General features: G+C 70.1%; 205 protein-coding genes, 11 tRNA genes, 3 rRNA genes, 1 other RNA gene, 3 pseudogenes and 1 riboswitch (2 of these 224 cut by a window edge). Of the genes and pseudogenes, 109 read left to right on the top strand and 114 right to left on the bottom strand.

Going from position 1 to position 226,905, the window contains the following annotated elements:
- Positions 1-402: the beginning of a helix-turn-helix domain-containing protein gene (locus OG430_RS26790; RefSeq protein WP_327355147.1), read on the bottom strand. The gene continues 423 nt to the left of window position 1, outside the view; only the first 402 of its 825 coding nucleotides appear in the window; it begins with the start codon at positions 400-402; its stop codon lies beyond the left edge, outside the window.
- A gap of 139 nt (positions 403-541) precedes the next feature.
- On the opposite strand from OG430_RS26790, the gene OG430_RS26785 reads away from it, so the two are divergent.
- From OG430_RS26785 to abc-f, 3 genes are all read left to right on the top strand, one after another.
- Positions 542-790 (top strand): hypothetical protein, encoded by a 249-nt coding sequence (locus OG430_RS26785; RefSeq protein ID WP_327355146.1) that lies wholly within the window; start codon positions 542-544, stop codon positions 788-790.
- Positions 787-1,068, top strand: coding sequence for a hypothetical protein (locus tag OG430_RS26780; protein ID WP_327355145.1), 282 nt, complete (start codon positions 787-789; stop codon positions 1,066-1,068). The genes OG430_RS26785 and OG430_RS26780 overlap by 4 nt, the downstream gene beginning before the upstream one ends.
- A gap of 1,813 nt (positions 1,069-2,881) precedes the next feature.
- The gene (gene abc-f, locus OG430_RS26775) at positions 2,882-4,495 is read left to right on the top strand and encodes a ribosomal protection-like ABC-F family protein (RefSeq protein WP_327359232.1); all 1,614 of its coding nucleotides are present in this window, start codon (positions 2,882-2,884) and stop codon (positions 4,493-4,495) included.
- A gap of 4 nt (positions 4,496-4,499) precedes the next feature.
- On the opposite strand, the gene OG430_RS26770 is transcribed toward abc-f, so the two are convergent.
- Positions 4,500-5,387, bottom strand: a complete 888-nt coding sequence (locus tag OG430_RS26770) for a phosphatidylinositol-specific phospholipase C (RefSeq protein ID WP_327355144.1) — start codon at positions 5,385-5,387, stop codon at positions 4,500-4,502.
- Positions 5,388-5,534: 147 nt separating this feature from the next.
- Here OG430_RS26770 and OG430_RS26765 point away from each other — a divergent pair, with 147 nt between their 5' ends.
- Entirely contained in the window at positions 5,535-6,380 is an 846-nt protein-coding gene (locus tag OG430_RS26765; RefSeq protein ID WP_327355143.1) for an alpha/beta fold hydrolase, read from the top strand.
- A gap of 100 nt (positions 6,381-6,480) precedes the next feature.
- Here OG430_RS26765 and OG430_RS26760 read toward each other — a convergent pair whose 3' ends face one another.
- Entirely contained in the window at positions 6,481-8,301 is a 1,821-nt protein-coding gene (locus OG430_RS26760) for a bifunctional metallophosphatase/5'-nucleotidase (protein ID WP_327355142.1), read from the bottom strand.
- Between the two features lie 215 nt (positions 8,302-8,516).
- Here OG430_RS26760 and mshD point away from each other — a divergent pair, with 215 nt between their 5' ends.
- From mshD to pstB, 11 genes are all read left to right on the top strand, one after another.
- The gene (mshD, locus tag OG430_RS26755) at positions 8,517-9,443 is read left to right on the top strand and encodes a mycothiol synthase (protein WP_327355141.1); all 927 of its coding nucleotides are present in this window, start codon (positions 8,517-8,519) and stop codon (positions 9,441-9,443) included.
- Positions 9,444-9,548: 105 nt separating this feature from the next.
- A complete protein-coding gene (locus OG430_RS26750) occupies positions 9,549-9,953 on the top strand; it encodes a GntR family transcriptional regulator (protein ID WP_327355140.1) in 405 nt (134 codons plus the stop codon).
- Positions 9,950-10,846 (top strand): ABC transporter ATP-binding protein, encoded by an 897-nt coding sequence (locus tag OG430_RS26745; RefSeq protein ID WP_327355139.1) that lies wholly within the window; start codon positions 9,950-9,952, stop codon positions 10,844-10,846. The genes OG430_RS26750 and OG430_RS26745 overlap by 4 nt, the downstream gene beginning before the upstream one ends.
- Positions 10,843-11,685 carry a hypothetical protein gene (locus OG430_RS26740; RefSeq protein WP_327355138.1) on the top strand — a complete coding sequence of 281 codons (843 nt, stop codon included), beginning with the start codon at positions 10,843-10,845 and terminating at the stop codon, positions 11,683-11,685. The genes OG430_RS26745 and OG430_RS26740 overlap by 4 nt, the downstream gene beginning before the upstream one ends.
- Before the next feature lie 283 nt (positions 11,686-11,968).
- Complete coding sequence (locus OG430_RS26735; protein ID WP_327355137.1) at positions 11,969-14,209, top strand: RNA degradosome polyphosphate kinase; 2,241 nt, start codon at positions 11,969-11,971, stop codon at positions 14,207-14,209.
- On the top strand, positions 14,190-15,209 hold the full coding sequence (locus tag OG430_RS26730) for a CHAD domain-containing protein (protein ID WP_327355136.1): 1,020 nt from the start codon (positions 14,190-14,192) through the stop codon (positions 15,207-15,209). Before OG430_RS26735 ends, OG430_RS26730 begins: the two co-directional genes overlap by 20 nt.
- A complete protein-coding gene (locus OG430_RS26725; RefSeq protein ID WP_327355135.1) occupies positions 15,206-15,628 on the top strand; it encodes an NUDIX hydrolase in 423 nt (140 codons plus the stop codon). The genes OG430_RS26730 and OG430_RS26725 overlap by 4 nt, the downstream gene beginning before the upstream one ends.
- Before the next feature lie 444 nt (positions 15,629-16,072).
- Positions 16,073-17,194, top strand: coding sequence for a phosphate ABC transporter substrate-binding protein PstS (gene pstS, locus OG430_RS26720; RefSeq protein ID WP_327355134.1), 1,122 nt, complete (start codon positions 16,073-16,075; stop codon positions 17,192-17,194).
- 131 nt (positions 17,195-17,325) lie between these two features.
- Entirely contained in the window at positions 17,326-18,336 is a 1,011-nt protein-coding gene (pstC, locus tag OG430_RS26715; protein WP_327355133.1) for a phosphate ABC transporter permease subunit PstC, read from the top strand.
- The gene (gene pstA, locus OG430_RS26710) at positions 18,333-19,403 is read left to right on the top strand and encodes a phosphate ABC transporter permease PstA (RefSeq protein ID WP_327355132.1); all 1,071 of its coding nucleotides are present in this window, start codon (positions 18,333-18,335) and stop codon (positions 19,401-19,403) included. Before pstC ends, pstA begins: the two co-directional genes overlap by 4 nt.
- Positions 19,404-19,457: 54 nt before the next feature.
- Positions 19,458-20,234 (top strand): phosphate ABC transporter ATP-binding protein PstB, encoded by a 777-nt coding sequence (gene pstB / locus OG430_RS26705; RefSeq protein ID WP_327355131.1) that lies wholly within the window; start codon positions 19,458-19,460, stop codon positions 20,232-20,234.
- A 198-nt stretch (positions 20,235-20,432) separates the two neighbouring features.
- Here pstB and OG430_RS26700 read toward each other — a convergent pair whose 3' ends face one another.
- Entirely contained in the window at positions 20,433-21,431 is a 999-nt protein-coding gene (locus OG430_RS26700; protein ID WP_327355130.1) for an inorganic phosphate transporter, read from the bottom strand.
- Positions 21,432-21,436: 5 nt separating this feature from the next.
- A complete protein-coding gene (locus OG430_RS26695; RefSeq protein WP_327355129.1) occupies positions 21,437-22,057 on the bottom strand; it encodes a DUF47 domain-containing protein in 621 nt (206 codons plus the stop codon).
- Positions 22,058-22,281: 224 nt separating this feature from the next.
- Here OG430_RS26695 and OG430_RS26690 point away from each other — a divergent pair, with 224 nt between their 5' ends.
- Positions 22,282-22,659 (top strand): metal-sensitive transcriptional regulator, encoded by a 378-nt coding sequence (locus OG430_RS26690; protein ID WP_327355128.1) that lies wholly within the window; start codon positions 22,282-22,284, stop codon positions 22,657-22,659.
- 296 nt (positions 22,660-22,955) lie between these two features.
- Here OG430_RS26690 and OG430_RS26685 read toward each other — a convergent pair whose 3' ends face one another.
- From OG430_RS26685 to OG430_RS26670, 3 genes are all read right to left on the bottom strand, one after another.
- Entirely contained in the window at positions 22,956-23,135 is a 180-nt protein-coding gene (locus tag OG430_RS26685; RefSeq protein ID WP_327355127.1) for a hypothetical protein, read from the bottom strand.
- A 95-nt stretch (positions 23,136-23,230) separates the two neighbouring features.
- On the bottom strand, positions 23,231-24,106 hold the full coding sequence (locus tag OG430_RS26680) for a hypothetical protein (protein ID WP_442816558.1): 876 nt from the start codon (positions 24,104-24,106) through the stop codon (positions 23,231-23,233).
- A gap of 362 nt (positions 24,107-24,468) precedes the next feature.
- Positions 24,469-26,046: an FAD-binding oxidoreductase gene (locus OG430_RS26670; RefSeq protein WP_327355124.1), complete on the bottom strand. Its 1,578-nt coding sequence runs from the start codon at positions 26,044-26,046 to the stop codon at positions 24,469-24,471.
- A 327-nt stretch (positions 26,047-26,373) separates the two neighbouring features.
- On the opposite strand from OG430_RS26670, the gene OG430_RS26665 reads away from it, so the two are divergent.
- Positions 26,374-27,330 carry a hypothetical protein gene (locus OG430_RS26665; protein ID WP_327355123.1) on the top strand — a complete coding sequence of 319 codons (957 nt, stop codon included), beginning with the start codon at positions 26,374-26,376 and terminating at the stop codon, positions 27,328-27,330.
- Positions 27,331-27,401: 71 nt separating this feature from the next.
- A complete protein-coding gene (locus tag OG430_RS26660) occupies positions 27,402-28,292 on the top strand; it encodes a class F sortase (RefSeq protein WP_327355122.1) in 891 nt (296 codons plus the stop codon).
- Here OG430_RS26660 and OG430_RS26655 read toward each other — a convergent pair.
- The 8 genes from OG430_RS26655 to OG430_RS26620 all read right to left on the bottom strand — a co-directional run bounded on the left by OG430_RS26655 (position 28,205) and on the right by OG430_RS26620 (position 35,861).
- Positions 28,205-28,972, bottom strand: coding sequence for a phosphatase PAP2 family protein (locus tag OG430_RS26655; RefSeq protein ID WP_327355121.1), 768 nt, complete (start codon positions 28,970-28,972; stop codon positions 28,205-28,207). The genes OG430_RS26660 and OG430_RS26655 overlap by 88 nt on opposite strands.
- A gap of 246 nt (positions 28,973-29,218) precedes the next feature.
- A complete protein-coding gene (locus tag OG430_RS26650) occupies positions 29,219-30,217 on the bottom strand; it encodes a C40 family peptidase (protein ID WP_327355120.1) in 999 nt (332 codons plus the stop codon).
- Between the two features lie 69 nt (positions 30,218-30,286).
- Complete coding sequence (locus tag OG430_RS26645) at positions 30,287-31,999, bottom strand: DUF7782 domain-containing protein (RefSeq protein WP_327355119.1); 1,713 nt, start codon at positions 31,997-31,999, stop codon at positions 30,287-30,289.
- 197 nt (positions 32,000-32,196) lie between these two features.
- A complete protein-coding gene (locus OG430_RS26640) occupies positions 32,197-32,847 on the bottom strand; it encodes a mycothiol-dependent nitroreductase Rv2466c family protein (protein WP_327355118.1) in 651 nt (216 codons plus the stop codon).
- 41 nt (positions 32,848-32,888) lie between these two features.
- Entirely contained in the window at positions 32,889-33,239 is a 351-nt protein-coding gene (locus OG430_RS26635) for a DoxX family protein (protein WP_327355117.1), read from the bottom strand.
- Positions 33,240-33,313: 74 nt separating this feature from the next.
- Positions 33,314-34,345, bottom strand: coding sequence for a methyltransferase (locus OG430_RS26630; RefSeq protein ID WP_327355116.1), 1,032 nt, complete (start codon positions 34,343-34,345; stop codon positions 33,314-33,316).
- A gap of 81 nt (positions 34,346-34,426) precedes the next feature.
- Positions 34,427-35,356: an alcohol dehydrogenase catalytic domain-containing protein gene (locus OG430_RS26625; RefSeq protein ID WP_327355115.1), complete on the bottom strand. Its 930-nt coding sequence runs from the start codon at positions 35,354-35,356 to the stop codon at positions 34,427-34,429.
- 37 nt (positions 35,357-35,393) lie between these two features.
- Complete coding sequence (locus OG430_RS26620; protein ID WP_327355114.1) at positions 35,394-35,861, bottom strand: luciferase domain-containing protein; 468 nt, start codon at positions 35,859-35,861, stop codon at positions 35,394-35,396.
- 140 nt (positions 35,862-36,001) lie between these two features.
- Between OG430_RS26620 and OG430_RS26615 the strand changes: the two genes are divergently transcribed.
- A complete protein-coding gene (locus tag OG430_RS26615) occupies positions 36,002-36,388 on the top strand; it encodes a winged helix-turn-helix transcriptional regulator (RefSeq protein WP_327355113.1) in 387 nt (128 codons plus the stop codon).
- A 17-nt stretch (positions 36,389-36,405) separates the two neighbouring features.
- Here the strand turns inward: OG430_RS26615 and OG430_RS26610 are convergent, their stop codons facing one another.
- From OG430_RS26610 to OG430_RS26570, 9 genes are all read right to left on the bottom strand, one after another.
- Entirely contained in the window at positions 36,406-37,869 is a 1,464-nt protein-coding gene (locus OG430_RS26610) for a multicopper oxidase family protein (RefSeq protein ID WP_327355112.1), read from the bottom strand.
- A gap of 53 nt (positions 37,870-37,922) precedes the next feature.
- Positions 37,923-39,290, bottom strand: coding sequence for a class II 3-deoxy-7-phosphoheptulonate synthase (locus OG430_RS26605; RefSeq protein WP_327355111.1), 1,368 nt, complete (start codon positions 39,288-39,290; stop codon positions 37,923-37,925).
- A 27-nt stretch (positions 39,291-39,317) separates the two neighbouring features.
- A complete protein-coding gene (locus tag OG430_RS26600) occupies positions 39,318-40,010 on the bottom strand; it encodes an FMN-dependent NADH-azoreductase (protein WP_327355110.1) in 693 nt (230 codons plus the stop codon).
- Between the two features lie 93 nt (positions 40,011-40,103).
- Positions 40,104-41,009, bottom strand: coding sequence for a prephenate dehydratase (gene pheA, locus OG430_RS26595; protein ID WP_327355109.1), 906 nt, complete (start codon positions 41,007-41,009; stop codon positions 40,104-40,106).
- A gap of 8 nt (positions 41,010-41,017) precedes the next feature.
- Positions 41,018-41,422, bottom strand: a complete 405-nt coding sequence (locus OG430_RS26590) for a nuclear transport factor 2 family protein (RefSeq protein ID WP_327355108.1) — start codon at positions 41,420-41,422, stop codon at positions 41,018-41,020.
- On the bottom strand, positions 41,419-42,375 hold the full coding sequence (locus OG430_RS26585; protein ID WP_327355107.1) for an NAD-dependent epimerase/dehydratase family protein: 957 nt from the start codon (positions 42,373-42,375) through the stop codon (positions 41,419-41,421). The genes OG430_RS26590 and OG430_RS26585 overlap by 4 nt, the downstream gene beginning before the upstream one ends.
- A gap of 32 nt (positions 42,376-42,407) precedes the next feature.
- Entirely contained in the window at positions 42,408-45,182 is a 2,775-nt protein-coding gene (locus tag OG430_RS26580) for a non-ribosomal peptide synthetase (protein ID WP_327355106.1), read from the bottom strand.
- A 165-nt stretch (positions 45,183-45,347) separates the two neighbouring features.
- Positions 45,348-46,313, bottom strand: a complete 966-nt coding sequence (locus OG430_RS26575; protein ID WP_327355105.1) for a carbohydrate kinase family protein — start codon at positions 46,311-46,313, stop codon at positions 45,348-45,350.
- 211 nt (positions 46,314-46,524) lie between these two features.
- Positions 46,525-47,214, bottom strand: coding sequence for a response regulator transcription factor (locus tag OG430_RS26570; protein ID WP_327355104.1), 690 nt, complete (start codon positions 47,212-47,214; stop codon positions 46,525-46,527).
- 485 nt (positions 47,215-47,699) lie between these two features.
- Here OG430_RS26570 and OG430_RS26565 point away from each other — a divergent pair, with 485 nt between their 5' ends.
- Positions 47,700-48,035, top strand: coding sequence for a hypothetical protein (locus tag OG430_RS26565; RefSeq protein WP_327355103.1), 336 nt, complete (start codon positions 47,700-47,702; stop codon positions 48,033-48,035).
- Positions 48,036-48,090: 55 nt separating this feature from the next.
- Here OG430_RS26565 and OG430_RS26560 read toward each other — a convergent pair whose 3' ends face one another.
- Complete coding sequence (locus tag OG430_RS26560) at positions 48,091-48,501, bottom strand: ATP-binding protein (RefSeq protein WP_327355102.1); 411 nt, start codon at positions 48,499-48,501, stop codon at positions 48,091-48,093.
- A gap of 110 nt (positions 48,502-48,611) precedes the next feature.
- Between OG430_RS26560 and OG430_RS26555 the strand changes: the two genes are divergently transcribed.
- From OG430_RS26555 to OG430_RS26505, 11 genes are all read left to right on the top strand, one after another.
- Positions 48,612-49,463 (top strand): helix-turn-helix domain-containing protein, encoded by an 852-nt coding sequence (locus OG430_RS26555; RefSeq protein ID WP_327355101.1) that lies wholly within the window; start codon positions 48,612-48,614, stop codon positions 49,461-49,463.
- Positions 49,464-49,471: 8 nt separating this feature from the next.
- Positions 49,472-49,651 carry a DUF397 domain-containing protein gene (locus tag OG430_RS26550; RefSeq protein ID WP_327355100.1) on the top strand — a complete coding sequence of 60 codons (180 nt, stop codon included), beginning with the start codon at positions 49,472-49,474 and terminating at the stop codon, positions 49,649-49,651.
- A complete protein-coding gene (locus OG430_RS26545; protein WP_327355099.1) occupies positions 49,644-49,865 on the top strand; it encodes a DUF397 domain-containing protein in 222 nt (73 codons plus the stop codon). Before OG430_RS26550 ends, OG430_RS26545 begins: the two co-directional genes overlap by 8 nt.
- Before the next feature lie 1,669 nt (positions 49,866-51,534).
- Positions 51,535-51,861: a nuclear transport factor 2 family protein gene (locus tag OG430_RS26540; protein WP_327355098.1), complete on the top strand. Its 327-nt coding sequence runs from the start codon at positions 51,535-51,537 to the stop codon at positions 51,859-51,861.
- A 60-nt stretch (positions 51,862-51,921) separates the two neighbouring features.
- Complete coding sequence (locus OG430_RS26535; RefSeq protein WP_327355097.1) at positions 51,922-53,526, top strand: serine/threonine-protein kinase; 1,605 nt, start codon at positions 51,922-51,924, stop codon at positions 53,524-53,526.
- A 278-nt stretch (positions 53,527-53,804) separates the two neighbouring features.
- Positions 53,805-54,113, top strand: coding sequence for a hypothetical protein (locus tag OG430_RS26530; protein ID WP_327355096.1), 309 nt, complete (start codon positions 53,805-53,807; stop codon positions 54,111-54,113).
- A gap of 99 nt (positions 54,114-54,212) precedes the next feature.
- Positions 54,213-55,028, top strand: coding sequence for a hypothetical protein (locus OG430_RS26525; RefSeq protein ID WP_327355095.1), 816 nt, complete (start codon positions 54,213-54,215; stop codon positions 55,026-55,028).
- Positions 55,018-56,361 (top strand): hypothetical protein, encoded by a 1,344-nt coding sequence (locus OG430_RS26520; protein WP_327355094.1) that lies wholly within the window; start codon positions 55,018-55,020, stop codon positions 56,359-56,361. The genes OG430_RS26525 and OG430_RS26520 overlap by 11 nt, the downstream gene beginning before the upstream one ends.
- Entirely contained in the window at positions 56,358-57,908 is a 1,551-nt protein-coding gene (locus OG430_RS26515) for an SCO6880 family protein (protein ID WP_327355093.1), read from the top strand. Before OG430_RS26520 ends, OG430_RS26515 begins: the two co-directional genes overlap by 4 nt.
- An 11-nt stretch (positions 57,909-57,919) precedes the next feature.
- Positions 57,920-59,350: an ATP-binding protein gene (locus tag OG430_RS26510; protein WP_327355092.1), complete on the top strand. Its 1,431-nt coding sequence runs from the start codon at positions 57,920-57,922 to the stop codon at positions 59,348-59,350.
- A 2-nt stretch (positions 59,351-59,352) separates the two neighbouring features.
- Entirely contained in the window at positions 59,353-60,891 is a 1,539-nt protein-coding gene (locus OG430_RS26505) for a type IV secretory system conjugative DNA transfer family protein (protein ID WP_327355091.1), read from the top strand.
- Positions 60,892-60,921: 30 nt separating this feature from the next.
- Here OG430_RS26505 and OG430_RS49500 read toward each other — a convergent pair whose 3' ends face one another.
- Entirely contained in the window at positions 60,922-61,206 is a 285-nt protein-coding gene (locus OG430_RS49500) for a TetR family transcriptional regulator (RefSeq protein WP_442816557.1), read from the bottom strand.
- A 392-nt stretch (positions 61,207-61,598) separates the two neighbouring features.
- Here OG430_RS49500 and OG430_RS49495 point away from each other — a divergent pair.
- Together OG430_RS49495 and OG430_RS26490 are read left to right on the top strand one after the other, a co-directional pair.
- A pseudogene (locus OG430_RS49495) lies at positions 61,599-62,369 on the top strand (MFS transporter); the annotation flags it as partial.
- Positions 62,370-62,670: 301 nt separating this feature from the next.
- The gene (locus OG430_RS26490; RefSeq protein WP_327355089.1) at positions 62,671-63,249 is read left to right on the top strand and encodes an NADPH-dependent FMN reductase; all 579 of its coding nucleotides are present in this window, start codon (positions 62,671-62,673) and stop codon (positions 63,247-63,249) included.
- Positions 63,250-63,251: 2 nt separating this feature from the next.
- On the opposite strand, the gene OG430_RS26485 is transcribed toward OG430_RS26490, so the two are convergent.
- The gene (locus tag OG430_RS26485) at positions 63,252-63,803 is read right to left on the bottom strand and encodes a GNAT family N-acetyltransferase (RefSeq protein ID WP_327355088.1); all 552 of its coding nucleotides are present in this window, start codon (positions 63,801-63,803) and stop codon (positions 63,252-63,254) included.
- 139 nt (positions 63,804-63,942) lie between these two features.
- Between OG430_RS26485 and OG430_RS26480 the strand changes: the two genes are divergently transcribed.
- Genes OG430_RS26480 through OG430_RS26465 form a run of 4 tightly spaced genes read left to right on the top strand, consistent with a single transcriptional unit; the run spans position 63,943 to position 67,670 of the window.
- Positions 63,943-64,872 carry an ABC transporter ATP-binding protein gene (locus tag OG430_RS26480; protein ID WP_327355087.1) on the top strand — a complete coding sequence of 310 codons (930 nt, stop codon included), beginning with the start codon at positions 63,943-63,945 and terminating at the stop codon, positions 64,870-64,872.
- Positions 64,869-65,687, top strand: a complete 819-nt coding sequence (locus tag OG430_RS26475; RefSeq protein WP_327355086.1) for an ABC transporter permease — start codon at positions 64,869-64,871, stop codon at positions 65,685-65,687. The genes OG430_RS26480 and OG430_RS26475 overlap by 4 nt, the downstream gene beginning before the upstream one ends.
- 34 nt (positions 65,688-65,721) lie before the next feature.
- The gene (locus tag OG430_RS26470; protein WP_327355085.1) at positions 65,722-67,008 is read left to right on the top strand and encodes a sensor histidine kinase; all 1,287 of its coding nucleotides are present in this window, start codon (positions 65,722-65,724) and stop codon (positions 67,006-67,008) included.
- Complete coding sequence (locus OG430_RS26465; protein ID WP_327355084.1) at positions 67,005-67,670, top strand: response regulator transcription factor; 666 nt, start codon at positions 67,005-67,007, stop codon at positions 67,668-67,670. Before OG430_RS26470 ends, OG430_RS26465 begins: the two co-directional genes overlap by 4 nt.
- A 95-nt stretch (positions 67,671-67,765) precedes the next feature.
- Here the strand turns inward: OG430_RS26465 and rrf are convergent.
- The 4 genes from rrf to OG430_RS26445 form a co-directional block, all read right to left on the bottom strand.
- Positions 67,766-67,882, bottom strand: a 5S ribosomal RNA gene (rrf, locus tag OG430_RS26460).
- A gap of 99 nt (positions 67,883-67,981) precedes the next feature.
- Positions 67,982-71,105, bottom strand: a 23S ribosomal RNA gene (locus OG430_RS26455).
- Positions 71,106-71,413: 308 nt separating this feature from the next.
- Positions 71,414-72,939, bottom strand: a 16S ribosomal RNA gene (locus tag OG430_RS26450).
- The 16S, 23S and 5S rRNA genes sit together here, the layout of an rRNA operon.
- A gap of 606 nt (positions 72,940-73,545) precedes the next feature.
- Positions 73,546-74,070 carry a MarR family winged helix-turn-helix transcriptional regulator gene (locus OG430_RS26445; protein WP_327355083.1) on the bottom strand — a complete coding sequence of 175 codons (525 nt, stop codon included), beginning with the start codon at positions 74,068-74,070 and terminating at the stop codon, positions 73,546-73,548.
- Between the two features lie 132 nt (positions 74,071-74,202).
- Here OG430_RS26445 and OG430_RS26440 point away from each other — a divergent pair, with 132 nt between their 5' ends.
- Positions 74,203-75,474: an MFS transporter gene (locus tag OG430_RS26440; protein WP_327359231.1), complete on the top strand. Its 1,272-nt coding sequence runs from the start codon at positions 74,203-74,205 to the stop codon at positions 75,472-75,474.
- Between the two features lie 4 nt (positions 75,475-75,478).
- On the opposite strand, the gene OG430_RS26435 is transcribed toward OG430_RS26440, so the two are convergent.
- The 3 genes from OG430_RS26435 to OG430_RS26425 all read right to left on the bottom strand — a co-directional run bounded on the left by OG430_RS26435 (position 75,479) and on the right by OG430_RS26425 (position 79,646).
- The gene (locus OG430_RS26435; RefSeq protein ID WP_327355082.1) at positions 75,479-76,411 is read right to left on the bottom strand and encodes a tetratricopeptide repeat protein; all 933 of its coding nucleotides are present in this window, start codon (positions 76,409-76,411) and stop codon (positions 75,479-75,481) included.
- A gap of 9 nt (positions 76,412-76,420) precedes the next feature.
- Positions 76,421-78,076, bottom strand: coding sequence for an ATP-binding SpoIIE family protein phosphatase (locus OG430_RS26430; RefSeq protein WP_327355081.1), 1,656 nt, complete (start codon positions 78,074-78,076; stop codon positions 76,421-76,423).
- Positions 78,077-78,290: 214 nt separating this feature from the next.
- Positions 78,291-79,646, bottom strand: coding sequence for an NAD(P)/FAD-dependent oxidoreductase (locus OG430_RS26425; protein ID WP_327355080.1), 1,356 nt, complete (start codon positions 79,644-79,646; stop codon positions 78,291-78,293).
- A 357-nt stretch (positions 79,647-80,003) separates the two neighbouring features.
- Between OG430_RS26425 and OG430_RS26420 the strand changes: the two genes are divergently transcribed.
- Positions 80,004-80,777, top strand: coding sequence for a TetR/AcrR family transcriptional regulator (locus OG430_RS26420; RefSeq protein ID WP_327355079.1), 774 nt, complete (start codon positions 80,004-80,006; stop codon positions 80,775-80,777).
- A 203-nt stretch (positions 80,778-80,980) separates the two neighbouring features.
- Positions 80,981-82,906 (top strand): sigma-70 family RNA polymerase sigma factor, encoded by a 1,926-nt coding sequence (locus OG430_RS26415; protein WP_327355078.1) that lies wholly within the window; start codon positions 80,981-80,983, stop codon positions 82,904-82,906.
- Positions 82,907-82,984: 78 nt separating this feature from the next.
- Here the strand turns inward: OG430_RS26415 and OG430_RS26410 are convergent, their stop codons facing one another.
- A complete protein-coding gene (locus OG430_RS26410; RefSeq protein WP_327355077.1) occupies positions 82,985-86,311 on the bottom strand; it encodes an AfsR/SARP family transcriptional regulator in 3,327 nt (1,108 codons plus the stop codon).
- Between the two features lie 118 nt (positions 86,312-86,429).
- A complete protein-coding gene (locus OG430_RS26405) occupies positions 86,430-86,975 on the bottom strand; it encodes a CGNR zinc finger domain-containing protein (RefSeq protein WP_327355076.1) in 546 nt (181 codons plus the stop codon).
- Between the two features lie 122 nt (positions 86,976-87,097).
- On the opposite strand from OG430_RS26405, the gene OG430_RS26400 reads away from it, so the two are divergent.
- Positions 87,098-88,480, top strand: coding sequence for an MFS transporter (locus OG430_RS26400; protein ID WP_327355075.1), 1,383 nt, complete (start codon positions 87,098-87,100; stop codon positions 88,478-88,480).
- 337 nt (positions 88,481-88,817) lie between these two features.
- Here OG430_RS26400 and OG430_RS26395 read toward each other — a convergent pair whose 3' ends face one another.
- Positions 88,818-90,917 (bottom strand): asparagine synthase-related protein, encoded by a 2,100-nt coding sequence (locus tag OG430_RS26395; protein WP_327355074.1) that lies wholly within the window; start codon positions 90,915-90,917, stop codon positions 88,818-88,820.
- 674 nt (positions 90,918-91,591) lie between these two features.
- Here OG430_RS26395 and OG430_RS26390 point away from each other — a divergent pair.
- The 4 genes from OG430_RS26390 (at position 91,592) to OG430_RS26375 (ending at position 96,949) form a co-directional block, all read left to right on the top strand.
- Positions 91,592-93,055, top strand: a complete 1,464-nt coding sequence (locus tag OG430_RS26390) for an MFS transporter (RefSeq protein WP_327355073.1) — start codon at positions 91,592-91,594, stop codon at positions 93,053-93,055.
- Between the two features lie 139 nt (positions 93,056-93,194).
- Positions 93,195-94,403, top strand: coding sequence for an L-2-hydroxyglutarate oxidase (gene lhgO / locus OG430_RS26385; protein WP_327355072.1), 1,209 nt, complete (start codon positions 93,195-93,197; stop codon positions 94,401-94,403).
- 309 nt (positions 94,404-94,712) lie between these two features.
- Entirely contained in the window at positions 94,713-95,486 is a 774-nt protein-coding gene (gene trmB, locus OG430_RS26380) for a tRNA (guanosine(46)-N7)-methyltransferase TrmB (RefSeq protein WP_327355071.1), read from the top strand.
- A gap of 77 nt (positions 95,487-95,563) precedes the next feature.
- Entirely contained in the window at positions 95,564-96,949 is a 1,386-nt protein-coding gene (locus tag OG430_RS26375) for a PrsW family intramembrane metalloprotease (RefSeq protein WP_442816556.1), read from the top strand.
- 15 nt (positions 96,950-96,964) lie between these two features.
- On the opposite strand, the gene OG430_RS26370 is transcribed toward OG430_RS26375, so the two are convergent.
- The 7 genes from OG430_RS26370 to OG430_RS26340 form a co-directional block, all read right to left on the bottom strand.
- Complete coding sequence (locus tag OG430_RS26370; protein ID WP_327355070.1) at positions 96,965-97,909, bottom strand: aldo/keto reductase; 945 nt, start codon at positions 97,907-97,909, stop codon at positions 96,965-96,967.
- Positions 97,910-98,065: 156 nt separating this feature from the next.
- A complete protein-coding gene (locus OG430_RS26365) occupies positions 98,066-99,154 on the bottom strand; it encodes a M23 family metallopeptidase (protein WP_327355069.1) in 1,089 nt (362 codons plus the stop codon).
- A gap of 11 nt (positions 99,155-99,165) precedes the next feature.
- Positions 99,166-99,319: riboswitch (cyclic di-AMP (ydaO/yuaA leader) on the bottom strand.
- A gap of 208 nt (positions 99,320-99,527) precedes the next feature.
- Positions 99,528-100,673 (bottom strand): PP2C family protein-serine/threonine phosphatase, encoded by a 1,146-nt coding sequence (locus OG430_RS26360; RefSeq protein WP_442816555.1) that lies wholly within the window; start codon positions 100,671-100,673, stop codon positions 99,528-99,530.
- A gap of 170 nt (positions 100,674-100,843) precedes the next feature.
- On the bottom strand, positions 100,844-102,049 hold the full coding sequence (locus OG430_RS26355; RefSeq protein ID WP_327355068.1) for an MFS transporter: 1,206 nt from the start codon (positions 102,047-102,049) through the stop codon (positions 100,844-100,846).
- A complete protein-coding gene (locus OG430_RS26350) occupies positions 102,046-103,173 on the bottom strand; it encodes a PLP-dependent cysteine synthase family protein (protein WP_442816554.1) in 1,128 nt (375 codons plus the stop codon). Before OG430_RS26350 ends, OG430_RS26355 begins: the two co-directional genes overlap by 4 nt.
- Before the next feature lie 75 nt (positions 103,174-103,248).
- Positions 103,249-103,671, bottom strand: a complete 423-nt coding sequence (locus tag OG430_RS26345; RefSeq protein ID WP_327355067.1) for a hypothetical protein — start codon at positions 103,669-103,671, stop codon at positions 103,249-103,251.
- 156 nt (positions 103,672-103,827) lie between these two features.
- Positions 103,828-103,901, bottom strand: a tRNA-Met gene (locus tag OG430_RS26340).
- Positions 103,902-104,027: 126 nt separating this feature from the next.
- Between OG430_RS26340 and OG430_RS26335 the strand changes: the two genes are divergently transcribed.
- A complete protein-coding gene (locus OG430_RS26335) occupies positions 104,028-104,612 on the top strand; it encodes a GNAT family N-acetyltransferase (RefSeq protein WP_327355066.1) in 585 nt (194 codons plus the stop codon).
- On the opposite strand, the gene OG430_RS26330 is transcribed toward OG430_RS26335, so the two are convergent.
- Positions 104,578-105,042, bottom strand: coding sequence for a pyridoxamine 5'-phosphate oxidase family protein (locus OG430_RS26330; protein WP_327355065.1), 465 nt, complete (start codon positions 105,040-105,042; stop codon positions 104,578-104,580). The two genes, OG430_RS26335 and OG430_RS26330, sit on opposite strands and share 35 nt — an antisense overlap.
- A gap of 129 nt (positions 105,043-105,171) precedes the next feature.
- Positions 105,172-106,011 (bottom strand): LysR family transcriptional regulator, encoded by an 840-nt coding sequence (locus OG430_RS26325; protein WP_327355064.1) that lies wholly within the window; start codon positions 106,009-106,011, stop codon positions 105,172-105,174.
- A gap of 87 nt (positions 106,012-106,098) precedes the next feature.
- On the opposite strand from OG430_RS26325, the gene OG430_RS26320 reads away from it, so the two are divergent.
- Both OG430_RS26320 and OG430_RS26315 read left to right on the top strand, forming a co-directional pair.
- A complete protein-coding gene (locus tag OG430_RS26320; protein ID WP_327355063.1) occupies positions 106,099-106,638 on the top strand; it encodes a nuclear transport factor 2 family protein in 540 nt (179 codons plus the stop codon).
- Between the two features lie 50 nt (positions 106,639-106,688).
- A complete protein-coding gene (locus OG430_RS26315; RefSeq protein ID WP_327355062.1) occupies positions 106,689-107,165 on the top strand; it encodes a hypothetical protein in 477 nt (158 codons plus the stop codon).
- 68 nt (positions 107,166-107,233) lie between these two features.
- On the opposite strand, the pseudogene OG430_RS26310 reads toward OG430_RS26315, so the two are convergent.
- The 3 genes and pseudogenes from OG430_RS26310 to OG430_RS26300 form a co-directional block, all read right to left on the bottom strand.
- A pseudogene (locus OG430_RS26310) lies at positions 107,234-107,511 on the bottom strand (inorganic phosphate transporter); the annotation flags it as partial.
- Position 107,512: 1 nt separating this feature from the next.
- Positions 107,513-108,730, bottom strand: coding sequence for a chloride channel protein (locus tag OG430_RS26305; protein WP_327355061.1), 1,218 nt, complete (start codon positions 108,728-108,730; stop codon positions 107,513-107,515).
- A gap of 219 nt (positions 108,731-108,949) precedes the next feature.
- Entirely contained in the window at positions 108,950-110,227 is a 1,278-nt protein-coding gene (locus tag OG430_RS26300; RefSeq protein ID WP_327355060.1) for an MFS transporter, read from the bottom strand.
- Positions 110,228-110,260: 33 nt separating this feature from the next.
- On the opposite strand from OG430_RS26300, the gene OG430_RS26295 reads away from it, so the two are divergent.
- The gene (locus OG430_RS26295; protein ID WP_327355059.1) at positions 110,261-111,208 is read left to right on the top strand and encodes an ArsR/SmtB family transcription factor; all 948 of its coding nucleotides are present in this window, start codon (positions 110,261-110,263) and stop codon (positions 111,206-111,208) included.
- A 99-nt stretch (positions 111,209-111,307) separates the two neighbouring features.
- A pseudogene (locus tag OG430_RS49490) lies at positions 111,308-111,412 on the top strand (tyrosine-type recombinase/integrase); the annotation flags it as partial.
- Between the two features lie 112 nt (positions 111,413-111,524).
- Here the strand turns inward: OG430_RS49490 and OG430_RS26285 are convergent.
- The 6 genes from OG430_RS26285 to OG430_RS26260 all read right to left on the bottom strand — a co-directional run bounded on the left by OG430_RS26285 (position 111,525) and on the right by OG430_RS26260 (position 119,167).
- Positions 111,525-111,597 (bottom strand) — tRNA-Lys (locus OG430_RS26285).
- 146 nt (positions 111,598-111,743) lie between these two features.
- Complete coding sequence (locus tag OG430_RS26280; RefSeq protein WP_327355058.1) at positions 111,744-113,315, bottom strand: FG-GAP-like repeat-containing protein; 1,572 nt, start codon at positions 113,313-113,315, stop codon at positions 111,744-111,746.
- Positions 113,312-115,408, bottom strand: a complete 2,097-nt coding sequence (locus OG430_RS26275) for an FG-GAP-like repeat-containing protein (RefSeq protein WP_327355057.1) — start codon at positions 115,406-115,408, stop codon at positions 113,312-113,314. Before OG430_RS26275 ends, OG430_RS26280 begins: the two co-directional genes overlap by 4 nt.
- A 233-nt stretch (positions 115,409-115,641) precedes the next feature.
- A complete protein-coding gene (locus OG430_RS26270; protein WP_327355056.1) occupies positions 115,642-117,954 on the bottom strand; it encodes a DEAD/DEAH box helicase in 2,313 nt (770 codons plus the stop codon).
- A 260-nt stretch (positions 117,955-118,214) separates the two neighbouring features.
- Entirely contained in the window at positions 118,215-118,736 is a 522-nt protein-coding gene (locus OG430_RS26265; RefSeq protein WP_327355055.1) for a hypothetical protein, read from the bottom strand.
- Positions 118,737-118,816: 80 nt separating this feature from the next.
- Positions 118,817-119,167 (bottom strand): metallopeptidase family protein, encoded by a 351-nt coding sequence (locus OG430_RS26260; protein ID WP_327355054.1) that lies wholly within the window; start codon positions 119,165-119,167, stop codon positions 118,817-118,819.
- An 86-nt stretch (positions 119,168-119,253) separates the two neighbouring features.
- Between OG430_RS26260 and OG430_RS26255 the strand changes: the two genes are divergently transcribed.
- The 4 genes from OG430_RS26255 (at position 119,254) to OG430_RS26240 (ending at position 121,200) form a co-directional block, all read left to right on the top strand.
- Positions 119,254-120,825 carry a metallophosphoesterase family protein gene (locus OG430_RS26255; protein ID WP_327355053.1) on the top strand — a complete coding sequence of 524 codons (1,572 nt, stop codon included), beginning with the start codon at positions 119,254-119,256 and terminating at the stop codon, positions 120,823-120,825.
- Between the two features lie 93 nt (positions 120,826-120,918).
- A tRNA-Glu gene (locus OG430_RS26250) sits at positions 120,919-120,991 on the top strand.
- A 38-nt stretch (positions 120,992-121,029) separates the two neighbouring features.
- A tRNA-Asp gene (locus OG430_RS26245) sits at positions 121,030-121,104 on the top strand.
- A 22-nt stretch (positions 121,105-121,126) separates the two neighbouring features.
- Positions 121,127-121,200 (top strand) — tRNA-Phe (locus OG430_RS26240).
- A 69-nt stretch (positions 121,201-121,269) separates the two neighbouring features.
- Here the strand turns inward: OG430_RS26240 and OG430_RS26235 are convergent.
- From OG430_RS26235 to OG430_RS26215, 5 genes are all read right to left on the bottom strand, one after another.
- The gene (locus OG430_RS26235; RefSeq protein ID WP_327355052.1) at positions 121,270-121,584 is read right to left on the bottom strand and encodes a hypothetical protein; all 315 of its coding nucleotides are present in this window, start codon (positions 121,582-121,584) and stop codon (positions 121,270-121,272) included.
- A 170-nt stretch (positions 121,585-121,754) separates the two neighbouring features.
- On the bottom strand, positions 121,755-122,603 hold the full coding sequence (locus OG430_RS26230) for a cytochrome c biogenesis CcdA family protein (RefSeq protein ID WP_327355051.1): 849 nt from the start codon (positions 122,601-122,603) through the stop codon (positions 121,755-121,757).
- Complete coding sequence (locus tag OG430_RS26225; RefSeq protein ID WP_327355050.1) at positions 122,600-123,352, bottom strand: DsbA family protein; 753 nt, start codon at positions 123,350-123,352, stop codon at positions 122,600-122,602. The genes OG430_RS26230 and OG430_RS26225 overlap by 4 nt, the downstream gene beginning before the upstream one ends.
- 55 nt (positions 123,353-123,407) lie before the next feature.
- The gene (locus OG430_RS26220) at positions 123,408-123,887 is read right to left on the bottom strand and encodes a hypothetical protein (protein WP_327355049.1); all 480 of its coding nucleotides are present in this window, start codon (positions 123,885-123,887) and stop codon (positions 123,408-123,410) included.
- Between the two features lie 58 nt (positions 123,888-123,945).
- A complete protein-coding gene (locus OG430_RS26215) occupies positions 123,946-124,341 on the bottom strand; it encodes a hypothetical protein (protein ID WP_327355048.1) in 396 nt (131 codons plus the stop codon).
- A gap of 83 nt (positions 124,342-124,424) precedes the next feature.
- On the opposite strand from OG430_RS26215, the gene hrpA reads away from it, so the two are divergent.
- The 3 genes from hrpA (at position 124,425) to OG430_RS26200 (ending at position 128,838) form a co-directional block, all read left to right on the top strand.
- Positions 124,425-128,354 (top strand): ATP-dependent RNA helicase HrpA, encoded by a 3,930-nt coding sequence (gene hrpA / locus OG430_RS26210; RefSeq protein WP_327355047.1) that lies wholly within the window; start codon positions 124,425-124,427, stop codon positions 128,352-128,354.
- A 97-nt stretch (positions 128,355-128,451) separates the two neighbouring features.
- Positions 128,452-128,526, top strand: a tRNA-Asp gene (locus OG430_RS26205).
- Between the two features lie 120 nt (positions 128,527-128,646).
- Positions 128,647-128,838 carry a DUF6274 family protein gene (locus OG430_RS26200; protein ID WP_327355046.1) on the top strand — a complete coding sequence of 64 codons (192 nt, stop codon included), beginning with the start codon at positions 128,647-128,649 and terminating at the stop codon, positions 128,836-128,838.
- 503 nt (positions 128,839-129,341) lie between these two features.
- On the opposite strand, the gene bldC is transcribed toward OG430_RS26200, so the two are convergent.
- Entirely contained in the window at positions 129,342-129,548 is a 207-nt protein-coding gene (gene bldC, locus OG430_RS26195; protein ID WP_003949541.1) for a developmental transcriptional regulator BldC, read from the bottom strand.
- Between the two features lie 518 nt (positions 129,549-130,066).
- Positions 130,067-130,921, bottom strand: coding sequence for a hypothetical protein (locus tag OG430_RS26190; protein ID WP_327355045.1), 855 nt, complete (start codon positions 130,919-130,921; stop codon positions 130,067-130,069).
- 173 nt (positions 130,922-131,094) lie between these two features.
- On the opposite strand from OG430_RS26190, the gene OG430_RS26185 reads away from it, so the two are divergent.
- Both OG430_RS26185 and OG430_RS26180 read left to right on the top strand, forming a co-directional pair.
- Positions 131,095-132,204 (top strand): Leu/Phe/Val dehydrogenase, encoded by a 1,110-nt coding sequence (locus tag OG430_RS26185; protein ID WP_442816553.1) that lies wholly within the window; start codon positions 131,095-131,097, stop codon positions 132,202-132,204.
- A 291-nt stretch (positions 132,205-132,495) separates the two neighbouring features.
- On the top strand, positions 132,496-132,750 hold the full coding sequence (locus tag OG430_RS26180; protein ID WP_327355043.1) for a DUF3073 domain-containing protein: 255 nt from the start codon (positions 132,496-132,498) through the stop codon (positions 132,748-132,750).
- Between the two features lie 153 nt (positions 132,751-132,903).
- Here OG430_RS26180 and purM read toward each other — a convergent pair whose 3' ends face one another.
- From purM to OG430_RS26165, 3 genes are all read right to left on the bottom strand, one after another.
- Positions 132,904-133,980: a phosphoribosylformylglycinamidine cyclo-ligase gene (gene purM, locus OG430_RS26175; RefSeq protein WP_327355042.1), complete on the bottom strand. Its 1,077-nt coding sequence runs from the start codon at positions 133,978-133,980 to the stop codon at positions 132,904-132,906.
- 45 nt (positions 133,981-134,025) lie between these two features.
- Positions 134,026-135,540 (bottom strand): amidophosphoribosyltransferase, encoded by a 1,515-nt coding sequence (gene purF, locus OG430_RS26170; protein ID WP_327355041.1) that lies wholly within the window; start codon positions 135,538-135,540, stop codon positions 134,026-134,028.
- 235 nt (positions 135,541-135,775) lie between these two features.
- On the bottom strand, positions 135,776-136,591 hold the full coding sequence (locus tag OG430_RS26165) for a hypothetical protein (protein ID WP_327355040.1): 816 nt from the start codon (positions 136,589-136,591) through the stop codon (positions 135,776-135,778).
- A 152-nt stretch (positions 136,592-136,743) separates the two neighbouring features.
- Between OG430_RS26165 and OG430_RS26160 the strand changes: the two genes are divergently transcribed.
- From OG430_RS26160 to OG430_RS26150, 3 genes are all read left to right on the top strand, one after another.
- On the top strand, positions 136,744-136,842 hold the full coding sequence (locus tag OG430_RS26160) for a putative leader peptide (protein ID WP_327355039.1): 99 nt from the start codon (positions 136,744-136,746) through the stop codon (positions 136,840-136,842).
- Between the two features lie 75 nt (positions 136,843-136,917).
- Complete coding sequence (locus tag OG430_RS26155) at positions 136,918-138,348, top strand: sulfatase family protein (RefSeq protein WP_327355038.1); 1,431 nt, start codon at positions 136,918-136,920, stop codon at positions 138,346-138,348.
- A gap of 166 nt (positions 138,349-138,514) precedes the next feature.
- On the top strand, positions 138,515-139,891 hold the full coding sequence (locus tag OG430_RS26150) for an LPXTG cell wall anchor domain-containing protein (RefSeq protein ID WP_327355037.1): 1,377 nt from the start codon (positions 138,515-138,517) through the stop codon (positions 139,889-139,891).
- Here OG430_RS26150 and OG430_RS26145 read toward each other — a convergent pair.
- The 7 genes from OG430_RS26145 to purS form a co-directional block, all read right to left on the bottom strand.
- Positions 139,860-140,684 carry an META domain-containing protein gene (locus OG430_RS26145; RefSeq protein ID WP_327355036.1) on the bottom strand — a complete coding sequence of 275 codons (825 nt, stop codon included), beginning with the start codon at positions 140,682-140,684 and terminating at the stop codon, positions 139,860-139,862. The genes OG430_RS26150 and OG430_RS26145 overlap by 32 nt on opposite strands.
- Positions 140,685-140,756: 72 nt before the next feature.
- Positions 140,757-141,551, bottom strand: a complete 795-nt coding sequence (locus OG430_RS26140; RefSeq protein WP_327355035.1) for a maleylpyruvate isomerase family mycothiol-dependent enzyme — start codon at positions 141,549-141,551, stop codon at positions 140,757-140,759.
- Between the two features lie 10 nt (positions 141,552-141,561).
- The gene (locus OG430_RS26135; RefSeq protein ID WP_327355034.1) at positions 141,562-142,395 is read right to left on the bottom strand and encodes a M23 family metallopeptidase; all 834 of its coding nucleotides are present in this window, start codon (positions 142,393-142,395) and stop codon (positions 141,562-141,564) included.
- 24 nt (positions 142,396-142,419) lie between these two features.
- Positions 142,420-142,920, bottom strand: coding sequence for an ArsR/SmtB family transcription factor (locus OG430_RS26130; RefSeq protein WP_327355033.1), 501 nt, complete (start codon positions 142,918-142,920; stop codon positions 142,420-142,422).
- A 100-nt stretch (positions 142,921-143,020) separates the two neighbouring features.
- Positions 143,021-145,270, bottom strand: coding sequence for a phosphoribosylformylglycinamidine synthase subunit PurL (gene purL / locus OG430_RS26125; protein WP_327355032.1), 2,250 nt, complete (start codon positions 145,268-145,270; stop codon positions 143,021-143,023).
- Positions 145,270-145,950 (bottom strand): phosphoribosylformylglycinamidine synthase subunit PurQ, encoded by a 681-nt coding sequence (purQ, locus tag OG430_RS26120; RefSeq protein WP_327355031.1) that lies wholly within the window; start codon positions 145,948-145,950, stop codon positions 145,270-145,272. Before purQ ends, purL begins: the two co-directional genes overlap by 1 nt.
- Entirely contained in the window at positions 145,947-146,210 is a 264-nt protein-coding gene (purS, locus tag OG430_RS26115) for a phosphoribosylformylglycinamidine synthase subunit PurS (RefSeq protein WP_327355030.1), read from the bottom strand. The genes purQ and purS overlap by 4 nt, the downstream gene beginning before the upstream one ends.
- A 380-nt stretch (positions 146,211-146,590) precedes the next feature.
- Between purS and OG430_RS26110 the strand changes: the two genes are divergently transcribed.
- From OG430_RS26110 to OG430_RS26075, 8 genes are all read left to right on the top strand, one after another.
- The gene (locus OG430_RS26110; protein WP_327359227.1) at positions 146,591-146,920 is read left to right on the top strand and encodes a histone-like nucleoid-structuring protein Lsr2; all 330 of its coding nucleotides are present in this window, start codon (positions 146,591-146,593) and stop codon (positions 146,918-146,920) included.
- Positions 146,921-147,075: 155 nt separating this feature from the next.
- Positions 147,076-147,147: transfer RNA gene (locus OG430_RS26105), tRNA-Gly, on the top strand.
- Between the two features lie 79 nt (positions 147,148-147,226).
- Positions 147,227-147,302, top strand: a tRNA-Gly gene (locus OG430_RS26100).
- 127 nt (positions 147,303-147,429) lie between these two features.
- A complete protein-coding gene (locus OG430_RS26095) occupies positions 147,430-148,410 on the top strand; it encodes an ABC transporter ATP-binding protein (RefSeq protein WP_327355029.1) in 981 nt (326 codons plus the stop codon).
- A 5-nt stretch (positions 148,411-148,415) separates the two neighbouring features.
- Positions 148,416-149,204: an ABC transporter permease gene (locus OG430_RS26090; protein WP_327359226.1), complete on the top strand. Its 789-nt coding sequence runs from the start codon at positions 148,416-148,418 to the stop codon at positions 149,202-149,204.
- A 16-nt stretch (positions 149,205-149,220) separates the two neighbouring features.
- A complete protein-coding gene (locus OG430_RS26085; protein WP_327355028.1) occupies positions 149,221-150,510 on the top strand; it encodes a sensor histidine kinase in 1,290 nt (429 codons plus the stop codon).
- On the top strand, positions 150,507-151,118 hold the full coding sequence (locus tag OG430_RS26080) for a response regulator transcription factor (protein ID WP_327355027.1): 612 nt from the start codon (positions 150,507-150,509) through the stop codon (positions 151,116-151,118). Before OG430_RS26085 ends, OG430_RS26080 begins: the two co-directional genes overlap by 4 nt.
- 31 nt (positions 151,119-151,149) lie before the next feature.
- Positions 151,150-151,225 (top strand) — tRNA-Gly (locus OG430_RS26075).
- 48 nt (positions 151,226-151,273) lie between these two features.
- Here the strand turns inward: OG430_RS26075 and OG430_RS26070 are convergent.
- The 6 genes from OG430_RS26070 to ffs all read right to left on the bottom strand — a co-directional run bounded on the left by OG430_RS26070 (position 151,274) and on the right by ffs (position 160,556).
- The gene (locus tag OG430_RS26070) at positions 151,274-152,173 is read right to left on the bottom strand and encodes a phosphoribosylaminoimidazolesuccinocarboxamide synthase (protein WP_327355026.1); all 900 of its coding nucleotides are present in this window, start codon (positions 152,171-152,173) and stop codon (positions 151,274-151,276) included.
- A 305-nt stretch (positions 152,174-152,478) separates the two neighbouring features.
- Positions 152,479-154,023: a N,N-dimethylformamidase beta subunit family domain-containing protein gene (locus OG430_RS26065; RefSeq protein WP_327355025.1), complete on the bottom strand. Its 1,545-nt coding sequence runs from the start codon at positions 154,021-154,023 to the stop codon at positions 152,479-152,481.
- 265 nt (positions 154,024-154,288) lie between these two features.
- The gene (locus tag OG430_RS26060) at positions 154,289-156,145 is read right to left on the bottom strand and encodes a hypothetical protein (RefSeq protein WP_327359225.1); all 1,857 of its coding nucleotides are present in this window, start codon (positions 156,143-156,145) and stop codon (positions 154,289-154,291) included.
- Positions 156,146-156,487: 342 nt separating this feature from the next.
- Entirely contained in the window at positions 156,488-157,741 is a 1,254-nt protein-coding gene (purD, locus tag OG430_RS26055) for a phosphoribosylamine--glycine ligase (protein ID WP_327355024.1), read from the bottom strand.
- A gap of 356 nt (positions 157,742-158,097) precedes the next feature.
- Positions 158,098-160,368, bottom strand: coding sequence for a DNA polymerase III subunit gamma and tau (locus OG430_RS26050; RefSeq protein ID WP_327355023.1), 2,271 nt, complete (start codon positions 160,366-160,368; stop codon positions 158,098-158,100).
- Between the two features lie 89 nt (positions 160,369-160,457).
- Positions 160,458-160,556: signal recognition particle sRNA small type (gene ffs / locus OG430_RS26045), an RNA gene on the bottom strand.
- Between the two features lie 108 nt (positions 160,557-160,664).
- Here ffs and OG430_RS26040 point away from each other — a divergent pair.
- A tRNA-Ser gene (locus tag OG430_RS26040) sits at positions 160,665-160,752 on the top strand.
- 147 nt (positions 160,753-160,899) lie between these two features.
- Here OG430_RS26040 and OG430_RS26035 read toward each other — a convergent pair.
- From OG430_RS26035 to OG430_RS25970, 14 genes are all read right to left on the bottom strand, one after another.
- The gene (locus OG430_RS26035; RefSeq protein WP_327355022.1) at positions 160,900-162,222 is read right to left on the bottom strand and encodes a tyrosine-type recombinase/integrase; all 1,323 of its coding nucleotides are present in this window, start codon (positions 162,220-162,222) and stop codon (positions 160,900-160,902) included.
- Positions 162,223-162,232: 10 nt separating this feature from the next.
- Complete coding sequence (locus OG430_RS26030; RefSeq protein ID WP_327355021.1) at positions 162,233-162,457, bottom strand: excisionase family DNA-binding protein; 225 nt, start codon at positions 162,455-162,457, stop codon at positions 162,233-162,235.
- Positions 162,458-162,935: 478 nt separating this feature from the next.
- Positions 162,936-164,411 (bottom strand): ATP-binding protein, encoded by a 1,476-nt coding sequence (locus OG430_RS26025; RefSeq protein ID WP_327355020.1) that lies wholly within the window; start codon positions 164,409-164,411, stop codon positions 162,936-162,938.
- A 2-nt stretch (positions 164,412-164,413) separates the two neighbouring features.
- Positions 164,414-165,265, bottom strand: a complete 852-nt coding sequence (locus tag OG430_RS26020) for a DNA primase (protein WP_327355019.1) — start codon at positions 165,263-165,265, stop codon at positions 164,414-164,416.
- Positions 165,266-165,349: 84 nt separating this feature from the next.
- Positions 165,350-165,856 carry a hypothetical protein gene (locus OG430_RS26015; protein ID WP_327355018.1) on the bottom strand — a complete coding sequence of 169 codons (507 nt, stop codon included), beginning with the start codon at positions 165,854-165,856 and terminating at the stop codon, positions 165,350-165,352.
- A gap of 23 nt (positions 165,857-165,879) precedes the next feature.
- Positions 165,880-166,071 carry a hypothetical protein gene (locus tag OG430_RS26010; RefSeq protein ID WP_327355017.1) on the bottom strand — a complete coding sequence of 64 codons (192 nt, stop codon included), beginning with the start codon at positions 166,069-166,071 and terminating at the stop codon, positions 165,880-165,882.
- A 213-nt stretch (positions 166,072-166,284) separates the two neighbouring features.
- Positions 166,285-168,378, bottom strand: coding sequence for a hypothetical protein (locus tag OG430_RS26005; protein WP_327355016.1), 2,094 nt, complete (start codon positions 168,376-168,378; stop codon positions 166,285-166,287).
- A gap of 1 nt (position 168,379) precedes the next feature.
- Entirely contained in the window at positions 168,380-169,189 is an 810-nt protein-coding gene (locus tag OG430_RS26000; protein ID WP_327355015.1) for a hypothetical protein, read from the bottom strand.
- Positions 169,177-169,995, bottom strand: a complete 819-nt coding sequence (locus OG430_RS25995; protein WP_327355014.1) for a hypothetical protein — start codon at positions 169,993-169,995, stop codon at positions 169,177-169,179. Before OG430_RS25995 ends, OG430_RS26000 begins: the two co-directional genes overlap by 13 nt.
- A 94-nt stretch (positions 169,996-170,089) precedes the next feature.
- Entirely contained in the window at positions 170,090-170,404 is a 315-nt protein-coding gene (locus OG430_RS25990) for a hypothetical protein (protein WP_327355013.1), read from the bottom strand.
- 29 nt (positions 170,405-170,433) lie between these two features.
- Positions 170,434-170,811 (bottom strand): RRQRL motif-containing zinc-binding protein, encoded by a 378-nt coding sequence (locus tag OG430_RS25985; protein ID WP_327355012.1) that lies wholly within the window; start codon positions 170,809-170,811, stop codon positions 170,434-170,436.
- 6 nt (positions 170,812-170,817) lie between these two features.
- The gene (locus OG430_RS25980) at positions 170,818-171,663 is read right to left on the bottom strand and encodes a hypothetical protein (protein WP_327355011.1); all 846 of its coding nucleotides are present in this window, start codon (positions 171,661-171,663) and stop codon (positions 170,818-170,820) included.
- Entirely contained in the window at positions 171,660-172,010 is a 351-nt protein-coding gene (locus OG430_RS25975) for a hypothetical protein (RefSeq protein WP_327355010.1), read from the bottom strand. Before OG430_RS25975 ends, OG430_RS25980 begins: the two co-directional genes overlap by 4 nt.
- Entirely contained in the window at positions 172,007-172,315 is a 309-nt protein-coding gene (locus tag OG430_RS25970; RefSeq protein WP_327355009.1) for a hypothetical protein, read from the bottom strand. Before OG430_RS25970 ends, OG430_RS25975 begins: the two co-directional genes overlap by 4 nt.
- A 573-nt stretch (positions 172,316-172,888) precedes the next feature.
- Between OG430_RS25970 and OG430_RS25965 the strand changes: the two genes are divergently transcribed.
- On the top strand, positions 172,889-173,659 hold the full coding sequence (locus OG430_RS25965) for a helix-turn-helix domain-containing protein (protein ID WP_327355008.1): 771 nt from the start codon (positions 172,889-172,891) through the stop codon (positions 173,657-173,659).
- Positions 173,656-174,129 carry an NUDIX hydrolase gene (locus OG430_RS25960; protein ID WP_327355007.1) on the top strand — a complete coding sequence of 158 codons (474 nt, stop codon included), beginning with the start codon at positions 173,656-173,658 and terminating at the stop codon, positions 174,127-174,129. Before OG430_RS25965 ends, OG430_RS25960 begins: the two co-directional genes overlap by 4 nt.
- A 9-nt stretch (positions 174,130-174,138) precedes the next feature.
- Here the strand turns inward: OG430_RS25960 and OG430_RS25955 are convergent, their stop codons facing one another.
- From OG430_RS25955 to OG430_RS25945, 3 genes are all read right to left on the bottom strand, one after another.
- On the bottom strand, positions 174,139-174,687 hold the full coding sequence (locus OG430_RS25955) for an HD domain-containing protein (protein WP_327355006.1): 549 nt from the start codon (positions 174,685-174,687) through the stop codon (positions 174,139-174,141).
- A gap of 11 nt (positions 174,688-174,698) precedes the next feature.
- The gene (locus OG430_RS25950) at positions 174,699-175,145 is read right to left on the bottom strand and encodes a GntR family transcriptional regulator (RefSeq protein ID WP_327355005.1); all 447 of its coding nucleotides are present in this window, start codon (positions 175,143-175,145) and stop codon (positions 174,699-174,701) included.
- Between the two features lie 970 nt (positions 175,146-176,115).
- On the bottom strand, positions 176,116-177,534 hold the full coding sequence (locus tag OG430_RS25945; RefSeq protein WP_327355004.1) for an FG-GAP and VCBS repeat-containing protein: 1,419 nt from the start codon (positions 177,532-177,534) through the stop codon (positions 176,116-176,118).
- A gap of 282 nt (positions 177,535-177,816) precedes the next feature.
- Here OG430_RS25945 and OG430_RS25940 point away from each other — a divergent pair, with 282 nt between their 5' ends.
- The 7 genes from OG430_RS25940 (at position 177,817) to OG430_RS25910 (ending at position 184,665) form a co-directional block, all read left to right on the top strand.
- Positions 177,817-178,611: a class II aldolase/adducin family protein gene (locus OG430_RS25940; RefSeq protein ID WP_327355003.1), complete on the top strand. Its 795-nt coding sequence runs from the start codon at positions 177,817-177,819 to the stop codon at positions 178,609-178,611.
- A gap of 25 nt (positions 178,612-178,636) precedes the next feature.
- Entirely contained in the window at positions 178,637-179,626 is a 990-nt protein-coding gene (locus OG430_RS25935) for a hypothetical protein (RefSeq protein WP_327355002.1), read from the top strand.
- Positions 179,627-179,660: 34 nt separating this feature from the next.
- Positions 179,661-181,196 (top strand): FAD/NAD(P)-binding protein, encoded by a 1,536-nt coding sequence (locus OG430_RS25930; RefSeq protein ID WP_327355001.1) that lies wholly within the window; start codon positions 179,661-179,663, stop codon positions 181,194-181,196.
- 5 nt (positions 181,197-181,201) lie between these two features.
- Positions 181,202-181,684, top strand: a complete 483-nt coding sequence (locus tag OG430_RS25925) for a tyrosinase family oxidase copper chaperone (RefSeq protein WP_327355000.1) — start codon at positions 181,202-181,204, stop codon at positions 181,682-181,684.
- 51 nt (positions 181,685-181,735) lie between these two features.
- Positions 181,736-182,602: a tyrosinase family protein gene (locus tag OG430_RS25920; protein ID WP_327354999.1), complete on the top strand. Its 867-nt coding sequence runs from the start codon at positions 181,736-181,738 to the stop codon at positions 182,600-182,602.
- A gap of 117 nt (positions 182,603-182,719) precedes the next feature.
- Entirely contained in the window at positions 182,720-183,166 is a 447-nt protein-coding gene (locus OG430_RS25915) for a MoaF-related domain-containing protein (RefSeq protein WP_327354998.1), read from the top strand.
- An 86-nt stretch (positions 183,167-183,252) separates the two neighbouring features.
- Positions 183,253-184,665: an amino acid permease gene (locus OG430_RS25910; RefSeq protein WP_327354997.1), complete on the top strand. Its 1,413-nt coding sequence runs from the start codon at positions 183,253-183,255 to the stop codon at positions 184,663-184,665.
- A 62-nt stretch (positions 184,666-184,727) separates the two neighbouring features.
- Here the strand turns inward: OG430_RS25910 and OG430_RS25905 are convergent, their stop codons facing one another.
- Entirely contained in the window at positions 184,728-185,681 is a 954-nt protein-coding gene (locus OG430_RS25905; RefSeq protein ID WP_327354996.1) for a helix-turn-helix transcriptional regulator, read from the bottom strand.
- A 218-nt stretch (positions 185,682-185,899) separates the two neighbouring features.
- Here OG430_RS25905 and OG430_RS25900 point away from each other — a divergent pair, with 218 nt between their 5' ends.
- Both OG430_RS25900 and OG430_RS25895 read left to right on the top strand, forming a co-directional pair.
- Positions 185,900-186,610 carry an SDR family NAD(P)-dependent oxidoreductase gene (locus OG430_RS25900; protein WP_327354995.1) on the top strand — a complete coding sequence of 237 codons (711 nt, stop codon included), beginning with the start codon at positions 185,900-185,902 and terminating at the stop codon, positions 186,608-186,610.
- On the top strand, positions 186,607-187,002 hold the full coding sequence (locus OG430_RS25895) for a nuclear transport factor 2 family protein (RefSeq protein ID WP_327354994.1): 396 nt from the start codon (positions 186,607-186,609) through the stop codon (positions 187,000-187,002). The genes OG430_RS25900 and OG430_RS25895 overlap by 4 nt, the downstream gene beginning before the upstream one ends.
- 104 nt (positions 187,003-187,106) lie before the next feature.
- Here the strand turns inward: OG430_RS25895 and OG430_RS25890 are convergent, their stop codons facing one another.
- Positions 187,107-187,685, bottom strand: coding sequence for a TetR/AcrR family transcriptional regulator (locus tag OG430_RS25890; RefSeq protein WP_327354993.1), 579 nt, complete (start codon positions 187,683-187,685; stop codon positions 187,107-187,109).
- A gap of 196 nt (positions 187,686-187,881) precedes the next feature.
- On the opposite strand from OG430_RS25890, the gene OG430_RS25885 reads away from it, so the two are divergent.
- The 5 genes from OG430_RS25885 to OG430_RS25865 all read left to right on the top strand — a co-directional run bounded on the left by OG430_RS25885 (position 187,882) and on the right by OG430_RS25865 (position 194,457).
- Positions 187,882-188,493: a dihydrofolate reductase family protein gene (locus OG430_RS25885; RefSeq protein ID WP_327354992.1), complete on the top strand. Its 612-nt coding sequence runs from the start codon at positions 187,882-187,884 to the stop codon at positions 188,491-188,493.
- 24 nt (positions 188,494-188,517) lie between these two features.
- Positions 188,518-189,312 carry an aminoglycoside N(3)-acetyltransferase gene (locus tag OG430_RS25880; RefSeq protein WP_327354991.1) on the top strand — a complete coding sequence of 265 codons (795 nt, stop codon included), beginning with the start codon at positions 188,518-188,520 and terminating at the stop codon, positions 189,310-189,312.
- Between the two features lie 103 nt (positions 189,313-189,415).
- A complete protein-coding gene (locus OG430_RS25875) occupies positions 189,416-190,012 on the top strand; it encodes an NAD(P)H-dependent oxidoreductase (RefSeq protein WP_327354990.1) in 597 nt (198 codons plus the stop codon).
- Between the two features lie 152 nt (positions 190,013-190,164).
- Entirely contained in the window at positions 190,165-190,869 is a 705-nt protein-coding gene (locus tag OG430_RS25870) for a sensor domain-containing protein (RefSeq protein WP_327354988.1), read from the top strand.
- Between the two features lie 204 nt (positions 190,870-191,073).
- Positions 191,074-194,457 carry a molybdopterin-dependent oxidoreductase gene (locus OG430_RS25865; protein WP_327354987.1) on the top strand — a complete coding sequence of 1,128 codons (3,384 nt, stop codon included), beginning with the start codon at positions 191,074-191,076 and terminating at the stop codon, positions 194,455-194,457.
- A gap of 22 nt (positions 194,458-194,479) precedes the next feature.
- On the opposite strand, the gene OG430_RS25860 is transcribed toward OG430_RS25865, so the two are convergent.
- On the bottom strand, positions 194,480-194,986 hold the full coding sequence (locus tag OG430_RS25860; protein WP_327354986.1) for a cupin domain-containing protein: 507 nt from the start codon (positions 194,984-194,986) through the stop codon (positions 194,480-194,482).
- Positions 194,987-195,003: 17 nt separating this feature from the next.
- Positions 195,004-195,996 (bottom strand): tellurite resistance/C4-dicarboxylate transporter family protein, encoded by a 993-nt coding sequence (locus OG430_RS25855; protein ID WP_327354985.1) that lies wholly within the window; start codon positions 195,994-195,996, stop codon positions 195,004-195,006.
- Between the two features lie 204 nt (positions 195,997-196,200).
- Between OG430_RS25855 and OG430_RS25850 the strand changes: the two genes are divergently transcribed.
- A complete protein-coding gene (locus OG430_RS25850; protein WP_327354984.1) occupies positions 196,201-197,343 on the top strand; it encodes an agmatine deiminase family protein in 1,143 nt (380 codons plus the stop codon).
- 47 nt (positions 197,344-197,390) lie between these two features.
- On the opposite strand, the gene wrbA is transcribed toward OG430_RS25850, so the two are convergent.
- Positions 197,391-197,993, bottom strand: a complete 603-nt coding sequence (gene wrbA, locus OG430_RS25845) for an NAD(P)H:quinone oxidoreductase (RefSeq protein ID WP_327354983.1) — start codon at positions 197,991-197,993, stop codon at positions 197,391-197,393.
- A 182-nt stretch (positions 197,994-198,175) separates the two neighbouring features.
- On the opposite strand from wrbA, the gene OG430_RS25840 reads away from it, so the two are divergent.
- Both OG430_RS25840 and OG430_RS25835 read left to right on the top strand, forming a co-directional pair.
- Entirely contained in the window at positions 198,176-198,805 is a 630-nt protein-coding gene (locus OG430_RS25840; protein WP_327354982.1) for a TetR/AcrR family transcriptional regulator, read from the top strand.
- A gap of 120 nt (positions 198,806-198,925) precedes the next feature.
- Positions 198,926-199,411, top strand: a complete 486-nt coding sequence (locus tag OG430_RS25835; protein ID WP_327354981.1) for a carboxymuconolactone decarboxylase family protein — start codon at positions 198,926-198,928, stop codon at positions 199,409-199,411.
- A gap of 65 nt (positions 199,412-199,476) precedes the next feature.
- Here the strand turns inward: OG430_RS25835 and OG430_RS25830 are convergent, their stop codons facing one another.
- The 3 genes from OG430_RS25830 to OG430_RS25820 form a co-directional block, all read right to left on the bottom strand.
- Complete coding sequence (locus tag OG430_RS25830; protein ID WP_327354980.1) at positions 199,477-201,567, bottom strand: MMPL family transporter; 2,091 nt, start codon at positions 201,565-201,567, stop codon at positions 199,477-199,479.
- Positions 201,568-201,727: 160 nt separating this feature from the next.
- Positions 201,728-202,402: a response regulator transcription factor gene (locus OG430_RS25825; RefSeq protein WP_327354979.1), complete on the bottom strand. Its 675-nt coding sequence runs from the start codon at positions 202,400-202,402 to the stop codon at positions 201,728-201,730.
- 119 nt (positions 202,403-202,521) lie between these two features.
- Positions 202,522-203,739: a sensor histidine kinase gene (locus OG430_RS25820; RefSeq protein WP_327354978.1), complete on the bottom strand. Its 1,218-nt coding sequence runs from the start codon at positions 203,737-203,739 to the stop codon at positions 202,522-202,524.
- Positions 203,740-203,888: 149 nt separating this feature from the next.
- Between OG430_RS25820 and OG430_RS25815 the strand changes: the two genes are divergently transcribed.
- Positions 203,889-204,347 carry a MarR family winged helix-turn-helix transcriptional regulator gene (locus OG430_RS25815; protein WP_327354977.1) on the top strand — a complete coding sequence of 153 codons (459 nt, stop codon included), beginning with the start codon at positions 203,889-203,891 and terminating at the stop codon, positions 204,345-204,347.
- Between the two features lie 155 nt (positions 204,348-204,502).
- Positions 204,503-205,279 (top strand): SDR family oxidoreductase, encoded by a 777-nt coding sequence (locus OG430_RS25810; RefSeq protein WP_327354976.1) that lies wholly within the window; start codon positions 204,503-204,505, stop codon positions 205,277-205,279.
- Here OG430_RS25810 and OG430_RS25805 read toward each other — a convergent pair.
- The gene (locus OG430_RS25805; protein ID WP_327354975.1) at positions 205,251-206,114 is read right to left on the bottom strand and encodes a helix-turn-helix transcriptional regulator; all 864 of its coding nucleotides are present in this window, start codon (positions 206,112-206,114) and stop codon (positions 205,251-205,253) included. The two genes, OG430_RS25810 and OG430_RS25805, sit on opposite strands and share 29 nt — an antisense overlap.
- An 89-nt stretch (positions 206,115-206,203) precedes the next feature.
- On the opposite strand from OG430_RS25805, the gene OG430_RS25800 reads away from it, so the two are divergent.
- Complete coding sequence (locus tag OG430_RS25800; RefSeq protein ID WP_327354974.1) at positions 206,204-207,277, top strand: aldo/keto reductase; 1,074 nt, start codon at positions 206,204-206,206, stop codon at positions 207,275-207,277.
- Between the two features lie 33 nt (positions 207,278-207,310).
- Here the strand turns inward: OG430_RS25800 and OG430_RS25795 are convergent, their stop codons facing one another.
- From OG430_RS25795 to OG430_RS25770, 6 genes are all read right to left on the bottom strand, one after another.
- A complete protein-coding gene (locus OG430_RS25795) occupies positions 207,311-207,940 on the bottom strand; it encodes a TetR/AcrR family transcriptional regulator (RefSeq protein WP_327354973.1) in 630 nt (209 codons plus the stop codon).
- A 199-nt stretch (positions 207,941-208,139) separates the two neighbouring features.
- On the bottom strand, positions 208,140-209,495 hold the full coding sequence (gene mgtE, locus OG430_RS25790) for a magnesium transporter (RefSeq protein ID WP_327354972.1): 1,356 nt from the start codon (positions 209,493-209,495) through the stop codon (positions 208,140-208,142).
- Positions 209,488-210,411 (bottom strand): cation diffusion facilitator family transporter, encoded by a 924-nt coding sequence (locus tag OG430_RS25785; protein ID WP_327354971.1) that lies wholly within the window; start codon positions 210,409-210,411, stop codon positions 209,488-209,490. The genes mgtE and OG430_RS25785 overlap by 8 nt, the downstream gene beginning before the upstream one ends.
- A 90-nt stretch (positions 210,412-210,501) precedes the next feature.
- A complete protein-coding gene (locus OG430_RS25780; protein ID WP_327354970.1) occupies positions 210,502-211,245 on the bottom strand; it encodes a GAF and ANTAR domain-containing protein in 744 nt (247 codons plus the stop codon).
- Positions 211,242-211,931: a GAF and ANTAR domain-containing protein gene (locus tag OG430_RS25775; protein WP_327354969.1), complete on the bottom strand. Its 690-nt coding sequence runs from the start codon at positions 211,929-211,931 to the stop codon at positions 211,242-211,244. The genes OG430_RS25780 and OG430_RS25775 overlap by 4 nt, the downstream gene beginning before the upstream one ends.
- Positions 211,932-211,970: 39 nt before the next feature.
- Positions 211,971-212,339, bottom strand: a complete 369-nt coding sequence (locus OG430_RS25770) for an STAS domain-containing protein (RefSeq protein ID WP_327354968.1) — start codon at positions 212,337-212,339, stop codon at positions 211,971-211,973.
- 211 nt (positions 212,340-212,550) lie between these two features.
- Between OG430_RS25770 and OG430_RS25765 the strand changes: the two genes are divergently transcribed.
- The 5 genes from OG430_RS25765 (at position 212,551) to OG430_RS25745 (ending at position 216,555) form a co-directional block, all read left to right on the top strand.
- Positions 212,551-213,177, top strand: coding sequence for an HhH-GPD-type base excision DNA repair protein (locus tag OG430_RS25765; RefSeq protein ID WP_327354967.1), 627 nt, complete (start codon positions 212,551-212,553; stop codon positions 213,175-213,177).
- Positions 213,178-213,290: 113 nt separating this feature from the next.
- Positions 213,291-214,175: a 2-hydroxy-3-oxopropionate reductase gene (locus OG430_RS25760; protein WP_327354966.1), complete on the top strand. Its 885-nt coding sequence runs from the start codon at positions 213,291-213,293 to the stop codon at positions 214,173-214,175.
- A gap of 142 nt (positions 214,176-214,317) precedes the next feature.
- On the top strand, positions 214,318-214,629 hold the full coding sequence (locus tag OG430_RS25755; protein ID WP_327354965.1) for a hypothetical protein: 312 nt from the start codon (positions 214,318-214,320) through the stop codon (positions 214,627-214,629).
- Positions 214,630-214,680: 51 nt separating this feature from the next.
- On the top strand, positions 214,681-214,833 hold the full coding sequence (locus tag OG430_RS25750; protein WP_327354964.1) for a hypothetical protein: 153 nt from the start codon (positions 214,681-214,683) through the stop codon (positions 214,831-214,833).
- 141 nt (positions 214,834-214,974) lie between these two features.
- On the top strand, positions 214,975-216,555 hold the full coding sequence (locus OG430_RS25745) for a M28 family metallopeptidase (RefSeq protein ID WP_327354963.1): 1,581 nt from the start codon (positions 214,975-214,977) through the stop codon (positions 216,553-216,555).
- Between the two features lie 102 nt (positions 216,556-216,657).
- On the opposite strand, the gene OG430_RS25740 is transcribed toward OG430_RS25745, so the two are convergent.
- A complete protein-coding gene (locus OG430_RS25740) occupies positions 216,658-218,286 on the bottom strand; it encodes a helicase HerA-like domain-containing protein (RefSeq protein ID WP_442816732.1) in 1,629 nt (542 codons plus the stop codon).
- A gap of 540 nt (positions 218,287-218,826) precedes the next feature.
- Here OG430_RS25740 and OG430_RS25735 point away from each other — a divergent pair.
- Positions 218,827-219,123 (top strand): type II toxin-antitoxin system VapB family antitoxin, encoded by a 297-nt coding sequence (locus tag OG430_RS25735; protein WP_003955420.1) that lies wholly within the window; start codon positions 218,827-218,829, stop codon positions 219,121-219,123.
- 122 nt (positions 219,124-219,245) lie between these two features.
- Positions 219,246-219,869, top strand: coding sequence for a LytR C-terminal domain-containing protein (locus OG430_RS25730; protein ID WP_327354962.1), 624 nt, complete (start codon positions 219,246-219,248; stop codon positions 219,867-219,869).
- A 105-nt stretch (positions 219,870-219,974) separates the two neighbouring features.
- Here OG430_RS25730 and upp read toward each other — a convergent pair whose 3' ends face one another.
- A complete protein-coding gene (gene upp, locus OG430_RS25725; RefSeq protein WP_327354961.1) occupies positions 219,975-220,610 on the bottom strand; it encodes a uracil phosphoribosyltransferase in 636 nt (211 codons plus the stop codon).
- 81 nt (positions 220,611-220,691) lie between these two features.
- On the opposite strand from upp, the gene OG430_RS25720 reads away from it, so the two are divergent.
- From OG430_RS25720 to OG430_RS25685, 8 genes are all read left to right on the top strand, one after another.
- Positions 220,692-220,889 (top strand): hypothetical protein, encoded by a 198-nt coding sequence (locus tag OG430_RS25720; protein WP_327354960.1) that lies wholly within the window; start codon positions 220,692-220,694, stop codon positions 220,887-220,889.
- 173 nt (positions 220,890-221,062) lie between these two features.
- Positions 221,063-221,605, top strand: a complete 543-nt coding sequence (locus OG430_RS25715) for a tRNA adenosine deaminase-associated protein (protein WP_327359223.1) — start codon at positions 221,063-221,065, stop codon at positions 221,603-221,605.
- Positions 221,606-221,750: 145 nt separating this feature from the next.
- Positions 221,751-222,179: a tRNA adenosine(34) deaminase TadA gene (gene tadA, locus OG430_RS25710; protein WP_442816731.1), complete on the top strand. Its 429-nt coding sequence runs from the start codon at positions 221,751-221,753 to the stop codon at positions 222,177-222,179.
- 68 nt (positions 222,180-222,247) lie between these two features.
- A tRNA-Ser gene (locus OG430_RS25705) sits at positions 222,248-222,332 on the top strand.
- Positions 222,333-222,754: 422 nt separating this feature from the next.
- Positions 222,755-222,919 (top strand): hypothetical protein, encoded by a 165-nt coding sequence (locus OG430_RS25700; protein ID WP_327354958.1) that lies wholly within the window; start codon positions 222,755-222,757, stop codon positions 222,917-222,919.
- A gap of 147 nt (positions 222,920-223,066) precedes the next feature.
- On the top strand, positions 223,067-223,993 hold the full coding sequence (locus OG430_RS25695; protein ID WP_327354957.1) for an RNA polymerase sigma factor SigF: 927 nt from the start codon (positions 223,067-223,069) through the stop codon (positions 223,991-223,993).
- A 221-nt stretch (positions 223,994-224,214) separates the two neighbouring features.
- Positions 224,215-225,090, top strand: a complete 876-nt coding sequence (locus OG430_RS25690; protein WP_327354956.1) for an RNA polymerase sigma factor SigF — start codon at positions 224,215-224,217, stop codon at positions 225,088-225,090.
- A 69-nt stretch (positions 225,091-225,159) separates the two neighbouring features.
- A complete protein-coding gene (locus OG430_RS25685) occupies positions 225,160-225,960 on the top strand; it encodes a hypothetical protein (protein ID WP_327354955.1) in 801 nt (266 codons plus the stop codon).
- 49 nt (positions 225,961-226,009) lie between these two features.
- Here the strand turns inward: OG430_RS25685 and OG430_RS25680 are convergent, their stop codons facing one another.
- Complete coding sequence (locus tag OG430_RS25680; RefSeq protein ID WP_327354954.1) at positions 226,010-226,231, bottom strand: hypothetical protein; 222 nt, start codon at positions 226,229-226,231, stop codon at positions 226,010-226,012.
- Positions 226,232-226,474: 243 nt separating this feature from the next.
- Between OG430_RS25680 and OG430_RS25675 the strand changes: the two genes are divergently transcribed.
- Positions 226,475-226,905 carry the 5' portion of a MarR family winged helix-turn-helix transcriptional regulator gene (locus OG430_RS25675; RefSeq protein WP_327354953.1) on the top strand. The gene runs 76 nt beyond the window's last position, so the window shows 431 of its 507 coding nt (coding positions 1-431); its start codon is at positions 226,475-226,477; the stop codon falls past the right edge of the window.

Below are 226,905 nucleotides of genomic sequence, written 5' to 3'. Positions count from 1 at the left end.
CTCGTCGCCATCAGCCGTTGTCTGGGCCCCAGACAACACCTCGCGGGCGAAAGCCTCGGTCTGGAACAGGCCAGGGACACCCAGCGCGAACTTCTGCATCACACGCGCCGTTGCTTCCAGCTTCATGAACCTCTTGTACTGGTCCTCGAACGCGTCGAGCCGGGCCACCTTCCAGTGGCTGACCAGCAGGTCACCGGTCTCGTAGTAGGCGTCGAGGTCCTCCATGACCGTCATCTTGGAGAGCCGGTGCCCCGATTCCAGCCGGTGCAGATAGCTCTTGTCGTACCCGCTGTCCTCGGCCAGCTGCCCCAGGGACTTCCCGTGCTTCTCGCGCAGGTACTTGAGCGTGCGCCCCAGCACGGCACGCCCCGATTCGCCCGGCGCGTCAACCAGTTCGTCCATGTCACCCCTCCCCGTTGCCTGGCGGCCCAGGCAACGCCGAGCCCCTTCCGAAGCGTACGCCGGACCCGTAACCATCGGAATGCGAACGGTAATCACCGCTCGTCAACCACTGCGAAAACCCCCGCAAGGGAGCTCCGCCATGTTCGAACTCCTCGCCGCTGCCGCCGGATTGCTGACGGGCTTGCTGTGGCCCGTACGCGTACGCCGGACCCCGCCCCATCGACAGCCGGCGCCACCTCCACCCACGTACGACGGGGACCCCCAACACCCCGTCGACGTATGGCCCTTCGAGCCCCACGACGGAATCGTCAGGCCCTACGCCCTCACCCACCGCGAACGCGCGGAACGCGCAGAACGCCGCGGCATGCCGGTGGGAGTGACCCGGTGACGCCGGGCCTGCGGCTCCTCCCCTGGGCCTCACCCGAGGGCAAGCCCTGCTACCTCAGCGCCGACGACCCCGACAGCCCGCTGTCCCGGCTCGCGGACGAAGTGGAGGAAGACCAACTTGCCGACGGGGAGCGGGTACTGGAGGGCGCGAGAGCCGTGCTCGGCGACCCGAAGGCGGGGGAGCACGCGGCGCGCTCGGCCCTCGCCCGCGCCACCGAGTCCCTGCGCGAGACGATCCGGGTCGCCCGGAGCAGGGGCGCTCGACTCCCGACACCCTGACCGGCGCGCGCTGGGGCGGGCGATCGGGGTGGGGGTAGGGGCAACTGATCAACTGCCTGATTGCGTGGCTGGTGGGGGTGGGTGGTTGCGCGGACCTCCGTCTGTTTCGTTGCTGGCTGCGGGGGCTCTTTTGGCTGGCTTTCCCCAATTGCTGTCAGTACGGGGCCCAGGGAGGTGGCTGCCGGTGATGGAAGAGGTGGGGGCAGGGCAAAGACAAAGACCGCAGCGAGAGAAGGGGACGGAGGGGAGAGGGGGAGGGGGCTGGAGGGGAGGTGCGGGCTCCGGACGGGGAGGTGCGGGTCCGGGACGGGGAAGTGCGGGTCCGGTGGGGGAAGCGCTGGCCCGGCGGGGAAGGAAGTGCGGGCCCGGCGGGGAAGGAAGTGCGGGCTCGGGAGGGGGGACGCGGGCTCGGGACCGGGAAGTGCGGGCCCGACGGGGGGAGATGCGAGCCCGGGACGGGGAAGTGCAGGCCGGACAGGGGGAGATGCGGGCCCGGGACGGGGAAGTGCAGGCCCGGTGGGGGGGAAGTGCGGGCTCGAGGCTGGGAGTGCGGGCTCGGGAGGGGGAGACGCGGGCCCGGGACGGGGAAGTGCAGGCCCGGCGGGGGAGCGCTGGCCCGGGGCGGGGAAGTGCGGGCCCGGTGGGGGGAGTGCTGGCCCGGGGCTGGGGGTGTGAGCTCGGGAGGGGGAGACGCGAGCCCGGTGGGGGGAGGTGCGGGCTCGGGACGGGGAAGTGCAGGCCCGGTGGGGGGAGCGCTGGCCCGGGGCTGAGGGTGTGAGCTCGGGAGGGGGAGACGCGAGCCCGGTGGGGGGAGGCGCGGGCTCGGGGCGGGGAAGTGCGGGCCCGGTGGGGGGAGCGCTGGCCCGGGGCTGGGGGTGTGAGCTCGGGAGGGGCAGGCGTGAGCCCGGGACCGGGAGGCTGGGGCTGGCCGGGCGGAAGGTGGCGTCGGGGTGCCCGGTTTGCCCGTTAGGCGAGCCCCTTTCCTGCCGCGAGTCGGCGGAGGGCGGCGTCCGGAGGCCTAGTGGGGGGAATGGGGCGCAAGAGCGTCCCTTTTGTGGTGGTTCTGTTGCCCGTTTTCCCCCACTAGGCCCCCAGCCTGCCCTCCGAGCCCCCAGCCGCCCCCAAGTCCTCGCCCGTCCCCTTTCCTCGCTCGCCCTCCGAGTCCCCGCCCGCCCCCTTCGCTCGCCCACCCCCTCCCCTCGCCCGCTCCCTTCCTTCGCCCGCTCCCTTCCCTCGCCCGCCCTCCGAGCCCTCGCCCGCTCCCTTCCTTCGCCCGCGACCTTCCCTCGCTCGCCCCCCCCGACCCCCGACCCCCGCCCACCCCCTCCATCCCCTTCTCTCGCTGCGGTCTTTGTCTTTTGTCTTTGCCCTGCCCCCACCTCTTCCGTTGCCGCAACTTTCCCCCCTGGGCTCCGTACTGACATCAGTTGGGGAAAGCCAGCCACCGAACACCCGCACTCCGCAACGAAACAGACGGAGGTCCGCGCAACCACCCACCCCCACCAGCCACGCAATCAGGCAGTTGATCAGTTGAGCAGTGACCGCACACCGGACCACCACCCGCAGAAACAGACGAGACGGACCGTCTTGCGAGACGCCGCGCAGCCCGCTACAGTCGAGCAAGCGAGACGCACCGTCTCGCCACCCGCCTTACCCGCCCCACCCCCGACGAAAGGCCTCGCCCTTGTTCCCAGCCCCAGCCACCACCCCGAAAGCACAGCCCGGCCACACCAGCCACACCAGCCACACCAGCCAGAGCCAGCCCAGCCACACCAGCCAGAACCAGAACCAGAACCAGAGCCACACCAGCCAAATCACCCTCACCGACGTAACCAAGCACTACGGCCCCGACCACCCCGTCCTGGACCGAGTGACCCTCACCATCCGCCCCGGCGAAAGGCTGGGCGTCGTCGGCGACAACGGCTCGGGGAAGTCCACCCTCCTCCGCCTCCTCGCCGGCCAGGCGACCCCGGACAACGGCACCCTCAGCGTCCGCGCCCCCGGCGGCATCGGGTACCTCCCCCAGACACTCGAACTCCCGGACACGGCCACGATCGGCGACGCCATCGATCTGGCCCTGTCCGACCTGCGCACCCTGCACCGCCGGATCCGGGCGACCGAAGCCACCCTGGCGGACGCCGACGAGGCCGCGTACACCCGATACGCCGAACTGATCGACGAGTTCGAGAGCCGCGGCGGCCACGACGCCGACCGTCGGGTCGAAGTCGTCCTCAGTCACCTGGGCGGCGGGAGCCGCCCTCTCGACAGGAGCCGAACGCTCGGCACCCTCTCCGGAGGGCAGCGCTCCCGCCTCGCCCTCGCCGCCACCCTCGCCTCGTCCCCCGAGCTGCTCCTGCTCGACGAGCCGACCAACGACCTGGACGACGAGGCCGCGGCCTGGCTGGAGGAGCATCTCCGCCACCACCGGGGCACGGTCGTCGCGGTCACGCACGACCGCACGTTCCTGGACCGGGTGACGCAGACGGTCCTGGAGGTCGACCAGGACCGGCGGACCGTCCGCCGGTACGGCAACGGATACGGCGGCTACCTCACCGCCAAGGCCGCCGAACGGGCCGCCTGGGCAAGGGAGTACGAGGAATGGCGGGCCGAAGTCGCCCGGCACAGCAAGCTCGCCGACTCGCACATCGGCGCGCTGTCGGCCATCCCCCGCAAGGCCCCGGCCGCGTTCAGCGGGGCCGGCGCCTTCCGGGCCCGCTCCCGGGCGCACGGCGCGATGAGCCGTATCCGCAATGCCCGCGAGCGGCTGCACCGCCTCACCGAGGACCCCGTACCCGCACCGCCCGAGCCGCTGCGGTTCACGGGCACGGTCGAGGGACGTCCCGGGGCCGGGGCGGAGCTCGTCGGCGTACGCGTACCGGGTCGGCTGTACGTCGACGAGCTGAGCCTGCCGCCCGGCGGGCGGCTGCTCGTCACGGGGCCCAACGGGGCTGGAAAGTCGACCCTGTTGGGGGTCCTGGCGGGCGAGCTGACACCCGAGAGCGGCACCGTGAAGGCCCCCGCCCGGGTCGGCCTCCTCCGGCAGAACACCTCCGCGCCCCGGGACCTGCGTACGGTTCTCGCCGCCTACGCGGCCGGCCGCGACGGCGTTCCCGAGGACTACGCGCAGGAGTTGTTCGCCCTCGGCCTGTTCCGCGCGGGCGACCTCGCCACCCCGGTCGGCGCCCTGTCCACCGGACAGCGCCGCAGGCTCGAACTGGCCCGCCTGGTGAGCGAGCCGGTCGACCTGCTGCTGCTCGACGAGCCGACGAACCACCTCTCCCCCGCCCTGGTGGAGGAGCTGGAGGCTGCCCTGGCCAGCTATCCCGGGGCCCTGGTGATCGTCACCCACGACCGGCGCATCCGCGCGGGCTTCACCGGCTCACATCTCGAGCTGGCTCCCCTTGAGCCTGCACCCGAGACCCGGTAGCGGGTTACCCGTTGTGGCGGATGAGCGAAGTGACCAGGCCCGAGCGGGTGTTGGGGTAATCCAGGGGAACGATCCCCAGACCCCGCCACCCGCTCGCCCCCGCGCTGTCGATCAGCGAGTGCACCTGAGGGTTGAGCCGGTCGGCGTTCCAGCGCGGTGGCAGCCCGGCCGCGCAGCTGACGAAGTTGATGTACTGCTTCCCCGGCGAGGCGACGGCCTTGCGGAAGTGGCCTTCCACCTTGGGCCACTTGGCGAACGGCTCCGCCTGATAGTCGTCCTGAAGGTCGAAGACCGAGGAGTCCCCCCAGCGCAGCCCGCCCGGCAGCCCTCCGTTGTCCGCGATCAGGACCACCTTGCCCCGGGCCGCCCCCAGCGCGGGCAGCCCACCCCCGATGAGGAAGAGCGAGCGCCAGCCCCGCCGGTCCAGGTAGTCCCCGAAGATCCCTGCGAACTCCGCGTCCCCGACCTCCGAGTACTCCTGCTTGACCCGCATCAGGACCGTCTCCGACGGACGGGCCGCCAGGAAGTCCCGGCAGGCGACCAGCACATCGCCGAACATCAGGTTCTGGAAGGCCGCCCCGTGGTGGATCGCGAAGGAGCCGTCGATGGCCCGGCAGCGTATGTCCAGGAAGCGCACGCCCGACGCCAACTGCTCGGCGATCGTGGTGTTCTGGCACTCGGTCCAGGGCCCGCCGAACCGGGCCCCCGAGTCGTGCGTGCCCGGGATGGTGAGCGTGGGCAGCGATGTGGCGTCAGGCAGCCCCGCCATCCAGTCCTGCGTACCGAGCACGCGCGCACGAGCGTGGGCCGGGCCCGCACCCGCGTAGGTCAGCGCACCTGCGGCGGAGACGGCCGCCGCGCCCCTGAGGAATCCCCGTCGGTTCATGGTCATGGAGGGCAGGGAAGCACAGGCTTCGGTGCGGCGATAGACACGGAAGTGACAGTTGTTACCAGGGAGTTGGGGCCGGACAGAGATTTATACGCCCGTCTTAGACGCAGGTCTTGTACGAGCGATCTATACATGCGTATAGTTCCTGTCATGACGACGACCACGAACACCCAGACCCTCACCCGCACCACCCACGCCCGCACCACCCCCACTCGCGCCAGCCTCACCCTCGAAGGCCGGACCCTCTCCTACCTCGACTTCGGCGGCACCCCCGACGCCCGCCCCCTCCTCGCCCTGCACGGCCACCTCTCCGAGGGCGCCTCCTTCACCGGCCTCGCCGCCGAACTCGGCCCCGAATGGCGGGTCATAGCCCCCGACCAGCGCGGCCACGGCGACTCGGACCGGGCCCCGGACTACACCCGCGAGGGATACGTCGACGACCTGATCGCCCTGCTCGACCACCTGGACCTGGGCACCCCGGTCGTCGCGCTCGGCCACTCCGGCGGCGGCATCAACGCCTATTACCTGGCCGCCCGGCGCCCCGACCTGGTCTCCGCGCTGGTCAACGTGGACGCGGTCGTGGACTACCCGGACACCGGCGCCCCGAGCGCGCTCTCCTTCGTGCTCGGCTTCCCCTACAGCGCCGCCACCCGCGAGGAACTGCTCGCCGCCTGCGGCCCGATCGCCCCGATGATCGGCCCGAGCCTGCGCCAACTCCCGGACGGCACCTGGCGGTTGCCCTTCCACCCTCAGGACACCATCGACTCCGAGAAGCTGGTGCACGGCGACCACTGGGCCGCCTGGCTCGGCAGCGACTGTCCGGCCCTGCTCATCCACGCCCGCAAGAGCCAGGCCCTGCCCGCCGAGCAGGCCGAGGCCATGGCCGCGCGGCGGCCCGGCACGACGATGGTCCGGCTGGACACGGACCACTTCGTGCAGCAGCAGGACCCGAAGGGCTTCGCGGAGGCGGTGCGCACCTTCCTCGCCTCCCTTTGAGCCATGAGGCCGGTCCCACCATGAGGCCAGGCACGCGAAGGGCCCGTACGCCCCGGCAACCACACCGATGCGCACGGGCCCAACTCACCCACGTACTAGATCACTTGACGACAGTGATCCGATCCGCAGCCGGCACAGCCAGCGGCTTCTCGGCCGAAGAGTTCGCCGCCAGGTAGTCGTTGAGCGCCTTCAGGTCGTCCCCGCCGACCAGCGGGTTCTTGCCCTTGCCGAGCTCCGTGTAGCCGTCGCCGCCGCCCGCGAGGAACTGGTTCATCGCGACGCGGTACGTCTTCGCCGGGTCGATCGCCGTGCCGTTGAGCTTGACCGAGTCCACGACCACCCGGGCCGCGCCCGTCTTGGTCATGTCGAGGGTGTAGGTCAGGCCGCCCGAGATCTGCAGGATGCGCGGCGAGGCCTCGTTGGCCCCGCTGACCTGCTGCTGCAGCGCGGTGATCAGCTGGGCGCCGGTCAGGTCGGCCAGGTTCACCGTGTTGGCGAACGGCTGGACCGTGAAGGCCTCGCCGTACGTCACGACACCGTCGCCCTCGGCGCCGCTCGCCTTGTGGACCAGGTCGGAGCGGATGCCGCCGGAGTTCATCAGCGCCAGGTCGGTCTTCGGGTCGAGCGTCTTGGCGTACGCGAGTTGCGCGTCGGCGATCAGGTCGCCGAGCGGCTGCTCGGGGGTCGTCGCGCCGCGGCCGGGGATGTCGCCCGCGATGAAGCCCACCGGACGGTTGGCGACCGGCGCCGCGATCTTGCTCCAGCGCTCGATGAGGCCGGTCATGTCCGTGGCCTTGGCGACGTCACGGCGCACGACGTGGTTCGCCGACTTCACGGACTTCACCGACGTACGGACGATGTCCTTGGTCTTGCGGTCGTACGTCAGCGTCGTGTCCGTGAAGACCTTGCCGAACGACGACGCCGAGGTCACCATGCGCGGCTTGCCGGAGGGGTCCGGGATGGTGCAGACGTACGCCTCGTGCGTGTGGCCGGTCACCATCGCGTCGACCTTGGGCGTCACGCCCTTGGCGATCTCGGTGATCGGGCCCGAGGTGCCGTCGCCGGCGCCGGAGCTGTCGCAGTTGTAGTTGTACGACGCCGAGGCGGGCTCGCCGCCCTCGTGGATCAGCGTGACGATCGACTTGACGCCCTGCTTGTCCAGGATCTTGGCGTACTTGTTGATCGTCTCGATCTCGTCGTGGAACTTCAGGCCCTTGACGCCCTCGGCGGTGACGACGTCCGGGGTGCCCTCCAGGGTGAGACCGATGAAGCCGATCTTCACCCCGTTCTTCTTCCACACCGTGTACGGCTTGAGGATCGGCTTGTCCGTCTTCTCGTCCGTGACGTTCGCGGCGAGGAAGGGGAAGTCGGCGCCGTTGAACTTCTTGCCGTCCTCGTAACAGCCGTCCTTGGGGTGACAGCCGCCCTTCTGCATGCGCGTCAGCTCGGTGCGGCCCTCGTCGAACTCGTGGTTGCCGACGCTGGTGACGTCCAGGTCCAGCTTGTTCAGCGCCTCGACGGTCGGCTCGTCGTGGAACAGGCCCGACAGCATCGGAGAGCCGCCGATCATGTCACCGGCCGCCGCGGTCACGCTGTACTTGTGACCCTTGCGGGCGTCACGCAGCGAGGTCGCCAGGTACTCCACACCACCCGCGTCGATCTTCTTCGCCGTCCCGTCCGGCTGCAGCTCGGACACCTGGCCGGAGGAACCGGCCGGGGGCTGCAGATTTCCGTGGAAGTCGTTGAAGGACAGCAGCTGTACGTCGACGAGCCGGCCGGAGCCCTTGCGGGCGCCGTCGTCTCCCGAGCCCTCGGCCCCCGCGGGTATGGCCGCCGCCATGACTCCGGCCGCCGCGGCGAGCGCCACGGCGCCCCCGATCAACCGGCGGGCCGTCCGGTGCCGTTGTGGTGTCGCTGACATGAGTTCCCCTGAGTCCCCTCTGACGACTGGTGGGGCGCAGCCTATGGTCAACGCGCGTAGAGAGAAAAGGGGTGGCGGGTTACGAGCTGGTTGCCATCGGCCTCCCGGGGACCGCAGGGGGACCTCGCGCGGACCGCTGGGGGATCTCCCGGGGACCTCATGGAGGACAGCAGGCCACCTTCAGCAAGAAGCTCACGGCCCGTACGCTCAAGAACATGACAGACGCAGCCCCCGCCGTACCCGCGCGCACGATCCAGACCCTGGACGCGCTCTCCCCCGAGCAGACGGAATCCGTGCTCTCCCTTCTCGCGGAGGCCGCCCGCACGGACGGCCAGCAGGCCGTGTCCGAGCAGGGACGGTTGCAGTTGCGTGGCGGGCCGCGGGAGGGAATCAAGCACCTCCTCCTGTACGTCGACGAAGCGCTCCTCGGCTACGCGCAGCTGGAGGACACCGACCCGGTGGAGGCCCCGGCCGGCGAGCTGGTCGTGCACCCCGGCCATCGCGGGCACGGGCACGGACGGGCACTCGGCAGCGCGCTGCTCGCCGCGTCCGGCAAGCGGCTGCGGGTCTGGGCGCACGGCGGGCACTCGGCGGCGCGGCACCTGGCCCAGGTGCTCGGGCTCACGCTCTTCCGCGAACTGCGCCAGATGCGGCGCCCGTTGGACCCGGAGCAGCTGGCGGTGGCGGCATTCCCGGCCGGGGTCTCGGTGCGTACGTTCGTGCCGGGGCAGGACGACGCGGCCTGGCTCGCCGCCAACGCCGACGCTTTCGCGCACCACCCGGAGCAGGGCTCGCTGACCCAGCGGGACCTGGACGACCGCAAGGCCGAGCCGTGGTTCGACCCGGCCGGGTTCTTCCTCGCCTTCCGCGAGACCGACGGCGAGCTGGTCGGCTTCCACTGGACGAAGGTGCACGAGGCGGAGCAGCTCGGCGAGGTCTACGTCGTCGGCGTGCGCCCCGGCGCCCAGGGCGGCGGCCTCGGCAAGGCACTCACCGCGGTGGGCCTGCGGCACCTGGCCGCGCAGGGGCTGCCCACGGCCATGCTGTACGTCGACGCGGACAACAAGGCGGCGGTGTCGGTGTACGAGCGGCTCGGCTTCGTCACGCATGAGACGGACCTGATGTACCGCACGGAAACGTGACGATCTCTGACATCTGAACTTCCTTGGGGGCGGCGTCTCTTGACGCCGCCCCCTTTTTGATCGCACCCTTTCACTACTTGATTAGTGAAAGGGGGTTGAGCGCGGATGTTCACGTACCGGATCGACCGCCGCAGTGGTGTCGCCACGTACGTCCAGCTGGTCCAGCAGACCAAACAGGCCCTGCGCCTGGGCCTGTTGGAACCCGGCGACCAGCTGCCCACCGCCCGCGAGGTGGTCGAGGCGACCGCGATCAACCCGAACACCGTGCTCAAGGCGTACCGCGAACTGGAGCGCGAGGGCCTGGTCGAGGCCCGCCGCGGCCTCGGCACGTTCGTGCGGCGCTCGCTGGGCCACGGTGCGGTGAACGGTTCGGGGCTGCGCACGGAGCTGGCCGCATGGGCGGCGCGGGCGCGGGCCGAAGGCATGGAACGCGAAGACGTCGAGGCGCTCTTCACCGCCGTACTCGATGAGCACTTTTCGGACGGCCGGGAAGGCCAGGGAGATCAATGAGCGAGCAGGACACGGCACTTGAGGCGGTCGGCCTCGACATGCGGTACTCGCGCCGACGCGGACCGGTCCTCCGGGACTGCACCTTCCGGATACCCGCCGGCCGGGTCTGCGCCCTGGTCGGGCCGAACGGGTCGGGCAAGTCGACGCTGCTCACGCTGGCGGCGGGGCTGCTGCGGCCGACCTCGGGGGAGCTGCGGGTACTCGGCTCGGCGCCCGGCGAGGTGCGCAGCCGCATGGCGTACGTGGCCCAGGACAAGCCGCTGCCACCGCAGTTGAGCGTGGCCGAGACACTACGGTTCGGCGCCGAACTGAACCGGGACGGGCGATGGTCGGCGGCGGCCGCGGAGGCGATCGCGTACGAGCACGGCCGTCTCGACCCGTCCACCCGGATCCGCAACCTCTCCGGCGGCCAGCGCACCCGCGTCGCGCTCGCCGTCGCCTTCGGCAAGCGTTCGCAGCTGATGCTCCTGGACGAGCCGATGGCCGACCTCGATCCGCTGATCCGGCACCAGCTGACGGGCGCCCTGATGGCGGAGGCGGCGGAGCACGGCACGACCGTCGTGATCTCCTCGCACGTCCTGCCCGAACTGGAAGGAATCTGCGACCACTTGATGCTGCTCGGCGAGGGCCGGATACGCCTGGCGGGCGCGGTGGACGACCTGGTGGACGCGCACACCCTGCTCACCGGCATCTCCGGCGACCTCACCCCGCACCTGATAGTCGAGGAGCGCACGGTCGGCCGCGGCCGCACCGCCCTGGTCCGCCCGCGCGGCACCCTGCCGCCCGACTGGTCGGTGGCCGAGCCCTCCCTGGAGGAAGTGGTCCTGGCCCATCTGCGCAACCCGAAGGCCCCGGCGCTGACCGCGGCCGCGTCCGAGGAGGCCGCCGTATGAGCACCATGTCCCTGGCCCCGAAGGGCCTGACCTGGTCGGTGCTGCGGCTGCACCGGGCCGGGCTGACGGCGTGGGGCGTCTTCCTGGCCGGCCTTGTCGCGCTCATGGTCTGGCTCCAGACACAGGCGGGCGACCTCAGCTCCTTCGCCGACCCGTGCGACGACCTCAACGGGGACAGGTGGCTGAGCTGCACCCAGGGGCTGGACCACGAGCTGTTCAACTACACCGCCATGGCCAGCACGGTGTCCACGGTGATCGCCTGGATGTCCTTCGCCGTCGCCGTCTACGCGGGCGGCGCCCTGGTCACCCGCGACCTGGAGAGCGACCTGGTGACCTTCGTCTGGACCCAGTCCGCGTCCCCGGCCCGCTGGCTCCTCGCGAAGCTCGCCGTACCCGCCGCGCTGCTTGCCGGGGGCACCACGGTCCTGGTCCTCGTCTACCGGTGGATGTGGCAGTCCGCCCACCCCTACCGGCAGCCCGACTGGTCCTACCCCGACGTCTATGTCGGCCGGGGCCCCGTCGCGGTCGCCTTCGTCCTGTGCGCCCTGGCTCTGGGCGTCCTCGTCGGCGTGCTGGTGCGCCGCACACTGCCCGCGATGGCCCTGGCCTTCCTGGCCATGCTGCTCGTGTACAACGCCGCGGAGCGGGCCCGGGACCAGCTGTGGCCCGAGGAGGGCGCTCTCGTCGACTGGGGCCAGTGGTGGTCGGACGGCGGCCTCCAGGGCCATCCCGCCAACCACTTCTGGCCGCTCCAGCTCATCGAGTCCGGTCTGCTCCTCGCGATCGCCGCGGCCGCCACCGGCACGGCGCTGTGGCTGCTCCGGCGACGTACGGCCTGACCCCTGGTCCGCCCCCGGCTTGCGCCCCGACGAGGGGAGGGCGCAAGCCCGGGGGCATTGCGTCGTGACCCTGCCGAGACCGCAGGGACGCCCCACCATGTCCCCGACGTCATGTCCCCGTAACCAACGATTCAGACAGCCTTGCGACGCTCGAGGAATGCCGCCCCACGCGCCCGACCCCGAGCCGCCGGCCACGCCCGAGCCCCCGCCCGACCGGCGGTCCCGGATCGGGCCGATGCTCGTCGGCGCGCCTGGATCGTCCAGGACGCGGAAGAATGGGTTCATGAACCAGCCCTCCGCGCAGGCCCCGGTCCAGCACGCCCAGCCGTCCGTGGGCTCGATCGCCGCACATCGCCCGCACACCGTGGCGGCCGCCGTGTCGGACCTCGAGCCCGACATCGACGCGGACCTGGATGCGTACGAGGAGGAGTACGACGGCGGCGGCGAGGAGCTGCCGCAGGGCCGCTTCCTGGACCGGGAGCGCAGCTGGCTGGCCTTCAACGAGCGGGTCCTGGAACTGGCCGAGGACCCGAACACCCCGCTCCTGGAGCGCGCCAACTTCCTGGCGATCTTCGCGAGCAATCTCGACGAGTTCTTCATGGTCCGCGTGGCCGGCCTGAAGCGCCGCATCGCGACGGGCGTCGCCACCCGTTCGGCCTCAGGCCTGCAGCCCCGTGAGGTCCTGGACCTGATCTGGACCCGGACCCGCGAGCTCATGGCCCGGCACGCCGCCTGCTTCCAGGAGGACGTGGGCCCGGCGCTGTCCGACGAGGGCATCGGCGTGATCCGCTGGGCGGAGCTCACCGAGAAGGAGCAGGCGCGGCTCTTCACGCTGTTCCGGCAGCGGATCTTCCCCGTGCTGACGCCGCTCGCCGTCGATCCCGCGCACCCGTTCCCGTACATCTCGGGTCTGTCGCTGAATCTCGCCGTCGTCGTACGCAACCCCGTCAGCGGCCACCAGCACTTCGCCCGGGTCAAGGTGCCGCCGCTCCTGAACCGCTTCCTAGAGGCCTCGCCCGGCCGCTACGTCCCCATAGAGGACGTGATCGCGGCGCCGGCGCACCTGGAGGAGCTGTTCCCGGGGATGGAGGTCCTGGCGCACCACATGTTCCGGGTGACCCGGAACGAGGACCTCGAAGTCGAAGAGGACGACGCGGAGAACCTGCTCCAGGCCCTGGAGAAGGAGCTCATGCGGCGCCGCTTCGGGCCGCCGGTGCGCCTCGAGGTCGAGGAGTCCATCGACCGGTACGTACTCGATCTGCTGATCCGCGAGCTCAACGTCACCGAGGCCGAGGTCTACCCGCTGCCGGGTCCGCTGGACCTGACCGGGCTCTTCGGGATCTCGGGGCTCGACCGGCCCGAGCTCAAGTACCCGAAGTTCGTGGCCGGTACGCACCGCGACCTCGCGGAGGTCGAGTCGGCGTCCGCGCCCGACATCTTCGCCGCCCTGCGGGAGCGGGACGTGCTGCTGCACCACCCGTACGACTCCTTCTCGACCTCCGTCCAGGCCTTCCTGGAGCAGGCCGCCGCCGACCCGGACGTCCTCGCCATCAAGCAGACGCTGTACCGGACTTCGGGCGATTCGCCGATCGTCGACGCGCTCATAGACGCGGCCGAGTCCGGCAAGCAGGTGCTCGTCCTGGTCGAGATCAAGGCCCGCTTCGACGAGCAGGCCAACATCAAGTGGGCGCGCAAGCTGGAGGAGTCCGGCTGCCACGTCGTGTACGGCCTGGTCGGCCTGAAGACCCACTGCAAGCTGTCGCTCGTGGTCCGGCAGGAGGGCGACACCCTGCGCCGCTACTCCCATGTGGGGACGGGGAACTACCACCCCAAGACCGCCCGCCTGTATGAGGACTTGGGGCTGCTGACCGCCGACCCGCAGGTCGGCGCGGACCTGTCCGACCTCTTCAACCGGCTCTCCGGCTACTCGCGCCGCGAGACCTACCGCCGGCTGCTCGTGGCCCCCAAGTCCCTTCGGGACGGCCTGATTTCACGGATCAACAAGGAAGTCCAGCATCACCGCGCGGGACGGCCCGCGTACGTACGCATCAAGGTCAACTCGATGGTCGACGAGGCCATCATCGACGCGCTGTACCGTGCCTCGATGGCCGGTGTCCCGGTCGACGTCTGGGTGCGCGGCATCTGTGCCGTACGGCCGGGGGTCGTGGGCCTGTCGGAGAACATCCGGGTCCGCTCCGTCCTCGGCCGCTTCCTGGAGCACTCCCGGGTCTTCGCCTTCGGCAACGGCGGCGAGCCCGAGGTGTGGATCGGCAGCGCGGACATGATGCACCGCAACCTCGACCGCAGGATCGAAGCCCTGGTCCGGGTCGCCGACCCGGCCCACCGCGCGGCGCTCAACCGCCTCCTGGAGACCGGGATGTCGGGCGCGACCGCCTCCTGGCACCTGGGCCCGGACGGCAACTGGACGCGCCACGCGCTCGATCCGGACGGGCAGCCGCTGCGGAACGTACAGGAGATGCTCATAGACGCCCGGAGGCGCCGGCGTGGTTCAGCGACACCCTGACAACGGCACGGCCCCCGCGGGCGAGACCCTGGCCGGCTATCTGCGCGAGCAGGCCACGGAATTCCTGCGCGCGCTGCGCCAGCACGGCGAGAACGGCTCCTCCGCGGACGCGGTGGACGCCGCCGAACCGGCCCTCGCCCTGCGCCGCTCGGCCCGCCGCATCAGCGGCACCCTGCATACGTTCCGGCCGCTCCTCGACGCGGCCTGGTCGGACGAGCTGCGCACCGAACTGGCCTGGCTGTCCGGCACGTTGGCGCGCGAGCACGCCTGTGCGGCCCGCCTGGACCGGCTCACCGGGGCGCTCAACCGGCTGTCCGGGGCGGCGGCCTTCCCCGCCCAGGCCGCGTCGTCGGCTCCGGGGCGCGGCGCGCTGACCGTCGGCGCCGCGAAGGCCGCGGCGCTCCTCGAACGCCAGCTGACCCTGGCCCGGACCCGGGCCCACTCGACGGCACTGCAGGCCCTTGGCTCGTCCCGCTTCCACGCGGTGGCGGACGGCGTCGCGGTCCTGGCGAGCGAGGTGCCGCTGCGCAGGTCGGCGGGGGCGCAGCGGCTCGAACCGTTCACCGTGGACGTCGCGGCGCGGCTCGCGGAGGCGGTGGCGGGGCTGCCGCTGGTGCGGGCGGGGCACCCCTACAACGCGGAGGCGCTGGTGCACGGCCTCGCGGCGGACGCGGCCCCGGAGTCGCAGGACGCACCGTGGCACCAGGTCCGTCTCCTCCTCCGACTGCACCGGTACGCGGCCGAAGTCACCGGCGCGGATCAGGCGGAGGTCCAACTGCTCGCGGCCGGCGAGGCGTTGGACCGGCACCGGGACGCGGCAGAAGCAGCAGCGGCCGCCGCGGCGGCGGCCCGCACCCCGCGGATCGCGCCCGCGACGGCCTACGCGCTCGGCGTCCTGCACGCGGACCAGCGGCACGAGGTGGAGGCGGCCCGTTTCGCCTTCCAGCGGGTGTGGCAGCGCGGCCCGTCCGCGACTTCCGAGGAGGCGGTACGCACATGACCCCGGGCCCCGCTCCCGTCCTGGCCGCAGGCTGCGTGCTCTGGCGCCGTTCGCCGATCGACGACGGCCTGGAGATCTGCCTCGTCCACCGCCCCAAGTACGACGACTGGTCGCACCCGAAGGGCAAGCTGAAGCGCGACGAGGACGCGCTGGCGGGCGCCTTGCGCGAGGTCGAGGAGGAAACCGGGTACACCTGCGCCCCCGGCGCCCGGCTCCCCTCCACGCACTACGTCACCGGCGGCCGCCCCAAGCAGGTCCGCTACTGGGCGGCCGAACTGACGGGCGGCACCTTCACCCCGAACCGCGAGGTCGACCGCCTCCTCTGGCTCCCCCCGACGGCGGCCCACCACCGCCTGACCCAGCCCCGCGACCGCCAACTGGTGATCGCCCTCCTGGACGCACTGCACACACAGAGCTGAGCCAGATCAGCCCGTCCGGCATCTCTTCAGCCCGTCCGGCGTTTGAGGACACCGCCCGCAGGGCGGAAAGCTGCGCAGCATTACGGGAAGGGGCGGGGAGGGGCAAAAATCAGCCCCTCCGGCCAGGAGCGGGGCCCGGGGCAGCGCCCCGCGACCTCACCAAAGGCGGGGCCCAGCCCAAGACCAGAGCCAAGCTCACGCAACGTAACCACGCGGTCGCTAACCACACCGACCGCGCAGGTTCACCCCCCGTTCACTCTCGCCCTCCGGTCACGTCACCTGTCCTGCCTAATTTCGGACTTACGCGGTGGCGTGGCACAGCCACAAAGAACCACCGCACCCCCGTCATGGGGAACGTACGGGCCCTCCAGCGGGCCACCCGATCCACTCGAAGATCACGCACGCCGCCACCGTCACGGCGGCTCCTGGAAGGAACACCCGAAAGTGAAGCTTCAGCGCAAGAACCGGCTTCGTGCCCTTTCCCTTGGTGCCGTCGCCGTCTCCGGCGCCCTGGCCCTCACGGCGTGCGGCTCGGACGACACCGGCAACACCACCGGCGGCGGCAAGGAAACCGCAGCCAAGAACATCAAGTGCGAGGACGCCAAGGGCCAGCTCCTGGCCATCGGCTCCTCCGCGCAGAAGAACGCGATCGACGCCTGGAACAAGCAGTTCGCCGCTGCCTGCCAGGACGTCCAGCTGCAGTACAAGCCGGAGGGCTCCGGCGCCGGCATCACCGCCTTCCTGCAGGGCCAGGTCGGCTTCGCCGGCTCGGACTCCGCGCTGAAGCCGGAAGAGATCGAGCAGTCGAAGAAGGTCTGCAAGGACAGCCAGGCCATCGACCTGCCGATGGTCGGCGGCCCGATCGCGGTCGGCTACAACGTGCCGGGCGTCGACAACCTGGTCCTGGACGCCAAGACCATCGCCGAGATCTTCGACGGCAAGATCACGAGCTGGGACGACGAGGCGATCGCCAAGCTGAACCCCGACGCCGAGCTCCCGAAGCTCAAGATCCAGGCCTTCCACCGCTCTGACGAGTCGGGCACCACCGACAACTTCACCAAGTACCTCAAGGGCGCCGCTCCCGACGCCTGGAAGTACGAGCCCAGCAAGGTCTGGGAGGCCAAGGGCGGCCAGTCCGCCGCGAAGTCCGCGGGTGTGGCCACGCAGGTCAAGGAAGTCTCGGGCGCCATCTCCTACTTCGAGCTCTCCTACGCCGAGGGCATCAAGACCGTCGACCTGAAGACCGAGGCCGCCGAGCCGGTCAAGGCCACCATCGACAACGCCTCCAAGGCCATCGCCGAGGCCAAGGTCGTCGGCGAGGGCAAGGACCTCGCCCTCGAGCTGAACTACAAGCCGAAGGCCGAGGGTGCGTACCCGATCACCCTGGTGACGTACGAGATCGTCTGCGAGAAGGGCAACAAGCCCGAGACCCTCGCCGCCACCAAGGCGTTCCTGAACTACGCGGCCAGCGTGGACGGCCAGAAGGCCCTCACGGCCAACGACTACGCGCCGATCCCGGCCGACATCATCGCCAAGGTCCGCGAGACCGTCGCGGCCATCAGCTAGTCCCGAGCGCTGCGGTCGGCTCGCACTCCCGTGAGCCGGCCGCGCCTTCCCCGGTGCACCGCCGCCAGGAGTCCTCACAGCGAGGCTCCAGGAGCCCCTCCCGCAGGGGGCTCCGCAGACCGGAGAATCTCATGGAAATAACCACGCAAGCACAGCCACCCTCACCAACTTCCCCGAATCACGCGGCCGTTGAGCCCAGGAAGCGATCCGCCAAGAGCGCCACGCGCCCGGGCGACCGCATCTTCCTCGGCCTCTCCCGCGGGTCCGGCATCGCGCTTCTCGCGATCATGGCCGCCATCGCGGCCTTCCTGACCTACCGCACGACGATCGCCCTGTCGGGCAACAAGGCCAACTTCCTGACCACCTTCGAGTGGGACGCGGGAGCGCTCGAGCCCAGGTTCGGCATCGCCGTCCTGGTCTTCGGCACCGTCGTGAGCTCGATCATCGCGCTCGCGATCGCCGTGCCGATCGCCGTCGGGATCGCGCTCTTCATCTCGCACTACGCGCCGCGCAAGCTGGCCGGCCCGATCGCCTTCGTGATCGACCTGCTGGCCGCGGTGCCCTCGATCGTGTACGGCCTGTGGGGCGCGATCATCCTCGCCCCGCACCTCACCGGCCTCTACTCCTGGCTGGACGACTACCTCGGCTGGACCGGCATCTTCGAGTACCAGGGCGGCGCCCCGCGCTCCCTGATGACCGTCGGCATCCTGCTCGCGATCATGATCCTCCCGATCATCACGAACGTGAGCCGCGAGGTCTTCCTGCAGGTCCCGCGCTTCAACGAGGAGGCCGCCCTGGCCCTCGGCGCGACCCGCTGGGAGGTCATCCGCATGGCGGTGCTGCCCTTCGGCCGCTCCGGCATCATCTCCGCCTCGATGCTGGGCCTCGGCCGTGCGCTCGGCGAGACGATCGCCGTGGCCACCGTGCTCTCCCCGGCCTTCATCATCCAGGCCTCCATGCTGGAGCCCGGCGGCGGCACCTTCGCCCAGAACATCGCCAGCAAGTTCAGTGAGGCCAGCGCCTTCGGCCAGGACGCGCTGATCGCGTCCGGCCTGGTCCTGTTCATCATCACGCTGCTGGTCAACGGCGCGGCCCGCCTGATCATCGCGCGCCGCAAGGAGTACTCGGGGGCCAACGCATGAGCACCACGACCGCACCCGCCCCCGCCTCTCCAAAGGGCAGCAGCTCGCTGCAGGGTGGCCGCGTCCCGCGCTGGGCGCCGTACGTCATCGCACTCGGCTCGCTGGCGGCCGGCGTCGGCATCGGCCTGGGGGCCGGTCTGCACAGCCGCCTCCAGTGGGGCCTGATCGCCGCGCTCCTGTTCGTCCTCGTCTCGTACGTCACCGCCGCGCGGATCGAGAACCGGCGCCAGGCCAAGGACCGCCTCGCGACCTCGGTCGTCTGGGTCGCCTTCCTGCTCGCCGTGGTGCCGCTGGCCTCCCTGGTCTGGGAGACCGTCGGGCGCGGCATCAAGGTGTTCGACGGCTACTTCCTGACCCACTCGATGGGCGTCGTCGGCGACCAGGAGGTCGGCGGCGGTGTCTACCACGCGCTGATCGGCACCCTGGAGCAGATCGGGCTCGCCTCCCTGATCGCCGTCCCGATCGGCCTGCTCACCGCGATCTACCTCGTCGAGTACGGCCGCGGGAAGCTCGCCAAGGTCGTCACCTTCTTCGTCGACGTGATGACGGGCATCCCCTCGATCGTCGCCGGTCTGTTCGTCCTCAGCTTCTGGATCCTGATCCTCAAGATGCCGTTCTCGGGCTGGGCGGGCGCCATGGCGCTGGCCGTCCTGATGATGCCGGTGGTCGTGCGCTCCACCGAGGAGATGCTCAAGCTCGTCCCGAACGAGCTGCGCGAGGCCTCCCTCGCCCTCGGTGTGCCGAAGTGGCGGACCATCCTGAAGGTGGTCCTGCCCACCGCGATCGGCGGCATCACGACCGGCGTCATGCTGGCGGTGGCGCGCATCGCGGGCGAGACCGCCCCGGTGCTCCTGGTGGTGTGGGGCAGCAACTTCATCAACACCAACCCGTTCGAGGGCGCTCAGGGCTCGCTGCCGCTGTTCATCTACCAGCAGTACCAGGCGGGCAGTCAGGCAGCGACCGACCGTGCCTGGGCGGCGGCGCTCACCCTCATCGCCCTGATCATGATCCTCAACCTGGTGGCCCGCGGCATCGCCCGCTGGAAGGCCCCCAAGACGGGCCGCTGACGCGGCCGACTCAGCGACCCTTCTCGTACTTCCCCGAAAGCAGATGTGATCCTCATGGCCAAGCGAATCGACGTAAGCGGACTCTCCGCCTACTACGGCTCCCACAAGGCGATCGACGACATCTCGATGACCGTCGAGCCCCGCTCCGTGACCGCCTTCATCGGCCCGTCCGGCTGCGGCAAGTCCACCTTCCTGCGCACCCTCAACCGCATGCACGAGGTCACCCCCGGCGGCCGCGTCGAGGGCAAGGTCCTCCTGGACGGCGAGGACCTGTACGGCTCCGGCGTCGACCCGGTCGCGGTCCGCCGCACGGTCGGCATGGTCTTCCAGCGCCCCAACCCCTTCCCCACCATGTCGATCTTCGACAACGTGGCGGCGGGGCTGCGCCTCAACGGCTCGTACAAGAAGTCCGAACTCGCCGAGGTCGTCGAGCGCTCCCTCAAGGGCGCGAACCTCTGGAACGAGGTCAAGGACCGCCTCAACAAGCCCGGCTCGGGCCTGTCCGGCGGTCAGCAGCAGCGTCTGTGCATCGCCCGCGCGATCGCGGTCGAGCCCCAGGTGCTCCTCATGGACGAGCCCTGCTCGGCCCTCGACCCCATCTCGACGCTCGCGATCGAGGACCTGGTGGGTGAGCTCAAGGAGCGCTTCACGATCGTCATCGTGACGCACAACATGCAGCAGGCGGCGCGCGTCTCGGACCGTACGGCCTTCTTCAACCTGGCCGCGGTCGGCCAGCCCGGCAAGCTCATCGAGATCGACGACACGGAGCGCATCTTCTCCAACCCGTCGGTCCAGGCCACGGAGGACTACATCTCCGGCCGCTTCGGCTAAGCCGTCCCGGATCTGCCCTGCGGTGCTGCATGGCGGTGCCACCGCAAGGCGAAGGCCCGGCCTTCCCTCTTCCGAGAGGGGGGCCGGGCCGTTTGTTTTCTTCCCTTTGTCAGCCCGTCCGGCGTTTGAGGACATCAGTGACAGTCCTTGAAGCCGGCGGCAGCCTTACGGGAAGGGGCGGGGAGGGGAGAAAGAAGGTCAGACGAACGCGAGGTTCACGATCCAGAAGCTGAACGCAGCCACCAGAGCCGCCGCAGGCATCGTGATGAACCAGCCCAGAATGATGTTCTTGGCCACGCCCCAACGCACCGCGTTGACCCGCTTGGTAGCCCCCACACCCATGATCGCCGAGGTGATGACATGAGTCGTCGAGATCGGCGCGTGGAACATGAACGCGGTGGTGAACATGATCCCCGCACCCGTGGTCTCCGCCGCGAACCCCTGCGGCGGATCAAGCTCAATGATCTTCCGCCCCAGCGTCCGCATGATGCGCCACCCACCCGCGTACGTACCGAGCGAAAGCATCAGCGCACAGGAGATCTTGACCCACACCGGAATCGGATCGCCCGCGTCCTCGACATCGGCGATGACGAGCGCCATCACCACGATGCCCATGGTCTTCTGCGCGTCCTGCAGACCGTGCCCGAGCGCCATGCCCGCCGCGGAGACGGTCTGCGCGATACGGAAGCCGCGCTTGGCCTTGTGCGGGTTGGACTTCCGGAACATCCACATGATCGCGACCATCACCAGATAGCCGGCGACGAGACCGACGATCGGCGACAGGAACATCGGGATGACGACCTTCTCGAGCACGCCCGACCAGATGACGTCGATGCCACCGGCCAGCGCCGCACCCACCATGCCGCCGAACAGGGCGTGCGAGGACGAGGACGGCAGCCCGAAGTACCAGGTGACCAGGTTCCAGACGATCGCGCCGACCAGCGCGGCGAAGAGGATCCACATCCCCTTGTTGCCGTGCGGCGTCTCGATCAGACCCTCACTCACGGTCTTGGCGATCCCGCTTCCCAGGAACGCACCCGCGAGGTTCATCACCGCGGCCATGGCGAGCGCCGCCCGCGGGGTCAGCGCCCGCGTGGAGACCGACGTCGCGATCGCGTTGGCGGAGTCGTGAAAGCCATTGGTGTACGTAAAGCCGAGCGCGACGCCAATGGTCACGACAAGCGCAAAGGTGTCCACGTGGTTCAGGACTCCTTGACCGCGATGGTCTCCACGGTGTTCGCGACGTGCTCGAACGCGTCGGCCGCCTCCTCGAGCACGTCAACGATCTGCTTCAGCTTGAGGACCTCGATGGCCTCGTACTTGCCGTTGAAGAGTTGCGCGAGCAGCTTCCGGTGGATCTGGTCGGCCTGGTTCTCGAGACGGTTGACCTCGATCCAGTACTCCGTGAGGTTGTCCATGGTCCGCAGGTGCGGCATGGCCTCGGCGGTCAGCTCGGCCGCGCGGGACAGAACCTCGATCTGCTGCTCGACACCCTTGGGGAGCTCATCGACCTGGTAGAGAACGACCAGGTCGACGGCCTCCTCCATGAAGTCCATGATGTCGTCGAGGGACGACGCGAGGTTGTAGATGTCCTCGCGGTCGAACGGCGTGATGAAGGAGGAGTTCAGCTGGTGGAAGATCGCGTGGGTCGCGTCATCTCCAGCGTGCTCCGCGGCCCGCATACGCTCTGCGATCTCGGCCCGGGCGGAGGGGTCCGCCCCGAGCAGTTCCATGAGGAGCTTGGAGCCCGTGACAATGTTGTCCGCGGATGCGGCAAACATGTCGTAGAAGCTCGTCTCCCTGGGGGTCAGACGAAAGCGCACGTGGGGTCCTCGGGGTGCTTTGGATTCGGTCAGGCTGATGCTAGGCGCATCATCCGGCCACGGCTAACCGGCCGTCCCCAGTGTCGCCCATCAGGAAGAGTCATCGGCACGGGGCCCGTCCCCGAGCCGAAATGTTCGGTACCATATACCCACCAGGGGTATCAGATCCCTTGCGGGACCGGAACCAACGGCAAGAACCGGGCAAGAACCAACAGGAGGACGCGATGACGACCACCGAGGCCGGCGCGGCGGCGAACGCAGCGCCCTCCGCCGAAGGCACCGAGAGCGCCCAGACCGTGGTGACGGACCACGACCGCGGCATTCACGGCTACCACAAGCAGAAGGACGAACACCTCAAGCGCCTGCGCCGCATCGAGGGGCAGATCCGGGGCCTCCAGCGCCTGGTGGACGAGGACGTCTACTGCATCGACATACTCACCCAGGTCTCGGCCTCGACGAAGGCCCTCCAGTCCTTTGCCCTGCAACTCCTGGAGGAACACCTCCGCCACTGCGTCGCCGACGCGGCGGTCAAGGGCGGCGAAGAGATCGACGCAAAGGTAGAAGAGGCCACGAAGGCGATCGCGCGCCTGCTCCGCACGTAAAGCTCGGCGAGTGGGGGGAATGGGGCAGAATCCCGCCCGTTATGCCGCATTTCGGCGCCCCTTTTCCCCCACTTAGGACCCGACTCCCGTTTGGGGCGCTCGCCAGCTCCCGACTCCCGGCTGGGGGCGCTCTCCGCCTCCCGGCTCGGGCGCCCGCCGACTCCGGCTGGGCCGCTCGCCGCCCTCCCGGCTGGGCCGCTCGCCAGCTCCCAGCTCCCGGCCCCAGCTCCCGGCTCCCGGGAGCTCCCAGCCCCCGGCTCCCGGCAGCGCGGCGGGGACCCGGCCGCGCCCCGGTCTCAGCCGCGTTCCTGCGCGTCCGGGTCCGTGACTTTCAGCACCTCGTCGATCCGGTCGGGGCTCAGCCGCTCCTCGTCAGCGGCTGAGGCCGCGATGATCAAGTCACCGCAGAGCTCGATCTCAGCGAGGGCTACGTGGTCCTGGACGGCTGTCTTGCCGGGCGTCGGAGCCACGTACATCACCTCTTTCTTGCCGTCACCGGTTTCCTAGGGTAGGGAGCCACCTACCGAACGCGCATGGCACGGAAGGGCTATTCTGCGCCACTCCTACCGGGTCAGCCCTCGGCGATCTTGCCCGCGAAGATGTCCTCCGCGTCCGGCAGTTGGGCCTTCACCGGCGTCCCGAAACCGTAGAGCAGCGTGGTCGACGCGACCGCCACCTCGGCGCCCGAACCGCTGCTGCGGCCACCGCTGCCGCCGGCCGCGCTGTTGACGAAGCTGAACTGGTGCCGGATCTTCCGCAGCCGCCCCTGCTCGTCGACGTACGCCTCGAAGGGCACCTCGCCCTTCGCGAACCCCTTCGCGGCCGCGGCGAACACCTTGCGGTTGTGCGCGGAGGCGAGCTGGGCGGCCCGCGCGATGTCGGCGGTGCCGCGGTACCGGCGCACGGCCACCCCGTCGACCTTGCTCTCCCCCACGTACGTCACCTCGCTCGCGCCCCGCAGCAGCTCGGCCGCGGCCAGCGGGTCGGTGGCCCCGCCCGTGACGAGGTTGCCGTCCGACAGCGTGGCCGTGTCGACCCGCACCCACTTGTCGTCGGGGACGCCCGCGCCGCGGTTCTTCATGTACAGCGCCCCGGGCGCGAGCAGCTCCGTGATCGGCCGGTGCTCGACGGCGCCGGAAGGATCCTGCGGCAGCAGCACCCTCAACTCGCCGATCTGGCGCTTGAAGTCGTACGTTCCCTCACCGCGGATGGTCACGCGGGTGCCGCCGGTCGCCATCTCCATGGACGTACGGGCCTTCGAACTGCCCGCGTCCACCAGCACGTCGGCCGCCGCCCGCAGCACCGCGACGGCCTCGCCCTTCTCGTCCTCGGCGGCGGCTCCGCTGCCGGAGCAGCCCGAGGTGGCCCACATCAGCGAGGCCACGGCCCCGGCCGTCATGGCGGCGACGGCAGTCCCGCCCCTGTGCCTGTGCTGCTGCACGACCATCGCCTGCCTACCCCCATTACGTGGGCGCCCGTCGTTTCGCTTAACGACCGGTGGGGGCGGTTGTCACGGGGCGGGGGGTTCACCTCGGGTCGGTACCGTGGGTGGCGTGCCGCCGCTGGAATCCCCCCTCCCTTCCCCTTCCCATGACACGACCACGGTCGAACAAGGCCGCTTCTGCCTGGCCCGCTGCAGCTGCGGCTGGCGCGGCCCGGCCCGCAGAGCCCGCTCCCGGGCCCGCACGGACGCGGAGGAGCATCGCGCGGAATTCGTCCCCACGGGCTGATGGTTCAGCCCGTCCGGCGCTTGAGGACAGTCTTTGAAGCCGGCGGCAGCCTTACGGGAAGGGGCGGGGTGGGGAAAATTCAAAGCGCCTGCGGAAAGTCGAACACCCGCCCCGGGTCGTACTGCTTCTTGAGCTTGGTCAGCCGATCCGCGGCCGGACCGTAGTACGCAGACCGCCAGCCCGACAACGTCGGATCCGCGTAGTTCTGGTACGCCGCCCCGGACGCATAGGGCCGCATCGCAGCCCGCGTACCCCCCAACCACTCCCGCACGGCAGACCCCGACGTCCCGGCCCGCCAAGCCCCGATGTACTGAGCAAGCACCTTGCTCCGCCGATGCACGAACGCCGTGGCCGTCGGGTCGACCCGGTTCACGGCCCCACCCAGCGCGGTGAGCGTCACCGCCCCGGACCCGCCCCGAACCCCCGCGACCCGCCCGAGCAGCGCCCGCACACCCGCGTCCGACAGCGACCGGTCGAAGAAGTCCGACCCGGCCGCATACGTCTCCCGCCCGAGCGCCCCCGCCGTGTCCCGCCCCGGCACGGCCCCCGGCAGATGGCACTGGTCGTCGTCCGCGAACCCCGCGCACCCGGCGTAGATCTCCATCGCCTCCAGGTACGACCGCCGCCGCAGCGACACGTTCGAGGCGGAGCCCGGGCCGCCCGGCCCGTCCGCGAGGCGGTCGACCGCGTTCTGCAGCTCGCCGTACGTGCCGAGCGAGAACGCCGCGACGGACACCGTCGGCGTCCGCCCCGCGGCGGCGTCCAGGTGGAGCGACGACCAGATCTCGTCGGGCTGCGCGGGCCCCCACTTCTGCCAGGCCTTCAGCACGGTCGCGGCCTTGCTCCACGGCCACGTCATGTACGCCGTCACGGCCCGCGGAGCCGGATGCGTACGGAAGCGGAGCTCGGTGACGACCCCGAAGTTTCCGTTGCCGGCGCCGCGCAGTGCCCAGAAGAGATCGGCGTTCTCCCGGTCATTGCAGGTGAGTTGCTTGCCGTCGGCCGTGATGATCGTGGCCTGGGTGAGGCTGTCGCAGGTCAGTCCGTACGCCCGTGAGGTCACGCCCTGACCGCCGCCGAGGGTGAGCCCGGAGATGCCGACGCTCGGGCAGGAGCCGGCCGGGATGGTGACGCCCTTGGCTGCCAACGCCCGGTATACGTCGATGAGTTTGGCCCCGGCCCCGATGGTGGCGGTGCCGGCGGAGACGCGTACGGACTTCATCTTCGACACGTCGACTATGAGCCGGTCGTTCCCGGAGGACCAACCGCCGTAGGAATGGCCGCCGTTGCGTATCGCGAGCGGGGTGTGGTGGCGCTTGGCGAAGGTGAGGCATTCGCGGATGTCGGCCGCGGTGGCGACGTACGCGACCGCACTGGGCTTCAGCTTGTCGAAGCGGGTGTTGTACAGCTGGCGGGCGGCGGCCCAGTCGTTGTCGCCCGGGCGCAGGAGCTTGCCGTCGAGGCCGCGGGCCAGGGCGGACCAGGTGGTGGCGGAGGGGCCTCGGGCGCTGCCGCCCATGCCGGTGGTGTGGGACATGGCGGCGGTACCGCTTCCGCTGCCGCTGCTCTTAGGACTGTCCCCGTTGCCTGTGCTGCACCCTGCGGCCGCGCTTGCCGCGATCGCGGCCCCCGCGCCGATCACTGTGCGCCTGCTCATGTCCATGTCGCCTCCCGGGGGGAGTGACGGTTTCCGGGGGTGGTGGGTTCCGAATTTTGATTCCCCTCCCCGCCCCTTCCCGAAAGTCCTCAAGCGCCGGACGGGCTGATTCATGGCTGATGAATCAGCCCGTCCGGCGTTTGAGGACACCGCCCGAAGGGCGGAAGGCGTCGCAGACTTTCGGGAAGGGGCGGGGAGGGGAAAACAAACCCCCCGTACCCCATACGGCCCGCACGCAGCCCCCCACATGGCCCTGCCCACTGGCCCCCGACCCACCAGGGCGGTGCCCTGAGTAGACCGATACCGGACTAATCAGGGCAGGCCCCAATGAAGCGAACCCGAATAGCCACCCCCCTCGGCTCCGCCGCAGCCGCCGCACTCCTCATCACCCTCAGCGCAACCGCCCAGGCCCACGCCGTGGACAAGCCCACCGAACCGGGCGAGCTCAAGCTCATCGACACCCCGGCCGGCAAGGCCCTCGCCGACAAGGACGGCAACCCGCTCTACCTCCGCGACGAGGACAAGCCCGACACCCCCGACTGCACCGGCGACTGCGCCACCACCTGGCCCGCCGCGATCGGCTACCCGACCAAGGCCGACGGAGTCGACGGGTCCACCGGCCAGACCAAGGACAACGCCGAGGGCGCCGACAAGCCCCAGGTCATCTACGACGCGCACCCGCTCTACTACTACAAGGACGACAAGCCGAACGAGCCCAAGGGCCAGGACGTCAAGGGCTGGAGCCTGGTGGGCGCGGACGGCAACGCGCTCAAGGCCGACGCCGCCCCGGACGAGTCCGCGTCCCCCTCCGCCTCGGCGAAGCCCTCGGACGGCGCGTCCAAGTCCCCCGAGCCGGGCAACGAGAGCGGCGCCCCGATGCCCACCGCCGCGTCCCCCGACAAGACGGGAACAGGCACCGACACCGGAACGGGTACCGGCGACGCCAGCACCAAGCCCAACGCCCAGACGAGCAGCGGCACCGGAACCGGCACCGGCATGGGCGACAGCAGCGCCGCCGCCCAGCCCCCGGGCGCCCTGAAGGCCACTCCCAAGGGCGCGGCCCGAGGCGGCGCCGACCACGGCGAGCAGGCCGCGCACGCCGCGCAGGAAGAGACCGTCGAGCAGTCCGCCATGGAGCAGCACCCCGAGGCCGGCCCCCTGGCCCTCGGCTCCGCCGCCCTCGCCACCGCCGCGGGTGCGGTCGGCATGATCCTCGTCCGCAGGCGCCGCGAGCGGAACGCGATGGCGACCGGCACCGCCACCCCCGAGGACGGCCGGAGCTGAACCCCGACGCCCGCGGACCCCGGCCGCCCAGGCGCCGGCGCCGCAGACAAGGCCGTACGGCGGTCAGGCTCATGTTCGGCGCGTCCGCGCTGTGTGCCCTGGCCGCCGTCGCCCTGCACGAGTACCCGGCCCTCTCCGCGAGGCTCACCACCCGGGTGCAGGACGAGGCGCGCTCGCTGTTCAGTGAGGCCGGCTCATTGGTCGGCCTGGAGCAGGAACAGCACGACGAGCACCATCCCCACGAGCAGCAGCGAAAGCCTGAACAGCCGGACCAGCCACACCAGTCGCCTCATGCGGATCTCCCCCAGTCCCCATCCCCGTCCTCCCCGTCCACGTCCCCGTCCCCGTCTCCGTTGGTCCCTGACCCGGGGGCCGCCCCCCAACGCCTGCGCATCCCCTCGATCGGCGTCGGCGCCGACGTGCTGGCGCTGGCGCTGGACGAGCAAGGCGGCCTGGAAGTGCCGGAGTTCAAGGATGCGATGAAAGTGGGCTGGTTCGCACTGGGCCCGCGCCCCGGATCGGCCGGCCCCGCCGTCCTGGTCGGGCACCGGGACGCGCCCGCCCTCGCGCCGAAGCGCGGCTACCGTGACGCGGTCTTCGCACGGCTGCCCCGCCTCAGGCCGGGCGACAAGGTGGAGACCGAGCGGGTGGACGGGCAACGCCTGAAGTTCACGGTCACAGCCGTGGATACGTACAGCACGAAGGCCTTCCCGACAAAGAAGGTCTACGGTCCGGTGCCCTTCCCGGAGCTACGCCTGATCACCTGCGGCGGCGCGCTCGACAAGCGTGGGCACTGGGACTCGAACGTGGTGGTCACCGCCACCCAGGACGCACCGGCTCAGGCAGTCCAGCCCTCGCAAGCGGCCAAGCCCGCTCAGGCAGCCAGGCCCTTGCCCTCGGAGTCCGCGCCCGCCTCCGCGGAAGGTTCCGTACGCGCGCCGGGAATCCCGACCGTCCCCTGATCCTGACCCTGACCCCGGCCGCGTACCTGCTCGGGCACCACCGGAGCGGCCGTCCCCCGCGCCCGCACCAGCCAACCCACCCGCGGCGAGCGGGAGATGGCCGTGGTCAGTGGGGTGAGGAGGGCCATCGCGAGCGGGGCGAGGAGCAGCGTGACCGCCGTGCCGAGCGCGAATCCGCCGACCACGTCGGTCGGGTAGTGCACGCCCATGTAGACCCGGCAGAAGCCCTCGACCACCGCGAGGCCGATCCCGACGAGCCCGAACTTCCGGTTGGCGACGAAGAGTCCGACGCCCAGCGCCATGGCCAGCGTCGCGTGGTCGCTGACGAAGGAGAAGTCGGTCTTGCCGTCGGCAAGGACCTCCAGGCCCTTGTGGTCCACGAAGGGTCTGGGCCGTTCCACGAACCCGCGGATCGGAATGTTCACGAGCACCGCGATGCCCGCGGCCAGCGGCGCCCACACCAGGCCCGCCACCGACACCGCCGCGGTCTCGGCGGACTCGCCGCGCCGCACGCTGCGCCAGCACCACAGGACCAGCAGGACCATGGCCAGGAGCAGGCCGTACTCACCGATGAAGCCCACCGCGGAGTCCATCCAGCCGGGGGCGTCCTTCGCGAGGCCGTTGATGTCGAAGAGCAGACCGATGTCGGGGTTCGACCGGGAGGTCTCTGGTCCAGCCATGGTGCCGTGGCCCCTCATCGTCTCGTCGCCATCGGGCGCACCTGGCCGTGCACCCTTGTCTCAACCCCCGTGCGTCACAGCTGGTCGGGATCAATCCGTGGTCAATCCTGCGGTGTCCCGCGTCAAGGGAACGCCTGGTTCCCCTCTCTACGTTCCACTCTCCACCGAAAGATCACTCAGACGTTATCCAAAGGTGACTGAAAGCCGCAGCTCAGGGGCAAGGCGTAACGGAGAGTTCCGGCCACCTCACACTTCCTCCAGCGCCTTCGCTCCGGCCTCCGTCACCCGCGTCGCCCCGAAGTAGTCAGGCGTGTCGACGGGCGCGAAGCGGATCACCGCGCCGGGCCGCGGGGCGTCGATCATGTAGCCGCCGCCGACGTAGATGCCGACGTGCCGGATGGCCCGGGAATTGGTGAGGTCGTCCGAGAAGAAGACCAGATCGCCGGGGAGCAGCTCCTCGCGCTTGGGGTGCGGACCCGCGTTGTACTGGTCGTTCGCGACGCGCGGCAGCTCGACGCCCACGCTGTTGTACGCGGCCTTCGTCAGCCCCGAGCAGTCGAAGCGCCCGCCCTCCTCGGGGGTGCCGTTGCCGCCCCAGAGGTACTCCTTGCCGAGCTGGTCCTGCGCGAAGGAGATCGCCGCGGCGGCCTGCCGGGAGGGGCTCACCCTCCCTATCGGGCGGGCGAAGCTCTTCTCCAGCTCCTTGATCGTCTTCACGTAGTTCCGCGTCTCGCTGTACGGGGGTACGCCGCCGTACTTGATCACCGCGTACGCGCCCGCGTTGTACGCCGCGAGCATGTTGCTCGCCGGGTCGCCGGGCGCGTCCTTCACATAGCCGGCCAGCTTGCAGTCGTACGAGGCCGCCGAGGGGATCGCGTCGGCGGGGTCCCACACGTCACGGTCGCCGTCCTTGTCCCCGTCGATGCCGTGCGTGGCCCAGGTGCCGGGGATGAATTGCGCTATGCCCTGCGCCTCGGCCGGGCTCTGCGCCTTCGGGTTCCAGCCGCTCTCCTGGTACAACTGCGCGGCGAGCAGGGCCGGGTTGATGGCCGGGCAGAGGTTGCCCCACTTCTGGACCAGGGGTTGGTAGAGCGCGGGCACGGCGCCCTTCGCCAGCCCCACCGCGCCCTTGCCGACGCCGTTCATCAGATTCCCGGCGACCATGAAGGTGCCGACGACGAGCAGCAGCACGAAGCCGACGGCTCCGCCGGCGGTGAGGGCGGCGACAACCCATGCCTTACGCACCGTCAACCACCCCTCGGGACCCAAGAATCCTGGACTTCCTCCAGGTCCGGGGGAAAGTCCGCCAAGGAGTCAGTTTAGAGGGGTACCCCCTTCCGCACAGGGCATATGCGGCGGCTCCGGGGGCGGGGTCGGCCGTTCGGCAAGCGGCGCCAGGGCTGGGGTAGCCATACGTTCAGCGCACTCGGCGCCTTCGGGCTGTGCCCACCCTCCCCCAAGCTCTCGGCTTCGCTCGACCAGGGGGGACCCCCCTCGCCCTGCGGAACGACTGCCCACAGCGGGGGCGGGAGCGGAGTAGCTGCCCCCAGCCGCGACCGGACCAGCCGAAGCCGCCGGCACCCGAGGCAGCAGCGCCCCCCGCTCCACCAGCCGCGCAACCTCCGGCAACGCGGCAAGCACAAGCTGCGCGACCTCGGCCCCCTCCGCCTCCGCAAGGCGCGCGACCTGCTCCCGCAACGACACCTCGCGCCCCGCCCCACCCAGCAGCGCAACCGCAAGCGGCGAAACCTGATCGCTCCAGTTGAGCCCCTCCGCAGGAGTCTTCAGAATCTGCTGGGCCAACTGCCACCCCCCACCGGAAACCGTGTGCGAGGCCTGCTGCCACAGCGCGATGCCCGCCCCGGCAACGTACTGAGCGGCAAGCGGATCCTGATCCCGCAACCAGTCCTGCCGGGCGAACCACCCGGCGACCTGCGCCCCGGTCGGCTCCGCCCCCTCCGCGCTCAGCTCCTCGACCCGCACCACCGGATCGGCCCGCCCACTGCGCCGGACCACCACCGTCCCGGTCCCCACGGCCTCGACCTTGTTCGCCTCGAACCAGCCCAGCCAAGAGGCCCGTTGGCCCAGCGCCTCCTCACCACCGCTCTGCTGCAGCCAGTGGTCGACATACGCCTCGGGCCCGGAAACACTGCGCTGCACGACCCAGGCATCGAGCCCGGCGCCGCGCGGAACCCAGTCGGCGACCCGCTCCCGCCAGTCCTCGCCCGCGATGTGCGCCCAATTGGCGCGGAAGAGGAGATGTCCGCCCTCCGTGAGCAACTCGCCTGCCTGTCCGGCAATTTCGGCTGAAATTGCATCCCCGGGCCGACCGGAGTCGCGGTACACGCAGTGGACGATGCCGGGCCCGACGACGTACGGCGGATTGCTGACCACCAGGTCGAAGCGGCGCCCGGCGACCGGCGCGAGCATGTCGCCCTCCAGGACCTCCCAGTCGAGGCCGTTCAACGCCCCGGTCAGGGCGGCGAATCTGGCCGCCCGCGGCGACAGGTCGGTCGCCGTCACCTTCGTCGCCTGCTCGCTCAGGTGCAGCGCCTGCACCCCGCAGCCGGTGCCGAGGTCGAGCGCCGACTCCACGCGGTGCCGAGGCGTCGCCCGGTGCAGGAGCCGGGTGGTGGGGCCGATGGGCAGCACCCGGTCGGGCCGCTGGTCCTGCGGGTCGGGACGGAGGAAGCGCGGGTAGTCGGAGATCGCCCACCACTTCTCGTACGGGTGCAGATGGACCGCGGACCGTACGACTCCCGACCCCGCGGCCTCCAGGAGCGGCAGCACACCCGGCTCGACCGACGCGAGCGGCACCGGCTGCCCGAACATGAAGAGCTTGATCAGAATCCCCAACGGGGCCTGTTCGCCCAGGATTTGGAGCGCAGGACCGCAGTCGTATCGATTCAGCGCCTCGGTCGCCTCGAGTCCGACCTGCGCGAGGATCCCGTCCCGCGTGTAGCCGTGCGACAGGAGCACGTCGCGCAGGGCGTCGATGGCCTGGGGAGTAAGCAGTGGCTCGGTCATGGTCCTTTTGTCGGCTCTTCACCGCCGGGCCTGAACCCTGGGCCCATCGGGTTAACGCCATTGAGGGACATGGGTGAACTCGGCCGTTACGTCGGCGAGTTGGCCACGCTCAGTGATACGCCCTGCTAAGGAGGCCGACGGAACCCCGCGAGGGGACGTCGACCTCCGGTCACAGCAACTACTCACGGTCACGGCGACTATTCGAAGCTGGGCCCCGCACTGCGGCTCCGCTTCAGCTCCGCGGCGCCCGGTACGGAGGCCAGGAGCAGCGTGGCGTCCCAGAGCCGGAGCGCCTCCGCGCCGCGCGGGATCGGCGAGGCGATCGGCCCGAAGAAGGCGGTCCGCCCGCCCTCCGCGTTCGGCACGGCGAGCACCGGGCTGCCGGCTTCCTCGCCGACACCGTCCTGGGCCGCCTGGTGCGAGGCACGGATCTCGTCGTCGTACGTCGACGCGTCGGCTTCCTCCGCCAACTTGGCCGGGAGCCCGGCCTGTTCGAGCGCGATGCCGATCGCCTCCAGGGTGGGGCCCTGCCCGTCCCGGTGGAACTGCGCGCCGAGCGCGGTGTAGAGCGCCGCGACGGCGTCGTTGCCGCCCAGGGCGCGCGCGGCGCTGAGCACGCGGATCGGGCGCCAGCCCTTGGGGCCGAGCAGCTCGTGGTACTCCTCGGGGACCTGGTCGAGCTTGTCCTGGTTGAGGATGGCGAGGCTCATCACCCGCCAGTTCACCGCGAGTTCGCGCTGCTCGGCCACTTCGAGCAGCCAGCGCGAGGTCATCCAGGTCCAGGGGCACAGCGGGTCGAACCAGAAGTCGACCGGGGTCGGGGCGGTGTCGGTGCCGGTTCCGGGCATGACGGTCTCCTTTCAGCCTTCGGTCTTCAGCCGTATGTACGTCAGAGCGTGGCGAGGCCGAGCACCAGCGGGGACGCGGCCAGCAGGGTCAGCACGGCCGGCGCGGGGGCGCCCTTGGCGTCCTTGGCCCGCAGGTGCGTGATGACGGCGCCGATGAAGTAGAGGACGACACCGATCGCGGCGGCGATGCCGAGCGGCCGGAAGAAGATGCCACCGATCAGCCCGAGCGCACCGGCGATCTCCAGCGCGGCGAGCCGTGGCAGCCAGGCCTCCGGAACTCCGGCCTGCGCCATGCCCTTGGTGATCTTCTCGTCCTTGACGAGCTTGCCGCGCGCCGAACCGAGAAGCACGAGCGAGAGCACGGAGGCGACAACGATGTAAGCGATGAACATGTGGATTCTCCTTGAGCGGAAGAAGGGGAAAGAGGGCGAAAGGTGGTGAAAAGGGGCGCCCCGTCAGGGGGCTTCTAGGCCAAAGAAACGGGTTCAGCCTCGATCACGCTGCTGGGCGACCGCGTAGGCACAATCCGGGTGAGCCGGAACCCGGCCTCGGCGAGCAACGCCCGGAACTCCTCGGCGGTCCGCTCCTGCCCCCCGCTCAGCACCATCATGTTGAGATCGATGATCTTGCTGGGCGAGAACTCATCACCCTCGGGCACCACGGTGTCCACAATGAGCAGCCGGGCATCGTCAGACATGACCTGACGACACGACTGCAAGATGCGGACGCAAGACGCGTCGTCCCAGTCGTGCAGCACCCACTTCATCGTGTAGAGGTCCCCGCCCTCGGGGACCTTCTCGAAGAAGCTGCCACCGACGAGCTCGCACCGCTCGGAGAGCCCCGCGTCAGCGATGTGCGGAGCCCCCGCGGGGACGACGTGCGGCAGGTCGAACACCACTCCGCGAGCCCGCGGATGAGCGGCGAGGACGGCGCTGAGGAAGGCGCCCTCTCCCCCGCCCACGTCCACGATCTTCTCGTACGGACCGAAGTCGTACGCCTCGATGACCGTGTCCGCGACCATCGCGGTCAGCCCGCTCATGGCCTGGCCCAGGTGCGCGTTCATGACCGGGTCGCCCTCGAAGAAGGCCCAGATGTCACACCCGACGGCCTTGGCGAAGGCCGCCTCGCCGGTCTGCACGGAGTGCAGGATCTGGCCCCAGGTGTCGTGGTGGGCCTCGCCGAGTTCCATCTGGACGAGGGATGCCAGTGACCCGGGGACATCGCTGCGCAGCGCCTGGCCGACATCCGTGAGGACGTGCCGGCCCCGCTCGTCCGTGCGGAACAGACCGACGCCGGTGAGGGCCCGGAGCAGCCGGCCCAGGGCACGCGGGTCGCTGCTGGTCAGCTCGGCGAGCTCGGCCGTCGTCCGCGGGCCGTCCGCCAGGTGGGCGGGGAGCCCGAGGGCGGTACCGGCGTACACCGCGCGGGAGATCCAGGCATTGGTGACGATCTCGAAGATGCGCTGGGTCGATTCGGCGGAGGGGGACTGTGCGTTCACGGGACCTCCAGGTGGTCGTGGGAGCTGATGGTCGGCCCAACTCACGTGGGCCGACCATCAGTTGATGAAGACCTTGGCGACTCAGCCGACGGTGATCGCGATCTTCCCGACGGTGCCCGCCCCGAACGCCCCGAAGGCCGCCGCCACCGAGTCGAGCCCGAAGCTCTCCCCGATCGGCACCTGAAGGGTCCCCGCGGCCACGGCCGCCGCGAGCCGGTCCAGGGTCGCCGCGTCCGGGTTGGCCATCACGGACGTGACCTGGATGTCGCGCCCCTCGGCCTGCTCGGGCCCGAACCCGAGCGTGGAGGCAAGGCGCCCCCCGCCGACCAGGAGCCCCGCAAGCACCCCGGGGTCACCGGCCAGGTGCACGGCGGCACTGACGCCGGCCGGGGCGAGGGCGCGGACCTGGGCGTCTATGTCACCGGTGTGGTCCACGACGTGGGCGGCACCGAGGCCGGTCACGAACTCGGCCTCCTTGCCGGGGCGCGCGGTGGCGATCACCGTGGCGCCCGCGGCCGCCGCGAGCTGCACGGCGTACGCGCCGACGCCGCCGGTGGCGCCCGCGATGAGCACGACCTCGCCGCGCTGCGGGGCGATCGCGTCGATGACGCCGGCCGCCGCGGACCCGGCGAGCCCCAGGGCCCCGGCCTGCGCATCGGTGACCGACTCAGGCAGGGCCGCGATGCCGTAGCCCTCACCCACGACGACGTACTCGGCAAAGGCGCCGTCCTGTACGACGGGCTTCATCACGACGCCGAACACCCGGTCCCCGACTGCCCTGTTGACGCCCTCGCCGACCGCCTCGACGGTCCCGGCGAAGTCCTTGCCGAGGGTGATCGGGAACTTGTGCTCCATCATGTCCTTGAACACGCCGTAGACGACGGCGCCGTCGAAGCCGTTCAGCGAGGTGGCACCCACCTTCACCAGGATCTCGCCGGGACCCGCGGCCGGCTTGGCCACGTCCGTGACGGCGGGGGTCGTGCCGAAATCAGCGATAGTCACTGCACGCATTGGTTTTCCCTCTGCTCTCTTGATTCGATTCGCATTGCTATTCAGCGGCCTGTTCGTACGAGGCCCGCATGATCGTGGCCGCCACTTCGAGTTCGGCGAGATCTCTGGGGGCGTACAACATCACGATGCTGTTGGGGAATTCGGGCCTGCGGGTAATGGGGTGCGGTTCGATCCAGCCGAGGTCGGTAAGGGCCTCAAGGGACGTCACCGGGACCGTGAGATGCATGAACCCGGAGCGGTGGATGTGCCCGAACTCATCGACCGAGGGGTGCAGGAACGCCTCGAATCTGCGGTCCTCCCTGGCCAGCCGCAGCGCCATGGACGAGGGCTCGGAGACCAGGCTGGGGCTGACGTACACGCCCGGCAGCTGCTTGGCGCGTGCGACCAGACCGGCCCTCACCTCCGGCGGCGAGAAGTCCTCCAGCTGGTCGTGGGGGATTTCCCGGCCGGTCGTCGCCGGTCGGGTCCCCTTGCGTGCGGGGAGGGTGGTCAGGTCGACGGACATGGTTCTCCCTTGGTACGAAAGGCAATTGGGTGCGGGAGTGGCGAACTCATAAAGTGCGCTGGTTACTTCTTGTTCCCGAGATGATTCTGAGCGATCCTGCTGCCATGACAGAAGAGGGCACTTCAAAAATCCCTACGCACATGGATGTTCCTGACCAGGTCAGCGGGGATCTGCCAACCTGTGAACTGCGGGACGTGCTCAACCGGGTGGGCGACAAATGGAGCGTCCTGATCATGGCGATGCTCGGCGGCGGCCCGCGCCGGTACTCGGAGTTGCGGCGCTCCATCGACGGCATCTCGCAGCGCATGCTGACGCTGACCCTGCGCAGCCTGGAGCGGGACGGCCTGATCACCCGGACCGTCACGCCCAGCACCCCGCCCCGGGTCGACTACGACCTCACGCCGGTCGGCCAGACCCTGTCGCGCGAAGTGAGCGGCCTGATCGGCTGGTCGGAGCAGCACCGCGAGTACATCAGCGTCTCGCGGCGCTCCTACGACGACGAGGACTCGGCGTCAGACGACGCGTAGGTCAGGAGACCCGCAGGTCAGACGACACGCAGGTTGGCCATCATGCCCGCGGCCGCGTGATCGAAGATGTGGCAGTGGTAGAGGTACTTCCCGCGGAATCCGTCGAACGTCATCTGCACCTTCACCGACTCCCCCGGCATCAGGGCCACCGTGTCCTTCAGGCCCGACTCCGGACCCGAGGTGACGGGCCGGCCACCGCGTTCGATCACCCTGAACTGCACCAGGTGGATATGGAAGTTGTGCGGGGCGATCTGGTTGGTGTTGGTCACCGTCCAGATCTCGGTGGAGCCGTACGCGACCTCGGTGTCGATGCGGTCGTGGTCGTAGACCTTGCCGTTGATGTACGCCTTGTCGTCCGGGCTGCCGGTCTCGTCCATGGAGAGCTCGATGTTCCGGTGCACCGTGGCCGGCGGCAGTTCGGGGAGCGTGCGGAGCTTGGCGGGGACCTTGCTGTCGTCGGCCTCGGTCCGGTTCACGCGGAACTGCAGCACCTTGGTGATCAGGTCCCCGGGACCGCCGGGCGCGGCGGTCGGGGCGTTCCTGAGCTCCAGCTGCGTACCGACGGCGTACTTCGAGAAGTCGACGACGATGTCGACGCGTTCGCCCGGCGAGATGGCGATGGAGGAAGTCTTGTACGGGGCTTCGAGCAGCCCGCCGTCCGAGCCGATCAGGTCGAACTGGGAGCCGTCGGACAGGCTCAGGTCGAAGAAGCGCATGTTGGCCGTGTTGAACAGGCGCAGGCGGTACTTGCGGGCGGCGACCTCGAAGTACGGCCAGGCCTTGCCGTTGGCGAGTATGACGTTGCGGTTGAGGAAGTCCTCGACCTGGTAGACGAATTGGCCGTTCTCGTCGAAGCGGGCGTCACGCAGCGAGATCGGCACGTCGTAGGCCCCGGAGGGCAGGCCGAGCACGTTCTCCAGCGGGTCGGTGAGCAGGTAGGTGCCGGTGAGTCCGCGGTAGACGTTCTCGGACTCGTAGTGGTGCGCGTGGTCGTGGTACCAGAGGCTCGCGTGCGGCTGGCCGTTCGGGTACTGGTAGATCTTCGACCCGCCGCCCGGGGCGAGCGTGTCCATCGGCCCGCCGTCGTTGCCCTCGGAGACGTGGCCGCCGTGCAGATGGACCGAGGTGGGCACGGTCAGCTTGTTGGTCTGCTGGATCTCCACGCGCTGGCCGCGCTTGGCCCTGATGGTCGGCCCCGGGAAGCTCTTGTCGAAGGTGCGGACCTTGGTGAGCTTGCCGGGGATCACCTCGACCGCGGTCTCCTCCATCGTCAGGGAGAACCAGCGCGCCATGGTGTTCTCGGCCCAGGGCTTGGCCACCGGCGGTATCGGCATCTTGAGCGCGAACTTGGGGATGGTCGCCGGGTCCAGATCGGCCGCGGCGGCCACCCCGGTCAGCGCGGGGTGCAGCAGGCCGCTGCCGATGGCCGCTCCGGCGACCACGGCGCCGCCGCCCTTGAGGAAGCGTCTTCGAGAGATCACAAGTACTCCTGTACGTAAGTGAGTTGGGGTGATTCAGTCCGCGAGCCGGTCTTTCAGCCCGCGAGCCCGCCGAGGGCCATGTGCTCCTCGTGCAGGAAGTCCGCGATCAGGAACGCCAGGTCGAGCGACTGGCTGCGGTTGAGCCGGGGGTCGCACGTGGACTCGTACCGCTCGAAGAGATAGCGCTCGAAGAGGTCCGGGAGGCCGAGGTCGTGCCCGCCGCCGACGCACTCGGTGACGTCGTCGCCGGTGAGCTCCACATGGATGCCGCCCGCGTGCGTGCCGAGCGAACGGTGGACCTCGAAGAAGCCCCGCACCTCGCCGAGGATGTCGTCGAAGCGGCGCGTCTTGTGGCCGGAGGGCGCCTCGACCGTGTTGCCGTGCATCGGATCGCAGACCCAGGCGACCGGCGCACCGGACGCGGTGACCTTCTCCACCAGGCCGGGCAGTACCTCGCCCACCTTGTCCACACCGAGGCGTACGACGAACGTCAGCCGGCCGGGCTCGCGCTCCGGGTCGAGCCGGTCGATCAGCCGTAGCGCGTCGTCCGGCGTCGTGGACGGGCCGAGCTTCACGCCGATCGGGTTGCTGATGCGCGAGAAGTACTCGACGTGCGCCCCGTCCAGCTGCCGGGTGCGCTCGCCTATCCACAGCATGTGGCCGGAGGTGGCGTACGAGCGGCCGGTGCGCGGGTCCTGCCGGGTGAGCGGCGACTCGTAGTCGAGCAGCAGCCCCTCGTGCGAGACGAAGAACTCCGAGTCGTCGAAGTCCTGCGGGCTCGCGCCCGTGGCCCGCATGAAGTGCAGGGCCCGCTCGATCCCGGCCGCGATCCCGCCGTACTGCGCCTTCGACGGGGATCCGGCGATGAAGTCCCGGTTCCAGGCGTGCACTTGGCGCAGGCTGGCGTGCCCGCGCGAGGTGAACGCCCGTACCGCGTTGAGGGTGTTGGACGATGCCTGGTACATGCGGAGCAGCCGCTCCGGGTCGGGCACCCGGCTCTCGGCGTCGAATCCGAAGCCGTTGACCGCGTCGCCCCGGTACGTCGGCAGGGTCACCCCGTCGCGGGTCTCGGTCGGCTTGGAGCGGGGCTTGGCGTACTGCCCGGCGAGCCGGCCGATCTTCACGACGGGCAGGGAGGCCGCGTACGTCAGCACGGCGGCCATCTGCATCAGCGTGCTCATCTTGCGGTGCACGGACTCGGCGGAGACACCGTCGAAGGTCTCCGCGCAGTCCCCGCCCTGCAGCACCAGGGCCTCGCCCCGGCTCACGGCGGCCATCCGCCGCTTGAGCCGCTCGCACTCGTCGTCGAAGACCAACGGCGGTACGGAGCCGAGCTGTTGGGCCACCCGGCGGACCGCGTCCGGGTCGGGATAGTCGGGCTGCTGGCTTGCCGGGAAGCCGCGCCAATTGTGCCTGTCCATGGCAAGTTCTCCGGATTCCGTGGGGTCTCAGACCCGGGCCCGCTGAGCGGCCCGGCCGGCACCTTCGAGTGCGGCCGCGAGGGAGGCCCCGGCCATGTCCTTGAAGCCCGCGAGCCTCGGCACGTGCGCCGACTTGGTCATCTCCGCGTGCAGGAAGGTCAGATCGTCGGCCAGCGCCACCATGCCGAGGGCCGACTTCAGATAGGGCTCCTGGAAGTCGTACGCCTGCCGGGGCGTGCCAGGGCCGTACGCACCGCCGCGCGCGGTGACCACGACGACCTGCTTGCCCGCGAGCGGCCCGACGCCCGTCTCCGGGTCGACGACCAGCGGCGGCACGATGATCCGGTCGAACCAGGCCTTGAAGGCGGAGGGCAGCGAGAAGTTGTGCATCGGGGCGCCGAGCACGATCGTGTCGGCCTCGAGCACCTCGTCGATCAGCTCCCATGCGGTGGCCCAAGCGGCCTTCTCCGCCGGGGTCCGCGCCGCTCCCCGCGCCTCGTCGAGGTCGCGGATGCCGGCCGTCTCGATGCGCTGCATGACGGCGATCTGCGCGGCGTCGATGTGCGGCACGTGCCGGGCGTTCAGATCCCGGTACGTGTACGTCGCGTCGTCGCCGTTGGCTTTCCGCCAGGCCTCGGCGAAGTGGGCGGTGACCTGGCGGGTGACGGAGTCGGGGCGGGGGCTGGAGTCGATGTGCAGCAGAGAAGGCGAAGAAGGCATGACTGAACTCCTCGTTGAGGGAAGTGAGGGAATTGAGGTAACTGAGGGAAGGGAGAGAAGGGAGAGAACTCAGAAAGGAAGGGGGGTAGGAAGTCAGGCCACCATCTCGGCCGCCCGCACCCCCGCCGCACGCCGGACGCCGTCGTCCCAGCGCGGATAGCTCCCCAGGAAGCGGACCCCGGCGTCGAGCTCGCCCAGGGCGGCCACCGCCTCCCGCACCGGAGGGTTCTCGATGTGTCCGGCGACATCGATGAAGAAGCGGTAGCTGCCCAGCCGGTCCCCGATGGGCCAGGGCTGGATCCAGCTCGGCGCGATCCCCCGCGACTGGAACGCCGTGAGGATGTCGACGAGCCGGCCGGGCCCGTCCGCGCCCGGCGACACGACCAGCGAGGTCCGGTCCCGCCGGGTCCGCCCGGCCGGCAGCCAGGCCTGCGACACCCGCACGAACCGGGTCACCGCGTCCGGGTGCGCCCCGAGCCCGTCGGCCACCACGTCGAGCCCGTACAGCCCGGCCGCATGGGGCGCGGCGATCGCCGCAATGACGTCACGCCCATCCGCCGCACCGGCACCGACCTCCCGGGCCGCCGTCGCGGTCGAGTCGGCGGCGACCGTCTCCGCCTGCGGACAGTGCTCCGCCAGCCACCCCGCGCACTGCGCGAGCGCGTGGGGATGCGAGAGCACCCGCGTGACCTCCGCGAGCCGCGTCCCCGCCGGGGCGAGGAGCGCGAAGCTGACCGCCACCTCCACCTCGCCGCTGATGTGCAGCTCGGCGACGGACCCGACCAGCTGGTCCATGGTGGCGGGCACGACCCCGCGTACGGAGTTCTCCAGCGGCACCACGGCGGCCCCGCACTCCCCGCGCCGCACCGCGTCGAGCGCGGCCGGCACGGTGGGGAAGGGCAGCTGGGCCACGTCGCCCGACTCCCCTTCCCGCTCAATCAGTTGACGTAGCGCGGCCTGGGTGAAGGTGCCCTCGGGGCCCAGATAGGCGTACGACATGGCGGCCGTCAGCTCTCGATGAGCCGGTGGAAGAGGACCGTGTCGAAGATGTCCTCCATCCGCACGGCCTTGCCGTCGCGCAGGGTCCAGGAGTGCACGAACTGCAGGCTCTCGGTGTGCCCGGACTTCGAGGTGACGTCCCGCACCCCGAAGACGACGACCCGGTCGCCGGACTCCAGGAACTCCTGCGGATGCAGCTTCATCCCGCCGAGCACGGTGGGCACCTTGGCGAGGAACTCCTTCACGCCCGCGTGCCCGTGCTTGGTGCCGCCGAGCCCGTAGTCGTGCATGCCGTCGGGGTGGACCCACTGCATGTCCTCGGCCATGGTGCCGAGCAGGGCGACGACGTCGCGGGTGTGGAAGGCCTCGTAGGCGGTCTGGATCAGAGCGCGGTTGTCCGAATGGCCGGTCACTGGATCTCCTCCACGGGCGCAAGGGCGGCGATCCGCTCGGCGTACTCCGGATACATGGACTCGACCGTGCGCCGCAGCCCCTCGCGCCAGCCCACCTTGCAGGGCCCGGTCAACTTCTGCCGCAGCGTCGGGTCGAACTGGTAGGTCTCGCGGGTGACTTCCTTGGGCGCGAGCTTGGGCGCGACCCCGGTGAGCTCTTCCAGGTAGCGCATGACGTCGGTCATGCCGACCGCCTCGTCGCCGCCCCAGTTGGTGAGCGTCGCCGGAACGGTCGCCGCCTCCCACAGGTGCGGCACCTGTTCGACGAGGTCGTCGGTGTAGAGCAGCGAGCACCAGTTCTGGCCCTCGATCGGGACCGGGATGGCCTCGCCGGCGAGCATCCGCTTGAAGTAGATCATCGGGACGCCGCCGTAACCGCCGGGCCCGTACGCGATGTTGAGCCGGGCGATGACGGTCTTCAGGCCGAGCGTCTGCGCGTACGCCCGCACCGCACCCTCCGTCGCGATCTTCACGACGGGATAGACGGGCAGCCAGTCGGCAACACCGTCGATCGGGTCGGACTCGGTGTACGCGTGGTCCAGGGTCTGCCGGGCGTAGAGGGCCCCGGTGGACACGTAGAGGAAGGCCTCGGCGGTCCGGCAGTGGGTCATCAGCCGCCCGGCGGCCACCGTGTTGACCTCGATCGCGGTGTTGAAGTCCCCGTCCTCCCCCCGTCGTACGGCGGAGTGGATGACGTGCGTGAAGTCGTCGGGCAGACCGGCCAGGGAGTCCTCGCCGGTGTCGTTCATGTCCCAGCGGAAGGTGGTGATGCCGTGCCGGGTCAGCTCCTCCTCCGCGCCCGGGGTGCCGAAGCGCCCGAGCGCCCACACCTCGTTGTCGGCCGCGAGGGCCTTGGCGACCGGCCCGGCGACCTGTCCGGTGCCGCCGGTGACCAGGATCTTCTTGCCTTGCATGTACGTCTCCTTCAAGAGCGGTGAAATGGAGGTCAGTCGGAGTCCCCGAGCGCCCGGTCCAGCTCCTTGCGCAAGATCGACTGGAATGTCGCCACGTGCTGCGGACCCATCAGCGTGTAGTGCTCACCGGGCACGTCGAGGTACCGGTTGGCCTCGCGGGCGTGCTCGTCCCACCGGCTGAGCTCGTTGTTCAGCCAGTCCTCCTTGGTGCCGCGCAACGGCACCGCGTAGAAGACGGACAGGGACCGCACGGACCCGCTCGGCGAGTAGCTGCGCCCGAGGTCGGTGAGCCCGTCCGCCAGCTCGGCCCAGGCCGTGAACTTCTCCAGCGTCAGGTCGAGCTCGGCGAGCCGCGCCTTGGGCGCGATCTCGACGAAGTGCGCAAGCTGCTCGGCACGCGGCAAGTGCCGCAGCTGGTCCGGCAGTTCGAGCGACTGCCGCTTGTCGATGAGCGCGAGGAAGAAGGCCAGATTGGCGGCCGTCTCCACGAAATCAAGCTCATCCATGCGGTACTTGATGTGCGGCGGCAGATTGAAGCTGCCCACGAAGTCGACCCGCTCGCCCTCGGCTTCGAGCACCTTGGCGATCTCGAAGGCGACGGCCCCGCCGTACGAGTAGCCGGCCACGGCGTACGGCCCCTGCGGCTGCTTCTCGCGAATGGCGGCGACGTACGTCGACACCATCTCCTCCATGCTCCCGAAGGGCTTCTCCCCGGGGTTGAAGCCCCGCGCCCGCAGCGCGTAGAAGGGCCGGTCCCCCACGAAGTACTTCGCCAGATTGACGAAGACGAGCACTTCGCCCACGCCCGGGTGCACACAGAACAGCGGCGTCTTGTCGCCCACCACCTGCATGGGCACGATCGGGTCGTACGGCCGCTCGGCCTCGCTCTCCGTCAGCCGCACCGCCAGCTCCCGCACGGTCGGCGCGGTGAGGACGGTGATGATCTGCAGGTCCCGCGCACCGAGCCGCCGCGCCACCAGACTGCGCAGCCGCAGGATGTCGAGCGAAGTGCCGCCCAGATCAAAGAAGTTGGCGGTCGCACTGATGCTGGACGGCTCCACGTCGAACATCTCGGCATAGATCTCGGCGAGCACCGTCTCGGTCCCGCCCTCGGGCGCGGTGTAGCCGCCGAGCCGCCGCAGCACCAGATCGGCGGTCTCGCGCGTGGTCTCGTCGTACGCCCCCTCCTCCAGCTTCCGCCGCATCAGCGAGCGCTGGATCTTGCCGAGGCTGGTCTTGGGGAAGGCGTCCTTCGGCAGCGGCAGGATCAGCGAGGGCCTGAAGCCCCAGTGCATGACGACCCCGGACCGCACCGCGGACAGCACCCGGTACAGCGCGAGCTCATCGCCCTCGGCCACCTCCGGGTGGAAGGCGATGACCAGCTGCTCGGTGTCGCTGCCCGGCGCCCGCGTCGGGAAGGCCGCGACGTACGACCGCGCCACACCGTCCAACTCCTGCAGCACCGACTCGATCTCGTGGCTGAAGTAGTTGACGCCATTGACGATGACGCTGTCCTTGCTGCGCCCGACGAGCGTGAGGCGGCCGCCATCTATCCGCCCGAGGTCCCCGCTGCGGAACCACCCGTCGGCGGTGAAGGCGTCCCGCGTGGCCTGCGCGTTGTTGTAATACCCGGTCGTGATCATGGGCCCGCTGAGCTGCAGCTCGCCCGTCTCGCCCGCGCCGACCTCGACGTCCTGCTCGTCGACGACGCGGATGCGCAGCCCGGCCACGGGAAGGCCCAGGTTCGCGAACTCCTGCCGCCCGTCGAACTCGGGGAACGTACGGGAGTAGATGCTGCCGGCGCAGGTCTCCGTCATCCCGAAGGCGGGCCACAGCACATCGGCGGCCAGCCCGTAGCGCGCGAACGTACGCAGGAAGGTCTTGCCGGTGGCCGTCACGACGGCCTCGCCACCACTGATGATCTGCCGCAGCCGCGACAGGTCGAGAGCGGCGCCGCCCCGGCCCTCCCCCTCCAGCTGCTCGGCCGCCGGATTCAGCAGCCCCAGAAGGAAGTTGGGGGTGAAGGTCATGGTCACGCCGTACGCGGATATCAGCCGCAGGAATTCGAGCGGATCCCCGAGCACCACGGGCGCCTGAACGTGCAGCTGCGTGGCACCGGCGTACAGCGGCAGCAGATGGCACTCAAGCAGCGCCGCGACGTGGTCGAACGACACCCAGTTCAGCGTGATGTCGTCCCCGGTCAGCCGGTGCACACCGTTCTTCGCGGCCATCGACGCGAGCAGATTGGCATGCGTCAGCTGTACGGCCTTGGAGTTCCCGGTCGACCCGGAGGTGAGCACGAGCAGCGCGGTGTCCTCGGGCGCGGCCCGATGCAGCTCCTCGGCCTCCGCCCCCTCCCCGGCACGCAGCGCATCGAGGAGGGCCACGGAAAGCCCGTCCAGGTGCGGCAGTTCGGCATTCACCTTCTCGTTCGTCACGATCAGCGGCCGGTCGAGCAGCGAGTCGACGTGCCCGAGCTGCGCCGCCCACCGCTCGGGGTCACCGCCCAGGGGCGCCATCGGCACGGGTACGAACCCGCCGAGCAGGCAGCCCCAGAAGGCGGGCAGGAACTCCTCGGGCCGCTCAAGGAGCAGCACCACCTTGTCCTGCGCGACGAGCCCCCGCTCCCGCAGCCCGGTGAGCACCCGCCGCGCCTCGGCGACCAGCTCCGGATAGGACTGCGGCCGGGCATCGGGCACGGCGGCCGGGCCCTCGTGATAGCGAAGGCCGGCCTCGGGGTGCTCCTGGGCGGCCTTGAGGAGCAGGTCGGCGACGGTCTGGGTGTCCCGGATGGTGGCGATGGTCATGGGTCGATGCCCTCTCTTCTGCGTTCGCGTCTTGGGGCTTTCGGTGCTTTCGGGCATGCGCGACCGACCCCCGGCGAGTGCAGGGGTGCGCGGTGCCTTGGTTCAGATGCGCTCAGGCGGCCGTGTCAGGCCGTGTCAGGCCGTGTCAGGCCGTTCCAGGCGGTCTCAGACGGGGTTGCCGACAGCGACGCCATAGGCGCTGTCGACCATGTCGAGGAGTTGGTCGTACGTGACCTGGTACTCCTGGGTGCCGACGGACTCCAGGACCACGGTGGCCAGCGCACAGCCGAGCCTCGCGGCTCTCTCGTACGCCCACCCGCGGCCGGTCCCGGCGAGGAACCCGGCCCGGAAGGCGTCCCCCACCCCGGTCGGGTCGGCCGGGTGCCGCGTGGGCACGGCGGGGACGTGGAGCGGCTCGTGTCCGTCCCGCAGGACGTCCACCCCGTCACCGCCGCGCGTCACGATCCAGGCGCCGGTGTGCCGCAGCACCTCGTCCGTTCCCCAGCCGGTACGTTCCCGCAGCAGCGCGGACTCGTACTCATTGGTGAACAAGTACGCTGCCCCGTCGACCAGTTGGCGAGTTTGAGGCCCGTCAAGGCGGGCGAGCTGCTGCGAGGGGTCGGCCGCGAAGGCCAGCCCCAGGCTCCGGCAGGCCTCGGTGTGCCGCAGCATGGCGGCGGGGTCGTCGGGCCCGATGAGCACGAGCTCGGGCCGGCCTCCCGCGAAACCCTCCACCACTTCGGCGAGCGAGATCCGCGAGGCCTCTGCCATGGCCCCCGCATAGAACGTGGCGATCTGATTCTGATCGGCATCGGTGGTGCACACGAACCGGGCGGTGTGCAGGGTCTCGCTGTAACGCAGTCCCCCGGTGTCGACCCCGACGTCCCGCAGCCACGCCTCGTACTCCCCGAAGTCCCGCCCCACGGCGCCCACCACCACGGCGGACTGCCCGAGCCGGGCGAGCCCCACCGCGATATTGGCGGCCACCCCGCCGCGCCGCACCTCCAGGGTGTCGGCGAGGAAGGACAGGGAGACCCGGTCGAGCTGGTCGGCGATCAGCTGATCGGCGAACCGGCCCGGATAGACCATGAGGTGATCGGTCGCGAGGGACCCGGTGACGACGATGGACACGACATCTCCCTGGGGAATCGGTGCGGTACCAAAAGGCTCATTCATCGACCGTGCGAGGTTCAACAACCCTCGGTTCAGCAGTCGGTCGCGTTCTACAGAGGCAGTACGCCAATGTCAGATCGACGTCAGGAGTGGCCCAACATCCGCCATGCGCAAGTCACTTCGATGAGCACGAGTGAGCGCTACGTCACGCCCACGCCCTTGCCCTCGCTCACGCGGTGGGCCGCAGCACCGACCGAAGGGCGGGCACCGCGAGCCGGAACCCGACGCCTCGCACGGTGACGATCCACTCGCTGTCCCCGAGCTTGCCGCGCAGGCTGCTGACGTGCGTGTCCACGGTCCGCCGCGACCAACTGCCGCCCCACACCTGCTGCATGATCAGCTTCCGGGGCACCACGGCGTCGGGATGCGAGGCGAGCAGCTGCAGCACGTCGAACTCTTTCCGCGTCACCCCCACGGGAACGCCGTGCAGCGTCACTTCCCTGGCCCCCGCGTCGATCCGCAGCGGCCCGCACTCCATGACCTCGGCGGTACGCGGACGGGGCTTGGCCCTGCGGGTCACGGCCTGGATGCGGGCGATGAGCTCACGGAACCCATAGGGCTTGACCATGTAGTCGTCGGCGCCGGCCTGCAGTCCGAGCACCCGGTCGACCTCGCAGTCGCGTGCGGTGAGGACGATGATCGGGATGTCGGAGGCGGCCCGTATCGCCCGGCAGACCTCTAGCCCGTCCAGATCGGGCAGGTCGAAGTCCATCAGGATCAGGTCCGCGTCACCGTACTTCTGCAGGGCCGCATCGCCCGTCCCCACACCGCCGGCCGCGAAGCCCTGCCGTCGGAGTGCGGAGATGAGACGGTCACGAGCCTGACAGTCGCCATCCACCACCAAAATGTGCTGATGCATCGTCAATCCCCCCGGAGTTCGGATACCTCGCCCTGCCGAAACCTTGTGTCCAGCAAGACTCAAGGAGCGTAAGAACATCCCGGAGAACGCGTCAAAAACAGGTTGGCCGAAAGGCGACACGCCTCAATGGGCCATCGCAGGCTGTTTACGCCAAAGAAACATGGATTCTCCGGTTCCGCCCTGTCGGAGGGCCATAAATTCCGAGGTGGCGGCCTCGCGCACCAGCCGGATTCCGCCAACGCACCTCGCGGGAGCGCCGGTTGAGCCGTTTTCCCGATACCCCCCAATCGGGCCCGAGGACCCGACCGAAAGACCTCGCGAACACAGGTGTGCCCATGCCCTTTGACTGCGCTTGCACTGCGCTTGCACTGCCCATTCACGGCGCTCCGCCGGGCGGGTCTCGCCGCTGGGTTACCCGAGTGAACTGACCCGCGACCCCGGCGTGTTGAGCGCTCTGCCCGGTATGCCCCGCTAGGCAGGTTGGCATGGACCTCAACAATCTCACTCCCGGCCGCCGGGTCCGCGCGACCCTCACCGGCGGCTTGATCTGCGCGACGGGCCTGCTCGTACCTGCCGTGGCGTACGCGGATCACGGACCGGAGCACACGGACGGGACACGGACGACGGCACCCGTGGAGCCGCCGCCCAACCCCACCGTCATCCAGCCGAACCAGGGCCTGCTCTCCCAGGACCTCGACTCCGACACGAGCATCCTCGGCCCGATCGAGTCCCGCGGCCCGTCCGAGCCACCGACTTCGGGCCCCGGCTATCCCGGGCCCGCCGCCGATCCGGCGGACTTCGGTTTGCTCGGGATTCTCTGACCCCACATCGTGCTCGACCCGGCCCGTTGTCCACAGCCTGTGGACGGCGGGCCCTTTACTGTCCGCACTCCGCCCACAGGTACTTCCCGGGTTGATTCAGGGCGTACGCACCGTAGCGGGCAGCGCAGGCCTGAACGAGGAGGAGCCCCCTCCCCGACTCGGCATCGACCCCGGGGTCCTGGCTGTGCCCGGTGAACGGCGGCGGAATCTCAGGATTGGCATCCCACACCCCGACACGCAGCCGCCCTTCGGGGCGTTGACCGATACGGAGGGCGTAGGGGCCGGTGGTGTGGAGGTGCGCGTTGGTGACGAGCTCGGAGGTGAGCAGCTCGGCGGTGAGGCGGAGGTCGTCGAGGCCGTGGCTTTCGAGTACGGCTCGGAGGGTGGCTCGGGCGATGCCGGGGGCTCGGGGGTCGTGGGGGAGTTGGAGGGTGTATGCCCAGGGGGCGGGGGCTACGGTTTCCATGGAACTCTCCGCTGGTCGTGGTTAGTTGATGCCCCCTAGGCTGACATAAACTATTTCCCATTCCGGCAATTGCATTAGGCGTTCCCTCGTGTGGGTGACAAGGAGACTCGATGGCCCCGAAGACAGCCACGTCCGCCCGCCGCCAACGCCTGGGCACGGAACTGCGAAGGCTGCGCGAGCGTGCAGGGCTGTCCGTGACGGAGGGCGCCCGCCAACTAGGCGTCAGCCAGGCGCAACTCAGCAACATCGAGGCCAGCCGATTCGGTGTGAGCGCCGACCGCCTCCGCTCGATGGCCCGCATCTACCACTGCTGCGACGACGCCTACATCGACGGACTGATCGAGCTGGCCACGGACCAGAAGGGCGGTTGGTGGGAGACGTTCCGGGAGGCGTTGCCCGCCGCGCTGCTCGAACTCGCCGAGATCGAGCACCACGCGGTCAAGCTGCATGCCGCGAACACCGCACACGTCCCCGGTCTGCTTCAGATCACCGACCACGCCCGCGCCATCTACAGCCACGCCGTCCCCGCCTTCAGCCGGCGGGATGTCGAGCACCGCGTGAACCATCGGCTGCAGCGCCAGGCCCTGCTCGACGAGGACAACCCGACCCCGTACCGCGCGATCATCCACGAGGCCGCCCTGCGCGTACCCGTCGGCGGCACGACCGTCGCCAAGCGCCAGCTGGAGCACTTGCTCGTCCAGGGCGAGCGGGAGCACATCACCATCCAGGTCATCCCGTTCGCCATCGGCGCCTACCCCGGCTCCGGCCAGACCTTGCTCTACATCCACGGCACAGTGCCCCGCCTCGACACCGTCTCGCTGGACCAGTCCCACGGTCCCGCCCTGATCGACGCCGAGGCCGAACTGGACACCTATCGGAACCTGTTGAAGCACATGGAGGCCGTAGCCCTGTCGCCCAAGAAGTCGCGGGCCTTCATCCACAACCTGTCCACTGAACTGTGAGGCCCCTCATGCATGCATGGCAGAAGTCGTCCTACTGCGCGCAGGGCGAGTCCTGCGTACACATCGCGCGCGACGCCGAAACGGTCCGCCTAACCGAAAGCGCAGACCCCGCCGAGGTCATAGTCAGCACCACCCGCCCCGCCTTCGAGGCATTCCTCCGCACCCTCAAGGAGCCCACCCGTGACTGACGCCAGCAAGCTCGACTGGGTTCGGGCCGCGCCCGAGGACGCGACCGGCCCCGGCCCCTGGATCGAGCTGGCCTTCGACCCAGACGGCGACGCCGTCTACATCCGCGAAACCTCGGACCCCGACAACGTCGTCACGACGACCAGGCGCAAGTGGGACGCCTTCGTACTGGGCGTACAGGCAGGCGAGTTCGACCACTTCGTCGAGGGGACGTAGCCGGCCACTGCTCAACTGATCAACTGCTCAAAGACTCGATTGCGTGGCTGGTGTGGGTGGGTGGTTGCGCGGACCTCCGTCTGTTTCGTTGTCGGCTGCGGGGGCTCTTTTGGCTGGCTTTCCCCAACTGATGTCAGTACGGGGCCCAGGAGGAAAGTTGCCGGTGATGGAAGAGGTGGGGGAAGAGCAAGGACGAAAGACAAAGACCGCAGCGAGAGAAGGGGATGGAGGGGGAGAGGGAGGGGGCTGGAGGGGAAGTGCGGGCCCGGCGGGGGGAGGCGCGGGCTTGGGACGGGGAAGTGCGGGCCCGGTGGGGGGTGGGCGAGGGGAGGGGGCGGGCGGGGGCTCGGAGGGCGAGCGAGGAAAGGGGACGGGCGAGGACTTGGGGGCGGCTGGGGGCTCGGAGGGCAGGCTGGGGGCCTAGTGGGGGAAAACGGGCAACAGAACCAGCACAAAAGGGACGCTCTTGCGCCCCATTCCCCCCACTAAGCCTCCAGACCCCGCCCCCGCCGCCTCGTGACGGGAAAGGGGCTCGCCTAACGGGCAAACCGGGCACCCCGACGCCACCTTCCGCACGGCCAGCCCCAGCCTCCCGAGCTCGCGCCTCCCTCCTCCCGAGCTCCCCTCCCCAGCCCCAGCCCCAGGCCAGGACTTCCCCCACCGGGCCCGCACTTCCCGTCCCAAGCCCGCACCTCCCCCCGCCGGGCCCGCACCTCCCCCACCGGACCCGCACTTCCCCGCCCCGAGCCCACATCTCCCCGTCCCGGGCCAGCGCCCCCCACACACACACCGGGCCTGCACTTCCCCGTCCCGAGCCCGCATCCCCCCTCCCGAGCTCGCACCTCCCCTCCCGAGCCCGCATCCCCCCACCGGGCTCGCGTCTCCCCCTCCCGAGCCCGCACTCCCAGCCCCGGGCCCGCACCTCCCCACCGGGCCAGCACTTCCCCGCCCCGAGCCCGCACCTCCCCCGCCGGGCCCGCAATTCCCGGGCCCGCGCTCCCGTTCCCCCCTCCCGGGCCAGCACCTCCCCCACCGGACCTGCACTTCCCCGTCCCGAGCCCGCATCTCCCCGTCCCGGGCCCGCGCCTCCCCCACCAGGCCCGCACTTCCCCGTCCCGAGCCCGCATCCCCCACCGGGCTCGCGTCTCCCCCTCCCGAGCTCGCACTCCCAGCCCCGGGCCAGCGCCTCCCCACCGGGCCAGCACTTCCCCGTCCCGGGCCAGCACTTCCCCGTCCCGGGCCCGCACCTCCCCCCACCGGGCCAGCGCTTCCCCTCCAGCCCCCCTCCCCCTCCGTCCCCTTCTCTCGCTGCGGTCTTTGTCTTTGCTCTTCGCCCGCCTCTTCCGTTGCCGGGACTTCTCCCCCTGGGCCCCGTACTGACAGCAATTGGGGAAAGCCAGCCACCGAGCGCCCGCACTCCGCAACGAGACAGACGGAGGTCCGCGCAACCACCCACCCCCACCAGCCACGCAATCAGGCAGTTGATCAGTTGCCCCTACCAACCCCACACCGAGGCCCATCCTGCGCAACGCAAGCAGCCCCCCGGCGCGCCACCCCCGGCCCACCCCTCCTCGGCGCGACGCTGACAGCAAGCCAGCCAGTCAGCCCGTCCGCACGCCCACACACCCGCACGCCCACACGCCCGCCCGCCTCAAGCCGAAGGAGCGCCATGACCCCCCAGTCCAGCAACCCCACCGTCCAGGCCCTGATCACCGCGATCAACGCCAACGACCGCGAGGCCTTCCGCGCAGCCCTCACCCCCGACGCGACCATGTCCGACGACGGCTCCGACCGCGACCTCGACGACTGGACCGAGCGCGAGATCTTCTCCGCGAACGGCCACATGGAGATCGAGACCCAGGCCCAGGACGGCCTCTCCCTGGTCGCCAGGTTCCGGAACGACACCTGGGGCGAGATGCGTACGCGCTGGCAGTTCACCGTGACCGGCGACGGCGCCGGCGACAAGGTGAGCCGCTTCGAGACAGGCCAGGCCTGAAACCGGAAAGCCTGCCAACATCGTCCCCACCACCAAATGAAGAGGGAACGAGGGGGCGTCGTGGCGCAGGGAACTCCGGGGTTACTGATAGGCGAGCGCTATCGCCTCGAACGCATCCTCGGCGCCGGCGGCTTCGGCCGGGTCTGGGCGGCCCGTGACGAGTTGCTCGAAACCCACGTCGCCGTAAAGGAGTTGCTCCTGGCGCAGGGCCTGCCGGAAGCCGACCGCGAAGACCTCCTGCGCCGGGCCAGACGCGAGGCACGCAACGCTGCCAAGCTCCGGGACCATCCGCACATCGTCAGCGTCCATGACGTCGTGGTCGTCGACGAGGCGCCCTGGATCGTGATGCAGGTCGTCACCGGCGGCACCCTCCAGGAGCGCCTCGCGCGAAAGAAGCGCCTGTCCGTGGAGGGCACCGCGAAGCTCGCCGAGGCCCTCCTGGACGCACTCGGTGCGGCACACAAGCAGGGCATCCTGCACCGGGACATAAAACCGGCCAACATCATGCTGACCTCCGAACACCACATCCTGCTCGCCGACTTCGGCATCGCCCACAACAAGGCTGACTCCAACCTCACCGGCTACGGCGTGGTCATCGGCTCCCCTGCCTACCTCTCGCCGGAGCGGGCCGGTGGCCGGAAGGCGGAGGCTCCGAGCGATCTGTTCTCGCTGGGCACCACCCTGTACGAGGCCGTGGAGGGCATCTGCCCCTTCCACCGCGACAGCCCGGCCGGATCGCTCCACGCGGTGGCGTACGAGGCTGCTCCCCCGATGCGACGGGCCGGCCGCCTGAAGCCCCTCATCGAAGCCCTCCTGGAGAAGAACCCGGCCGACCGCCCGTCCATCCCCGAGGCCCTGAAGCTGCTCAACTCCCGCATGCCGGAAGGAGAGCAAGAGGAAGCGAAGGAGGGAGCAGGAGAGACAAAGCAGAAGACAAAGAAGAGGGAGGCGACGGAGTCCTCCCGCACGCAGGCCACCCTCCGCATCGAGAACCAGACCGGCGGCTGGCTCGGCATCGTCCTCGACGGCGCGTACCGCGAAACGGTCAAGCCCGGCGCCACCGGATCCTACGAGCTCGAACCAGGCACCCGCAGGGTCGAGGTGAAGAGCGACGGCTTCACCAGCGGCCCCTGTGTCCTCCGCCTGAAGCCCGGCGCCACCGAGCGCCTGCCGGCCCGGCGGCAGGGCAAGCACGTACTGCTGGGGAGCCAGCAGGAACCGCCGGAGAGGACACCGTCCAAGCCCGAACCCAAGTCGCCCTCGGACAGCGACGCGGGCATGTGGGCCGGCCTGCTCGTCGTCGGCGGCATCGTCCTGGCCCTCCTGTACGGCAACAACACCGGCTTCGCGAACTGGGTCAGCGGCGGCCTCAACGGCGACGTTGCCTCGGCCGAGGTCGACGACTGCGTACATCCTGCGGACGGCGGGGAGTGGGTCCAGGTCCCCTGCTGGTCCGCCGCCACCAAGTACCGGGTCGACTACCGCGTCCCGGCCTCGGGCGACGTCCTGGGGAGCGCGCCGCTGACCATCGGGGACGAGACGTACGACGGCTGCGACAGCCACATCTCATGGCGCATGCAGAAGGACACTCTCCAGACGGTGAGCTTCCAAGGGCCGAACAATCAGCCCTGGGAACTGTGCGTCAACTCCTACTTCGGAGACTGACGCCCGCGACGACGCTGAGCGCCACGTCAAGGCTCGTTGCCCGATGTCACCCCCCGTGATACACAGAGTGACCATACGGAGCTTCGTATACCGTCCGGGCCCCCCACCAGGAGACGCTCGGGCGGTATTCGTCGAGCCGGAAATCGTCCCCGCAAGAACTCTGGCAACAGATGGCCGCAAGTCGGCATGTGCCGCCGGAATCTCGGAGACAATGATGCTTGGCCTCTGCGCAGCGGCAGAGGGTGCAGAACTACCCAATAGGGGCGGTGAGTTACAACATGCTTCTGGCAGCCGAAGAGGGCGATATCACCACCATTATCGGCGGAATCGCGCCGGACTGGGGACCTTTCGGGAGCCTGGGCAACGAGGCACGGGTGATGATCGAGGTCGTCATGGCCATCGCCATCCTGCTCTGCCTCGGCATCGCGATCTGGGGCGCCGCGAAGCAGCGCATCGGCGCGACGGCCCTGCGCGACACCTTCAGCGCGGAGCAGGGCAAGGGCCTGATCATCGCGGGCCTGACCGGAGTCTTCATCATCGGCTCACTCGGGACCCTCTTCACCATCGTGTACGGGATGGCCGTCTAACCACCTGATGACGAGTCACCACCCCGCGCTCACGCGGGAACCAGCACGGCTACCGTCGTACCACGCGGTTCAGCAAGAGCTCGAGGGGGCGTACGCGGCATGAGCTTCGGCGACGACGGCCTTCCGGCCGAGAGCGGCGGCTACGGCGGCACGGGCCAGACCCGTACCCGGCTCCCCGAGGGCGAGGGCGATGTCTACGGCGGAGCCCGCCGCTCCGCCCGCCCTTCACGCTCCCTCCTGACCGTGGTGAGCGTCGTGGTGCTGCTCATCGCGGCCATTGCGTTCGCCAATCGCGGCGGGAGCGACGACGATTCCCCTTCGAGCGACGACGGTACGAAGCCGGGGTCGGGGTCGACTGCGGCGTCGGGGGTCGAGCCGGTGAAGGACGGGTTCGCGCACGATCGGCAGGGTGCGCAGTCGGCTGCGGCCAACTATGCGGTGTCGCTCGTCTCCGCCGAGATCCTCCAGTCCGACCAGCGCCCGGAGATCGTCAAGCGCGTCTTCGTCGCCGACAAGGTCTCCGAGTTGGAGGCCAAGTTCGACAAGGCGTACTCGACGGACTTCCTCGGGAAGATCGGCCTCGACGAGAAGGGCAAGGCTGCTTCCGGTCAGACGTACATCTCTCGTACCGCCCCGATCGGCACCAAGGTCAAGAACTACTCGGCAGACAGCGCGACCGTCGAAGTCTGGTGCACTGGCGTGTTCGGGACCGCCGGCGAGGGCTCCCAGAACCCCGTCACCAGCGACTGGTTCACGATGACGCTCAAGCTGCAGTGGACCGGCAAGGACTGGCAGGTCGAGACCTTCTCCCAAAAGGAGGGCCCCGCCCCGGTCAACGGCGACAACAAGGTCTCGTCGGCCGACGCGATCTCCAAGGCCGTTGAGGAGTTCGGAGGGTTCACCTATGCCCGCTAAAAGTCGTCGCCGGGCCCTCTCGGTGACCGCCACGGTGGCAGCAGTCCAGGCTGCCGCCGTCCTGCTGGCCACGCGTGCCTACGCGGCACCCACCCCCGACCCCGACGACAACTGCGACCTGATCGTCGGCCCCGCCAAGGACTACTGCGAAAACGGCAAATCCGGAGCCGGCGACGCCCCCAAATCCCCCACAGACGGCGCCCTAAATTCCCTGGACCCCCTGACCAGCCTCGCCAAGGGCTGCGCAGAAGCCGCCTCCTGGACCGTCGACAAGCTGAGCGAAGCCGTCGAGAAGACCGCCGACGTCGACTTCACGAACGACACGTTCCTGAAGCAGTACGCGATCGTCTTCGCAGCCTCCACCATCCTCACGCTCCTCCTCTGGCTCCTGGCCGTGGCCAAGCGAGCCGTGCGCGGCGTCCCCCTGTCCACCGCCATCGGCGAAGCCATCGGCTTCCTCTGGCTCACAGTCCTCGCCTCCGCCTTCACCCCGCTGATCCTCTACACCGTCGTATCGGCGGCGGACGGCGTCACGGACGTCATCGCGAAGGCCAGCGGCGGACAGACGGACAAGTTCTTCGGCACGTTCTCGGAGGCCCTGAAGAAGGGCGAGGACATCGGCGGCGGCCCGATCATGCTGATCGTCGTGTCCCTCGTGTCGATCGCCGCCGCGGGCATCCTCTGGCTCGAACTCGTCATCAGGGCCGCCCTGCTGTACGTGGGCGCGCTGCTCGGCACGGTCGTGTACGCGGGCCTGGTCGACAAGAACCTGTGGGGCCACGTCCGCCGCTGGGCCGGAATCATGATCGCGGTGATTCTGGTGAAACCGATCATCGTGATCGTGCTCAGCCTCGCCGGAGCGCTCTCGGGCGACGACGGCCCGAACGCCTTCTCGGCGATCGTTTCCGGCCTTTCGATCATCCTCCTGGCCATCTTCGCCAGCGCCATGATCTACCGCTTCGTCCCCGGCTTCGGCGACGAGATGGCGGCCGGCCGCAACAACCGCATCATGGCGGGCGCGGAGGGCAAGGGCGCGGCCCTGGTCACCTCGCCGGCCTCGCTCGTCTCACAAGGCATCAAGACCCACAGCAGCCGCGGTGGCAACGGAGGAAGCGGAGGCGGCTCGTCCCAGCCACGCCCCGCCAATCCGGCCAGCGGTGGCGTCGCCGCACACAGCAGTCGCGGCGCGTCGAACGGCGGCGGAACTGTCCCCTCCGCCGCCCCTTCGCCCCGGGCGAGCAGCCCGACGAGCGGTGCCCACACCTCTCGTACCGGATCCGCCGGATCCAGCACCCGCAAGTCGAGCAACCGCACTGGAGGTGAAGGGCGTTGACGACCCAGTCCCACCCGGTCGCGCCCCGCCGTACCTATCTGATCGGCAGAGCCAGGCCCAACGCGATCGTCGGCAAGAACCGGGAGACCGGGGAAATCGCCCTGATCATCGCGGGCGCCTTCCTCGGCATGATGTGCGGCCTCCTCGTCCCGATGCTGATGCTGCGGATCGTGCTGCTGATGGGCTTCCCACTGGTCGCGCTCGCGGCGGTCTACGTCCCGTACAAGCACCGCACCTTCTACAAGTGGTTCGAGGTGAACCGGAGTTACAAGCGCAGCCTGCGCTCCGGCACCGCGTACCGCTCGGCGGCTCCCGAGTCCGGTATCCGTCTTGACGGCCGCGAGGTCGAGGTCGGCCCGCCGCCCGGGATCGGCCGGATCAGCTGGCTGGCGGCTCCGTTCGGCCCGGACGAGATCGCGGTGCTGCTGCACGCGGACCGCCGTACGGTCACGGCGGCGATCGAGATCGAGGGGCCGGGCGTCGGCCTGCGGGACAGCGAGGACCAGGAAGCGCTCGTCGACCGCTTCGGCACGCTCCTCAAGCATGTCGCCAATGGGGACGGCTTCGTCACGCGGCTGCAGATGCTGGCCCGCACCCTCCCCGCCGACCCGGACGCGCACGCCAAGGACGTGGCGGTCCGGGGTGACGACAAGTCGCCGCACTGGCTGCAGGACTCGTACGACCAGCTCCAGTCCATGGTGTCCACGAGCAGCGAGCAGCACCGCGCGTACCTGGTCGCCTGCATGCACTTCAATCGCGAACTCGCCGCCGAGGCCCACGCGATGGCCCGCGCGACGCAGCCACACCTGGGGAGGAAGGTCGACAAGGATGCCGGCCTCGCCATCGTCATGGCGCGTGAGCTGACGGACATCTGCTCGCGACTGCAGGAGGCGGACATCCGCGTACGGCAGCCGCTCGGCCAGGGACGGCTGTCCTCCCTCGTGCATTCGATGTACGACCCGGACCACCCCATCGACCACATCCAGGCCATGACGAAGCGCAATGCCTGGCCGGCCGAGCTCGACGCGATGGAGCCGACGTATCTGAAGGCGAAGACGCGCGAGTCCTCCACCCGTGCCCCGTGGTGCCATGCCACGGCCTGGGTGAAGGAGTGGCCGATGACGCCGGTCGGGGTCAACTTCCTTGCCCCGCTGCTGGTTCACACCCCGGACGTGATCCGGACCGTGGCCGTCACGATGGACCTCGAACCCACCGAGGTCGCCATCGAGCGCATGCTGACGGAGAAGACGAACGACGAGGCGGAGGCCTCCCGCCAGGCCAAGATGAACCGCACCGTCGACCCCCGTGACATCGCCTCCCACTCCCGCCTCGACCAGCGCGGCGAGGACCTGGCGAGCGGCGCCGCGGGCGTGAACCTGGTCGGCTACATCACGGTGTCGTCCCGCAATCCGGAGGCGCTGGCACGGGACAAGCGGACGATCCGCGCCTCGGCCGGCAAGTCGTACTTGAAGTTGGAGTGGTGCGACCGCGAGCACCACCGTGCGTTCGTCAATACCTTGCCGTTCGCGACCGGCATCCGACGGTAAGGGCGAACCTCATGCGCGATCCGCTGACCATGCTCACGGATGCCTTCACCGCCTTCCTCTTCGGCAAGGTGGAGACGACACGGCTTCCGGTGCGTACGTCCACAGGCCAGGCCCAAGCCGTCTACCTGCCCACCGCCGCCCCCGGGCTCGGCGACTCGGGCGTGATCATCGGGCGGGAGGTGTACAGCGGCAAGGGGTACATCTACGACCCGTTCCAGCTGTACGGCCAGCAGCTGCCGGCCCCGCACTGGCTGGTTCTCGGCGAGTCCGGCAACGGCAAATCCGCCCTGGAAAAGACTTACGTCCTACGGCAGTTGAGGTTCCGTGACCGCCAGGTAGTCGTGTTGGACGCGCAGGGCGAGGACGGCGTCGGCGAGTGGAACCTCATCGCGGAGGAGCTCGGCATAACGCCGATCCGCCTCGACCCGACGGTCGCACTCGACACCGGCATCCGCCTCAACCCCCTCGACCCCTCGATCACCACGACGGGTCAGCTCGCGCTGCTCCGCACGATCATCGAGGTGGCGATGGGCCACGGGCTCGACGAGCGCTCGGGCTTCGCCCTCAAGGTGGCGCACGCGTACGTCAACGAGACGATCGTCGAGCGCCAGCCGGTGCTGACGGACATCGTGGAGCAACTGCGGCATCCCGAGCCGGAGTCGGCCGAGGCGATGAACGTGGCGATAGAGGACGTACGGGCGTGGGGTCTGGACGTCGCCCTGGTCCTGGACCGCCTGGTCGACGGTGACCTGCGCGGCATGTTCGACGGCCCGACGACGGTCGGCATCGACCTCGATGCGCCCCTGATCGTCTTCGACCTGTCGCACATCGACCGCAACTCCATCGCCATGCCCATCCTGATGGCGATCGTCGGTGTGTGGCTGGAACACACCTGGATCCGTCCCGACCGCAAGAAGCGCATCTTCTTGGTGGAAGAGGCGTGGCACATCATCAACAGCCCGTTCGTGGCCCAACTCTTCCAGCGCCTGCTGAAGTTCGGGCGACGTCTCGGCCTGTCCTTCGTCGCGGTCGTCCACCACCTGAGCGACGTGGTGGACGGGGCGGCGGCGAAGGAGGCGGCGGCGATCCTGAAGATGGCCTCGACCAGAACGATCTACGCCCAGAAGGCGGACGAGGCACGGGCCACGGGCCGGGTCATCGGCCTCCCCCGCTGGGCGGTGGAGATCATCCCGACCCTGACCCCCGGCATCGCGGTCTGGGACGTCAACGGCAACGTACAGGTGGTCAAACACCTGATCACGGAGACCGAACGCCCCTTGGTCTACACCGACCGGGCCATGACCGAGGACTCCGAGATCGAGGGCATGGACGACCTCCTGGCCGCGGCCGACCTGGAGGCGGAGGAGCGGGCGGCGCGAGCCGACCTGATGGAGCAGGACCATGAGTTGGACCTCAACGGTCTGAGGCGCGAGGTGAGCTGAGCATGCGGGAGCCGTACGGCCGCGACCCACGCGACCGCCGCCACTACGCCCCCGACCGAGGCATGCCGGACGGCCTCCTGGTGGGCCTCCTGGCCTTCGTCCTGGGCATCACGGCCCTGGTCTGGACGGCCACGGGCCTGTCGGGCCTGTTCGCCCATGGCGCGTGGCCGGACAAGGTCAGCCTGTCCCAATCTCCTTTGGCGATAAGGCACTTGGTCTCGAACCCGCATGACATGCCGGGCGCCTGGCCGGAGACTCCGGCATCCGAGCTCTCCGGGTACGGCTTGTTCTGGGGCTTGTTCATCGGCCAGCTGATGGTGCTGATCGTCCTGACGATCTTCGTCATGGGCACATTGGCTCGCTGGCGAGCGGTACGCCGTTCAGCCCGGCAGGAGCTTGATGAATCGGCCCACCCTGCCGATCATGCGGCCCATGAATCAGCCCGTCCGGCGTTTGAGGACACCGCCCGAAGGGCGGAAAGCTTCGCAGAATTTCGGGAAGGGGCGGGGCGGGGAGGAAATCCCCCACCCCCGCACGCGGAAACGCAAACCCCACCCCCGGTGCAGCAACCCGAGCCCCCGGCAGCCATCCCGGAACCCTTGGCCGTACCGACGCAACGTACGCCCCTGGTCCTGGGAACAGCCGACACGCGAAGGCCCATCGCAGCCCAGGCAATCCAGGACGCCGAGGGCCCAGCCCTCATCATCACCTCGGACCCCACCCTGTGGGAGGAAACCAAGGACGCGAGATCCAAGCTGGGCCCCGTCCTGGTCTACGACCCGACCCACCTCTGCGACACCCCGGCAAGGCTCCACTGGACCCCGGCCACAGGCTGCGAGGACAAGGACACCGCAAGGGCAAGGGCGGCAGCCCTGCTCGCCCCCATCCGCCCGACCGCCAAGCTGGACCAGGCCACCGCAGCCACAGCCGAAACCCTCCTGCGCAGCTACCTGCACGCCGCAGCCGTGGACAACAAGCAGCTCAAGCACGTCCACCGCTGGGCCCAGGGCACCCAGGTCCAGGAGGCCGTACGGATCCTCCGTACGAACCCCAAAGCGGCACCAGGATCCGCCGGCGAACTGGAAGCGGAGCTCACCGCGCACCCCGAACGCCGCGACATGGCCCAGGAGTTGACCGCCCGAGCCCTCTCCGCCCTCTTCTCGATCCACATCCGCGAGGCGAGCAACCCCTCCAGAAACGACACACTCGCCCTGGATTCCTTCGTCCAAGAAGGGGGCACGCTTTACGTGGTGGGTGAAGCCATCGAAGACCCCAAGTCCCGCCCCGGCGCAATGCCCTTGCTCACGGCCCTCGCCTCAAGCGTGGTCGAGCGCGGCCGGCGCATGGCCGAACGGTCATCCTCCGGTCGCCTCGACCCACCACTTACGCTCGTCCTGGACGACGTCGCCGCGGTGGCTCCGCTTCCCCAGCTCCCGGAGCTGCTGTCGACCGGGGCGGACGTGGGTCTACCGACCCTGGCCCTGCTCCGCTCGAAGGAGCAGGGCCGCTCCCGCTGGCCGGAGGCCGAACTCCCGGTCTAGGCAGGCTCGTTGCCGTACGGCGAAATCGGTCTAGCCGGGCTCGTTCCCGTACACCAACAAGAACAGCTCAACCCCCTCGCGCACCAGCTCCTCCACATTGCCCTCGTCCACGGCGAGCAGCCCCTTGCGCCCGACCTCCAACAGGTGGTTCTGCAAGGCGAGTTGGGTGGTACGCGAGGAGACCCCGGCCTCGGCGGCGATCGCGTCAATGCTCGCGCAGGTGTAGCCCTCCCGCCCGAAGACGGCCCTGGCTCCCGAGCCCGAAGAGGGTCCCCATGAGCTACGTGGGGGAAAACGGGCAGCCATAACGGGCATAAAGGTCCACCCGGCGCCCCTTTCCCCCCACGTAGCCCCGGCCAGCCCTCCGAGCCCCCGCCCACCCCCTCCTCCCCTTTCTCTCGCTGCGGTCTTTGTCTTTGCCCTGCCCCCGCCTCTTCCGTCGCCGGGACTTCTCCCCTGTGGCCCCGTACTGACAGCAATTGGAGAAAGCCAGCCACAAAGCACCCGCACCCAACAACGAAACAGACGGAGGTCCGCGCAACCACCCACCCCCACCAGCCACGCAATCAGGCAGTTGAGCAGTTGCCCCTACCCGATCTGTCCCTCTACCCGACACCTGCCCTCGACGCGGCACGCATCCTCTCCGGCATCGAGGCCGCCGGCGTCATGGCGAGCGGCAGCTCGCTGCTCGCTGCTCGCTGCTCGCGGTGACGTTCACCGGCCCCGCCCGCGCCAAGGCGTTCGCCGCCGTGGGCACCACGGGCGGGCTCGGGCTCGCGCTCGGCCCGACGTTCTCCGGCTGGATGGTGGACGGCCTCGGCTGGCGCGCCACCTTCCTCGCCTTCGCGGGGGTCGGAGTGGTGATCCTGCTCGGGTCGACGCTGCTCGCCGAGTCGAAGGCGGCGGTCCGGCCGCGCGTCGACAAGGCGGGCGCGGTGACCTTCATCGGCGGGCTCGCGCTGGTGCTCTTCGCGGTCACCCAGGGCTCGAAGCAGGGCTGGGCCTCCGCACCGACGCTGCTCCCGCTGGCCGCCGGTGCCGCCCTGTTCGTCACCTTCGTACGCATCGAGAAGCGCATCCTGCAGCGCGCCGCCCTCGGCGAGGACGTGAAGCCGGTCCTCGACCTCACCCTGATCCGCAACCGCGCCTTCGTGGCCTGGCCGATCGGCCTCTTCGGGATGGGCGCGGGCGTCACCGCGGCCCTGGTCTTCCTGCCCACCTACCTGCAGGCCACCAGCGGATTCACGGCACGGGAGGCGGGCCTCACGCTCCTCTACATCAGCGGCCCGCTGCTCGTCCTGCCGCAGGTCGGCGCCCGCCTGGTGGCCCGCGGCATCGCCGCCCAGCACCTCCTCGTCCTGTCGCAGACGCTGATCGCGGCCGGCAACATCTGGCTCGGCGCGGCCCTGCACCCCGGCATCACCCTGGCGGAGCCCGCGGCACCGGTGCTCCCCCTCGGCGTCGGCCCCGGCCTGTCGACGGGGCTCATCGACGCCCAGGCCATCGGCATGGTCGAGACCGAGCGGGCCGGGATGGCCCAGAGGGCGGACGCGGCCGGGCAGTTCACCGAGACGATGCGGACCGGGCTGTGGGCGGTGGCAACGCTGATCGCGGGGCTGGCGCTGCCAGCGGCACCGGCTGCTTCGGCCGCGTACGGCCGAGAACACCAAGGTCCACCCGGTGCCGCTGGCAGAACCCACAACAGCGCAGACTCGCTGATCCCCTCATCCGTTAACTGTCCGAATAGCGAACACACTTCAGGAATTGCAGGAACCGCAGATGTCTACGACCCCTTACCGCCTGGCCGTGATCGTCGGCTCCACCCGCGAAGGCCGCTTCGGCCCGACCGTCGCCAGCTGGTTCACCGCCCTCGCCGAGCAGCACGGCGCCGCCGAGCTCGACGTCATCGACGTCAACGAACTCGAACTCCCCGCCTGCCACCCCAACTGGGGCACCGAGCGCACCCCGGCCCTGGTCGAACTGGCCGCCCGCGTCGACGCCGCCGACGCCTTCGTGGTCGTCACCCCCGAGTACAACCACAGCTACCCGGCCCAGCTGAAGCACTTCATCGACCTGCACAAGACCGAGTGGCACGCCAAGCCGGTCGGCTTCGTGTCGTACGGCGGCGTCTCCGGCGGCCTGCGCGCCGTCGAGCACCTGCGCCAGGTCTTCGCCGAACTGCACTGCGTCACGGTCCGCGACGGCGTCAGCTTCCACAGCGGCTGGGACCACTTCGGCGAGGACGGCAAGGCCCACGACCCGCAGGGCGCGGCCGGCGCTGCGAAGGTCCTGCTCGACCAGCTGACGTGGTGGGCCGAGGCCCTGCGCACGGCACGCGCGACGAACCCGTACAACTAGCCTTACCGCTCAGGCTTCTTGAGCTCCATTTCGAGCTCGCGCACGGAAGGGTCGCCCTTGAAGGGGACGGCCCTTCCGCTGCGTTCGAACCCGATCTTCCGGTACGCGGCTTCGGCACGGGCATTGTCCTCGTGGACGTGCAGCCGCACCCGCTCCAGCCCGTCGAGCGAGAACGCCCACTCGACCGCCGCCCCGAAGAGCCCCTCGACAAGCCCCCGGCCCCGGTGCTCGGGCCGCACGAAGACCCCCACGAGATGCGCCTGCCGCTGCGCGATCGCCGCACCGAAGAAGTCCTCACCCCCGGCCTCCTCGACAAGCGCCACACAGGTCCCCGCCCAACTCCCGTCCCCCGCAACGGCAACGAACTGCCGCGCGGCGGTCCCGTGCGAATTCCCGGCGGCCCGGTCCTGCCAAAACCCATCCGGCCGGGCAAGGGCTTGGTCATACGTCTCCAGGAAGGCCTGGGGCGCGACCGGATCCTGGAGGGCAGCCAGCCGCAGGTCCTTGACCTGGGGCCATTCCTCGGCGCGCACGGGCCGGATCTCGTAACTCATGCCGCAATCATGCCAACCACTGTGGGCAATCGCTCCGCAGGGCGTGCCCCACCCCGTCGTACCCGGGTACTACACCCGGCCCCCGGTTCCCGCCCAAGGTCCGACGATCCCCGCCCCCGCGAGGCGGAGCATCGAAGACATGATCCGAGCCCACAGCCTCACCAAGCGCTACGGCGACAAAACAGTCGTAGAAGACCTCACCTTCGAAGTGAAGCCAGGCACCGTCACCGGCTTCCTGGGCCCCAACGGCGCAGGCAAATCCACCACCATGCGCATGATCCTCGGCCTGGACGCCCCCACCCGTGGCAGCGCAACCGTGGGCGGCCGGGCCTACGCCACCCACAAAGCCCCGCTGCAAGAGGTCGGCGCCCTCCTTGAGGCCCGCTCCGTACACCCGGGCCGCTCCGCCTACCACCACCTCATGTCCCTCGCCCACACCCACGGCATCCCCCGCCGCCGCGTCGAAGAGGTACTGGACCTGGCAGGGATCAAGGAGGTCGCGGCCCGCCGCGTAAAGGGCTTCTCCCTCGGCATGGGCCAACGCCTCGGCATCGCGGCAGCACTCCTCGGCGACCCTCAGACGATCATCCTCGACGAGCCGGTGAACGGCCTCGACCCGGAGGGCGTCCTCTGGATCCGCAACCTCCTCAAGTCCCTTGCCGCAGACGGCCGTACAGTCTTCGTCTCCTCCCACCTGATGAGCGAGATGGCCCTCACCGCCGAGCACCTGATCATCATCGGCCGAGGCCGGCTCCTCGCTGACACGACGGTCGACGCGTTCGTACGTTCCTCGGGCGCGGGCACCCTGAAGGTCGTCACCCCCGAGGCCGCACGCCTCGCCGACCTCCTCGCGGGCCCCGGCATCGAGGTGCTGCCCGAAACCCCCGGCACCCTCCAGATCCGCGGCACGGACGGCGAACACATCGGCCACACCGCCGCCGCCCACGGCATCCCCCTCTTCGAACTCACCCCGCAGACCGCGTCGTTGGAACAGGCCTTCATGGACCTCACCCACGACTCGGTCGAGTACAACTCCAGCCTCCACTCCACCCTGGCAGGTGCCGCATGACCACCACATACGCCCCCACCGCAGCGGCCACCACCAAGTCGCGCCCCACGTACGCCATCACCCCGGCCCGCATCCTGCGCGCCGAATGGCACAAGCTGTGGACGCTCCGCTCCACCTGGATCACCCTGATCGGCGCATCCGTCGCGATCCTCGGCGTCGGCCTCCTCATGGGCGGGACGTACGAGAGCGGCGGCGGCGACGCGGACGTGGACACCGTCCTGATGACCCTCTTCGGCTTCCAGCTCGCCCAGATCATGATCGCCGTGCTAGGCGTCCTGGTCATCGCAGGCGAGTACTCGACCGGCATGATCCGCTCCTCTCTCACCGCCGTACCGCGCAGGCTGCCGGTCCTGTGGTCCAAGGCCGCGGTGTTCGGTACGGTCACCTTCGCCGTCACGCTGGTCACGGTCCTGGTGACCTACCCGGCGGCCCAACTGTTCTTCGCCGGCACGGACCAGGAGCTGGCGTTCACCGCGCCCGGCGTCATCCCCACCCTGATCGGCGCCTCGGCCGGGCTCGCCCTGATGGGGCTGATCGCGCTCGGCCTGGCCGCGGTGGTGCGCTCGGTGCCCGGCGGCATCGGCGCCTTCATCGGACTCGCCATGATCGTCCCGGTGATCCTGGACATGCTGCCGTACGACGCCGTACAGGACGCCCTGAAGTTCTTCCCGGCGAAGGCCCTGGAATCCCTGACGATGCTCCACCCGACACCTGACGCCTACCCCTCCGCGGGCGGCGCCCTGCTCGCGCTGACCCTGTGGGCGGCGGCCGCACTGGGCGGGGCCGCGGTGCTGCTCAAGCGCCGCGACGTATGAGGCCGCGGACTCGGCGACGTACGAGGATGGACCAGTGACCGAACCACAGCCGAGCAGCACGAGCGCCCCGGACCACGCCGACCAGGCACGGTCCGCGGGCGCCGTGCCGCTCACCCAGCACATCCAGCGCGTCCTGCAGCGGATCAGGGACTTCGACCGGCGGCGCCCACTGGTGTGGGACCTGCTGTTCACGGCGTTCTTCGTCGTCTTGGCCCTCATCGACTGGGGGCCGGGCGGCTGGCAGGTCATGGCGGAGAACGCGAAGCTGCCGCCGGCCCTGACGCTGTGCATGGCCCTCGGCCTGTCCCTGCCACTGCTGTGGCGGCGCCGGACTCCGATGGCCGTCCTCGCCGTCATGTCGGCGGTCGCCCTGGTCAACTCCCTGACCGGCACCATGCTGCAGGCCTCGCTGCTCACGCTGTTCGTACTGTTCAACGTCGCCCTGCGCAGGCCGCTCAAGACGCTGTGGTGGGCCTCGGCGCTGGTGTTCCTGCCCTATGCGGCGAGCTCGATCCGCGACCCGGCAGGCGCCTGGGACCGCGACCTCGTCCCTGCCCTCTGGTACATCGCCCTCGTCGCGCTCCTCGGCATCGCCGTCCGCACCCGCCGCGACTACACCTCCTCCCTCATGGACCGCGCCCGCCAGCTCGAGGTCGAACGCGACCAGCAGGCCCAGCTCGCCGCGGCCGCCGAACGCACCCGGATCGCCCGCGAGATGCACGACATCATCGGCCACAACCTCTCGGTGATCACCGGCCTGGCGGACGGCGGCGCGTACGCCGCGAAGAAGAACCCAGAACGCGCCGGCCAGGCCCTCCACGCGATCAGCACCACCAGCCGAGAGGCCCTCGCCGAACTCCGCCGCCTGCTCGGGGTGCTCCGCGACGACGAGTCGGGGTCGGCCGAGCTGGCTCCACAGCCCGGGTACGCAGACCTCAACACCCTGGTAGATGGCGTACGTTCAGCAGGCCTGCCCATCCGAACGGACATCACCGGCAACCCGGAGACGTACCCGGAAGGCCTGCACCTCACCGTGTACCGGGTCGTCCAGGAAGCCCTCACCAACATCCTCAAGCACGCGGGCCCCGGCGCGCAGGCGACGGTCGAGGTGCTCTACGCACCCGACGGCGTACGCGCGACAGTGACCGACACCGGCCACCCGGCGGCAAACGCTCCGGAGGGCCGCGGCATCACCGGCATGCGCGAGCGAACCGCCCTGTACGAAGGCACACTTGAGGCTGGCCCCATGCCCACAGGAGGCTGGCAGGTCCGCCTGCACCTCCCCGCTGCCGTACAGAAAACGGAGAAGTCAGCTCAGTGACCACCGTCCTCATCGTCGACGACCAGCCCATGCAGCGCTTCGGATTCCGCATGCTCCTGGAAAGCCAGGACGACATGGAGCTCCTCGGCGAGGCATCCAACGGCATCGAGGCCGTCCGCATGGTGTCCCAACTCCACCCGGACGTCGTCCTGATGGACATCCGCATGCCCGGCCTCGACGGCATCGAGGCCACCCGCCGCATCGTCGCGGCCGGCGACCGCACCCGCGTCCTGATCCTCACGACGTTCGACCTCGACGAGTACGCGTACGCAGGTCTGCGCGCGGGAGCCTCCGGCTTCCTGGTGAAGGACGCCTTGCCGGAGGACCTTCTGTCCGGCATCCGCGCGGTCGCGTCGGGAGACGCGGTGGTCGCCCCGAGCCTGACCCGCCGGCTCCTCGACGCATTCGCCGAACACCTGCCGACAGGCACCACGGAAACGGCCGGCCCCGACACCCGCCTGGCCACACTCACCGAACGCGAACGCGAGATCCTGACGGTCATCGGCCAGGGCTGGACCAACACCGAAATCGCCGAACGCCTGCACCTCGCCGAATCGACGGTAAAGACCCACGTGGGCCGCATCCTCGCGAAGACGGGCACGAGGGACCGGGTCCAGGCCGTGATTCTGGCTTATGACACCCGGCTGGTAAGCCCGTCTTGAGAAATAGACCCAATGGACTCAATGGACTCAATGGATCCAGAACGCAGAAAACCCCCGCACCATAGGTGCGGGGGTTTCCCTTTCATCTAAATTTAGTTCGGCGGCGTCCTACTCTCCCACAGGGTCCCCCCTGCAGTACCATCGGCGCTGTGAGGCTTAGCTTCCGGGTTCGGAATGTAACCGGGCGTTTCCCTCACGCTATGACCACCGAAACACTTTGAAATTTTGAACCGATGCCTCAACCCCCATGGCCTTAGGGGGGAGGCGTGTTGTTTGTTATTTCAGAACTAACACAGTGGACGCGAGCAACTGAGGACAAGCCCTCGGCCTATTAGTACCAGTCAGCTCCACCCCTTACAGGGCTTCCACATCTGGCCTATCAACCCAGTCGTCTACTGGGAGCCTTAACCAATCAAGTTGGTGGGAATACTCATCTTGAAGCAGGCTTCCCGCTTAGATGCTTTCAGCGGTTATCCTTTCCGAACGTAGCCAACCAGCCATGCCCTTGGCAGGACAACTGGCACACCAGAGGTTCGTCCGTCCCGGTCCTCTCGTACTAGGGACAGCCCTTCTCAATATTCCTACGCGCACAGCGGATAGGGACCGAACTGTCTCACGACGTTCTAAACCCAGCTCGCGTACCGCTTTAATGGGCGAACAGCCCAACCCTTGGGACCGACTCCAGCCCCAGGATGCGACGAGCCGACATCGAGGTGCCAAACCATCCCGTCGATATGGACTCTTGGGGAAGATCAGCCTGTTATCCCCGGGGTACCTTTTATCCGTTGAGCGACGGCGCTTCCACAAGCCACCGCCGGATCACTAGTCCCGACTTTCGTCCCTGCTCGACCCGTCGGTCTCACAGTCAAGCTCCCTTGTGCACTTACACTCAACACCTGATTGCCAACCAGGCTGAGGGAACCTTTGGGCGCCTCCGTTACTCTTTGGGAGGCAACCGCCCCAGTTAAACTACCCATCAGACACTGTCCCTGATCCGGATCACGGACCCAGGTTAGACATCCAGCACGACCAGAGTGGTATTTCAACGACGACTCCCCCTGAACTGGCGTCCAAGGTTCAAAGTCTCCCACCTATCCTACACAAGCCGAACCGAACACCAATATCAAACTGTAGTAAAGGTCCCGGGGTCTTTCCGTCCTGCTGCGCGAAACGAGCATCTTTACTCGTAGTGCAATTTCACCGGGCCTATGGTTGAGACAGTCGAGAAGTCGTTACGCCATTCGTGCAGGTCGGAACTTACCCGACAAGGAATTTCGCTACCTTAGGATGGTTATAGTTACCACCGCCGTTTACTGGCGCTTAAGTTCTCAGCTTCGCACACCCGAAAGTGCACTAACCGGTCCCCTTAACGTTCCAGCACCGGGCAGGCGTCAGTCCGTATACATCGCCTTACGGCTTCGCACGGACCTGTGTTTTTAGTAAACAGTCGCTTCTCGCTGGTCTCTGCGGCCACCCCCAGCTCAGGAAGCAAGTTCCTTCACCAGTGATGGCCCCCCTTCTCCCGAAGTTACGGGGGCATTTTGCCGAGTTCCTTAACCATAGTTCACCCGAACGCCTCGGTATTCTCTACCTGACCACCTGAGTCGGTTTAGGGTACGGGCCGCCATGAAACTCGCTAGAGGCTTTTCTCGACAGCATAGGATCATCCACTTCACCACAATCGGCTCGGCATCAGGTCTCACCCTTATATGTCATCCGGATTTGCCTAGATGACGGGCTACACCCTTACCCCGGGACTACCACCGCCCGGGCTGGACTACCTTCCTGCGTCACCCCATCGCTTACCTACTACAAGTCTGGTTCGTCGGCTCCACCACTTTCCTTTCCCCGAAGGGTCCGGAACGGCTTCACGGACTTAGCATCGCCTGATTCAGTATTGGGCGTTTCAAAGCGGGTACCGGAATATCAACCGGTTGTCCATCGACTACGCCTGTCGGCCTCGCCTTAGGTCCCGACTTACCCTGGGCAGATCAGCTTGACCCAGGAACCCTTAGTCAATCGGCGCACACGTTTCTCACGTGTGTATCGCTACTCATGCCTGCATTCTCACTCGTGAACCGTCCACAACTCGCTTCCGCGGCTGCTTCACCCGGCACACGACGCTCCCCTACCCATCCCAGCGGGCGTTGGCCCTATTGCTGGAATGACACGACTTCGGCGGTACGCTTGAGCCCCGCTACATTGTCGGCGCGGAATCACTAGACCAGTGAGCTATTACGCACTCTTTCAAGGGTGGCTGCTTCTAAGCCAACCTCCTGGTTGTCTCTGCGACTCCACATCCTTTCCCACTTAGCGTACGCTTAGGGGCCTTAGTCGATGCTCTGGGCTGTTTCCCTCTCGACCATGGAGCTTATCCCCCACAGTCTCACTGCCACGCTCTCACTTACCGGCATTCGGAGTTTGGCTAAGGTCAGTAACCCGGTAGGGCCCATCGCCTATCCAGTGCTCTACCTCCGGCAAGAAACACGTGACGCTGCACCTAAATGCATTTCGGGGAGAACCAGCTATCACGGAGTTTGATTGGCCTTTCACCCCTAACCACAGGTCATCCCCCAGGTTTTCAACCCTGGTGGGTTCGGTCCTCCACGACCTCTTACAGCCGCTTCAACCTGCCCATGGCTAGATCACTCCGCTTCGGGTCTAGAGCGTGCAACTCAATCGCCCTATTCGGACTCGCTTTCGCTACGGCTTCCCCACACGGGTTAACCTCGCTACACACCGCTAACTCGCAGGCTCATTCTTCAAAAGGCACGCAGTCACGACTGACAGCACAAGTGCTGCCAGCGACGCTCCCACGGCTTGTAGGCACACGGTTTCAGGTACTATTTCACTCCGCTCCCGCGGTACTTTTCACCATTCCCTCACGGTACTATCCGCTATCGGTCACCAGGGAATATTTAGGCTTAGCGGGTGGTCCCGCCAGATTCACACGGGATTTCTCGGGCCCCGTGCTACTTGGGTGTCTCTCAAACGAGCCGTTGACGTTTCGACTACGGGGGTCTTACCCTCTACGCCGGACCTTTCGCATGTCCTTCGTCTACATCAACGGTTTCTGACTCGTCTCACAGCCGGCAGACTGTGAAAGAGAGATCCCACAACCCCGCATGCGCAACCCCTGCCGGGTCTCACACGCATACGGTTTGGCCTCATCCGGTTTCGCTCGCCACTACTCCCGGAATCACGGTTGTTTTCTCTTCCTGAGGGTACTGAGATGTTTCACTTCCCCTCGTTCCCTCCACATGCCCTATGTGTTCAGGCATGGGTGACAGTCCATGACGACTGCCGGGTTTCCCCATTCGGAAACCCCCGGATCAAAGTCTGGTTGACGACTCCCCGGGGACTATCGTGGCCTCCCACGTCCTTCATCGGTTCCTGGTGCCAAGGCATCCACCGTGCGCCCTTAAAAACTTGGCCACAGATGCTCGCGTCCACTGTGTAGTTCTCAAACAACGACCAACCACCCGTCACACACCACTTACGCGGTGCTTCACCGGGGCCGGCACTGAAGACAGCCATACGGCCGTTACTTCAGACACCCAACAGCGTGCCCGACACTCCTTGCCTGTTCCTCTCGCTTTCCACGCCGAAGCAGTACTTGCGACCAGAGCAGGTCAAGTGTGCCGAATAATCAACGTTCCACCCATGAGCAACCACCGTCGAACGTGTGCCGACGTAATGGCCCTGGACCACCAAGCAAGCTTGGCGGCCTAGATGCTCCTTAGAAAGGAGGTGATCCAGCCGCACCTTCCGGTACGGCTACCTTGTTACGACTTCGTCCCAATCGCCAGTCCCACCTTCGACAGCTCCCTCCCACAAGGGGTTGGGCCACCGGCTTCGGGTGTTACCGACTTTCGTGACGTGACGGGCGGTGTGTACAAGGCCCGGGAACGTATTCACCGCAGCAATGCTGATCTGCGATTACTAGCAACTCCGACTTCATGGGGTCGAGTTGCAGACCCCAATCCGAACTGAGACCGGCTTTTTGAGATTCGCTCCACCTTGCGGTTTCGCAGCTCATTGTACCGGCCATTGTAGCACGTGTGCAGCCCAAGACATAAGGGGCATGATGACTTGACGTCGTCCCCACCTTCCTCCGAGTTGACCCCGGCGGTCTCCTGTGAGTCCCCATCACCCCGAAGGGCATGCTGGCAACACAGGACAAGGGTTGCGCTCGTTGCGGGACTTAACCCAACATCTCACGACACGAGCTGACGACAGCCATGCACCACCTGTATACCGACCACAAGGGGGGCACTATCTCTAATGCTTTCCGGTATATGTCAAGCCTTGGTAAGGTTCTTCGCGTTGCGTCGAATTAAGCCACATGCTCCGCTGCTTGTGCGGGCCCCCGTCAATTCCTTTGAGTTTTAGCCTTGCGGCCGTACTCCCCAGGCGGGGAACTTAATGCGTTAGCTGCGGCACCGACGACGTGGAATGTCGCCAACACCTAGTTCCCACCGTTTACGGCGTGGACTACCAGGGTATCTAATCCTGTTCGCTCCCCACGCTTTCGCTCCTCAGCGTCAGTAATGGCCCAGAGATCCGCCTTCGCCACCGGTGTTCCTCCTGATATCTGCGCATTTCACCGCTACACCAGGAATTCCGATCTCCCCTACCACACTCTAGCTAGCCCGTATCGAATGCAGAACCGGGGTTAAGCCCCGGTCTTTCACACCCGACGTGACAAGCCGCCTACGAGCTCTTTACGCCCAATAATTCCGGACAACGCTTGCGCCCTACGTATTACCGCGGCTGCTGGCACGTAGTTAGCCGGCGCTTCTTCTGCAGGTACCGTCACTTTCGCTTCTTCCCTGCTGAAAGAGGTTTACAACCCGAAGGCCGTCATCCCTCACGCGGCGTCGCTGCATCAGGCTTTCGCCCATTGTGCAATATTCCCCACTGCTGCCTCCCGTAGGAGTCTGGGCCGTGTCTCAGTCCCAGTGTGGCCGGTCGCCCTCTCAGGCCGGCTACCCGTCGTCGCCTTGGTGAGCCGTTACCTCACCAACAAGCTGATAGGCCGCGGGCTCATCCTTCACCGCCGGAGCTTTTAACTCCCTGCCAGGAGGCAAGGAGTGTTATCCGGTATTAGACCCCGTTTCCAGGGCTTGTCCCAGAGTGAAGGGCAGATTGCCCACGTGTTACTCACCCGTTCGCCACTAATCCACCCCGAAGGGCTTCATCGTTCGACTTGCATGTGTTAAGCACGCCGCCAGCGTTCGTCCTGAGCCAGGATCAAACTCTCCGTGAATGTTTTCCCGTAATCGGGATGACACCACGAGAGCGGAACAACCAGGAGGAATAGTCCCGGTCGTTCACAGCGTCCTCGCTGTGTTTGCCTACCAACCGGTGTAGATCGGCAGGACTTTTTCAAAGGAACCTCATCCCCAGCCAAGATTGGCCGTGGACGGGGTATCAACATATCTGGCGTTGATTTTTGGCACGCTGTTGAGTTCTCAAGGAACGGACGCTTCCTTTGTACTCACCCTCTCGGGCTTTCCTCCGGGCGCTTCCCTTCGGTCTTGCGTTTCCGACTCTATCAGACGCTTTCGTGTCCGACTTCCTCGGTGCTTTCCAGTTCTTCGCTTTCGCGTTTCCCTTTCCGGCGATGTTGACTCTATCAGATCCTTTCGGGCCTGACTCCCAGTCAACCGGGTTTGTCTTTGCGGCTGTTGGGCCGTTCCGACGCTCAAACTCTAGCTGATTTCCCGGGCGACTCATAATCGAGTCAGGGAATTGAATTTCGGCATGCCGAAATTGTCCCCGGTGGGAGATCGTGCTGAGTTTGTTTTGCCGCTGAGAGCGGCGGGAGGTGCTGTCGCAGAACCGTTACGGCTCTGTGGCAACCCGAAGAACTTTACGGATGCGGGAGGGTGCTGTCAACCCTGGCCAGGAGACGAGTCAGGAAGCCGCCCAGGACGCCCCGCTCCTTCGTGGAGAGGTCCTGCAGGAGGTCCTCCTCGAAGACCGTGGCGAGGCGCATCGCGTCCAGCCACTTCTCCCGGCCGACGTCCGTGAGCTCGATGATCACGCGGACCCGGTTGGTCTCGTCGCGGTCCCGGGTGACCAGGCCCTCGGCGACCATGCGGTCGATGCGGTGGGTCATCGCGGCCGGGGTCAGCGCGAGGCTCTTGGCCAGGTCGCCGGGGCCCAGGCGGTAGGGGGCGCCGGCGAGGACGAGGGCCTTGAGGACCTCCCACTCGGCGTTGCTGATGCCGAGGGTCGCGGTCTGTCGTCCGTAGGCGACGTTCATACGGCGGTTGAGGCGGCCGAGGGCCGAGACGATCTGCTCGACCTGCGGGTCGAGATCGCTGAACTCGCGCTGGTACGCGGCGATCTGCTCTTCGAGTGTCGGCTCATCGGCACCGGGGGTGTCACCCATGCCCGGAAGTATGGCACGACCTCACTTTGCACTAAAGACCTTCGAGCCTTACTCTTTAGCTCGAAACTTTAGCTTCGAAGTCTTCAGGACGAAGACCTCCCTCTTCCAAGGCAGGTGAAAGTGACCAGGGCGATGGGCGCTGCGATGCGCCGGATCCACGTGGGCAACGCACTCAGTGCGTTCGGGCTCGGCTTCACGGTTCCGTTCCTCTACGTCTATGTGGCGCAGGTGCGGGATCTGGGTGCCGTGACGGCAGGCCTGGTGCTTGCCACCTTTGCCGTGGCGGCACTGATCGTGCTGCCGTTCACCGGTCGGGCCATCGACCGGCGTGGTCCCCTGCCCGTCCTGCTCGCCGCCCTCGTCACCGCTGCTGCCGGAGCCATGAGCCTCGGGCTCTCCAGCAGTCCTCAGCTGGTGCTCGCCTCGGCCGCCCTGCTCGGCGCCGGTCAGGCCGTGATGCAGCCGGCGCTCGCCACGATGATCGTGGAGTGCTCGACCGCCGAGACCCGTACCCGTGACTTCGCGATGCAGTTCTTCCTGCAGAACCTGGGTCTGGGCATCGGCGGTCTGATCGGCGGCCAGATCGTCAAGCACGAGCGGCCCGGCGACTTCACGCTGCTGTTCTGCATCGAGACGGCGATCTTCCTGGCCCTCGCCGTCGTCATGGCCACCGTGCGCACGCCCCGGCAGGCGCGCATGGCCGACGCGGCCCCGCAGGCCACGGGCGACTGGAAGCGGCTGCTCGGCAATCGCGCCATGGTGCAGCTGTGCGTGCTCGGCTTCGTGCTGTTCTTCGCCTGCTACGGACAGTTCGAGTCCGGTCTTTCCGCGTACGGCGTCGAGGCGGCCGGGATCTCGCCGTCCACCCTCGGCTTCGCGCTGGCCGCCAACACCGGGGCGATCGTGGTCGCGCAGTTCCTGGTGCTCCGCTTCGTGGAGCGTCGCAAGCGCACCCGGGTCATCGCCTCCGTCGGTCTGATCTGGGCGTTCGCCTGGATCCTGGCGGGCTACGCGGGCCTCGGGAACGGCAGCCAGGCGATGGCGACCGCCGCGTTCATCTCTACGTACGCCCTCTTCGGCATCGGTGAGTCGATGCTCGCGCCGACGGTCGCGCCGCTGGTCGTCGACCTTGCGGACGAGGGCATGGTCGGGCGCTACAACTCGGCCTTCGCGCTGGTCAAGCAGCTTGCGCTGGCGGTCGGTCCGGCCGTGGGCGGGCCGATGGGGGCCTCGCTGCACGCGCCGTACATCGTGGTGTTCGTGCTGTTCTCGCTCGGGATCACGTTCCTGGCGATCAGGCTCGGCAAGAAGCTCACCCCGGCGCAGAACCACCCGTATCTGCACCGCGGCAGCCGGGTCGTCGAGTCCGGGGAGCCGGCCAAGCCGGTGCCGGCTCACGCCTGACGCGCTAGTCGTCCGCCAGCGTGCCCAGGAGGTCTTGTGCCTCCTGGGCACGTCTGTGTTCGGGGCCCAGGGCTCGGGTGATGGCGGCGAGCGCTGAGCGGGCTTCCGTTTCTGCCTCGGTTCGGCGGCCCTGGCCGCGCAGGGCGGTGGCCCTGGCGAGTTCGCGGGTTCCGGTTTCGGCCGGGGTCTGGAGCTCGGGCAGCGCTGCCAGTTCGGTGAGCGCCTCTTCGTACCGCTGCTGGCCGTTGAGCGCGCGGATCAAGGCGAGGCGCAGCACCGAGGTGAAACGGTCCTCGCCCTGCGCGCCGGCCAGGGCCTCGCGGGCCGTCGTCTCGGCCTCGGTGAACCGGGAGCTGCCGGACTGGGCGTAGGACAGTGCGTTCCGGGCGGACAGGGAGAGCATTCGGTGCGAGGGCTCCTTGCCCTGGCCGGCGAGGGCGATCAGTGACCGGGACTCGGCCTCGGACTCCTCGTACCGTGCCAGATAGCCGAGCGTCTGGGCGCGGTCGGAGCGGAGTTTGAGGGTCAGCGGGTGCTCCTGGCCGTGGATGCGGATGAAGTACGGGAGCAGTTCGTCCTGCTGTCGGAGGGCTTCCGCGTGGCCGCCCTGGGCACTCACGGCCTGGGCGGCGTGGCTGAGTGCCGCGAGCGCCAGGTGGTCGCCCCGCAGGTGGGCCCGGTCCGCGGCGAGCGCGCGGGCGGTCTCCTCGCACTCGGCGTACCGGCCGGCGACGTACAGGGTCGCGCTGTGCACCACGCGCGCCGTGACGGTGAGCTGGTGCTCGGCACCCAGTGACGTACGGGACGTCTCGATGACCTGCCGTATCTCCGCGTCCGCTTCCTGCACTCGTCCGTGGCTCAGGAGGGATTGGACGAGCTGTATGCGCCGTTCGACGAGGGCTGTCTTCGAAGGGCGGAACGGGTTCTGGAATGCCATGCCGGGAGACTACTGATCCTTGCCCCCGGCCTTGTCCTTCAGGGCGAACTCGCACCACACCGCCTTGCCGCCGCCCGGAGTGCGGCGCGATCCCCAGGACGAGGCGATCGTGGCGATGATCGCGATGCCCCGGCCCGCCTCGTCGGCCGGTTCGGCGCGGCGGCGGCGCGGGAGGTGGTCGTCACCGTCGGTGACTTCGATGATCAGGCGGCGGTCCGTGCGGCGGAGCTTCAGGCGCATGGGTGGGGTGCCGTGCTGCAGGGAGTTGGCGACCAGTTCGCTGGCCGCCAGGACGCCGAGGTCGTACAGCTCGGGCGGGAAGCGCCAGCTGGCCAGGACGCCGGAGGCGAAGGCACGCGCGCGTGGGGCCGCTTCGACGCCGCCGAGCAGGTCGAGGGCGGCGCCGCGGAACAGCTCGGCGTCATGGCCGGTGCGCTTGGGGTGCTGCAGGACGAGGACCGCCACGTCGTCGTCGTGCTCGGCGGTGACCCCGAGGGCGCGGATCAGGCGGTCGCACACCACCTGGGGGGTGCCGGTCGCGCCGGCCAGGGCCTGCTCCAGGGCGGCCACTCCCTGGTCGATGTCCTCGCTGCGCCGCTCGACCAGGCCGTCCGTGTAGAGCACGGCGGTCGAGCCGGGCGGGAAGGGCATCGAGCCGGAGGTGTGCACCCAGCCACCGGTGCCGAGCGGCGGTCCTGTGGGTTCCTCCGCGCGGTGCAGCACGCCGTTCTCGTCGCGTACGAGGATCGGCAGGTGGCCTGCGGAGGAGTAGGTCAGGCGGCCTTCGTTCGGGTCGTGGATGGCGTAGACGCAGGTCGCGATCTGGTTGGCGTCGATCTCCGCGGCCAGGCCGTCCAGGAGCTGGAGGACCTCGTGCGGGGGCAGGTCGAGGCGGGCGTACGCGCGGACGGCGGTGCGGAGTTGGCCCATGACGGCTGCCGCGCGCACGCCCCGGCCCATGACGTCGCCGATGACCAGCGCGGTGCGGCCGCCGCCCAGGGCGATCACGTCGTACCAGTCGCCGCCGACCGCGGCGTCCGTGCCGCCCGGTTGGTACGTGGCCGCGATGCGGAGATCGTCGGTCTGCTCCAACTCCTGCGGCAGCAGCGACCGTTGCAGCGTGACGGCGGCCTCGCGGTGCCTGCGCTCGCTGGCGCGCAGCCGCTCGGCGGCCTCCGCCTGGTCGGTGACATCGGCGGCGAAGATCAGGACGCCGCCGGTGGCGGAGGCGGCGTTGTTGAAGGGTGTGCAGGTGAACGTGTACGAGCGGCCGCCCGGCACCTTGCGGGACTTGACCGTGCGCGGCTTGGAGCTGCGCAGGACCTGGTCGAGCAGGGGCAGCAGGCCGAGCTCCTTCAGCTCGGGCAGCGCCTCCTGGGCGGGGGCGCCGACCTCGCGCGGTCCGAAGGCGGCGGCGTACGCGTCATTGACGTGCGCGATGCGGTGCTCGGGGCCGTGCACCAGCGCGATCAGGGCCGGGATGCGGTCGAGGATCTCGGACACCGGCAGGTCCTCGACCGCGGGCGTGGGCAGTGGCCCTTCGGCGCCGTCCGCCCCCGCGGCAAGCTGCTCGGCGCGGGCCGCGGGCACGGAGCCATGGTCGGACCGGGCGGCAGCGCGGCGCTGCGTTCCTGGGAGCCTGGCGCTCCAGCGCGTGAAGTTCACTGCGTTCTATCGCTTCTGGGTCGATGGCTGTCGGTGGCCGCGGAGTCGGCCGGGGTCCGAACGTCGATGAGGCCGAAGTGGGCAACGTACGCCCATGTCGGTCAGTTGGTCGGTTCTTCGGTGATCTGGGGTGGCCTGAGGTGACCTGATCAGTCTGGCCGACCGCACTGACATCCGTGAGACGCCGGTGCCGCACAGCGAGTTCCTGCGGTGGTCAGGACGACTCCTTCGGGCGGGATCCTCCGGCCGCGAGTTCGAACTCCGCGCGGGGATGTTCGAGCGAGCCGAGCGAGACGATCTCGCGCTTGAAGAGACCCGAAAGGGTCCATTCGGCGAGTACGCGCGCCTTGCGGTTGAAGGTCGGCACCCTGCTCAGGTGGTACACGCGGTGCATGAACCACGCAGGGTAGCCCTTCAGCTTGCGGCCGTAGACGTGCGCGACACCCTTGTGCAGGCCGAGCGAGGCGACGGAACCGGCGTACTTGTGCGCGTACTCGGTGAGCGGCTGCCTCCTTAGGGAGGCGGCGATGTTGTCCGCGAGGACCTTCGCCTGGCGCACCGCGTGCTGCGCGTTGGGCGCGCACTCCTTGCCGTCCTCGGCCGCCGTGACGTCCGGGACGGCGGCCGCGTCACCGGCCGCCCACGCGTGCTCGACACCCTCGACCGAGAGCTTGGCCGTGCACTTGAGGCGGCCGCGTTCGTTCCGCGGCAGGTCGGTGGCGGCGAGGATCGGATGCGGCTTGACGCCCGCGGTCCATACGAGCGTTCGGGTGGGGAAGCGGGCGCCGTCGTCCAGGACGGCGATCCGGTCCGCGCAGGAGTCGAGGCGGGTCTCCAGGCGTACGTCGATGTTCCGGCCGCGCAGCTCGCGTACGGCATACGTGCCCATCTCGTCGCCGACCTCGGGGAGGATGCGGTTCGAGGCCTCGACGAGGATCCACTTCATGTCCTCGGGCTTGATGTTGTGGTAGTAGCGCGAGGCGTAGCGCGCCATGTCCTCGAGTTCGGCGAGTGCTTCGACGCCCGCGTAACCGCCGCCCACGAAGACGAAGGTGAGGGCCGCCTGGCGGACCTCGGGGTCGCGGGTCGAGGAGGCGATGTCCATCTGCTCGATGACGTGGTTGCGCAGGCCGATGGCCTCCTCGACGGTCTTGAAGCCGATGCCGTAGTCGGCCAGGCCCGGGACCGGCAGGGTGCGCGAGATCGAGCCGGGGGCGAGGACGAGTTCGTCGTACGTCAACTCGATGGCGCCCGTGCCCTCCTCGACGGTGGCCAGCGTGGTGAGCGTCGCGGTGCGCTTGGCGTGGTCGATGGACTGTGCCTCACCGATGACGATCTTGCAGTCGTCCAGGACGCGGCGCAGCGGCACGACGACATGGCGGGGCGAGATCGAGCCGGCCGCCGCCTCGGGCAGGAACGGCTGATAGGTCATGTACGGCTCGGGGGTGACCACGACGATCTCCGCCTCGCCCCGCTTCAGCTCCTGTTTGAGCTTCTTCTGGAGGCGCAGAGCGGTGTAGAGCCCTACGTAGCCGCCGCCGACGACGAGAATGCGCGCTGGATCCGTCACCTGTCCATGACGCCTTGGGGCCGCGTGTTTGTCCACAGGCCCGGCAATTTGTGTGACCGCGAGTTGCCCGCGAGACATGGCACGACGGGTTCCGGCCACTTGGAAGAATGCGCAGGTCAGGGTGGGACCTGGGGCACTGGAGGGAGGGGGCAATCGGGGCGGAACCGGTGCGTACTCCGATCGAGGGGTCGTCTGTGCGGAACTGGCCCCTTCTGAATTGACTCTCGCTCAACTATGTTCGTGTGTCGTCGGGGTGAAGGGGTTGTGCGTCCGTAAGGCGCACGGGATGGGCCCTCGCTCCGGCGGTCAAGGCGGGGAAGGTCTCCGGGGGGAGACGTCATTACCGGGGGAACGCTTATGCACATTCAGGATTCTCGTTGGGGTTCCACGTCCGTTGTCGCAGCCGCTGCTGACGGCCATGGGCGAAGGCCTGGAGAAAGTGCGCGTACGACACCGCTGCGCGTGGACGCGCAGCGCAATCTCGAACATGTCCTGCGGGCTGCCCGCGAAGTCTTCGGTGAGCTGGGGTACGGCGCGCCGATGGAGGACGTGGCGCGCCGGGCGCGCGTCGGGGTGGGCACCGTCTACCGGCGCTTCCCGAGCAAGGACGTACTGGTGCAGCGCATCGCCGAGGAGGAGACCTCCCGGCTCACCGAGCAGGCCAGGACCGCGCTCGGTCAGGAGGACGAGCCGTGGTCGGCGCTCTCGCGCTTCCTGCGCACGTCCGTGGCGTCGGGCGCGGGGCGGCTGCTGCCTCCGCAGGTGCTGCGGGTGGGGGTCGCCGACGAGTCCTCCGATGCGGTGGATCTCGGCGTCGAGGAGCCGCGGGTACCGCAGCAGCGGGTCCAGGCGGATCACCTGCGGCTGGTCGAGCAGCGTCCGGCGCCGGCCGAGGAGGCACTCGACGCCGGAATCGGGGACGCGGGGGCGAGTGCGCTCCTGGAGGTCGTCGGCCAGCTGGTGGAGCGTGCGCGGGCGGCCGGTGAGCTGCGCGGGGACGTGACGGTGTCGGACGTGCTCCTGGTGATCGCGACGGCCGCGCCTTCGCTGCCGGACGCGGCCCATCAGGCGGCTGCTTCGGCCCGGCTGCTCGACATCCTCCTCGAGGGGCTGCGGTCCCGGCCCTCCTAGTACTGCCCGTCGGTTCGGCGGTCGGCCAACTGCCTTTTGGCACGGACTTGTTGAGCCTGCCCCGAATGGGTGAACGGTAGTGCTCCTCTGCGGTAAGTCACCTCAGATGAGTGGTTGCTTGTCAGGACGGTTCGGCGTGGTTCCCGTGTGTGGCACTCTTTCCCGGTGTTCGGGTCTGAGTGTGCATGCGGGGGCTTCGCGCTATGAGCGTTGACGGGCAGGGCGAGCCGCTCGCCGGAGGCAACAGGGATTCCGGCGGGCTGCCCTCTCGGCAGGTGCCGAGCCAAGGCGGTCCTTCCGGGGTTTCCGGGTCTCCGGGAGCTTCGGGATCTTCTGGGCCGGGCGGGCCAGGTGCCGATCCCAGCGTGCCTCCACAGCGTGAGGGCGGCGCCGGATCACTGGCGGACGATCTCCTCACCGGCGGCCAGGAGCCTTCCTCCGACGCCGACTTGATCACCCGTATGCGGGGCGGGGACGACTCCGCGTACGAGGAGCTCTACCGGCGCCACGCGGAAGCCGTGCGCCGGTACGCGCGCACCTGCTGCCGGGACGCGCACACCGCCGACGACCTCGCCTCCGAGGTCTTCGCGCGCATGCTGCAGGCCGTACGCGGCGGCTCCGGCCCCGAACACGCGGTGCGCGCCTACCTGCTGACCACGGTCCGCCGCGTCGCCGCCGGGTGGACGAAGTCGGCCAAAAGAGAACAACTCGTAGAAGACTTCGCGGTGTTCGCCGCGCAGGCCCAGCGCTCCTCCGAGGTGTCCGACGACGACACTCTCGACCTCGGCGCCGACGTCCTCGCCATGCACGAGGCCGAGCGCTCCATGGTCATGCAGGCCTTCCGCAGCCTCTCCGAGGAGTGGCAGGCCGTGCTCTGGCACACCGAGGTCGAGGACGACCCGCTGAGCGAGGTCGCCCCGCTCTTCGGGCACGCCTCGCCCAACGCCACCGCGCAGCTCGCCAGCCGGGCCCGCGAAGGGCTCAAGCAGGCCTATCTGCAGGCCCATGTGAGCGTCTCGCTCGCCGCCGACGACGAATGCGCCATCTACGCCGACCGCCTGGGCGCGTACGCCCGCGGCCGGCTGCGCACCCGTGCCGAACGGGGGCTGCGCAAGCACCTCGAGGACTGCGCCAAGTGCCGCCTCGCGGCCGGGCAGATCAAGGAACTCGCGAGCGGGATCCCGGGCCTGGTGCCGGTCGCGGTCATCGGCTGGTTCGGGGCCGCCGGGTACACCGTCAAGGCGGGCCTCATCATCGGTGGCGGCGCCGCGGGCGCCGCCGGGGCCGGGGCGGCCGCCGCTGCGGGGGGCGCCTCCGGCGGGGCGGGTGCGGCCGGCGGGGCCGCCGCTTCGGAAGGCCTCGGCGCACCGGCGAAGGCCGGCATCGCGGCGGGCCTCGTCGTCGCGGCGGGTGTCGCGGTGGCGATGGCGCTGGCCGGGGACCCCAAGCCCGCGCCGGAGCCCAAGGCCAAGCCGGCGACCTCGGCGCCCGTCGTACCGCAGAAGCCCGATCCGACGCCCAGCCCGTCGCCGGAGCCCGAACCCGAGCCGAAGCCCACCGAGCCGAAGCCGTCGCCTTCGCCCACACCCAAGCCGACGCCCTCACCGACGCCGAAGCCCACGCCGTCCCCCACCCCGAAGCCGACGCCCAGCCCCACCCCGAAGCCCACACCGCCGCCACCGCCCCCTCCGGCGCCCGCGGTCTACCAGGTCAACCGGCTCGAGTACGGCGTCTTCGGCGACGGCACCAAGCCCGAGGTGCGCCTCGGTGAGTCCAGCTGGATGTGGCAGCGCTGGGGGCTCTCGATCGGCGACAAGGACTACGGGCACGGCATCACCGTGCACGCGTACTCCTCCATCACCATCGACCTCAACCGCACCTGCTCCACGTACGACGCGTACGCCGGTGTCGACGACCTGACGCTGGGGCTCGGCGCGGTGCGGTTCTCCGTGTACGCGGACGGGACCCGGATGTGGCAGTCGCCGGTGATCCACGGGGGTGACCCCGCGGTGCCGGTGCATGTGGATCTGACGGGGCGGAAGACGATGCGGCTGGTGGTGGAGCCGCATTCGCCGTTCGACTCGGTGGCGTTGGCGGACTGGGCCCAGTCGCGGATCGGTTGTAGTTGAGGGAGCGGCCGCAGTTGAGGGAGCGGCTGTAGTTGAGGGGCGACTGACGGAATATCAATCTCTGAAATCCGTCAGCTGTCAGCCCAACTCCGCCGCTGCAGACTCCAGATCCGCCAGTACGTCGTCGGCGCTCAGGTGCTCCCCCGCCGCCTGCTCCGCCGCGTAAGCCTCCCCCAGGGCCTCGCGCAGCGCCTTCTCCAGGTCCTGCGCCTCCGTGCGCTCCGGCTCGGGGCGGGGCGTGCCGTCGCGCCAGTGGGTCGCCGCGGACAGGATCCGGGCGGCGCGCGGGTGGGCGCCGAGCGCGGACAGCAGGATGGCGCCGGTCTCCGCCAGGGCCGCCGTGATCACCTCGGCGCACCTCCCGGCCACCGCCAGGCGCATCCCCTCGACCGCCACCGGCAAGGCGTCCCGGGGGCCCGTCTCGGCCATGACGATCCGGGCCGCGAGGCCGGTGGTCGCCGCCTCGTACTGCGGCGGCGGGGTGCCGCCCGCAGCCGCGACGCCTGCCGCCTCCAACTCCCTGCGCGCCAAGGCCACTTCGCCGCGGTCCAGGGCCATCGTGGCCGTCATGACGCGGATGAAGGCCTGGGCGTCCGGCGTCCCGTACCGGTTCGCCTCCGCGTCCGCCTCCACGAAGGCCCGCGCGGCCACTTCGCGGTCGCCCGCGCGGTAGGCGATTTCGCCGAGCCGGGCGATCAGGAAGGGGGCCTCCGCGAACGCGCCCACCTCATAGGCGAGTTGCAGCGCCTCCTCGTACTCCTTCTGCGCGTTCGCGTACTGCCCGCGCGCCATGGCCGCCTCGCCGGCCGCGCTGCACACCTGGGCCCGCATCCAGCGGTCGCCGACCTGACGGGAGAGCACGCGCAGCTCGGCCAGGTCGTCGTCGATGCCGACCATGCCGCCCTGCATGTCGACGGACATGTGCGTACGGAACATCAGCGCGACGCCGAGGTCCCAGGGGCCGCCGAACCTGCGGCAGGTCTCCACCACGTGATCCATCTCGCGCCGGCCGCCGGGCGATCCCTCCAGGACGTACGAGATGAACGGCCAGAGCAGACCGGGAAAGGTGGCCGCCTGCGGCACCTGTCGGGAGAAGGTCTCGCGCATCCGCGCCAGCCTCTCGCGCTCCTGCGGGCTCTTCACCTCGGCCAGCGGCCCGGACTCCGACACCAGGAACAGATGTCCCATGCCCAGCCGCATCCGGGGCCAGTAGCGCGGGTCGCGTTCGGCGTCCGGGCCCTCGGGGTCAGCGCCCAGGCTCAGGATCCGGGCGATCCACTCGGCGCCTTCCTTGCGGTAGTTGCGCAGCCACCAGAACCAGCCGATGCCCAGGCCGAGCGCCATGGCCGACTGCTCGTCGGCCGTCTCGACGAAGCGCCGCAAGGTGGCCCGGATGTTGTCCAGGTCGGTCTCCAGGGCCCGGATCCAAGGCAGTTGCTCGGCAGAGCGCAGCAGGGGGTCGGCCCGTTCGACCAGGCCCAGGTAGTACGCGCCGTGTCGTCGGCGTGCGGCGTCGAGCACCTGCGGGACTCCGGCAGCGCGCCCGTCGGCGTACTCGTGGATCGTCTCGAGCAGCCGGTAGCGCATCCCGCTGTTGCTGCCGATGCCTTCCCTTCCGCCGCCGAGGGTGCCCTCGTCGGGTGCGGCGACGATCAGGGACTTGTCGACGAGCGCGCCGATGAGCTCGGCGGCCCGGCCCGGCCCGCCGCTGCAGACGGCCTCCGCCGCGGCCAGGTCCCAGCCGCCGGCGAAGACGGACACCTCGCACAGCATGGTGCGTTCGTACTGGTCGAGGAGGTCCCAGGACCAGTCGACGACGGCCTGCAGGGTCTGCTGGCGCGGCAGTACGGTGCGACTGCCGGAGGTCAGCAGGCGGAAGCGGTCGTCGAGGCGGTCGGCGATCTGGCGCGGGGTGAGCAGCCGCAGCCGGGCGGCGGCCAGTTCGATGGCGAGGGGCAAGCCGTCGAGGCGGGTGCAGATCTCGGCGATCGCGTCCGGGTCCTCGGCCGGGTCGAAATCGGGGCGTACGGCGGCGGCGCGTTCGGCGAAGAGACGGTGGGCCGGGGCGTCGGGCAGCGGGTCGACCGGGCGCACCAACTCGCCGGGTACGCCCAGGGGTTCCCGGCTGGTGGCGAGGATCCGCAGCTCGGGGCAGTGCGTGAGCAGGGTCTCGGCGAGCTGGGCGGCGGCGCCGATGACGTGTTCGCAGTTGTCGAGGACCAGGAGCAGGCCCCGCGGGGCGCAGTACTCGACCAGCAGGGCGGCGGGGTCGTCCTGCGACATGGTCAGCTCGCTCGTCTTCAGCACCGTCTCGCGCAGGCCGAGGGCGCTGACCACGGCTCCGGGGACCGCCTCGGCCCGGTCGAGCGGGGCGAGCTCGGCGAGCCAGGCGGGCTGGGGGTGGCCGGCCGCGGTCTCCTCGGCGAGGCGGGTCTTTCCGGAGCCGCCGGGGCCGGTGAGGGTGACGAGGCGCGCTCTTTGCAAGTCCGCACGGATGGCTGCGAGTTCGGGTTCCCGGCCGACGAAGGAGGTCAGGCGGGGGCGGAGGTTGGTGGTGCGGTCGGGGCGGGGGGTGACCGGTGGGGCCGCAGTGCCTGAGGCAGCGGGGCCTGCGTCTTCCGGCCGGAGAGCCTCCGACTCGGCTCCTGCTCCTGCTCCTGCTCCTGCTCCTGCTCCTGCTCCTGCTCCTGCTCCTGCCAGCAACTCCGCATGCAAGGCACGCAGTTCCGGTCCGGGATCGGCGCCGAGACCCTCCACCAGGGTGCGGCGGGCGTTCTCGTACGCGGCCAGGGCGTCGGCCCCGCGTCCGCTGTCGCGCAGGGCGCGGATGAGCTGTGCCTGCAGCGGCTCGTCGTACGGATGCGCCTGGCCGAGCTCCCGCAGTTCCGGTACGAGTTCGTGGGCGCGGCCGAGTCGCAGATCGGCCTCGATGCGCGCGCGCAGGGCGTCCAGGCGGCGCGCTTCGGGGCGGGCGGCGGCGGCCCGGTCCGGCAGGTCGGCCAGGGCCGGGCCGCGCCACAGGGCGAGGGCCTCGCGCAGCACACGGGCGGCGGTCTCCGCGTCCCCGCGCTGCAGGGCCGCGGCGCCCTCCCCGGTGAGCCGCTCGAAACGGTGCAGGTCGACGTCGTCCCGGTCGACGGCGAGGCGGTAGCCGCCGGGCTCGGACGCGATCGCCTCCTTGCCGAGCACGCGCCGCAGCCGGCCGACGAGGGCCTGGAGGGCGGCGGGGGCGTCGTGCGGCGGGTCGTCGGCCCACACCTCGTCGATGAGCGCTTCGGTGGTCGCCGTACGCCCGGCGCGCAGGGCGAGCGCCGCAAGCAGTGCGCGCACGCGCGGGCCGCCGATGGGGAGGGGTGTGCCTTGGTCGTCATGCGCCTCGGTGGCGCCCAGGATTCGGTACCGCACGGGGTCATTGTTCCTGCCCGGGCGGGCCAGTGCCGAGGAGTTTCGGCGCGGGGCGTGGCCCGGCCCGGGGGATGGGCTCATTCCGGATCCGCGGGTACGCGGATCCGGCCGCTCCGCTTCAAGGCCGGTCGGCGGCCTTCCGCCGCCGGTGCTCGGCCACGCGCACGCGTGAGGCGCAGCGGGGTGAGCAGTAACGGCGTGGGTCACCGGGCCCGGTGCCGAGGAAGAACGTGCCGCATCCAGGGGCCGCGCACGCGCCCCAGGCAGGCCGGCCGTGCTCGCTGAGGATCTGGGCGAGGGCCGTGGCACTGGCGGCGGTGAACCAGTCGCCCCACCCGGCGTCGTCCCCACGGTCCATGTGCAGATGCCAGGCGTGCCCGTCGTGCCGGCTCAGGCGGGGGCGGGCCGCGCACCGTTCGAGCAGGTCGTTGATGGTCTCTGCGGCACGGTCGGTGTCGGTCTCGACGAGCACGTCCGTGACCCGCAGGACGGCAGCGCGCAGCTCGTCGGCGTCCTCCTTACGGAAGGCGCGGGGCGACAGGTCGGCGGGGGTCTCGCCGTGCTCGGCCAGCACTTCGGCGAGGGCCTCGCGGCCGACGGCGGGGTCCTCGCGGACCGCGTTGGCGAGGTCGATCAGGCGCTGGGCGGGCCGGAAGCCGGGCATGGGGCGCTTGCTCCTTGGCGATGTCGGTCGGGCTGTTCTCAATGCGGTACGTTCCCCGAGCATCGTACCGTAACGTGTTACCCACACAAGCCGTTACAACTCATCACCACACAAGGGGAGCCATGAGTTTGAGGCCCTACTTGGCCGTGGCGTTCAGCGCGCGCCTGGCCGACGAGGGTGTGGCGGTGGCCGTGATCCTGCTGGCCACCGCGCGCACGGGCAGCGCGGCCCAGGGCGCGTTCGTCCTGGCGGCATGGATGGCCCCGCACGTCCTGGCGGCCCCGCTCACCGGAAGCCTGCTGGGCCGGGTGCGCCGGACCCGCCTCTGCTACGCCCTGGCCCTCGGCGGCTTCGCGGCGGCGATCGCCGGGCTCGCGCTGGTGGTGGGCCGGGCACCGATCGCGGTGACGGTGGCCGTGGCACTGCTGGGCGGGACCTGCGGCCCGGTGGTCACTGGCGGGCTGTCCAGCCTGGTCGCCCTCCTGACCCCCCAAGGCCCGGCACGCGCGCGTGCGTACGCACTGGACGCGGCGACGTACAACGCGGCTTCGGTGACGGGCCCGGGAGCGGTGGCCGGCCTGGCCGCCCTGGCGTCACCGGGGCTTGCGACGGGGGTGCTGGCGGGGGTGGCGGCATGCGGCGCGGGGCTGATCGGCATGCTGCCGTTGGGTCGGCGGGGCGACCAGGATGCGGCGGCGGGGCACGACCCCGGCTCGGTGTCCTCGCGGGCCGAGGTGGCGCGGGGCGAGGGAGTGGCCCGCCCGGACGGGCCTGCGGACGCCTCATCGCCCTTGCCGACAGAGGTGGATGCCGCGGCAGGTGACAGGGGCGGGACCACGGGGGCCACCCCCGCCAAGGCCAACTCCCCCTCCCTGTGGGCCGATCTGAAGGCAGGCCTCAACGCCGTCCGCCACACCCCCGCCCTGCGCGACATCACCGCCGCCACCTGCGTGGCCTTCCTCGGCATGGGCGGGCTCACCGTGGCCGCCGTACTGCTCGCCGGGGAGCGGGGGCATCCCGACGGAGGCGGCCTACTGGTCACCGCTTTTGCCGTGGGGGCACTCGGCGGGTGCCTGGCGCTCGCCCATCGCGAGCCCCGGATCAGCCCGCGAAGACTGGCCCTGGCAAGCCTCATCGGGACCGGGGCCGCACTGACGGGGGCGGCTCTCGTGCCCTCGTACACCATCGCCGTGATGCTCTTCATCGCTGCCGGGGTGTGCGACGGCCCCCTGCTGACCTCAACCCTGCGCATACGCGCGGACCACGCACCGGACTCCGTACGCACCCAGGTCTTCACCCTCGGCGCAGGCCTCAAGATCTCGGCAGCGGCCTGCGGCGCGGCTCTGACCGGAATCGCGGCAGACAGCGAACTACCGCCCTGGATCCTGTTGTTGACCATCGCAGCCCTACAGCTAGCAGGCGCCACATTCCTGCGAGACCACACCCAAGACCCCTCATCAAGGCCTGCTCGGTCCTTGTCCCCCACCACACCGTCCGAAGGCTGACAGCACTCCCCACCGACGGAGAGCCGCTGAACGACCGAAAGGGGCCGTGGGGGCGTACGCGTGCCGACATACCCAGCATGGACCCGGCGCTTCCTGTCCGGTCGGGGACGCTGAGCAAAGTCGGCACGCGTACGCCCCCACGGCCCCGACCACTCACGAACCGGCGGCGCAACGACACCGCCAGGCACCGCACGCCCGAACGCCCGAACGGTGAACCCACCCAGCCCGTCCGGCGTTTGAGGACAGAGGCCGAAGGCCGATCCGGGGGCCCGGGGGCAAAGCCCCCGCGAGGCCAACCGAAGCCAGGGCCCAACGAGCAACCCGGGCCCGACCAGACCTAGCCCTGCCGCGCGCCCAAAGCGCCCTGCTGAGGCCGAATCCCCGCCGGCACAGCCCGAGCCCGCGCAGGCGTCCCCGTCCAACAGGTCCCCCGCCGAGACAGCAACCGCCGCAGCCACAACTCGGTGGCCACCAGCTCCGTAAGCCCGTCCAGCGCCACCAACTCGCCCTCGGCGGCGGCCCGCAACGCCTTCTGGACCACCCGCCCCTCGACAAGCCCGGCCTGCGCGAGCAGCGGCGTATCGAAGAGGTCGACGAGATCGTCCACCGCCACCCGCAGCCCCGTACTGATCGCGGCAGTGGAGGAGGCGTGCGACGGAGCACCCCACCCCGAAGGCAGTTCGGTGACCCCGGCACCCTCCAGCACGGCCCGCAGGATCGCCGCCCGCGCCCCCGGCTGCACCCGCAGGTTCTCCGGCAGGGCGCGGCACGCGCGTACCACCTGGTTGTCCAGGAACGGCGCGTGCAGGCGCTGGAAGCGGACCTCCGCGGCCTGTTCGAGGATGCGGAGATCGGCCGCGTGGCGCGCGAGGGCGGCCCGCGCCCGCAGCTCTCCCGGCCGCTGGCCGGGACTGGCGCCGGGCCGGGTCGCCGCCCGCTCCAGGCGAACCGATACTTCAGCCAGCGCCTCACCCGTGAGCCAGCGCGCGGCAGGCCCGGGCCGGGCCCAGTTGAGCGCGGCGAGCGAGGCGCCCACCGCGCCCTCGGGCTCCTCGAAGTACCGGTCCCGCAACCGGATCCCGACCGCCTCGATGCCCGCCTTGTAGGGCGTACGGGCGAGCCGTCGCGCGGCCCCGTAGACCTGCACCGGCACCCGCACCGCCTCCCGCACCGACCACTCGGCCTTCGCCAACGCCGCGACGGGGCGCACCAGATGGCGTCGCTTGCGGTCCATCAGCAGGTCGGCAAGGCGGGCCGGATGGGCGTCCAGGACCTGCCGCGCGCCATACCCGGTGAAATGGTCCGCACTGCCGGAGGCGAGCCGGGCGCGATGCCGAGCGGCGGTAATCAAAGAAGGGCCCGGCTCATCCGTCAGCGGCCCGTCCAACTCGGCGTACGGCAGCGCCTCTTCGCCCGCCGCGACCACCACGTGGTGCAGCCGCGGATTCTCCGCGATCGCCCCGGCCCGCTCCAGCTCGGCCTCGCGCCCACTGGTGGCCAGATCGTTGAAAGTGACGGCAAGGAGGCGTTCACCGGCGCCCGTGCCGTGCCCGAGCACCGTCCCCGGCAGCCCCGGCAGACCGGCCGCGAGGAGGGCGAGCGTCCCGGAGGCCGGGCCGCCCGACAGGTCGGCGCCGATCCCCGGCACCGGCATCCGGGCCGCACGGCGCTCGGCGGGCCCCATGCCGGGCACGGGGCCGGGGTCTATGTCCGGCACGTGGCGCGGCGCGGCGAGTCGGGTGCGTACGGCCTCGACCAGCGCGTCACGAACGCCGTCCACCGCGCGCGTGGCGTCCATTTGGGGTGCGGCGACGGCAAGGGAGGCGACCGCTTCGTACCCGGCGATCTCCCGGGCGCCGTCCCGCAGGATCAGCGCGTGGCCGGGCGGGATGCGGCACACGCCCATGTAGGGCGTCGATTCCTGCAGTGCTTCCGGTACGTCGGGGCAGGCGAGCAGGGCCGCGAGGTGCGGGATGTCGAGGTGGGCCTCGATGAGGTCGGCGAGGGGGAGGGCCGCGGTCGCGTACGCCGTGCCGCCCGCCCAGGGGGTGTAGAACACCGGCCGCGCGCCCGCCAGATCGCCGGCGACGGTGACGCGGCGGCCGACCTGGACGACCGCGGTGTAGCTGCCGGGCCAGGCCGTGAGATGGCGCAGAGCGCCGCCTCTCGCGGCGAACAGGCCGACTCTGAGCTGCTCGTCGCTGGCCCCGCAGGTGCCGAGCACCGCGATCCTGGTCCGGTCGTCGGCCTTGACCACGCGGACCTCGTCGGAGCGCCAGTCGCCGACCGCCCACAGCGGATCGGGGTCGCCCCACAGGAGTTGGGAGCCCACGGGGTGCACGGTTTCGCCCCCGTCACCTGCGGCCCCGCCGCCCGGGGCGTACATCGCCCCGGTCGCTTTCGCGGTGGTACTGCTCCACCCCACCAACCACCGCATCGTCGCCTCCACAGGCTGTGGACAACCGGAGCACCCGAGGAAGCCGAGGAAACCGACGGGACAGAAGGGCGATACCGGGCAACGGGACCGAAGAACGGAACCGAAGAACGGGGCCAACGAGCCGACGGAACCAGGAGGACCAAGGGAACGCAGCACCATGCTGCCACGAAGGAGGCGCGCGAGAGGGGTTACGGAGTCGCAAGCGCACACCACAATGCGCCGCTGCGGCCGCCGAGTTGGGCTTGTACCGCACCGTCGAATTTTGGCCAAATCGGCCACACGCGCGCGGGCGCAGGCGGCCGTAACCACCGCACCCAGGACTTGCCGACTACAACCACAGTCCGGGAGGCGCCAGTCGCCTCCCGGACCGATCCGCCGCCCGCGGGGATGGAGGCGGCGGTGTCCCCCAGCCCACTGGATCCAGTGTCAGTGGGCCGACCCACGCATCCCTCATGGAAGCGCTCCCCCACATGTCCGAGAAGAGCGCACGGGCGGGCGCACGGCCACACGCCCGGAGCACGACGGGAAGCAACCGCACTCCTGTACAGACAACAATCTCGCCATCCGGAACACTGCCTCTTAACGCATGGAATGCGGGGAACTACGCTGGGTTTACGAATGCCGCGCGCGTATGCCAATCCTGCGGCAGCCGTCGTGTCGTCGAGGGGTGGCTCATGTCCAGGGAGCAACGCGGGCCGAACGACAAACTCGGCGCCGTCCTCGCCCTCGCGGGAATCAGCAACGCGGGGCTCGCGCGGCGGGTCAACGACCTTGGTTCACAACGCGGTCTGACCTTGCGCTACGACAAGACCTCCGTGGCCCGCTGGGTCTCGAAGGGCATGGTCCCGCAGGGTGCGGCGCCGCATCTCATCGCGGCCGCCATCGGCCAGAAGCTGGGCCGCCCGGTGCCGCTGCACGAGATCGGCCTGGCGGACGCGGATCCGGCGCCCGAAGTGGGCCTCGCCTTCCCGCGGGACGTCGGCGCCGCCGTGAAGTCGGCGACCGAGCTGTACCGCCTCGACCTCGCCGGGCGGCGGGCCGGCGGTGGCGGGATCTGGCAGTCCCTGGCGGGCTCCTTCGCCGTGAGCGCCTACGCGACGCCGGCGTCCCGTTGGCTGATAACCCCCGCCGACAGCTCGGTCGAGCGGCCCCCGGACATCGCCGCCGGCGCGGCAGGCGTCCTCACCGCCGACCAGAGCGCCGCGGCTGAGGAGGCACCGCAGCGGGTCGGCCACAGCGACGTCCACAAGCTCCGCGAGGCCGCCGAGGACGCCCGGCGCTGGGACTCCAAGTACGGCGGCGGCGACTGGCGTTCGTCGATGGTCCCCGAGTGCCTGCGCGTCGAGGCGGCACCGCTGCTGCTCGGCTCGTACTCGGACGAGGTGGGCCGCGCCCTGTTCGGCGCGACCTCCGAACTCACCCGTCTCGCGGGCTGGATGGCCTTCGACACGGGCCAGCAGGAGGCCGCCCAGCGCTACTACATCCAGGCCCTGCGCCTGGCCCGCGCGGCCGCCGACGTACCCCTCGGTGGATACGTACTGGCATCGATGTCCCTGCAAGCCACCTACCGCGGCTTCGGCGACGAGGGTGTGGACCTCGCGCAGGCCGCCCTGGAGCGCAACCGCGGCCTGGCCACGGCCCGCACGATGAGCTTCTTCCGTCTGGTCGAGGCGCGGGCACACGCGCGTGCCGGTGACGCGCAGGCGGCGGGCGCCGCCCTGAAGGCCGCCGAGGGCTGGCTGGAGCGCGCGCGGGAGGGCGACAACGACCCTTCGTGGCTCGGCTTCTACTCGTACGACCGCTTCGCCGCGGACGCCGCCGAGTGCTACCGCGACCTGAAGGCGCCCCGCCAGGTGCGCCGCTTCACCGAGCAGGCCCTGTCGCGTCCCACGGAGGAGTTCGTACGCTCCCACGGCCTGCGGCTCGTCGTCAGCGCGGTCGCCGAGCTGGAGTCGGGCAATCTGGACGCGGCCTGCGCACAGGGCCTGCGGGCGGTGGAGGTGGCGGGCCGCATCTCGTCCGCCCGGACCACGGAGTACGTCCGCGACCTGCTGCACCGCCTCGAACCGCACGGCGACGAGCCGCGGGTGGTGGAGCTGCGCGAGCGGGCCCGTCCGCTGCTCGTGGCACCGGCGTAGCCGCGGCAGGGGCGCGGCCTGTGCGGCTTCCGGGTTTGAAGGCATTGTCAGTGGCGCAGTGCAGTATCGAACTTGAACGCGGAATCGGTCGTGGGCAGACGGCCGACCGCGGGCGCGGAAGTCTCGGGAGGTGACGCGCGTGGCAAGAGCTGCGGGGTACGACTGCGATGTGCTGGTGATCGGCGGCGGGATCGTCGGCCTGTCGACGGCGTATGCGCTCACCCGCGCCCGGCCGGGCATCCAGGTCACCGTCCTGGAGAAGGAGGCCGGCCCCGCCCGGCACCAGACGGGCCGCAACAGCGGAGTGATCCACAGCGGCATCTACTACAAGCCCGGCTCGTTCAAGGCCCGCTTCGCCGTCCAGGGCGCCATGGAGATGGTCAAGTTCTGCGCGGAGTACGGCATCGCGCACGCCGTCACCGGAAAGCTGATCGTCGCCACCGACCGCGCGGAGCTCCCCCGCCTGCACGCCCTCGTCCAGCGCGGCCGGGAGAACGGCATTCCGGTGCGCGAGCTCGGCCCCGCCCAGGTCGCGGAGTACGAGCCGCAGGTGCGGGCGCTCGCCGGGATCCACGTCTCCTCGACCGGGGTGTGCGACTTCCCGGCCGTGGCAGCGCACCTGGCGGCGGCCTCGGGGGCGCAGATCGTCTACGGCGCGGAGGTCACGCGGATCGACCGCCGCCCCGAGCGCGGCGTCGCGGTGCGCACGGCACGCGGTGAGGTCGTACGCGGCCGGGTCCTGGTCAACTGCGCGGGCCTGCACTGCGACCGCATCGCCCGGCTCGCCGGGGACGACCCGGCCATGCGGATCGTGCCCTTCCGCGGCGAGTACTTCGAGCTGGCCCGGCCCGAGCTGGTGCGCGGCCTGGTCTACCCCGTGCCCGACCCGGCCTTCCCCTTCCTCGGCGTCCACCTCACGCGGGGCATCGACGGCGGCGTGCACGTCGGGCCGAACGCCGTGCCGGCCCTGGCCCGCGAGGGCTACTCCTGGTCGGTGGTCCGGCCCCGCGAGCTCGCGGGGACGCTCGGCTGGCCCGGCTCCTGGCGGATAGCCCGCCGGCACTGGCGGTACGGCGCGGGCGAGCTGCACCGCTCCCTGTCGAAGGCGGCGTTCACCGAGGCGGTCCGCCGGCTGCTGCCCGCGGTCACGGAGGCCGACCTGCACCCGACCGCCGCCGGGGTCCGGGCCCAGGCCGTCCTGCGCGACGGCACGCTGGTCGACGACTTCCTGATCCGCGAGGCGCCCCGGACAGTCCACGTCCTGAACGCCCCCTCCCCGGCGGCGACGGCTTCGCTGCCCATCGGGCGGGAGATCGCGGGGCGGGCTTTGGCGGCGCTGGGGGGGTAGGGGGGCGGGGCGGGGGCGGGGAGAGCGGGGCGGGCGGGGGCCGGGAGCGGGACCGGGCGGCGGACCGGGAGCGGGTCGGAAGCGGGACCGGGCGGCGGACCGGGAGCGGGGCCGGGAGCGGGGCCAGGCGCGGACCGAACGGCCGGCCAGCCGGGGACCGAACGGCGGGCGCATTCGCTACGTGGGGGAAAAGGGGCATCCAGATCGGGCAAATCGGGCGCTTTTGTGCCCGTTTCCCCCCAGCTGGCCCGGCGCCGCGGCCCCAGCCCCGCGCGAAGCCACTCCCGCTCCACGTAAAATCGGCCCACTGTGTCTGACCAGAACCCCACCCCCGCCAGCCGTCGCGGCACTCCGCGATTCCCCGACGGCCCCAAGCCCGACCCCGCCGGCTCGCACCACGAGCGGCGGATCCGGAGCTTCCAGCCCCGTCGCAGCCGCGTCACCACCAGCCAGGGCGAAGCCCTGGAGCGGCTCTGGCCGAAGTGGGGACTGGACATCGACGGGCTGCACCGAATCGATCTGCGGGAGCTCTTCGAGGGGCTGCCCGTCACCCTCGAGATCGGCTTCGGCATGGGCGAGGCGACCGCGCAGATGGCCGCCGCCGACCCGGAGACGGGAATCCTCGCCGTCGACGTGCACACGCCGGGCCAGGGCAACCTCCTCGGCCTCGCCGAGAAGAACGGCCTGACGAACGTCCGCGTGGCCAACGGCGACGCGATCATCCTGCTCCGCGAGATGCTGCACCCCGCCTCGCTCGACGGGCTGCGCGTCTACTTCCCCGACCCCTGGCCCAAGAAGCGCCACAACAAGCGCCGCCTGATCCAGCCGGAATTCCTCACGCTCGCCGCGACCCGCCTCAAGCCCGGCGCGATCGTCCACTGCGCGACGGACTGGGAGGAGTACGCCGAGCAGATGCTGGAAGTGCTCACCGCCCACCCCGACTTCGAGAACACGCAGTCCGCAGACGGCACAGGGGGTTACGCACCCCGCCCCGCCTTCCGCCCCCTCACCCGGTTCGAGGGCCAGGGCCTGGACAAGGGGCACGTCGTGCACGACCTGCTGTTCCGGCGTACGAACAGCTGACCCTCGTTTCCCGCCGACGTACGAAAGAACCGAGGCACCGGTGCGAGGTGGCCCCGACCCTCGTTAGGGTCGACGGTGTGGTCAGCAGTCCTCCGTACCAGCAGCCGCTGACCGGCCCACCTGCCGGTCAGCGGCCGGGGAGGCGTGCCCACTGGTGGCAGCGCCGGTGGGTCAGGGCCTCGGCGGTCAGCGTGCTGCTCGCGCTGTCCGGGCTCGTCATCCTGGCCCTGGTCAGGCAGCAGACGGGGACCGAGGGCTTCCTGGTCGGGCTCGGGCTCGCGGTCCTGCCCGTGCCGCTGCTGATAGCCGCGTTCCGCTGGCTGGACCGGGTGGAGCCAGGACCCTGGCGGAATCTGCTGTTCGCCTTCGCCTGGGGCGCCTGCGCCGCCGCCCTGGTCGCGATCATCGCGAACTCGTTCGCGACGCAGTGGATAGCCACCGCCACGGCCGACCCGACCAGCGCCGACACCCTGGGCGCCACCGTCATAGCCCCGATCGTCGAAGAGATCGCCAAGGCCGCCGCCGTCCTGCTCGTGTTCCTGTTCCGCAGACGGGACTTCACGGGAATCGTGGACGGCGTCGTCATAGCCGGGGTCACCGCCACCGGCTTCGCGTTCACGGAGAACATCCTCTACCTCGGCAACGCCTACGGGACGGACGAGGCCAGCGGGATCCAGGGGATCGCCCTCAACTCCGTGACCGCCGCGACCTTCTTCGTCCGCGTGATTATGTCGCCGTTCGCGCACCCCCTGTTCACGGTGCTCACCGGCATCGGCTTCGGCATCGCCGCCCTCGCCGCCGACCGCCAGCGCGTACGCCGCGTGCTGATCCCGTCGGCCGGACTGCTGCTCGCGATGGGCATGCACTCCCTGTGGAACAGCTCGGCGGTCTTCGGCGACTACGGCTTCTTCGCGGTGTACGCCGCCTTCATGGTCCCCGCCTTCGGCCTGCTGACCTGGCTGACCATCTGGACCCGCCAGCGCGAACTGCGCACCGTGCGCGCCGAACTGCCCGCCTATGCGGCCGCCGGCTGGATCGCGGGACACGAGCCGTACGTCCTCGCCTCCATGCGCGCCCGCCGCCTGGCCCGCGACTTCGCCCGGCGCACGAGTGGGCCGGGGGCGGCGCGGGCCGTCGCCGAGTACGAGGCTTTCGCGACCTCGCTGGCGTTTCTACGTCACCGGGGCAGGCGGGGGCGCGCGGGGGCGGAGTTCGTCATACGCGAGCGGGAGCTGCTCGACGAACTGTGGAGCCGCAGACTCCTCGCCCGCCCCGCCCTGGAGTACGCGGCCCGGGCGACGCCCCCGCCACCGCTGCCCAGACCCACCGGCCCCGCGTACGCCGGACCTGCGTACGCCGGCCCCCCGCTCGGCCACATCCCGCCCCAGGGGTACGCACCACCTCAGGGGTACGCGTACGCCCCACCCGCACCCGCGTACTACAACCCCTACCTGTCAGGCTGAAACCGCGGTCAGCTCTCAGGCTGAAGCCGCAGTCAGCTCCCCGACCTCGCCCTCCGTCAGCTCCAGCTCCGCCACCGCGAGCAGCGCCGGCAGCTGCTCGACAGTCCGGGCCGAGGCGATCGGCGCCACCACGGTCGGCTGCGCGGCCAGCCAGGCGAGCGCCACCGACGCCACCTCGGCCTCGCGGGCCTCGGCGATCTTGTCGAGGGCGGCGAGCACCCGTACCCCTCGATCGGTCCCGAGCAGCTCGAATCCCCCGTCGGCCCGCTCGCTCTGCACGGCCGCACCCGGCCGGTACTTGCCGGTGAGGAACCCGGAGGCCAGCGCGAAGTAGGGCACCGCGGCGAGCCCCGAGCGGGAGGCGACCTCCTGCAGCGCGCCCTCGTAGGTGTCCCGCGAGACCAGGTTGTAGTGCGGCTGCAGCGCCACATAGCGGGCGAGGCCCTCGCGCTCGGCGAAGTCCAGGGACTCCTGGAGGCGTTCGGCGGAGATGTTCGACGCGGCGACGGCCCGCACCTTGCCCTCCCGCACCAACTGGTCGAGGGCGCCCACGATCTCCTCGACCGGCACGGACAGGTCGTCGAAGTGCGTGTAGTAGAGGTCGATGTAGTCGGTGCGCAGGCGGCGCAGCGAGCCCTCGACGACGGCCTTGATGTTGGTGGCCGCAAGACCCTTGGCCTCGGGGTGGTTGCCGACCTTGGAGGCGATGACGACGTCCTCGCGCCTGCCGCGCCCGGTCAGCCACTCGCCGATGAGGGTCTCGGACTCGCCGCCCCGGTGACCGGGTGCCCAGGTCGAGTACATGTCGGCGGTGTCGATGAAGTTGCCGCCGGCCGCGGTGTACGCGTCGAGCACGGCGAAGGTCGCGGCCCGGTCCGCGGTCCAGCCGAAGACGTTGCCGCCGAGGGCGAGCGGGAAGACCTCGAGGTCGGATGAGCCGAGGGGGCGAAGGGAAGTCATACGGCGGTCAACAGCGCTCGCCCGCACACGTATTCCAATATCCACATGCGGATTCCAGGACCCGGATGAGGAGTTGAGGAGTGTGCGGGCATGCCACTGACCGGCAGCCCTGGCGTCGGGGGGTAGGCCGCCAGGACTGCCGGGGACCTGGGGAAATCAGACGGTGATGCCCTTGCTGCGCAGCCACGCGGCCGGGTCCATCAGGTCGCCGCCCGGCGTCTTGACCTCGAGGTGGAGGTGCGGACCGGTGGAGTTGCCGGTGGAGCCCACGCGGCCGATGACATCGCCGGTGGTGACCTTCTGGCCGACGCTCACGTTCATCGACGACTGGTGGTTGAACGCGACCTCCGTGCCGTCCGACATCTCGAGGACGGTGCGGTAGCCGTACGAGCCCGACCAGCCGGCTTCCTTGACGGTGCCGCTGTGGATCGCCTTGATCGGCGTACCCGTCGAGGCCGCGAAGTCCAGGCCCGTGTGGTAGCCGGAGGCCCACATGGAGCCGGCCTGCCCGTAGGTGGTGGTGATCGTGTACGAGGCGAGCGGAAGCGTGTAGCTCTTGGCGAGCTTGGCGAGGCGCTCGGCCTCGGCCTTGCGCTTGGCTTCTGCCTCGGCCTTCCGCTTCGCCTCGAGCTCGGCCTTCTCGGCGGCCGTCTGCTTGGCGGAGGCCTCTTCGGCGGCGGCCTTGACGGCGGCATCGGCCGCGGCGTCCTGGGCGGCCGCGTCGGCCTCGTCCTGCTTGGACTCGGCCTGCTGCATGATGCGGGCGCGCAGTGCCTCACCGGCGTCCGCGGTGGTCTTGCCCTCGACGGCACCCGAGTCGGGCAGGGTGGCGGAGGCGGCGACGGCCTGGGTTACGCCCGACTGGGCAGTCTCCGAGCCCGAGTCGGAGTCGTCCGAACCGTCGGATATCAGCGAGCCGACACCCGGCAGCGACGAGGCGTCGGGGAGCGAGAGGTCGGGCAGCGATATCGGTACCGGCGGGCGGTCCTTGGCGGTGGCTATGCCACCCGCGCCGACCGCGGCGATGACGCCGACACCGAGCACCGTGGAGCTGCGTGCGAGTCCCCCGCCGCGCTGCTTGCCGACACGGTGCTTTCCGCGTACCGGGCGGAGGGAGTCCTCGGTGGGGTTCCACTCCTCCCAGGTCTCGTCCTGAGAGCTGACGCCATAACCGAACTCAGAGTCGCTGTCCGGGTTGTACGAGGCCTCAGGGTTGAACCTGGTCCGGCCTGTGGGGGTCGCCACTGGGGCGCACTCCTTTCCTTCCTTCTCGCCTACCGGGTTAGCTGACGGGTTCGGAACAGGAAGGTTTCCTACGGGCGTTCTCGCCTCTGCGGGACGCGAGAGTTGCCCGATTCACCCCAAAAAGTGGTTCCCCGGCTCCCTTGCGGGATTAAGCGTGTGCGCACGGAGCCGACTCTTGTGACGGCTGGGACGACCGCGCTGCGTTATCGAACGTTAATAGACAGCGGTGCTGGATTCCAAGCCGTTCCGACTGATCGTTAACGCCTTTGGCCTGGACTTAATGGGGCACGAGCGGGCGGAATCGGGCGAGTTGACTTCTGCAATTTTCCTGACGGTGTGTCAGTTGTTATGCGGAGGGCGGTAGGACGGTCACCTACGGTGACACGGGCCGCCCCACCGCGAGCAGCGCCATGTCATCGGTGGACCCGCCCCCGGTATGCGCCCGCACCTCCTCGACCACCGTCTCCAGCAATGCCTCCGGGGCCCGGAACATCCGCCCCGCGAGCCGCGCCGCGGGATCGTAGAAGACCCCGTCCTCGTCCCGCGCCTCACTGAGCCCGTCCGTGAAGAACAGCAGCGTCGCCCCGCCCGGAAACTCCGTCTCGTCCGCCCGGTCCGGCCAGGCCCCGAGATCGCTCATCCCCAGCGGCAACGCCGGCTCACCGGGACTGAGCAGGCACATCCGCCCGTCCGAGTGCAGCATCAGCGGCTCCGGATGACCGCGGTTGATGAGCCGTACGACCCCTCGCTCATGCGGAATCTCCGCGAGCACCGCCGTGGTGAACCCCTCTACCGCGTCAAGCCCGTCCCGCCGCGTCCCCTCCCGCGCCAGCGCCCGCTCAAGGCGCTGCGCCACCGCCTCCAGGGTCGCCTCCTGCTCGGCCGCCTCCCGGAACGCCCCGATCACCACGGCGACCGCCTCCACCGCACCAAGTCCCTTTCCCCGTACGTCGCCGACGATGAGCCGCACCCCGTGCGGGGTGTCCTGCACCGCGTACAGATCGCCCCCGATGAACGCGTCCGCCTGCGCCGCCTCGTACCGCGCCGCGATGTCGAGCCCGCCGATCCGGGGCGCCGGCTCGGGCAGTACGGCGCGCTGGGCGGCCTCGGCGATGTAGCGGGCGGAGGCGAGCTTCTCGCCCCGGTGGCGTACGACGACGTTGATGAGCACGGCGAGCCCGGCCACGGTCACCACGTTGATGAGCTCGGTCAGCTCCTGCGGCCGCCCCATGGTGCCGTACCGCAGCTGCAGCCCCACGACACAGGCGATGGACGTGATCCCGGTGAGCAGGGTGGAGCGGAGCGAGAAGAACGGAGCCGCGATCAGCGGGGCCGCCGTGAAGAACGGCGCCGCGGTGAAGCGCGGCGGGGTCAGCAGAGCGGCGGTCAGCCCGACGACGATGAGCAGCGGGGGCAGCGCCCGGACGAAGGCCCGCACCTGAGTGATGCCGACGTCCCGGCCGGGTCCGTCCCCGGTATCCGGGCGTCTGCCGCTCCTACGCCCACCTCGCTGCCCCACCGCTCTACTCCTGCCAGGCCGTGTCGCGCCCCGTAAGGGGCGCGGGGAACTGCGCGACCAGCCACAACGGACCCGCAGATTCCGTACGGCCTCCGAGCAGAAGCGAAGTCGCTCCCCACCCAGGGTTTCCGCACCCGGAGCGGGGAGCGACCCCGTAGCCGCCGTACGAGTTACGCGGCCGACGCCGGCACCGGCGTCCGCGCGGCCAGCAACCCGCTCCTGGCCAGCGCCCCCACCGCGAGCGCGCACGCGCCGCCGAGCGCGGCGAGGGTCAGCCACAGCCCGGCCCCGACTCCGCCCACGGCGTCGAGCAGCACCCCGACCGCGAGGTTCCCGGCGGTGATCCCGATGCCGCACACCGTGTTGTAAAGCCCGTAGTGCGTGGCCACCCAGCGCCCCCCGGAGAGGGCGACCACGGTGTCCATCTCGAACGGGTAGAGCACCGCGGTCCCGGCCGCGAGCACCGCCGCACACAGCAGCAGCGCCACCGCGCCGCCGCCCAGGGCCGGCGCGAGGAACGCAAGCCCCATCACGCCGAGGCCCGCGACCAGGCACTGCTCACGGGTCCAGCGCCGCTTGCACCAGTCGGTGATCCGCAGCTGCCCGAGCAGCGCTACGAGGCCGGACACCACGAAGAGCGCGGTGGTCACGGCCGTCGAGTCCGCGGCGAGCGGCAGCGCGAGATAGACCTGGAAGGACAGGACGTACGACCCGGTCATGGCGGCCGAGAACAGCCAGAACGCCTTGTTCCCGAGCACGGTCCGCCACTGCCCGCGCGCCCCGTCCGCCTCGGCGGCCCGCTTGCGCACCGGCAGCTTCGCGATCTGCACCACGGAGAGCACCGCGAAGACGACGGCCGCGACCGCGCAGGTCAGCCGGAAGTCGACGCCGGTGAGCGCGAGCCCGACGAGCGGGCCGAGCAGGATCCCCGCCTGATAGAAGACGTTGAACACCGCGAAGGCCTCAACTCGCCGTTCCTCACCCGCCCCTGCGGCCACGTAGGCGCGTACGGCCGGATTGAACAATGCCCCCGCGAGCCCGGTCGCCAGTGAGGCGCCGATCAGCACCGGCAACGTATCGGCGAAGGCCAGCGCCCCGAAGCCGACGGTCCGCAGCGCACACCCGGCGACGATCAGCGGCTTGAACCCGAGCCGGTCCGCGAGCGCCCCGCCGACCAGGAACATCCCCTGCTGCGACAGATTCCGCACCCCGAGCACCAGGCCGACGGCCCAGGCGGCGAGCCCCAGGTCCCCCGACAGATGCGCCGCGAGATACGGCATCAGCATGTAGAAGCCGAGATTGATGGAGAGCTGATTGACGAAGAGCAGCTGTACGGCAGGGTCGAAGGCGCGCACCCGCACCCACAGCGTCTTCATCGGGCGTTCTCCTGCGCCGAGTTGAGCTCCGTGACGACGGCCGTACGCTCCCGCCGCCACCTCGTCCACTCGCTCACCGGGCCGTCCTCGGGCCCCGCGACCTCCCGCGGCGCACCCGGCAGGGCGCCCGACAGCAACCCGTGCTCGGCGCAGAACTGGTCGTTGAACACGGTGTCGAAGTACCGCTGCGGCCCGTCCGGGAAGATCGCGGCGATCCGTGTCCCGCGCGGCCTGCTGCGGGCCAGCCAGCCGGCCACGAGCGCGACGGCGCCCACGCTCCAGCCCCCGGTCGCGAACTGCCGCTCCGCGAGCCGCCGCGCGCAGGACACCGCCTCCGCCGGTCCGACCCAGTGCACCTCGTCGAAGGCCCCGTGATCCACGTTGCCCGGGTGGATGGACGACCCGAGGCCGCGCATCAGTCGCGGCCCGGCCTCCAGGCCGAAGATGGTCGAGGCGATCGAGTCGACGCCGACGAGTTCCAGCGCGGGCATCGTGGTCGTACGCAGCGCGCGGGCGATCCCCGCCGAGTGTCCGCCGGTGCCGACCGCGCACACCAGGACGTCGAACTGGCCGAGCTGCCCGGCGAGTTCGGCGGCCAGCGGCCCGTACGCATCCTGATTGTCCGGATTGTGGTACTGGTTCGGGCTCCAGGCCCCGTCCATGGCGGCCATCAGCTCGGCGACCCTGTCCACCCGGGCCTGCTGCCAGCCGCCCTGCGCGGCCGGTTCCCGTACGACGTGGACGCGTACGCCATGAGCGGTCAGCATCCGCTCGACGATCGGCTCGAGTCCGGGATCGGTGACGACGTGCACGGGATGCCCGTGCAGCACCCCGGCGAGCGCGAGGCCGAGGCCCAGCGTGCCGGAGGTCGACTCGACGATGGGCGCGCCGGGCCGCAACTCGCCCCGGGCGCGCGCCCGTTCGACCATGTGCAGGGCGGCGCGGTCCTTGATGCCGCCGAAGTTGAAGCCTTCGAGTTTGGCCCAGTAGCCGCGGCCGACGCCCTCCTCGGCGGGGGTCGGCTCGTCGATCCACAGGATCGGGGTGTTCCCGACGGCGGCCGCCGCGGGCATGAGGCTGCTCGGGTTGCCCGGATTGCTCAGGTTGCTCAAATTGCTCAGCATGCGAGGTGTTCCTTCGGATACTTCCGTACGCGGATGGGTGTCGTGATGCCTTGCTCTCGTCACTCCGCGTCCGGCTCAGTTCCGGTCCACCCCCAGGGCGATCAGCAGTTCGTGCCCTGCCCGCCCGGCCCCTCTGGGCCCGGCCCGCACCGGGGCACACACGTCGTACCCGTCGCGCGGTCCTGCCGCCACGACGACTTCCCGCCCGGGGTTCCCGCTCTCCGTACGTTCCGCCTGCTGGCCGGCGACATGGTGCTCGCGGGCCGTGTGCTCGCCCTGCCCCTGGTTGGCGCACCCGTGCGGCAGTCCGAGGTGCCCGACCGGCGAGGACGCCGAGGCCGACGACACATAGGGGGCGGCCGGGGCGGCGGGGCCGCCGAGGGCGTGGTCGTGCGTCTGGCAGAGACCGGCGAGGAGACCGCAGAGGGCGAGGGCAAGCAGCACCACGGCGACGGGTACCCGTCGCCGCTCCTGCACCGCCGGCCTCGTACGACTCATGGAACTCATCGTGCCTGCGACATTACTGATCGCATCGCAGCACACGCAAAAGGGGTCCCCGGTGACCCTCTGTATCCGGCCACGACTCCAGGAGCGGTTGAGACCGGAAACGACTGAGGCCCGGATCTCTAGGAGATCCGGGCCTCAGTACTGGAGTAGCGGGGACAGGATTTGAACCTGCGACCTCTGGGTTATGAGCCCAGCGAGCTACCGAGCTGCTCCACCCCGCGTCGGTAAACACCACTGTACGCCATTCGGCGAGCCCTCGCGCACACCATTTCCCCGGGCCGCTCACCAGCCGGTCTCCCTACGCCCCCGTGGTTCCCCCAACAGCCCTGCGCTGTCACGATGTTGACATGGCAGAGGTGTTCCTACGGCGGCTGACCCGTTGGCAGGCAGATCAGCAGCGAGAGGCCATCGCCGATCTTTACGTCGCGGCTTACAGGGGTGAGCCGGGACACGAGTATCTGGACCGTCGGAGTTTCCTGGAGCGGTTCTCCGACGATGTGCAGCGCCCCGGTTTCGACATGCTCGTGGCCAGTGCGGGCACGGCAATCGCGGGGTGTGTCTATGGATATCCGCCGCATCGTGAGGGTCACTGGTGGCGCGGGCTGAACGGCGGCGGGGCGTTCGGGAGCTTCGAGGAGCTCACCGCCTCGGGCCGGGTCTTCGCCCTGGCGGAGCTCATGGTGCTGCCGTCCCACCGCCGCTCGGGCGTGGCGGGCCGGCTGCACCGGCAGTTGCTGATGCGGGTGGACGCATCCCTCCTCACCACGCTGCTCGACCCGGGGAACGAGGCCGCGACCGCCGCGTTCACCGCTTGGGGGTGGGCCAGAACCGGCCGTCTCGACGCGGAGAACGGCCGCGGCGAGCTCGACGTGTGGAGCCGCAGCGGACCCTTCGGCGTCAGTCTGGGAGAACCCAGCGCCCGTCGCGCATGAGATCGCGGCCTTGCAGCTCATTGCCCTCGCGCCATGCCTGTATCCGCTGCGGGGTGATGCGGAAGTACTGGTAGTGGGCGGTGAGGCCGCGCGGCTCGAATCCGCTTCGGGCGGCGAAGGTGTCCTTGACGCCGTCCGGCAGCTCGGCGGGCTCGAAGGCCTGCGCGGTGCCCTCGACCAGGACGACGTCGCGGGTCGGGCCGAGGGTGAGGCGGACCTTGCCGGTCGCCCGGAGATTGCGCCCGGTGGGGCTGGCGGCGGGGGTGGCCACGAGCACGGTGCTGCCGTCCCAGTAGTAGGACAGCGGGATCAGGTACGGGGTGCCGGTCGCCGGGTCGGCCGTGGCCACCCAGACGTCGACGTCGTGCTCGAGGCGGTGCAGGGTGTCCTGCTTGCGCTGCTTCTGCGGTCGGGCGGGCGGCGGGGTCATCTGGGCACCTCTCTCAACTCACGTACTGCGGCCGTCACTTATTTGACGCGCCGAGCCGCGGAAATGTGACCACCCGGAAGGGGGAAATCTCCGGCCGGCCCGCCCGCTCGCCCGCGGCACCGCCCCCGCTCAAGCCCGACCTCCCACCAGCTCCTCCCCCGCCTCCGCAAACGCCCGCACCCGCGCCGACGCCCCGCTCGCCGGCCAGGCCAGCCCCCACTCCAGCGGCGGGGCATCGCTCAGCAGGACGTAGGCGACATCGGGACGCGGGTAGTAGCGCCTGGTCTGCGCGCCGACGACGAGGACGCGCCGGCCGGCCCCGACCCGCCCGAGGAGCTCCTGAAAGGTCGAGGCGTCCCCGGGCTCAAGGATCTCCCCGGTCCCCGCCGTCTCGTCGAGGCCCGCCACCTCGTCGAGCCCCACCGATTCCCGCCCCGCGAAGGCGTGCCCCGCCGGCACCGCGACCATCCGGGCCTCCGTCACCAGCGCGGGCCCCGTCACCAGGTCGTCCCCGGCCACCGGGAAGGAGGTGAGCAGCACCTCCACCTGGCCCTCGCGCAGCCACGGCAGACCGTCGGCGAGCTGCGCCTCACGGACCTCGACCCGGCACTCGGCGTACCGGCGCTGGAACAACTCGGCGATGCCGAGCACCAGTTGGCCGGCCGCCGCGCCCACGAAGCCGACCTTGAGGGTCCCGGTGATCCCTCGCCCCGCTTCGACAGCCCGGCGCAGTCCGGCGCCGACCAGCTTCCAGGCGGGCTCGACGTCCTCGTACAACTGCCGTCCGACGGCGGTGAGTTCGACGCGCCGGCTGGTGCGGTCGAAGAGCGGGACCCCGACCCGTCGTTCCAGCTTGCGGATGGTCTGGCTGATCCGGGCCGTGGAGACGTGCAGGCGTTCGGCGGTGCGGCCGAAGTGCAGCTCGTCGGCGAGCGTCAGGAATGCCTCGATCTCATGCCGTTCCAGCACCGTGAACCCCCATCGTTAACTGTGACTTCACGATCGTTGCACAGGCACTCATTGATCAAGTGCGGCCCTCGGCCGGAGAGTGGAGCCATGAACACGAACCCGAACACCAACCTGAACGCGAACCCCAACGCCCACCTCGCCGCCCTGTCCTCCCCCGCCTCCGACCTCGACGCGACGGTCCGCGAACTCCGCGACCGCGCCGAGATCACCGACGCGCTGTACCGCTTCGGCCTCGGCCAGGACCTCAAGGACAAGGACCTGTTCGCCTCCTCCTTCGCCGCCGACGCCGAGCTCGACTTCCGCCCCGCCGCGGCCAAGTGGGGAGCGCAGCCGCCGCTGATGGTGGGGCGGGACACGATCGTGACGACCATCCTCGGTCTGTTCGACGGCCGCGTGGACACCACCCACCAGGTCACCAACGTCCGCATCACCGTCGACGGCGACACCGCACGGCTCACCGCGCTGGTCGAGGCCCAGCACCTGCTCACCGCGGACCCGTCGACGTACGCACTTCTCAAGAACCCGTACGCCGTGGAGCTCGTCCGCGACGGCGACCGTTGGCTCATCCGTCACATGCGCATCGACAACACCTGGTTCAACGGCGACCCGACGGCCATCTTCGGCTGAGGCCAAAGTTCGGCTACCTTCAGAAGATTGGGCCATTTTTAGGGGATGCCATGAAGCTCGGGATCACGGGACATCGCGGACTGCACGGCGAGACCGAAAAGGTGGTGCGGCGGGCCATCAGCGCTGCCGTGGCCGCCTACGACCCCGATGAACTGGTCGGCGTGAGCTGCCTCGCCGAGGGCCCGGACGTCTGGTTCGCCGAGGCGGTTCTGGACCATGGCGGCCGCATCGAAGTGATGCTGCCCGCCGACGAATGCCGTACGGAACTGCCCGAGTGGCACCTCCCGGTCTACGACGATCTGCTGAGCCGCGCCTCCGACGTCCGTTCGACCGGACTTCGTGAGGTCACCGACGAGGCGCACATGGCGGGCAGCGAGCTCCTGGTCGACCGTGTCGACGAGCTCATCGCGGTCTGGGACGGGCTGCCGGCCCGTGGCCACGGCGGCACCGCGGACGTGGTCGCGTATGCGGAGAGCCACGACGTACCGGTGCGCAATCTGTGGCCGACCGGGCACGTCAGGGACTGAATCCAGCCTCTGAACTTCCCTTCAGGCAGCGGCAGTTACGCGCTGCGCGAGGGCCGATTCACCAGGACCACCTGCGTCGCCGCGTACGAGGCGACGCCCGCGATCAGCGGGGACAGCGCGGCGGGCACGATGATCTTCTCCACGATCACCACGCCGTTCACGGCGTGCAGCCGGCCGCGACCACGGCCGCGCCGATCAGCCCGCCGACCAGGGCGTGCGAGGAGCTGCTGGGGATTCCGGCCAGCCAGGTCAGTACGTTCCAGACGATCGCCCCCGCCAGCGCGGCGAGGATCACCGGCGGTTGCACTCCCGCATGCCCGTCGAGGATCCCGCCCGAGATGGTCTTCTTACGCGGCCTGCTTCTCACGCGGCCCGGCCCACTTCTCACACAGCCACCTCGCGGCCATGGCCCCCGCCACGGCAACCAGCACCGGAACCACCAACACCCGCGGCGCATCGGTGAATTCCAGGATCAGGACGACCGCGGTGAGCGGCATCCGCTGAGCCGCCGCCAGAAAGGCCCCGGCCCCCACGACCGCGTACGCCGCCGGTGAATCCCCCGGCCACAGCAGCTGCCACGCCCCGCCGGCCACCACCCCGAGCAGCGCCCCATTGGCGAGCGACGGCGTCAGCAGGCCGCCCCGGGCCCCCGCGCGCAGCACAAGGAGCACGATGCCGATGCGCAGGACGAGCAGCACCGCGGCAAGCGCGATCGCCGGCTGCGTCTCGAACGCGACCTCGGCAGGCGCCTTCCCATTGCCGAGCAGCTGCGGATAGGGCACGGCGAGCAGCCCGCCGACGAGGAACGCGGCAGGCGCGGCGATCAGCAACAGCCCCCCGCGCGGAGCCCGTTCCCGCGCGGCGCCGGCCAGCCGCGAGAACCCGTACGCACACACCCCCACGACCGGCCCGACGAGCGCGGACCACACGATCAGCGGGGCGCCGACGGTGAGTTGGGCCAGCTGGTACACCGGCTCGTCCGGCAGCACCAGCCACGAGACCAGGGTGGCGATGACCGCCGTGGCCACCGCGGGCAGCACGGCCCCCAGCGCCCAGGAGCCGAGCAGCACCTCCAGCGTGAAGACGGCCCCGCCCAGCGGTACGTCGTACACGGCGGCGAGCCCGGCCCCGGCCGCACACGCGATGAGCGTCCCGCACTGCCGCGCCGAAAGCCCCGTCCGCCGCGTCAACTCCCCGGCGAACACCGCGGCCACCTCACGCGGCGCCACCTCCCGACCGAGCGGCGAGCCGAGCCCCACCGTCACGATCTGGAGCAGCGCATGGCAGACGGTGGCGAACGGCGGCATGCGCTCCCCGCCCGGGGAACGTACGGCCGCACCGATGCTCACCAGCGGCCGCCCGAACCGGTACAGCGCCCACCACCCGACCCCGGCCAGCACCCCGGCCCCGGCCATCACCACCACCCGCCGCCCCGGCGACGCAGCCTCGACCCCCGCCAGGAAGGGCCCCTCCCCGTACCCGTACGCCACGTGCTGCACCCCGTGCAGCAACAGCGCGAGCAACGCCCCCGCAACCCCGGCACCCAACCCCACCAGCACGGTCACGACCCCGAACCGAACGGGCCGCGCACCTCCGCGATCATCAAGGGACACAGGCCGCACCGTAGCCCAGAACGGGCATTCCATCCCCAAGGCCGCCCGGGAACGCCGAAGCGCCCCGCCCGGCAAAGCCGGACGGGGCGCTCGCGCGCACGTAGACCGTGGTCCGAAGGCGTGCGGGCTCACTTCGGGCTCACCGCTCGGCAGCCCTGAGCCGGGCTTGGCTCAGACACCAGCCAACCGCTCGGCGGCGCGTTCTCGGACCTCGGCCGCCCGGGGCCTGGTCGCCGCCGCGCGTCGGGCCAGTGGCAGGGCGAGGGTCGCGGCCGCCGCGTACGTCAGACCGAGTACGACCCAGCCGGCCGCGCCAAGGCCACTCAGGGCCAGGGTGATGGCGAACGGGCCGCCCGCGCGGCCGAGTTGGGTGCCGACGTTCCAGGCACCCTGGTACTCGCCGAGCCGTTCGGGTGCGGCGAGTTCGTACGAGAGCGACCAGGAGCCCGCCGACTGGAACAGCTCCGCCGCCGTCAGCAAGGTGACCGCGACAACGAGCACGGCCACCGCGAGCGGCGACGGCAGCGAGCCGGTCGTCGCGAACGCGAGGGCGCAGCCGAGCACCGCCAGACCCGCCCGCCGCAGGGCGCGGGCCGCCGAGCCGACCTCGGTGACGCCGCGCCCGGCCCGCATCTGGAAGCCGATGGCGAGGAAGACGTTGACGAGGAGAAGCAGGGGCGCGGTCCACGCCGGCGCGCCGGTGTACTCGGCGACCCACAGCGGCACGGCGATCTCCAGGAGTTCGCTGTGCAGGCTCAGCAGCCCGTTGAGGAGCGCGAGTCCGAGGTAGGGCCGGTCGCGCAGGACCGTCATCAGGCTGCCGCCGGGCGACTTCTCCGGACGGCGATCGGGCAGCCGGGCCGCCGCCGCACAGGCGATCAGGATGCCCAACGCTCCGAAGGCGATGAGCAGCCGGAAGGCGAACGCGGTCCCGGCGACGAGCGCGGCACCCAGGGCGGGGGTGCCGAGGCTGATACCGACGTTGTGCACGACCCGGTTGTACGCGAGGGTCTCGACCCGGTTGCCGGGCGTGGTCAGGGTGCCGAGGCAGCCCTGCCGCACCGGCTCCACGGCGCTCTCCGCGAGCCCGGCGAGCCCGACCACCAGCAGGAACACGGGGAACGAGTCGACGAGCAGATACGCCGCGAGCAGCGCGGCCCGCGCCGCGTGGAGGCCGACGAGGAGCCTTCGGTGACCGATCCTGTCTCCGAGCACCCCGGTGGGCAGCGACGCCGAGAGCCCCACGAGGGTGGCGACGGACAGCCCCGCCCCGACCTGAACGGCGCCGAGGCCGACGACTCGGGTGAAGTAGAGGACGCCGCCCGCGAGCATCACGCCACGGGCGAGCGAGTCGAAGAAGGACATGAGGGCATAGGCCCGCAGGGGCCCGGGGGGAGGCAGGAACATGCCGATCAGTCCACCGCCCGGCACGGCACACGAGGTAGACATTTAGCCGACGCCTTATTCCATTAGGCTCGCGGCATGATCGAGATGATCCTGGACGTGGACGACCTGGCCCATGTGCGCTTCGCGATCTCACCGCTGCAGGAGACCTCGTTCAGTCTGTGGGCGCTGAGCTACCCGGGCGAATTCCCGCTTCACCTGCGCTGGTTGCGCCTGATCCGCGACGACCTGCCCGCCTTGGACACGGAGCTGCTCCTTTCCCTGGTCAGCCGGCGCCGCTGGCTGCCGGACTTCATCACACCCCGCCCGCTGGCCCGGATGCCGGACTTGGCCGAGGAACTGGCGACGGTCCGCCGCACCGACCCGGCGACGGTGGCGGCGGACCTCGCGGCCGCCTACCGCGACGAAGAGCTCCCGCCCACCCTCCGAGGCACCCCCGCAGAGGTCCGCGACCGCATCGCGGACATCCTGGAGTCGTACTGGCATCTGGCCCTCGCCCCTCACTGGCCGCGCATGCGAGGGGTCCTGGAGGCGGACATCCTGCACCGGGCCCAGCTCCTGGCGGAGGGCGGTGCCGCCGCGCTCTTCGGCAGCCTCCACTCCAACGTGCAGTGGGACTCGGGGATTCTGCGCCTGCACCGCATGACGGCCCCACACCGCGTGGAGTCCGGCCGGGGCCTGACCCTGTGCCCGACCCTGTTCGGCCGCAGGGCCACCGCCCCCATCGGTGACGTACCGCGCGTCGCCTACCCGGCCCGGGGCGTCGCCACCCTGTGGGAGACGGTCACCGCCCCCGCCCCGGACGCCCTGGGCTCCCTGATCGGCCCCCGCAAGGCCGCCGTCCTCGCGGCCCTGGACACCCCCACCACCACCGCCACCCTCGCCCGCCGCCTGTCGATCACCCCGAGCGCCGTCTCCCAGCACCTCGCCACCCTCCGCAACACCGGCCTGGTGACCCGCGCCCGCGTCGGCCGCGTGGTCCTGTACGGCCGAAGCGATCTGGGGGAGCGAATGCTGGGCGGCTGACGGGGCCCCGGGCCCGCAACCGCCGCCGCAGCTCTTCTCAACTGGGGAGAGGCGTACGCCGAGACGGAACGTGTCTTCACGCAGGAGAACGGCGAGTGGCTGCACGACCTGCGCCACGGTGCGGCAACGCTCGCCCTTGCGGCCGTGGCGGACATGAAGGTCGTACAGGAAATGCTCGGCCATTCGCCCATAACGATCACCTCGGACACGTATCGGGCCGGCGAGGGACCAGCAAAAGCAGAAGCGCCCCACCCGGTGAACCCAGGCAGGGCGCTCAAGCGCAGGTCAGACGGCATATCCGCCAACCCGCCGGAGGTAGACCGTGTGGGACTCGAACCCACAACCAATGGATTAAAAGTCCACTGCTCTGCCAATTGAGCTAACGGTCCGCGTCAACGCATCCCCGAGCATAGCCGGACTCGTCTCGTGCGCCGATCGGGTATCGGCACACGAGGCGATCAGGCCCGGCTAGTGCGCGGATCCTCGGGCCTGCCGCGGCGCCGGCATGGGCGCCGCGGCAGCACGAGGCGTCGCCTCAGCTGATTCGCGAGTACCGCTTCAGGCGGGTCTCGGCGAGCTGCTTCGGCGTGGCAAAGCCCCCGGTGTGATCGGCGTTGTAGAGGTACGCGGCGCCGCCCGGGGTGCGGGCCAGGATGTCCTGGCGGCCGTTGTGGTCCATGTCGCCACTGGCCACGATCGCGTTGTACCGGCCCCAGCCACCGCCGATCTTCTTGCGCGGCTCGAAGCCGCCCCGGCCGTTGCCCCGGTAGAGCCACAGCACTCCGGAGCCGTCCCGGGCCACCAGGTCCGAGCGGCCGTCGCCGGACAGGTCGCCGCGGCCCGCCAGGGTGTTGTACGTCCCCCAGCCACCGCCGATCCGGGCCCGGGCCGCGAACTTGCCGTCGCTCGTGCCGCGGTAGAGCCACAGCACACCCGAGCCGTCCCGGGCCACGAGGTCGCCTCGGCCGTCACCCGAGATGTCCCGGACGGCGACCAGTCGGCTGTACGCGTCCCAGCCGCCGCCGATCCGGACCCGGTGGTCGAAGTCGGCGAGCTCGAAGTCCCGGCTCGGAACCCGGTAGAGCGTGCCGCCCGACGTGCGCGCGAGCAGATCGCCGAAACCGTCGCCGTTCATGTCGCCGGCCTGGAGCAGCGTGTTGTAGCCGGTGCCGTCGAAGCTGCCGGTGTCGTCCACGCCGCAGCCTTCCAGCTTGCGCCGTACGTCTGTCGAGCAGACGTCGACCAGGTCGTTCGGCTCCTTGGCGAGGATGCTGCCCGCGTCCCGGTAGTGGGTGTCGACGCCACGGGTCCACTCGTCGATGAGCGGCCGGTACGACGCCACCTTGGTGTACACGCGCACGCCGCCCCGTACACACCCGGTGGCCTGCGTGGCGGAGACGGCGACGAGCCTGCCGCCGGCCACGAGCGCACCCCCGGCGTCACCGAAGCACTGGTCGTCGTCGGCGACGGGCGGGGCACCCGGTGCGGGCGCGGTGCACAGCGTGCCGCCGGGCAGCGCCCCGCCGAGCAGCTCCGCGCACTGGGCGGCCGACTTCACCACGACCTGCTCGCTGTGCCGCACGCGCGGCGCGTTGTCGGCGTCGAGCCCGGCCCAGGAGTGGAAGGTCGCCTTGGCACCGGCCGCCCACAGGGCGGAGTCCGACCCGGTGGCGAGAACCGGCTTGCCGGAGTTGTCCGGTGTGCGCCGGTTGGCCACCGTGACGGCCGCGTACCGGCTGGTCGCGTCGTACTTCGGGTGACTGCGGTACGCCACCTGCTCGCCGCCGCCCGCGAGTTGGCCGGTGCCGAGGTTGTACTCCCACTCGAAGTCGCCGGTGCCCATGCCGGTGAAGCAGTCGGGGGTGGCGAGGGTCCGGGTCTTGGACAGGACGACGCCGGTGCACGCGCGGTGCGTGCCGGTGGCCTCGTCGTCGTAATAGAGCGGGATCACCCAGGAGGGGACGGTCGCCGCTGCCTGGGCGCTCGGGGCGGCCTCGATGGCTCCGCCGAGCAGCCCGGCAAGGAGCGTGGAGAAGGCGACCGCGACGACGGCACGCCGCCGGACGGCCCTTCGTGCCGGACGGCGCGTCACCGGACGGCGCGTCACGAGATCCCCTTGTAGGTCTGCCACCCGGAGGCGATCTTCACCCGGGACGCGAAGCCGCCCCTGCCGTCGCCGTTGTTGCGGTAGAGGTTGCCGGCGGTGTCCCGTACGACGATGTCGTTCTTGCCGTCGCCGGACAGATCACCGATCCCCACGACCGCGTTGTACGAACGCCCCCAGTCCGCGAAGACCTGTTTGCGCGGCGCGAACGTCCCGTTGCCCAGGCCGTCGTAGCGCCACAGGCCGCCGTTCTTGTCGTGTCCGAGGAGGTCCGCCTTGCCGTCACCGGTGATGTCGCCGACACCGGTGATCCGGCCGTACGTCTTCCAGTTGGCGGCGAACTTCACCCGGGACGCGAGCTTGCCGTCCGAGGTGGAGGCGTAGAAATACATGTCCCCGGTGCTGGACTGCCGGGCCACCAGATCCGCCCGGCCGTCGCCGTTCAGGTCCCCCGGCGAGGTGAGCACGTCGTACTGCCCCCAGCCGCGGCCGAGCACCACATGACTGCTGCCCGGCTTGTACGCGCCGCCGCACTTGCCCGTGTACCGGCGCAGCTCACCGTCCGGCATCCGGACGAGCATCTCGGCGCAGCGGTCCTTGCCCAGGTCACCGAAGGGCACGGCGCGCGTGCCGGCCGGCCAGCCGCTGCCGGAGGACTTGCCGGCGAAGCCGCCCGTACCGTTCGCGAAGTGGGTGGTCAGACCGCCGCTGGAGTTGAGGGTCACCAGATCGCCGTGGCTGCTGTACGCCTGGTCGTGATAGCCCTGCAGGGCTCCGCCGACACCGACGTCACCGCTGGTCGTGTACGTGCCCCCGCCGTCCGCCGCCGACGCGGTCAGGGTCCAGCGGTGCTTGCCGTTGACGACCCACTGGCCCGAGTCGGTCTTGCCGTCCCAGCCGAGGTCGACCTCGGTGCGGGGAGCATCGCCGCGCAGCGTACGGACGGTCCTGCCGAGCGCGTCCTTCACCGTGAAGGTCCAGGTCACCGGCTTGCTGAGCTGCCAGGTGCTCGACCAGACCTGGGAGCCGGTCGTCGACTTGACGTCGAAGTAGTCGCCGTCGACCTCGGACTCGATCTTCGCGAGCGGCTGCGCGGGCACCTCGCTCTGCACCACGTGGATCGCCTTGTCCGGGGCGACGTACGCGATGTCGCCGCCGAACTTGTCGACGCTCCAGGTGAGCCGCCGCTGATCGGCGGTGTTCCCGGCCGGCAGGTCCGCGATCTCGCGCGCGGCGGCCGCCGTGCCGGTGTGGAAGTCGGTGAGCTGCAGCTTTCCGGCCGTCCGGTCGTGCTGCACCAGATATCCGTCGCCCACCAGGACGGGGCCCGACGGGACGGTGAAGCTCTTCTTGGCCGTACGGTCGTAGACGCCGGCGGCGCCCGAAGGGCCGCAGTTCCAGTACAGCCAGCGCCCGACGGCCTGCAGTTCCTTCACGGAGCAGGGCGCACCGACCGAGACGGTCTCGACGACCTGCTTCTTCTTCAGGTCGAGCGAGCTGACCGACCCCGCCGTGGAGTTGGCGGTCCACAGCCGGGTGCCCCAGACGGAGGCCGCGGTGATGCCGCGGGTCATCCGCACGTCCACGGTCCGGTTGGCCGTGACGTAGTCGACGTACTGCTTGCCGGTCGAGGTGGCGTTGTAGACGTAGAAGCGGCCCGTGGTGTCCACGAACTTGCCGCCGGTGACAAGGGGTTCCTCGTTCGCCGCGATGGAGTTGGGTGCGGGCCTCATCTGGAGCCGCTGCTGGCCCCCGCTCCCCACGTGGAAGTAGCCGAGCTGACCGTTGCCGGTGGCCCGCAGCGGGACGCAGGAGCCCGCGTCGCACGGCACCCGCTGAGCCCCCGAGCCGTCCGCGTACGAACTGGCATAGCCCCAGCCGACGCGGTCGCCCGCCGCCGAGCCGTCCGGCGTCACCTCGCGGGCGAAGACCCACTGATCTCCATTGGCCCCGCGTTCCACCGTGGCGAGCATGCCACCGGAGAAATCGATGCCCCAGACCCCGTCGGTCTGGACGGGTGTCGGCGACTGGGCCGCGCCCGATGTCGTAAGTGCCGTGATACTGACGGCTGTAGCGGCGGCCGTGACGACGGACATACGTGTCCATCTGGCCACCCGAGAGCGCGTGCGCGCATGCCGAGCCAAGAGGGTCCCTCCCCAAAAAGAACTGAAAGCGCATCGAGGCATGGGCACAATCAGCCCCCCGGCCACACCCACCTCATGCGAGTCGCCAGACATTAGCAGCAGAAAAGAAACAGCGGGCCCACCCCGAAGGGTGGACCCGCTGTTTCAGGTCAGACGCCGCAGGCGCCTAGGACGCTGCGTCCGGCTCAGCCGTTGCGCTTCCAGCGCGGCTTGTCGTCACGGCGGCCGAAGGACGACGAAGAGGAGCCGCCCCGGTGGTCGTCACGACGGTCGTTGCTGCGGTTGAACGGACGGTCGCCCGCGCCACGGTGGGTGCTGCCGCGGCCGTCACGGCTGTCGCGGTTGAACGGACGGTCGCCGGCGGGGCGGTGGCCGCCGCCGCTGCGGTTGTCACGGTTGAACGGACGGTCGCCGGCCGGACGGTCGTCACGGCGGAAGCCGCCGCTGCGGTTGTCGCGGTTGAAGCCACCGCCACGGTTGTCACGGTCATCGCGACGGAAGCCGCCACGGTCGCCGGACGGACGGTCGTCGCGGCGGAAGCCACCACGGTCACCGGACGGACGGTCGTCGCGGCGGAAGCCGCCACCACGGTTGTCACGGTCGTCACGGCGGAAGCCGCCACCACGGTTGTCGTCACGACGCTCGAAGGAACGGCCGCCACGGTCGTCGCGGTCACGGTTGAAGCCACCACGGTCGCCGCCCGCACGGTCGTCGCGACGGAAGCCGCCACCACGGTTGTCACGGTCGTCACGGCGGAAGCCGCCACCACGGTTGTCGTCACGACGCTCGAAGGAACGGCCGCCACGGTCGTCGCGGTCACGGTTGAAGCCGCCACCACGGTTGTCACGGCGCTCGTAGTTGCCACGGTCGTCGCGACGCTGCGGACGCTGCTCGTACGACGACGAGCGCTCCTCGCGCACCGGCTGCTCCGGCACCGAAGCGGCGGCCTCGACGACGGCCTCGACCTCGGCGACCGCCTCGGCGGCACGCTCGGCCACGGCCTGCTCGGGGTCGTCACCACGCTCACGCGCGGCACGCGCGGTGAGGCGGTCGGACTCCTCGCGGAGCTCGGTCGCGCGACGCGTCGCACGCTCCAGCTCCTTGGTGAGCTCGGCGACATCGCGCTCGGCCTGCTTCGCGGCGTTGTCCGCGGAGTCGGCCTGCACGTCGGTCAGCGAACGGGCACCGGTGATCTCGGCGACCTCGGGGTCGAAGGCACCGGAACCGCCCACCAGGTGACGCGTGGCGTCGACGCCCGCGTCCTCCATGAGGCGGAAGATCTGGCGGCGCTGGTGCGGCAGCGAGAGGGAGACGACGGTGCCGCTGCGGCCGGCACGGGCGGTACGGCCCGAGCGGTGCAGGTAGTCCTTGTGGTCGCCGGCCGGGTCCACGTTCAGGACCAGGTCGATGCCGTCGACGTGGATGCCGCGGGCGGCGACGTCGGTCGCGACGAGCGCGTTGACGTAGCCCTTCTTGAAGTCCTCAAGAACGCGGGTACGCGCGCCCTGCGTCATGCCGCCGTGCAGCGCGTCGGCCTTCACACCGGCGTCGCAGAGCTGCTCGGCGATGCGGTCGGCGCCCAGCTGGGTGCGGACGAAGATGATCGTGCGGCCCTTGCGCGCGGCGATCGCGGCGGTGACCGGCGCCTTGTCGCGGGGCTTCACGATGAGGATGTGGTGCGTCATGGTCGTGACGTTGCCCTGGGCGCTGTCGACCTCGTGCGTCACCGGGTTGTTCAGGTAGCGCTTGACCAGCGTGGAGATCTCGTTCTCCATCGTGGCCGAGAACAGCATCCGCTGGCCGCCGGCCGGGACCTGGTCGAGCAGCTCGGTGACCTCGGGCAGGAAGCCCAGGTCGGACATCTGGTCGGCCTCGTCGAGGACGGCGATCTGCACGTTCTCCAGCGAGCAGGCGCCGCGGTTGATGATGTCGCGCAGCCGGCCCGGGGTGGCGACGAGGATGTCGACGCCGCGCTCGAGGGCGTAGATCTGGTTGCCCATCGACGTACCGCCGCAGACGACCTTCATCTTCAGGCCGAGGACGTCGCCGTACGGCTGGAGGGCGTCCGCGACCTGCATCGCGAGCTCACGGGTCGGCGTGAGGATGATGGCGCGGGGCTTCTTCTTGTCGGTGTGCCCGCCGGCCAGCGTGGCCAGGGTCGGCAGACCGAAGGAGAGGGTCTTGCCGGAGCCGGTGCGGCCACGGCCGAGGATGTCCTTGCCGGCCAGGGCGTCCGGGATGGTCGCGGCCTGGATCGGGAAGGGCGAGGTGACGCCGTTCTGCGCGAGCTTGCGGACGACGCCCTCGGGCAGACCGAGGTCCGCGAAGGAGATCTCGGGCTCGGCGGGCTCGGCGGGAGCCTGGGTGTCGTCGATGGCCTCGACGGACGTGTCGGTGTCAACGTTCTCGGCGGACGCGATGACGTCCGCGACGGAAACCGTCTCGGAAACCGACTCGTTCTCGGGCATGACGGCGTGGTCAGAACTGAAAATGGACATGCGAAATGCGAAACCTTCCGGAGTCTCGGCACGCGCCCAAACTCCGTGAATCGCAATTCGACCGCCTCAATGCGGTCAGCCACGGCTAGGGAGAGTACGCGCCACGCGGCGCTCTTCGATCTTGGCGCCGGGCAAATGGGATCAAACGATCTACCACTGTACGCACCCTCCACCCCAAAAGGCAAACCAGGTCCCTCACCTGCGTAAATGCACCCGAGAATGCACCCGAGCGGGGTCTACGCAGGTCCGGCCCGAGGGTTCTACGCGGGCCCGGCCTGAGGCGAAGGCTCCCGCTCCGCCAGTTCCCGAGCGCGCTTCGACTCCGTCGACTGGGGCTCGTACGCGGACGACGCCGAAGGCAGCGATGTCGTCGGCTCCGGATCGGCCGTGCTCGGCGAGGGCTCGGGGTCCGGCTCCGAAGGCTCCGCGGGCCCGGAGGGCTCCGGGTCGGGCTTCGGCTTCGAGGGCGAGGGGGAGGACTTCCCCGGCGCGGACCCGCCGGGCGAGGGCCGCCCCGAGCCGGACGCCGACGGCGACGCCGAGGCGGACCCCGACGCGCCGGGGCTCGCCTCGCCCTTCTTGCCGTGCCCGCCCCGCCCGGCCCCGCCGCGACCGCTCACCACGGCCCCGCCGTCCGGCTCGGCCTCACCGCCGTCGCGCTCCCCGGCGGAATGCCTCGACGCGGGCTTGTCCCCGCCCTCCCCGACGCTCACACAGCCCGAGCTCGCCGCGACGACTAGGAGCCCGGCGACCAGCCGGACGGGTACGTACAACTGGCGCACGATCGGCACCTCCGGCAGCGCGGCAATGGAGTCCCCCTGCCCAACTCCCGCCGCCCACAAGAAGACACGCCCGGGAACGGTCAGCCGTAGCCGAGCGCGTGCAGCCGCTCGTCGTCGATCCCGAAGTGGTGCGCGATCTCGTGCACCACCGTGATCTCGGTCTCCGCCACGACGTCCTCGCGCGACTCGCACATCCGCAGCGTCGGCCCGCGGTAGATGGTGATCCGGTCCGGCAGCACCCCCGCGTACCACTCGCCGCGGTCGGTGAGCGGCGTCCCCTCGTAGAGCCCGAGCAGCTCGGGGTCGTCCGCGGGCGGCTCGTCCTCGACAAAGACCGCGACGTTGTCCATCAGCCGCGTCAGTTCCGGCGGGATGTGGTCAAGCGCCTCGGCGACCAGTTCCTCGAACTCCTCGCGTGTCATCTCCAGCACACCGCCATTGTCAGGGATGGCCCCGGATCCCCACCTGTCAGGGACCGCCCCGCATAGCCACCCGTGCGGATGGGCATACGGGACCAATGGCTCGCATACGGACTGCGCCCGCCGCGCTGGTACGCCGGTACCGCGCGCGCCACGCGCACCCCGTCGGCGGGCCGATAAGCCGCTACCGCGCCCGCTACGCGCACCCGGTCAGCGAGCTCGTCCACCAGCCGCACCCCTGGGCCCGCGCCCTCGGCATGGTCGCGGTCGTCCTGCTCGGCGCCTGGCTCGGCCTGCTGGTCGTCGGCAATGTCCGCACCCCGGTCGGCCCGATGGACACCACGATGACGCTCCGCCCGTCCTTCACGGGCGGCACAAAGATCAACATCTCCCCGCTGGGCGCGCTCGAGCTGAACTCGCACATCGCCCCGATCCGCCTGGACGTGGACGTCGACCGCCTCGACCCGGTCCGCTCACAGGCCCTGGTCGACCACCCCGAGCGGATCACCGGGCTCCAGGAAGAGGTCGCGGACGACGTCTTGGACGGCACACTCGGCCTGGCCCTGCGCTCCTGCATCGCCGTCGTCGCCGGCGCCTCCGCCCTCGGCCTCGCCGTCTACCGCAAACCCCGCCGCGCCCTGACCGCCGGCGGCCTCGCCCTGGCCCTGCTCGCGGCGGCCGGCGCGAGCGCCTTCGCCACCTGGAACCCCAAGTCGATCCTGGAGCCGAAGTTCTCCGGCCTGCTCTCCAGCGCGCCCTCGGTCGTCGGCAACGCCCGCAACATCGTCAGCGAATTCGACGTCTACCAAAGGGAGTTGGCCCGCCTGGTCACCAATGTGACCAAGCTGTACGACGCCGCGTCGACGCTCCCCGCGTACCAGCCCGACCCGGCCACGCTGCGCGTCCTGCAGGTGTCCGACATCCATCTCAACCCCGCGAGCTGGCACATCATCGGCTCGCTCGTCGAGCAGTACGACATCGACGTGATCATCGACTGCGGCGACACCATGGACCACGGCACCGAGGCCGAGAACGGCTTCCTGGACCCGATCGAGGACCTGGGCGCGCCCTACGTCTGGGTGCGCGGCAACCACGACTCGATGGTCACGCAGGACTACCTGAAGAAGCTCAAGTACGTGCACGTACTGGACGACGGCGAGGCCAAGAACGTCGCGGGCCTGCGCATCGCCGGCATCGGCGACCCCCAGTTCACGCCGGACCGCACGGAGGTCGCCGGGGGCGACGAGGCCGAGCGGACCGCGGGCGGCACCCTGGCCTCGGCCCTGCGGACCCAGGACCGCGCGGGCACCCCGGCCGACCTCGCGGTCGCCCACAACCCGGAGGCCGCGAAGGAGACGGACGGCACGGTGCCGCTCGTCCTCGCCGGACATCTGCACAACCAGCACATGGAGGTCCTGCCGGGCGGTACGCGGCTGCGCATCGAGGGCTCCACGGGCGGCGGCGGCCTGCGCGCGGTCGAGGGCGACGAGCCGGCGCCGGTCGAGGCGTCGGTCCTCTACCTGGACCGCAAGACCAAGCACCTGCAGGCCTGGGACGAGATCAAGCTGGGCGGCCTGGGCCTCACAAAGGCCGAGGTGAGCCGCCATCTACCGGAGGACAACCAGCCGGGAGCGACCCTGTCCCCCACCCCACCAGGGAGGTCACCGTAGAGGTCCCCCCAAACCGTTTTGGCGATAGCCAGGTGCATCCCATATGCTTCTCACGTCCCCGACGCGCTGAGAAGCGCCCAGGCGGGCCAATTAGCCCTCATCGTCTAGTGGCCCAGGACGCCGCCCTTTCAAGGCGGTAGCACGGGTTCGAATCCCGTTGGGGGCACGCAACATCCTGTGCGAGACTTGTTCCCGCACAAGCTTGGTCCTGTGGAGCAGTTTGGAGTGCTCGCCACCCTGTCAAGGTGGAGGCCGCGGGTTCAAATCCCGTCAGGACCGCTGCAGCTCGCAAGAGCCGCGTGGCTGGGTAGCTCAGTTGGTACGAGCGATCGCCTGAAAAGCGATAGGTCGCCGGTTCGATCCCGGCCCCAGCCACTTGATCGAAACCCTCGTCTCCGGACGGGGGTTTCGTCGTTTCCAGGCCCGGCCACCAGAACGAACGACTCAGCGCCGTCCCTGCCAGAACAGCCCGGCCCCGGCCACCCCCACCGGCGCCGCCCCCGAGCCCGTCGTACGCCAGTGGCCGGTTCGCGCGTCCCAGCTGCGCAAGGTGTACGTCCCCGTGGTCGCGTGCTGCAGATCCGCGTGGTCCAGGCCCGACCCGGCGTCGTACACCACCTTGTGGGCCGCGCCCATCGCGAGCGCCGAGGCCGAGGGGACCACCGTGTCGGCGTCCGAGCCGATGAGGGTCCAGTCCGTGCCCTGCGCCGATTGGGGGTTGGCGGCCAGCGCGCGCAAGAAGGGCGAGTGCGGCACCATCTGGGCGCACTGGACCAGGAATTGAGCGCACTCGGCAGCCGGCGGAAAGCCCTCGTGGGGGGCCCAAGGTTAACCACGTCCTCGACGTGGAGCCGGGGCGCCCCCTTGGCCAGATCCGACCCCTGCCGCCGTGAACGTACTCACGCACCCCCACCCCGGCAAGAGCCCCGTCAGCCCTCCACCGCAGCGCCCTCCCCACGCGTACGCCGACGCCACTCGCGTACTCCGAAGGCCAGCCCCACCACGGCCACCACAGCGGCCAGGACCGCCCAGTCCGGCACCGTGTCGCCGACCCCGCGTGCCCACTGCTCGGCCTCGAACGAGGCGTCCACGGAGAGGAGTCCGGGCAGCGCCGTCGTCCCGTCGTACGCGAGGAAGAGGGCGCCGAGCGCGATGAAGAACAGCCCCGAGAGCAGCGAGGTCGTATGCAGCTCGAAGCGGCCGAGGGACAGCGTCCGCCCCCGCAGCCAGCGCCGCCTGCCCAGGTCGAAGCGCTCCCAGAGCAGGGCGAGCAGGAACAGCGGCACCGCCATGCCGAGCGCGTACACCGCGAGCAGCGCACCCCCGTAGCCGGGATTCCCGCCGAGCGCCGCCACCGTCAGGACGCTGCCGAGGATCGGCCCCGCGCAGAAGCCCGCGAGCCCGTACACCGCGCCGAGGGCGTAGACGGAGAGCCCGGTCGTCGGCCGGATGCGCCCGGACAGCTCGGCCATGCGCCGCGAGGCGAAGCCCATGCCGAGGATCTGCAGCACCCCGAGCCCGATGATCAGCCAGCCGCCCACCAGCACCAGGGCATCCCGGTTGCCGTAGAAGAAGCGCCCGGCGTACGAGCCCGCCGCGCCCAGCGGCACCAGCGTGGTCGCGAGGCCCAGGTAGAAGATCCCGGTGCGGGCGAGCAGTCGCGAGGAGCTGTCGATCGAGTACGCGAAGAACGCGGGAAGCAGCAGCGCACTGCAGGGGCTGAGCAGCGCGAGCAGTCCGCCGAGGAAGGCCGCCAAGTAGCCGATGTCGCCCGTCACTTGGCCCCCTTGGCGGCAGCCTCGGCGGCCTCGATCGCCTCGGTGAAGGTCTCCGTGGGCTGGGCGCCCGCGAGGGGTGTGCCGTTGATCAGGAAGGAAGGGGTCGAGGTGGCGCCCAGTTCGTAGGCCTCGCCGCTGTCCTTGGCCACGGCCTTCTTCGCGGCATCGCCGTCGCGGTCGGCGCGGAACCGGTCGAGGTCCTTCACCCCGGCCGTACGCGCCAACTCGTCCAGCCGGTCGCCGCCGAAGCCCTTCTCCTTCGAGCCCTCCGCGTACGCCGCCTCGTGGAACTGCCAGAAGCGCCCCTGCTGCCCCGCCGCCCAGGCGGCCCGCGCGGCGGCCTCGGACTCCTTGCCGAAGATCGGCATGTTGCGCCACTCGATGCGCAGGACACCGGAGTCGACGTATTTCTTCACGAGTTCCGGCTCGGTGTCGCGGGCGAACTTCCCGCAGAAGCCGCACTTGAAGTCGGCGTACTCGATCAGCACGACGGGTGCGTCGGCCCTGCCCTGTGCGAGGGGGTCCTTGGCGTCGCGGCGGGCGAGCTTCTCGAGCTCGGGGTGGCCGCCGCTGCTCCGGTCCTCGGCGGACACGTCGGCGACGGCTCCGGACGAGGGCGATTCGGGCTTGGTGGCCGCGTACGAGAAGTAGCCGAAGAGCAGCGCGGCGGCGACGACACCGGCGCCGATGGCGAGCCCGCGCTTCTTCGGGGCGGTGGAGGTGGAGGGGGAAGAGGTCTTGGAAGACATGGTGGTTCTGGTCTCCTGAAGGCGGTTCAAGAAGTTCAGGCGGTACGAGAAGGAGTCAGGCGGCGACAGAGGCGCCGGCCGGGCACGCGACCTCGCCCGCGAGGCGCCGCACGGCGGCCACGGCGAGCAGCGCCAGCGACCCGACGGCGAGCGCGGGCTGCAGCGGTGCCCAGATCGTCAAGGCACCCGAGGTGCCGAGGGCGAGCAGCACGAGCTTGTTGCAGACGGGGCAGCCCACGGCGAGGAAGGACAGCGCGGCGCCGGCCGGCCCGAGCCGCGAGGTCGAGCGCGGGCGCTCCAGGCCGGTGCGTACGTACGTCGCGACCAGCACCCCCGACAGCAGCGCGGAGCCCACGAGTACGGGCAGGCTCCACCACTCGGGCGGGATCTCGCGGCCGAAGAACGGGCTCGGGATCAGCGCGGTCGGCAGCCCGATGAGCAGGGCGCAGAGCACGGCGGCGCCGAGCGCGACGGCCCACCGCAGCGGCGGCCAATGGGTCAGGGCACGCGCGGCCAGGCGCGTGGAAACGGTCATGGCAGGTCTCTCCTGTGCTGAGCGTTCGGTCGTAGGGGGCCCGGAGGAAGGGCCCGGCCTACACGCGCAGCACGGAGAGGGCGACGGGGCTGGGCGGATCGCCCGGCGGAGGTCCACGGTCGGGGTCCACGGCGGCGAAGGCGGCCTCGGCCGAGAAGTCGCCGGATCCGGAGCCGCAGGCGTGCGCGGCCGCGAGCGCGCCGAGCGCCTCCTGCACGGACCCGCCGCGCGAGGGGGCGGCGGGCTGACTGCCGCGCTCGTCCTGCTTGTCCTTGCCGCAGCCGACCCCGCCGGCCTTCACCTCAAGGGTGGGTCCGGCCGACGCGACGCGTACGTCGGCAGCCGCCGAGGACGCGGTCGCGGGCCCGCAGAACAGCCCCACCGCAAGCACCGCGAGCAGCAGGCTCAGCAGCGCGGGCACCCCGAAGGGGCGGCGGAGGGGAGGTGCGGACATGGGTCAATACTGCACCACTGGTCACACACGGGACAGAAATGCGTTCGCCAGCGCTCGATCGCGGGTGAGATCCTGGGGGCCGTATGTCTACTTCCTACGCCGACCTCAGCAAGCTCCTCGAAGAGTCCTCGCTCCGTGACGCGCACCGCCTCGGCCGTCGCCTGGAGGGATCCCGGCGCATCCGCAAGCCCGAGGCCCGGCAGGCCGTCCTGGACGAGATCGCCGCCGAGGCCGGGAAGTCCGCTGCCCGGATACAGGAGCGGCGCGCCGCGCTGCCCGCGATCACGTATCCCGAGCAGCTCCCCGTCAGCCAGAAGAAGGACGAGATCGCCGACGCGATCCGCGACCACCAGGTCGTGATCGTCGCGGGCGAGACCGGCTCCGGCAAGACGACGCAGATCCCCAAGATCTGCATGGAGCTGGGCCGTGGCGTCCGCGGCATGATCGGCCATACGCAGCCGAGGCGGATCGCCGCGCGTACGGTCGCGGAGCGCGTGGCCGACGAGATGAACAGTCCGCTCGGCGAGGCGGTCGGCTGGAAGGTCCGTTTCACGGATCAGGTCGGCGGCAATACGTTCCTGAAGCTGATGACGGACGGCATCCTGCTCGCCGAGATCCAGACGGACCGCGAGCTGCGCGCGTACGACACGATCATCATCGACGAGGCCCACGAGCGGTCCCTGAACATCGACTTCCTGCTCGGCTACCTGGCCCAACTCCTCCCCAAACGCCCGGACTTGAAGGTCGTCATCACCTCGGCGACCATCGACCCGGAGCGTTTCAGCAGGCACTTCGGGGACGCGCCGATCGTCGAGGTCTCCGGCCGTACGTTCCCGGTGGAGGTCCGCTACCGGCCCCTCCTCGAAGAGGACAGCGAAGACTCCGACCGCGACCAGATCACCGCGATCTGCGATGCCGTGGAGGAGCTGCAGGGCGAGGGCAAGGGCGACATCCTGGTCTTCCTCTCCGGCGAGCGCGAGATCCGCGACACCGCGGACGCGCTGGAGAAGAAGAAGTACAGGTTCACGGAAGTACTCCCCCTCTACGCACGCCTGTCGCACGCCGAGCAGCACCGCGTGTTCCAGGCGCACACCGGGCGCAGGATCGTTCTGGCAACGAACGTCGCCGAGACCTCCCTCACCGTCCCCGGAATCAAGTACGTCATCGACCCGGGCACCGCCCGCATCTCCCGCTACAGCCACCGCACCAAGGTCCAGCGCCTGCCCATCGAGGCGATCTCGCAGGCGAGCGCGAACCAGCGCAAGGGCCGCTGCGGCCGTACGTCCGACGGCATCTGCATCCGCCTGTACTCCGAGGACGACTTCGTCGCCCGCCCGGAGTTCACGGACGCGGAGATCCTCCGTACGAACCTGGCGAGCGTCATCCTCCAGATGACGGCGGCCGGCCTCGGCGAGATCGAGAAGTTCCCGTTCATCGACCCGCCGGACCACCGCAACATCCGTGACGGCGTCCAACTGCTCCAGGAACTGGGCGCGTTGGACCCCACTCAAAAGGACGTACGCAAGCGCCTGACGGACATGGGCCGCAAGCTCGCCCAGCTTCCCGTCGACCCGCGCCTGGCCCGCATGGTGGTGGAGGCCGACAAGAACGGCTGCGTACGCGAGGTCATGGTGATCGCGGCCGCGCTCTCCATCCAGGACCCGCGCGAGCGCCCCGCCGAGAAGCAGACGCAGGCCGACCAGCAGCACGCCCGCTTCAAGGACGAGACGTCCGACTTCCTCGCGTATCTGAACCTCTGGCGGTACGTCCGCGAGCAGCAGCGCGAACGCGGCTCCAGCTCGTTCCGCCGGATGTGCAAGCAGGAGTACCTGAACTTCCTGCGCATCCGCGAGTGGCAGGACATCTACACCCAACTGCGCACCGTGGCCAAGCAGATGGGCATTCACCTGAACGAGGACGATGCCGGGGACCAGCAGGTCCACGTCTCCCTCCTCGCCGGCCTGCTCAGCCACATCGGCATGAAGGACGTGAAGGACGGCGCGAAGAACGACTACCTGGGCGCACGGTCCGCGAAGTTCGCGATCTTCCCCGGCTCGGCGCTCTTCAAGAAGCCCCCGCGCTTCATCATGTCCGCCGAGCTGGTGGAGACCTCGCGCCTCTGGGCCCGCGTCAACGCGAAGATCGAGCCGGAGTGGGTCGAGCCCCTCGCCGCGCACCTGATCAAGCGCACGTACAGCGAGCCGCACTGGGAGAAGGACCAGGCCGCGGTGATGGCGTACGAGAAGGTGACGCTGTACGGCGTCCCGATCGTCACCGACCGCAAGGTGAACTACGGCCGCATCGACGCGGAGGCGTCCCGCGACCTGTTCATCAGGAACGCCCTGGTCGAGGGCGACTGGCGCACGCACCACAAGTTCTTCGCCGACAACCGCAAACTCCTCACCGAGGTCGAGGAGTTGGAGCACCGGGCGCGGCGCCGCAACATCCTCGTCGACGACGAGACGCTCTTCGACTTCTACGACGAGCGCGTGCCCGAGCATGTCGTCTCCGGAGCACACTTCGACTCCTGGTGGAAGCAGAAGAAGCGCGAGGAGCCCGAACTCCTCGACTTCGAGCGCTCGATGCTGATCCGTGAGTCCGCCGAGGCCGTCACCAAGGCGGACTACCCGGACTCCTGGCGGCAGGGCGAGCTGAAGTTCCGGGTGACGTACCAGTTCGAGCCGGGCGCGGACGCCGACGGCGTCACGGTCCACATCCCCCTCCAGGTCCTGAACCAGGTCACCGACGAGGGCTTCGACTGGCAGATCCCGGGCCTGCGCGAGCAGGTGGTGACGGAGCTGATCCGCTCCCTGCCGAAGCCGATCCGCCGCCATTACGTCCCGGCGCCGAACTACGCGAAGGCCTTCCTGGACCGGGCCGTGCCCCTGCAGGAGCCGCTGCCGCTGACCCTCGCCCGTGAGCTGAAGGGCATGGTCGGCGTCCCGGTCTCGGCGGACGACTTCGACCTGACCCGCGTACCGGACCACTTGAAGATCACGTTCCGGATCGTCGACGAGCGGCGCAAGAAGCTCGCCGAGGCCAAGGACCTGGAGTCCCTGCGGCTCCAGCTGCGCCCGAAGGCCCGCCAGGCCATCTCCAAGGCCGCCGCGGCCACCGCCGAGCGCTCGGGCGGCGAGGCGATCGAGCGCAAGGGCCTGACCGACTGGACCCTCGGCACCCTCAAGCGCGTCTTCGAGACGCGTCGCGCGGGCCAGCCCGTGAAGGCGTACCCGGCCCTGGTGGACGACGGCACATCCGTCTCCGTACGCCTCTTCGACACCGAGGCCGAACAGCAGCAGGCCATGTGGCGCGGCACCCGCCGCCTGATCCTCCTCAACATCCCGGTCAACCCGGCCAAGTTCGCCTCGGACAAGCTGTCCAACGCGGCGAAGCTGACCCTGTCGGCCAATCCGCACGGCTCCATCCAGGCTCTCGTCGACGACTGCGCGACGGCGGCCACGGACAAGCTGATCGCGGATCACGGCGGGCCGGCCTGGGACGAGGAGTCGTACCGCAAGCTGTACGAGAAGGTACGGGCGGACCTCGTCGACACCACGGTCCGCACGGTCGGCCAGACCCAGCAGGTCCTGGCCGCCTGGCAGTCCGCCGAACGCCGTCTGAAGTCGACGAAGAGCCCGGCGCTGCTCCCCAATCTGACGGACGTACGCAGCCAGCTCGACGCCCTCGTCAAGCCGGGCTTCGTGACGGAGACGGGGCTGCGTCGCCTGCCCGACCTGATGCGGTACCTGGTGGCAGCCGACCGCAGGCTCCAGCAGATGCCGACGTCCGTGCAGCGGGACACCTCGCGCATGGAGAAGGTGCACGAGATGCAGGACGAGTACGCCTGGCTCCTGGAGCAACTGCCGCAGGGCCGGCCGGTCCCGCAGGCGGCCCTGGACATCCGCTGGATGATCGAGGAGCTCCGGGTCAGCTACTTCGCGCACGCCCTGGGCACGGCGCACCCCGTCTCGGACAAGCGCATCGTGAAGGCGATCGACGCCCTCGCGCCGTAGCGATCACGTCGCATTAAGTGAGTTCGACCCGCGGGCCCGCGCTGCTGTACAGTCTGTTCTCGCAGCGCAACGCGACAAACGAAGCGCCGCAAAGCCTGGTCCTGTGGAGCAGTTTGGAGTGCTCGCCACCCTGTCAAGGTGGAGGCCGCGGGTTCAAATCCCGTCAGGACCGCATCGACAGAAGGCCCCATCCGTTCGGATGGGGCCTTCTGTGCGTCTTGACTGCGGCACGTACCGCCGGTACTCACACAACTAGGGGAGAACCGGCGGGTGGTCGAGGAGGTGGTGGCGCGTGCCCGATTCCGCACGACGGCACGAGACGCGGGCACTGCTTCGCGCCCATCTCGCCGCAGCCACCGAGTACCGCCACCTGACCCGGCACTGCCCCATCTGCCATCAGCTGCTCCGCCTCGCCATGGAGCCCTCGACGGCCGCCCAGAGCGACCAGGAGGCAGCGGAGGACGAAAGTCCTGCCGACGCGTGACCAAAGGCGCCTGGCGGCTCATCTCACGAGTGGGAAGCTGAAGTTGGCGAGCGATACGTTCCTCCAGCCCCACTAGCGCAGCAACGTCATATGCCACAAGCGTCACGACATGTGACGGGTGTCACCGAACGAGTTTGGGAAACCCCCACACTTACACCCGTCCTACAAGGGGCCAATTTAATATGTGCAATTGCACCACCTTCTGAGGGGGTCCGACGGACTCCGGAGACCTCCGTCCGGCACCTCGACCGGACACCTCCGAACAGCTCCGGCGGACATCCCACAGACCCCCTCAGAGACCCACAGGACACCAACCACCAGGTCAGTCGGCGCACAAAAAAGATCGCGCTGGACCCGGCGGAGTCCAGCGCGATCTTTGAGACGTACCCAGTGGTGCGGGTGCGGAGCCTGTTGGGGCAGGCCCCCGTCCATGGAGCTTCAGGTGGGCATCACCGAGTTGGGGGACCCGGAAAAGCCCGGTTTATGCAGGTGCCAGGCTTGAATCAGGCCTCGCTGCGCTGCTGCGGAATGCCCGCAAGCAGTGCGCGGACCTCAGCCTCGCGGTATCGACGGTGTCCACCCAGCGTGCGGATGGACGTGAGCTTGCCGGCCTTCGCCCAGCGCGTGACCGTCTTGGGGTCGACGCGGAACATCGTGGCGACCTCAGCGGGGGTCAGCAGCGGCTCGGCATCAGGGGTGCGAGCGGTCATGAGCGGCCTCCTCGGGAGAACCGAACCTTCTCGGTTCATTCCTCTAAATTCTGCACCTTGACCCGCGTTGCCCGAAATGGCGGACGCGAGTCGAGTCGGTTATAGGACGAACGGCTTGTCCTCGGCACTACAACTACACCATCTGTCCAGCCGCGTCGGCCAAACCGATGGAATTGCCCTCTCAGGTGTCCATCAACGACGGAAGCCGATGGACCCGCCCATAGCGGACAGTCACGCCACTGTGACGATCAGTCACATGGTGATCAGGAGTCATCAGGCCCCCCAATAAGAGTGCAATGCCAAGCACTCCGCCCAAAGCTGGACGGAAGGAGTCCTCCCCGGACTCCTTGTCCTATTTTGGCACGAGGGAAGGCGAAGAAGGCAAGGGCGATGTAAGTGCGGTCCGTCACGCTTGACCCGAAAGCCCGGATCGGGACCTACGTCCTGGCGGTTCACCGACCATAGCCCCACCCGTCACACACCAAAGGCCGGGAAATGGGCAAGATGTCCCGATTTGCCTAGCTGGCGAACTGCCGGTCGCGGACCGCACGCCACCGTTCCATAAGTCGCGCATACGCCTCGCCGGCCGCTTCGCCGTCCCCGTCGCGCAGCGCCTCGATGCCCTCGGCGACATCCGCCGCCGAGTGGTCCTCGTCAAGATCATCCGCGCTCAGGGCGTGCACCAGGCCGCCGTAGTCGAGCTCGACCAGCGAGCGGGGATGGAACTCCTCGAGCCATCGCCCCACATCCACCAGGCCGTCGATCAGCGGACCCTCGTCGATCGCGTCCTTGAGCGCCTTCAGTGCGCGCGCCACCCGCCGCCTGGCCTGCACCATCGGCGTCCGGTAGCGCAGGAGCGGCGCCGGGCACCCCTCGTCGCCGGCCGTCTTGGGCTCGTACTCCCGCTCCTCGTCCGAGACGAGCACGAACCAGTTCAGCGGGACCTGCCACGTCGACGTACGGATCCAGGGCCGGGCGTCCGGATTCCGCTCCCGCCAGTCGTCGTAGTCCGCGGCCGCCTGCCGGCGCACCACCGGGGGCAGCACCGCGTCCAGGACCGGCAGCGGGAACTGCTCCGCCAGATCGCCGAGCGCCTGCCAGCCGCGCAGCCGGGTCCGCCAGGGGCACACGCACAGCACCCCGTCGATCGTCGCGACGAACGCGTCCGCGCTCTCGTGCACCGGAACCGGAATGGGCGGCGTGGGCAGCAAGTCCCTCAAGGAACGCTGTAGTTCATCTTGGTACGAAGGGTGCTGGGCGCGCTCCGCATAGCGCGCCCAGTGGGTGCGCTCGGGCTCGGGGAAGGCGGCCAGCGGCTCGTACACGCGCAGATACGACGCGTACGGGACACACACGGACGACACCTTGGGCACGCCTGCTCCCTCCCCTGCACAGCGACGGGAAAACCCTGCGAATCGTCCCATGACCGCCCTTCGCGAGAGAGTGATCCGGAGCACTTGTCGGATGGACAGGGCATCGAGGTCATACGCTCTTGCCCACAGCCGTCGCCACCCGCACGAGGGCTGCTTCAAACCGCGCTACACACATGGGAGTCACCACAGTGACCGAAGTGACTGAGAGCGTCCTGCACACCCTGTTCCGGTCGGACCAAGGGGGGCACGAGCAAGTCGTGCTCTGCCAGGACAGAGCCAGTGGCCTCAAGGCCGTCATCGCCATCCACAGCACCGCCCTGGGCCCGGCCCTCGGCGGCACGCGCTTCTACCCGTACGCGAGCGAGGAAGAGGCCGTCGCCGACGCGCTCAACCTCGCCCGCGGGATGTCGTACAAGAACGCCATGGCCGGCCTCGACCACGGCGGCGGCAAGGCCGTGATCATCGGCGACCCGGACATCCTGAAGAGCGAGGAACTGCTGCTGGCCTACGGCCGGTTCGTGGCCTCGCTCGGCGGCCGGTACGTCACCGCGTGCGACGTCGGCACGTACGTCGCCGACATGGACGTCGTCGCCCGCGAGTGCCAGTGGGCCACCGGCCGCTCCCCCGAGAACGGCGGCGCCGGCGACTCCTCCGTGCTCACCGCGTACGGCGTCTACCAGGGCATGCGCGCCAGCGCCCAGCACCTGTGGGGCGACCCGACGCTGCGCGGCCGCAAGGTCGGCATCGCCGGCGTCGGCAAGGTCGGCCACCACCTGGTCGAGCACCTGGTGGAGGAGGGCGCCGAGGTCGTCATCACCGACGTGCGCGCGGAATCCGTCCAGCGGATCCTCGACCGGCACCCCGGCAAGGTCACCTCCGTCGTCGACACCGAGGCGCTGATCCGCGTCGAGGGCCTCGACATCTACGCCCCCTGCGCACTCGGCGGCGCCCTCAACGACGAGTCCGTCCCGGTGCTCACGGCGAGGGTGGTGTGCGGCGCGGCCAACAACCAGCTCGCCCACCCCGGCGTCGAGAAGGACCTCGCCGACCGCGGGATCCTCTATGCCCCGGACTACGTGGTGAACGCCGGCGGCGTGATCCAGGTCGCCGACGAGCTGCACGGCTTCGACTTCGACCGCTGCAAGGCGAAGGCTTCGAAGATCTACGACACCACGCTGGCCATATTCGCTCGCGCGAAGATGGACGGCATTCCGCCGGCCGCTGCGGCCGACCGGATCGCCGAGCACCGCATGGCTGAGGCGGCCGCGGCCCGCCGCGCGTGACGCCCGGGGCGGCCCGTCGGCGCTCGGCGGAGGCGCGAGGAGAGACAAGCCTCACGCTCGTCGGCGGGTCGCCCGCAAAGAAGAGGTTAAAATCGGTGTTGACCAGCGAGGACGGGGCTTCTCGCAGGTGTTGGACCCAGGCGCGTCCTGTGGGCGGCGTACCGTATGGCCGCCGAAGCAGGTACCGTTGAAGCCCTACGGACCGGTCTCTCCAAGGAGAGCCCGTTCTGAATCATGAACGCGTGTCAAGACTCTGGGGCCGCCGAGCCCCATATCCAAGGGGGTCGAGCCATGGGGCGCGGCCGGGCAAAGGCCAAGCAGACCAAGGTCGCCCGCCAGCTGAAGTACAGCAGCGGCGGGACTGACCTGTCGCGTCTGGCCAATGAGCTGGGCGCTTCGACTTCGCAGCAGCCGCCGAATGGCGAGCCGTTCGAAGACGACGACGAGGAAGACGACCCGTACTCCCAGTACGCGGATCTCTACAACGAGGACGAAGACGAGGACTCCGACGAGTCCGGCCCTTCGTCGCAGCGCCGCGGGGCTTGACGCTGTCCGTATAGCTTGCGCACCCTGCCCGGTCCGGGCAACGCGACCCAGTCGCGCCGGACCGGGTTTTGTGCTGCACAGAACAACCATGCACAGAACAACGAAGAGCCCCCTGGGCCCCTACGAGGGGACCCAGGGGGCTCTGTCGCGTGATCAGTTCGCGTAGTCGCCGGTCAGGGCCGCGCCCGTCGTGTGGTCGCCACGCTCGACGATCTCGCCCGCGACCCACGCCTCCACGCCCCGGTCCTCCAGGGCTGTCAGGGCCACGTCCACGGACTCCTCGGGGACGATCGCCATCATGCCGACGCCCATGTTCAGCGTCTTCTCGAGCTCCAGGCGCTCCACCCGGCCGGCCTTGCCCACCAGGTCGAACACCGCGCCCGGCGTCCAGGTCGAGCGGTCGACCGTGGCGTGCAGGGCGTCGGGGATGACGCGGCCCAGGTTGTTGGCGAGGCCGCCGCCGGTGATGTGGCTGAAGGCGTGCACCTCGGTGGTGCGGGTGAGCGCCAGGCAGTCCAGGGAGTAGATCTTGGTGGGCTCCAGGAGCTCCTCGCCGAGGGTCCGGCCGAATTCCTCGACCTGCTGGTCCAGGCTCATCTTCGCGCGGTCGAAGACGACGTGACGGACGAGCGAGTACCCGTTGGAGTGAAGACCCGAGGACGCCATGGCGATCACCGCGTCACCCTTGCGGATACGTTCCGCGCCGAGGACCTCATCGGCCTCGACCACGCCGGTGCCGGCGCCCGCCACGTCGAAGTCGTCCGGGCCCAGCAGGCCCGGGTGCTCGGCCGTCTCGCCGCCGACGAGGGCGGTGCCGGCCAGGACGCAGCCCTCGGCGATGCCCTTCACGATGGCGGCGACGCGCTCGGGGTGCACCTTGCCGACGCAGATGTAGTCGGTCATGAAGAGCGGCTCGGCGCCGCACACCACGATGTCGTCCATGACCATGGCGACCAGGTCGTGGCCGATGGTGTCGTACACGCCGAGCTGCCGGGCGAGGTCGACCTTCGTACCGACGCCGTCCGTGGCGGAGGCGAGCAGCGGGCGGTCGTAGCGCTTGAGGGCGGAGGCGTCGAAGAGGCCGGCGAAGCCGCCCAGGCCGCCGAGGCCGGTGGTCTCGGGGCGCTGGGTCTTCTTCACCCACTCCTTCATCAACTCGACGGCGCGGTCGCCCGCTTCGATGTCGACGCCCGCGGCGGCGTAGCTGGCACCGGTGGACTCAGCAGACATGGCTGGGGACTTTCGTGTCGTTACTACGGGGGTTACTGCGGGGGCTTACGGGCGCCGGAGCGCGTCCGCGGCCGCCGGGCCGCCCGCGAGCTCGGTCTCCAGGAGCTGCTTGCCGAGGAGCTCGGGGTCCGGCAGGTCCATCGGGTACTCGCCGTCGAAGCAGGCACGGCAGAGGTTCGGCTTGGCGATGGTGGTCGCCTCGATCATGCCGTCGATGGAGATGTAGGAGAGGGAGTCGGCACCCAGGGACGCGGCGATCTCGTCGACCGTCATGCCGTTGGCGATGAGCTCGGCGCGGGTCGCGAAGTCGATGCCGAAGAAGCAGGGCCACTTCACGGGCGGCGAGGAGATCCGGATGTGGACCTCCGCCGCGCCCGCCTCGCGGAGCATCTTGACCAGGGCGCGCTGGGTGTTGCCGCGGACGATCGAGTCGTCGACCACGACCAGGCGCTGGCCCTTGATGACTTCCTTGAGCGGGTTCAGCTTGAGGCGGATGCCCAGCTGACGGATGGTCTGCGAGGGCTGGATGAACGTACGACCGACGTACGCGTTCTTGACCAGTCCCGAGCCGTACGGGATGCCGCTGGCTTCCGCGTAACCGATCGCGGCGGGGGTGCCGGACTCCGGAGTAGCTATCACCAGGTCGGCCTCGACCGGGAATTCCTTGGCGAGTTTCCGGCCCATCTCGACGCGCGAGAGGTACACGTTCCGGCCCGCGATGTCGGTGTCCGGGCGGGCCAGATAGACGTACTCGAAGACACAGCCCTTGGGCTTTGCTTCGGCGAAGCGGGAGGTGCGCAGGCCGTTCTCGTCGATCGCGATGAGCTCGCCCGGCTCGACCTCGCGGACGTAGGCGGCACCGCAGATGTCGAGGGCCGCGGACTCGGAGGCGACCACCCAGCCGCGGTCGAGGCGACCGAGGACGAGGGGGCGGATGCCCTGGGGGTCACGGGCCGCGTACAGCGTCTGCTCGTCCATGAAGACGAGGGAGAAGGCGCCCTTGACGTCCGGCAGGATCTTGGCGGCCGCTTCCTCTATGGTCAGCGGCTTGCCGTCGTCGTCCGTCTGGCCCGCGAGGAGCGCGGTGACCAGGTCGGTGTCGTTGGTGGCGGCTACCTGGGTGGCCCGGCCCTTCTCCTTGGGGAGCGCGGCGACCATCTCCGCGAGCTGGGCGGTGTTCACGAGGTTGCCGTTGTGGCCGAGCGCGATCGAGCCGTGCGCCGTGGCGCGGAAGGTCGGCTGCGCGTTCTCCCACACCGAGGCACCGGTGGTGGAGTAGCGGGCATGGCCCACCGCGATGTGGCCCTGGAGGGAGCCGAGGGAGGTTTCATCGAAGACCTGCGAGACGAGACCCATGTCCTTGAAGACCAGGATCTGCGACCCGTTGCTCACTGCGATGCCCGCGGATTCCTGTCCGCGGTGCTGCAGGGCATACAGTCCGAAATAGGTGAGCTTGGCAACCTCTTCGCCGGGGGCCCAGACACCGAAGACGCCGCAAGCGTCCTGGGGGCCCTTCTCGCCGGGGAGCAGGTCGTGGTTGAGTCGTCCGTCACCGCGCACAAAAGACAGCGTATCCGTAGTCGGAGGATGCACCGAACCGACGATCGGTCAGATGTTCGCAGGATCCACCAAGGATTCGCCGGGGATCAGGCCCCCACACGGCCCCCCACATGGGAGTGCCTCGAATGTCCCGTGGCGCACATCACGCACACCACCTCCATGAAACCTCACGACCCCGGCACCGGGCGTTCTGGGGTGCCGGGGTCGTTCGGGGGGCGTTCGGTGTGGATGCGCGCTACTTGCCGCCGCCGAGCAGGCCGCCGAGGACTCCGCCGAGCGTCGTGACCAGGTTGACGTTGGCGTTGGCGTTGAGGTTGAGGTCCAGGCCCAGGTCGACCGCGAGGTTCACCGCGTTGTCCAGCGAGATCTCGGAGTCGATGGCGAGCAGCGGGCCGCCGCCGACCAGGACGTTCACGCCGAGGTCGGCGTTGACCTGCGCCGCGAGGGCGGCGTCGAGGTTGACGGCCGCGTCGAGGGCGACCGCGTTGGCCGCGACGTCGACGGTCTTGGCGTCCAGGGCGGGCCGCTCGAAGGTGCCGAGCTTGACGTCCGTCACGCCCTTCTCGTTCTGCAGCTTCGCCGTGATCGTGCCGGTGGAGAGGTCGGCCGCGAGGTTGCTGAGGACGACGCCCTTCTCGCCCTTGGCGTTGACCATGCCGATGCAGGTGTCGGCGAAGGCGACATTGCCTGCGATCTTGGCGTCCACCGCGGCGATCTCGCCGGCCTGCACACCGAGGCTGAGCGCGGTGACGGGCGGGAGGTAGGGCTTGCCGGTCTCGTCCTTGGGGACCTTGCAGTCGGCGGTCAGCTGGGTGAGGACGACGCCCTTGGCCTTGAGGCCGTCGAGGAGGTTGGCCGCGAGGGTGAGCTTGACGAAGCCACCGTCGGCCTTGACTTCCTTGCCGCCGGGGGTGGGCGGGGTGGGCTCCTGGCTCGCGGTGCCGGACTCGACCGGGGCCGGGGTCGGGTCCGCCCAGGCCGTCGCGGGGGCGGCGAGCGCGGTGGCGAGGGCCGCGGCGGTCAGGACGGTGGCTATGCGCTTCGACTGCATGAGGGTCTCTTCCTTGTGGGATGCGAGTACGCACCGTCAAGGCAAGTGGACGCTGAGTGATGTCGCGATCTGGGCGGTTCCATATGGAGTACGTCCCGGTGGATGGACCCCTCGTTGACAGGTACGCGGAGCCTCCGCCAGGCTCCGGGATCATGCAGCCCCTCAGTGACCCGATGACGGTCACCCTTGTGGAGCGCCGCCACGTCGACCTGGTCCGTGTCGCGAGCGCGATCTGTCGCTGCGCTTTCTGAGCCTCGTTTCTCCTCTTCACCTTCCTTCTTCTTCGGCATGGCCGCGTACGGGCATGCCGTGCTCAGGAGTGCCCTGTGACCTCGCATGACCCCAAGCTGTCCCGGCGTGCCTTCGGTACCGCGGTCGGAGCCGGGGCGGCCGCTGCCGCTGTCGGGATCTCCGCCGGATCCGCCGAAGCCGCCGAAGCCGCCCCCGCCGAGCGCCCCTTCCAAGCCGTCGCCGGCAGGCACGCGCGGCGGCCCAACATCCTGTTCATCCTCGGCGACGACCTGGGGTGGGCCGACCTGTCCTCCTACGGGTCGCCGCACATCAAGACGCCGAACCTGGACCGTCTCGGGCGGCAGGGCGTGCGGTTCACCGATGCGTACTCGGGGTCGGCGACCTGCTCGCCGACCCGCTTCAGCCTCTACACGGGGCGTTTCCCCGGACGTACGAAGGGCGGGCTCGCGGAGCCGATCGCGGACAAGTCGGCCGGTCTCGAGCCGACCCACCCCACCCTCGCCTCGCTGCTGCGGGACGCCGGGTACGCGACCGCGCTCATCGGGAAGTGGCACTGCGGCTATCTGCCGGACTACTCCCCCACCAAGTCCGGCTGGGACGAGTTCTTCGGGAACTTCGGCGGGGCCCTGGAGTACTACTCGAAGCTGGGGCTCGGCGGTGAGTACGACCTCTACGAGGGGGACGTACGAGAGGGAGACGCCGAGTACAAGGACCTGCGGTACTACACGCGGATCCTGACCGAGCGGGCCAGTGAGTACGTCGGGCGGGAGCACGAGAAGCCCTGGCTGCTCAATCTCAACTTCACCACTCCGCACTGGCCCTGGATCGCCGACGGCGACGAGGAGGCGAGCGCCGAGATCGTGCGGCGGATCAAGGCCGGGGACGGGCGGGCGCTGTGGCACGCGGACGGCGGATCCGTGGAGAAGTACAAGGAGATGGTCGAGGACCTCGACCGTTCGGTGGGCCAAGTACTCGCCGCGCTGCGGAAGTCGGGGCAGGAGCGGGACACCCTGGTGTTCTTCGCCAGTGACAACGGCGGCGAGCGCTTCTCGTACAACTGGCCGCTGAGCGGCAACAAGGCCTCGCTGCAGGAGGGCGGCATCCGGGTGCCGACGCTGCTGCGGTGGCCCGCCCGGATCGACGGCGGGCAGGTCAGCGACCTCCCGGTGTTCACGCCGGACTGGACGGCGACCCTGCTGGAGCTGGCGGGGGCCCGCCCGAACGCGGCGTACCCGCTGGACGGCACCAGCCTCGCGGGCCACCTGCTGCGCGGCGAGGAGATCGAGGCCGGGCGCGACCTGTTCTGGCGGGTGCGCGGGGAGCGGGCGCTGAGGCGCGGCGACTGGAAGTACTACCGGGGCAAGTCCGGCAAGGACCAGCTGTTCAACCTGGCCGAGGACCAGCGCGAACAGGCGGACCGGGCGGCCTTCGAGCCGGAGCTCCTGAAGGAGCTGCGCGAGGCGTGGGAGCGTACGGACAAGGGTCTGCTGCCCTATCCGGCGTGAGCTGCGGGGCTCTGCGGGGCTCCGGGGAGCTCTTTCTTAGCCCGGCCTTAAGGCGGGCCTAAGCAACCGGTGCGGGGGGTTCCGTCCGGGCGACTGATCGCTAACGTGCCGAAGGCACCCCTGAGTTGATCGTCAGTTGTTCGTCGTCCGGAAGGATCCCCCCACCATGCGTCACCCCCAGCGGGCCCTGCTGATATCGGCGGCCGCCTGCACGTCCGTCGTGCTGGCCGCCACCGCCCAGTCGACGGCGTACGCGGCCGACGAGAGCCCCGCCGAGCGCCGCGTGCAGGTCGTCATGGTGAACTTCACCGACAGCTCCTTCCCGGACGCGGCGGGCACGAAGAGCCTGCTCAAGGGCGCCTACTTCGGCAAGAGCAAGTCCCTGACCTCGTACTACAACGAGGTCACGCGCGGGGCCACGACCTTCGAGCCGGGGACGAACGGTGACGGCGGGATCGTCGGGCCGATCGACCTGCCGATGGCGGGCGCGGGCTGCGACAGCGGCAAGATCTCCGATCTGACGTACAAGGCGTTGGAGGAGAAGGGGATCGGCGAGGACGACTACGAGCACGTCTCGATCGTCTTCCCCAACCAGAAGACCAACTGCGACTATCTGGCGCTCGGTTCGGTCGGCGGGGGCACCACCTGGATGCCCATCGACGGCAAGGACATCTCGATGACGGCGCTGGTGCACGAGTTCGGGCACAACTTCGGCTACAGCCACCACATGCGGTTGCGCTGCTCCGGCACCGACCTCGCCGGGTGCAAGGACAACGACGAGACCAGCCACAAGACCCCGATGGGCGGCGGGGGTTGGGAGGCCGGGCTCACCTCGCCCGAGCTGATCCACAGCAAGTGGCTGTCCGGCAAGGAGGCCGTGCGGGTCGCCAAGTCGGGGACGTACACCCTGCGGCCGCTCTACGGGTCGGGCAGCGGGGTGCGGGCGCTGGACATTCCAGTGGGCGAGGACCGGTTGGTCGTGGAGCTGCGAGGCGCGTCGGGGACGCTGGACAAGCGGATCGAGGGCGTGCACGCCTATCGGGTGCCGAAGGGCGACTACGCCGAGTCCGCCCTTGTCGACCTGGACGCGGACGCCGATCACTGGTCGGACAAGGGCGCGGCGGACGCCGACGCGCTGGCGGCCGGGACCACGCTGACCGACAAGGCGGGCAAGGTCGAGGTCAAGGTCGTGAAGTCGGCCGACGGCGCGGCCACGGTCGCGGTGAGCCTGGACGGCGTACCGGCTCCGGCCGAGGCGGCCGCCGACCCCGAGCCGTCGGCGTCGGCACAACCTTCGGGCGAGGCGGCGGCCGGCGCCGAGGACGAGGGTGCGAAGCCGCAGACCGGCGGCGAGGAGCCCGCCGGTGAGCAGGCGGCCGACGGCACCGAGCTGGCCGAGACCGGTTCGGACTCGACCACTCAGCTCCCGGTAGCCGTCGGCGGTGCCTCACTGCTCGCGATGGGCGCGGTCTTCATGCTGCGCAACCGACGCCGCCGGGCAACCGTTTCTGCTACTTCTCCTGCGGGCCGGCATTCGCGCTGAGCCCCACGCCATCGGCGTTGGTGAGCGTCAGGCTGCGGTGCTTCAGCTCGTAGGTCACCGTGCCGTCGAACAGCTTCAGCAGTTCGCGCTCGGTCTCCATGGCACCCTTCGCGCACATCATGCGCGTGGTGCCCGCGGGGCCGAGCGTGATCTTGCCGTCCTTGCCGATCTTGGCCGAGGTCGTCACGTTGTTGCAGCCGAGGTTGCCGCTCACGGTGCCGTCCTTGCCGAAGGTGAGGTGCACCGGCTTGGTGCCCTTCGCGAGGGAGGTGGCGACCTCGCCCTTGAGCAGGGCGTTCACGGTCCACTTGGTGCCGGTGAGCTCGGCGGGCGGCTCGGCGGAGAGGTCGATGGAGTCCCCCTTGGCGGTGGTCAGGGTCAGCTGCTTGGCGTCCTTGCCGCTGACCTTGGCCTTGAGGTCGCCCTCGAAGGCGCGCATCAGGGCCGACTCGAGCTTGGTGATCTTCTCGTTGCAGCCCATCTCGGTCATGGCGATCTTGTCGACCTTGACCGTGTCGCCCTTGATGACGGCCTGGCCGCCGAAGGAGTTGCAGCCGAGGTTTCCGCTGGCCCGGCCCTTGTCGTCGATCGAGACGTGGGCGCCGGTGCCGGGGACCTCGGTCTTCTTTCCGCCCATGGTGTAGCTGTCGACGGTCCAGTGCACCCCGGTCACGGGTGACTTGGGCGCGACGGCGGAGCCGCCGTCCTCGCCCGAGCCGGAGCCGGACTTCTCGGTTCCACAGGCGCTGAGCAGCCCCAGGGCCAGGGCGGCTACGCCGGCTGTCAGAGTCATTCGCTGCGTGTGCATGTCGCTGTGACGGGCGAGGTGGGGGTTTTGGTTCCGCTCTTGCTTCAGGGCCGGTCGCTAGCCCATCAGCGGCAGCAGCTCCGCCAGGTCCGCCCGCTCGCCGCTGGCGCTGACCTGCGCCTCGTTCAGCGCCGCCGTCCAGTCCGTACGTCCCGTCGCTAGCCGGATCCACGTCAGCGGGTCGGTCTCCACGACGTTCGGCGGCGTACCGCGGGTGTGCCGGGGGCCCTCGATGCACTGCACGACGGCGTACGGCGGAATCCGTACCTCCGTCGACGCCCCCGGCGCCTTCACCGCGAGCGCGTCGGCGAGCAGCCGGGTGCAGGCGGCCAGGGCCTGTCGGTCGTACGGGACGTCCAGGCCCGGCACCGCGGCGTTCAAGTCGTCGGTGTGGACGATGAGTTCGACGGTACGGGTGACCAGGAAGTCCCCGAGGGTCATGCCCCCGAACCGGCTCGGCACCAGGCGGGCGTCCGGGGCGCCGGGCAGCAGCTCCGCGATCCCGGCGGCCACCCGCGCGAACTGCTCGGCGGGCTCGCCCTCCTCCGCCAGCTCCTTCACGTCCTCGTCGACCTGTGCGGCCGCGCTCCGCGTCGCGAACGGCCAGTCCAGGAGCGGGACTTCGTGCTTCGTCGGCTCGGGCAGGCCGAGATAGCGCTGCACGGTGCCGAGCACCATCGCCAGATGTGCCGCGAGCTCCCGCACGGTCCAGTCGCCGAGCCGGGTGGGCAGGGCGAGCTGCTCGGGGGTGAGCCGCTCGACCGCTTCTCGTACGTTCCCGAACTGGGCGAGCACGGCGGCGCGGGTCTTGGCGGAGTCGTAGGTACGCAGTCGCTTCTTGGCCGGGGGCATGTCCGTGAGCCTAGGCCAGCTCGCTCGCGACCGGCACCGTGAACTGCTCTCCGTTGCGCGGGACTCCCACACCGCGCCAGCTGAAGGGGACACCGCGTGCGCTGTTCAGGTCCGGGCCGTCCATCAGCTGGAAGTGGACGTGCGGCTCGGTGGAGTTGCCGGAGTTGCCGCAGCGGGCGAGCTCCTGGCCCGCGGCCACCTTGTCGCCCGCCCGTACGGCGAGGGAGCCGCGCTGGACGTGTGCGTACACGGCGTACGTCCCCTCACCGAGGTCGAGCACGATGTGGTTGCCGACGACACGGCGGGCTCCGCCCAGGGTTCGGCCGATGGCCTCGATCAGCATCAAGTAGACGTATCCGGCAAGGGAGTTGCGGCTGAGGTGGTCACGCTGGCTGTCCTCCGCGTGTACGACGGTGGCATCGGCGACGGCGAGCAGCGGCGCCCCGAAGGCGGGGAAGGCGTGGTTGCCCAGGGCGATGGGCCAGAGCCGGGCGAAGGCGGGCCGCGACTTGTCCGTGGGCTCGGCCACGATGTCGATGGCGTAGGTCTGCCCGAGGCCGTGCGTACCGTGGCTCGGCACCTTGTCGGCCGGGCTGTTCACGGCGGACCAGCGGCCGGTGACGGGTGGGGCGATCTCCACGGGGCTCGGGCGATCGGCCGCCATCTCCCTGCTGCGGGACCTGCTCCGCGCGAGGGCGATCACCATCACTGCGACGATCGGGAGCCAGCCCACCCAGTACGGGTACGGCAGGTCCACGAAGGACCCGGCGATCACCTGGCCGATGACGTACAGCACCAGCAGGTACTGGAGCCGTGCGGCGAACTTGCGTGGACGTACGGACATGGTCGCTCCCCCGTGATCGATGGTCTACGGCTGGGCGGCGGACAGCATCACAAGCAGCGGGACCACACGCCCCGCCGGCACCTCGTACCGTCCACGCCCCGTGGTGTGCAGCCAGCCCGCGCCGGTCAGTTGGCGCAGGTGGTGGTAGATCTGGCCGGTCGTGCCGGTCTCCTCCAGCTCGGCCAGTGAGGCGGCCGTGCGGCGCCCGCCGAGGATCTCGCGCAGCAGACGGAGGCGTACGGGATGACCGAGCGCGGCGAAGGAGTCGGCCGTCTCCGACCAGTCGCGGTCGAACAGGTCGTCGGCCAGCGCGCCGGTCTGCCACTCGTACCGCTCCCCGGTCGGGAGTCGTACGGCACCCGTGTACAGGACACCGCCATCGGCCGCCTGCAACCCCGCGAGCTGGGCCTTCAGCCCTTCGAGCGCCCAGAAGTCACCCTCGGCCACCGCCGGCGCGGGGCGCTCGACGCCCTCCAACTCGGCCATGCGGCGCTCGAGTTCGGCGACCCGCTGCTCCAAATCCATGCCGCCAGATTACGTAGTTACGTAATTCCGTGCAAGAGGGCAACGGAAAAGCCCCCGCCTGCCGGGCGGGGGCTTCCGTACTACGGATACGGCAAGCGGGTCAGGCGAACAGACCCGGCACCGTCTCCTCGTGCGCGGTACGCAGCTCGCTCAGCGGGATGCCGAACTCGCCCTGCACCTCGACCTCTTCGCCGTCGATGACGCCGATCCGCGTGACCGGAAGGCCGCGCGCCCCGCACATGTCGGTGAAGCGCAGCTCCTCGCTCCTCGGTACGGCGACGACCGCGCGGCCCGCCGACTCCGAGAAGAGGAAGGTGAACGCGTCCAGGCCGTCCGGGACGACGAGCCGCGCACCCTTGCCACCGCGCAGGCACGACTCGACGACCGCCTGGACGAGCCCGCCGTCCGACAGGTCGTGCGCCGCGTCGATCATGCCGTCGCGGGAGGCGGAGATCAGGATCTCGGCGAGCAGCTTCTCGCGCTCCAGGTCGACCTTCGGCGGCAGCCCGCCGAGGTGGTCGTGCACGACCTGCGACCAGGCCGAACCGCCGAACTCCTCGCTGGTCTCGCCCAGGAGGTAGAGCAGCTGCCCCTCCTCGGCGAAGGCCATCGGGGTGCGGCGGGCGACGTCGTCGATCACGCCGAGCACCGAGACGACCGGCGTCGGGTGGATCGCGGCCTCACCGGTCTGGTTGTAGAGCGATACGTTGCCGCCGGTGACCGGGGTGCCCATGAGCTGGCAGGCGTCGGCGAGGCCACGGGTGGTCTCGGCGAACTGCCACATGACGTCCGGGTCTTCGGGCGAACCGAAGTTCAGGCAGTCCGAGACCGCGAGGGGCTTGGCACCCGTCGCGGCGACATTGCGGTACGCCTCGGCGAGGGCCAACTGGGCGCCCGCGTACGGGTCGAGCTTCGAGTACCGGCCGTTGCCGTCGTTGGCGAGGGCGACCCCGAGGCCGGACTCCTCGTCGATGCGGACCATGCCGGAGTCCTCGGGCTGGGCGAGGATCGTGTTGCCCTGCACGAAGCGGTCGTACTGGTCGGTGACCCATGCCTTGGAGGCCTGGTTCGGCGAGGCGACGAGCGCCAGGACCTGCTCACGCAGTTCCTCCGAAGTCGCGGGCCGCGCCAACTTGTTGGCGTCGTCCGCCTGCAGGGCGTCCTGCCAGGAGGGGCGGGCGTACGGGCGCTCGTAGACCGGGCCGTCGTGGGCGACGGTGCGCGGGTCGAGGTCGACGATCTGCTCGCCGTGCCAGAAGATCTCGAGCCGGTCCCCGTCGGTCACCTCACCGACGACGGTGGCGATGACGTCCCACTTCTCGCAGATCGCGAGGAACGCGTCGACCTTGCCCGGCTCGACGACCGCGCACATGCGTTCCTGCGACTCGCTCATGAGGATTTCCTCGGGAGTGAGCGTGGAGTCGCGCAGCGGTACGTCGTCCAGCTCGACGCGCATGCCGCCCGAGCCGTTGGACGCCAACTCGCTGGTGGCGCAGGAGAGTCCGGCGGCGCCCAGGTCCTGGATGCCGACGACGAGCTTGGCCGCGAAGGCCTCCAGGGTGCACTCGATGAGGAGCTTCTCCTGGAAGGGGTCGCCGACCTGGACGGCCGGGCGCTTCGACGGCTTGGCGTCGTCGAAGGTCTCGCTCGCCAGGATGGAGGCGCCACCGATGCCGTCGCCGCCCGTGCGGGCGCCGTACAGGATGACCTTGTTGCCGGGCCCGGACGCCTTCGCGAGGTGGATGTCCTCGTGCCGCATGACGCCGATGGCACCGGCGTTGACCAGCGGGTTGCCCTGGTAGCAGGCGTCGAAGACGAGCTCGCCGCCGATGTTCGGCAGGCCCAGGCAGTTGCCGTAGCCGCCGATGCCCGCGACGACTCCGGGGAGCACGCGCTTGGTGTCGGGGTGGTTCGCGTCGCCCATCCGCAGCGGGTCGACGACCGCGACCGGACGTGCGCCCATCGCGATGATGTCGCGCACGATGCCGCCGACGCCGGTGGCCGCGCCCTGGTAGGGCTCGACGTAGGAGGGGTGGTTGTGCGACTCGACCTTGAAGGTGACCGCGTACCCCTGGCCGACGTCCACGACGCCCGCGTTCTCACCGATGCCGACCAGCATCGCGTCGTTCTCGGGCGCCTTCTCACCGAACTGCTTGAGATGCACCTTGCTGCTCTTGTACGAGCAGTGCTCGGACCACATGACCGAGTACATGGCGAGCTCGGCGCCGGTGGGCCGGCGGCCGAGGATCTCGCGGATCCGGGCGTACTCGTCTTCCTTCAGGCCGAGTTCGGCCCAGGGCTGCTTGACGTCCGGGGTCTCGGTGGCGTGCTTGACGGTGTCGAGGCTCATCAGGCGTTGACCAGCTTCTTGAGGATCGAGGTGAAGAATCCGAGTCCGTCCGTACGTCCGGTGCCGACCAGCGGCTCGACGGCGTGCTCGGGGTGGGGCATGAGGCCGACGACGTTGCCCGCGGCGTTGGTGATGCCGGCGATGTCGCGCAGCGAGCCGTTCGGGTTCATGTCGAGGTACCGGAAGGCGACGCGGCCCTCGGCCTCCAGCTCGTCGAGCGTGTGCTCGTCGGCGACGTACCGGCCGTCCTGGTTCTTCAGCGGGACCTGGATCTCCTGGCCCTGCTCGTAGTCGACGGTCCACGCCGTCTGCGCGTTCTCGACCTTGAGCTTCTGGTCGCGGCAGATGAAGTGCAGGTGGTTGTTGCGCAGCATCGCGCCCGGCAGCAGATGGGCCTCGGTGAGGATCTGGAAGCCGTTGCAGATGCCGAGGACGGGCATGCCCGCCTTCGCCTGCTCGATGAGCGTCTCCATCACCGGCGAGAACCGGGAGATGGACCCGGCCCGCAGATAGTCGCCGTACGAGAAACCGCCCGCGAGGACGACCGCGTCGACCTGCTTGAGGTCCTTGTCGCGGTGCCACAGCGGCACCGGCTCGGCACCCGCGAGGCGGGCGGCGCGCAGCGCGTCCTGGTCGTCGAGCGTGCCGGGGAAGGTGACGACGCCGATGCGTGCGGTCACTTGGACCCTCCGGCCGTCTCTTCGACCTTCACTACGAAGTCTTCGATGACGGTGTTGGCGAGGAAGGTCTCGGCCATCTCATGGATGCGGGCGAGGGCGGCCTCGTCGACCGGGCCCTCCACCTCGAGCTCGAAACGCTTTCCCTGGCGGACGTCCGCGATGCCCTCGAACCCGAGACGCGGAAGTGCACGCTGCACCGCCTGTCCCTGCGGGTCGAGGATCTCGGGCTTGAGCATGACGTCGACTACGACGCGTGCCACGGGCACTCCCGGTGGTGTGGTGCGTGAGGAACGCTGGCGGAACGCTGGGAACGCCGCCTCGCGAAAACGGTGTCTTCAGCGTATCCGACGGAAATTTCTACGCGCATAGATTGGTAGGTTCCTCCGTGACGGCCGTCACTTTCGAACCCGCGTCAGGGATGCCGTAGATGAAAATCGCGGGAAAAACCCGAGAACTCCATTGCGCGTAGACACGCGGGAGGATTTAGTCGAGCTTCACATCGCATTGCGGTGCACTGTACAAAGGAAATCCAAACAGGCGCATTAGCCCGGAACCCCCGGACTTGTGCCGTTAAAAACAGCCGGACGGCCGGGGATCACCGCATGTCAGCGGGGATATCCGCATGAAGGGACCGATATTCGTGGCGCAGCGTGTCGTGGTCACTCTCTCTGACGACATTGACGGCGGGGAAGCATCGGAAACGATCGCCTTCGGTCTGGACGGCAAGTCGTACGAGATCGACCTCAATCAAGCCAATGCCAAGAAACTGCGCAAGGCACTTGCCCCGTACCTGACGGCGGGCCGCAAGCAGTCGAAGGCGATCGGCAAGCCCGGCAAGACCCTGAAGCACACCGCGGTGGACGCCGACCCGGCGGCGGTCCGCGCCTGGGCCCGCTCGCACAAGATGGAGGTGCCGGCCCGCGGCCGCATCCCGAAGAAGGTCTACGAGGCGTTCAACGCGGCCAACTGAGGCCGGACGGCCTTCGTCCACGGCCCTCCACGGTCGTCTTCGCGTCGTCCGAGGTCCCGCCCCCGGCAACCGACTTGCGCTGCACCCCCGACGGTCGGCTAGAGTTCGGAGCACGCCGAGGGGCGAGGCCGCAGGGCCGAACCTCACGGAGTCACGCGGGTGTAGTTCAGTAGTAGAACATCCCCCTTCCAGGGGGAAGGCGCAGTGTGCAATTCCTGTCACCCGCTCTGCACTGGTTACCGACCACGGTTGTGGATCAGGTACTCTGGTGCTCGCACCGATCGGTGAAAGCCGACCGGATGCAATGCGAACGTAGCTCAGTTGGTAGAGCGCAACCTTGCCAAGGTTGAGGTCGCGAGTTCGAACCTCGTCGTTCGCTCCATATGGCAGAAGGCCCCCGGTTCTCGCCGGGGGCCTTCTGCGTTTCCATGATTGCTTCTGACATTTGTCATGCGGGGTCATGACAGCGCGCACTGCCCACGCCCGCCCGGCGCCGGGACGCTTGATCCATGGACTCAGCACAGCACTCAGCACGGCACGTGATCGAGGTCACCGATCTGCGGCGGGTGTACACGGGGGGCTACGAGGCCGTACGCGGCATCTCGTTCCACGTCGGCCAGGGCGAGATCTTCGCGCTCCTCGGCACCAACGGCGCCGGCAAGACCTCCACCGTCGAACTCATCGAAGGCCTGGCCGCCCCCACCGCCGGCCGCATCCGCGTCCTCGGCCACGACCCGTACCGCGAGCGGGCCGCCGTACGTCCCCGGGTCGGCGTGATGCTCCAGGAGGGCGGATTCCCGACCGAGTTGAGCGTCGCCGAGACCGTCCGCATGTGGGCGGGCTGCACCAGCGGGGCCCGGCCGGTCGAGGAGGCCCTTGAGCTGGTGGGGCTGCGGGGGCGCGCCAACGTACGGGTGAAGCAGCTGTCCGGAGGGGAGAAGCGGCGCCTGGATCTGGCGCTCGCGCTGCTCGGCGGGCCCGAGGTGCTCTTCCTCGACGAGCCGACGACCGGGCTCGACGCCGAGGGACGCCAGGACACCTGGGACCTGGTGCGGGCCCTGCGCGACCAGGGCACCACCGTCCTGCTCACCACGCACTACCTGGAGGAGGCCGAATCGCTCGCCGACCGGCTCGCCATCCTCCACGAGGGCACGATCGCGGCGACCGGGACACCCGCCGAGGTGACCGCCGCGCAGCCCTCGCACATCAGCTTCGAGCTGCCCGACGGCTACTTCGTCGGCGACCTGCCGCCGCTCGCCGAGCTCGGGGTGAGCGGGCACGAGACGGCCGGGCGCGTGCTGAAGCTGCGTACGGGTGAACTCCAACGGGCGGCGACCGGGCTTCTGTTGTGGGCGCGGGACGCGGGGGTCAAGCTGCGGGGGCTCGATGTCCGGTCGGCCTCCCTCGAAGAGGCCTTCCTGCGGATCGCACGGGAGGCCAAGGCGAACGGGGCCCTTGCGGGCGAGCGTACGAAGGAGAAGGTGGCATGAGCGCGATGACTGCTGCGGTGACCGCTGGGGCGACGACTTCCGGCGGGCGGCTGCGGGCCCTCGCGCGGGCCGAGCTGACGCTGCTCGGGCGGGCCAAGGGGGTGCTCTTCACCGCGCTGGTCGTGCCGCTGGTGCTGCCGTTCAGCGTGTACGAATCGACGAAGGGTTCGGTGCAGAAGGACTCCGGGCTGGCGATGGGCGAGATGATCGTGCCCGCCGCGATCGGGTTCTCGCTGCTCTTCGCCATCTACACGGCGCTGGTCAACATCTTCGTCGTACGCCGTGAGGAGCTGGTCTTCAAGCGGCTGCGCACCGGTGAGCTGCGGGATCAGGAGATCCTCGCGGGGGCCGCGCTGCCGTCCGTGTGCATCGGGGTCGCGCAGTGCGTCCTCGTGCCGGTGGCCGCCACGGTGCTGCTCGGCCTCGGGGCGCCGAAGGCCGTCCATCTGGCGGTCCTGGGGCTCGTGTTGGGCGTGGTCCTGATGGTCGCGCTTGCCGCGGTCACGGCCGGGTTCAGCCGGAGCGCGGAGAGTGCGCAGGTGATGAGCCTGCCGCTGATGTTCCTGTCGATGATCGCTTCGGGGATCAGCGTGCCCCTTGAGGTCTTCCCGGACAAGCTCGCCTCCGTCCTGGAGCTCCTTCCCCTCTCGCCGGCGATGGCGCTGGTGCGCGGTGGCTGGACCGGAGAGCTCTCGGCGTACGACGCGCTCGGGGCCGTGCTGACGGCGCTGGCCTGGATCGTGATCGCGGTGTTTGCTGTACGGCGTTGGTTCCGGTGGGAACCGCGTCGGTGAGGAAAGGGGCAGGGCCGTGCTGAGCCGGATACGCGGGTGGCAGCGGCGGGTCTGGGGCGAGCGCAGTCATCTGGAGCGGGTGGAGATCCAGCACCGGGCCGCCGTGCAGTTCATGCACTGGTTCTTCTATCTGTCCTGGCTCGTGATGCCGATCGTGGACGTCGAGCGCAAGCCGCTGCCGCTGGTGCTCGCCGGTGCGCTCGTCGTGGTGGGCGGGGCCCAGTGCCTGGCCACTCAGCGGATCGTGCCGCGGGCCATCGACCACTATCTGGGCCGGTCCGAACTGCCGGCGCGGGCGCTGCTGCCTCTGGTGACGCTCACGGTGGCCGCCGTGGCCCTGATCCTCGGGCTGCAACTGGCCGGCGGCACGAAGCACGGCTTCATCGCCTTCCTCACCCTGTTCGCCGTGGTCCCGCTGTCCCTCGCGTACTCACTGCTGATACCGGTACGCGCCTTCCTGCGCCGGCACCTGTGGATCGCGGCCGCCATCACGGCCTCCTTCGCGGCCGTCGGGGTCTGGGACCTGAGCCTGCTCGCCATCGCCGGAGTGACGTACGCCGGCCCGCTCCTCTCGCTCGCGAGCGTGCGCTGCGGCGCCTGGAGCCTCGGCGTGATGCTGCAGGCCGAGCAGAACCGCGACGCCCAGGCCCGCCTCGCCGTCGCCGAGGAGCGGCTGCGGTTCGGGCGGGATCTGCACGACGTGATGGGCCGCAATCTCGCCGTCATCGCCCTCAAGAGCGAGCTCGCCGTGCAGCTGACGCGGCGCGGGCGGCCCGAGGCGGTGGACCAGATGATCGAGGTGCAGCGCATCGCGCAGGAGTCCCAGCGCGAGGTGCGCGAGGTGGTCCGCGGCTATCGCGAGGCGGGGCTCGAGGCCGAACTGGCCGGGGCGCAGGGCGTGCTGACCGCCGCCGGGATCGACTGCCGGGTCACCGGCGCCGAGGCGGCCGAGGGACTGCCGCCCGCCGTGCATGCGGCGCTCGGCTGGGTGGTGCGGGAGGCGGCGACCAATGTGCTGCGGCACGGCGATCCCCGGCGCTGCGAGATCGCGCTGACCGTCACGGCGGACGGGGCCCGGCTCCTCGTCGAGAACGACGGGGCACCGGACGAGGCGCGGCCGGGTGGGTCGGGCCTCGCGGGGCTGCGGGAGCGGCTCGCGGTGCTGCGGGGGACGCTGGAGGCGGGGCCGGCCGGGGACGCGCGGTTCCGGCTGCTCGCCGAGGTGCCGCTGCCTCCTCATCGACGTACGACCGAATCCACCGCACGCACCCCCCGCACCTCCGAGAAGCACGAGGTCACCCAGTGACAGCCGTACGGGTTCTGCTTGCCGACGACGAACACCTCATCCGGGGCGCGCTCGCCGCCCTGCTCGCGCTCGAGGACGATCTGACGGTCGTCGCGCAGGCCGCCTCCGGCCCCGAGGCGCTCGCCATGGCGCGGGCGCACCGGCCCGATGTGGCCGTGCTCGATCTTCAGATGCCCGGCGCCGACGGTGTGAGTGTGGCCACATCGCTGCGGGCCGAACTGCCCGCCTGCCGGACCATGATCGTGACGAGTCATGGGCGTCCCGGGCATCTCAAGCGGGCGCTTGAGGCGGGGGTGCGGGGCTTTGTCCCCAAGACCGTGAGCGCCCAGCGGCTCGCCGAGATCATTCGCGCGGTGCATGCCGGAAACCGTTATGTGGACCCGGAGTTGGCGGCGGACGCGATCTCGGCCGGCGACTCCCCGCTCACCGCGCGTGAGGCCGAAGTCCTGGAGCTCGCGGCCGACGGGGCGCCGGTCACGGAGATCGCGGAGCGGGCCGCGCTCTCGCCGGGCACGGTCCGCAACTATCTCTCCTCGGCCGTCTCGAAGCTCGGCGTCGAGAACCGGCACGCAGCGGTGCGTCACGCACGCTCGCGGGGTTGGCTATAGTAGAGACGCACCACGACGCGTTGTGGCGCATGCGAACGTAGCTCAGTTGGTAGAGCGCAACCTTGCCAAGGTTGAGGTCGCGAGTTCGAACCTCGTCGTTCGCTCCACATGCAGAAGGCCCCCGGTTTCGACCGGGGGCCTTCTGCGTTGCGGTGCTAGGACCAGTGGGAGCCGGTCAGGAGCTCGTACGCCTCCAGGTACTTGGCGCGCGTACGCTCCACGACCTCCGGCGGCAGCGGCGGGGGCGGCTGCTCGCTCGTGCGGTCCCAGCCGGAGGCCGGTGAGGTCAGCCAGTCGCGTACGTACTGCTTGTCGAACGACGGCTGGGCGCGGCCCGGCTGCCAGGTGTCGACCGGCCAGAAGCGCGAGGAGTCCGGGGTCAACACCTCGTCGGCGATGATGAGTTGATCGCCCTCGAAGCCGAACTCGAACTTGGTGTCCGCGAGGATGATGCCGCGATCGCGCGCGATGTCCCGGGCCCGGCCGTAGACGGCGAGGGTGGCCTGGCGCAGCTGGGCGGCGGTGTCGGCGCCGACCTGGCGGGCGACTTCCTCGTAGCTGACGTTCTCGTCGTGCTCGCCGACCGCGGCCTTGGTGGCCGGGGTGAAGATCGGGGCGGGCAGCTCGGAGCCGTTCTCCAGGCCCTCGGGGAGGGCGAGCCCGCAGACCGTACGGGAGTCGTCGTACTCGACGAGCCCGGAGCCGGTCAGATATCCACGAGCGACGCACTCCACGGGGACCATCTGCAGCGACTTGCAGATCAGGGTCCGCCCTTCCCAGTCCTTGGGCGCCCCTGACGGCAGCTCGGTCGACAGGACGTGGTTGGGCATGAGGTCGGCGAGCTGGTCGAACCACCACAGCGAGAGCTGGGTGAGGACGCGGCCCTTGTCCGGGATCTCGCTGGGCAGCACCCAGTCGTACGCGGACATGCGGTCGCTGGCGACCATCACGAGCTCGCCCGCCTCGTTCTGGTACAGCTCGCGCACCTTGCCGGTGTGGAGGTGTGTCAGCCCCGAAACCTGGACCGGCTCAGGCTTTTCTACGAATCCGGACACGGTGCCTCCCGGTAGTTCTGGCCAATGCATCGATTCTCCCGCACGCGGAGGGATGCTCCGGTCAGCCATGTGGGGGGAAACGGGCAGGCAAATCGGGGCATTGAGGGCGCATTCCTGACCCTTTTCCCCCACATAGCCTCGGCTTCCCTGCTTCCGGCCCCCGGCTGCCCGCCTCCCGGCTCCCGGCTGCCCGCCTCCCGGCCCCTGGCTCCCCGCCTCCCGGCTCCCCGCCTCCCCGGCCCTCGGCCCCGCCCCCGGCCCCCCGGCTCCCCGCCCTCGGCCCCAGCCCCCAGCCAGCCCCCCGCTCAGTCCCGCTTACAGATCCGATCCAGCAGGTTGGCCGTCGCGCGCTGGACGCGAGCGTCCACGTGTCCGGGCCGGTCCAGTGCCGGGGACCAGGCGAAGGTGCCGGAGGCGAAGACGAGTGCGCCGGACGGGGCGCGGTAGAGCGAGGTCTCCTGGTGGCGCAGCGCGCCCTCGCCGTCCCGGTAGGGGGAGTGCGCGAGCAGGATGCGCCCCTGGTGCTCGGGGAGCGCCGTCCGCGGGAAGTAGCGGTCGGCCTCGCCGGCCACCAGGCCGTCCAGCTCGTCGCCCTCGTGGGCGCCGGTCGCGTCCCAGAGCCAGTGCTCCGCGTTCCGTACGACGAGGGGGTGCGGCTCGGGGACGCGGCCCGCGTACTGGATGCCGAGGAGCTGCTGCTCGGGGTGGTCGATCTCGCGCCACAGGGCGGGCTTGCCGGGGGCGCGCCGCTTGCGGCAGGTCAGGAGGCGGTCGGGGACCCCGGAGGGGGACGGGCTCAACTCCACCTGCCAGTACATGGTGTTGGCGGAGAGGAAGACGAGGGAGGTGCCCTGCTCCTTGGCCAGCTCGGCGGTGCGGCGCATGGGGATCGACCAGTACTCGTCGTGGCCGGGGAAGACCAGGCCGCGGTAGCGGGAGGGGTCGATGCGGCCGGCGTGCAGGTCGCGGGTGTCGGCGTACGCGATGTCGTAGCCGTACCGCTCGGCCCAGCGGATGAAGTCGTAGGCGTGGCCGACGTGCAGGGGCAGGCCTGCGCCCGCGTACGGGCGGTCGAAGGAGACCGTCGTCGCCGCGTCGCTCTCGCCGAGGAGGCGGCCCGTCTCGTCCCAGGCGTGGTAGAGGCTGGCGCCCGTACGGCCGTCCTCCGGGTAGAGGTTGTACGCCTGCCACGTCACGTCGGGCATGAGCAGGAGCAGGTCCGCGGGGTGGTCGTCGCGGATCGTGAAGGGGATGTGGGAGCGGTAGCCGTCGGCGGTCGTGAGGACCGCCACGTACGCGCCGATGCTCCAGTAGCTCGGGATCTGCAGCCGCCAGGACAGCCACCAGTGGTGGCAGGAGACCGTACGGTCCGCGGTGAGCGGGGGTGGCTGGACGATGCCGGAGAGGCGGGGGCTGGTGGTGATCTTCGAGGCGCCGTCGCCCGCGTAGTGCCCGATCCGGTAGATGTCGACGCTGAACTCCTGGGGCGGGTCGACCGTGATGTGGAAGTCGATCGCCTCGCCGGGGGCGGCCGCGCCGGTGGACGTGAAGCCCTTGATCTGGCGGCGTACGTCGTCCGCGGTGCGGGGGCCGGTGATGGAGCGGGGCGACGGAATCCTTGCCCCTGGCCCGCCCGGCCCGCCCTGAGCGCCTGCGGCTCCCGGGTCGCCCGGGATCTGGGCGCCGGGGGCCGGGGCGTGGTCGAGGTACCAGGGGACGACCTGGCCGGTGTCGTCGAAGTAGTGCTCGCTGCCGCGCAGCCAGGGGAGCGGGCCCTGGCCGAAGGGGTCGGTCACGGCATGCGCCAGTGCGCCCGACTCCCAGCGCCGAATCTGCTGCTCCGCGCCCATGCCGCGTCCCCTCCCTCGAACTCCCCCGAGCCCTCTGTGCTGTTCGTATGGCGTCCGTGTGCTGTCTGCGTGCTGCATATGTGCCGGCGTCCGGGCCGACTACGGTCCCAGCACATCACATAACGCACGCAGTCCGTCACCGTTCGTCGCGAATTGGCGAGAGCGGAACAACGGCCTCCGGGTGCGGCCCGGTTGGGCTCGTCCTGCCGGGAGCCGGTTGCTCCGGGTGCCGGTTGCGCCCGGAGTGGGTTGCTCCGGGCGCCGGTCAGACCAGCCGGACCGGCTTCTCCGGGCGTACGCCGGCCTCGACGAGCCAGCCGCGCAGGGGCGCCGGGTCGCCGTCCTCGACCAGGCTCAGGACGCGGGGGGCCAGGTCCGTGGCGCGCTCGCCGTCGAGCAGGAGGGCGGGGCCGTCCAGCCAGTCCAGGCCGGGGGTGGCGCCTGCCGTGTCGACCGCGGCGCAGCAGACCATCGCCGTGACGTGGTCGGTGAGCAACTCACGGCCGGTGCGCGGGGGTTGGAGCGGGAAGAGCGGGAGCAGGCCGTCGTCCCACAGGGCGTCGTCCGGGCCGAGGCCCGGCGGCGTCGGGGGTGGGGCCGCGGCTTCCTCGCGGGCGAGCTCGGCGGTGATGTGGGCGGCCAGCGCCTCGGTCTGCTCCGGGGCGCGCGGGACGTCCTCCTCGTCGGGGAAGAGGTTCGCCTCGTCCGGCGCCACGGAGGGGGCGGGGAGGGTCGGCTCGGGGGGCTTGCCCTCGAAGGCCTTGCCTTCGGGGGTCTCGTCTTCGGGCGTCCCGCCCTCGAAGGGCTTGCTTTCTGAGAGCTCGCCCTCGGAGAGCTCGCCCTCGGAGAGCTTGTCGGAGGCGTGACCGGCCGGGGCCGTCAGGTGGTCCAGGACCCGCTCCAGGGTCGGGGCCTCGGGGTCGGTGTCCTCGGGGCGGCGCACGCCCAGGTCGCTCAGGGCGCGGTGCAGGCGGGCCGCGTCCGCGCGCCATTTGCGGTCGACGACCTCCTCCGGGTACTCCTGCCAGCCGACCGGGGACCAGTCGGGCCCTGCCTCGGCGGGGCCGCCGTGGAAGAGGCGGGCGGCGAGCAGCGAGGCGGCCTCGTCGATCGTGCCGGGCTCTTCCAGGAGGTCGCAGGCGGGGCGCTCGCCCAGGCGGGAGGTGAAGCCCTCGGCCAGGCGGTCGCGGCGGGAGAGTTCGGTGAGTGCGGCGACCACGCCCGCGTCCAGGCGGGAGGGCCAGCGGCCCATGCGCCAGGCGGGCAGCGCGACCCGGGTGAGCAGGCGGTCCCAGCCCGCATAGGCCAGGCCGACCTGCTCCTGGGCGACGATCCGCAGGCCGTAGTCCACGGCCTGGGCGCGCTCGGCGGCGGCGGCCGCGACGCCGCGCTCCATCTCGGCGGCATGACCCCGGCAGGCGCGAAGGAGGAAACGGGTGACCCAGCCGACGCCCGCCAGAACCACCCTCGGCAGCGGGCCGCGGCCCGGCTTGGCGGAGTCGGCGACCGCGGCGTCGAGGCCGCGGACGAAGCGGCGGGCCGCCGCTATGTCGGGGTGCGCGGAGGGGCCCGTACCGGCGACGACCGGGGCGAGGACCGCGCGCAGCTCGGCGACGCGCATCCACCACAGGAAGGGGGAGCCGATCACGAGCACGGGGGCGACGGGGGCTGCGGGGTCGCCCTCGCTCTGCAGGGAAAGAGGCGGGCGGGGCGGGCCGTGCGCCGGGTGGGTGCGGTCCTCCAGCCAGCTGTCGCAGTCCGGGGTGAGCGCTATGGCCGAGGGCGCGGGCACTTCGAGGCGGTCCGCGAGGTCGCGCACCAGGCGGTACAGGTCCGGGGCGGAGGACTCGGCGATCGGGACCGTCGGGCTCACGGCCGGTCTGGCCCGGGCCACCACCAGCGCGATGCCGGCCGCCGCGAGCAGCACGAGCAGCGCCGCCACGGTGAGGATCCACCGCGCGATGTCCCAACTGCCGCCGCCGATACGGCCGGTGGCGCCGCCCACGAGCAGCACCACGGCGACCGCTGCCGGCAGCAGCGCGACCGCGAGAGCCCTGCTGCGGACGCGCAGCACGGCAAGCGCCCGGGAGCGCGCGGCCTGTGCGCCCGCCTCACCACCCATGCCGGTTCCGGACACGCCGGACGTCACCCCCTCTGCCCTATGAGAGTCCCCTGCCCCATGACAGGTTGTCCCTCTCCTGCGACGGCTTTGCTCACTCCCCCACTGTGGCACCCGCCACCGACATCGCAATGCCGGTGGTCTGTTTGGCTCTGAGTGCCGGAACGCTTTGCGCCGCACCCTAGTTGGGGCCTCGCGGTCCGTCAGCCGGATGGGCCAGCGGTCACTCGATGGAATGGCTTTGGGTAAAGGTGGCTGACGATCAGGGCCCGGATCAGGCGTCAGATCCGGGCCCTGGGTGGTTGGTCCGGATGGGACTTTCTCCCCCGGGCCGTCGTGGCGGCGTCAGGAGGCGGCTGCCGCCTTTGCGGCGATGTCCGTCCTGTGCTGCGAACCGTCGAGCCGGATCCGGGCGACGGCGGCGTACGCGCGCTCGCGGGCCTGGGTCAGATCGGTGCCCGTCGCGGTCACCGAGAGCACCCGGCCGCCCGCGCTGACGATCGCGTCCCCGTCCTGCTTTGTGCCCGCATGCAGGACGTACGCGTACGGAGCGTCCTGTTCCGCCACCTCGTCCAGGCCCTCGATCGGGTCGCCGGTGCGCGGGGTCCCAGGGTAGTTGTGCGAGGCGATGACGACCGTGACGGCCGCGTCTTCGCGCCAGCGGAGCGGGGGCTCGGTGTCGAGCGTGCCATTGGCCGAATTGAGCAGGACGCTCGCGAGGGGTGTCTGCAGACGGGCCAGGACCACCTGGGTCTCCGGATCGCCGAAGCGGGCGTTGAACTCGATCACGCGGACGCCGCGGCTGGTGATCGCGAGGCCCGCGTAGAGGAGGCCGGAGAAGGGCGTGCCGCGGCGGCGGAGCTCGTCGACGGTCGGCTGGAGGACGGTCTCCATGACCTCGTCGACCAGCTTCGGGTCGGCCCACGGGAGCGGGGAGTACGCGCCCATGCCGCCGGTGTTCGGGCCCTCGTCGCCGTCCAGGGCGCGCTTGAAGTCCTGGGCGGGGGGGAGCGGGAGGACGGTGACGCCGTCGGTGATCGCGAAGAGGGAGACCTCGGGGCCGTCCAGGAACTCCTCGATGACCACGCGGTCGCAGGCGTTGGCGTGGGTGCGGGCGGCCTCGATGTCGTCGGTGACGACGACGCCCTTACCGGCGGCGAGGCCGTCGTCCTTCACCACGTACGGGGCGCCGAAGGCGTCGAGTGCCTCGTCGACCTCTTCGGGGGTCGTGCAGACGTAGGAGCGGGCTGTCGGGACGCCCGCCGCCGCCATCACGTCCTTGGCGAAGGCCTTCGAGCCCTCCAACTGGGCGGCCTCCCCGGACGGGCCGAAGCAGGGGATGCCCGCTGCCCGTACGGCATCGGCGACCCCGGCGACCAGGGGGGCCTCGGGGCCCACGACGACCAGGTCGGCGCCGAGGTCCGTGGCGAGCGCGGCGACGGCTGCGCCGTCGAGGGCGTCGACCGGGTGCAGCTCGGCCAGCTCTGCGATGCCGGCGTTGCCGGGGGCGCAGTGCAGTTCGCTGACGTCGGGGTCGAGGGAGAGGGAGCGGCACAGGGCGTGTTCGCGGGCGCCGGTTCCAATGACGAGGGCCTTCACGCGGTCAGCCTAGCTGGTGCGTTTGCACCAGCCGTTCGGGTGCGGGGTTGTGGGTTCCTCCCACCCGGCCTGGTGGTGGGGCTCCGGCTCGTTTAGGTCGCGGGGGCGCTGCCCCCGGGCCCCCGGTCCTCGCCGGACGGGGTGTCTTTTGCCCCTCCCCGCCCCTTCCCGTAAGGCTGCCGCCGGCTTTCGGGGTGGGGGTGGGTGGGAAATCATCCGTCACTGATGTCCTCAAACGCCGGACGGGCTGATTCATCGAGGCCGCGCTCGATGAATCAGCCCGTCCGGCGTTTGAGGCCCGCGGCGGAGCCGCAAATGTCACTGTCGGGAAGGGGCGGGGTGGGGAAACGAACCGCCTATTCGTTCGTGTACTCCTCGATCACCGTCGCGCCCAGCTCCCGGGCGATCAGGTCGTGGCCGGACAGGGCGGACTCGTCCAGGTCGGGGTCGTCGTCCTCCGGGGTGTCGTCCTCGAGGGAGACCGGAGGGGGTTCCGGGGCGCGGCGCGGGGGCTCGGGGGCCGGGGCCTGCTGGGCAGGGGCGGGCTGCGGGGCCGGTGCGGGGGCCGGGCGCATGGGGGCCGGTGCGGGGACCGGGGAGCCGCCGAAGTTGGTCGCCGCCGGCGGGGGGCTCGCGCCGCCCGACGGGTCGATGATCGCCTCGATCTTCCACTGGACGTTGAACAACTCGCCCAGGGCCTGCTTGAGGACGTCCTCGCTGCCGCTGCTCGTGAAGTTGTCCCGGGCGCCCGCGTTGATGAAGCCGAGTTGCAGGGTCTGGCCGTCGAAGCCTGCCACCTGGGCGTTCTGGCTGAGCAGGATCCAGGTGAAGCGGCGGCGGTTCTTGACCGCCTCCAGGATGTTCGGCCAGAGGGCGCGGGCGTCCAGGCCGCCTGCTGCGGATCCCATGGGCTGGGCCGGCGCAGCTGCGGGTGCGGACGCCGGTGCGGACGGGGGCGGGGAGGCCGCCGGCCTGCCGGTGCCGGCCGAGGCCGCCGTGGGCCAGCCGCCGGGGCGCGGCGCCTCGGGTGCGGACTGCTCCGTGCCGCCGCCGGGCTGGGCCGACGAGGGCCAGCCGCCGGGGCGGCGTCCCTGCTCGGCGGGCGCGTCCTGCGGGGCGGACGCGCCGGGCCAGGCACCCGGGCGCTGGCCGCCCGAGCCGCCGCCGTCGGCAGGCGCTGCCGCCGGTGCGTCCGGCGCTTGAGCAGGCTGCGGTGCCTGCGGTGTCTGCGCAGGCTGTGTCGGCTGGGGGGCCTGAGGCGTCTGGGCGACCTGGGGTGCGGGCTGCGTCTGCTGCGGGGCCGGCGGAGCAGCCGGAGCCGGGGTCCCGCCCCCTCGCACCGCCGCCCGAGCCGCCGCCGCCCCGCCCCCGGCGACCGGAGCCGGAGCCGGAGCCGCAGCCGCAGCCGCGTGCGGGTCCGGGCCGGGGACGTACCCCATCGCGGGGCCCTGTCCGCTCGGCACGAAGTTGCCGCCGCGCTCCAGGCGGTCCAGGCGGGCAAGGACCGCGCGCTCGTCGTCGTACGCCGCCGGAAGCAGTACGCGGGCGCAGATCAGCTCGAGCTGGAGGCGGGGCGAGGTGGCGCCGCGCATCTCGGTCAGGCCCTGGTTCACCAGGTCGGCGGCCCTGCTGAGCTCGGCCGCCCCGAACACACCGGCCTGTGCCTGCATCCGCTCGACGACGTCCGAAGGGGCGTCGATCAGCCCCTTCTCCGCGGCGTCCGGCACCGCGGCGAGGATCACCAGGTCGCGCAGCCGCTCCAGGAGGTCGGCCACGAAGCGGCGCGGGTCGTGGCCGCCCTCGATGACGCGGTCGATGATCTCGAAGGCGGCGGCACCGTCCCCGGCCGCGAAGGCGTCGACCACCGTGTCGAGCAGCGAGCTGTCGGTGTAGCCGAGGAGGGCGGTCGCCATGGCGTATGTCACACCCTCGGACGTCGCTCCGGCGAGGAGCTGGTCCATGACCGACATCGAGTCACGGACGGAGCCCGCACCCGCGCGTACGACCAGCGGAAGCACGCCGTCCGCGACCGGGATGTCCTCCTTGCCGCACACCTCGCCCAGATAGTCGCGCAGCGTGCCGGGCGGGACGAGGCGGAACGGGTAGTGGTGCGTACGCGAGCGGATCGTGCCGATGACCTTCTCGGGCTCGGTCGTCGCGAAGATGAACTTGAGGTGCTCCGGGGGCTCTTCGACCACCTTCAGGAGGGCGTTGAAGCCCGCCGAGGTGACCATGTGGGCCTCGTCGATGATGTAGATCTTGTACCGGCTGGAGGCCGGGCCGAAGAAGGCCTTCTCGCGCAGGTCGCGCGCGTCGTCCACACCGCCGTGCGAAGCCGCGTCGATCTCGATGACGTCGATCGAGCCCGGGCCGCTGCGCGCCAGGTCCTGGCAGGACTGGCAGGTGCCGCAGGGGGTGGGAGTGGGACCTTGCTCACAGTTGAGACAGCGGGCGAGGATGCGCGCGCTCGTCGTCTTGCCGCAGCCGCGCGGGCCACTGAACAGGTAGGCATGGTTGACCCGGTTGTTCCGCAGCGCCTGCTGCAGCGGGTCGGTTACATGCTCCTGCCCGATGACCTCGGCGAACGACTCCGGGCGATAACGGCGGTACAGCGCAAGGGACGACACGTATACGAGGTTATCGGTGCCCACTGACAACCAGTTCCGCGTCCGGACTTCTCACGGCTCGGAACGAGGCTCGGAGCAAGGCCCCCGGGAACGCAAGCGCCCCCCACGCACCCGCCAGAGCCAACCTACCCTTGCTGCCTTCCGGCCCTGGGGGAGTTCAGTCAGATAGCGCCACGTGAGGGGCTGCGCCCAGCGTACCCGATGGCGGGGGCCCGGATCGAACTCGGGTCCCACCCGGCCGAAGGCGGCGGGAACGGGTTCGCGAGCACTCCTCAACGTCTTGTATTGTTTGCCGCGGAGGATTCGCCTAGTGGCCTAGGGCGCACGCTTGGAAAGCGTGTTGGGGGCAACCCCTCACGAGTTCGAATCTCGTATCCTCCGCCAGTGCCTCACCGGGCACTAACGTCGAAGGCCCTGACCCGCTTCTTGCTGGTCAGGGCCTTCGACGTTGTCCGGCCTGAGTTGGCACGGTCGGGCCTCGCGAACTACATCGCGGCAGGCCCTTCGTGATCTTCCGTCTCAGTTTCCGTCTCAGTTGGGGTCTGTGGAGCCTTGATCCGCGCCGTTTTCACTGCACTGACCGACTGCTTCGGCGGCACCCCAGACGGCATCACCGATCTGCTTGGCGACCTTCTTCAGCATGGGGCCGGTGACGTGTTGATAGCGGGCGCGCATCCGGGCTGAGCCTCCGGGCTCCCATCCCATGATGGCGTCCACGATCACGTCGGGGACCCCGAGCAGGAGGAGGACTGTCCCGGCGGTGTGGCGCGCATCGTGGAGGCGACCATCGCGGACGCCAGCGGCCCCCAAGAGGTCCTTCCAGTCGTGGTAGTCGGTGTTGGGGATCAGAGGCTCACCGGTCTTCTTCGCGAAGAGGTACCCCTTGTCCTCCCACAACTCCCCCGCTTCCTGACGCTCCCGCTCCTGCTCCTCTCTGTGCTTGCGGAGCAACTTGATGAGCGGGTCTGGGAGCCCGATGGTCCTGCGCCCTGCTCGGGACTTGGTGCTCTTGGTCTCCCTGCGGACCTGTCTGCGCTCCCTGCAGTACCCGGCTTTCCGCCCGCAGGTGTCTCCGCATCCGTGCTCGTACTTCGGGCGCAGGCGGTTCTTCCGCGTGCGGAGGTACCCGGCATCGAGGTCGACGTCTTCCCACTTGAGCCCAAGCGCTTCGCCTTGGCGCAGCCCAAGGGCGAGGGCGATGACCCACCGAGCGCTGTTGCGGAGCTTCGCAGCCTCCACCAGCAAGCGCTGAATCTCCTCGATCGTGTACGGCTCGATGTCGTCCTCTTCGAGCCTAGGAGCCCTGGCGATCTCGGCGACGTTCCTCGTGATGTGCCCGCGCCGGACCGCTTCACCAAGCGCCACACGGATCGTGCGGTGAGCGTGATGGGCTGTCCCGGCAGCACTGCCGTTCTTCTGCATGCGCTCGTAGAACTCTTCAAGGTGCTCCGGCTCAAGCCGTTCCAGCTTGTGCGCTCCGAGCCCGGGGACGAGGTGGACGCGAACATCCACCTCGTAGCCGTCGTAACTGTTCTCGCTGACGTACTTCTTGGCGATGTTCTCCACCCAGTGCTCAAGCCACTTCTTGACCGTCCACTTTTGCCCGGCCTTCCGTACCTTCCCGGCGTCGCGCTGCCGCTCAAGTTCCCGGACCGCATCGGCCACCTCGTCTTCGGTCTTGCGCTCGACATGCCGGCGGTCCGCCTTGCCGTCAGGACGTACGCCGACCGTGACGCGGCCGTGCCACTTCCCGTCCTTGCCGAAGTAGATGCTGGATGCGCCGTTGGGCTGCCGTGTGCGCTTCTTCTGCTTCTCTGCCTTCGGGTCCTTCCCGGGCTCTTCCTTGTCTTCCATGGGCTTCCTTTCAGGCGGCGGTCACGGCGCGGTTGGCTTGGCGGAGACGAGTGACGTACTCGTGGACGGCCTCGGGAGGCACGCGACGCAGGCGACCGACGGGAACCGACTCAAGCTCTCCCGAGCCGATGAGGCGGTAGCAGAGCGTTCGGCCGATGCGGAGGCGGCGGGCAGCTTCCTCCACGGTGAGCAGGGCCACCGTGGGGTCTTCAGAACTGTGCGATGCGAGGTTCATTGGGGAGTGCCTCCGTGTGGGGTTGTGACGCGGGGGCGTTGCGAGGTTGGGCCTTCTCAGGGCCCGTGTGTGTCCGAGGTTCGGATTTCTGCGTCACCGCGTCACGTGCGTCATTTACGCCGTTGACCTGCGGGGATGCGTGACGGAGTGAGATGGGGGTGCGTCACTGCCGCGTCACCTGTGTCATTGGGGCGTGACGCAGGTGACGCAGGGGTGACGCAGCCGGTCGGTTCTGCGTCACGCCCGTTCCGGCTGGTCAGGGGCTGGTTTCCGTCGTGTGTGACGCAGGTGACGCAGCGTTCCCCTACTTAGGAAAAGAGAGGGGGTGGTGTCTGTTGTTGTGCGCGGCTCAGGACGTGAAGAAGGAGCCGCTGCGCGGCACGTCCTTGGGGCGGTGCTGCGCACCGAACAGCAAGAGGAGCACCTGCCGTGGCGTCGCCCCGGGTGCTCTTCTTGCTGTTGTGCGGTGACTTGGCGCTTAGAACGCGGTCTCCTGCTGCTGCCCGGGTGCCGGGGCGGGCTCGGTGAGTTCGATGTAGCGGGCCTCGCGGGTGCGTCCCCAGTCCACGTTCAGGCCGCGGGCGGCGAGGGTGGGCTGAAGGCGCTTGAGCCGGTCGGAGAGCACTTTGCCGGTGGTCGGCCACCCCTTGGGCAGCGGCCGGCACTCCTCCCCGCTGTAGAGACGGGTGAGCAGGTGCAGCCATTCCGCGGATGTCATGCGCTCCTGTGCCCCGGCGGGCATGCCGGCGGCGTACTCGAGCACGGTCTGCGCGAGCAGATCCCCTTCGATCACGTCGTCGTTCAGGTCGTCGAGCCCGGCCCGGTAGGCGGGCAGTGCGCCAAGGCCCATCGCGATGTCGAGTTGCGCGCACAGGTGCGCGAAGTCCGCCATGCGCAGGTCTGTCGGCGTCTCCGCGTCGGCGGCGCGGACCTTGACTGCCAGGTCGAGCAGGGAGCCGAGCATGATGGGCAGGACTTCGGCGTACTCCGTCCACAACTCCGCTTCCGTGCGGCGGACCTTGGGCCGTTCCAGGCGGAGCGGCAGGAGCCGTTCGGCGAGGTCGGGGCGGATGACGCCGACGTCGATGCCGGTCAGGAGTAGGGGGCGGCGGTAGCGGGCACGGAAGACGTCTCCGTCGGTGAACAGGGCGCGCTTGACGGACTCGGCTCCGGTGACGATGCAGCACATGGCATCGGACAGGTCCGGGGTCATGTGGGAGAGGTTGTCCAGCGCGGTGACCCATCCCGCGGCGACCGCAGCGATGAGGTTGTCCTCGTCTTTCGGTGCCCGGCGCAGGTCCCCGGTCATGCCTTCGATGAGCCGGATCAGCATGCGTCCGCCGGTGGACTTCCCCGCCCCTTGTGGGCCGGTGAGGAAGGGTGCGGGGACGGGCACGGAGGGTTCCAGGCAGCCGATCAGCCAGGCCATGGCCAGGCACTCGGTTTCGGCGCCTGCGAAGTTGCAGAGCCGAAACAGCAGGTCGATGCCTTTGCCGTTGGTGTCCTTGGCGGGCAGGGGGAGTTCGCCGGTGAGCTGGGTGCGGCGCCAGCACGCTTCCTGCGGGTCGGGGACGGCGATGTCCCAGCCGGTGGGGTGGATGCGGACGGACTGCCCGTCATCGCGCCCCAGGTCCAACCAGGTGGCCCCGTCGAATCCGGGGGCGACACGGATGTGCACAGGCTGGACGTTCTCGGTGAGTGCGAGTGCCTCGATCAAGTCGAGTGCCTCCTTCATCGCGGTGCCGTTGAACATGCCGATGCCGTCTTTGAACAGGCCGACCATGAGTTCTTGGCGGTGGCTTCCGGTGGTGCCCTGCGAGCGAATCGGGCGCGCCACGGGGTGGCCCTTGCGCTGGGCGTAGACGGTTCCTTCGGCGGTGCGGAAGTAGCGGAAGCGCTCTTGCGCGTAGTCCGCGATGACCTTCCGGGCCGGATTCTTGTCGTCGTCTTCCATGCTCAAAGTCCCAACCGCGTGCGTGCGTTGGCCCACGCGTCGGTGCAGTGCCGGGGGCTCTCGCCCTTGGTCTGAGCGGCGGTGAACAGGCGGGCGATGTGGTCCTCGGTGAGGCAGCCGCACCGGCCATGCGTGGAGAGCACGGCCAGGAACGTCACGTAGACGGCGTTGTGCACGCCGCCTGCCGCGTCGGTGATGCGCTGCTCTGCCATGGCGATGCCGCGCTCCAAGTAGGCGGGCGTGCGATGACGGCACTCCCCATCCACAGACCGTGCGGGCATGCCGATGGCCTGCGATGCGGTCATGGCCGTGGTGGGTTCCTTCACGGTCAGCGCGCGTACGACGTCCGGCAGCGCAGTCATGGCGCCGCTACCTGCTCCGAGCCAACGGGCGTAGGCCATCGTGGACTTGATGTCTACGCCGGGCCGCACTGCGTTCGCGGACTGTATGGCCCCCTGGTAGACCCAGTGTTCGCCCCGGGTGGTGGGCACCGTTCGCGTGGCAGGCAGGTTCTCGTGTGCCCACCGGATCGCGTCGATGTCGTCCAGGTCCACGACCGTCAGTCCGGCCCCGGCAGGGTGGTAGGCGATGGCCTGAGCCTCTCGCCAGGCGGCAGCCCAGGCAGGCGAAGTGAGCACGTTCACGTCGACCGTGGCGGCTGCCCAGCCATGGCAGGGCGCCGGGCAGGTGCAGGGGCCGGGCGTCTTCATGTTCGGCCGACCACCACAGGCGTTCCTGGCGCAGTCTGAGCAATTCCCGAACGGCACCTTGCCCTTCCGCAGGGGCAGTGCGGGCAGGCCGCTGGACGCGAGACGGAGGGCACTGTGCTGGTGCTCGTTCGCGGGTTGGGTCATGCTGAATTCCTCCAGTTCGTTAGAGAGGGCTGGATATCGAGGGCGGCCCTTGGCTTTGGCGAGACGCGGGCCGCCCTTGGCCTGTCAGTTGTGCAGGTGGGTGTGGTTGCGGGCGAAGGCGCCCTTGGTGTGGCTGCTCACGTGGGTGTTCTTGGTGACCGGCCCGGTGTAGACGTGCTTGGAGACGCTGCGCTTGGCGCGGGAGAACGCAGCGCCGATGGACAGCGCGGCGAACGCGAGGCCGCAGAAGAGCACGCCCATGAACACGACTCCGGTGATGGTCATGGCGGCGAATCCCTGCAGCGCGAGCCAGATCCCGCAGCCCACCCCGGTGGCGCCGGCGCCGATCCCGATGGAGGCGACCGCGGTCCCGGCGGCCCAGGCGGGCACGATGCGCCGGTCGTCCTGATGCACCGGGGCGGCGTCACCGAACGGCGGGGGTGTGGTGTCGTCCCGGTATGAGGTCGGCACCGGGCGCGGGGGTGGGGTGGGTCGGTAGAGGGAGTCGATGATGCGCTTCGCTTCGGCGTTGGCTTCGGCGTCGCTCATGCGGGGCCACCAGTCGGCGGCCGGAGTGTTGAGGTCGCTCACGGCAGGTACTTCCTTCCGTGCAGTCAGCCGATGTTGCGCGCGGCGTCGATGAGGGCCTGTATCGCGGTGCGGATCGCGGCGGCGGCTCCGGTGTCGGCGGTGAAGAACCCGAACAGGAACACCCCGAGTCCGGCGAAGGCGCCGACGTGGCGGGAGCGGATGAGGATGGCCGTCCAGAGCCCGGTCAGGGCAACGGCGGACAGGGTGATGAACACGAGCAGCCTCCGGGGAGATGGCCGGCGGGCAGCGCCCGCGTCTGGGGTGCTGCCCGCCGATGGCTTGTCGCGTTGCTTGTCGTCTGACTTGTCGTGCGGCTTGTCGCTTGTCTTGTCTTGTCGCTTGTCGCCTCCCAGGTCAAACACCGTTTCCGACCCCACGCGACACCCCAGGAGGGGTCTCTGTGCACGGCGGGCGACAAGCGACAAGTGCTAGCCACCGGGCGGGGGTTCGGGGGCGTGGTCGCGGTGGACGTAGCGGGCTTTGGTGCCCTCTCCGACCCGGAGCGCGGTGCCGTCCTCCACCCATGCCTTGAGCCAGCCGACAACCGTCTGCCGGTTCGTGCCGTGCTCCTCCGCGAGGGCGCGGGCGATCGCGGAAGCCCCGGTGCCCTCCGCCCCCGCCGCGTACAGCGCGGCGAGTGCGGCCCGCTGTGCGGGGCTGTCCTGCTCGACCTGTCCGCGCAGCGCGGACAGGTTCAACCCCGGTGCGGGCGGCGGCTGGTCAGGGTCGGGTGCGGTGGCGAACTGAGCGTCGATCTCCTTGCGGAACCGGCGCAGCAGCTCATCCTCCGAAGACCCCTGCCGGTGCGCCGACAGGTTCAACCCGCCCGCCGAACCCGCCGCAGCAGGATCGGCGTCACCGCTATCAGGGGTGAGGTCGCGCATCCATGCGGTGCGCTCCGTATCCCAGCGCCGCGCGTAGTCCGGACCTGCGGCCTTGGCGGAGATGGCATCGAGGCGCGGGTGCCGCTCGGAGGTAGCGACGGTGATGTCGCGGATCTGGCTGGGCTTGATCCGCCACGCCTTGAACAGCGCCCCCGGTGATTCGGGGGTGCCCATGAACCCGGCGCCCTTGAACGGGGCTTGGTCCACGCGCAGGCCCCGGCGGCCGGGGAACATCTTGGACAGGTCCATGCCCTCGGTCTCCCCGCCGGTCAGCGCGACCCGGACCTTGGCTTCCCGGCGGATGAGGAGATTGCCGAGGATGCTGCCGGTCGCCCCGAGGGCGGTGATGACCGTGCGCCCGCCCATGGCGCGCTGCATGCGGATGAACTCGTAGATCCGCTTGGCGAGTTCCTTCATCTGCCGGTCGGTGCTGGTCAGGATCTCCGCGCCCTCGTCGATGACGAGCATGATCTGCGGGATCTTCGCGCTCACCGGGAGCAGGTCTGTGTCGTGCTGGGACAACAGTTCCTGGTAGGCGCGCTTGCGGTGCAGCCCGATCGCGATCGCCGCATCGAGCATCAGCAGGGCTTCCTCGTACGTGCCGGCAAGCCAGTCGACCCCTGGCCGCACCGGCTTGCCGTCCTGCCCGGTCAGTTCGCCGTTCAGGGCGGGCAGGACCCAGGGCAGCCCGGCCGATCCGGCGTTGAGGTCGATGACCCAGGGCAGCACATCCACGGTGCGGGCGAACCCGGCGAGGATCGTGTGGACCATGTTGGTCTTGCCCGATCCGGTCGGGCCGACCACGAGGGCGCACTGCTCGCGCAGGAACGCGGGCACGGCGTCGCCGTTGGTGCGAAAGCCCCAGGGGATGCCGGTCAGGAGTGACAGGGGGCCGTAGTCCTCGGGGTAGGTGCGGGCTTCGGCGAGGACGTTGCAGGTGGTGACGTCCATGATGGTGCGGCCCTGGTGGATGCCGGGCCCGGCCGATGCGGTGCAGCCGTGGGGCAGTCCCGCGTCCGCGGACAGGGCCGGGCTGTGCTGGGCGATGCGGTCGAAGGTGATGCCGCCCTGGGGTTCCAGGTCGAGGGAGTAGCCGGTGCCGGTCTCCCACATCTCCACCGCGAGCACTTTCACGGTGATGTTGCAGATTCGCTGGATCCGCTCCACCCAGGCTGCGGCGATCGCCCGCCGCTCCGCAGACAGCTCCAGGGCGACCTGGCGCTCAGCTGCGGCGATCGCTTCGTCCTCGCGGGCCTCTTCATACAGGGCCACGGAGCGGGCCCCGGCGCCGATACCCACGCCGATGGTCGCGAGGGAACCCAGTGCGGCCCAGGAGAGGGGGCCGGTGGTCATGGCCCAGGTGGTCCAGCCCGCGCCGACCAGCCAGGAGGCGGCCTTGAAGGCGAGGGTGCGGCCCGCATTGCGGACCTTCAGCCCGGCCACGGTGTGACCGAGGGCGCCGGCCGCCCCGACCGCGAGGGCCCAGGCGGGCGGCATGGCGGTGGCGGCTCCGGTGGTGGCGACGGCGAGGGCTCCGGTGGTCGCGGACAGAGCACCGGTCACGGGTCCGTGACCGGCGCTCCAGTCCAGCACCGGGCCGCTCGCCTGATTCTTCTTGGCGGTAGCGGCAGCGCTCATGTCAGACGTTCCAACCCTTCTCGGCTTCCGGGCCGTTGCGGGGGTCCTCGTGCCGGGCGATGTCCTGCTCGTGGGCCTGCCGGAACAGCGGACCCATGTCTTCCGCGACCGCGACCGCGCTCATCAGGGCGCCGAAGATGTCGTTGAAGCCGTCCGCGACTTCCTTCTCCAGCGGAAACTCCGAGTCGGAGCGCTCCGCGAGGGTCTTCATCACGTTCGCCACCGACGTGATCGCGGCGGGCAGGCTCTCGACCATGGCCAGGATCTCCATGGCGCTCTCGGGGTCATAGGACTGTGCTGCCTGCTCCATCTCGGCAGCGTGCTCTTCGAACTGGAACCCAGACACGTGCTCTCCCTCACTGCTCGATGTGGTGGTGCTCTGATCCGGGACGGGCACGGCCGGGCGCTGCACCCGGTCCCCCAGCCCGCCCGTGACGTCCTTGGCCGCTTCCTCGTCGGCTGCGGCCTCTGCCTGGTCCTTGACGTCGTTGATGGCTGTGTCGCGGTCCTCGCGCTGGGCGCGGGCGGTCGCGGTGATGCGGCGGAACAACCGGCGGCCGGGGTGGATGAGGGCGCGGATGCCCAACTTGCGGCCCAGCCAGGTCGATACGACCCCGAGCAGCCCCACCGGCAGAGCCAGCAGCGCGGCCAGGGCTCGACGGCCGTGGAAGCGCGCGGCGGAGCGACGCAGGGCCTTGCGGGCGGCCTGCCGGGCCGGGGCTTTGCGGACGTTGGAGCGCTGACCGGCCACCTTGCCCGCGGTACTCGCGTCGCGCCGGGCACGGTTCTTCGCGATCGCTACATCTCGCATCGCACGCGCCTTACGGCCGCGCCCCCGAGCATCCGGCCGGTCAGACCGCCCGGCTGCGACCGCGCCTTGCCCAGCCCAGCGCGCTTGTTCCCGCTGGTCTGGGGCTTGTTGAGCTTCGGGGTGTTACGTCGGGCATCCGCGACCGCCCGCCGGGCCGCTGCGGTCTGCGCCCGCTTCTGACCGCGCGTACCGCCTGCGGCCTTCTGCCCGGCCCGCAGCGCCTTGACCTGACCCACCCTGCCCGCAGCCCCAGCCAGGGAACTGCGGCCGGACTTGAGCCCGGCGGGCTTGTTCAGGGAGGCCGTCCCGCTGCGGTGCTTGCCCGCACCGTGACGGCCCAGCCCGGCAGCGCTGCGGCCGTTGCCCGCACTGCCCCTGCCACGCGTCTGCCCGGGCATCCGGCCCGCGCCGCCTGCCGTGCGGCGGCCGGCCGAACCAGCGCTACGGGCCGCGGGGGTGAGTCCGCTTGAACGGTGCAGGGCTGCGTGCTGACGGCCCGCCGTACGGGCTGCGGTACGCCGCGCGGCCCGCTTGGGCCGGGGGTTGCGGGAGCGGTGCGAGGCGACCGTGCCAAGCACCACCGCGCCGGTAGCAGCCACCGCGGCGGCGATCGGCCCACCGGCCAGACCGGCCGCAGCCACCATGGACACGGTCGAGTTCGCCCCGGAGAACGCCAACGGCACCACGGGCCAGCCGCCCGGTGTGTGCTCTACCTCGGTCTTTGTGCCTGCCGTGTCCACAGGCTGTGGAGTCGGAGGGTCGGTAGCGGCGGGGGCCACTACCGCTTCCATGTGGGTGTCGGTCATGCTGAGTGCACTCCTTTTGGAGGAGGAGCAGGGCCCGAACGCGCTGGTGAGAAGGTGGCGTTCGGGCCCTGCGCATGAGTGGGAAACGCGCTGTTCAGGCGAGGGGATGGGCGGGGTGGGCGGCAGCGATCTCCTGCCAGCGACGGGACTCCGCCGCATCCACGTTCTCCACCCGGACGGAGAAGGCACAGCCCTCAGCCGGGCAGCGGTGCAGTGTCCCCGCCCGGGCCTGCGTGAGCTGCGACAGCATCGACATCCCGGAGGAAACAACTCCCAGCCCGCACGGGATGACCAGGCTGATCGGGACTCCGTAGGAGTCCAGCCGCACGCTGATCCACACAGCCAGCGTGAACGTGATGAGGACCATGACGCCCTCGAAGATGCGACGTCGGTTCGTGCTCTGTGCCATGAGGAAACTCCCAGTTCAGTGAGGGGATTTCAGGCGGTGCACTGTTCGTCGGCGCACAGCACGCACATGCCGAGCGAGGTCGGGATGCAGTAGCTGTAGGCGACTTGGCAGACCGGACAGGTGCGACGGGCGAGCATCGCCAGCGCGAGCGCACCCCACTTGCGCGAGGTCATCGGCCGCACCGGCTTCGCCCGCGCGATGTCGTACAGGTAGGCGACCCGCGGGCCGCCCTGGCGGCGGTTGATCCGCATGGTCTGCGCGACAATCAACTGACCGCCGGGCCGCAGCCCCATCGCCCGTAACTGACGCCGGGTGGCGAGGCCTTCGGGTGCCATGCGCCAGGGGTATGTCGGTATGCCGTAGCGGAGCCTGAGCGGGTCGTAGCACTTGGCGTAGGCGGTGGGCATCAGCACTCATCCCCCGCCCACCGCGATCAGCGAGGGGCCTTCGCCCTCCTTGGCCAAGCGCTGATAGACGTTGTGAACGTGGGTGGTGGAACGGGTGGACTTGCGGGCCGCATCTCGGATCGAGACGCCGTTCACCCAGCACTCCCGGATGGCCTCGAACGCTTCCTGGGTGGACAGTCGGGGCTCAGGTTCGGCTTCCGAGCTGTTCACGGTGGACAGCGGGGGAACGCTCGGGGCGTACACCTCGCGTCCACCGCAGATGACCAGCGGCAACGCGTTCTGGGACGGCACCTCGACCGGCTTCGGTCGCGGCCTGTCATCAGGGGTGAACAGGGGCTGCGCCTGCGGGGCGTTCACCGCTGTGTGGCCGGTGTCCACCTGAACGCGCAGCACGTCGATCCGCTTCAGGATCGCGCGCCGATAGAACGTGATCGCCTCCGCCAGGAGGATCAGTAGTAGGGGTGGAATCGAGTGGAGCACCAACCCGGCCGGGTCGATGTCACGCGGCATCCCGAACGGTGACCCGGCCGGCCACAGCGAGGCCCAGCAGTTCATCAGCCACGTGCCGAGTCCGGCGAACCAGCGCAGCACTGTTGCCCACCCTGAAGGGCGCACGCCGTGCTCGGCCAGGCGGCCGTCCACGATGAGGACCGCGCCAAGGGCGACCGCGACCATCGGGTCCAACAGCCACGCGATCGCCGGATGGATGTGATGGTCGATCGCGAACAGCGTCACGTTCGTTGCGGTGAACGCCAGCGCCACGACCGCGACGCCGACCAGCACTCGCGTCAGCCCGGTCTGGAGTCGCTGAAGCTCTTCGATCTGCCGCTGGGGCAAACTCTGGCGGCTCATTCGTCCACCACCAGCCGAGCTGCATCGTCAACGACCAGCCCTTCAGGCAGCGCGTCGTAGCCGACCAGCCGCACGCCTACCCCAGCGAAGCTGCCCTCAGCCTGGAGGCACCAGCTACGCGAAGCACCGTGCCCCTGCGCGTGAATGTCCACCGCGCCCGGAGCGAGACGCAACGCCTGACGCCACGTCTCGAAGTCGGACAGGCTGTAATGGAAGGACAGCTCCACACGATCCGGATAGACGGTGGAGACAGCGATGTATCCGGCCGGCAGGTGCGGGAACTTCGCGGTCAAGGCGTCTACTACGTCAACCGCCGGGGCCAGCGCAGCCATCGTCAGCGCACTCACGCGGCCACCCCCGTCCCGCTCTCGCAACCGCGAACCCGACGGGCCGGTGCCCGGCGAGTAGAACGCCGCACAGGCCTACGCGGCGCCAGCGGGGCCCCGCGCAGCAGCGCCTCCGCGATCGCCGCAGCCTCCGGGTCAGTGACCCGCAGACCGGCGAGCACATCGCGCGCCACATCAAGGCGCGCCATCCGCTCGAACTTGCCTTCCCGCTTGGGGCCCGCAAACAGCTCCCAATCGAACCCCAGGGCCAGCTCCGCGAACTCCCTCGCGGTAACAGCCACATGACCAGCAACGATGCACTTCATGGGTCGTACTCCTCTCAGACAGGAACGGCCCAAACAGCGGCCCCGGTGCTCGAACACCGGGGCCGCACGCCGTTGGAACCAGGAACATCCGGCTCCCCCCAGCCCCGCCCGTACGACCACGCGGGCCGGACGGGCGGAGGAGGCAACCGGCCGATCGCACTCAGTGCGGCGGCGAGGTGAGGTAGTGCTCTGTCTCCTTCAGGCACGGCGGGCCCCCTGTCAGGGAGAGCCGTCATGCCTGGCGAAGGCGTATGGAGACGTGACCTTTCGGTCTAAGCCCTCCGGTTGACAAGGCGCCGGGAAACCTCGGCCCGCTCTGTCCCGGGCCCCTTGGTCGTGCGGTGGTGCAGACGTTCACGAGATGAGGAACATGTATTACGTGTTCCTCATCATGCTGAGAGAGATTCGCCCCGTCAAGCCCTTCGGCTCTTCGGCTCTGCGAGTCCCTCGCGCTTGCTGTGCTTACAGACTGGCCTCACCAGCGAAGACGTTCGACACCGCACATGTACGACTTGGGTCGCACTTCGCTACGGTGAAGTCGTACCAAGTCGTCCCAAGCAGAGGGTGGTTGGTGTGGCGAACGAGCGGCTACGTGGCGCGATCGTGGACTTGGGCATGACGTTCGATGAAGTCGCAGAACGCCTGGGTGTGTCGGCCAAGACGGTCGAACGCTGGATCAACGACCCGGAGCGGAAGCCCTACCGGCGATTCCAGTACGCGACGGCTTCGCTGTTGAAATGCGAGGTGTCGTACCTCTGGCCGGATGAGCGGACCTCAGCGGAGGTCACAGCCTCTGGCAACGCCGAGTTGGTGAAGCTCTATCCGCACCGCTCCGTCGTGATGCAGAGCCTGTGGCCGAAGCTCTACGGCCAAGCAACGCGGCAGTTCGACGTGTTGGTGTACTCCGGGTTCTGGCTGACCGAAGATCCGGCCTTCCTTCGCATCGTGAAGGAGAAGTCAGCAAACGGGGTGCCGATCCGGTTCATGCTCGGTGACCCGCTAAGCCAGGCCGTGGCCGTGCGAGGGGAGGACGAGGGAATCGGCGAAGCGATGGCAGGAAAGATCCGGAACGCGCTCCTGAACTACCGATCGATCTTCGGGCTTCCCGGGGTGGAGTTCCGCCTGCACGGCACCACGCTCTACAACTCGATCTACCGTGCCGATGACGAGATGCTGGCCAACGGCCATCTCTACGGCGTCGGCGCGTACATGGCTCCCGTCCTGCACCTGCAACGCGTGCCCGGCGGTGAACTCTTCGACGCATACGCTGAGAGCGTCGAACGGGTGTGGGAGTCGGCCCGCCCCATCTCGTCACCCACCGATTGGGAAGGCACCCAGGCATGAGCCGAATCGACTACTACCGAGACCTCAACGCCCCCAAGGCCAACTCTGTCGTTCCCTCGGTCACTGCAGTGGTCTGCGACGACGCCGGAAGGGTCCTGCTTATCCACAAGACCGACAACGACCTGTGGGCACTGCCTGGAGGTGGTCACGACATCGGCGAGAGCGTCGGTGACACGGTCGTCCGCGAGGTGATGGAAGAGACGGGTATTGCCGTCGACATCGACAACATCGTGGGGCTCTACACCGACCCCCAGCACGTCATGGCGTACGACGACGGAGAGGTGCGTCAGCAGTTCTCCATCTGCTTCCGAGCCCACCCCACGGGTGGCTCACTGCAGACAAGCAGCGAGTCAAAGGAGGTCCGCTGGATCAATCCAGCGGACCTCGATGGCCTCGACATTCACCCGTCGATGCGGCTGCGCATTGAGCATGGCTTGGACAGCTCACGCCAGGAGCCGTACATCGGCTGAGAGCGCAGATCACGCGTGAGCTAGTCGGTCCTCCACTCGCTGTGCGGCAGCGTGAATCTCCGGTGCCGCACGTTGGATGAACCGGCCGACGATGGTGTCCGGCCCATATCGCTGCACGATCTCGTCGAGCCGTTCGGCCGGCGTGGTATGCCCGCCGTTCGGCGTGGTCGTCATGTCGCAGAACAACAGCGCGTCGACCAGCTCCGGGCGCTCAAGCTCGAACTCGCTCTCCAACTCCGACCGGAGACCACGTTCCTCAGCTTCGAGCAGGGCACAGGAGTGATGGGCCACGAGGCGGATGACCCGCTCGTCTGCCCCCTCCTGGTCGCGGAGGAATCGGGCCCCATCGAGCGGATGAAAGCCGGTGGTCGCGATCGCGGGCGAGTAACCGATGTCGTGCAAGACCGCGGCTACTTCGAGCAGCTCCGCATCGTCCCCGAGGATCGGCCCCAGGGCGCGGGCGCGCTTGGCGACCCCGAGAGAGTGCGACCACCTACGCGGCAGGGGTTCGGCCAGAAGTGATTCGGAAAGCGCGTACGCCCACTCAGTCAGTCCCATGGCGGCCAAGGCTACGGCCGACCGCTGGAAACCGGGAGAGCGCGAACGGTGCGCCCCTTGCCATGGACGGTGGCTAGCAGGCCAGTTCCCTCCATCTGGGCAAGGCCGCGCCGCACGGCAGTACGGGATACACCGAACCGCTCGCAGAGCTTGGCCTCGGACGGATACGTATCCCCGATCACGAGCGAGTCCTCTTCGATCACCGCAATCATGCGATCCACGAGCGGGCGCCGGTCACCACCCCGAGAGACCCGCCACCCCACCCCAGGGGCGGACTCAAGGACACCTTCGGTTTCCAGGGCCTTGAGAGCCCGGCGAATTGTGTTGCGCGCGACCCCGTGCGTACGTACAAGGTCAGCCTCGGACGGCAGATCGTCGACGATCTCGCCCTCTTCGATTCCCTTCCGAAGGGCCTCCGAGATCACCAGGTAGGTTCCGCGCGGACTGGCCTCCGACACTTGAGCTCCTCTCGTGTCTCTCCGTTGCTCGCTGCCAAGAGTCCCACGATCCCGTGGGGCTATCTCAGTCGGTGGCACGGTTCAATCCGGCAGGCTCAAGAGCTTGCGCGCTTCCCGCGTGAAGGAGCTCCTAGCCGCCGCATCAGCATCTCGGGCTGCTTGGTAGGACTGCGCACACGCAGGTATGTCGCCCTCTGCCCGGACGGCCTCAGACCAGGAGATTGCCGACGTGAGTACCCTGCTCCCTGTCGCCGACAGAGTCGAAGTCGCCAACGATAGGCCGGTGGGACCCCATAGCTGCAAGGTCCACGCTATCTCCGCGATCTCAAGATGCCGCGCCATAAGATCCTCCCGAACATCCCGGGATAACTGCTGCCCAGCGGTGAGTCCGGCCCCGTTCTTGTAGAGCTCGAAGGCGAACGACGCATGCCGTCGAGCAAGTTCGCTACAGAGCTGCGTGCGTTGCTCACGGACCCAATGCGTGTGTTCCGCTGCTGACTGGTGGCTGACTTGTGCCTGCGCTGCTTCGATCGTCTTCTGAGCGCCAACGCGAGCCCCATACGCGGTAGCTAGACCTCCGATGCCAGCTCCGACGAGTCCAGCGATTCCCGCGACCACTCCTGCGATCCCCTGATCCATTGCTGCATTCTGAGGGTTCCAGGCCGTAGCGTCAGGCGGTTCGTGGAGCAAGCTGCGCTGACTCACTCCGTCTCAGTTTCCGTCTCATTCAGCTCCGTACGCCGCCGTTCATGACCGTTCAGGTAGGGGTCGCGAGGGCTCCGCAGAACCGGCTTGAACGCAGGTGAACACAGCTGAATTGTGCCCTGACCTGCACCAACAGACTTGGAAAGCGTGTTGGGGGCAACCCCTCACGAGTTCGAATCTCGTATCCTCCGCCAGTGCCTCACCGGGCACTAACGTCGAAGGGCCCCACTGTTCGCAGTGGGGCCCTTCGACGTTGGCCGAGTGCTCAGGATCCGTGCGCGCTGGTCGGCATGGACCGGCCGAAGTACTGGTACGGGTCCTGCGACAGGCCCGCGGTGGCCGCCGAGAAGCTGACCGCGTGGGTGGTGGTCACGACGTCGGCGGAGCCGCGCAGGCTCCACACCGCGCCGTTGCTCGTGTTCTCCATCGGGGCGCCGACTGCCAGGTCGGCGTGGCCGTCGCGGTTGGTGTCGGCGAGGTGGGTGGCGGATCCGAAGCGGTCGTACGCCTCGTTCGCGCCCGGCACGCCCTCGGTGTCCTGGTGCACGACCTTCGATCCGGTGCCGGTGAGCCCGTCGGCCGAGCCGCGCAGGATGGTGACCGAGCCGGCGTTGGCCACCGAACCGACGGTCTCGAACTCGGCGCCCACGGCGACGTCGTCGTATCCGTCGCCGTCCATGTCGCCCGCCGTGACGCCTTCTCCGAAGAAGTCCGAGGACTCGGTGGCGCCGGGGACGCCCGGGCTGTCCTGGGTGAGCATGCGCCGCGCGGCGGCGCGAAGGCCCTCGGCGCCGCCCGCGTAGGCCGTGACCGCGTTGTTGTCGGGGGAGCCGAGGAGCAGGTCGTCGCGGCCGTCGTTGTCGAAGTCGCCCGTGGCGGCCACGTGCGCGTCGCCGCGCAGGACCGTGTACGCGTCGCCCGCCCCCGGGTGGACGAGAGCGGCGCCGCCGAACTCGCCGTCCCCCTCGTAGCGGCCGCCGACGACGAGGTCGTCCGCGCCGTTGCCGTCGAAGTCCCCGGCCGTCAGGGAGCGGTAGTAGTCCGTGCCGTCCGGGACGATGGCGGTGCTCAGCTGACGGTGGGACGCGGCGCCCGACTTCGCGACACCGCTGAAGATCCATACGTTGTTGTCGCTGGTGCCGACGGCCAGCTCGGGGTGCCCGTCGCCGTCGAAGTCACCGACGGCGAGGGCGTTGCCGAACTCGTCGTGGGCGGCGGGTGCCGGGTCGGGGAGGGTGGTGCCGCCGCTGAGTCCGGACGTCGAACCCCACAGGACGGCGACGGTGCCGCCGTCCGCGTCGCCGTCGACATCTTCCAGCGCGGTGCCGGTGACGACGTCGGTGTAGCCGTCGCCGTTCAGGTCGCCGGTGGCGAGCGCCGAGCCGAACCGGTCGTCCGCCTCCGCGGCGCCCGGCACCCCGGCCGAGTTCTGCGAGACGATCTGCGTACGTCCGGCCGATATGCCGTCGGCCGAGCCGGTGTTCACGACGACCGCGCCGGCGCCCTTGACGCCCGACACCGTGGCCTCCGAGGCGGTGACGAGGTCGCCGTAGCCGTCACCGTTCACGTCGCTCTGGCCGCTGGGGACGGCGGAAGGTGCGGCATGGGCGGGTGCCGCGGCGAGCAGCCCGGCGGCGATGGCGGCCGCGGCAAGAGCAGGGGCAGTGCGGGAGAGATAGCGCATGGTGCCTTTCTTTACCTGTGGGCGAACCGGCCCCATCTCACTGCTGCGGGACCAGTGAGAACACGACACACAGCAGAACCGAATGGTTGTACGGGAGCGCCCTGCTCCGGGCCGCTCCGCGCATCTCATTTGTGCAGCCTGCTGCACAAATTGGCAATGCAGGTTGATGAAGTCCGAAATGGGCAAATTTCGGCCTCTGTTGGCGATTGGTCGAGCCAGGCTCACTACGAGTCGGGCGCCGCACGGACGGCGCTCGCAGCCTGGACTACGAGAGAGACCGCAGTGACAACCGAGAGCTTTCTGGCCGACACCGCGACCGGCCTGCCCATCCCGGACGATGCCGTGTTCGCCTCCGCCGACGACGAGCGGCGCCACCGCAAGCAGCGGCTTGCCGCCGCGATGCGGCTGTTCGGCAAGGCGGGGTACGCCGAGGGGATATCCGGCCACATCTCCGTGCGGGACCCCGAGCACCTCGACCGGTTCTGGGTGAACCCCTTCGGGCTCTCCTTCAACCAGGTCAAGGTCAGGGACCTGATCTGCGTGGACGCCACCGGCCGTGTGGTCGAGGGGACGGGGAAGGTCAATCCGTCCGCCTTCACCATCCACTCCAAGATCCACGAGCGGCCCGAGGCGGACGCCATCGCACACGGTCACACCGTCCACGCCCGCGCCCTCGGCTCCCTGGAGCGCCTGCTCGAACCGCTCGACCAGGAGTCCTGCGCGTTCTACGAGAACCAGGTCCTGTACGGCGACTACGACGGCCCGGCCATCGCGATCGAGCACGGCGAGGAGATCGCCCGCCGGCTCGGTGACAAGCGGGCCCTGCTCCTTCGCCACCACGGTCTGCTCACGGTCGGCGGCAGCATCGAGGAGGCCGTGCACTGGTTCTTCACCTACGAGGCGTGCGCCCAGGTCCAGCTCGCCGCGCTCGCCGCGGGCACCCCGAAGCCCATGACCCACGAGCAGGCGCTGGCCGCCCGTGACGGGTTCGGCGACGACCAGCTCGGCCGCTTCAGCTTCCAGATCATGTGGGACGAGATCACCGCCGAGCAGCCCGAACTGCTCGAAGAGCAGTGAGACAGGAGAGGCGAGAGGGTTCGTCATGAGCGCCCAACCCACTTCCGCCAAGCGCGAGATGGCCAAGGCCGTCGTCATCGTCGCCCTGGTCCAGTTCGTCGTCGGCGGCTGGTTCTCCTGGACGGCCTCGCGTTCGGAGCCCACCCATGTGCCCGTCGCGGTCGTCGCCGGCAGTACGCAGCAGAAGCAGCTCGACTCGCTGCTCACGGCCAACGGCGGCGACTTCGACACCCGTCACGTCAAAGACGTCGACGAGGCCGCGGAAATGCTGCGCGACCGCGAGGTCTACGGCGCCTTCGTCCAGGACGACTCCGCCGGTCACGGCTGGCGCCTGAAGGTGGCCTCGGCCGCCTCCCCGGCGGTCGCCGCCGCGCTGTCCGGGCAGCTGGCCGAGCTGACCGGAACCTCGCAGCTCATCGAGGAGGCCGTACCCGTCAGCGGCAGCGATCCGCACGGCTCCGGCATGACCATGGGCTTCTTCCCGCTGATCGTCACCGCGGTGATCATCGCGCTGCTGCTCGTCCTCAAGGTGTCCGAGGCCCGGCTGCGGCTGATCGGAGTCGTCGCGTTCGCCGCGGTCTCCGGGCTGCTGAGCTCGCTGATGCTGACCGTCGTCTCCGACGTGCTGCCCGGCTCCTTCCTGACCAACGCCGCCGCCATCTTCCTTCTGGAGCTGGGCATGGCGGGCTTCATCACCGGGCTCGGCGCCCTGGTGGGACCCGGCGGGATCGCCGTGGGAGCAGTCGTCATGTTCCTGGTCGGCAATCCCCTTTCCGGCATCGCCGCGGGCCCCGACCTGCTGCCCGGCCCGCTCGGCCGCGTCGGCCAGCTGCTGCCGCCGGGTGCGGCGGGCTCGTTCATCCGCGCCGAAGGCTCCTTCGCCGGTACGGGCAGCGGCGGGCCCCTCGCCGTACTCCTCGGGTGGGCCGTCGTGGCCCTGGCCCTGCTGGCGCTCGCCGTGGTCAAGGGGCGGCGCAGGCGGCCGGAAGACGCCCGCGTACTCCAGAACGTCTGACGAGAGACCAGAGAGACCTCCCATGGACGACCCCATGAATGACATGAACAACCTGAGTGACATCAATGATCCGGACGCGATCGATGACATAGCCGTCATCGGCGGCGGCGCGGCAGCCGTGGCCGTGCTCGACCGGCTCGCCCGCCTGCCGGAAGCCGGCCGCGGCCGCGTGGTCGTGTTCGAGCCCGACCCCGCCCGGCTGTGGCGCGGGCGTGCCTATCGGCGCGACACCGATTCCGTCCTGGTCAACATCCTGCCCGCGGAGATGTCGGCCACCGCCGGCGACCCGGGCGCGTTCACCGACTGGCTCAAGCGCACGCAATCCCCGTACGGGAAGGGCAGTTGGGACGAGGACGGGCACTTTCCGCCCCGGCACGTCTTCGGCTCCTATCTGGCGCACACCGCCGAACAGGCCATCTCCTCCCTGTCGTTGCGCGGCAGGCCCGTCAATGTCGTGCACCGCCAGGTCATCGGCGTACGGGATCTGAATCCCTTGCTGGAGATCACCGACGACAGCGGGGACACCCGGCTGTTCGGTCGCGTCATCTGTGCCGTCGGGCCCGGAATCCCCGCCGACCACTACGAGTTGGCCGGTGAGGAGGGGTTCCTGCCCGATCCCTATCCGCTGGCCGACACCCTCTCCCCCATCCCCGCCGACGCGGCGGTGGCGGTCATCGGCACCGGTCTTGCCGCCGTCGACGCGGTGGTCTCCCTGCACCGCGCCGGGCACACCGGGCCGATCGTCATGGCCTCCCGCAACGGCTGCCTCCCCGCGATCCGGCAGCGGCCGGTGCACCCCGAGATACGCCACTTCACCCCGGCCCGGGTCCATGCGCTCGCCGATGCCGATGCCAACGGCACCCTGGGTCTTGAGCAGTTGGCGGCCCTGCTCTCCGAAGAGCTGCACGCGCACGGCGCCGACCCCGCGGTGGCCTTCGACGAGCTGATGTCGGCCGAGCGCGAAGAGCCGCTGGCCCGGCTGCGTCGCCAGCACCAGCAGCTCGACCACCCCGACACCGGCATGCGCGTCATGCAGGAAGCCGTGCCCACGACCGGCCCGGACGCCTTCCCCCGGCTGCACCCGGCGGCGCAGGACTACATCCGCGAGAACCTCTACCGCGGCATCATGTCGCTCTGCTGCCCCATGCCCCCGGAGAACGCCCGCATCCTGCTCGACCTGGCCGACCGGGGCCAACTGCACATCGAACGCGGCCTGCACACGGTCAAGCCGCGCGAGGGCGGCGGCTTCCTGCTCGGCGCGGACAGCTCCGCCGAGGCCGACTGGGTCATCAACGCCGTCTCCGCCCCGGCCCACCGCATCCCGGACGCCGCGCGCGGCGTGTTCACCTCCCTGACTCAAGCGGAGCAGGCCGAATACCACCGGGCGGGCGGGGTGAGCGTCGAGCCGGCCACCTCCCGGGTCACCGTCGACGCACGTCCCGACAGCCGGCTGTACGCGATCGGGGATGTCGCCGGAGGCACCTTGTTCTTCACCTCCGGCATGCCGTCGATCGTCGACCGGGCCGTTGATGTCGTCGACGCCGTCCGCAGCACAAGCGAGAGGGGCTGATCACCATGAACTCGACCGTCATGAACCGCCGTTCGCTGCTTCAGCACGCCGCCGTCGGGGCGGCCGCCGTCGCCGGGGTCACCGCCGTGACCGCTGTGGCCACCGCGTCCGAGACACCCGGGCCGGCCGAGGCCGCCGCCGGTGGGCCGGACCCGGCCGCCCCGTTCGACGAGGTCTACAAGGGCCGCCGCATCGAGGGGAAGCCCGTCGCGGAGGGCGGCCATGCCCACCACGGGCCCGCGCCCGCCATGGCCCGCACCTCGGCCTCGGTGCGGCAGGCCGCGGCCCAGCAGGCCTTCTCGCCCGCCCCGCCGGTCGAGATCAAGATCGACGGCAGGGTGCTGCACGTCATGCGGCGCGCCGACGGCACGTACATGAGCCTGCTCAACCACTACGAGTCGTTCCCGACCGCCCGCGCCTGCGCCCAGGCCGCGGTCAACAACCTGGGGCCCAACTCGCAGGTGGCGCTGGGCAATATCCACGGCTGACCGGCCCGCCCTCAATAAACCCGCAGCGACACCCGCAGGAGCACCCTCTTCGTGCACGTACGCAAGAACTGCAAGGACCTGACCGCCGGCGAGCAGAAGCGCTTCGTCGACGCCGTCCTCGAAGTGAAACGCAAGGGCGTCTACGACGACTACGTCCGCACCCATGCCCACTACTTCGTCGCCGACGGCGAGGGCGGCAAGCGCTTCGGCCATATGAGCCCCAGCTTTCTGCCCTGGCACCGCGCCATGCTCATCAGCTTCGAGAACGAGCTGCGCAAGGTCGACGACCAGGTCACGCTCCCGTACTGGGACTGGACCTCGGAGCAGTCGACCAACCAACTGCCCTGGACCGCCGACTTCCTGGGCGGCAACGGCCGCACCGGTGACTTCCAGGTCACCGAGGGGCGCTTCGCCCACCGGCTCGGCCAGTGGGACATCAACGTCCAGGTCACCAACGACCCGTTCCTCATGCGGAACTTCGGCGGCTGGAACGACGGAGTGACGCTGCCCAGCCGGGCGGATCTGGAGGAAGCGCTCTCCGATCCGCGCTACGACACCTATCCGTACGACTCCACCGCGACCACCGCCGGCTTCCGCAACAAGCTGGAGGGCTGGACGGTCGGCGCGGACGTGGGCTGGAAGCTGCACAACCGCGTCCACGCCTGGGCCGGCGGCCAGATGACCGGGGGCAGTTCCCCGAACGACCCGGTCTTCTGGCTCCACCACTGCTTCATCGACCTGATCTGGACGCGGTGGCAGGCCCGGCACAAGGACGTGCCGCAGTACCTGCCCGAGAAGCCGATCGCGGCCGGTGACAGCCAGTTCGGGCGGGTGCTTTCGCTCGACGACACGCTCACGCCGTGGGAGTTCACGCCGCGGCAGCTGCTCGATCACTCCGGGTTCTACGCGTACGCCTGAGCCCTCAGACCTCCCCGTTCACGGGGCGGCGCCCCTGCGGCCAGTCGGGGACAGCAGGCCGCAGGGGCGATCAACTCACCCCATTCATCCGTAACTTCAGCAAGGAGCTGATCCGTCATGCGCAAAATCCTGGCACCCGCGCTCGCCCTCACCGCCGCCGTCGCCCTCGCGGGCCCGGCCTTCGCCGACTCTCCCGCCCCCGCTCCCGCCCGTACCGCGGTGGAGGACACCCGCAGCGAGCTGCCCGCCTTCGCCGGTCACGCGTACCGCCTGGAGGTCGACAACGGCGTCGTCTTCCGCAACAGCTACTCCGCCGACGGCGCCAAGCTGCACTGGGAGGCCCTGGAAGGCCCGATGAAGGGCAACAGCGGCAACCAGGACCTGGCCGTCAAGAAGGTCAACGACGGCGTGTACCACGTCAATTGGGTCGAGGAGTCCGGCATGACCGTCTCGCACGTCATGGACCTCAACTCCAAGACCGTCTCCGTGTACTGGACGTACGTCGACGGGCAGGGCAAGCGGGTCGGCGAGCTGCACACCGCCTCCCTCACCCGCATCGCCTGACCTGACCTGACACAGGTGCTGCCACCGGGCCGGCCCTCGCAAGGGCCGGCCCGGCCTCGTTCCCACCCCCCTGACCAAGGAGCCTCGTGGCCGCCCCCGCAGCTACCCGCCCCCCGCACCCGCCGCAGCACCCTCCCGCCGAGCCCGCCACACCCGCCGAGCACAGCCTCAAGCCCCAACTGGCCTCCCGTCACCTGACGATGCTCGCCCTCGGCGGTGTCATCGGGGCCGGTCTCTTCGTCGGCTCGGGGCAGGGGCTCGCCCTCGCCGGGCCCGCCGTGCTCGTCTCCTATCTGGTCGCCGCGCTCATCGCGCTCGCCATCATGCGGATGCTCGGCGAACTGGCCGCCGCCCTGCCGGTGTCCGGGTCGTTCTCCGTCTACGCCGACAAGGCGCTCGGGCCGTGGGCCGGGTTCACCACCGGGTGGCTCTACTGGTGGATCACGTCCATCGCCATCGCCGTGGAGGCCATGGCGGCTGCGGGCATCGTCCACCAGTGGATACCGGGCCTGCCCAACTGGGTTGCCGCGCTTGCCTTCATGGCCCTGTTCACCGGGCTGAACACACTGTCGGTGAAGATGTTCGGGGAGGCGGAGTTCTGGTTCGCCTCCCTCAAGGTCGCCGCAGTCATCGCGTTCATCGCGCTCGGCGCCGCCGCGCTGTTCGGCTGGCTGCCCGGTACGCCCTCGCCCGGCACCGCCCATCTGACCGGCCACGGCGGCTTCGCCCCGCACGGCACGGGCGGCATCCTCGCGGCGCTGCTCGCCGTGATCTTCGCCTTCGGCGGCATGGAGGTCATCGCCATGGCCGCCGCCGAGTCCGCCGACCCGGCGCTCGCCGTCTCGCGCGCCGTCCGCTCCGCGATCTGGCGGATCGCCCTGTTCTACATCGGCTCGGTCGCCGTCCTGGCCGCGCTGCTGCCCTGGACCGCGGCCGAACCCGGGCGCAGCCCCTACCCGTTGGTGCTCGAACGGCTCGGCATCCCCGCCGCCGGCACCGTCACCGAGGCCGTCATCCTCGTCGCGCTCCTCTCCGCCCTGAACGCCAATCTGTACGGCACCTCCCGGATGCTGCACTCCCTCGCCCTGCGCCGCGACGCCCCGGCGGCCCTCGCCCCCGTCAGCTCCAAGGGCGCCCCGCGCCGGGCGGTGCTCGCCTCCGCCGCCCTCGGTTTCCTGTGCATCCCGCTGGAGGCGGTGCGGCCCGGAGCCGTACTCCCGGTCCTCGCCGAGGCCATGGGCGGCGCCATGCTCTTCATGTGGCTGACGGTCGCCGCCTCCCACCTGGTCCTGCGCCGCCGCCTGGAGCGCACCGAACCCGAGCGCCTGGTCCTGCGCACCCCCGGCTTCCCCGGCATCACCCTCGCGGTGATCGTCGTCCTCGTGGCCGTGATCGCCGCGATGGCCCTGGACCCGTCCGCGCGCGGCCAGATCCTCGGCTCCGGCCTGCTCGCCGGCGCGCTCGCGGCAGTGGGCCACCTACGGCGACGTACCGCCTGACCGGCATGACGTACCGCCTGACCGGCATGGCGTACCGCGTGTCCGGCCTCGTTCGCAGGCTCTCAGAGGGCGATCCGCTCCCCCGCGCCGCCCTGCGCCGCCTCCGCCGCGGCGATGAGATAGCCGAGCTGCGCCCGCGACCGCGACCCCAACTGCTGGGAGATCCGGGCCACATGACCGGCCACGGTCCGCCGCGACACCCCGAGCCGGCGGGCGATCGCGTCATCGGTGTGCCCGGACACGAGGAGCCGCATGACGGCCCGCTCCACCTCGTCCACGATCACCGGCTCCCGCGAGCGGACGGCCTGCGCCGAGACCGGGGTGCCGCGCTGCCAGGCCTCTTCGAATACGCAGACGAGGAAGGCCACGATGCCCGGGTGGGTGATCTCCACCGCGCCCGCGTACGGCGAACTGTCGCTGTGCACCAGGTACGCGCTCGACCGGTCGCACAGCAGCAGCCGCCCGATCACCTGGTCCACGGTGCGCACCTGCCCGCCCGCGTCCTCGACCTGGGCGATGTGCCGCCGCAGCCGGGCGTTCGTCTGTGCCGCGTGCGGATACAGCGTGCGGTGGGTGACGCCCGGTTGCACGAGGCGCGGGTCCTCCAGGTCGAAGGCGTTCCGTTCGCCGAGGGGCTGGATCGTCGCGAGCTCGCTGCGGCAGGAGCGCACCGCCCGCTCCAGCGTCGGCATGACCGCGCCCTCGCCGTCGATCCGGGCCACGCTGGAGCGGGACTCGCGGACCGCCGCCCGGTACATCGCCTGCACGGACGAGAAGTCCGAGCGGGCGCGCTGCACCCGCTGGCGGCCGAGCCTGATCTCGTCCTCGTACGGCTGAAGGAGCTCGTCCAGTGCCACGTCCGGTGCCACCGGCACCACGAGCCTCGGGTCGTCCGGCGGCTCGGTCACCAGGCCCAGCTCGAGCAGGCACCTGGGGGCCTGGTTCAGCGGCATACAGCCCTTGATCACCGCATAGCGATAGCGCGCGAGGCCCTGCGCGCACACCGTGGACGGCACCGTCGACGGATCTTCGGCGCATGGGCAATTAGGGGTCCCCCCGGACGTCCGGTCAACGGTCCGGTCATCCCTTTCATGATCCAGCATTTCATGATTATGCACGCCATTCCAAAGGAAATCGCCCGACTGCACCCATAGCCTGACGGCGCAGGCGGCCACATCCGCCTGGGAATCCCAGGGAATACCAGGGAATCGCAGAATCGCAGGAGAGGACCCCCATGACCCTGAGTGGCACCACCGTGCTCATCACCGGCGCCGGATCCGGCATCGGCCTGGCGACGGCACGGCTCGCGGCCGAGCGCGGCGCCCATGTCGTGCTCACCGACCGCAACGAGGACGCCGTGCGGCAGGCCGCCGAGAACATCGGGGGCACGGCCGAGTACCGCGTACTCGATGTCACGGACCCCGAGTCCATCGCCGCGGCCGTGGGTTCGCTCGCGCGCGTGGACCACCTGTTCACCTGTGCCGCGGGCGTCACCACCGGCCCGTTCGACGAGCTCGACGAGGTCGCCTTCCGGCGCTTCTTCGAGATCAAGTGGTGGGGGCAGTACCGCCTGTTGAAGGCGACCCTGCCGCTCATCCCGCGCGAGACCGGGTCCGTGACCCTCATGTCCGGCTACCTCTACCGCAAGCCCGAGCTCGGCTTCTCCGCCTTCGCCGCGGTCAACGGCGCCGTCGAGGGCCTGGTCAAGTCCCTCACCCACGAGCTCGCCCCGCTGCGCGTCAACGCCCTGGCCCCCGGCCCGGTCGACACGCACGCGGCCCGCATGCCGGCGCAGGAGCACGCCGAGTACCGGGACTCGGTCGCGCGCAGGCTGCCCGTCGCCCGCCCGGGAGAGGCCGACGAACTCGCGCACGCCGCCCTGTTCCTGATGGAGAACACCTTCACGGCGGGCATCACCCTCGACACCGACGGAGGCATCCGGTGACCACCGCGCAGCACCCGGCGACGACCGCCACGCAGACTCTCGGCGCCCTTCTCGACGAGTGGCAGGCCCGCTTCAACCGGCCCTCCCCCGAGGGGACCGTCGCGCTCTTCACCGAAGACGCCCTGTTCCAGGGCCTGTTCCCGGATCCGGTCACCGGCCCCGAGGCCATCCTCGGCTACTACCGGAAGGTCCCGGAGGGCACCCGGGCCGTCGCCCGCGTCCTGCACGCCTACCAAGGAGGCGAGGACTGGATCGGCGGCCTGGCGCAGGTCGTGTTCCACCAGCACGACGGCGACATACCGGTACGGCTGTCCGTGGTCGCCGTCCGTACCGGTGAGGACGGCCATGAGGGCGGCTGGCGCATCCGCCAGTACCACGTGTCGCGCGTCTGAACGCGTCGTACAAACGCGTCTGTACGCGTCGCACAATCGCGTCGCCTTGCACGCACGAGGGCCCCGACCGGATTCCGGTCGGGGCCCCCGCCTACCCGGTGCGCTCAGTCGGCCGCCGGCAACATCCGCTTCGCCATCTCCTCGATCAACTCGTCGACGGCGTACGGCTCAAGGAGCTCCGGCACCGTCAGATCGTCCACGATCAGTCCGACCATGGCGAAGTACAGCAGCACGACGCTGATGCGGTCGCCGGGCAGCCCCGCCCCCAGATGGAAGCTGATGTTCCCGTCGAGCTGACCGGCGAAGAACCGGGTGAGCTCGGCGCTCAGTTCCGGGCGCCGGGTGGCTTCCAGACGCAGCTCCATCAAGGCCAGCCAGCTGCTGCGGTCGGCGCGCATCCGGGCGAGGAGCTGCTTGAGGAGGGTGGCGACCAGCTCGACGGACGGCTTCTCGCTCATGGTGTCGGCCAGTTGGGATTCGTCCGGGGTGAGCCGCTCCTGGATACGCTGCATGACCTGGGCCAGCAACTCGGCACGGTTGGCGAAGTAGTTGGTCGTGGTCCCCTTGGGAACCTCGGCCTGAGTATCGACCGCGCGCAGGGTGAGGCCGCGTGAGCCTTCGCGGGCGAGCACCTCGATCGCGCCGTCGAGGAGGGCGGCCCGTCGTGCCGGGTTCTGTCGCATGGGGGGAGCGGTCCTCTCGTGTCTTCGGTTCTGCGCCACCGCACGTATACGCCACCGCACGTATGCGTTTGCGCCACCTCGGGTGCGGCACTAGGCTTCTAAGCACTGTAGTTGCAGTACTAAGCACTAACCACTGCAGGCAGAGTGCATCGGTGATGAGCATAGCCGCTGCACGGCTGCTCCAGAGGGGACACCCATGCGCAACCTCGTGTACTACATCGCCGTCTCCATCGACGGACAGATCGCGGGCCCCGACGGCTCCGACCCCACCTCGGGCCCCGACGCCTTCTGGCCGATCGCCGAGGACTACGTACAGCACCTCGCCACCGAGTACCCGGAAACCCTGCCCGCCCCGGCGCGCGCCGCGCTCGGCATCACCGCGGAGGGCACCCGCTTCGACACGGTCCTCGAGGGCCGCAGGACGTACCAGAACGGCCTGGACGCCGGAGTCACCGACGCCTACCCGCACCTGCGGCACCTGGTCTTCTCGCAGAGCCTCACCGAGAGCCCCGACCCCGGCATCGAGCTGGTCAACGGCGACGCCCTGGCCAAGGTGCGGGAGCTCAAGCAGGAGGACGGCAAGGACATCTGGCTGATGGGCGGGGGCGAGCTGGCCGGTGCGCTCTACTCGGAGATCGACCAGGTGATCGTCAAGCTGGCCCCGATGACGATCGGCTCCGGGATCCCGCTCTTCGCGCAGAAGACGCCGTTCGGTCCGGCCCAGTTCACCCTCACCGACCACAAGGTCCTTGGCAGTGGCACGATCTTCCTGACCTATACGAAGAAGAAGAGCGCGCCCACGCGGTAGGGCGCGCCGCACCAAGGGAACTCCATGACCACGGCACGACCCGGCGCGCTGACCGCCGAGACCCTGGCGGCGGGCTGGCGCGAGGCCGGCGTCGAGGAGGGTATGGCGCTGATCGTGCACTCGTCGCTGTCCGGCCTTGGGCGCGTCGAGGGCGGCGCCACGGCCGTGGTGGAGAGCCTGCGCACGGCGGTCGGCGAGGCGGGCACGGTGGCCGTGCCCGCCTTCACCTGGCAGGTCACGGACCCCGACCCGGAGTGGGTGGGGGTTCCGGACGAGGCGGTGGAGAAGCGGCGCGCGGCCGTGCCCCTCTTCCACCCCGGCCTGGAGACCACCAGCATGGGCGCGATCGCCGAGGCGCTGCGCACGCTCCCCGAGGCCGTCCGCAGTGCGCACCCGCAGGCCTCGGTCGCCGCGGTCGGGGCGCGGGCCGAGGAGATCACCGAGCGGCAGACGCTCGGCTGGGCGATCGGCCGGGAGTCGCCGTTCGGGCGGCTGCACGATCTGGACGGGCACATCCTGCTCGTGGGGGTCGGGCACGACCGCAATACGTTCCTGCACTACGCGGAGACGCTGACGCCCCGGCCGCGGCGCAAGGTCCGCCGCTTCCCGATGCTGGTCGACGGCGAGCGGGTCTGGATCGAGACGCCCGACATCGGCAATGACAACGGCACCTACTTCCCGCTCGTGGGGCGGGAGTTCGAGGAGGCGGCCGGGATCCGGCCCGTCCTGGTGGGGAACGCGGAGTGCCGGCTGATTCCGGTGCGGCCGCTGGTGGAGTTCGCGGTACGCCGCCTCACCGAGCTGCTCGACGCCGCGTGATCGGCGTACGTACCGACGTACGTACCGACACACGCGGCCATGCACGCAGCCACGCACGTTCCGACGTAAGTACCGACGTACGTACCGACATAGGGGGAACCACATGAAGGCCGCTGTCTATCTCGCGCACCCGCGCCCCGGCAGCTTCAACCATGCCTTGGCGGAGGCCGTCGCCGAGGAGCTGCGGGGGCGGGGCTGCGAGGTCGTCGTGCACGATCTGTACGCGGAGGGCTTCGACCCGCTGGTCCGCGCCGACGGCACGGAGACCGTCGAGGACGCCCCCGAGGCCGATGACGCCCAAGTCGCCGCCTACCAGGCCGAGTTGGCCGAGCTCGACGCCCTCGTCCTCGTCCATCCCAACTGGTGGGGCATGCCTCCGGCGATCCTGACCGGCTGGGCGCAACGGGTCCTCACCCCCGGTGTCGCGTACAAACTCGGCAGCGCGGACGGCGAGCCGGACGGGCTGCTCAAGGCCGGGCGGGCGCTGGTCCTCAACACCTCGGACACGCTTGCCGAGCGCGAGGAGCGCGAGTTCGGCGATCCGCTGCAGCGGATCTGGGCTGCTTGCGTGCTGCCGTACGTCGGGATCGAGGACGTGCGCCGGACCGTCTTCCGCACCGTCTCGGACTCGACCGACGAGCAGCGGGCGAGCTGGCTGCGGCAGGCGCGGGAGCAGGCCGCGGCGCTGGTCGACGGCTGACCCCAGGCCCGGGGTGGTGCTAACCCCACCCCCAAGACGCCCCCTGGCCGCATCCCCAAGGGGTCGCGGATTCGCGAGAGTTGGGACAACAGCACGGCACGTCCCCGCGAAGCCGTCGGAATCGTCCGCTCCCCGAAGATGCGAGGCCCGTCATGAGCACAGGCACCCTCCCCTACGCCGCCACCGTCGCCCCCTCCGCAGCCGTCGCCCCCGCCACCGAGGCCCGGCGTGCCCCCGAGGCTCCCGGCTTCTGGCGGGCCCCGTTCGCCGGCTCGACCTTCCGGGAGCTCGGGCACGTCATCGGTTCGCTGCCCATCACGATCGTCGGGTTCACCTATGCCGTGACGATGTTCTCGCTGGGTGTGGGCCTGCTCGCCGTCTGGGCCGGGATCCCGGTGCTCGTCGCCACGCTGGCCGGGGCGCGCGGGCTCGGGGCGGCCGAGCGGGGGCGGGCCCGGGCGCTGCTCGGGATCGACGTCGCCGGGCCGGCCAGCTCGCCGCAGGGGCTGAAGGCGCGGCTCACGGACACCGCCGGCTGGCGGGCGCTGCTCTTCCAGGTCGTGATGTTCCCGGCCCGGGTCGTCTCGTTCTCGCTGGCCGTGACGTTCTGGGTGACCGGCTGGGTCGTGGCCCTGTTCCCGACGTACTCCTGGGTCTTCAAGCACTACCTGGACTGGCCCGGCTACCAGCTCTACGACTTCACCTCGGGCGGCGTGCACCACGCGTACTACATCGAGTCGGCCTGGCAGGTCGCCGGTGTCTCGCTGGTCGGCTTCGCGCTCGTCCTCATGACCCCGAAGCTGCTGCGCGGCCTGACCAACCTGGACCGTGCCGCGGTCCGCGGACTGCTCGGCTGAGTACCCCGCCCTACCCCGCAGCACCCCGTAAAAGGCACTGACCTGCACAGACGAAGGCCCCGCTGCCCACCGGCCGGGGCCTTCGGCCCGTAGGTGGGGACCAACGCCGGGCCAGATGATCGATCAAATGCGGTGCAATGGAAAGTGGCCGCGGACTGCGACGGAGCAGCCCGCGCCGCTCGGCACCCGGAGGTCGGCCCCGTCATGGCCAGCACACAGACTGTGGAAAAGCGCGGCTTCTGCACGTTGTGCAAGTCCCGCTGCGGCGTCATCTACACCGTGCAGGACGGCCGCATGACCGGCGCCCGCCCCGACCCCCGCCACCCCAACGGCACCGCGATGTGCCCCAAGGGCCGCGCCGCCCCGGAGATCGCGCACAGCACCCAGCGGCTCACCACTCCCCTGCGCCGTACGAACCCCAAGTCGGACCCGGATCCCGGCTGGCAGCCGATCAGTTGGGACGAGGCGCTCGACGAGATCGCCGGGAAGATGCGGGCGATCGCCGAGGAGAGCGGACCCGAGGCGGTGGCCTTCGGGGTCGCGACGCCGAGCGGCACGATGGTGTCGGACGCCACCGAGTGGATCGAGCGTCTGATACGCGGCTTCGGCAGCCCCAACACCGTGTACAGCGCCGAGCTCTGCAACTGGCACAAGGACTCCGCACACGCCTTCACCTTCGGCTCCCCGCTCCCCCCGCCGGACTACGCGCACGCCGACCTCGCCCTGCTCTGGGGCTTCAACCCGGCCAAGACCTGGCTCGCCCAGTCCGCCGCCGTCTCCGCGGCGCAGGCCCGCGGCATGAAGCTCGCCGTGATCGACCCGCGCCGCTCCACCAGCGCGCTCGGCGCCGAGCACTGGCTGCGGGTGCGGCCCGGCACGGACGCGGCGCTCGCCCTGGGCCTGGCCCAGCTGCTCATCGAACAGGGCGCGTACGACGAGGAGTTCGTGCGCGGCTGGACCAACGCCCCGTTCCTCGTGCGCTGCGACACCGGCCGCTTCCTGCGCGCCGACGAGCTCACCGAAGGCGCCGCTCCTTCGGACGGGTTCGTCGTCTGGAACGAGCAGGGCGAGCGCCCCGAGCCCTACGACACCCACCGCGCCGCCCACCGCCCGGAGCGGTTCGCCCTGACGGGGACGTACCGGATCGCCACCCGCACCGGCTCCGTCACCTGCGTACCCTCGTTCCAGAAGTACGCCGACGCCTGTGCCCGGTGGCCCGTGGCGCGGGTGGCCGAGACGACCTGGATCCCGGAGGCGGAGATCCGCGCCCTGGCCGACGCGATCGCGGCCGCGGGATCGGTGGCGTACTACGGCTGGACCGGCGTCGGCCAGAGCGCCAACGCCTCGCAGACCGAGCGGGCGATGGCCACGCTGTACGCGCTGACCGGGTCGTACGACACCCCCGGCGGCAACCACGTCGTCGCCCCGCCGCCCTACGCCCCGGCCGCCGGCAAGCTCGCCCCCGAGCAGCAGGCCAAGGCGCTCGGACTCGACAAGCACCCGCTGGGGCCGCCCGCCTCCGGGTACATCAACGCGGGCGACCTCTGCCGGGCCGTCGAGCACCAAGACCCTTACGCGGTACGGGCGTTGATCGGCTTCGGATCGAACCTCGTCGTCGCCCAGCCCGGCTCGGACCGCATGGCGCAGGCCCTGCGGACCCTCGAATTCCAGGTGCACATCGACCTGTTCCACAACCCCACCAGCCGCACCGCCGACATCGTCCTGCCCGTCAACAGCGCCTGGGAGCACGAAGGGCTGCGCTTCGGCTTCGAGACCAATCACCAGGCGGCGGAGCACATCCAGCTGCGGCAGCGGATGGTCGAGCCACAGGGCTCCTCCCGCTCCGACACCGAGGTCGTCTTCGCGCTCGCGCGGCGGCTCGGCCTCGGCGAGCTGTTCTTCGACGGGGACATCGAGGCCGCCTGGAACCACCAGCTGGCGCCGCTCGGCCTGACCACGGACGCGCTGCGGGCGCGGCCCGGCGGGATGCGGATCCGCAAGCCGGTACGCCACCGCAAGTACGCCTCCGAGCAGGCGGACGGGACCGTGACGGGCTTCGGCACGCCGACGCGGCGGGTCGAGTTCTACTCGGAGCGCCTGGCCGCGTACGGCTACCCGCCGGTGCCGGAACACCGCGAACCGGCCGCCACCAGCCCTGACTTCCCGCTCGTCCTCACCAACGCCAAGAGCGGCTACTTCGTGCACAGCCAGCACCGCGCCGTCGCCTCGCTGCGTCGCCGCTCCCCCGATCCGCTGGTCCACCTCAGCCCGGAGACGGCCGCCGCGCGCGGGATCGGCGGGGGTCAGTGGGTGGAGGTGTCGACGCGGCTCGGGTCCATCCGGCTGCGGGCCCGCTTCGACGAGTCGCTGCACCCCGGTGTGGTGTCCGCCGAGTACGGCTGGTGGCAGGACTCGCCCGACCTCGGGCAGCCCGGCGCCGACCCTCTGAGTCTTTCGGGCGCCAACTTCAACCGCCTGGTCGACGATTCGGAGACCGACCCGCTGAGCGGTTCGGTGCCGCTGCGGGCGGCGGTCTGCGAGGTGCGGCCCGCGCCGGGAGCGGCCGAGTGGACCGGGACGCGCCCGTTCACGGTGACCGCGGTCGGGGCCGAGGGCGACGGCGTACGCACCCTGCGCCTGGAGCCCGTCGACGGCGAGCCGCTGCCGGACCACCTGCCGGGCCAGCACCTGACCGTGCACGCGCCGGGCATCGCGACCGACCGCAGCTACTCACTGACCGGGCCCGCCCGCGAACAGGGGCGTACCGCTTATGAGTTGGCCGTACGCCAGGTCGCCGAGGGCGAGTTCTCGACGTACGTCCACGAGCGCCTGGCTGTCGGCGACGAACTCCGGCTCGCCACCCCCGGCGGCACGTTCTGCCTGCCCACGCGGGCGGACTTCCCGGTGGTGCTGCTCGCGGGCGGCATCGGGATCACGCCGTTCCTGAGCTATCTGGAGACGTTGGCCGCGAACGGCTCCGACGTGCGCGAGGTGATCCTCCATTACGGCGTGCGCGACTCGGCCGACCATCCCTTCCGGGACCGGCTGCGCGAACTCCAGGGCCGGATCAGGGCGTTGCGCGTCATCGAGCACTACGCCGCCCCGGCCGACGGCGACGTCCTGGGCCGCGACTACGACCGCCGGGGCTTCGTCTCGGTGGCCGACATCGCGCCCGACCTGATCGCCCGCCGGGCCCGCTTCTACCTGTGCGGTCCGGAGCCGATGCTGGAATCCCTCACCTCCGGCCTGCTCGAACTCGGCGTCCCCCGCTTCGAGATCTTCAGCGAGAAGTTCCGGGCGGCGCGGCGCGAGGTGTCCGTGCCGGACGACGCGGAGTTCACCGTCCGCTTCGCCAAGTCCGACCGCGAGGTCGTCTGGCGCAAGGGCGACGGCAGCCTCCTCGAACTGGGTGAGGGTGCGGGCGTCCGGCTGGCCAGTGGCTGCCGGGTCGGGCAGTGCGAGAGCTGCGCGTGCTCGGTGCTCAAGGGGGAGGCCGCCCACCTGGTGGCCACCTCGGACGACCTCCCCGAGCAGGAAGTGCTGACCTGCCAGTCCATCCCTACGTCGGACCTGGTCCTGGACGCGTGACTCCGGCAGGGGCGGACCGGGTTCACGTCATCGGCGTGATGGGCTCGTCGGGCACGAAGTAGCTGTCGTGCTTGACGAGGAACTCGCCGAACTCCTCGCCCCCGCGCTGCGCCATCTCCGCCACCTTCTCGAAGTACTCCTCGCGCGGCGCACCCGGCGTGAAGAGCATGATCATGGAGGCCGGGTCGTCGTGCTGGTTCTTGAAGGCGTGCAGACCGCCGACGGGGACGTGCAGGAAGTCCCCGGCGCCCGCCGTGATCCACTCCTGGCCGTTGTAGAGGTCCACCTGCCCGGACAGGACGAAGAAGGACTCCGATATCGCCCGGTGGAAGTGGGTGCTCGGACCGGGTGACTGCGGCCCCAAGTCGACCTTGTAGAGCCCGAATTCGCCGCCGGTGGAGGCGTGCGTGGCCAGATAGTGGGTGCGGTTCCCGGTGCCCGAGGTCAGCTCGGCCTCCTGGTCCGCCGACCTGAACATCGCGTTGATCTCGCCCTTTTCGCCGAGGTAGCGGGGCTCGGGGTAAGACATGTACGGCTCCTCGATGCTCAGTTGCGGCGTACGGGCGTACGCGCGTCGTCACGCGGTTTGGCGCGCCAGAGGGTACGCATCGCACCCAGCACAACCACCGCCCAGACGAGAACCGCAGGCCAGAGCAGAATCTTCCCCAGGGTCCACAGCCACGGGATCTCCAGGGCCGCCGACGTGGACAGCGCGGCCACCGCGGTCATGCCGAGCGGGAACACCGTGGACCAGCGCTTGGTGCTGTATCCCGGCCGGGGCCAACGGAGTTCGCAGCACAGGAGGACCGCATACCAGGCGAGCGCCACACCCAGGAGCACCAGCGTCGCGATCCGCAACGGGTCGTGCAGCGAGGTCGCCCAGCGCAGCGGCCCGTGCGGCGCCGCCGCGGCGACCAGCTTGGACCCGGCCAGGGCGGAGATCGACATCGCCCCCGCGATGATCCAGTGGTCGCCCGCGCCGGCGGCGAGTTGGCGGAAGTCGAACCGCGCGAGGACGAGGACGTACAGCAGGATCCCGATCACGAACAGCACGAGGGCCGGCCACAGCAGCCAGCGCCACCCGCTGGACGTGGCGACCGCGCAGGCCAGGACCACGATGGCCTGGGTCGCCACGCACACCAGATAGGCGGCGCCCGGCACACTGCGCCCCCGGTGCCGCAGCACATGCGTCATCAGCAGCGGCCAGAGCAGCACGGTGAGACAGAGCGCGAGCACCGAGACCGGGCCCCAGCCGAGCAGCGACAGACGGGTGCCGACGACTCCGGTCGCGGCGACGGCGGTCAGCGCGGGCGGGGTGTCGGCCTCCTGACGCCAGCGGTCCCGTTCGGTCAGGAGATGGCGTACGAAGACGGCGGCGAGCAGCAGCCAGACCCCGAGGGCCACGACCAGGAACGCCAGCGAGGCCCAGTCCACCCCGAGCAGGTGCAGGCCGACCGACAGGATCGTGGTCGCCATGACCAGGGCGCCGACGGCCGGGGGCAGGGCGTCGATGCGGGTGATCAGTCTTCCGAGCCTCATCCGGTCCGGCTGCATTTCTTGATCGTGGCACCGGGCGCGTGGCCCGGCATGCCGGGCCGGGCGTTCTGACGTACGCTGGAGCTTGACTGAAATTTCAGTCAGGACTAGCTTCGGCGCTCCGGCGCTTTCCCGCGCCCCGGTGTTCCCCCGGCCTGCCTCCGGGGTTGTCGTAGAACGGTCCGGATTACCTCAGGAGAGATCGAGATGGCCATGACCCGCCGCAAGGCCCTGCTGACCACCGCCGCCGCCGCGGCGCTCGCCCCGGTGGTCTCCGCGTGCGGTGCGGGGGCGAGCGCGGCGTCGGCCGGCACCGAGTCCCCGGCCGCCGAAACGGCCTCGGGCCCGGTCACCGGCGGCCGCATGCCGGACGAGCGGGAGCCGCATCAGGGCACCTTCATGGCGTGGCCCACCAAGAAGATCTGGGGACGCGACACCGCGGGCGTACGCGACGACATCGCGCGCATCGCCCGGACCATCGGCGACTTCGAGCCGGTCACCGTGCTGGCCTCGGAGGGGGACGCGCAGGGCGCGCGCAGGGCGGTGGGCTCGCAGGTCGACGTCGTGGTCGTGCCGGTGAACGACCTGTGGATGCGCGACACCGGGCCGACCTTCGTGCGGCGCACCGACGGCTCCCTGGCCGGGGTCGACCTGAACTTCAACGGCTGGGGCGACAAGCAGGAGCACCGCCTGGACGCCCAGGTCGCCCGCAAGCTGCTCGCGCACGAGGACATCCCGCGGATCGCGGCCCCGCTGGTCGCCGAGGGCGGCTCCCTCGAGGTCGACGGCGACGGCACGCTCATGATCACCGAGAGCTCGGTCGTCAACGACAACCGGAACCCCGGCAAGAGCCGCGACGACCTGGAGCGGGAGCTGAAGGCGCTGCTCGGCGTCACCAAGGTGATCTGGGTGAAGGGCCTCAAGGACCACGACATCACGGACCTGCACATCGACGGGCTCGCCCGCTTCACGGAACCCGGTGTCGTGCTCCTGAACGCCCCGGCGCCGGGTGCGCCCCGGGACATCTGGTTCAAGGTGTACGAGGAGACCCGCGAGGCCCTGCGCGGGGCGACGGACGCGAAGGGGCGGAAGCTCGAACTGGTCGAGCTTCCGGAGCCCGTCGACATCGGTCCGCGCGGGGACGAATTCCTTGCCAGTTACGTCAATTACTACGTCGTCAACGACGGGGTGATCGCCCCCCGCTTCGGCGACCGCAAGGCCGACGCCCACGCGGCGGACCTGCTGCGCGAGCTGTACCCGGAGCGGGAGGTCGTCCAGGTGCCGGTCGACACCCTCGCCGAGGGCGGCGGCAGCATCCACTGCTCCACGCAGCAGCTGCCGAAGGCCTGAGACCCCGTAAGCCCCCGGAGGAGCCGGAGGAGCGGGAGGAGCCGGGGTCAGCTCAGCTTCGCCGTGATCTTCGCGAGCCGCTCGCCCTGGTAGCGGGCGGCCTCGCGGGCGGGGTCGCCGACCTCGCCGTTGGCGCCGGCGTGCACGGTTCCGTAGGGGTTGCCGCCGTTGCCGTAGACGACCGGGTCCGTGAAGCCGGGCGAGACGATGATCGAGCCCCAGTGGTGCGCGGTGTTGTAGAGGGCGAGCAGCGTCGACTCGTTGCCGCCGTGCAGGTTGTGGGCGCTGGTGAAGGCCGTGAAGGGCTTGTCCGCCATGGTGCCCTGCTGCCACAGGCCACCGGTCGAGTCGATGTACTGCTTCAGCTGGCTCGAAATGTTGCCGTAGCGGGTCGGCGAACCGAGCGCATAGCCGTCCGCCCAGGCCAGGTCGTCGAGCGTGGCGACCTCGACCTCGTCCTTGGTGGCGTCGACGTGGGCGCGCCAGGCCGGGTTGGAGTCGATCGCGGCATCGGGGGCGAGCTCGGGGACGCGGCGCAGGCGGACCTCGGCGCCGGACTTCTCCGCGCCCTCGGCGATGGACTTGGCCAGCTCGTGCACATTGCCGGTCGACGAGTAGTAGATGACGGCGATCTTCGCTGCTGCGCTCATGACGGTCCTCCAGAGACCTGAAACCAGAAACCTGACACCGGAAAGTCGTGATCGGCCGAAGCGGATCACTATCCGGTTCGGCGCGCTTCCGAGTTAAACGGATAGCGATCCGCTTCCGCAAGGGGTTCCCGAAGAAAAGTGGATACCTTTCCGCTTTGCTCGTTCACGAGTACGCTCCGGGCATGACGCCGCCGAAGGAGCCTCGGAACGAACCCCTCCGCATCGACCTGCCGCTGGCCGGCCAGCCCGCGCCCGAGCGCGCGGACGCCGCCCGCAACCGGCGCAGGATCCTCGATGCGGCGGCCGTCCTCCTTGAGGAGCAGGGCCCCGCCTGCCTGACCATGAACGCCGTGGCGAAGGCCAGCGGCATCGGCGTGGGCACGGTGTACCGGCGCTTCGGCGATGTGGCCACGCTCCTGATCGCCCTGCTCGACGAGCGCGAACAGGCCTTCCAGCAGAGCTTCTTGAGCGGTCCGCCACCGCTCGGGCCCGAGGCCCCGCCGGTCGAGCGGCTGCGCGCGTTCCTGCATGCGTACGCGGAGTACGTCGACGAGCTGCGCGACCTGATGCTCGCCGTCGAGGTGTCCGATCCCCGGGCCATGTACGGCAGCGGGCCGTACCGGATCTGCCACACCCATGTCGCGATGCTCGTCGGCCAGATGCACCCGGAGGCCGACGCCGCCCTGCTCGCCGATCTGCTGCTCGCGCCGCTCAGGCCGTCCCTGGTGCGGCATCTGCGTACGGAGCGCGGGATGTCGGTCGAGCGGATCAAGGGCGGGCTCGACGCGCTGCTCGGGCTTCAGCTCATGTGAGCCTGCTGCGAGCTTCGCGTGAGCACCCTGTGAGCTGCTTCACATCCAGAGGTGTCACAACGGGCCGAGGTCATGACGTCTTAGGGGTGTAGCCAAAAGCAGCAACCCAAGGAGTGCACCATGGAAGCCCGCCTGAACTTCTTCGCCGCCCCCGTAGCGACCTCGGCGGCAGCCAAGGCCATGAAGCACCTCATCGCCGCGGGCAAGGCGGTCGAGGAGTCGACCGTGCCGAACTCGACGCTCGAGCTCGTGAAGATCCGGGCCAGCCAGATCAACGGCTGCGGGTTCTGCCTCGACATGCACACCAAGGACGCCACCCACGCCGGGGAGACCGCGCTCCGCCTCAACCTGATCGCCGCCTGGCGCGAGGCCACGGTGTTCACCGAGGCCGAGCGTGCCGCCCTGGAGCTGGCCGAGCAGGGCAGCCGCATCGCCGACGCGGCCGGTGGCGTACCGGACGAGGTCTGGGCGAACGCCGCCAAGCACTACGACGAGGAGCAGCTCGCCGCCCTGGTGGTGGCCGTCGCCGTCATCAACGCCTTCAACCGCGGGAACGTCATGGCCCAGCAGCCCGCCGGGGCCTACCAGCCCGGCATGTTCGGCTGAAAGGCACGGCAGCACAGGGCCCCGGCCCCCTCGCAGGGGTCGGGGCCCGATGTTTCGGCCGGGGCTCAACCACGCACCCCGTACCGCTCATGCACCCGCCGCAACCGGGCCGGCGCCCACCAGGCCCGCGCACCGAGCAGCGCCATCGTCGCCGGGACGAGCAGCATCCGGACCACGGTCGCGTCGATCAGGACCGCGAGGGTCAGACCGAGCCCGATCTGCAGGATCGGTGAGAAGCCCCCGGTCATGAACCCGGCGAACACCACCGAGAGCAGCAGCGCCGCACAGCTCACGACCCGCCCCGAGTGCCGCAGCCCGCTCACCACGGCCTCCTCGGCGTTCCCCGTGGCCAGCCAGCTCTCCCGCATCCGGGACAGGATGAACAGCTCGTAGTCCATGGCGAGGCCGAACGCGATCGCGATGATCAACGGCGGTGCGGTGATGTTCAGTTCGCCGAGCCCTTCCCCGCCGAGCCACGACGCCCCGTGCCCGCCCTGGAAGACCCAGGTGACCACCCCGAGCGCGGCGCCCAGACTGAGCAGCGTGGTCAGCAGGGTGCGCAGCGGGATGAGCAGCGAGCCCGTGAAGGCGAAGAGCAGCACCGAGATCCCGACGAGGACGATCAGCGCGGCCCACGGGGTCAGCTCGCCCAGCATGTTCCGGAAGTCGACCAACCGGGCCGCCGTGCCCGCCACCTGCACCGGCTCGTCGCCCCTCAAGTCCCTTATCTCACGCACCAGTCCGGTCGCGGTCGGCCCGTCCACCGCCCCGGTCGGGCTCAGCTCGACCACCGTCGAACCGTCGGGCAGCTGGTGGCTCTCGGAGGCCGCGATCCCGGGCAGCGCCCGGATCTTGCGCGCGCAGTCGCGCGGCGCCCCGGGCCGGATCAGGACCGTGATCGGGTCGATGCCCGTGCCTGCCGGGAAGTGCGCGCCCACGGTGTCGTACAGCTGCCGTGCCTCGGTGTCCTTGGGCAGCGAACGCGCGTCCCCCACCGCGATCTTCATGCCGAGGGCGGGCAGCGCGAGCACCACGAGCCCGGCCACCACGACGGTCACGACGAGCAGCGGCCGCCGGATCGAGAAGCGCGCAAGGCGGGCGAAGACCGCCCCGGGCTCCCGCCCGGCAGGCTTCGCCCTGGCCTTGGCGGGCGCGATCTTCCGCCCGAACCTGGTCAGCAGTGCCGGCACCAGCGTGACCGCGGCCAGCATGTCGACGACCACAACCGCCCCCACCGCCAGGCCCATTGAGCGCAGGAAGGGACTCGGGTAGACGAGCAGCCCGGCCAGGCTGACGGCCACGGTGAGCCCGGAGAACAGCACGGTCCGCCCGGCGTGCGCGACGGTCCGGTGCACCGCCTCGACCACATCGTCGGCGTCGGTGGACTCGGTGCCGCGCCGCTCCTCACGGAAGCGCATGACCATCAGCAGCGCGTAGTCGACGGCGAGCCCGAGCCCCATCATCGTGGTGATCTGGACGACGTACAGCGAGATCTCGGTGACCTGGCTGAAGCCGAACAGGATCAGGAACGCCCCGCCCACGCCGCAGACCGTCACGACGAGCGGCAGGCCGGCGGCGCGCAGTCCGCCGAAGATGATCAGCAGCAGGAGCAGCACGGCGGGCAGCGTGATGATCTCCGCGTTCTTGACGTCCTGCTCCGCCCGCTCACCCATCTGCTGCCCGAGCAACTCTCCGCCGCTGACGTGCACTTGGGGCGCGTCAATCTGCCGCAGCCGGCCGGCCGCGTCCTCGATGGCGTCGTCCTCGGCGTCCTCGTCGAGGCCGCCCTCGAAGACGACGGGGATCAGCAGGGCCCGGCCGTCCTCGGCGGTGAGGCCGGGGGTGGTGAAGGGGTCGGGGACTTCCGCGACTCCCTTCGTGTTCCGTACGTCGGCGACGGCGCGCTCGATCTGCGGGCGGAGCCTCGCCACCTCCGTACCGGCGACGACGGCGGTCATGTCGCTGCCGGCCGGGTCGAGCTCCTCCATCAGGTGTTCCGTACGGTCCGACTCCGTGCCGGGGATGTCCGGCACGGCGTCCGAGAGCCGGTCGAAGACGCCCGTGCCGAAGCCGAAGCCGAGGAACAGAAGCAGCAGCCATACGAGGATCACGGTGAGCGGGCGACGGGTCGCCGTCCTGGCGAGTGCGGAGAGCATGGTCCCTCCTCGGGGCGTGTCCGATTGCTCACCGCTTACGGTCCGCCGGGAGGGGCGGCTTCAGAACGCCGGGCAGAGGGATTTGCGGGGGTCCCCCGGGCGGGCGAGGCGGGGGGTCCGGCTCCCCCGTGCGGGCGAGGGCCGGATCGGGCTGCGGAGTTCAGTCCGTGCCCGGGACGACCAGGCCCGTCTCGTACGCGCAGATCACGGCCTGTACGCGATCGCGCAGCCCCAACTTGCTGAGCACATTGCTGACATGGGTCTTCACCGTGTGATCGCTGACCACGAAGTCGGCGGCGATCTCGGCATTGGTGAGGCCGCGGGCCAGCAGGCGAAGGGTCTCCTCCTCGCGGGCGGTGAGCACGGCGAGGCGGTCGCGCGCGGCCGCGGGGCTCTCCTGGGCGGCGGTGCGGCGTCTGCTCACGATGTCGGCGACCAGGCGGCGGGTGACGGAGGGGGCGAGCAGGGAGTCGCCCGCGGCCACGACGCGGACCGCGTGCACCAGGTCGTCCCGGCGCACGTCCTTGAGCAGGAAGCCGCTGGCTCCCGCGTACAGGGCCTCGTAGACGTATTCGTCGAGGTCGAAGGTGGTGAGCATGACCACGCGGCAGCCGGACTGGGCACAGACGAGCCGGGCGGCCTCCAGGCCGTCCATGCCGGGCATGCGGATGTCCAGGAGGAGTACGTCGGGGGTGTGTTGGGCCACGGCCCGGACGGCTTGCGAGCCGTCACCCGCTTCTGCGACCACCTCGATGTCGGGCTGGGCTTCGAGGATCATGGCGAAGCCACTGCGGACCAGCTCTTGGTCGTCGGCGACGACTACCCGGATGCTCATACGATCCCCCACCCCGCCCCTTCCCGAAATTCTGCGAAGCCTTCCGCCCTACGGGCGGTGTCCTCAAACGCCGGACGGGCTGGTTCTACCAGCCCGTCCGGCGTTTGAGGACAATCTTTTCAAGCCGGCGGCAGCCTTACGGGAAGGGGCGGGGTGGGGGAAAAGCCTGCAGCAGAGGGCACCCGGACCGTCACCCGGAACCCACCACCCGGGACCGGCCCCGCCTCCGCGGACCCGCCGCACGCCACCGCCCGTTCCCGGATCCCGATCAAGCCATGACCGGCACCACCATGGGACGACGGGTCCGGGAAGCCCCGACCGTCATCCTCCACCGTCACCACCAACTCCTCATCGCCCCAACCCAGTTGGACCAGGACGGCCGAAGCCCGCGCATGCTTCACCGTATTGGTCAGAGCCTCCTGCACCACCCGATACACCGCCACCTCCACATCAGGATGCAGCGGCCGAGCCCCCTCCAGCCCGCGCAGCGACACCCGCAGCCCCGCCCGCCCCACCTCCCGCACCAGCTCGGGCAGGCCGGCGACGCCCGGCTGGGGGGTCAGCGGGCCGGGCCCCTGGTCCCTCAACACACCCAGGATCCGGCGGAGTTGCACCATCGCATCCCGCCCGCTCGACGCGATCGCGTCGAAGGCCGCCTCCGCGCGCGCCGGGTCGGAGCGGACCACCACCGGCCCCGCCTCGGCCTGCACCACCATCAGGGAGACCGCGTGGGCGAGGATGTCGTGCATGTCGCGGGCGATCCGGGACCGCTCCTGGGCCACCGCCCGCGCGGTCTCGTGGGCGCGCTCGCGCTCCAGGAGGCGGGCCCGGTCCTCCAGGGCCTCGGTGTAGGCGCGCTGGGTGCGGCTGAGTACGCCCAGGCCGTAGGCGGCGGCGAAGCTCAGCAGGTGGAAGACGTACTCGAAGGGCTCCGCATGCTCCTTGAACGTCATGGTCAGCGAGGCGCCGACGATCCAGCCCACCAGCATCGCCCGCCGCTGCCAGGGCCTGGCCAGGGCGGACACGGTGTAGAGCGCGACCAGGCCGCCGTAGGCCACGTCGGGCGGCGGCCGGTGGTAGTACGCCATGGCCACCATGAACACGGTCACCGCACAGGCCACGGTGAACGGCGCGCGGCGCCGCCAGATCAGCGGCACCGCCGTGCCGACGCCGAGCACGAAGCCCGGCCAGGACACCTCGTCGCCGCCCGACTCGGGCAGCCAGTGCTGCACGGACACGGCGAACGTGACGAGGGCGGCGAGGGCGAGGTCGACGGCGTACGGATGAGTGGTCCACAGGGCGCGCAGACGGTCGAAGAGGGGGAACTTCCGGGACATGGGGCGGCTCCTCGGTCGGGAGGCGCTGCCAGTATCGGCGGGCGTCGCGGGCCGCGTCCTCACCGGTGCGGGGGATATCGCCGTGTTGGCCGGAGACGGCCACGACCACGACTTGACCTCAAGCTTGATTGAGGTTCTACGTTTGCCGCATGGACACCTTCACGTACTCGCACAGCGACGCCGAACTCCTCAACCAGCCCATCGGCTACTGGAGTTGGGCCGCCCACAAGTCCGTCGTCGGCCACATCCGCGCCGGCCTCGCCGAGGTCGACCTCACCCAGCCCCAGTGGTGGGTCATCAACCGCGCGGCCGTCGGCGAGCAGACCCGCGAGGAGGTCACCGCCATGCTGAAGGGCTATCTGGGCGTCGGCGACGCGCTGGGCCCGGAGATCGACAACCTGGTCGAGCGCGACGTGCTCGCGACCGACGCCGAGCGGCATCTCGTACTGACGCCCAAGGGCACCGAGTTGCTGCAGGAGGCCGGGCAGCGGCAGACGAAGACCCTCGCCCAGATCCATCAGGGCGTCTCCGACGAGGAGTTGCTCACCACCCTGAAGGTCCTCCAGCGCATGATCCACAACACCGACGGCAAGGCCTGGCACCACTGAACCACCAAGGACGCCAAGGGTGGTTCCAGCAGACCTACGTTGGCGATACGGGGGCTGAGCGGAGCACTGGGTGGGGTCGCGCCGGGCCCGCAGGATGGATCTCACCAGCCCGGCGGAGCACGAACCGCCGGGCCCCACCGAAGGGTTCGTCCGTCATGACCAGCATCACCGCCGACCTCGCCACCACCACCCAGCCCCTCAAGGACCGGGTCGCGGTCGTCACCGGCGCCTCCAGCGGCATCGGCGCCGCCACCGCCCGCCTCCTCGTCGCCCGGGGCGCCAAGGTCGCCCTGCTCGCCCGCCGCGCGGACCGCCTGGAGGCGCTCGCCGCCGAACTGGGCCACCACGCGCTCGCCGTACCGGTCGACCTCACCGACGCCGGCGCCGTCGAGGCGGCCGCCGCCCTCATCGCCGAGGAGCTCGGCTCGGTCGACCTCGTGGTCAACAGCGCCGGGGTGATGGTCTTCGACCCGGCTGAGGGCCGCGCCGAGAACTGGCGCCGCCAGATCGACATCAACCTGACCGCGCAGCTGGGCCTGGTCGACCTGTTCGTCCCGGCGCTGCTCGCGGCGGCGGGCGAGGGCCGCACGGTCGACCTGTTCAACGTCTCGTCCGTGGCATCCCGCCAGGTCTTCCCCGGCTTCGCGGTCTACAACGCGACGAAGGCCGCGCTCAACCACTTCTCCCGTACGATCCGCGCCGAACTGGCCCCGAAGCACGTCCGCGTGACGACCGTCGAGCCCGGCTTCGTCGCCACCGAACTGCAGGGCACCATCTCCGACCCGAACGTCACGGCTTGGGTGGAGCAGCAGCGCGAGGCCTTCAAGTTCCTGGAGGCCGAGGACGTCGCCGAGATCATCGCCTTCGCCGCCGCGCTGCCGCGCGAGGTCAACATCCCCGAGCTCACCGTGATGCCGACGCGACAGGTGTGACCCACTCCTTGCCCGCCGCCAGCTCCGCGATGACCCGAAGTGCCGCCTCCGAAGGGGAACCGGGTTCTGCCGTATAGGTGATGAGGGCCTGGTCCGGCTCGTCGGGCAGCCGCAGCGTCTCGTACTGCAGCGTGAACTCGCCGACCGCCGGATGGCGCAGGTGGTACCCGCCGTGCCCCTTGTCCCGCACCTCCTGCTCGGCCCAGAGCCGGCGGAAGTCGGCGCTCTTCAGGGTCAGTTCGTCGATCAGCTGGGCGAAGGCCGGGTCGTCCGGGTGGCGTCCCAGGTCCATCCGCAGATAGGCGACCAGATCGCGTTGCTTGGTCTCCCGGTTCACGAAGCGGCCGCCCACCTCGTCGTCCAGGAACAGCAACCAGGCCTTGTTGCGCCGCTCGACGGGCAGCGCGCCCAGGTCGGTGACCAGGGCCGCGAACACCGGGTTCCAGGCGAGCAGGTCCGTACGCCGCCCCACCACGAACGCCGGGGTGTCCCCCATCGAGTCGAGCAGGCGCAGCAGACCAGGCCGGACCACCTGGGCGGGTGCGGGGCCCGAACTCGCCGGGTGGACCAGGTCGCGCAGATGGGCGCGCTCGTCCTTGTCGAGCCGCAGCGCGGACGCCACCGCGTCCACGATCTCGTCCGAGACCCGCTCGGCCCGCCCCTGCTCGAACCGCGTGTAGTAGTCCACGCTCACCCCGGCCAGCTGCGCCAGCTCCTCGCGCCGCAGCCCCGGCACCCGGCGCCGCCCGCCGAACTGCCGCAGGCCCGCCTGCTCCGGTTGGATCCGGGCCCGGCGCGACCGCAGAAACGCCCCCAAGTCTTCTTTGCTCCCCATGCGCCCGATCCAACAACACGGGCGTCACCAGCACAAACGTCATCCCAGTACGTGACACACGTACGCGCTCCCCGGAAGAGAGCTCCCTCATGAGCAGCAACAACTCCACCACCACCGCACCCGCCACCACCGCACTGGGCACCACCGGCATGAACATCTCCCGCACCGGCTTCGGCTCCTGGGCCGTGTCCGGCAGCGGCTGGGCCTACAGCTGGGGCGAGACGGACGACGCGCGGTCGGTCGCCTCGATCGTGCGGGCCGTCGAGTCCGGCGTGAACTGGATCGACACCGCCGCCTACTACGGCCTCGGCCACTCCGAGGAGGTCGTGGCCAAGGCGGTGGCCCAACTGCCCGCCGCCGACCGCCCGTTCCTGTTCACCAAGGCAGGCTTGGTCGGCGACCCCGCCGACCCCACGGCCGCCCCCGTCCGCACCATGAAGCCGGCGAGCGTACGCCGTGAACTCGAAGACTCGCTGCGCCGCCTGAACGTCGAGCAGATCGACCTCTACCAGGTGCACTGGCCGGACACGGGCGAGTCCTTCGCCTACAGCGGCGGCGAGGACAGCACGGGGATCTCCCCCAACGCCACGCCCCTGGAGGAGTACTGGCAGCTCATGGCCGACCTGAAGGCCGAGGGCAAGGTGCGGGCGATCGGCCTGTCCAACCACTCGGTGGCGGAGCTGGAGCGCGCCGAGGCGATCGCCCACGTCGACGCGATCCAGCCGCCCTTCTCGGCGATCAACCGCGCCGCCGCCCCCGAGATCGCCTGGGCGCACGCCCATGACACGGGCGTGATCGTGTACTCGCCGATGCAGTCGGGCCTGCTCACCGGCACGTTCTCGGCTTCCCGCGTGGCATCCCTGCCCGCCGAGGACTGGCGCCGCTCCCACCCCGACTTCACCACCGGCCTCACCGCCAACCTCGCCCTGGCCGACGCCCTGCGCCCGGTCGCGGCCCGCCATGGCATCTCGGTGGCGGAGGCCGCCCTGGCCTGGACCCTCGCCTGGCCGGGCATCACCGGCGCGATCGTCGGGGCCCGCACGCCCGAGCAGGTCGACGGCTGGGCGGGCGCCGGCGCGGTCCGGCTGACGGAGGCGGACCTGGCGGAGATCGCCGGGGCCATCGAGTCGACGGGGGCCGGGTCGGGACCGAGCCGGGGCTGAGCCTGCAAGCTTGATCCGATCAGCTCCTAGCTCCTAGCTCCTGCTGTACGCGCCCGCCTTGGCCGCCGCCACCGCCGCGTCGGCGGCCCGGTCGGCGGTGGCCTCGTCGAGCGGGCCGCCACTGGCGAGCAGCCGGTAGTAGAGCGGTGCGGACACGGCACGCACCACCTCACGGGTGTCGGTCGTGTCCGCCAACTCCCCTCTGAGCACGGCCTGTTCCACACATCCGGCCCACTCCTCGATCCGGGTCTCGTAGAACCGGTGCAGCGCGGCCTCGGTCTGCTCGGAGCAGGTCGCGGCCGCGATCATCGCCTTGAAGAGCGGCCCCTGCCGGGCATCGGTGAGCGTCCGCCGCACCAGCTGGGCGTTGGCCCGCAGATCCCCTGCCAGCGAGCCGGTGTCGGCGCGGGGCGCGGACTGCTCGGCCATGTCGAGCAGCAGATCGGCGACCAGGGCCGTGGTCGTGCCCCACCGCCGGTACACGGTGGTCTTCCCGACCCCGGCCCGCTGCGCCACCTCCGCGAGATCGAGCGCGGCGAACCCCTGCTCGGCGAGGGCGTCCCCCGCGGCCTCCAGCACAGCGGCCCGCACCCGTGCGGTGCGGCCGCCGGGGCGGACGGTGCCGGGTTCCGGGGCGGGGGCTGGGTTCACGGGTTCGGGCATGCGTCCAGCTTAACGGGATCCTGGTTTCTTTTACCCCTGTCCGCCCCTTCCCGAAAGTCCTCAAGCGCCGGACGGGCTGACAAAGTCAGCCCGTCCGGCGCTTGAGGACAGAGGCCGAAGGCCGATTCGGGGTTCTAGGGGCGAAGCCCCAGGCCGTCCGCAGGACTTTCGGGAAGGGGCGGGGCGGGGTGGGGAAAGTTCAAAGCCCCAACACCACCCGAGCGATCAGGAAGTAAATGATCAGCCCCGTCGCATCGACAAAGGTGGTCACCAGAGGGGCAGAGATGACCGCCGGATCAATCCCCAACTTCCGCGCGAGCAAAGGCATCCCGCCCCCGATGACCGCAGCCCACGCACACACCAGCACCAACGTCAGCCCCACCGTCAGCGCAACCCCGCCCTCATGCACCATCAGGAACGCGAACCCCAGCCCCACCGCCCCCAACATCACCCCGAGCAGAAACCCCACCCGGCACTCCCGCCACGCCACCTTGAGCACATCCCCGGGCCGCACCTCCCCCACCGCGATGGCCCGCACCGCACCGGTCGCCGCCTGGGCCCCGACATTGCCCCCGGTCCCGACGAGCAGGGGAATGAAGATGGCCAGCGAGACCACCTCCTCCAACTCCCCCTCGAACGCCTGCAGCACCTTCGCCGTCAGCGTCGCCGCGATGATGAGCAGCAACAGCCACACCACCCGCGACCGGGCGACCTTCCCCACGCCCACCGACATGTAGTGCCCGACCAGCGGACTGGCCGCGGACTGCCGCGCGATGTCCTCGGTGTCGGCGGCCTCGATCACCTCGAAGGCATCGTCGATGGTGAGCAGCCCGACCACCTGGTCCTCACTGTCGACCACCGGCAGGTCATACAGGTTGGCCTCCTGCATCAGCCGCGCCGCCGACTCGGCGGTGTCGGTGGCCCGCGCCCGCAGCTGCGCCCGGTCGACCAGCCCCTCCAGCGGATCACCGGGATCCGCGAGCACCAGGTCCCGCAACGTCACCACGCCGATCAGATGCCGCCCGACATCGACGACCGGCAACGTATAGACGGACTCCGCGTCGGGCCCGTCCCGCCGCACCCGCGCCAGCGCTTCCCCCACGTTCGCCTGCTCCTTGAGCAGCACCACCTCGGGCGTCATCCACCGCCCGACGGTCCCCGCGTCATAGCCGAGCAACTTCGCCGTGAGCTCCCGCTCGTGCGAGCTGAGTCCCGCGAGCACCCGCTGGGTGAACCCCGCCGGCGCCTCGCCGAGCAGCCGGGCCCGGTCGTCCGGCTCCATCCCTTCCACGATCTCGCGGAAGGAGTGGTCCCGTACGGCGGAAAGGACCTTCTGCTGCTCGCCGCCGTCCAGCTCCCGGAAGATCTCGACGGCCCGGTCCTTCTCAAGGAGCCGGAAGATGACACCGGCGGCGACCGTGTCGGCACGGGAGATCTCGTCGGCGATCTCGTACGCGGGCCGGTCGGCGAGCCACTGCTGGAGATGGACGACGTCATGGTTCTTGATCAGGTCGGCCAGATTGGCATCGGACAGCCTGTCGGTGACCTCACTCATGAAGATGCCCTCCTTCGACATGCCCGACGGGTTCCAGCTGCAGCGTCGAATGCGCCACGTCGAAGTGATCGCCGAGGCACCCCTGCAGCCGGCCAAGGAGCTGCCCCTGGTCCTCGGCCCGCAACGTGTCCGGGTCCACCACGACGTGCGCCGTCAGGACCGGCATCCCCGAAGTCACGGTCCAGGCATGCAGATCGTGTACGTCGACGACGCCGCCCTCGTCGAGCAGATGGCGCCGCACCTCCGCGAGGTCCATGTCCTGCGGCGTCGCCTCGAGCAGCACATGGGCGGCGTCCTTGAGCAGCGAGAAGGACCTGGGCACGATCAGCAGTCCGATGACGATCGCCGCGATCGGGTCGGCGGCCTGCCACCCGGTGAAGAAGATGATCGCGGCACCGACGATGACGGCCACCGACCCGAGCGCGTCCCCGAGCACTTCGAGATACGCCCCGCGCAGGTTCAGCGAGTGGTCCTTGGCGTCCCGCAGCATCCACAGGCCCACCAGATTGGCGGCGAGCCCGAGCACGGCGACGACCATGGTCAGTCCGCCCTGCACCTCGACGGGCTCGTTGAACCGCTTGATCGCCGAGATCAGCACCCAGACGAAGATGCCGAGCAGCAGCAGCGCGTTGAGCACGGCGGAGAAGATCTCCACCCGGTAGAACCCGAAGGTCCGCCGCGGCGTGGGCGCCCGCTGGGCGAGGGTGATGGCCCCGAGTGCGAGCGAGACGCCGATCGCGTCGGTCATGCTGTGCGCGGCGTCGGCGAGCAGCGCGAGGCTCCCGGAGAGCAGCCCGCCGACCACCTGGAGCAGGGTGATGAACACGCTGATGCAGATGGTCCACACCAGGCGCTTGCGGTACGTACCGCTCAGCGTGCCGGCCGCGGCACTCGGCGCCCCATGATCATGGCCCATACGGACAAGTCGACCACGGGGGCCCCACCCCCACCACAGCTGACGGCCGGGCGGGGCTGGTCATCGCCCCCCTCAGCGGCCCCTGGGCCTCTAAGCCCCGGGCCGCGGCAGCCTCGCCGTGTCGAAGGTGCCCTCGACGACCTCCCGCCCCAGGTCGGACAGCCGCAGCTGCTTCGCCCGCGCATAGGCCCGGAAGGCCCCGAAGGCCTCGTCGACGGAGACGCCCCAGCGCTCGGCCAGAATCCCCTTGACCTGCTCGATCACGATGCGGCTGTTGAGCGCGGCCTGCAGCTGCCCGCGCTCCATGTAGCTCTGTTCGAGCGTGCGCTGCTGAAGGAGCGCGATGGTCGCCACATCGGCGAGGGCCTGTCCGAGCCGGACGTCCTCGGGCGTCAGCAGGCGCGGCTCGCTGTGGAAGAGGTTGAGCGCCCCCACCACCCGGTCCCGCAGACGCAACGGCAGGGCGTGCGTGATGACGTACCCCGAATCCAGCGCCCGCTGGGCGAAGACCGTCCAGCCCAACGTGGCCTCGGCGGCGGCGAGTTGGATGTTGGTCCGCGGCTGCCCGCTCCGGTAGCACGCCACGCACGGCCCCTGGTCGTGCTGCAGCGCGAACAGTTCGAGCAGCCGGGCCCGCTCGTCGGACGCGGCGATCATCTGCAGGTCGCCGTGCTGATCGGCGAGCATGATCCCGGCGGCCGAGACGTCGAGCAGCTCCACACAACGGGCGGAAAGGACCTGCAGCAGGTCGATCACGTCGAAGTCGTCGATCAGGGAGTCCGCCACCTCCACAAAGACCTCGGTAAGGCGTTGTTCGCGGGCCATCACGCTCATCCCCTCTCACCTTCGGGCGAACGAGGCCCGTTCTCATCGTCGTCCAAGCGGAGCCGCCTGGCTACCACGTCCTCGGCGATTTCACCGACAGGACGTCCCGTGCTGTACGCGTGCCCGCGCAGCCTGAGCAGGGCCTCGGCCAGGCTCACCCCCAGCTGCACGCTGACCATGCCGGTCGCCTGGTGCACCACGGCCCGGCGCAGCACGTGCGGGTCCTCGTCCTGGTCCCGGCCGCCCAGGAACAACGCGGTCAGTGCATAGCTGAGCACCAGCGCGTCACTGGTCTGTTCCTGGGTCAGCATGTGCGGCGAGGACTGCACCATCGTCATCACGCCCACCCGGATCGCACCGACGACCAGCGGGAAACTGAAGACGGAGCCCACGGCATGACCGTTCAGCTCGGCGAGCAGCGCCGGCCAGCGCTGTGCCGACACCGTCTTCAGGTCGGGCGTGAGCACGGCCTCGCCCGACCTGATCGCATCGGGCCCCGGGCCCGTCCCGAGGGTGAACTGCACGTCCTCGAAGGCCGCACTCTCCGGGCCCGAGCACCACACGAGCTCCGTGTGTCCGTGCTCCAGGACGAGCGAGACGGCCAGGCCGGTCACGCCGAGCGCTTCGGCGCACATGGAGGAGTGGTCGTGCGGCACACCCACGCCGGGGCGGAGGAGACGGAGGACATCTGCCATCCGGGCACTGACCACCGCAACTCGCCTGCTTCCCGGGCCTCAAGGGACATCGGAGACTATGCCGCGCCATGCGTCCGGCACGGTTGCGTAAGGGGGAAAGCGGTCCATGAGCCCGGCGACCCTGAACAGCATCGAGATGCTGCGCCGAGTGTAAACAATCCTGGTCCAGCCGCCCTCGCGAACCGAACGTTCCTCCGCGCCGAGCAGTGCGGGAAGCACACTGCCGTCTATGAACGTCACGGCACTCAGGTCCACGATCAGCCGGGCCGAGTACCAGGGACCGAGTGCTTCGGCATCGTGCAGCCGCGCTCCGAATTCACCGGCCGTCGCCAGATCGAGCTCACCATCGGCGCGCACCACGCGATAAGTGCCGTTCGGCGCGAGGTGCACGGAGTGTTCCGTGGCCATTGATCCCCATCTCCTGAGGAGGCTTCTCCCGTAGTCGTCGAGCGGACGAAGCCGGGGTCTGGGGGCGCCGCATACGCAGAGTAGTCCTGTCGGGCAAGCCGCGTACGGAGAGTGGACACATGTACGTCCGGCGCACATCCGCTCCCGTCCACAGGCCTGTGGACAAGGGGGTACGCATGCACGCCGCATCCCGGGGCGCGATCATCGAGGCATGACCGGAGCAGCCAAGAAGACCGCGAAGAAGACCGCCGCGACCCACCCCGAGATCCATCTCGCACAGCAGCCCGAGGCCGACGAACTGCTGGGCCGCAGCCCCCTGGCAGCCCTGGTCGGCATGCTGCTCGACCAGCAGATCCCGATGGAGTGGGCCTTCGCGGGCCCGCACACCATCGCCGGGCGCATGGAGGCGGACGATCTCGACGCCCACGACATCGCGGCGTACGACCCGGACGCCTTCGCCGAACTGCTCAAGACCAAGCCGGCCGTGCACCGTTACCCGGGCTCGATGGCCAAGCGGGTGCAGCAGCTGTGCCAGTACCTGGTCGACGAGTACGACGGCGACCCGACCGCGCTCTGGTCCGACGCGGCGACCGGCAAGGAGCTCCTGGCCCGCCTGAAGGCGCTGCCCGGCTACGGCGACCAGAAGGCGCGGATCTTCCTGGCGCTCCTCGGCAAGCAGTACGGCGTACGCCCCAAGGGCTGGCGCGAGGCGGCGGGCGCGTACGGCGAGGCGGGCTCCTACCGGTCGGCGGCGGACATCACGGGACCCGAGTCCCTGGTGAAGGTGCGGGCCTTCAAGCAGGAGGCGAAGGCGGCGGCCAAGGCCGCCAAGGCTTGACCCCACCAGGCCCACGTGATTCCGTAAAACGGAGAATTGGTTCCGTATAGCGGAAATCAATGGACGTGCGGACTTAATGGACGTGCGGACTTAACGGAAGCAGGGACACGGCAATGGCGAAGATCGGCTTCATCGGCCTCGGCATCATGGGCAGCCCGATGGCCATCAACCCGGTGCGCGCGGGCCACACGGTCACCGGCTGGAACCGCAGCCCGGAGAAGACCGCCCCGCTCGTCGAGGCCGGCGGCACGGCGGCCGCCACCATCGCCGAGGCCGTCCGGGACGCCGATGTCGTGATCACCATGGTGCCCGCGTCCCCGCAGGTCGAGGCGGTCGCGTACGGCCAGGACGGCATCCTGGAGAACGCGCCCTCGGGCGCCCTCCTCATCGACCACTCCTCCATCACCCCGCAGACCTCGATCGAGCTGGCCGAGAAGGCCGCCGCCAAGGGCATCCGCGTCCTGGACGCCCCGGTCTCCGGCGGCGAGGCGGGCGCGATCGAGGCCGTGCTCTCCATCATGGTCGGCGGCGAGAAGGCCGACTTCGACGCGGCCGTGCCGGTCCTTCAGGCGATGGGCAAGACGATCGTGCACTGCGGTCCGCACGGCGCCGGCCAGACCGTGAAGGCCGCGAACCAGCTGATCGTCTCGATCAATCTGCAGGCCTGCGCCGAGGCCGTGAACTTCCTCGAGAAGTCCGGCGTCGACCTGAAGGCGGCCCTCGAAGTCCTGAACGGCGGGCTCGCCGGCTCCACCGTCCTGACCCGCAAGATGGACAACTTCCTGCTCCAGGACTACCAGCCGGGCTTCAAGGTCGACCTGCACCACAAGGACATGGGCATCGTCACGGACGCGGCCCGCTCCGTCGGCGCGGTCCTGCCGGTCGGCGCGGTCGCGGCCCAACTGATCGCCTCCGCCCGGGCCCAGGGCTGGGGCGACCTCGACCACTCCGTGCTCCTGAAGGGCGTGCAGCGCCTGAGCGGCGACGCGGACGCCTAGTTCGCAGGCGTACGCATAGCTCGCAGGTGTACGCATAGATCGCAGGCGTATGCGCGCAGTTCATAGGCATACGCGTACGCCTTCCGGGCGGATCTGCCACCGGTCGCGGTGCGGATCCGCCCGGCCCGGGGACATGAGTCCCATGAGTGCGTTCCGGTACGTCCCGTGGGTCTCCAGGGCCCTCGTCGTGCTGGTCGCGCTGCTCTCCACGGCCCTGGTGACCGTCCCCGCCCAAGCGGTCGCCCCGGTGTACGCCGTGTCCGGTGAGGCCGGTTCCGAGGCGTACGTCGACGCCGCGTCCGACACCGAGTCACGGATCCCGGCCCGCCGCGTCGTGCCCCGCCCCACCGAGCGCCCGGCCGTGCCCCACCGCCCGGCACCCCCGCAGGTCACGCCCGCCCCTCACCCCGCACGGAGCGCCTGCCCACAGCACTCGCCCGTCCTGCGCTGCTGACGGTCCCGCCATCCAAGGACCAGTCGGACGAACCAGCGCAAGGACACCCCCATGCCCATCGATCCCTACGCGGCCCTGCACGCCCTGCTGCGTGCCGAAGCCGTACGCAACGAGAAGAGCCGGCCCGAGCAGGAACAGCAGGCCGAGCAGCCGGCCGAGACCCGCCCAGAACCGGAAGGATCAACTCCACGTAACCGGAATTGACCAGGTGGCCCCGCATGCGCGGTACATGCGGGGCCAATCCGGCGAAACCGAACAGGAGTTGCAGGTAACCCCTTTTCGAAGGCCGCACGGATCGCTACCGTCCCTCCCACCTCGTTCGCACATCCCCGGGGAAGGACCTCTGTGAACGCATCACCCAAGACCTCGCGCAGATCCGTCGCGGCCCTCGCCGCCGTCGCGCTCGCGACTCCGCTGCTGCTCGCCTCCGCCGGCACGGCCGGAGCCCACGGCGGCGGTCACGGCCACCACGGCAACCCTGCCAAGGACGCCAAGAACCTCTCGAAGAAGCTGGTCAGGGAGTCGTCCGCGAAGGACGCCTACAAGCACCTGAAGGCGCTGCAGGCCATAGCCGATGCCAACGGCGGCAACCGCGCGGCCGGCACGCCGGGCCACGAGAAGTCCGCCGAATACGTCTACAAGGTGCTCAAGAAGGCCGGCTACAAGGTCAGTTACGACACCTTCGACTTCACGTACACCGAGACGCTCGCCGAGAAGGCGTCCGTCCTCACGCCCACGCCGCGCGCTCTCGGCATCGCGGCGATGACGTACACGAAGTCCACGCCGGAGGGCGGCATCAAGGCCGCGCTCGCGGCCGCGACCGTGGACGCCACGTCCGGCTGCGAGGCCACCGACTACGCGGCCGGCGCCTTCACCGGCAAGATCGCCCTGATCAAGCGCGGCGGCTGCACCTTCGCGCAGAAGCAGATCGCGGCGTCCGAGGCGGGCGCCGTCGGCGCGATCATCTACAACAACACCGAGGGCGCCCTGTCCGGCACCCTCGGCGACCCGAAGGACGGCAGGATCCCGACGGCCGGCCTCAGCCAGGCCGAGGGCACGGCCCTCGCGGCCGATGTCGCGGCGGGCGAGGTCACGGTCAACTTCGAGGTCCGCCAGCTGCTGGAGACCCGTACGACGAAGAACGTGATCGCGGAGACCCGCGGCGGCAGCGCGGACAACACCGTGTTCCTCGGCGCCCACCTCGACTCGGTCACCGCGGGCCCCGGCATCAACGACAACGGCTCCGGCACGGCCGGCCTCCTAGAGGTCGCCGACGAGCTCGCCGAGAACACCCGGCACGGCAAGCAGCCGCGCAACAAGGTGAAGTTCGCCTTCTGGTCGGCCGAGGAGCTCGGCCTGGTCGGCTCGGAGTCGTACGTCTCCCGGCTCACCGAGGCGCAGAAGAAGCAGATCAAGCTCTATCTGAACTTCGACATGATCGCCTCGCCGAACTACGGCCAGTTCATCTACGACGGTGACGACTCGGACGGCGAGGGCTCGGGCCCCGGCCCCGAGGGCTCGGCCCAACTCGAGCGCGACATCAACGAGTTCCTCGACTCCAAGGGCGAGCCGCACGAGGGCACGGACTTCTCCGGCCGCTCCGACTACGGTCCGTTCATCGAGGTCGGCATCCCCTCCGGCGGCACCTTCACCGGCGCCGAGGGCGTCAAGACCGAGAACCAGGCCAAGCTGTTCGGCGGCACCGCCGGGGTCGCGTACGACTCCTGCTACCACGCCAAGTGCGACGACCTGAAGAACATCAACATGAAGGCGTTCGGCATCAACATCGGTGTCATCGCCAACTCCGTGGGCACGTACGCCCACGACCTGAGCTCGCTCGGCAAGCCGGTCGTGTCCAAGCCCACCACGGGCGGCGACGGCAGCGGCGGCGGCCTGCACTCCGACCACGACGAGGTCGCGGAGTAACAACCCCGCGCCGATCAGGCTCCGTTGAAGAAGTCGAAGAAAGGGTCCGGCCCGGACATCCCGTAGTGGATGTCCGGGCCGGACCTCGTTCAGCGCCTGCGCTCAGCGTCTGCGCGTACCGAAGATCGAGCGCGAGATCTCCCGCCCGATCTGCGTACCGAGCGACCGGGCAAGGGACTTGAAGATGCCGCTGCCCACCACCTGGTCGACCATCGAGGCATCCTGGCCCGGCCCCGCCCTTCCCGCCGCCCGCGCGGCCTTCTCGGCCTCCTTGGCGTCCAGCTCGGCCTGCTTCTGGGCGTCGGTCTCGGCCTTCTGCGCGCTGAGCTTCTCGTACGCCGACTCCGGATCGACCGGCTCCGCGTACCGCGCGTACAGCAGCGAACTCCGCACGGCCTGCTCCAGCGCGCCCGCGTCGATCGGCCCCATCAGCGACTCCGGCGCCCGCAGCCGGGTGGCGGCGACGGGGGTCGGCGCACCCTTCTCGCTCAGCACGGTGATCACGGCCTCACCCGTGCCCAGACCGGTCAGCAACTCCTCCAGGTCGTACGGGGAGTTGGGGAAGGTCTTCACCGTGGCCTTCAGCGCCTTCTGGTCCTCGGGCGTGAAGGCCCGCAGGGCGTGCTGGACCCGGTTGCCGAGCTGGGCGAGCACATCGGCCGGCACGTCCTTGGGCGTCTGCGTCACGAAGAACACGCCGATGCCCTTGGACCGGATGAGCCGCACGGTCTGCGTGATCGACTCCAGGAACGCCTTGCTGGCGCCGTTGAAGAGCAGATGCGCCTCGTCGAAGAAGAACACCAGCTTGGGCTTCTCCAGGTCGCCGACCTCGGGAAGGTTGTTGAACAGATCGGCGAGCATCCACATCAGGAACGTGGAGAACAGATGCGGCTTGTCCTGCACGGCGGGCAGCTCAAGGACGGACACCTGCCCGCGCCCGTCCGGAGCGGTCCGCAGGAACTCGCTCACGTCGAACTCGGGATTGCCGAAGAAGGGATCCATGCCCTGCGCCTCGAAGGCGGTGAGCGCCCGCAGGATGACCCCGGCGGTGACCGACGACAGGCCCCCGATGTTCTTGATCTCCGGCTTGCCTTCATCCGAGGTCAGGAAGGTGACGACGGCCCGCAGATCCTTCAGGTCGTGCAGCTCAAGACCCTTCTGGTCCGCGTAGTGGAAGATCAGGCCCAGCGACTGCTCCTGCGTCTGGTTGAGCTGCAGCACCTTGGAGAGCAGCACGGGCCCGAAGCTGGTGACGGTGGCGCGCACGGGAATGCCCGGGCCGATGCCGCCCAGCGAGTAGAACTCGCTCGGGAACCCCTTCCCCTCCCAGTGCTGGCCCACGTCCCGGGCCCGCTCCTGCACCTTGTCGTTCGCCTCGCCGGGCGCCGAGATCCCCGAGACATCGCCCTTGATGTCCGCGAGGAACACGGGCACACCCTGCGCCGCGAGCTGCTCGGCGATGAGCTGCAGCGTCTTGGTCTTACCTGTACCGGTGGCCCCGGCGACGAGCCCGTGCCGGTTGAGCATGGAGAGCGGAATCCGCACTTGGGCCCCGGGCAGGCACTGCCCGTCCCAGAGGAGGGCCCCGAGATCGAGGGCTTCACCGGTGAAGGCGTACCCGGCGGCGATCTCGGCGGCCTCCGGGGGAAGCGCCTGGCCGGCGGGGGCGGCTTCGGCAGGGGGCGCGGGGGCCGGGGCTTCAGGGGCGGCGGCTTCCGGAGCCGCGGCCAGAGGGGTCGCTGCTGGAGGGGTCGCTGCTGGAGGGGCCACCGCGGCCCCAGCGGGAGAGGCGGCGGGAACCTCGGCTGCGGCCGGGGCTGCGGGTGCGGGTGCGGGTGCGGGTGCGGGTGCGGGTGCGGGTGCGGGTGCGGGTGCGGAAGGAGCGTCGGGAGCTGCAGCCGGCGCCGGGTCCACGGGCCCGGAGGCGGGCGTCGAGGCAGCGGCAGGGGCCGCAGCTGCCGCACCTGCCCCCGCGTCCGGGCCCACGCCTGCGTCCGGCGCCGCCCCCGTGGACCCGGCGGAGCCCTGCGGAACAGCCGCGTCAACCTCGTGCGCGCCCGCACCACCCGGTCCGGCACCCGTCGCGCCGACCCCGTCGGCACCGCTCTCGGCACCGCTCTCGGCCGGAGGCATCCGCTCGGTCTCGCTCATTTCAGGCCCCTGTCCCGGTTTGACTGTTACCGATACGTCCCGGTTTGCAGCATGATTTCCCAGCCTCGCACTGCGTCGCCATGGCTGCGCCCGGAGGGCCTTGCCCGGTAGGCTTTCCGTGTGATCTTCAAGCGCATCGGAAACGGCCGGCCATACCCCGACCACGGCCGGGAAAGCACCCGGCAGTGGGCGGACGTCGCGCCGCGCCCGGTCCGCCTCGACCAGCTCGTCACCACCAAGGGCCAGCTGGACCTGGAGACCCTCCTCGCCGAGGACTCCACCTTCTACGGGGACCTCTTCGCCCACGTCGTGAAGTGGCAGGGCGACCTCTACCTCGAGGACGGCCTGCACCGCGCCGTGCGCGCCGCGCTCCAGCAGCGCCAGGTGCTGCACGCCCGGGTGCTCGAGCTGGGCTGACCCCCGGCGACGTACGGCCGCTGACGCGGCATCAAGTACGCGTTGACCCTTTTGGGTTGGGTCGCGCGCCACCCATTGATCATTTAGTAGGCATCGGCCTACCCGCGCACTACGCTGCGCCCATGAGCATGCTCACACCCCCCGGCATGGGCGGCGAATACCGCATCACGGGGGACAAGTACCCGCGGATGCGCCGCACTCGCAAGCGCCGCAGGATCGTGCTCGCGCTGGTCGCGTCGGTGGCGGCGCTCGGCCTGGTCGGCTGGGGCACCCTGCAGCTGATCGACGTCTTCTCGGCCGACGAGCCCGGCAGAACCGTTGCTGCGAACAAGCCCGACTGCAAGCCCGGCCCCGCCGTGACCCCGAAGCTGCTCAAGCCCGGCCAGATCACGGTCAACGTCTTCAATGCCACGCCCCGCAGCGGTCTCGCCAAGGAGGTCGCCGCCGAGCTGAAGAAGCGCGGCTTCGCCGTCGGCAAGGTGGACAACGCGAACCGGGAGTTCGACAAGAAGGTCGAGGGCACCGGGATACTGCTCGGCTCGAAGGGCTCCGCCGAGGGCGCGTTCCCGGTCCTGGGCGCCCAGCTGGCCGGCGCCGAGCGCCAGATCGACACCCGCAAGAAGGCCACCGAGATCGACCTGATCCTGGGCAAGTCCTTCAAGGACCTGACGAAGAAGCAGGACGCGGACAAGGCACTGGCCGAGGCGGCCAAGCCGGTTCCCGCGCCCAAGCCCAAGGGCTGCTGAGCCAAGCCGGTCGGGCAAAATTCAGCCCCTCCGGCGTTTGAGGAGCGGGGTCCGGGGCGGAGCCCCGTGACGCTCAGGACATCAACCTGGACCCCGCGTCCGACGCTACTCGGCCGACCCGTACATACGATCCCCCGCGTCCCCGAGCCCCGGCACGATGTACCCGTGCTCGTTGAGCCGCTCGTCGACGGCGGCGGTCAGCACGGTCACCGGCGCCCCGGCCAGCTCCCGCTCCATGACCTCGACGCCCTCGGGCGCGGCAAGCAGCACCACCGCGGTGACATCGTCCGCGCCGCGCTTGATCAGCTCCTGGATCGCCGCGACCAGCGTCCCGCCCGTGGCGAGCATGGGGTCGACGACGTACACCTGACGCCCGGAGAGGTCTTCGGGCATGCGCGTCGCGTACGTGGACGCCTCGAGCGTCTCCTCGTTCCGGACCATGCCCAGGAAGCCCACCTCGGCGGTCGGCAGGAGCCGCACCATGCCGTCGAGCATGCCGAGCCCGGCCCGCAGGATCGGCACGACCAGGGGCCGCGGGTAGGACAGCTTGACGCCGGTGGTCGGGCCGACCGGGGTCTCGATGTCGACCTGCTCGGTGCGCACGTCCCGGGTGGCCTCGTACGCGAGCAGGGTGACCAGCTCGTCGGCCAGGCGCCGGAAGGTCGGGGAGTCGGTGCGCTTGTCGCGCAGCGTGGTGAGTTTGTGCGCCACCAGAGGGTGGTCGACAACGTGGATCCGCATGTCATCAACCCTAACTGCGGTGGCATCAAGTCGACCCCCGGAGGGAAAGTGGAGGGGACCGACCCAGGGTGGTGTGGCCCCATGCCGGACAGCGAGGACAGCGCCGAGCGGCGAGAACGGCACGAGCAGCCCGAGAGCGACGCGGCGCGCAGGCGCCGCCGCGCCCAGTTCCTGCGCGACCTGAACGAGGCCAAGGAGCTGCGCGAGCGGGTCCAGCCGCGCAAGGCGCGGGCGGCCCGGATGCGCCAGGCGATGCGCATGCGCACGTTCCGCTGGTAGCCGGTCGGAGGCGGTCCGCGAAGGACTCGCAGACACAGCGGCCCGAAGACCTCTCGCAGAGCCCTCGTTTCTGCCACGATTCCGAGTGGCGGGGCTGAAATCGCACACCCCGCCACCGACCTCCGCCGGGGGGACCCCCAACCGGCACGCCTATGACCAGTGGGAGAGTCACGGTGTACTTCGCCGCACTGCTCGCGCGCACCGAAGACGGGTGGGAAGCGAGCGATACAGAGCTCGACGACGTGGAGACCCTGTCGGATCTCACCGACCTGGCCCGCGAAGCCTCGTCCGACGGGGCCGACAACGACACAGTGCTCGTGTTCATCGAGCAGGAAGACGCATGGTTCGGCGTCGTCCGCCTGGACGGCTGGGAGGACCCGCGGATCTACGTCTCCGACGCGGCCGCAGCCTCCCGCAGCAGCTACGGCGAGATCCTGCTCACCGACGAGCTGCTGGGCCGCGATCCGGAGGACCCGGACGCCTTGGAGGAGCTCGTGGACCTCGACGGCACCGAGGACGGCGAACCCGAGGAGGAGGACGCGGACGACGCGGCCTCCGAGGCGGCCGACGCCGTGCCCGCGGGCCCGATCGGGGACACCGCGATCCTCGACGACCTGGGCCTGTCGGAGAAGGAGCTGCTTTCCCTCTCGACCGACGCGCTCAACGAGATCGCGGAGGCCCTGGGCGCGTCGGAGGTGCTCGAGGCCGTCCGCTAGCCGAACCGGAGCGCGCCGCCCCCTGTGGCGGCGTAAGAGCCTGGCCCGAGAGCTGGCTCTGGCAGGAACGCGGAAACGTATGAGTGACGATGTCCGAGTGACTCCTGCTGCAAGTGATCCCGTACGCGACCCCTGGACGGCGTCCATGCGGCTCGCCCTGGCGGAGGCCGAGCTGGCCGCCGCCGGCGGTGATGTGCCGGTGGGCGCCGTCCTGCTGTCCCCGGCCGGCGCCCTGCTTGCCACCGGCCACAACGAACGCGAGGCGACCGGCGACCCCACGGCCCACGCCGAGGTGGTCGCCATCCGCCGCGCCGCCGCGGAACTCGGTGAGTGGCGGCTGACCGGCTGCACCCTGGTCGTCACCCTGGAGCCCTGCACGATGTGCGCCGGGGCGCTCGTGCAGTCCCGCGTGGACCGGGTCGTCTTCGGCGCCCTGGACGCGAAGGCGGGCGCCGCCGGATCGCTCTGGGACGTCGTACGCGACCGCCGCCTCAACCACCGCCCCGAGGTCGTCCACGGCGTCCTCGCCGAGGAGTGTTCCGCGCAGCTCACCCGCTTCTTCCGCGACCGCTGAGGCCCGCACGGAGCGGCCCGGGGATATCGATTTCGGAGCACGGGCACCTTTGGGCTAAGCTCTCTCTCGGTAGCGTGTCCGAGCGGCCGAAGGAGCTCGCCTCGAAAGCGAGTGTTGCGCAAGTAACCGAGGGTTCAAATCCCTCCGCTACCGCTTGAGAAGGGCCCCGGCATCAGCCGGGGCCCTTCGTGCTTGTGGTCCTTCACACAGTCTTTAAGGACCAACGGCCCGGCGAACGGGGTCCTTTGCCGCCCGCCGAGCGGGGCGGGGAGGCGCAGGATTGGTCGTGAGCCCGGCGGATCTGGCAGGAATTCGCAGGGCGAGGGACCCGGCTCTACTGCGGGGTTCACGTCGCAAGCTTCCCCCCTGACTGCGACGTGGACTTAAGAGCCTGGTCCTCATCGGGGGAAGCGGCTTGTCCCCCCGATGCCGCTTCCCCCGTCCTCTTCTTCTGAAGATTCTTCAGGTGAAAGCCCCGGTGCCCCAGTGGTACCGGGGCTTTCTCGTTGTCCGTGTGCACGGTCGGGATAGACTCACCCGACTGCACGCAGGTACGGGCAAGGGGAGGCCAGAGCGTGGTGCAAACGAAGAAGATCGCTCTCTATGTGGTCATCGTCTTTGTGCTGTACACGGTCATCACGTCCCCGGCGCGCGCCGCCGATCTGGTCCAGGTGGGCTTCGAGGGGATCTCGAGCGCCGCCCAGGGGGTCGGCGACTTCATGACCGAGCTGGTCAATTAGCCCAACTACCCGCAAGCCCTCCACTTCTTTAGTGGGGGGCTTTTCTTTGGTTACACAGGTTTATGCCCCAACTTGCCCTCAACACGGCGTTATACGGTGCTTGCACACAGTGCACATGTCTTGTGATGCTATGACCGCTTTTGACGGATGAGTGGAACGGTTCCATCAGAACAGTCCGTACCGATAGGGGTGGCGTTGACCGTGCCGGCCAGTACTGCTCCTCAAGCGCCACCCCAGGACACATCCGGGGAGGCCCCGGCACCCTCGGTGCCGGCGGCGCCCACGGCGCCCGAGATGTCCCCCGCGAAGAAGCGCGGAGCGGACACCAGGGCGCTCACGCAGGTGCTCTTCGGCCAGCTCAAGGGGTTGAGCCCGGGAACGCCCGAGCACGGCCGGGTGCGGGCCGCGCTGATCGAGGCCAATCTGCCGCTGGTGCGGTACGCGGCCGCGCGCTTCCGCAGCCGCAACGAGCCGATGGAGGACGTCGTCCAGGTCGGCACCATCGGCCTGATCAACGCCATCGACCGCTTCGACCCGGACCGCGGCGTGCAGTTCCCGACCTTCGCGATGCCGACCGTGGTCGGCGAGATCAAGCGCTACTTCCGGGACAACGTACGCACCGTCCACGTCCCGCGCCGGCTGCACGAGCTGTGGGTGCAGGTGACCGGGGCGACCGAGGACCTGACGACGGCCTTCGGGCGCTCGCCCACCACCTCCGAGATCGCCGAACGCCTGCGCATCACCGAGGACGAGGTGCTCGCCTGCATCGAGGCCGGGCGGTCGTACCACGCAACCTCGTTGGAGGCCGCCCAGGAGGGCGACGGACTGCCCGGCCTGCTCGACCGGCTCGGCTACGAGGACCCCGCGCTCGACGGCGTGGAGCACCGCGACCTCGTACGGCATCTGCTCGTGCAACTGCCCGAGCGCGAGCAGCGGATCCTGCTGCTGCGCTACTACAGCAATCTGACGCAGTCCCAGATCAGCGCCGAACTCGGTGTCTCGCAGATGCATGTGTCAAGACTCCTCGCCCGCAGCTTTGCTCGGCTGCGATCCGCAAATCGGATCGAGGCGTAACCGGATCGGGTAAAGCCCCGCTGGAGCCCTTGCCGACAGAAAAGCCGCAGACCGGCTCTTTCCTGCGCAGATATGTCGACTTGGCGCTACAGCGTGTTGCCGACATGTGACATTCTGCTGGAACGGCGTTTGCAGCGGCTCCACGGCCGGTATTCAGGTGGAGGCTGCGTTCCAGTGACGGGAGCGTCTGCCGCGACCGTCCGCGACCCAAAGGGGGTGGCATGTCCGCAGAACAGGGCAGCTCGAAGGTGCTTACGCTCACGAAGAGCGCGCCGGCATCCGACGCAGCGCAGTCCGCCGCGCAGATCCGTCAGCAAGCACCGAATGCTCCGGCCGTCATCGACACCCGGACCTTGTCCCGCTCCCTCTTCCTGCGGCTTGCCGCGCTCGACAAGGGCAGCCCGGAGCACACGTACGTACGCGACACCCTCATCGAGCTCAACCTGCCGCTGGTGCGGTACGCGGCGGCGCGCTTCCGCAGTCGCAACGAGCCGATGGAGGACATCGTCCAGGTCGGCACCATCGGCCTGATCAAGGCGATCGACCGCTTCGACTGCGAACGGGGCGTGGAATTCCCGACGTTCGCGATGCCGACGGTCGTCGGTGAGATCAAGCGCTTCTTCCGGGACACCAGTTGGTCGGTGCGCGTGCCGCGCCGCCTGCAGGAGCTGCGGCTCGCCCTGACGAAGGCCAGCGACGAGCTCGCCCAGAAGCTGGACCGCTCGCCGACCGTGCCCGAACTCGCCGTGGTGCTCGGGGTTTCCGAGGAGGACGTCGTCGACGGCCTCGCGGTGGGCAATGCCTACACCGCCTCCTCGCTGGACTCGCCGGCCCCCGAGGACGACGGCGGCGAGGGCTCGCTCGCCGACCGGCTCGGCTACGAGGACCCCTCGCTCGAAGGCGTGGAGTACCGCGAGTCGCTGAAGCCGCTGCTCGCCAAGCTGCCGCCGCGCGAACGCCGCATCATCATGCTCCGCTTCTTCGCGAACATGACGCAGTCCCAGATCGGCGAGGAGGTCGGCATCTCGCAGATGCACGTCTCCCGCCTGCTGACCCGGACGCTCGCGCAGCTCAGGGAAGGGCTCATCGCGGACTGAGCGCGCGCGGGTGCGCCAGAGCTGTTGACGGGGTTCCTAATTGACGGACCATCAGCAACACTGGCGCGCATGAAGCGAGCTGGGACCACTGGGAATTCGTGGATACGCAGTCGCCGGGGCACCGTTGCCGGAGCCTCGGCGGCTGTCGTGTGTCTGGGCACGCTGCTCGCCGCGTGCGGCAGCGGGAGCCCGGACGACGGTTATGTCGCGGTCGGCGCGGCCGGGGCGGGCCCCGACCGGCGGGGCGAGACCGTGGCGCCCTCGGGTGACGTGGTGATGGTGCCGCTGGACGGATCGGGGGACGGCAAGTCCGGGTCCGGCAAAGACGGCAAGGGCGGCGCGGGCGGCAAGGGGTCGGCCAAGGGCGGCGACGGCTCCGGTTCGGCGGCCTCCGGCGGCTCGGGATCGGGCTCGTCCGGTGGCGGTGGATCGTCGCAGGAGCCGGGTGGCTCGGGCAGTTCGGGCGGCTCCGGCGGTTCGGGGTCGTCGAGCGGCGGCAGTTCAGGCGGTACGTCGGGAGGTTCGGGCACTCCCTCGCCGCCGGGCACGACGGCGCCCGCCGGGCCCGCCCTGCTCGAGTTCGACAAGCCCAAGCGCGAGCCCGCCGAGGACCGCTGGTGCGAGAAGGTCACCCTGGAGCTGCACAACACCGGTGGCGCACCGGTGCGTTCGGGCACCGTGACCTTCGGGACGCACATCATCGGCGCGCTCGGCGTCGACTGGGCGACCATCGAGTCGACCGAGAAGCTCCCGGCGCCGATCGGCGCGGGCGAGACGAAGAAGAAGACCTGGACCGTCTGCGTGGAGGCCTGGCGGGTGCCGCTGGGCATGCACGTGGAGACCCAGGACGTCTCCGTGAAGTGGAAGTGACCGGACGGCCCGGTTGCGGAATTCCGTCCGGGCTACCGGAAGCAGCTCTCTAGAAGATCGTCCACGGCTGGTTCGGCAAGGACAGGAAGGCGAACACGAGCACGGCCACGACGCCGAGCGTGATGTAGAGGGCCTTCTTGCTCGACTTCCGCTCGGCCGTGGCCGCCTGCGGGCTGCTGCCCTCGTCGACGAACGCGCGGAACATCTGCGTGCTGCCCGCGGGGTCGTGCTGACCCTCGGGGCCCTGCGGAGCGTGGGGGTTCTGTGCCATGGGCCAGGACCCTAGCGAACTCGCGAGTATCACCCAACCCCCGGGGCCCACCACCACCGGCCCCCCAGGCCCTCTCCACCGGCCCACCACGAACTCCCACCTCCACTCCCACCTCCTTTGCCTGGGCATTGCCAGGTTTTTAGGGGCTTAGGTCCCTTATCTATTTGCCTGCAGCAACCAATCGCATCTATCGTTGCCCTAAGCAACGAATAGTCGAGGGCATTGGACAGGGGGCGGGACGGTATGGCCGCGCACAGTCACTACGAGGAGCTGGCCCGCCAGCTGAGCTCCATCGGTGCCGTGAAGCGGGACCTCGCCCGGGTGCTGCCCGCCGAGTGCCCGGCCGGTTCCGCCGCCGTGCTCACCGTGCTCGACCGCAACGGCGAGATGCGCATGAGCCGGCTTGCCGAACTCCTCGCCATCGACATGTCGGTGACGAGCCGTCATGTCGCCCATGTCGCCGAGCGCGGCTGGATCGAGCGGTCCCCCGACCCCGATGACCGGCGCTCACGCATCCTGCGCCTCACCCCGGCGGGCCGGGAGCTGCTCGAAGAGCTCGCCCGCCGCTACACCGAGGCGCTCGCCCACTACCTGCGGGACTGGTCCGACGACGAGGTCGGCGATCTGGTCACCCTGCTTGCCCGGCTGCGCGCCAGCTTCGGCGACTGCCGGCA

Origin of the sequence: Streptomyces sp. NBC_01304 (assembly GCF_035975855.1) — a bacterium.
Lineage (GTDB): Bacteria > Actinomycetota > Actinomycetes > Streptomycetales > Streptomycetaceae > Streptomyces.
The sequence above is the reverse complement of the archived record's forward strand: the minus strand, read 5'-3'. Positions and strand labels throughout refer to the sequence as shown.

What these genes read in the sequence shown, in the direction of transcription:
- OG430_RS26740 (WP_327355138.1), top strand. Translation starts at nt 10,843, where the DNA reads ATGAGCACCATGTCCCTGGCCCCGAAGGGCCTGACCTGGTCGGTGCTG.
- OG430_RS25985 (WP_327355012.1), bottom strand. Translation starts at nt 170,811, where the DNA reads ATGCCCACCGCCTACGCCAAGTGCTACGACCCGCTCAGGCTCCGCTAC.
- OG430_RS26225 (WP_327355050.1), bottom strand. Translation starts at nt 123,352, where the DNA reads ATGTCTTCCAAGACCTCTTCCCCCTCCACCTCCACCGCCCCGAAGAAG.
- OG430_RS25860 (WP_327354986.1), bottom strand. Translation starts at nt 194,986, where the DNA reads ATGTCTTACCCCGAGCCCCGCTACCTCGGCGAAAAGGGCGAGATCAAC.
- OG430_RS26235 (WP_327355052.1), bottom strand. Translation starts at nt 121,584, where the DNA reads ATGGTGCCGCACTCGCCCTTCTTGCGCGCGCTGGCCGCCAACCCCCAA.
- OG430_RS26060 (WP_327359225.1), bottom strand. Translation starts at nt 156,145, where the DNA reads ATGGGTGGTGAGGCGGGCGCACAGGCCGCGCGCTCCCGGGCGCTTGCC.
- OG430_RS26620 (WP_327355114.1), bottom strand. Translation starts at nt 35,861, where the DNA reads ATGTCCGTCGACCTGACCACCCTCCCCGCACGCAAGGGGACCCGACCG.
- OG430_RS25955 (WP_327355006.1), bottom strand. Translation starts at nt 174,687, where the DNA reads ATGGGACTGACTGAGTGGGCGTACGCGCTTTCCGAATCACTTCTGGCC.
- OG430_RS25935 (WP_327355002.1), top strand. Translation starts at nt 178,637, where the DNA reads ATGAGCGCCCAACCCACTTCCGCCAAGCGCGAGATGGCCAAGGCCGTC.
- OG430_RS26335 (WP_327355066.1), top strand. Translation starts at nt 104,028, where the DNA reads ATGGCAGAGGTGTTCCTACGGCGGCTGACCCGTTGGCAGGCAGATCAG.
- OG430_RS26165 (WP_327355040.1), bottom strand. Translation starts at nt 136,591, where the DNA reads ATGCAGTCGAAGCGCATAGCCACCGTCCTGACCGCCGCGGCCCTCGCC.
- OG430_RS26655 (WP_327355121.1), bottom strand. Translation starts at nt 28,972, where the DNA reads ATGGCTGGACCAGAGACCTCCCGGTCGAACCCCGACATCGGTCTGCTC.
- OG430_RS25805 (WP_327354975.1), bottom strand. Translation starts at nt 206,114, where the DNA reads ATGGGGAGCAAAGAAGACTTGGGGGCGTTTCTGCGGTCGCGCCGGGCC.
- OG430_RS26220 (WP_327355049.1), bottom strand. Translation starts at nt 123,887, where the DNA reads ATGACCGTTTCCACGCGCCTGGCCGCGCGTGCCCTGACCCATTGGCCG.
- OG430_RS26435 (WP_327355082.1), bottom strand. Translation starts at nt 76,411, where the DNA reads ATGGCATTCCAGAACCCGTTCCGCCCTTCGAAGACAGCCCTCGTCGAA.
- OG430_RS26415 (WP_327355078.1), top strand. Translation starts at nt 80,981, where the DNA reads ATGAGCGTTGACGGGCAGGGCGAGCCGCTCGCCGGAGGCAACAGGGAT.
- OG430_RS26670 (WP_327355124.1), bottom strand. Translation starts at nt 26,046, where the DNA reads ATGAGCAGGCGCACAGTGATCGGCGCGGGGGCCGCGATCGCGGCAAGC.
- OG430_RS26445 (WP_327355083.1), bottom strand. Translation starts at nt 74,070, where the DNA reads ATGGGTGACACCCCCGGTGCCGATGAGCCGACACTCGAAGAGCAGATC.
- OG430_RS25760 (WP_327354966.1), top strand. Translation starts at nt 213,291, where the DNA reads ATGGCGAAGATCGGCTTCATCGGCCTCGGCATCATGGGCAGCCCGATG.
- OG430_RS26150 (WP_327355037.1), top strand. Translation starts at nt 138,515, where the DNA reads ATGCGTCACCCCCAGCGGGCCCTGCTGATATCGGCGGCCGCCTGCACG.
- OG430_RS25825 (WP_327354979.1), bottom strand. Translation starts at nt 202,402, where the DNA reads ATGAGCATCCGGGTAGTCGTCGCCGACGACCAAGAGCTGGTCCGCAGT.
- OG430_RS26635 (WP_327355117.1), bottom strand. Translation starts at nt 33,239, where the DNA reads ATGTTCATCGCTTACATCGTTGTCGCCTCCGTGCTCTCGCTCGTGCTT.
- OG430_RS26560 (WP_327355102.1), bottom strand. Translation starts at nt 48,501, where the DNA reads ATGGAAACCGTAGCCCCCGCCCCCTGGGCATACACCCTCCAACTCCCC.
- OG430_RS26065 (WP_327355025.1), bottom strand. Translation starts at nt 154,023, where the DNA reads ATGGGCGCGGAGCAGCAGATTCGGCGCTGGGAGTCGGGCGCACTGGCG.
- OG430_RS25850 (WP_327354984.1), top strand. Translation starts at nt 196,201, where the DNA reads ATGGCCATGACCCGCCGCAAGGCCCTGCTGACCACCGCCGCCGCCGCG.
- OG430_RS26680 (WP_442816558.1), bottom strand. Translation starts at nt 24,106, where the DNA reads ATGGTCGTGCAGCAGCACAGGCACAGGGGCGGGACTGCCGTCGCCGCC.
- OG430_RS25840 (WP_327354982.1), top strand. Translation starts at nt 198,176, where the DNA reads ATGACGCCGCCGAAGGAGCCTCGGAACGAACCCCTCCGCATCGACCTG.
- mgtE (WP_327354972.1), bottom strand. Translation starts at nt 209,495, where the DNA reads ATGAGTGAGGTCACCGACAGGCTGTCCGATGCCAATCTGGCCGACCTG.
- OG430_RS26345 (WP_327355067.1), bottom strand. Translation starts at nt 103,671, where the DNA reads ATGAGTCGTACGAGGCCGGCGGTGCAGGAGCGGCGACGGGTACCCGTC.
- OG430_RS26765 (WP_327355143.1), top strand. Translation starts at nt 5,535, where the DNA reads ATGACGACGACCACGAACACCCAGACCCTCACCCGCACCACCCACGCC.
- OG430_RS26420 (WP_327355079.1), top strand. Translation starts at nt 80,004, where the DNA reads ATGCACATTCAGGATTCTCGTTGGGGTTCCACGTCCGTTGTCGCAGCC.
- tadA (WP_442816731.1), top strand. Translation starts at nt 221,751, where the DNA reads ATGCGGCTCGCCCTGGCGGAGGCCGAGCTGGCCGCCGCCGGCGGTGAT.
- OG430_RS25755 (WP_327354965.1), top strand. Translation starts at nt 214,318, where the DNA reads ATGAGTGCGTTCCGGTACGTCCCGTGGGTCTCCAGGGCCCTCGTCGTG.
- OG430_RS26555 (WP_327355101.1), top strand. Translation starts at nt 48,612, where the DNA reads ATGGCCCCGAAGACAGCCACGTCCGCCCGCCGCCAACGCCTGGGCACG.
- OG430_RS26130 (WP_327355033.1), bottom strand. Translation starts at nt 142,920, where the DNA reads ATGGATTTGGAGCAGCGGGTCGCCGAACTCGAGCGCCGCATGGCCGAG.
- OG430_RS26140 (WP_327355035.1), bottom strand. Translation starts at nt 141,551, where the DNA reads ATGCCCCCGGCCAAGAAGCGACTGCGTACCTACGACTCCGCCAAGACC.
- mshD (WP_327355141.1), top strand. Translation starts at nt 8,517, where the DNA reads ATGACAGACGCAGCCCCCGCCGTACCCGCGCGCACGATCCAGACCCTG.
- OG430_RS26600 (WP_327355110.1), bottom strand. Translation starts at nt 40,010, where the DNA reads ATGCCTTCTTCGCCTTCTCTGCTGCACATCGACTCCAGCCCCCGCCCC.
- OG430_RS25855 (WP_327354985.1), bottom strand. Translation starts at nt 195,996, where the DNA reads ATGAGGCTCGGAAGACTGATCACCCGCATCGACGCCCTGCCCCCGGCC.
- OG430_RS26295 (WP_327355059.1), top strand. Translation starts at nt 110,261, where the DNA reads ATGATCGAGATGATCCTGGACGTGGACGACCTGGCCCATGTGCGCTTC.
- OG430_RS26440 (WP_327359231.1), top strand. Translation starts at nt 74,203, where the DNA reads ATGGGCGCTGCGATGCGCCGGATCCACGTGGGCAACGCACTCAGTGCG.
- OG430_RS25945 (WP_327355004.1), bottom strand. Translation starts at nt 177,534, where the DNA reads ATGCGCTATCTCTCCCGCACTGCCCCTGCTCTTGCCGCGGCCGCCATC.
- OG430_RS26540 (WP_327355098.1), top strand. Translation starts at nt 51,535, where the DNA reads ATGACCCCCCAGTCCAGCAACCCCACCGTCCAGGCCCTGATCACCGCG.
- OG430_RS26570 (WP_327355104.1), bottom strand. Translation starts at nt 47,214, where the DNA reads ATGCATCAGCACATTTTGGTGGTGGATGGCGACTGTCAGGCTCGTGAC.
- OG430_RS26355 (WP_327355068.1), bottom strand. Translation starts at nt 102,049, where the DNA reads ATGAAGACGCTGTGGGTGCGGGTGCGCGCCTTCGACCCTGCCGTACAG.
- OG430_RS25750 (WP_327354964.1), top strand. Translation starts at nt 214,681, where the DNA reads ATGCCCATCGATCCCTACGCGGCCCTGCACGCCCTGCTGCGTGCCGAA.
- OG430_RS26030 (WP_327355021.1), bottom strand. Translation starts at nt 162,457, where the DNA reads ATGAACCTCGCATCGCACAGTTCTGAAGACCCCACGGTGGCCCTGCTC.
- bldC (WP_003949541.1), bottom strand. Translation starts at nt 129,548, where the DNA reads ATGACCGCTCGCACCCCTGATGCCGAGCCGCTGCTGACCCCCGCTGAG.
- OG430_RS26315 (WP_327355062.1), top strand. Translation starts at nt 106,689, where the DNA reads ATGAAGCTCGGGATCACGGGACATCGCGGACTGCACGGCGAGACCGAA.
- OG430_RS25865 (WP_327354987.1), top strand. Translation starts at nt 191,074, where the DNA reads ATGGCCAGCACACAGACTGTGGAAAAGCGCGGCTTCTGCACGTTGTGC.
- OG430_RS26370 (WP_327355070.1), bottom strand. Translation starts at nt 97,909, where the DNA reads ATGACTTCCCTTCGCCCCCTCGGCTCATCCGACCTCGAGGTCTTCCCG.
- OG430_RS26320 (WP_327355063.1), top strand. Translation starts at nt 106,099, where the DNA reads ATGAACACGAACCCGAACACCAACCTGAACGCGAACCCCAACGCCCAC.
- OG430_RS26135 (WP_327355034.1), bottom strand. Translation starts at nt 142,395, where the DNA reads ATGTCCGTACGTCCACGCAAGTTCGCCGCACGGCTCCAGTACCTGCTG.
- OG430_RS26525 (WP_327355095.1), top strand. Translation starts at nt 54,213, where the DNA reads ATGAGCTTCGGCGACGACGGCCTTCCGGCCGAGAGCGGCGGCTACGGC.
- OG430_RS25690 (WP_327354956.1), top strand. Translation starts at nt 224,215, where the DNA reads ATGTCCGCAGAACAGGGCAGCTCGAAGGTGCTTACGCTCACGAAGAGC.
- OG430_RS25820 (WP_327354978.1), bottom strand. Translation starts at nt 203,739, where the DNA reads ATGTCCCGGAAGTTCCCCCTCTTCGACCGTCTGCGCGCCCTGTGGACC.
- OG430_RS26300 (WP_327355060.1), bottom strand. Translation starts at nt 110,227, where the DNA reads ATGTCTACCTCGTGTGCCGTGCCGGGCGGTGGACTGATCGGCATGTTC.
- OG430_RS26095 (WP_327355029.1), top strand. Translation starts at nt 147,430, where the DNA reads ATGGACTCAGCACAGCACTCAGCACGGCACGTGATCGAGGTCACCGAT.
- OG430_RS25685 (WP_327354955.1), top strand. Translation starts at nt 225,160, where the DNA reads ATGAAGCGAGCTGGGACCACTGGGAATTCGTGGATACGCAGTCGCCGG.
- OG430_RS26145 (WP_327355036.1), bottom strand. Translation starts at nt 140,684, where the DNA reads ATGACTCTGACAGCCGGCGTAGCCGCCCTGGCCCTGGGGCTGCTCAGC.
- OG430_RS25870 (WP_327354988.1), top strand. Translation starts at nt 190,165, where the DNA reads ATGAGCACAGGCACCCTCCCCTACGCCGCCACCGTCGCCCCCTCCGCA.
- OG430_RS26275 (WP_327355057.1), bottom strand. Translation starts at nt 115,408, where the DNA reads ATGTCCGTCGTCACGGCCGCCGCTACAGCCGTCAGTATCACGGCACTT.
- OG430_RS25680 (WP_327354954.1), bottom strand. Translation starts at nt 226,231, where the DNA reads ATGGCACAGAACCCCCACGCTCCGCAGGGCCCCGAGGGTCAGCACGAC.
- OG430_RS26625 (WP_327355115.1), bottom strand. Translation starts at nt 35,356, where the DNA reads ATGCGTGCAGTGACTATCGCTGATTTCGGCACGACCCCCGCCGTCACG.
- OG430_RS26160 (WP_327355039.1), top strand. Translation starts at nt 136,744, where the DNA reads ATGCAGCCCCTCAGTGACCCGATGACGGTCACCCTTGTGGAGCGCCGC.
- OG430_RS26490 (WP_327355089.1), top strand. Translation starts at nt 62,671, where the DNA reads ATGTCTACGACCCCTTACCGCCTGGCCGTGATCGTCGGCTCCACCCGC.
- OG430_RS25970 (WP_327355009.1), bottom strand. Translation starts at nt 172,315, where the DNA reads ATGAAGTGCATCGTTGCTGGTCATGTGGCTGTTACCGCGAGGGAGTTC.
- OG430_RS26585 (WP_327355107.1), bottom strand. Translation starts at nt 42,375, where the DNA reads ATGCAAGGCAAGAAGATCCTGGTCACCGGCGGCACCGGACAGGTCGCC.
- OG430_RS25800 (WP_327354974.1), top strand. Translation starts at nt 206,204, where the DNA reads ATGAGCAGCAACAACTCCACCACCACCGCACCCGCCACCACCGCACTG.
- OG430_RS26685 (WP_327355127.1), bottom strand. Translation starts at nt 23,135, where the DNA reads ATGTACGTGGCTCCGACGCCCGGCAAGACAGCCGTCCAGGACCACGTA.
- OG430_RS26580 (WP_327355106.1), bottom strand. Translation starts at nt 45,182, where the DNA reads ATGACCATCGCCACCATCCGGGACACCCAGACCGTCGCCGACCTGCTC.
- OG430_RS26180 (WP_327355043.1), top strand. Translation starts at nt 132,496, where the DNA reads ATGGGGCGCGGCCGGGCAAAGGCCAAGCAGACCAAGGTCGCCCGCCAG.
- OG430_RS26565 (WP_327355103.1), top strand. Translation starts at nt 47,700, where the DNA reads ATGGACCTCAACAATCTCACTCCCGGCCGCCGGGTCCGCGCGACCCTC.
- OG430_RS26505 (WP_327355091.1), top strand. Translation starts at nt 59,353, where the DNA reads ATGCGGGAGCCGTACGGCCGCGACCCACGCGACCGCCGCCACTACGCC.
- OG430_RS25880 (WP_327354991.1), top strand. Translation starts at nt 188,518, where the DNA reads ATGACCACGGCACGACCCGGCGCGCTGACCGCCGAGACCCTGGCGGCG.
- OG430_RS26690 (WP_327355128.1), top strand. Translation starts at nt 22,282, where the DNA reads ATGACGACCACCGAGGCCGGCGCGGCGGCGAACGCAGCGCCCTCCGCC.
- OG430_RS26405 (WP_327355076.1), bottom strand. Translation starts at nt 86,975, where the DNA reads ATGCCCGGCTTCCGGCCCGCCCAGCGCCTGATCGACCTCGCCAACGCG.
- OG430_RS25875 (WP_327354990.1), top strand. Translation starts at nt 189,416, where the DNA reads ATGAAGGCCGCTGTCTATCTCGCGCACCCGCGCCCCGGCAGCTTCAAC.
- OG430_RS26665 (WP_327355123.1), top strand. Translation starts at nt 26,374, where the DNA reads ATGAAGCGAACCCGAATAGCCACCCCCCTCGGCTCCGCCGCAGCCGCC.
- OG430_RS26185 (WP_442816553.1), top strand. Translation starts at nt 131,095, where the DNA reads ATGGGAGTCACCACAGTGACCGAAGTGACTGAGAGCGTCCTGCACACC.
- OG430_RS26750 (WP_327355140.1), top strand. Translation starts at nt 9,549, where the DNA reads ATGTTCACGTACCGGATCGACCGCCGCAGTGGTGTCGCCACGTACGTC.
- pstA (WP_327355132.1), top strand. Translation starts at nt 18,333, where the DNA reads ATGAGCACCACGACCGCACCCGCCCCCGCCTCTCCAAAGGGCAGCAGC.
- pstC (WP_327355133.1), top strand. Translation starts at nt 17,326, where the DNA reads ATGGAAATAACCACGCAAGCACAGCCACCCTCACCAACTTCCCCGAAT.
- OG430_RS26770 (WP_327355144.1), bottom strand. Translation starts at nt 5,387, where the DNA reads ATGACCATGAACCGACGGGGATTCCTCAGGGGCGCGGCGGCCGTCTCC.
- OG430_RS25925 (WP_327355000.1), top strand. Translation starts at nt 181,202, where the DNA reads ATGAACTCGACCGTCATGAACCGCCGTTCGCTGCTTCAGCACGCCGCC.
- OG430_RS26475 (WP_327355086.1), top strand. Translation starts at nt 64,869, where the DNA reads ATGACCACCACATACGCCCCCACCGCAGCGGCCACCACCAAGTCGCGC.
- OG430_RS26735 (WP_327355137.1), top strand. Translation starts at nt 11,969, where the DNA reads ATGAACCAGCCCTCCGCGCAGGCCCCGGTCCAGCACGCCCAGCCGTCC.
- OG430_RS25990 (WP_327355013.1), bottom strand. Translation starts at nt 170,404, where the DNA reads ATGGCACAGAGCACGAACCGACGTCGCATCTTCGAGGGCGTCATGGTC.
- OG430_RS26640 (WP_327355118.1), bottom strand. Translation starts at nt 32,847, where the DNA reads ATGCCCGGAACCGGCACCGACACCGCCCCGACCCCGGTCGACTTCTGG.
- OG430_RS25915 (WP_327354998.1), top strand. Translation starts at nt 182,720, where the DNA reads ATGCGCAAAATCCTGGCACCCGCGCTCGCCCTCACCGCCGCCGTCGCC.
- OG430_RS25775 (WP_327354969.1), bottom strand. Translation starts at nt 211,931, where the DNA reads ATGGCAGATGTCCTCCGTCTCCTCCGCCCCGGCGTGGGTGTGCCGCAC.
- OG430_RS26400 (WP_327355075.1), top strand. Translation starts at nt 87,098, where the DNA reads ATGAGTTTGAGGCCCTACTTGGCCGTGGCGTTCAGCGCGCGCCTGGCC.
- pheA (WP_327355109.1), bottom strand. Translation starts at nt 41,009, where the DNA reads ATGTCGTACGCCTATCTGGGCCCCGAGGGCACCTTCACCCAGGCCGCG.
- OG430_RS26785 (WP_327355146.1), top strand. Translation starts at nt 542, where the DNA reads ATGTTCGAACTCCTCGCCGCTGCCGCCGGATTGCTGACGGGCTTGCTG.
- hrpA (WP_327355047.1), top strand. Translation starts at nt 124,425, where the DNA reads ATGTCTACTTCCTACGCCGACCTCAGCAAGCTCCTCGAAGAGTCCTCG.
- OG430_RS26005 (WP_327355016.1), bottom strand. Translation starts at nt 168,378, where the DNA reads ATGAGCGCTGCCGCTACCGCCAAGAAGAATCAGGCGAGCGGCCCGGTG.
- OG430_RS25770 (WP_327354968.1), bottom strand. Translation starts at nt 212,339, where the DNA reads ATGGCCACGGAACACTCCGTGCACCTCGCGCCGAACGGCACTTATCGC.
- OG430_RS26215 (WP_327355048.1), bottom strand. Translation starts at nt 124,341, where the DNA reads ATGTCCGCACCTCCCCTCCGCCGCCCCTTCGGGGTGCCCGCGCTGCTG.
- OG430_RS25795 (WP_327354973.1), bottom strand. Translation starts at nt 207,940, where the DNA reads ATGCCCGAACCCGTGAACCCAGCCCCCGCCCCGGAACCCGGCACCGTC.
- OG430_RS26520 (WP_327355094.1), top strand. Translation starts at nt 55,018, where the DNA reads ATGCCCGCTAAAAGTCGTCGCCGGGCCCTCTCGGTGACCGCCACGGTG.
- OG430_RS26390 (WP_327355073.1), top strand. Translation starts at nt 91,592, where the DNA reads ATGTCCAGGGAGCAACGCGGGCCGAACGACAAACTCGGCGCCGTCCTC.
- OG430_RS26660 (WP_327355122.1), top strand. Translation starts at nt 27,402, where the DNA reads ATGTTCGGCGCGTCCGCGCTGTGTGCCCTGGCCGCCGTCGCCCTGCAC.
- OG430_RS26025 (WP_327355020.1), bottom strand. Translation starts at nt 164,411, where the DNA reads ATGGAAGACGACGACAAGAATCCGGCCCGGAAGGTCATCGCGGACTAC.
- OG430_RS26000 (WP_327355015.1), bottom strand. Translation starts at nt 169,189, where the DNA reads ATGCGAGATGTAGCGATCGCGAAGAACCGTGCCCGGCGCGACGCGAGT.
- OG430_RS26485 (WP_327355088.1), bottom strand. Translation starts at nt 63,803, where the DNA reads ATGAGTTACGAGATCCGGCCCGTGCGCGCCGAGGAATGGCCCCAGGTC.
- OG430_RS25930 (WP_327355001.1), top strand. Translation starts at nt 179,661, where the DNA reads ATGAATGACATGAACAACCTGAGTGACATCAATGATCCGGACGCGATC.
- OG430_RS25720 (WP_327354960.1), top strand. Translation starts at nt 220,692, where the DNA reads ATGCCGGACAGCGAGGACAGCGCCGAGCGGCGAGAACGGCACGAGCAG.
- OG430_RS25730 (WP_327354962.1), top strand. Translation starts at nt 219,246, where the DNA reads ATGAGCATGCTCACACCCCCCGGCATGGGCGGCGAATACCGCATCACG.
- OG430_RS26395 (WP_327355074.1), bottom strand. Translation starts at nt 90,917, where the DNA reads ATGCGGTGGTTGGTGGGGTGGAGCAGTACCACCGCGAAAGCGACCGGG.
- upp (WP_327354961.1), bottom strand. Translation starts at nt 220,610, where the DNA reads ATGCGGATCCACGTTGTCGACCACCCTCTGGTGGCGCACAAACTCACC.
- OG430_RS25835 (WP_327354981.1), top strand. Translation starts at nt 198,926, where the DNA reads ATGGAAGCCCGCCTGAACTTCTTCGCCGCCCCCGTAGCGACCTCGGCG.
- OG430_RS26760 (WP_327355142.1), bottom strand. Translation starts at nt 8,301, where the DNA reads ATGTCAGCGACACCACAACGGCACCGGACGGCCCGCCGGTTGATCGGG.
- OG430_RS25890 (WP_327354993.1), bottom strand. Translation starts at nt 187,685, where the DNA reads ATGCGACAGAACCCGGCACGACGGGCCGCCCTCCTCGACGGCGCGATC.
- OG430_RS25900 (WP_327354995.1), top strand. Translation starts at nt 185,900, where the DNA reads ATGACCCTGAGTGGCACCACCGTGCTCATCACCGGCGCCGGATCCGGC.
- OG430_RS25815 (WP_327354977.1), top strand. Translation starts at nt 203,889, where the DNA reads ATGGACACCTTCACGTACTCGCACAGCGACGCCGAACTCCTCAACCAG.
- OG430_RS26550 (WP_327355100.1), top strand. Translation starts at nt 49,472, where the DNA reads ATGCATGCATGGCAGAAGTCGTCCTACTGCGCGCAGGGCGAGTCCTGC.
- OG430_RS25785 (WP_327354971.1), bottom strand. Translation starts at nt 210,411, where the DNA reads ATGGGCCATGATCATGGGGCGCCGAGTGCCGCGGCCGGCACGCTGAGC.
- OG430_RS25810 (WP_327354976.1), top strand. Translation starts at nt 204,503, where the DNA reads ATGACCAGCATCACCGCCGACCTCGCCACCACCACCCAGCCCCTCAAG.
- OG430_RS26725 (WP_327355135.1), top strand. Translation starts at nt 15,206, where the DNA reads ATGACCCCGGGCCCCGCTCCCGTCCTGGCCGCAGGCTGCGTGCTCTGG.
- OG430_RS26530 (WP_327355096.1), top strand. Translation starts at nt 53,805, where the DNA reads ATGCTTCTGGCAGCCGAAGAGGGCGATATCACCACCATTATCGGCGGA.
- OG430_RS25830 (WP_327354980.1), bottom strand. Translation starts at nt 201,567, where the DNA reads ATGCTCTCCGCACTCGCCAGGACGGCGACCCGTCGCCCGCTCACCGTG.
- purL (WP_327355032.1), bottom strand. Translation starts at nt 145,270, where the DNA reads ATGAGCCTCGACACCGTCAAGCACGCCACCGAGACCCCGGACGTCAAG.
- OG430_RS26035 (WP_327355022.1), bottom strand. Translation starts at nt 162,222, where the DNA reads ATGGAAGACAAGGAAGAGCCCGGGAAGGACCCGAAGGCAGAGAAGCAG.
- OG430_RS26605 (WP_327355111.1), bottom strand. Translation starts at nt 39,290, where the DNA reads ATGGACAGGCACAATTGGCGCGGCTTCCCGGCAAGCCAGCAGCCCGAC.
- purM (WP_327355042.1), bottom strand. Translation starts at nt 133,980, where the DNA reads ATGTCTGCTGAGTCCACCGGTGCCAGCTACGCCGCCGCGGGCGTCGAC.
- OG430_RS26480 (WP_327355087.1), top strand. Translation starts at nt 63,943, where the DNA reads ATGATCCGAGCCCACAGCCTCACCAAGCGCTACGGCGACAAAACAGTC.
- OG430_RS26330 (WP_327355065.1), bottom strand. Translation starts at nt 105,042, where the DNA reads ATGACCCCGCCGCCCGCCCGACCGCAGAAGCAGCGCAAGCAGGACACC.
- OG430_RS25960 (WP_327355007.1), top strand. Translation starts at nt 173,656, where the DNA reads ATGAGCCGAATCGACTACTACCGAGACCTCAACGCCCCCAAGGCCAAC.
- OG430_RS25695 (WP_327354957.1), top strand. Translation starts at nt 223,067, where the DNA reads ATGAGTGGAACGGTTCCATCAGAACAGTCCGTACCGATAGGGGTGGCG.
- OG430_RS26615 (WP_327355113.1), top strand. Translation starts at nt 36,002, where the DNA reads ATGGATGTTCCTGACCAGGTCAGCGGGGATCTGCCAACCTGTGAACTG.
- OG430_RS26645 (WP_327355119.1), bottom strand. Translation starts at nt 31,999, where the DNA reads ATGACCGAGCCACTGCTTACTCCCCAGGCCATCGACGCCCTGCGCGAC.
- OG430_RS26510 (WP_327355092.1), top strand. Translation starts at nt 57,920, where the DNA reads ATGCGCGATCCGCTGACCATGCTCACGGATGCCTTCACCGCCTTCCTC.
- wrbA (WP_327354983.1), bottom strand. Translation starts at nt 197,993, where the DNA reads ATGAGCGCAGCAGCGAAGATCGCCGTCATCTACTACTCGTCGACCGGC.
- OG430_RS25780 (WP_327354970.1), bottom strand. Translation starts at nt 211,245, where the DNA reads ATGAGCGTGATGGCCCGCGAACAACGCCTTACCGAGGTCTTTGTGGAG.
- OG430_RS25885 (WP_327354992.1), top strand. Translation starts at nt 187,882, where the DNA reads ATGCGCAACCTCGTGTACTACATCGCCGTCTCCATCGACGGACAGATC.
- OG430_RS26350 (WP_442816554.1), bottom strand. Translation starts at nt 103,173, where the DNA reads ATGCTGAGCAATTTGAGCAACCTGAGCAATCCGGGCAACCCGAGCAGC.
- OG430_RS26090 (WP_327359226.1), top strand. Translation starts at nt 148,416, where the DNA reads ATGACTGCTGCGGTGACCGCTGGGGCGACGACTTCCGGCGGGCGGCTG.
- OG430_RS25995 (WP_327355014.1), bottom strand. Translation starts at nt 169,995, where the DNA reads ATGACCGACACCCACATGGAAGCGGTAGTGGCCCCCGCCGCTACCGAC.
- OG430_RS26745 (WP_327355139.1), top strand. Translation starts at nt 9,950, where the DNA reads ATGAGCGAGCAGGACACGGCACTTGAGGCGGTCGGCCTCGACATGCGG.
- pstB (WP_327355131.1), top strand. Translation starts at nt 19,458, where the DNA reads ATGGCCAAGCGAATCGACGTAAGCGGACTCTCCGCCTACTACGGCTCC.
- OG430_RS26020 (WP_327355019.1), bottom strand. Translation starts at nt 165,265, where the DNA reads ATGACCCAACCCGCGAACGAGCACCAGCACAGTGCCCTCCGTCTCGCG.
- OG430_RS26270 (WP_327355056.1), bottom strand. Translation starts at nt 117,954, where the DNA reads ATGTCCATTTTCAGTTCTGACCACGCCGTCATGCCCGAGAACGAGTCG.
- OG430_RS25980 (WP_327355011.1), bottom strand. Translation starts at nt 171,663, where the DNA reads ATGAGCCGCCAGAGTTTGCCCCAGCGGCAGATCGAAGAGCTTCAGCGA.
- OG430_RS26255 (WP_327355053.1), top strand. Translation starts at nt 119,254, where the DNA reads ATGGCTCGCATACGGACTGCGCCCGCCGCGCTGGTACGCCGGTACCGC.
- OG430_RS49500 (WP_442816557.1), bottom strand. Translation starts at nt 61,206, where the DNA reads ATGCCCGTTATGGCTGCCCGTTTTCCCCCACGTAGCTCATGGGGACCC.
- OG430_RS25765 (WP_327354967.1), top strand. Translation starts at nt 212,551, where the DNA reads ATGACCGGAGCAGCCAAGAAGACCGCGAAGAAGACCGCCGCGACCCAC.